This window comes from Campylobacter concisus (assembly GCF_003048875.2).
Classification (GTDB): Bacteria; Campylobacterota; Campylobacteria; order Campylobacterales; family Campylobacteraceae; genus Campylobacter_A; species Campylobacter_A concisus_AU.
This window is the reverse complement of the sequence record NZ_CP049264.1, coordinates 515,564-746,249: the sequence shown is the minus strand read 5'-3', so window position 1 is coordinate 746,249 and position 230,686 is coordinate 515,564. Positions and strand designations below refer to the sequence as shown.

Sequence of the window (230,686 nt, the reverse complement as noted above, 5' to 3'; positions counted from 1 at the left end):
TGTAGTTCTTTCTGGTTACGCTTCAGCCATAGCAACACTAACAAAAGACGAAAAAGAACTTGGTGTTGCACTTATAGATATGGGCGGCGAGACATGTAATATGGTAGTGCACGCTGGAAATTCACTAAGATATAACTCATATCTACACGTTGGCTCTGCAAATATAACCATAGATCTTTCAATGGCGCTTCATACTCCTTTACCAAAAGCTGAAGAGATAAAACTAGAATATGGCAAGCTAGTAAATAAATCAGTTGATCTTATCGAGCTTCCAAGACTTGGCGATGAGCAAAAAACTCACGAAGTTTCACTTGATGTTATATCAAATGTCATCTCAGCTAGAGCAGAAGAGACTGTGATGGTACTTGCAAATATGCTTGAAGATAGTGGATATAAAGATCTTGTTGGTGCTGGTATAGTACTAACTGGCGGCATGACAAAGCTTGATGGGTTAAAAGACCTAGCTTCTGCGATATTTGACAACATGCCAGTTAGGATCGCTAGACCAAAAGAGATGGATGGTTTATATGAAATTTTAAGAGATCCAGCAAATTCTTGTGCGATAGGACTTTGTATGTATGGTGCTGGTGAATTTACACCTTATGAGATAGACTCAGAAAAAAAGATGAGATATAAAGGTGAGTTAAGATCAAAGCCAAAAGCAAATTTCAATATTTTTGAAGAAGAGAAAAAAGAGAAATTTGAAATAAAAAAACAGGATAAAGATGATTTTGAAGAGGGCATTGAGCTTGTAAATATGGATATAAATTTAGAGCAAACAAACAACAAAAACGAGCTTGCAAATATCGCTGATATAAGCAAGCAAGAAAAAAAACCAAGTGCTTTAAAGAAATTTTGGCACAGCATGACACAACTATTTTGAGGAGAATTTTTACTATGAGCAACAGTTTCACAATCGAAGAGAACAAGAGCCTATATAGCGCAAAGATAAAGGTAGTAGGCGTAGGTGGTGGTGGTGGTAATATGATAAACCACATCATAAGAGAGAATCCAAATTTAGACATCGATCTAATGATAGCAAATACGGACGCTAAGGCACTTGACAATTCTCCTGCACACACAAAGATACAGCTTGGTGAGAAAAAGACAAAAGGTCTTGGCGCTGGTATGAGACCAGAAGTTGGCAAAGAAGCCGCACAAGAGAGCTACGAAGAAATAAAAAGTGCTCTTGAGACTTCTGATGTTGTGTTTATCGCTTCAGGTCTTGGTGGTGGTACAGGCACAGGCGCTGCTCCAGTTGTTGCACAAGCTGCAAAAGAGATAGGTGCGCTAACAGTTGCTGTTGTGACTATGCCTTTTTCATTTGAGGGTAAAAAGCGCAGCAAGCTAGCTGACATCGGTCTAAGTGAGCTTAGAAAAGAGAGCGACTCTATCGTTATCATACCAAACGACAGACTTTTAACTTTGATAGATAAAAAATCAGGCATCAAAGAGAGCTTTAAAATGGTTGATGAAGTGCTTGCAAGAGCGGTAAATGGTATGTGCTCTATCGTGCTTGACTCTGGTGTTAGCGATATCAACCTCGACTTTGCTGACGTAAAAACAGTTATGAGCCATAGAGGTCATGCTTTGATGGGTGTTGGCGAGGCTTATGGCGAGGGTGCAGCTCAAGAAGCTATCAAAAATGCTATCCAATCACCACTACTTGATAACATGAATATAAACGGAGCGCTTGGCGTTTTAGTTCATTTTAAAATGCATCCAAACTGCTCACTTGATGATCTTCATAGCGCGATGTCAATGATCGAGGAGGCATCTGATGATGATGCTGATGTGATCTTTGGTACAACAACCGATGAAAACATAGAAGACAATAAAGTAGAAGTTACTATCATCGCAACTGGATTTAAAGGTACTGAAAAAGAAAGCGAAGAAAAAAAAATAGCCCAAGAGCCTGAAAACGATCTTCTAAATAAAAATATCGTTTTAAAAAGAAGAGTAAGCGGTGGATATAACAGTGATGAGTATATCTCTCAGCTAGATATCCCATCATATCTTCGTCACCAAATGGACTAAGTCCTAACTAAAAATTCTCCTGTTAAATTGCAAGTTCATCTTGCAATTTACCTTTTTATATATTCAAATTTTAACCATTACCTAGCAAACGCCTAAAATTATCTTCTATAGCTCGCATTTTTAGTTTTTACTTGCATAAATTTATTTGTAAATTTATTAAAGAGTTTAAGCACTCCCAAACAAATTTAACTACGCTTTTATGATATTTTTAAAATTTAAAGTAGAAATTTAAGTAGAAAAGCTAGAAATTTATTAGCCAAGTAAATTTCTAGCCAATAAATTTTAATTCACTCCAAGTTGTGCTTTTACAAAGTCGCTTGCCATTTGGATATTCCACTCAGGCTCCCAAACTAGGTCGATCTCACACTCTTTCACACCCTCCACGCCAAGCACAGCCGTTTCAACCCAGCCAAGTATCATCTCATGAAGCGGGCATGACTTAGTTGAAAGCGTCATCGTCACCTTTGCTTTGCCGTTTTCATCGCAGCTCGCATCATATATCAGTCCAAGCGAAACGATGTCAAAGCCAACCTCGGGATCGACGATATTTGACAGAGCATCATAAATTTTTTCTTTCATTTTTTATCCTTTAAAACCAGTAAATTTAAAAACATTTATCATATTTATAGCAAGCAAAATGATGCTTAAAGCCATAAAAATCATACTTGCATAGACCAAATTTCTCATCTCAAAGCTAACCGCCAAAGGGTAGCACACAAGCGAAATGGCATTAAATGCTATAGCAAAATATGCGGCCTTTTTTAGTATCATCGCATCGAGCAGCGGCACTTTTACCTTGCCAACAAAGGGTGCCACGTAGTGATACCAGATAAGAAATGGCGCGATCTTATAAAGATGAGCCACGATAAAGGCAAACAAAAAGCCATATATCATAAAAAATGCAGCCAAATTTAGCTTTTCAAAAACCATAAAAATAGCAGCACAAAGCAAGGCAAGCAGCGAAAGAGCGATATTTACATTCCAGTAGTCATACGCCTTTCTCACGCGCTTTTTTAAGATATAAAACGCCTGAGCTATAAAAAGCAAAGCTGCCACAACCACTGCAAAAATGGCTAAATTTTCATCAACCGCCAGCAAAACCCCAGCCAAAATATAAGAGACAAGCGAAGCCTTGCTAAGTGTAAATTTAAGATCATGCGCCAAAGCAAACATCGGTAAAAGCACGCTTGCAGCTCCAAGTATTACAAAAAAAACAAAGCCAAGCACGAAATATACGTGAAATTTTAGCGTCATAGTAAAATCAAGCATAAGTGTGCCGCCAAGTATCATCACTAGGCAAAATCCAAGCGTTATGCCAACTAACAAAAATATCGCCGAGGCAAAGAGTGCAAAGGCCGCAAAGCTTCTTTTTTGATTATCCATAAAGCTTAGCGCATAGGTCGAGCCAAAAAAGAGAAGCGTGCCAAAGAGAAAAACTCCGCTGATTTGCAAAATCCTAGCCTCGCCAAATATCATCGCATAGCTCATAGCAAGCAGCGACAGACAAAAGATGACTAAATTTAAAATAGCCCCTTTTACCGTGAAAAATGGTTTTTCTAAGATGACTGAGGTTAGCTGATAGAGCGCTCCGATGATGATGCTTATCGCAAAGCCAACAAAAAATATATGCAAAAAGCCAGCCGTATTTAGCGAGCTAATCGCCTCAAAATCAGCGTAAAAAAAGGCCGGGACGCTTAGCGCTAAGAAAAAAATGCCAGCGATAAAGTAGCCGCCAACTAGCTTAAATGGCGGCGCATAAGTGTTTAGAAGCATCTTAGTGGCAAAGGCTGGTGTCTATGTTTTCTATGCTCGCACCCTCTTTTAGGCTAAAAGTCATCTTCACAGCCCCGCCCTCAAGGTCCTCTCGCTCCACGTCAAAGCTCTTTTCTATCTTTGGGATGAGTCCAGCTGGAAATTTGTGATTTACCATCACGATCTTTGTGTTTTTATCAGCAAATTTTATAGCCAAAAGCGCGTTTATCATAGGCTCTGGCGGAACGCAAGGACGTGAGTCAAAGCCAACAAAGCTTACACCATTTTCACTAAATTTATAAAACGGCACCGTAGCACCCTCTACATTAAACTGCTCTGCATTTTTGAAAAATTCACTCATTTTTTCTCCTTTTGATTTTGGAGAATTATACTCTGATTAAACTTTTCAAACCATTGATTTGCTTCAACAAAAGCTACTTGACGTATGGGATAAACTCCTCGTATCCAAGCCTAGCCATATCCTCAAGCGGTATAAATTTAAGGCTAGCTCCATTTATGCAGTACCTTAGCCCACCCCTATCACTTGGTCCATCTTCAAAGACATGCCCAAGGTGCGCGTCGCTGTTTTGAGACCTCACCTCAACCCTTTTCATCATAAATGAGTTGTCCTCGCTATATGAAAGCGCCGTTGTCGTGATAGGCTTTGTAAAGCTTGGCCAGCCACACCCTGCGTCAAATTTATCAGCGCTTGAAAAGAGCGGCTTGCCACTGGTGATATCGACATAGATGCCCTTTTTGTCAAATTTATCATACTCGCTGCTAAATGGCCTCTCAGTCGCCGCCTCCTGCGTCACGGCATACTGCTCGCTGCTTAAATTTCTCTTTAGCTCCTCTTTGCTAAGCGGCTTAAATTTAGCCTCGTCATAGAGTGGCTTGCTCGCCAAATTTAGATCGATATGGCAGTATCCAAAAGGGTTTTTGTCAAGATAGTCCTGGTGATACTCCTCGGCAATGACGAAATTCTTAAGTGGTGCTACCTCAACCACGATCTTATCTTTAAATTTCTTTTGCTCGATCTTTATAAAGCTCTCAATGACTGGCAGATCGTCCTTGCTTACATAGTAAATCCCGCTTCTATACTGCCTGCCGACGTCATTGCCCTGTTTATTTAGCGAGGTTGGGTCGATTACTCTAAAAAAATGAGCCAAAATTTCAGCTAAAGCGACCCTGTTTTCGTCAAATTTCACATAAAGTGTCTCGGCGTGATCGCTCTCATGAAGCCCCTGGTAGCTCGTGCTCTCGCTCTTGCCATTTGCGTAGCCCACCTTCGTATCCACCACACCAAATATCTTTTTAAAATATCCCTGTATGCCCCAAAAGCAGCCACCTGCTAAATAAATTTCTTTCAAATTTTGCCCTGCCATTGTCCGCTCCTTTAAAAACTCATCTTTTGCCATCAAATTTACACCCAAAAATACAATAAAAACCAAGAGAAAATTTAATATCTTTTTCATGTGAGCTCCTTTTTTGAAGGATTATATAAAATTTAAAGTTATAAAGTGTGAAGCAAGGGGCAAAGCGCCCCTAAATTTTAGTGTAAAAAGTGTCTAACGCCGGTGAAATATAGCGACATGCCGTGCTCGTCAGCAGCCTCTATCACCTCATCATCTCTGATGCTACCCCCTGGCTCGATGACGCATTTTACGCCCACTTTACTAGCGATGTCGATGCTATCTCTAAACGGAAAGAACGCCTCGCTTGCAAGCACGCAGCCACTTAGATCGATCTTTAGCTCTTTTGCCTTTGCCACGGCCGCACGTGCAGCATCCACACGGCTAGTCATACCCATGCCAATAGCCACCATCGCGCCATCTTTTACATAAACTACGCAGTTGCTCTTCGTTAGCGCAGCTACTTTCCACGCTATCTGAGCGTCTTTTAGCTCGCTACCAGTTGCAAATTTCTTGCTCATTTGTTTCATATTTTCAAGCTCTTCGTCTTTTACGAAGTCTCTTTCTTGAAATACAAATCCACCATCGATGTGTTTAAAGTCAAATTTATCATTTGCGCGGACTAAAAATTTATTATCCTGAGTGAAAATTTTGATGCGTTTTTTGCTCTCAAACACTTTAAGCGCGGCATCATCGACATTTGCAGCGATGATTACTTCAACGTAAATTTCATTTATCTTTTTAGCAAGCTCCTCATCAAGTGTGCCATTTATCGCCACCACGCCGCCGTATGCCGAGATCGGGTCGCACTTAAGCGCTGCCACGTAGCTCTCTAGCAATGTATCTTTTACCGCAAAGCCGCAAGGGTTAGCGTGCTTGATGATAGCCACTGCTGGTGCATCATCAAAGCTAGTTGCAAGCATTAAAGCGCCATTTATATCGGTCATATTATTGAAACTTGCCTCGCCTTTTAGGGCTCTAAAGTTGTTTGTGAAGAAATAATCAAACTCATAAAGTGCGCCTTTTTGGTGTGGATTTTCGCCGTATCTGGTGTCAAAAACCTTGCTTCCCACGATAAATCTAGCATCACCAAAACCGCCGTTAAATCTATCATTCATATAGTTTGCGATCATGCTATCATAAGCTGCTGTATGCTCGAACGCCTTTATCATCAGCGATCTTCTAAACTCGTAATCATCGCTTTTTTCTCTTAGGCGCTTTAAAATTTCGTCGTAGTCAAGCACGCTTGTGACTATAAGCACGTCTTTAAAGTTTTTAGCAGCGCTTCTTACCATTGCTGGGCCGCCGATGTCGATATTTTCGATGATTTCGCCAAAGTCATCAGTCCTAATCGTAGTCTCTTTAAAAGGATATAAATTTACGCAAACTAGGTCGATGCCCTCGATGCCATACTCCTTTGCCTGAGCCACGTGTGTAGCGTCATCGCGTTTGTGCAAGATGCCACCATGTATCTTTGGATGAAGGGTCTTTACCCTGCCCTCAAACATCTCAGGTGAGCCCGTAAATTCGCTAACCTCAGTGGCTTTGACGCCCTCAGCCTTTAAAAGTTTGTAGGTGCCACCAGTTGAAAGTATCTGCCAGCCAAGCTCTTCTAGCCCCTTTGCAAACTCTACAATGCCCTCTTTATCGCTAACGCTAAGCAACGCTCTCATTTTTTCTCCTTTATTAAATTTTTATCTTTTTGTTAAACACATACCTTTTACAAGCAGAAGCTGCCCCATTTTTATATCCTTTGCGATATTCTTTATCGATAAGGCTTCTAACGTAACCATAACATTTGCAGCTGCATCTATATAATAGTCTTTTCTCTCTACAAAATTTTCACGCTCTTGACCAATAATATCAACGCTAAAAGCATAGCTTGAAATTTGATTGCCATCAAAATAACTCGCATCTAATACGCTTAAATTTACAGGTTCCTCTTTCTCAAGCGCCTCGCATATCGGCTTTTTCGAGCTAAATTTCATCACCTTTATGCCGCGATCATACGAAAAGATATACTCACTAATTTCGTTTAATTTTTTTGCTTGAACTGACATAATGTCGCTCTTGTTGCCATCTTTATCGACAAATATTATGCTCACATTGCTATCTTTAACATCGTAGTTGCTGACGACTAACCTTTGATCTTGATAAAGCTCGCTTTGCGTAAGCTTAAATTTTATCTCTTTTCCGTCTATATTTACCACTTTAAAATCATTACAAAAGCCAGCCACCGCTAGCAGCAAAATCACAAATTTCTTCATCTAAACTCCAAATTTCTCTTTTAATCGCCCATAAGCCTCGTTTATCTCCTGAAGCTTCTTAGTCGAGCGCTCTATCACCTCTTTGCTCTCGCCCCTGCCCATCAAAATATCAGGGTGATACTGCCTCACAAGCTCTTTATAACGAGCCTTTACCTCATCAAGGCTTGCATTTTTACTAAGTCCTAAAACCTCAAACGCATCGTTTTCTTGGCTTATCTCATCGTGATCTGCCCCAAACCTCGAGCCATAAAAGCTATCAAATTTATAGATTATCTCATCAAGCGTCTCCTTGTCGATGCCAAATCCATAAGCGATATTTCTTATAACATCTTGCTCGCTTTTGTTAAACTCTCCGTCTATATAGGCTAAATTTAGAAAAAAAGTGAGCCTAGCCACGCAGGTATCGTAGTTTAGATTAAACGCGCGCTTGTAGTTTCTAGCGGTTTCATAGGCGTTATCTACATTTTCTTTTTGGCTGTTATAGACCTCTTTTAGATACTCACGCACGCCGCTAACACCGCTAACCTTTTGACTTAGATCATCAAGCACCTGAGTGATCAGTCTAGCCTCTAGCTCGCTAACCCTGCCGTCACTTTTAGCGACTTTTGCAAGCAGTGAGACTAGAAATTTAGCCTCATCTACATTTGCTTGTTTCTTGCGGTTACTACCTATTTGGACATTCATAAATAAAAATATCGCACCGCCTAATATCAGTAAAAACAGGACTCCAGACATATTACCACAAGTGATAGATCGTATTTTTTATCTTGCCATTTACTAGCTCATTTTTGCGCCATGAGCTCTCGTCATTCATCACGTTCCAGCGGCGCTCCTCAGGGCGATAAAACCAGTCTTTATCAATCTGATAGTAAATTTGCTTGCCGTTTGTTTCGATGATGTTTGCGATGTTGTTATCGTGATAGCTGTTCTCATCGTAGTCGGTAAAGGCTCGCTGCCCCATCTCCGAGTAAAGCAGCGTTAGCTCCTGAAGCATCTCGTTTAGATCATCGTCCATTTTCTTGACATGCAGACCGATCTCCTGCGCCTCACGAAAGAGTATCGGATACTCATGTGCTGGGTAATCTGCGTTTAGTCGCTCTGAAATTTCAACGATCTTTTTATCATCATCTATGTGATATCTAAGTAGCTCAGAGCAAATTTTAAGCGAAAGCGAGCTAGCACGATCAACCGCACCAAAAACTAGCGGATGGATATACTCATATAGCGAGTTATAGGGGTTTGTGTCGTTTGGTCTATCCTTGTCCTGCTCTTTCCAAAGCTTCACTACACGGCTAAGCTCGTCCATAGAGACACTAACTAGCTCGTTGCCCTTGTTTGTAGGGCTTAGCTCGTGCTTGAGCGATGTATCAACTGGCGTTAGATAGGCAAGCGGACCCATGACGATCTCATTAGCACCAAGCGCCATCATCGTAGCTGCTGAAGCGCAGTTTGACGGGATCAGTGCTATTAAATTTTTGCAGTAGTTTCTAAGGGTGCTAATGATCCTAAGCGCAGCTATACCGCTTCCGCCATCACTTTTTATGAAAAGATAGGCAGTGTCTATCTTTTTACCCTTTAAAATTTCATACATAGCACTTGCATCGTTTCCGCAGACATTACCAGCGTTTGAGTTGTAGTAGGTTATCAAAGGGGCATTTAGCCTTTTTTCGATCGTACTTATCAAATTTTGAGTATCGCTAAAGAGCACTGGTGGCTTTGCCACGCCCTTTTTCTCGTTTTGCTCTACTTCCTTTTCTCCGCTTGCTTTTTCCTTTTTAGAAAACATCTCTTAGTCCTCCTTTTTTACGATTTTCGCAAACTCATTTAGATAAATTTCTCTTACGTCCTCTAAACTCTCATCTATCTCATTTAGCTTAAATCTCTTGCCTCCACTAACGCCGATCTTTTCAAATTTCACTCCAAATTTAGCCGCAAGCGCTTCAAATTTAGCCTCGTCTTTCACACCCACAACCGCTCTTGAAAAGCTCTCATCAAAGATAAAATTTGGCTCTTTAAATTTCACTTCACATTTTACGCCGATGTTTGAGATGCTAGCCATTTTTGCCAGCGTGATAGCAAGACCGCCTACGCCTACGCTATTTGCAAACTCTAAAATTTGCTCTTTATTTGCTTCGATTACTAGGTCCCAAAGGGCTCGCTCAGCTTTATAATCAACCTCTTTTAGCTTGCCGCCAACCACGTTAAATAGCGCCTTTGCGTAAAGAGAAGCTGCAAACTCCCCACTTGTCTCGCCAAGCAAGTAAATCGCCCTGCCCTCGCTTAAAAATGTGCTTTTTAGGTTTAAATTTGCATCTTCATTTACACCAACCGTGACGATGGCCGGCGTTGGATAGACACTAACGCCGTCAGTATCGTTATAAAGGCTCACGTTACCACTAACAACTGGTGTATTTAGCTCACGGCAAGCCTCTTTTATCCCTTCGCAGCCCTCTTTAAACTGCCACATCACCTCTAGATTTTGTGGGTTGCCATAGTTTAGGCAGTCGGTGATCGCAAGTGGGACAGCACCGCTCATAGCTACCTTTCTACCAGCAGCAGCAACGGCTCTTGCAGCACCGATCTTTGGATCAACAAAATTTGCTCTAGGGTCGCACTGCGCAGCCATAGCGACCCCCCTACCGCTCTCTTTTATACGGATAGTTGCAGCGCCCAAGTGGCCAGGCTGTTTAATGGTATTTGTCTGGATATTTGCGTCGTATTGATCGTAGATAAAGCTTTTATTTAGCACTTCTGGCTCTTTTAAAAGTTTAAAAAATGCCGTTTTGTTATCAACGTTATTTGGAATTTCTAAATTTGCTATCTCATCAAGGTATTTTGGACGTGCAACAGGGCGATCAAGTACCGGAGCTGCCTCGCTAAGTGGGCCGATAGGGATTTCGCCTGCTAGCTCACCATGCCAGTAAAGCTGCATCACTCCGCTACTTGTGACCTCGCCGATGATCTCAGCGTCAAGGTCCCACTTTCTAAAAATTTCAAGCACCTTTTGCTCAAAGCCTTTTTTCGCGCATATTAGCATACGCTCTTGAGACTCGCTTAGCATTAGCTCATAAGGCGTCATGCCAACTTCACGCATCGGCACGCGGTCTAGATAGATCTTCATGCCGCTGCCGCTTCTGCCTGCCATCTCAAAGCTAGAGCTAGTAAGCCCTGCTGCGCCCATGTCTTGGATGCCGATGATGTAGTCTTTTTTGAAAAGCTCCAAGCACGCTTCCATAAGCAGTTTCTCGGCAAATGGGTCGCCCACTTGCACCGTTGGACGGAGTGATTTATTTTCGTCGTTAAAGCTATCGCTCGCCATTACAGCGCCGCCAAGCCCGTCCCTGCCGGTCTTTGAGCCCACGTAAATAACTGGGTTGCCCACACCTTCAGCCTTGCCGTAGAAAATTTCATCACTTTTGCAAAGTCCAAGCGCGAAAGCGTTGATTAGGATATTGCCATTAAAGCTAGGATCGAATGTAGTCTCACCACCGATCGTTGGGATACCCATGCAGTTGCCGTAATGTCCGATGCCAGCCACGCTTCCTTTTAGCAGATATCTATGCTTTTTAGCTAGCTCGCCCTCGCCTCTTATCTCACCAAAACGAAGCGAGTTCATATTCGCAACGACTCTTGCGCCCATCGTAAAGACGTCTCTTAAAATTCCACCAACGCCAGTTGCAGCGCCCTGAAACGGCTCGATAAAGCTTGGGTGGTTGTGACTCTCCATCTTAAACACAGCGGCAACCCCATCGCCAACGTCGATGACGCCAGCATTTTCACCAGGTCCTTGAATGACCCAAGGTGCCTTTGTCGGAAAGCCGTTTAGGTATTTTTTGCTTGATTTGTAGCTGCAGTGCTCGCTCCACATCGCCGAAAATATGCCAAGCTCTAGTAAATTTGGCTCACGGCCTAAAATTTTTAAGATCTCCTCATACTCTTCGTCGCTGATTTTATGTGCTTGTATGGTAGCTTTATCCATTGATGTAACCTTTTAAGAATTTTAAGCTATTTTACAACCTTGCTTATAAAAAGTTACTAAAAAGCCTTTTGGAATTTACTAAAACAAAGCACATTTGAGAGAATTTTGCCTTGATTTACAAGGTCCCTTTCGATAAATGTTTTATAAAAATTTTGCGTTAGCGTCTCAGCCTTAATCTTCTCTTCATCTTCGCTTGAAAGGTTGAAATAATAGCTCGTCTCTCTTAGAAAAAAGCCTTGATCATTAGATATATCTGAGTTTAAGATTACCGCAAAAAAGCCATTTTTCAAAGGGTGATTTGTCACGCTTTTTACTTTTATCACCTCTTTGCCACCTGCAAAAGCTTCGCAAACTGGCATGCTCTTTGTGCTATAAACTATGCTTTTGATAGCGCCATTTGAAATTTCATAAAATTTGATATTTTTTGCATTTACGAGCTCCTCTATGTCACTAGCATTTGACAAGATGAGCTCATGGTTTGTGCCCAAATTTTTAACAAGCACCATTTTGTCTGCCGCGCTGCCTTGCATGAGATCGCCAAGAGCGCTAAATTCTGCATTTACTCCGTCTGCTTTTATCTCAGCCTTACCAATAATGTTTGCAAATTTATTAAAGTCATTTAGGCTATTTTGAAGCTTATAAATTTTCATCTCGTGCAAGGTTTCGTTATTTTCAAGGTAGAGTAAATTTGCCTCATCGCTTGGCTTTAAAATTTGCTTGCCAGCGCACCCAGCAAAAAATATAACTGCAGCTAAAAATAGAAATTTTGTCCTCATTTTCCCCACACAAAAGATATAAATTTAGATGCCCTCTAGCGCAAGTGGCTAGAGAGCGGTAGAAATGTTTTACGCTTTGAAAACTTTTTCAAGATGCGCCTCATACTCTTTTAGGTATCTTGGCACGTCTGGCATCTTGATAACATCGCAGCAGATAAAATATGGAAGAGGCTTCATGCCCAAAAATTCATTTGCCTTTCTAAAATGAAAATAAACCCCATCAACGCCGCGCGCCTCAAAAAACTCATTTGGATCGCTAAATGCCTCGGCTGGGGCATTCCAAGTAAGGCTTAGCATAAATTTCTTGCCATTTAGCAAGCCGCCTTTGCCGTAGTTTTTAGTTGGATCAACCCTATGCCTGCCATCACTCGTATAAAGCTTGCCGTGTCCTGCTGTAAAGACCTCGTCGATATACTTTTTCACTATCCAAGGCTCGCCCATCCACCAAGCTGGCATCTGCCAAACTACCGCGTCCATCCAGAGAAATTTCTCAACTTCAGCCTCGATATCATAGCCTTGATCTATCACGGTTTGCTTTACCTCGTGACCCATTTTTGCTAGTTTTTCGCACGCAAGATCATGAAGTGTTTGATTGAGCCTGCCATCTGAATGGCCAAATTTTTTGCCGCCATTTAAAAGTAAAATTTTCATATTCTCTCCTTTAAAAAGCGAAAATTTTAACCAAAAAAAGTATCATTTTCCTAAACAAAAATGGCTAAACATCTCGTCTAAAATTTCGCTTCTCTCAAATGGCTTTGTGATACTAGCAAGCGCCTTTATCGCGGTATTTAGCTCGTAAGCGAAAATTTCTAGCTCCTCTTCATTTAGCCTTAAAAACGCTCTTTTTAAAGCCTCACTCGCCTCTTTACAGCTTAAAATTTGGCGGTTTGAGCTTAGCATGATCTCGTCGGTGTCTTGCGTCTTGAGATAACCCTCAAGCTCTTTTAAAACTACGCTCGTATCAGTTTTTGCAGAAATTTTGATAGCGCCGTCCAAATTTATGTCAAATTTAAACGCAAGATCGCTTTTGTTTAGGATAAAAAAGGCTTTTTTGTTCGAGTTAGAAACGAGCTTTATTATCTCTTTATCTTGCTCGTCGCTTAAAGATGAGCCATCAAAGACAGCTAGGATGATGTCGGCCTCGTTTATGGCTGAGATTGAGTAGTTTATGCCGATTTGCTCGATCTTCCCAGCATCTTTTCTGATGCCTGCGGTGTCTATTATGCGAACTAAGTGCGAGCCGATCTTGAAATTTTCTTCTATCCTATCTCTAGTTGTGCCCGCTTCGTCGCTAACGATCGCTCTTTCGTATGCCAAAAATGAGTTTAAGATAGAGCTTTTGCCCACATTTGGCTTGCCAACGATTGCGATCTTAAAGCCATCTATTAGCCCCCTTCTTTGCTCGCTAAGAGTTGCTATGCGCTCTAGCTTCTCACTATTTTTTAAAAGCATCTGCTTAGTCTGCTCTAGCAAATTTGTAGGCAGATCATCATCAGCATAGTCGATCATCGTCTCAACAAAGGCAAGAGTTTTGACCACTTCGCCCCTGATCTCACCTACAAATTTACTAAGATCGCCTTGCATTTGACGGGTCAAAATTTTAGCAGCGATCTCGCTTTTTGAAGTGATGAGCCCTTGCATCGCCTCAGCCTTAGCTAGATCCATCTTGCCATTTAAAAATGCTCGCTTGCTAAACTCGCCAGGCATAGCAAGCCTTGAGCCAGCTCTTATTAGCTCATTTAAAATTCTCTCGCTAACCATCACGCCGCCATGAGTTTGAAACTCGACGATATCCTCGCCAGTAAAGCTTGCTGGGGCTTTAAAATATATAACGATACCCTCGTCTAAAATTTCATCGTCAAGGGAGTAAATTTTGGCTAGTTTTGCGTATCTTGGCTCTAAATTTGAAAGTTTTAGAAGTTTTAAGGAGATGGTCAGGGCATCCTTGCCACTAAGCCTTACGATAGAAACTGAGCCGATGCCATAAGCTGTGGCAAGGGCTGCGATAGTTTCACTCATTTTTTGAAAAAGTCATTTACGACGACAAATTTGCCGTCATTGCCACTTTTTATGCCGACATATTTATCTGGGAATTTCTCACGAAGTTTCTCAAGCGCGATCTTAACCAAAACCCCATCAAGTGGCTTCGTTTGGGCTCTACCGCTATTTTGTATGCGCTCGATCACGCCATTTAGATATTGATCCATCATCGCTTCTTGATTTTGCAAAAACTGTGCGATTTCAAGGCGGATGGCGAGGTTGTATTTTGAATTTAACCAGTTGTAAAGCATATAAGATATCGCTTTATATCTATAGCCCTCTTTGCCGATAAGTAGCGCCGCATCAGCGCCGTCAAGCTCGATAAGCACAGTCTCATCATTAAATTTACTAACTTCTATCTTATCTATCTCAAAGCAGCTTGCCTTAAAAAGACGTGTCACACCCTCTTTTATCTCAGGCAAAATTTTATCAAAGTCAATTACAACTTTCTCTTTTTTCTCTTTTGGTAAATTTTGCACCGAGCTCTCTTCATCTGTTTGATTAAAATTTTCGATGATTGATGTATCTAGGATATTTTTAGGAGCAGCTTTGCTAGCTTGTGGCTCTTTTGCTTCTTTAGTCTCTTTTTGCTCTTTTGGCTCATCAAGTCTTTTTATCACATATCCTGGCTCATCTGCCTCTTTTTCGCCCTTTTCAGCAAAAGCATCTTTTGCAAGAGCTGAGTTTTTTTCGCTTAAATTTGGCTTTTCATTTTTATGCTCTTTTTGCTCAGACTTAGCCTCATTTTTCTCATCTTTATGCTTTTTAGGATTTCGCTTTTTATCATTATGATCGTGTTTTTTGCTCTGTTTTTTCTCTTCTTTTGCAGGCTCGTTTTCATCGCTTTTTTTAGCAAAATTTCTATCATTTTTTGGTTTGTGCTGTGGTTTTGGCTGATTTTCTAAATTTGCCTCAATGATCGCTGTCTTTTTAAAAAATCCAAAAATTCCACCACTTGGATGCTGTAAAACCTTGATATCAAGCTGTGTAACAGAGCAGTTAAGCTGCTCGGCTGCCTTTTGAAATGCCTCTTGGAGGGTATTTGCTTCTATCTTCATTGAGCTTTTACCTCCGCAGCTTTTTTATGTTTTTCAAAAAGTTTATTTACAAAGACTTGTTGAACGACTGAACAAACGTTATTTACAAACCAGTAAAGCGTAAGACCTGCTGGGAATGTCACAAAGAAAAATGTGAAGATCAAAGGCAAGAATTTCATAACCTTTTCTTGCATAGGATCAGTAAATGTCGTTGGTGTAAGTTTTTGTTGTAAAAACATCGTTAGACCCATCAAGATAGGTAGCACAAAGTATGGATCCATCACTGAAAGATCATGTATCCAAAGTATCCAAGGAGCACCTTTTAGCTCGATCGCATTTAGTAAAACGCGGTAGATCGCAAAAAATACCGGAATTTGAAGTAAGATCGGCAAGCAGCCACCCATCGGATTTGCACCATGTTTTTTGTATAGCTCCATCATATGAACTTGCAGTTTTTGTTTGTCATCAGCGTACTTTGCCTGAAGCTCTTTCACCTTTGGAGCAAGCTCTTTTAGCTTATTCATAGATAACATGCCCTTATACGTAAGCGGGAATAAAACTATCCTTATAACTAGCGTTAGAACGACTATCGCCCAACCCCAGTTGCCGATGTAGTTATGTAAGAAATTTAAGAATGCAAACATCGGCTTTGCTATAAATGTAAACCAACCATACTCGATAACGTCATTTAGCCTCTCATCCATCGAGCTTAAAATTTTATGCTCTTTTGGTCCGATGTAAGCGCCTAATTTTAGACTATCGTTTGCCTTTACAAAGACGATAGGATTGTTATTTGCATCTTTATCTACAACAGCTTCAAATGGCTTGTTAAATGAGTAAAATAGTGCTGTGTAGTATCTATCAGATGCGGCCGCTATAGTTGTGTTTGCATAGTTTTTAACCTCTTTTGCATCGCCATCTTCTATGATATTTAGACTATCGTCTGTATTTCTAAGCATGACACCATGAACTGTGTAGCTATCTATCGCGATATTTGGTCTAAAGCCAGGAGTGATGAAATAATCAACACTTTTACTTAAATTTACTTCAACCTCATAACGACCATTTGGGTAAAATTTGATATTTTTTGTGACTGTAACGCCGTTTAAATTTTGAGTGAGTTTTATAGTTTTAGGCTCGCTACTAGCATCTACCTCGCTAGCGTCACTGCTATATGCAACCTTAAAAGCATCAGTATTTAAAGCGCTATCGTTAAATCTAAGCTCAAGCGGCAGTGGATTTTGTGAAACAAGCTCGATTTTGTTGCCATCTTCTGTTTTGTACTTATCTTCAGTGAGATAAAACTTCGCAATCCTACCTAGCTTATCTATCTTTGCTTCGTAGCTTTGACCTTTGATGGTAGCGATTATCTCGTTTGAAGCTAAATTTTGATTTGATTTTGGAGTATCGTTAGTAGAGGCTGGAGCTTTGCTTTGATCCATTGTTTGAGAGATCGTTGTCTGGTTTTGCTCTAGTGGAGCTCTTTTTGGCATAAAAAAGTCATATACTATGAAAAATACGATAGACAAAAGTGCTGCAAGAAGCAACCTTTTTTGCATAGACATCTGTTCCATTTAATTTTTTTCCTTTAATTTATCTAATACTTTTACGACATAAAATTTACTATTTTGACAAGGGATAAACCAGAAATTTACATTTTTGGTATCGCTTTTTTGAAATATAAAACATGAGTTAAATTTTTTGCGGATGATTGGGTAGTTGATACCGCCTTTGAAAAGTTGATTGCATCTTAAAATTCGCATGAATGTTGCAAAAAAAGCAGAGAAAAAGCTGTTTGTTTGAAATTCCCAAATGGCGTATTGTGAGCAAGTCGGATAGTAGCGACAGCTTTTTGGCAGAAGTATGGAAATATATTTTTGATAAAAAGCGATAAATTTAATCGCAAATTTTTTCATTTTAGACATCCCATTTTTTTTGTAGACCAGCTCAAATTTTTACAAATTTTGTCAAATGAAATTTCTGTAATTCCATTTTTTGCGACCATAATGTAAGTGCCATCTTTTAGCTCGTTAGAAATAGAAAAAAAAGCAGCTCTTAAAAGTCTCTTTGCTCTATTTCTAACTACTGCTTTCCCCACTTTTTTGCTAGCAACAACTGCTAATTTTTTTTCAATTGTAGGTTTATAAAAAACTACGCAAGCGTCGCAGTGCCATTTACTGGCCTCTTTATAAACCTGAGAAAATTCTCTCGAGTCACTTAGTGACTCAAAACCAGCTAAGCAGCCAATCTTTTTCTACCTTTAGCACGTCTAGCGTTGATAACCTTGCGGCCATTTTTAGTTTTCATTCTTAAACGAAAGCCGTGAGTGCGTTTTTTAGGGGTTTTATGAGGTTGATAAGTCCTTTTCATTTCTATCCTTAAAGTTAATATAAAAAGTGGGATTTTATCAAAGCAATACTTAAATTCCTTTGAATAAATCAGCCCGACAAAACTATAATTTAAACTTTAAGTAAATCAAGTTATAATCCAAAAATGAAATTTCATAAGAATAAAGATCTCTTAGAAAAATTACTTTTTTTAAAAGCGATCGGTTACAATTTTATAGATGAAAATTTTCTTAATTTAAGTAAATATCAAGATTATAACAGCATAGACGAGCTAAATAGCGAGATAAAAAAGTGCTCTCTTTGCTTTTTGAGAAATAGCTCAAAGTGCGTTTTTACTGGCTTTGGTGATAAAAATAGCAAGATAATGTTTATCTCGCTTTGCAAAAAAGATGATTATTTTGAAGGCGCAAGTGGCAAAATTTTAGAAAATGCTATAAACAATGGCTTAAATTTAGAAAAAGATAGAGTTTATATAAGCTTGCTTTTGCGCTGTGAAATTTCAAATAGTGACGCGAAAAATCCAGCGTTAAAGAGCTCATTTGAGCTTTGTAGGCCATATCTTTTAGAAGAGATAAGACTTATTAAGCCAAAAATTATCATCACTTTAGGAGAGGAAGCTTTCATGCATCTTTATCCAAATTTGCTCTCAAAGGGCGGATTTTCAAGCATAAGAGGGAGCATTTTAAAAGATGATAATAGGTTTATAATGCCAACTTTTTCACCAGAGTGGATCAGCAAAAATCCAAGTTTTGAAGAAAATTTTATAGATGATTTGAAAAAAATCAAGGGAGTGATATGAAAAGAATTTTTCTTTTTTTAGTTATATTTGTAAGCCTTTTTGCAGCACAAAATGAAGCCTTAAGCGAGATGCAAGACGAGATCACTGAGGCAAAATTTGAAAGCAACATCACTAAAAATCAAAGCCTCTCAAGCATACCGCCAGCAAAGATCACTTACATAAATTTAGAGCCAGAATTTTGTGATATCTCTTGCCTAAATGAGCTTATTAAGAGCGATATGTTAGCTAGCTTTATGGCGAGATTTGAGCCAGCAAAGATAGATGATAGGGCACTTTTGGACCTTTACACTTCGCTTGGTGGAGAGATGGTTTTAAAACTTGCACAAAGCGACAAGATAGCAGTCATCATCCCTCAAAAGGTTATAAAATCATACGCAAATGTCGTATCAAACGCGATTCTAAGCTACATCTTAAAGCAAGATGCAAATGTCGAAGTGAAATTTATAAATAGTAGCGACGAGAGTTTGCCTAGCCTTCAAAACGCGCTTCAAAACGCTAGAAACGAGGGCTTTATCTACTTCATAGCAGCCCTTACTCAAAATGGCGCAAACACAGTAAATTCTCTCATCTTGCCAAACGAACTCATCTACATCCCAAGCGTTCATAGCTCTTTCGTGGTAGCTCCAAAGCCAAATTTGATCTTTGGCGGAGTTGATTATAAAGCGCAAATTTCAGCCCTGCTAGCTTTTTCCAACGAAAAAATAGTCGCCTTTGACGATGGCAGCGCGCTAGCACAAAAGCTAAGTGAGTATGTACGCATGCAAAGTAGCGACTACTACGAAAGCTCGATCACTGGCAAAGATATAAATTTAAACAACACTTTAAGCAAAAAGTCTAAATTTGATAACGCAAGCGTCTTTTTAAACATCCCTATAGTTAAAGCTTCTCTTGTGGCAACGCAGATGAGAGGCTTTGAGATAAAACCTTACGCGCTTTTAAGCACGCAGATAAATTTCTTGCCAAATATCTTTAGCGCCATCACGCAAAGAGATAGACAAAACCTCTTTGTGGCAAATTCGCTAAATTCGCTTGATGAGAGTTTTCTAGGACTTGGAGATCTTTTTGGAGTTGATTTTAGATACTCACAGATCGGCTACTCAAGTGCCTTGGGAGTGGAGTATATCTATACAAATTTCATAAACAAAAGTGCCAGCAAAATTTTTACAGAGAGAGTTGAGGGCTCGCAAGTTTTATATGATGTGAAAATTTATGATACAAAAAGCGATCACTTTAATGAGGTAAATTCGCAGGAGCAAAACAGCACAAGCGGGATTTAGCAGTTTTGCTTGCTAAAATTTAACCCCATTTATAAAAGTTTTCATGCTCTCATCTATCTTTGCTAGCCTGCCCTCTTTCATAAAAGCTAGCGTGATAGTCGCTTTAAAGAGCACTTTTTCGGCATCTTTTTCATCAAATTTATAAATTTCTTGCTCTAAAACAAGGCTTGCCTTTTTAAGCTCTATGAGCTTTGTTCTCACAAAAACCTCGTCGCCAAGCACGGCTGAAGCGAGAAATTTAGCCTCAAGAGCTGAAACGACAAAGTATCCGCCCTCTTTTGTGAAATTTAGCCCAGCCTCAAAAAAAGCTTCGCTTCTGGCTCGCTCGCAATATTTAATATAGTTTGTATGATAGACGATGCCGCCTGCATCGGTATCTTCGTAATAAATTCTTATCTTCACAGCAAAGCTCCTTTAAATTTTCATTTGCTCTTACTAGGCTTGCCTTTAGCGCCTCTAGTTATCGTAAGCGACTGATCATAAAATAAAATAAGCACCACCGAAACGCCCACGCCAAGCGCTAGTGAGACCGTCGTGGTCGTGATAGCATTATCAAAAAATATGATCAAATACTCATTTTTCTTAGCGATGCTTGTCTCATTTAAAAATGAAAAAAGCGCCAAAATGCCTTTATACGCAAAAACTCCTGGCACCATCGGCAAAAGTGCTGGAAATGCGATGATCTCAGCTGGCACCTTTAGCCGTTTGGCAAAGAGCATGCCTAAGATTCCGCTCATAAAAGAGACGATGAGCGTTGCGACACTGATGTTAAAAAATCCCATCTGCATGATCCAAAAGCGGCTAGCATGCGCAAATGCAGCGAGTAAGGCGCAAAAGATGAGAGTTCTTTTTGGAGGCGAGCTAGCATAGGCAAAGCCAAGTCCAGCCACCGCAGCAAAGCCAGCATCTACAAGCGTTTCACTAAAAAGCTCAAACATTTAATATCTCCGCGCTGCTAAGTGTAAGCGTGATATAGACGCCAACAGCCATGCAAAGTATGAGGATGCCCGTGCTTATGGCTCTACTGATGCCAACAAGGGTGTTGTCATTTAGGATGTCAAAGACTGAATTTATGAGAAAAACGCCAGGCATCATAAAGAGCACAGACGAGCCTATCGCCACGTCGCTTGTGTGCGTAAGTCCGTAAGATACGCCAAGATAGGCGATAAATGAGACGACAAAGGATGTCAGGACGTATTGAATTTTTAAATTTACGCCCATTTTCGCAAGGGCAAATTTAAGAGTGTAGCCAACAAGCGTTGCAAAAAATATGCAAACAACTGAACCAGCATCGCCTCCAAAAAGTCTGCAAAATGCCGCATTTGCAAGGCTTATCAAGATAAGCGAGCTAGCAAATTTATTTGCACTGACACTCATCACACCCTCAAAGCTCTCTTTAGCTTCATCTAAACTTAAACCCTCATCTAAAATTTGCCAGCTAAGTGAGGATAGCTCAGAAATTCTATTAAAGCTAACCTGTCCTAGCGGGATCTTTCTCACGTAGGTTCGGCGCAAGGAGTTGTCCTGAGAGTCCATCACGCTAATGGTAAAATACTTCACAAAAATGGTCACGCTAACGTCGTATCCGTAGTGCTTAGCTATGCGGTCGACGCACTTTTCTACGCGCGCTGTATATGTGCCAGCGCTTACCATAGCTGTCGTGTATTCGGCTAAAAAATTCGTTAAGATTTGGATATCAGGCTTGGCGTTCATTTTGGCTGATCTTAAATTTCACAAAAAACAAAATGAGCTGCAAAACAAGCATCACTTTCATCACATATTCGCTTGCGCTATGCATCTTGGCAAACTCTGCTGTCTGCGTCGCCTCTGCGCCAAGACTTTGAGCCTGCACGATAAAAGGCGTAAAGATAAATACAAAGCTTAGCGCTAGGGCCAAGTTTAAAAACGAGAGCATAAATGTGCTAAATTTTAGTGAAAATGCAAGCTTTTTTCTTAGATCAAAGAGCTCGCTAACTGCTACAAATGCGCTTACAAAGAGCAAAACATAGTTAAATTTTAAAAATATCTTTGTCATCATCTGTCCGCTCATAAAATGCGTAAGCACCCCCTCGCCTATGATGCTTTGTGGGAAAAAAATGACTGGTGCGACCAAAATTCCAAGCGTTAGCTCAGTGCCGATCACCGCTGCTAATAGTAAAAAATAGATACTTCTCAATCTCTCTCCTTTATAGTTTTAATCTCGCGCAAAAGCCCCTGTCAAAGCCTGCTAAGTCCTTGTAAAACGTGCTTTTAAAGCCATTAAATTTTAGCGCCATCTCCATGCTTGCTCTTTGATCATAGCCCATCTCGCAGGCGATATTTTTTATGCTGCGATTTCTAGCGATAAGGATGATATTTTTTAAAATTTCATCTCCGACCTCTCCGCCAAATAGCGCCTCATGCGGTTCGTTTATCACAAATTTATCAAGTTTATAGCCTCGCGCGATATATGGCGGGTTTGAGACCAAGATGTCGATATCACCTGAAATTTCATCGATATATGAGCATTTTACAAAGTTGATTTTATCACTTACATTAAATTTAAGCGCATTTTTTTTAGCTAAATTTAGAGCCTTTTCGTTTATATCGGTGGCTACTATTTTAGCGTTTGTTTTTAGAGCTAGCATGACGCTTATTATCCCGCTACCAGTGCCGATCTCAGCGATCTTTGGCGCTTTGTAGCCGCTTGCTATCTCTAGCACTTTATCAACCAAAATTTCAGTCTCAGGGCGCGGTATCAAAACGCCACTTTCTACCTCAAACTCCAAGCCATAAAAGCCAGCCTTGCCGGTAATGTACTCAAGTGGCTCGTAGTTTTCAAAGCGCTTTACAAGGGCAAAGTAGCCGACATCGTCAAATTCGCTCTTTTGGTTTAAAAATATCCACTCAACGCTCACATCAAGGTAGCTCATGAGCAAAATTTTAGCCACCCTACTTGGGTTCTCACAAAGCGGCTTTAGCCTTAAATTTGCCTCTTTTAGAGCCTCTTCAACTCTCATTTTCTAGCTCATTTATCCGCTCAAAAAGGCTTGGGTGCGAGTGATAGACAAATGAGTAAAGCCAGTGCGACTTTGGAAATGCTTTGTTTTCGCTGCCAAGCTTGGTTAGGGCGTTTATCATGTCGGTTTTGTTTGAAATTTCTTTTGAAAATCTATCTGCGCCAAATTCATTTTTGCGGCTAAAGTGCGAGATGATCGGCGAGAAAAGAAAGCTAAAAATAGGCGAGAAAAGCACCAAAAAGATGATGGTGCTAGCGCCATTTTGCCCTAGTCCTATCGCCTCATAAGCACTTGCGCCAACGTTTCCAAAGATAAAAAATAGACAAAATAGCATGACCGCACTTAGTGCTATCATTTTTAGGATATCTTTATGCTTAAAGTGCCCAAGCTCGTGCCCCAAAACCGCCACGATCTCCGCGGTGCTTAGCTTTTTTATCAGCGTGTCAAAAAGCACAACTCGCTTTGTCGCTCCAAGCCCACCAAAATAGGCATTTAAGCGGTTGTCGCGCTTGCTAGCGTCTATCGTAAAAACGCCGCTACTTTTAAAGCCACATTTTGTAAGTAAGCCCTCTATCTTGCCCTTTAGCTCGCCATCTTCAAGCGGCGACATCTTGTTAAAGATAGGCGCGATGAGCGTTGGATATATTAAATTTATAATTAAAGCGATGCCAAAACTTAGCAAAAATACCCAAAACCACCAAAATTCCCCAATAAAATTTATACATAAAAGCACGAGCCAAACAAATGCCGAGCCAAAAATGAGCATTAGCGCTAGCGACTTTATAGTATCAACCAAAAATATCTTTGCGCTCATGTTTGAAAAGCCAAGTTTTTTGTCTTTTACAAAGCTCTCGTAGATATTTAGCGGCAGATCAAGCAGCGACGAGATCAGCAAAAAGCTCATCACAAAAAGGATATTTTCAAGCGTAGTGCCCTCTTTTATGCAAGCGTTTGAGAGCATTTTTAGCCCAAAGCTTATCCACGCAAAGAAGATAACGGCGTGATAGACGAGGCTAAAAATTTCAAATTTTAGGTTTGTCACGGCGGCAACTGCGGCGTTTTTGTATTCGCTCTCTTCAAGCACAACTGGCTCTTTTTTGGCCTCAGCCCTTACAAAGCCGATCTGCAAATTCGCCAAAAAAAGCTTAAAAAGCACATAAAAAATATAGATAAATAAAAGTGTATAAAACATATCCTTCCTTAAATTTCATAAAGACTAAAGCAACCATAGTCTGTTCTAACTGCGAGCTTGCCATCTATAAATTTAGCCTCGCAGTTTTTCACGACATGATCTAGCGTAAATTCCGCCATCGCGTTGCCACTTTTTAAATTGATAGCGTAGGCTCTGCTTTGATCTATCACCACAAGCTTGCCAGCCTCCACGCAAAACTCGCTCGCTCTTAGATACTCGTCCTTTATCCAAGGCTGCTTTGAGACTTTTGCGCTCTTGATATCAAGGCAAAATAGCTTGTTTTCAAGATATTGCCTAAGCAAAAGCGTATTTTCGTCCAAAAAGCAAATTTTATCTAGCACGCCAAATTCTGCTCTTAGCTCGCTTAAAATTTCGCCATTTTTTGCATTTAAAATTTGCAGCTCATTTTCTTTGGTACAAAGTGCAAGCATGCTAGCATCCGCACTAAGAGCTGTGCAAAGTATCGGCACGTGGCTTTTTGTGCTGCATTTATATTCGACAAGCTTTGAAATTTTACCCTCGCAAAAAGTAAAAATCTGCCCAAACATACCAAAGACGGCTACATCATTTGAAGCACAGATAAAGCTCGCTATCTCACTACTTTTCTTGACATTTTGCTCGGCTAAAATTTCACGAAATTTAGCCTCTTTTGGCTCAAAAATGTAAATTTCATGATCAAGATCTAAAAGTAAATTTTCGCTTGCACACTGGACGTCCCATGCAAGCGGCTTTGGCAAGGCGATCTGCTCTTTTATAGCGCCGCTTCGATCAAGCCTCACCAAAAGATCACTAGGCATGCCACCATCCTTTTGACCGCCACTTTTATAAACGTAAATTTCATCTCTTAAGCCTGCAAACGAGAGCGCTCCAGTGTATCCGCCACCGATATAGACATGCAAGCTCGCTTTACCGGTCTTTGCCTCGCTATCTTGCAGAACAAAGCCCTTTTTTAAGCTCTCCCACTCCTTTTTGACGCAGGCTTTTTTAGCCTCCGTATCGCTTGCAAATTCTTTCTTGCTCTGCTTTGTTTTGCCGCCTTTTTGGCTCACGCTCGCTAAAGCATTACCCTCTACGCTAAGTCTTAGGCGCTCACCGCTACTAAAATTTACAAGCTCACGCATATTTCACTTCAAAAAGTTGTCGTAAAAACTACTGATAAATAGCACCAAAATGACAAAAGGCACGATAAATTTGATATAGAAAAACCAAATATTTATAAGCTTTGCGTATTTTTCGCTGCCTTGCAAGATCTCTTTTTTCGCTTCATCTTTTAGTACCCAGCCGACAAATATCGCACATCCAAGCGAGGTCAGCACGAAAAATATCGTTGCACTTATCGCGTCGTATGCGTCAAAGATATTTTTACCAAAAATGCTCACATGACTTAGTAAATTTGTAGCCATAAGTGAGGGCAAATTCCCAAGCACGAAAATGACGCTAAGCACTAAAAATATCGCTTTTTTGCGTTTTATCTTAAATTTCTCTTGCAGTGTGGTAATGATCACTTCATATATCGGCAGCGACGTCGTAAGCGCAGCGATCATAAGAAGCGCAAAAAACGCAACCGCGAAAAATCCGCCAAAAGGCATGTGCGAAAAGACGATCGGAAGCGACTTGAAAACTAGGCTAGGACCACTATCTGGTGAGACGCCGTAGCTAAAGAGCGACGGAAATATCATAAAGCCAGCAAGCACGGCTATGACGGTGTTTAAGATGCCTGTGATGATAGAAATTTTAACTAAGCCTTCGTCTTTTTTAACAAAGCTTGAGAGCGTTATCATCACGCCAAATCCAAGCGAAAGCGCAAAGAAAACCTGCCCCAAAACCTCAACAAAAAGCTTTAAATTTATCTTTGAAAAATCAGGCGTTAAATAAAATTTCACACCCTCCATCGCACCCCCAAGCGTGATGTTTTTAGCGATCATGACGAGCATCAATATAAAAAGAAGTGGCATTAGATATTTTGCTGAGCGCTCGATGCCGCCAACTGCGCCTTGCACCAAGATAGCGTAATTAACCAGAACAAAAACAAGAGTCGCAAAGCTGATGGCTAGCGGGTTGCTAACGATATTTTGCTCATAAAATGCGCTCGTTTGCTCAAAGCTCACGATTTGCGAGAGATCAAGCAGGCCAAATGAAATTTGAGCGATATAGTTTAAGACCCAGCCGCCGATAACCATATAATAAGCCATGATGCCAAATGCGCCAACAAGCCCCATCCAGCCCACTATCTGCCACTTTTTGCTGATCTTTTTGCCATTTACTGTGCCACCAAATGCATCAACGGCGTTACATTTTAGACGCCTGCCAATGGCGTTTTCAACTAAAATCATAGGAATACCAATGACTATCATCGCTATGCAAAATACCAAAACATAGGCCCCACCGCCGTTTTGACCGACCAAGTAAGGAAAACGCCACGTCGCGCCAAAGCCGACCGTAGCCCCTGCAACAGCTAAAATATATGTAAGTCTTGAACTCCACGATTTTCTATCCATATTATCTACCTTTGTGAAAAACTTGGATTATATAAAAAAAATGATTAAATTTTGCTAGCAAAAGGCGATGCTTGCGTGTAAATTTGGCTTTTTTGCTAAATTTTAGGACTTTTATGGACGGAATTTATTTTTATTTTTGTGGGTAAATTTCTTTTTATTCAAAAGGGAAACAAGGGGACTTTAATTACGAAGCCGTCCCATTATCTCCCTTTATATCCCACAATCCCCTCGCACGTTAGAGGTGCATGCTTCAGTGCTTCGCACTGCATGCGTTTTATCATCAGGCAAGTGTAACGCAAATTTTAAAATTTCATGAACGAGTAATTTCGGATCTAAAATTTGAGCTAAGTGGTAAGCGAAGCCAAATTTTAGTAGTCAATTCTTACGAGTGAATGGGATTTTAAAATTTGTAAAATAGCTTGATTAAATTTGTAAATTTCTTTTTATTCAAAAGGGAGACAAGGGGACTTGAATTACGAAGCCGTCCCCTTATCTCCCTTTAGATCCCTCAATCCCCTCGCACGTTAGAGGGGCATGCGAAGGTGCTGGCGCACTGCATGCAGTTTTGTTAAATTTGAGCAAATTTTAAAATTTATGAGCGAGCATATCACGCTTCTAAATTTAGTTGTGAATGGCTATGAGCCCTAAATTTAGTAAACTGCTAAAGCGAGTGAATGGAATTTTAAAATTTATGAAATAACTAGATTAAATTTGTAAATTTGCCCAGAATTTTAAAAATCTAGGCAAATTTCACTCAAATTTACTCTCTAACGACGTGTAAAAACTGCATGTGTTTGCGGTATTGTTCGATGACGTCGTTTATCAGCGTAGCCTCGCTCCATCCAAGCACGTCGTAGTCCTGACCGCCCTCTTTTAGATAGACCTCAGCTCTATAGTAAAGATCATCGCCGTCAAGCTCTCTGGTGTAGTCTGGACTCTGGCTTTTGGTGAGATAAACGCCATATCTAAAGTCCATCTCATCGCCAAGACCAACGTTTAAATTTACAAAATTCTCGCCATTTGTGACCTTTGCTTCAAGTCCGTTTTTGGCAAATTCCTCTTTTAGCTCGTTAAAAGCTTTTAGTGCAACCTCGTTTAAAAATTTCTTGCCATCTTTCTTGCCTGGCAGCGTGATGATCGCACTTAGACGTTCTTGCCACGGCTTTGAAAGATCACTAATAGGCATGTTACTAAAGTTATTTGTCTCTTTTTTGGTTAGATCCACACGTAACGCCTTAAATAGCCCATAAATGGCGCCAAGTAGCACTATGGAAAATGGCAGTGCTGTCGTGATCGTAAGTGCTTGAAGCGAGCCAAGACCACCAGCTAGCATCAAAAATGCCGCCACGACGCCCACCGTAACGCCCCAAAAGACCTTTTGCCAAACTGGTGTATCATCCTTGCCGTTTGAGCAAAGCATGTTCATAACGATCGCCGCAGAGTCGGCGGAAGTTACGAAAAATATTACGATCATAAAGACTGCGATCACGCTTAGCACGCCTGAGAAGCTAAATTTTTCTAAAAACATAAAAAGTGCTGAGGCTGAGTCGGAATTTACCGTGGTCGCTAGCTCGCTAAAGCCACTTTGAACAAGCGCAATCGCCGAGTTACCAAAAAAGCTCATCCAAGCAAAAGTAAAGCCAGTTGGCACGAGAAGCACGCCTATGACAAATTCTCTGATCGTTCTGCCCTTTGAAATTTTAGCTATAAAAAGCCCCACAAACGGCGACCAAGATAGCCACCAAGCCCAGTATAGCAGCGTCCAGCCACCAAGCCAGCTCTCGTTTTGCCTCTCATAGGCGTAGAGGTTAAAGGTGTTTGAGATGAGCGTAGAGATGTAGTCGCCGCTGTTTTGCACAAACGACTTTAAAAGCTGCGTCGTATCGCCTAAAAATAGTATCAAAAACATAAAACATATAGCTAGCGCGATGTTTGCGTTTGATAAGATCTTAATGCCCTTATCCACGCCACTTGCCGCTGAGATGGTAGCTGCAAAACAAAGCACTATTAGAAGCGTGATGTGCATGGTTGGCAGGCCAAAAACGTGCGTAAGGCCAGCATTTACCTGAAGCACGCCGTATCCTAGCGATGTCGCCACGCCAAAAAGGGTCGCTACGACGGCAAATGTATCGATGGCACTACCTATCTTGCCGTAAATTTTATCTCCGATGATCGGATAAAACGCCGATCTAAGCGTTAGTGGCAAGCCGTGTCTATACGAGAAAAAGGCTAGAATTAGCGCCACAATGGCATAAACCGACCATGCGCTCATGCCCCAGTGAAAAAATGTGATATTCAACGCAAGCTTTTGCGCTGCGATAGTTTGCGCGTCGCCAACTGGTGGGTTTAGATAGTGCATGAGCGGCTCGGCCACACCAAAAAATACTAGACCTATGCCCATGCCAGCGGCAAAAAGCATAGAAAACCACGAGATATTTTTGTGCTCTGGCTTTACGTGATCAGCTCCAAGCTTGATCTCGCCAAGCTTACTAAAGCCAAGAATGATGACGCTTAGCAGTATGACGGCAACGACTAGGATATAAAACCAGCCAAATTTGGCTGCGATGTAGTTTTGCATACCCTTAAAAAACTCATTTGAGAAATTTGGAAATATCGCTGCAAATGCCGCTATTAAAAATATGACAATAAGCGATGGGATAAATACTGAATTATTAAATTTTGACCTTTGAAATTTAAACATTTTTCTCCTTTTTGTAAATTTCAGCTTCCCTTTAAAATAACAAAAAAGAGTAAATATGTCAAATTTTCTCTTTAAATTTTTATGAAATTTTAAGCTCTAGCCACCAAAAATAGCCACTTTGAAATTTATCTCAAGTCTCTTTCATCTCTCTTTGGTTTTGCAAGGGTTGTTAGCACTATGACGACAAAAGCGATGCCAAATGTGATATACAAAATGATCTTTGGCGAGTCATACTCTATCCTCGACCTTGCGACCTCTTCGCCGCTTACCTCCACTAGCTCGCCGCGTTTTATCATATCGCTGATATCTTTTGCGCTAAGCTCTTTAGACGCTCTTGTTAAAATTTCTATGACGCCAAGGTCCGCCACCTCATAAACGCTATGTCTAATGCCATAAAATGGCTTTATCTTACTAAAAAAATAGTGCTTATCGCCATTTGCATAGACCGCGCCGTATTCGCCATCTTTTACCAGCCCTATCTCACGCCAAGATGAGCTTGGGGCAAATTTATATAAAGAGACTGTTTGCGCCTCTAAGTGTCTGCCATGCTTTGAGCGCCGCCACTCTTCGCCTTGTTGTAAGAAATACGCTGAGCTCTCATCTACAAAAACGTCAGCATAGAGCCTTTTTAGCTCGCCTTTTAGCTGGTAGTCTGAAATTTTAGCCTGTTCGTTTTTGCTGCTATCCCAAAAGTAAATTCCATCTTTGCTGGCAAAAAGAGGCCAAAACGAGTGCACGTTATCCACGCTATAAATGGCGCTATAAGGCATATTTTGAGCGCTAAATTTATGCTCATTTGCAAACGCCGCCCCACTTTTTGGCTCAAAAAGATATTCTATATCGTGCTTTGGGTCATAGCATATCCGGCGCACCTCATCTGTGTAGCTTGTATCAAGCTTATAAAAGCCCATAAACAAGCTTTTGCCGTCTGTATAATATCCGCTAGCAGCGCCATTTTCTGTCGTGATGTATCTTAGCTCGCTAGGCTGCGCGTCAAGCTTTTCGCCCTTGTAGTAAAGCGTGCCGCCGTCTCTTGCAAAGCCAGCGTCAAATATAGGCTCTAAATTTGTGCTTTCAACCCTTTTTGTCCTATAAAAATAAGGGCTATCATCGTAGCTTTTTATAAAAACGTGAACAAGGTTTTTCATAATGGCGCCAAATTCGCTAAATCCCGCCTCTTTCTCGCTTCTAGTGCCACAATAATAGCTTATCTTGCCATCACTTATATAGCCATTGCCAAGCACTTTGGCACTTTTTGGATCAAGATCAGGTAAAATTTCTCTAGCGCAATAGACATGATTTTTATCAGCCGCTACGTTTGAATAATCATACGCGTGTTTTAGCTTCAAGACCCTAAAACTAGCCTCATCGACGCCTTTTAGCTCATACTTGCCACTGCCTGAAATTTGAACGTAAATTTTACCCTCAGGCGAGCGGTAAAACTCGCTATTATCAATGTTTGCAAAGCTTCTTTGATACTCGCCCTCATGCCATAGATAAAGCATCGCCAAAACAAAAAATAGCGTCAAAATGACAAAAAGATAAAGGATCTTAGTCGCAATTTTTCTCATTATCTATAATCATCCACCCTTTTTTTAAGCTCGCTTTTTTGATTTTTGTTTTTAAAAATAGCGCCAACCACCGAGAGCACAAATGCGATGGCTAAAAATATCCAGTAGGCATATTTTTGTGAGTAATCATCAAAGTCGCTTATCGCATCGATCATCACCTCGCCCTCAGCTGGCACCATAGCGCCTTGATCTACCATTTTTACTATCTCATCAAGTTTTAAATTCTCAACATTTGAGTCATAAGGACGAGTGAGGATTTCAACCACGCCAAGGTCGTTTATATCATAAATGCTGCTGTTAAAACGCCAGCCGTAGCCGACGTTATCAAAATAATATGTCTTATCGCCATTTGCATAGACCGCTCCGTAGCCATCGTTTCTTACAAAGCCGATCTTTCGCCACTGCTCTTTTGTATCAAGCCTTACGATACACGTGTGGCGTGAGCTTAGGCTGTGGTTTTGTTTTGTGTTGTGCCAAATTTCATAGGTTTTTAAAAAATATGTCTTGCCATCACTTATCACCACGTCGCCATATAGCGGCGTTATCTCGCCTTTAAATGGATCATCTCCGTCCCTTACAAACTCGCCCTCATCTATGCTGTTATACCACTGCCACTTTCGCTCCCAGTGATAGATACCGCCTTTACCGCGAAAAAGAGCGTGATAGGAGTGCTCATCTTTTAGGTTAAAAAGTGGCTCGTATGGGGCAAATTTTGGGTCAAATTCATGGTTGTTTGCATAGACCATGCCAGAATTTGGCTCATAAAGATAGTGAATGCGCCATATCTCGCCGATATCACGCATTTGTGGGCTAAATTTGATCCCTAGTTTTGTGCTGTCATAATAGACATTTTCTCCGTCAGTCGTAAAATGCACGCTCTTTCTGCCAGATGCCTGCTCGATATATCGCATTTTGCTGGCATTTGCGCCCTCTAGCTCTTTGCCCTCATGATAGACCTTTACTCCGTCGCTTGCATAGCCAAAGCCCAAGATCGCAGCTAAATTAGCGTTATCAACCTGCCTAAATTTATAGATATGAGTTTGCGCTTTAGGGGTATTAAACATTTTATGTGAGAATATGTCCCAAAACTCTTTAAGTGCGGATATTTCAAGGTTCGTCTCGCTTTCGCTATCGCAAAAATATGTTATCTTGCCATCGCCAAAATAGCCATTGCCAAGCGCTCTAACGCCATTTGGATCAAGCCCGCTCATCACGAGATTGCCACAATATACCGCCTTATCGCTAGCGCCAACATTTCTGTTGTCGTATTTGCCGGTGTCAATGTATCTAAATTTACTGGCTTTCACGCCTATTAACTCAAATTTACCGCCACTTGGCACCAAGGCATAGACCTTGTCGTCTTTGACGTAAAAAAAGCTATTATTTAGCTCTTTACTATCGCCAATGTCGTCATCTAAAATAGAAACTAACCCAAAGATAAAAAAGTAGGTAGCAAAAAATATCACAACAATGGCGATTATTACAGAGATTAGCGGATGTTTTTTTAGCATTTTAGCCTCGTTTCAAACAAATTTAGCGACCTCATCAAGTCGCAAAAACCTTTCATACATTTAAATTTCAAAGTTCTATCCAAATATAAAATATCTAAAAATCAAAAACCTATAATATGCAGATTTACCCATCCAAAATAGAAAACAAGCGGCTGCTAATGTAACAAAAAGCCTATAAATGCTAAATTCCAACGTGATCCCATAATAAATAACCCACAAAGAAATAAAACAAAGATACAAGGCAACAAGCAAAAAGAATAAATTTTCTATCCTTGCCAAAAGCCCTGACTCTTCGCTGTTTTTTGCTATTAGTCTAATTGTCTCTATCTTATTTAAAAATCCAACCTTTTTATATTTTATCTGGACTAGATCGCCTACTTCATATTTATATATTTTAGGCGAAAATGTCTCACTAAACCTCATCTTATCAACGATAATGCTAAGGCTTACAACGGAATTTTGCCTAACAACTCTCGTATTTAGCGCGCTTATCCTACCGATCTTTTTCAAGCTACTCTAGCTCCTCGGCGATCTCAAGCACTTCAAAATACTCATTTTCTAGGCTTTCAAGCTCAGCTTTTGCACTTTCTAGCTCTTCATAAAGCTTGGTTAGCCCCACTTCTTGATAAATTTTTGGATCGCTAAGCCCCTCATTTAGCTCAGCCACTCTTGCCTCAAGGGCTGAAATTTTATCTGGATATGTGTTTAAAATTTGCGTTTGTTTGTAGCTTAGTTTTGCGCCAGATTTACTCTTTTGCTTGGCTTCATTTTGGCTATTTGCTAGCTCTTTTTCAAATTTATCAAGCTCTTTCATCTCATCTTCAAGCTCCAAATAGACGCTATACTCCTCGTGCAAGACATTTATCTTTGTCCCCTCAAACGCCCAAAGCTTATTTGCCATCTTATCGACAAAATATCTATCGTGGCTAACTAGCAAGATAGCCCCTTCAAAGCTTTGCAAGTAGTCTTCTAAGATGTTGATAGTTGCGATATCAAGGTCGTTTGTCGGCTCGTCAAGCACCAGCACATCGTAAGTTTTGGTAAAAAGCATCGCAAGCGCGACGCGGTTTTTCTCGCCGCCACTTAAAACGCCTATCTTTTTATCTAGAAATTCCTTTGGAAAGAGGAAATTTTTAAGATAGCCATAAACGTGCATATTTCGCCCACGCACCAGCACGTGATCGCCGCCATTTGGGCAAAATGTCTCTATAAGGCTCTTCTCATCATCAAGGACATTTCTAGCTTGGTCAAAGTAACCGATACTCACCTCGCCTCTTTTTATCTCGCCGCTACTTGGCTTTTCAAGTCCTAGCAAAATTTTAAGTAGCGTGCTTTTGCCACTGCCGTTTCGTCCAACTATGGCGATCCTCTCGCCCTGCAAGATTCTTGCGTCAAATTTTTCAAAAAGCACCTTGCCGTCTATGCTTTTGCTTAAATTTTTAAACTCAAAGAGCATTTTTTTGCGGTTTTGGCTCTGAACTTGGTTGAAATTTTTACTCGCACGCTCCAGCTCTAGCCTCACGCGCCTTATCACGCCTGGGTTTTTCTTGGCCTCCTCGCGCATGGCTAGCACTCGCTCTTTTCTGCCCTCATTTCGCTTTAGTCTAGCTTTTACGCCGCGCCTTAGCCACTCCTCTTCAGCCTTTAGCTGTTTTAGCAGCGTCTCATGCGACTTTGCAAGGCTTGCTAAAATTTCCTCTTTTTTGGTTAGATAGTTTGCATATCCGCCCTCGAAATTTTTTAAGCTTGCATCCTCGACCTCAACGCACCTAGTAGCGAGCGCATCGATAAAATACCTATCGTGGCTTATGAAAACTATGCTTTGATTTGAGCTTTTAAGCATATCTTCAAGAAATTTGACCATATAGACATCAAGGTGGTTTGTAGGCTCATCAAGCAGCAGCACATCTGGCTTTTTAAGGATGAGCGCACCCAGTGCCACGCGCCTGATCTCGCCGCCACTTAGCGAGCAAATGGGCCTGTTTTCATACTCTTTTAGCTTAAATTCTTGCAAAATTCGCTCGATCTTATGCTCGATATTCCAGCCATCTTTTGCCTCTATAAATTTTAAAAGCCTCTCTTGCTCTTTTAAAATTTCTTTGTTTTCAGGCTCATTTGCTAGTAAAACGCCACTCTTTTCATACTCGCTTATCGCGTCAAATATCTCTTTTAGCTCGTTATTTAGCGCATCTCTTACGCTAAATGTGGCGTTAAAATTTGGATTTTGCGCTAGCATCTCGACGCTTATTAAGCTCTGCACTATGCGTCTGCCACTATCAGCTGTCACCTCGCCAGAGATGATCTTCATAAGCGTGCTCTTGCCACTGCCATTTTTGCCGATGATTGCTATCTTTTCATTTTCATTTACGCTAAGGCTTACGCTGTTTAAAATTTCATTTGCGCCAAATTTTTTACTTACGTCTATTAGGTCGATTAATGCCATTTTTCTCTCAAATTTTAAATTTTTTGGATTATATCAAAAGGGAGCTAAAACCTAATTTGGCTATAATCGCCCAAAATTTAAAAAGGGAGAAATTTATGAATCTTTCTATGAAAAAACTGGTCGTACCTATATTTTTAGATATGTTTTTGCACTTTATAACGCTCATCATCAACACCTACATGGTGACAAAAGTGAGCGTGCATCTAGTTGGCGCCATGGGTGCTGGCAATCAAGTGATGGATCTTTTTATGACCATTTTTAACTTTTTAAGCATGGGCTGCTCAGTCGTCGTCGCACAAGCACTTGGAGCAAAGCAAAACGAGCTAGCCTCAAGCGTCATACACGCAAGCATCACGTCAAATACGGTCTTTGGTATATTCTCAGCCATCATCATCTACGTCTTTGGCTACAACATCTTAAATTTACTAAACGTACCAAAAGAGCTCATCAATGAGAGCTTTTCATACCTGCACATCCTTGGCTTTGCATTGCTATTTGATGGCATCGGCATGGTGCTAGCTGCGGTGCTTCGCGTCTACAACTTCGCAACCGGCGTAATGCTAACCTCAGTTTTAATGAACGTCATCACCATTTTTGGCAACGCCATCGCCCTTTTTGGCTGGTTTAACCTGCCAAATTTAGGCTTGCAAGGGGTCGCTCTCTCAACACTTGTAGGTAGACTAATAGGCGTTTTTGTCCTACTTTACATGCTCACTCGCGTAGCAAAAGTTCAAATTTATCTTAAAAAGCTGCTTGTTGTGCCGTTTGGAATTTTAAAGAAAATACTCTCAGTTGGCTTGCCAAGCGCTGGCGAAAATTTACTCTGGATGGCGCAATACATGGTCGCATTTGGCTTTATCGCGAGCATGGGCGAGGCAACTCTTAGCGTGCAGACTATCTACTTTCAGATTACACTTCTAGTCTTGCTTTGTGGAGCAAGTATCAGCGTGGCAAACGAGGTCATCGTTGGGCATTTAGTGGGAGCTAGCGAGTTTAACGAGGCTTACACAAGAACTTTTAAAGCCTTGTGGCTTGGAATTTCTATCACGCTCGTCGTCGTTTTGATCGCCTACGCCTTAAAGTATAAGATCATGGACGCGCTAAATTTAGATGAGAGCTTGCGCAAGATAATGCTACCGCTCTTTACCCTCTCGATCGTGTTAGAAGCTGGCAGAACCTTTAACATCGTCATCGTAAATGCCCTTCGTGCAAGTGGCGACGCGAAATTCCCGCTAGCGACTGGGCTTATCTTTATGTGGGGGCTTTCGCTGCCGCTTGGATATTTCTTAGGCATACACCTTGGCTGGGGCATCGTTGGCGTTTGGATAGGATTTTGCGCTGATGAGTGGCTAAGAGGCCTTGCAAATACTTGGCGTTGGAGAAGCAAAAAGTGGCAAGAAAAACGCCTAGTTTGAGGCAAAAGAGCCTAAATTTAGACTTTTATGGCTTAAGCGTTTTAATAAATTTTAAAACAAATGTAAAGGCTATGCGATTAAGAGTTGGCAAGGACGCTAAGATCACGCTTTCTATGCCATTTTACAGCACGCAAAAGATGGCTCTTAGTTTTCTAGAGACGCACAGAATTTGGCTTGAAAACTCATATAAAAAAGCTCTTTTAAATTTGCCAAAAGATGATGAGATGAAATTTCTTGGGCAAATTTATAAGATCAAATTTGATGAGAGCGTAAAGATGCCATTTTTTGAAGATAAATTTATCATAACGCCAAATTTAAAGGCACTTGAGCGCTTTAAAAAAGCAAGAGCAAAAGAGCTATTTTTAGAGCTTGTAAGCTACTATCAGCCTCATATCAATAAACCAGTTAGTCGCATCGTCATAAGAGATAGCAAAACTCGCTGGGGCAGCTGCAACCACAAAAAAGGCTATATAAACTTAAGCCTAAGGCTCATCGAAAAACCGCTCTCAGCCGTGCGATACGTCGTGCTTCACGAGCTTACTCACCTGCTCTATCCGCATCATCAAAGCAGCTTTTATAAATTTATAGAAGCCATCATGCCTGACTACAAAGAGCAAGAGCAAATTTTAAAATCATAATTATTTTTCATCAAGTAAGTGTAAATTTAATATGTTAAAATTGCACATTACTTTACAAAAGGAAAATTTAATGAAAAAAATGATTTTTATCTCGCTTCTCGCAGCTTGCGCTCTAGCAGGCGACTTTGAAGATGGCTTGAAAGCTTATGCTGACTCAAATTTCACTGAGGCTTTGTCTAAATTTGAAGCAGGTTGCGCGGCAAATGACGCAAGATCGTGCGCAAAAGCAGGTGCGATCTACCAGCTTGGCAAAACTGATGTGCCAGATAGCAACAAAGCGTTAGAGTTTTACAACAAAGCTTGCCAAGGTGGCGAAAAAGAGGGTTGCTCAGCAGCTGGTGGAATTTATCTAAACAGCGATCCACAAAAGGCAAGAGAGCTTTTTAACAAAGCTTGCGAGCAAAACGACGGCTACTCTTGCGGCATGATAGGCTCGATACTAATAGAAGCTAAGAAATTTAAAGAGGCTTACACCTTCTTAGAAAAAGGCTGCAAACTAAGCGATAAGATGTCTTGCGAGTTTGCAGGCGATCTAAAACGCTCAAAACAACTTTGATATTTAGGCTTTAAAAGCCTAAATTCTCACTTTTTATAAAATCAATAGAAATAAATAAATTTAAAAGTTTAGGCAAGAGAGCTCTTGCCTGATGTTAAATCGCTCTTATTTGATCAAGCGGTTTATCTTTTATGCCCCACTGGGTCATAAAGATAAATCCATAAAGAGCTGCTGCTACGATGTAGGCTGTGTATTCGTTTGGCATTAGACCAAATTTCACGCAGATGTTTGGCACAAGTGCTAGAGGCACGACTGGGATAAGTAGCACCCTCTCCCAAATCCTAAGCTTTGTGACGTAGTAGCCTTGAAGCAAGCTTGAAAAGGCAAACATACCCACGATCGCCATGCCAAAGACGAGCAAAATTTCAAGTGGGTTGCTCATCCAGACTATCCCTTTTGAATCAAGTGGATCGCTCGTGTTTATGCTCTCAATTAACATAAGTTTGTTGTTAAAGAAAAAGGCAAATGGTAAGATCGCTGTTCTTAGATCGTAAAAGAACCCTTGCACGCCAACGGTTATTGGATTTGCTTTAGCGATGCCCGCTGCTGCGTAGGCTGCGATGCCAACTGGTGGCGTGTCATCGGCTAAAATTCCAAAGTAAAATACAAAAAGATGCACGGCAATGGCAGGGATCAAAAAGCCATTTTTATGCGCTAAAAACAAGATAACTGGTGCAACAAGGCTTGAGACGACGATATAGTTTGCTGTCGTTGGAAGACCCATGCCAAGGATAAGCGACATAAGAGCTGTTAAAACTAGGATCATCATGATGTTATCGCCTGCTAAAAGCTCAACTAGATCAGAAAGTACCTGACCAAGGCCGGTAAGCGAGATAGAGCCCACGATGATGCCTGCAAGCGCGGTTGCGATGGCTATTGTAGTCATGCTCTTTGCAGCTGCGACCATCGCCCAAAATATATCCTCAAAGCCAAGAAGCACGTCGCTTAGCCCTACTTTTTCGCCTGAAGCTAGCTTTTTAGTTGGCTCTTGAAAGATCATTATCAAAAATAAAAATCCAATCGCATTAAACGCTGCAGCTATGGCTGACTCTTTTGCGATTAAAAGCGTATAAAGCAGGATCAAAATAGGCGTTATATAGTGAAGTCCGCTTACAAAAATTTTAAATCTTGAGTGAAATTCGCTCTGATTTATGCCTTTTAGTCCAAGCTTGACGCTCTCTAAATGCACGATAAAAAATAGCGATAAATAACAAGCAAATGCTGGAATGACCGCTGCCATCATAACATTTGTATATGTCATACCTAAAAACTCAGCTATGATAAAAGCAGCCGCACCCATGATAGGAGGCATGAGCTGTCCATTTACGCCAGCTGCAACCTCGATAGCACCAGCTTTTGTGCGTGAAAGACCAGCTTTTTTCATAAGCGGAATGGTAAATGTACCAACGGTTACGACGTTTGCTGTGGAGCTGCCTGAAACCATGCCAGTTAGGCCACTTGCGATGACTGAAGCTTTAGCTGGACCACCTCTATATTTGCCAAGAAGTGAGAAGGCTAAATTTATAAAGTATTGTCCAGCACCTGCTCGCTCTAACAATGAGCCAAAAAGAACAAAAAGATAGATAAAACTAACGCTAACGCCGATAGGCACGCCAAAGATGCCCTCGGTTGTCAAAAACATGTGTCCTGCGATCTTTTCAAAGCTAGCGCCTTGATGAGCGATGATGTCTGGCATATAAGGACCAAAGTGATCATATATCAAAAATAATATACAAATGATAGGAAGCGCTGGTCCCATGACACGCCTGCCGGCTTCAAGCAAGACAATGATCGCTAAAAACGATATTACGATATCTTGAGTGATATAATCCCCTGTCCTATCAGCTAGCTCGTAAAAATAAACCGCTGGATAAAGCACGGCAACAACGCCTACCACGCAAAAAACTAGGTCGTAAAATGGCAAACTTGAGTGAGCCTTTTTATGAAAAGTGACTGGATAGAGCAAAAATACAAGCCCAACCGCAAAAGCTAGGTGCACTGAGCGCGAAATGTTAGTATTTAGTGGGAAATACGCTATATAAAGCTGAAAAACTGACCAAGAGAAACACGCAAATGCGATAAAATAGTTGTAAATATTGCTATTTATCTCTCTTGTCTTTACTTCGACAAATTGTTCTTCGTTGTCATTAACTTCGTTCATCTTTCTCCTTTAAAATTTAAATATATAAATTTAGAAGAAATTTGCATATTTAAATTTTATCCAGAGGCAAAAGCCCCTGGAAATTTGAGTTATTTTAAGATACCTGCCTCTTTAAATGCAGCCTCTGCAGCTGGGTGAAGCGGAGCTGAAAGACCTTGAACAAGATCCTCTTTTTTAACTGATTTTAGCGCTGGGTGAAGAGTTTTATACTCATCAAAGTTATCTAAGATAGCTTTTATCACAGCTTTTACAGCCTCATCTTTTGTATCTTTGCTAGTTACTAAAACAGCTTTTACGCCTATAGTATTTACATCGTGATCGACGCCGTCATAAGAGCCTTTTGGGATCACACCTTTTGCAAAGTATGGTTTTTCTTTAAGAAGGCTATCGATCTCGCTGCCTTCGATGTTTAGGATATCAATAGGCAAAGATGTCGCTGCATCAGTGATGTTTGCAGTTGGGTGACCAACGACAAAGCTATATCCGTCTATCTTTTTATCTTTTAGTGCATGTGGGCATTCGCCAACTGTTAAAACGCCGCGATATCCTAGTTTTGAAACGTCAAAGCCCTTTGCTTTAAAGACTTCAAGCGTGCTCACTTCGTTGCCGCTGCCTGGGTTTCCGACGTTGTATTTTTTACCTGCAAATGAAGAGAGATCGCTTGTTAGACCGCTATCTTTTGCTACAACAAATGCAAGAAGCTCTGGATAGATCGCAACTACTGAGCGTAAATTTTCATCTTTTGCTCCGTCAAATTTGCCAGTGCCGTTAAATTTATCATAGACGACGTCACTTTGAACAAAGCCAAATGTAAGCTCTTTTTTAAGGACGTTATTTACGTTATAAACAGAGCCGCCAGTTGATTGGACTGAGCATTTTACATCGGTGTTTTTGTTTGCCAAACGGCAGATTGCTCCACCTATCGGATAGTATGTACCTGTCATGCCGCCAGTGCCGATACTTATAAATTCTTTTGCTGAAAGTGTTGTTGCCAAAAGCAATCCAGCAAGTGCCAAAGAAGTAGTTTTCATCTAAAATCCTTTCAAAAAATTTAAGGCTATTTTATTCTATAAATTTAGCTTTGTATCTTTTTGATATGATATTTTTATGCCATTTTGGTAAAGTTGCAACTATTCTACACAATCAAGGCTTAAAAAAATATTTTCTTAAGAATAAATTTATATTTCTTTTACGAGCATTCTAAATTTTAAGAGCTAGAATTTCTAGCTCTAAATTTAATCGATAAACCTCTTTGTGATATTTGCGTAGGCGTCGATCCTGCGGTCTCTTAAAAATGGCCAAATTCTGCGCACTTCTTCGCTTCTTTTCATATCTATCTCAACGATCTTGCAAAGCTCATCTGTGCTGTTTGCACGGAAAAGCTGCTCGCCTTGTGGCCCAAAAACAAAGCTATTTCCCCAAAATTTAATCCCATCCATCACGCCGCTATCATCTTTTTCAAAGCCCACGCGATTTACTGCAACAACTGGCAGGCCATTTGCCACGCTATGGCCTCTTTGCACTGCCACCCACGCTTCAAGCTGTCTTGACTTTTCATCGTCGTTGTCGCCCTCAAACCAGCCAATAGCCGTTGGATAGATAAGAATTTTCGCCCCTTTTAGCGCCATTAGCCTTGCTGCCTCTGGATACCACTGATCCCAACACACCAAAACGCCAAGCTTGCCAAGGCTAGTTTCAACTGGCTCAAAGCCGATATCACCAGGCGTGAAGTAAAATTTCTCGTAAAATCCAGGGTCATCAGGGATGTGCATTTTGCGGTATTTGCCGGCCACACTGCCGTCGCGCTCTAAGACAAAAGCAGTGTTGTGATAAAGTCCGTCAGCTCTCTTTTCAAATAGTGAAGTAACCAAAACCACGCCATTTTCTTTTGCCACCCTACCCCAAAAAGCGACGTCCTCTTGCCAGTCGTTTGCGTGATCAAAGAAATTTGTATCCTCGCTTTGGCAAAAGTACTGCGTCTGGTGCAGCTCTTGGCAGACAACTAGATCAGCGCCACCTTTTTTTGCCTCGGCGATTAGCTCAAGTGTCTTTGCGATGGTCGCCTCTTTTGTCCCTTTAAATTCTTGTTGAAGTAGTGCTACTTTCATCTCATCTCCCTTCTTTGTCGTTGTATGGGTCTAAATGCGTGGTTATCTGCCACGAAAATTCCTTAAATTTCTCTCTTATCTCAGCTTCAAGCGAGTCAGCCACCTCGTGCGCGTCGTAAAGCGAGATATCTTTGTCAAAAACTAAATGCAGCGTTAAAAATATGGTATTTGCGCTCTGTCTTGTATTTAGGTAGTGAAAGTCTGAAATCCTCTGCTTTGCCTTTATCATCTTGATGATCTCGTCCGTGATCTCAGGGCTTGCCGCGTGATCTAGCAAGACACCAAGGGCGTCTTTGCCAAGGCTTATGGCGCTTTGAGCGATGTAGCCGCTTATCACGATACCAAAGATCGCATCTATCATCACAAATCCGCTAAATTTAATGATAAGAAGAGAAATAATGACAGCAAGGTTGCTAAAAAGGTCGATCTTGTAGTGCAGTGCGTCTGCTTTTATGATAAGGTTGCCACTTTTTTTAGAAATTTGGTTTAAAAATAGCACCAAACATAGCGTCACAACTACCGAAAAGACCATCACACCAAGGCTTAAGCCAAGGTCTATCTCTAAATTTGGCTCGCTAAATTTCTTAACGCTCTCATAAAATATATATCCAGCAGCCAGCACGATGATGACACACTCAAATAGCGCTGCTAACGCCTCTAGCTTTGTGTAGCCAAAGTTAAATCTCTCATCGGCTTGCTTTCTTGACTTTCTAAGCGCAAATAAATTTAAAAGCGAAACGATAAAATCAAGCATTGAATCAATCGCAGAGCCAAGCACAGCAACTGAGCCGCTAAAAAGTCCAGCTGCAAATTTCACAAGTGCGAGCAAAAAAGCGCATGCTCCAGCTGCGATAACAGCCTTATTTTCGCCCTGCGTGCACTCCTGCTTATTTATGCTGTTAAACTCATAATCAAACGGACTTGACAAGGCTAAGCCCTTTTGTATCTATTTTGGCTTGAGCAGTGAAGCGAGCCATTTTGACGGACAAAAACTAGTGAATTTACACCGATGATCTTTCTGTCTGGCAGTGCCTTGGCTAGTAAATTTAGCACCTTTTCATCGTTTTCGTCGTTATATATTGGCACGATTAGCGCACCATTTATAAAGATAAAGTTTGCATAGGTGCAGCCAAGCCTTTTGCCATCATAAAATTTAGGTTTTGGTAGCGGCAGAGCAAGTAGCTTAAAGCCAGTTTTTTTAAGCTCATCCTCCATCTTTTTAAGCTCATCAAAGTGTTCATCGCTCTTGTCATCACAAGCTGCGTAGGCTACCATATCAGGCGTGATAAAGCGCGCTAAAGTATCGATGTGACTATCTGTGTCATCGCCTTTTATAAAGCCATTTTCAAGCCAGATGATACGCTTTAAGCCAAATAAATTTTTTAGTTTTTCTTCGATCTGCTCTTTGCTAAGTGCTTTGTTTCTATTTTCATTTAGCAGGCATTTTGAGGTGGTTAAAAGCACGCCATCTCCGTTAAACTCGACACTTCCGCCCTCTAGTATCATATCAACCGGCTCAAGCTTGGTCCTATAAATTTTAGCTAGCTCCAAATTTATCGCATCATCTTTTGAGCTCTTAAATTTACCGCCCCAAGCGTTAAATTTAAAGTCGTAGCTCTTTATGCCGTCCTTGGTGCAAACGTCGATCATGCCGTAGTCTCTGATCCAAGTATCGTCAGTCTCAAGCTTGACAAACTCAACATTTTTAAATTTCTTAAATCTATCAAAATTTGCCTCATCAGGGCAGATGAGCACCACCTTTTCATAGGGCGTAACAGCAGCCACAAGCTCCTCATAGCTCGCCAAAATCTCCTCTAAATAAGGCTCCCAGTCGCTCTTACTATGTGGCAGTGATAAAAACAAAAGCTCCTGCTCTTCCCACTCTGCATACGCTCTCACGCTCTCTCCTTGTAAATTTTATAAATTCCATATATCGTAATGATTATCCAAAAGACCTCTATTAAAAATGAGCCGAGGTTAAAGTGCACAAAAAGCGAGATTATAAGCAGCACCGCACCTGCTAAATTTATTATCTGATAGGCTAGATCATGGCTATTTAGGTGGCCGATCTGAAGTAAAAAGTAGCCCATCACGATGCAAATCATCCCTAAAAAGCCGATGATCTGAAAAAGATCGATCAAATTTTATCCTTTTTGTAAGCTTAAATTTAAAGCGTGATCATATCTAATTAGTTTTAAATTTATGATTATGGGATAAAATAACTCCATTTTTCAGATTGGATTAAAGTTTATGGATTTTGAGTTTATCGAGAAATTTTACCCCCTTTTTGTAAAGGCTGGGATTCTCACCTGCCAGATCGCATTTTTGGGGATCGTTTTTTCTATTTTGATAGGCATTTTTTGCATGGCTGTGAAATTTTACAAGCTAAAATTTCTCTCAAAACTAGTTGATTGCTACGTTGAGCTTTCAAGAAACACGCCGCTTCTTATCCAGCTATTCTTTTTATACTACGGCTTGCCAAAGCTTGGAGTGTCGATGAGCGGTTTTACCTGTGCAGTCGTGGGGCTTAGTTTTCTTGGTGGCAGCTACATGAGCGAGAGCTTTAGACTGGGCTTTGAGGCGGTGAGAAGGTCACAGATAGAAGCAGGACTTAGCATCGCACTTAGTAAAAACCAACTCCTAAGATACGTCATCTTGCCACAAGCCTTTAGCGTGGCGCTTCCAAGTATCAGCGCAAACGTCATATTTTTACTAAAAGAGACAAGCATCGTTAGCATCGTAGCGCTTGCTGATCTAGTCTATGTCGCAAAGGATCTCATCGGACTTTACTACAAGACAGATGAGGCGCTTTTTATGTTGGTTATTAGCTATCTTGTCATCATCTTGCCAGTCTCGCTGGCGCTTAGCTACGTCGAAAAAAGGGTGAGAAATGCAAGGAGTTAGTATATTATTTGACACGCAAAATTTGCTAAGACTACTTGAAGGTCTTGTGGTAAGCACTGAAATTTCACTTATCTCGATCATCATCTCCGTTATCGGTGGCCTCATACTTGGCGTTTTGATGAGCATGAAAAACAAATTTATCTATCTTATTTTAAAAATTTGCCTCGAGATCGTGCGCATCATGCCTCAGATCGTCTGGCTATTTTTATTTTATTTTGGCGTTAGCAAGGCTTTTGATATCCATATCTCAGCATTTACCGCCTCGCTCATCGTCTTTAGTCTTTGGGGCGTTTTTGAGATGATGGATATCGTGCGAGGAGCGATCACCTCGATACCAAAGCACCAGTTTGAGTCAGCCGCCTCACTTGGACTTAGCAAATTTCAAATTTACTTTTATGTCATCATCCCACTTGCTACTAGAAGACTGGTGCCTGGAGCTGTAAATTTACTAAGCCGTATGATAAAAACGACCTCTATCGTCGTGTTAATCGGCGTCGTAGAGGTGGTCAAAGTCGGTCAGCAGATCATCGAGCGAAATGTATTTACAAATCCTATGGCGCCATTTTGGATATATACGCTCATATTCTTTTTATATTTTGCGATCTGCTATCCAGTCTCAAAACTATCAAAAAAACTAGAAGAAAAATGGAGCTAAAATGAGCGAAAATATCTTAGAACTTAAAAAAATAAACAAATTTTATGGAGAGCTTCACGCCTTAAAGGATATAAATTTAGAGGTAAAAAGTGGCGAAGTGGTCGTGCTTCTTGGACCATCAGGCTGTGGCAAGAGCACAACTCTTAGGTGCATAAACGGCCTTGAGAGCATAGCAAGCGGCGAGATCATCATAGACGGCGAAGTGATAGATGCTAAATTTAAAGAGTGGCAAAGGATCCGCCAAAAAGTCGGCATGGTCTTTCAAAGCTACGAGCTATTTGATCATATGAACGTCATAGACAACGTCCTTCTTGGGCCTTTGAAGGTGCAAAAAAGAGATAGGGCCGAGGCTGAAAAAACGGCTGATATGTGGCTAAGCAAGGTTGGGCTACTTGATAAGAAATTTGCCTATCCAAAGGAGCTAAGCGGCGGCCAAAAGCAGCGTATAGCCATCGTTAGAAGCCTTTGCTTAAACCCTGAGATCATGCTATTTGACGAGGTTACGGCTGCGCTTGATCCTGAGATCGTTAGAGAAGTGCTTGATGTGATACTAAATTTAGCCAAAGACGGCATGACGATGCTAATAGTCACCCACGAGATGAGCTTTGCAAGGGCGGTTGCAAATAAGATCGTATTTATGGACGCTGGAGCGATCGTGGAGATCAGTGAGCCAGAGGAGTTTTTTACTAATCCAAAGAGCGAGCGAGCGAAGAAATTTCTAAATTTATTCTCGTTTTAGAAAAAATAAGAGATAATTTGCCGTTTTTTCAAAATGCGTTTAGAGCGAGATTTGGTCGCTCTTATTTACTAAATTTTTCAAAGGAGAAAGAGTGAGAAAATTTAAATTTTTCTTATTAGCATTAGTCGCTACCGTCTTTCTAACGGGTTGTGGTGATGACAAAGGTGCGGACAAAGCAGCCACTTCAAACCAAGCTGACACGATCGCAAAGATCAAAGAGCGTGGATATATAAGGATAGGCGTTTTCAGCGACAAACCGCCATTTGGCTACGTCGATAAAGACGGCAAAAACCAAGGCTATGACATCTATTTTGCAAAACGCATCGCAAAAGACTTGCTTGGTGACGAGAGCAAGGTTAAATTTGAACTAGTCGAGGCTGCTGGCAGGGTCGAAGTGCTTACAGCTGACAAGGTCGATATCACGCTTGCAAATTTCACAAAGACGCCTGAGCGCGCGCAAGTTGTTGATTTTGCGCTTCCATATATGAAGGTCTCACTTGGCATCGTTAGCCCTGAGGGCGCTGTGATAAAGAGCGTTGATGAGCTAAAAGATAAAACTTTAATCGTCAATAAAGGCACAACAGCGGACGCATTTTTTACGAAAAATTATCCTGATATCAAGCTTTTAAAGTATGATCAAAACACTGAAACTTTCGCGGCTTTGGTTGATAAAAGGGGTGCTGCTCTAGCGCATGATAACGCCCTACTTTTTGCCTGGGCGAAAGAGACTCCTGGCTTTGTCGTAGGCGTTGAAGCGCTTGGCGATGTTGACGTGATAGCTCCAGCTGTCAAAAAGGGTAACAAAGCCTTGCTTGAGTGGCTAAACAACGAGATCATCGAGCTTGGAAAAGAAAATTTCTTCCACAAAGACTATGACGCAACGCTAAAACCGATCTATGGTGACAGCGTAAATCCTGAATCTCTAGTCGTCGAAGGCGGCAAACTCTAAATTCAAAGTGAGTGATCATAGTGAATGAATTTAATGAATATGTTCGCGATAGATTTTCTGAATTCGGCGATATTGTCATAAAATCCATGATGGGTGGATACCTTGTATATTTTAACGGTAAACTGATAGGTGACATTTGTAATAATGAACTGTTTTTAAAGAGAACGCCGACATCGGACAGACTTCTTGCAGACTCAGAACTACGTTATCCTTATAATGGCTCAAAGACGTTAATGCATGTATTCGAGAAATTTGAGGATGCGAATTTGATTGGAGAATTGTTGCGCGGCATGTATGCGGAACTGCCCGAAAAGAAACCAGCAAAAGCCAGATAAGTTGGATGTTTAACCCAAAATGCTTTTATTGGCTACATCAAGCTCTTTAGTAAATTTGTCACTTTTTGCTCGATCTCTTCTAGAAATTCCTTGCTCTTTGCTTCAAATCTAGTGACGATAACTGGCGTTGTATTTGACGCACGCACCAGCGCCCAGCCATTTTCAAACTGAATTCTAATGCCATCAATATCAATGATATTTTTTATCTTTGGCAGGTCGCAACTCTCGTTTTTCACGCACTCTTTTAGCTTGGCAACTATCTTAAATTTAGCCTCGTCAGTCGTCTTTATCTTGATCTCATCGGTGCTAAAGACAAGTGGCATCTTATCAAGCTCGCCGTCAAGGTCAAAGCCCTTATGAACCAGCTCAAGCACCCTCATCATCGCATAAAGCGCATCATCAAAGCCAAAATAGCGCTCTTTAAAGAAGATATGTCCGCTCACCTCTGCTGCAAGATCTACGTTTAGCTCTTTCATCATCTTTTTAATGTTGCTATGTCCCGTCTTACCCATGAAAACTTCGCCGATTTTTGCAATCTCATCATACATATTTTGTGAGCATTTTACCTCGCCAAGCACCTTTGGATGTTTCATATTTAGCGCATAAAGATATGCTAGCTCATCGCCTTTTATATCTCTTTTTGGCGTTATAACCGCGATCCTGTCGCCATCTCCGTCAAAGCCAAATCCAAGGTCAAATTCCTTCTTTTCGATGAGCGAAAATATCTCTTTTAAATTCTCTTTTTCGCTTGGGTCTGGGTGGTGATTTGGGAAATTTCCGTCTGGATCTTCATATAAAATTTTTGCATTTAGTCCAAGTGCTTTAACGATAGGCACCAAGCTCACGCCAACAGCGCCATTTGCGCAGTCGATAACAAAAGGCTTTTTGAAATTTTTAAGCTCGCTAAATTCTTTTACAAAAAACTCAACGTATTTTTCTAAGATATTAAATTTCTCACAGCTCTCATCGTCTGCTATTTGCTCACCAGAGGCGATTATCTCATTCACCTTATCTTTTAAAATTTGCAGATCTTTGCCAAAAAAACTATCTTTTTTAATAGTGATCTTAAAGCCGTTATAGTCTTTTGGATTGTGAGAGCCCGTGATCATGATGTTTGCGTCAAAATAATCAGCATAAACGCTAAAGTAGCCAACAGGAGTTGGTAGCAAGCCGATGCTATAAATTTTAAAGCCACCAGCCTTGTTTAGACCACTTAACAAATACCTAAAAAGCGTGCTAGCACTTAGCCTTGCGTCAAAGCCAACGCTTAAAGTTTTCACGCCAAATTCGTTAAATTTCTTACCCAAAGCAAGCCCTATAGCCTTGACACTGTCCTCTGTCAAATCTTTTTCAAAAATGCCACGGATGTCGTATTCTCTAAAAATTTCATCATATTTCATTGTAAATTCTCCCTAAAAGAATGCAAAAATGATACAAGAATAAATTTAAAAAGGAGTAAATAATTTTATAAATTTAGTGAAGTTAAAATTTAAATTCGAGCTAGAAAGCTCTAGCTCGAAAAGGGCTGCTACATCATACCGCCCATGCCACCCATTCCGCCCATGTCAGGCATTGCAGGCATTGCTTTTTCTTCTTTTATCTCGCTGATAGTTGCTTCAGTTGTTAGTAGCAAGCTAGCCACGCTAACAGCGTTTTGTAGCGCAACTCTCTCAACTTTAACTGGATCGATGATGCCAGCTTCAAACATATTTACATATTCGCCAGTTGCAGCGTTAAAGCCAAAATTTGCATCTTTGCTTGTCTCAACTGCGTTCGCTACCACACCTGCGTCAAAGCCAGCGTTCTCAGCGATTTGGCGAAGTGGAGCACGAAGCGCTCTTCTAACGATCTCAGCACCGATTGCCTCGTCACCTTGTAAATTTAAATTTACACTCTTTGAAGCGAGGATAAGAGCTGAACCGCCACCTACTACGATGCCCTCTTCAACAGCTGCACGAGTAGCGCTTAGAGCATCATCTACGCGGTCTTTTTTCTCTTTCATCTCAGTCTCAGTCGCAGCACCTACTTTGATAACTGCCACGCCGCCGCTTAGTTTTGCAAGGCGCTCTTGAAGTTTTTCTTTATCGTAGTCGCTTGTAGTCTCGGCGATTTGAGCTTTGATCTGAGTGATTCTAGCGTCTATTGCTGACTTCTCGCCTGCACCATTTACGATAGTAGTGTTATCTTTGTCGATAACTACGCTTGAAGCTTGTCCAAGGTCGTTTATAGTAGCGCTCTCAAGTGTTCTGCCTAGCTCTTCGCTGATAACCTCGCCACCTGTTAAGATAGCGATATCTTCAAGCATCGCTTTTCTTCTGTCGCCAAAACCAGGAGCTTTAACAGCTGAGATGTTTAGCACGCCACGAAGTTTATTTACAACAAGCGTTGCAAGTGCCTCGCCCTCGATATCTTCAGCGATGATTAGAAGTGGTTTGCCACTCTTTTGTACTTGCTCAAGCACTGGAAGCAGGTCTTTTAAATTTGTGATCTTCTTGTCAAATAGCAATATAAATGGATTGCTTAGCTCAACTTGCATCTTTTCAGGGTTTGTGATGAAGTATGGGCTTAGATATCCGCGGTCAAACTGCATACCCTCAACAACGCTTAGCTCGTCTTGGATAGACTTTGCCTCTTCTACTGTTATGACGCCATCTTTGCCGACTTTCTCCATCGCATCAGCGATAAGCTTACCGATGCTCTCGTCTGAGTTTGCAGAGATAGTAGCGATCTGAGCGATCTCTTTTGAGCCAGAAACTTTTTTAGAGATGTTTTTTAGTGCATCTATAAGAGCTGCTACTTCTTTATCCATACCGCGTTTTACTTCGATAGGATTTGCACCGGCAGTTACATTTCTAAGACCCTCTTTAAATATCGCGTGAGCTAGCACAGTCGCTGTTGTAGTGCCGTCACCTGCTTGATCGTTTGTCTTGCTTGCTACTTCTCTAACTAGGCTTGCGCCCATGTTTTCGATAGTATCTTTTAGCTCAACCTCTTTAGCCACGCTAACGCCGTCTTTTGTGATGTTTGGAGCACCAAAGCTCTTTTGGATAAGGACATTTCTGCCTCTTGGTCCCATTGTCACTTTTACAGCGTCATTTAGTTTTTTTACGCCCTCGTATAGGCGGTTTCTTGCATCATCAGAGTAAAAAATTTCTTTTGCCATTGTCTTTCCTTTTTAAATTATTTAATCACGCCTAAAATGTCGTCGATGTTTAAAACAAGATATGTCTTATCATCTAAATTCACCTCAGTGCCAGCGTATTTAGCAAATACTACTTTTTCGCCAACTTTTACGCCCTCAGCTTCAGCACCAACTGCTTTTACCTCGCCGCTTAAAGGTTTTTCTTTTGCGTTATCAGGTATAATTATGCCCGAAGCTGTCGTCTTTGTCTCTTCTACGCGTTCGACTAGGACACGCTTGCCTAATGGTTGAAAGTTCATTGTTCATCCTTTTAGTTTAATTGTCTTTTTTAGCACTCTTTATTTTTGAGTGATGAAATCCTAGCATTTTTTTCTGAAAAAGTCAATAATTTATAGTAAATTTTATTAAAAACTTTAGTCTAAGTGACTAAAGTTTTATGATATGTAAAACTAATATAAAGGAATTTTATGAAAAAAGTAGCTTACATAGTTGGCGCGCTTGTGCTCATAGTAGCTTGCATCTTTGGCTTTATCTTTAGCTCAATTGGTAATAAATTTATAGCCAGCAAAATAGAAAAAGAGGCACTCGCTCGCGGTATTGATGTCAAATTTAAAGAGTTTAATTTAGGGCTTAGCACCTTAAATTTAGAGGCGACCGTGATGAATGCCATAAATTTAAAGGTAAATGGCGATCTATCCTTGCTTGCTCAAAGTATGAACTTAAATACAGATATAAACGCCGACAAGGCAAAGGCTAGCGAGCTTGGGCTAAAAAAGGATGTCGCACTTAAGGCAAACGTGGCTGGTAAATTTAGCGACTTCAAGCTAGCGGCAACTGGCACGGCACTTGGCTCAAATGTAAATTTAAATGCAAATTTAAAAGACTACCTGCCAAAAGCTCTAAATCTTGACGCTAAAAACATCGAACTTTCTGAGATATCAGCTCTTGCTAAAAAGCCAAATTTAGCTAGCGGCAAGCTTGATCTAACGAGCAATATGCAAGGGGTCGATGAGAAAAATGAGCCCATCATTAACGCTCAAATTTTAGCAAGCGATGCAGCGATAAACAAAGAAATTCTTAAAAATGAATTTGGGCTAAATTTAGCAAAAGATATAAACTTTAAAGGTGGCGTAAATGCTAAATTTGCAAATGAAAAAGTGAGTGCAAAAACCCTCATCATCGCACCTGAAGCCACTTTAAAAGCAAACGAGACGACTTATGATCTAGCTAGCAAAAATTTAAAGAGCGACTTTTTGCTAAACGTGCCTGATCTTGCCCTTTTGGGCAAGCTCTTAGGCGAGCAACTAAGCGGCGCTGTGGATGCAAACGGCGAAATTACAATGCAAGAAAATGCCCTTCAAAACCTAAAAGCTGAGATAAACGGGCTTGGTGGCAAGATAAATGCAAATTTTGATAGCAAAAACTTAGCCCTAAATGCAACTAACATCAAGCTAAAAGAGCTTCTAGCGCTTGCCTTGCAGCCTAGCTACGCAGACGGGCAGATAAATTTAAACGCAAATTTTAGCGGCTTTGACGAGCTAAAAAAGCTTGCAGGCGAGGCTAAATTTGAGATAAAAAACGGTCTTATAGATAATGGTCTTGCAAAGCTTAAAAATGCGGCGAAATTTGAGCTAAAAGGCGGCGCCACAGCAAAAGGTGAGCTTGTAAATTTTGACGCAAACGTGCTTAGCGACCTTGGCGAGTTAAAGGATGTAAAGGGCGTTTATGACCTAAAAAACAATCAAATTTTTAGCAAATTTGCCCTGCTCATTAGCGACCCTGAGAAATTTAAAGCGGTTAGCGGCTTTGAGGTTGGCTCAAAGATGGCGCTTGCTGGCGATGTGAAGGTTAAAGCAAGCAAGATAGATGAGCTAAATTTAGGCGGCGATGCCTTTGCTGGCAAGCTAAACGCCACCATAAAAAATGAAAATCTTGATATTAGTCTAAATGAGGCGCAGCTAGGAGAAATTTTAGCACTTAGTGGCAATGATAGGCTGCTAAACGCTAAGACAAATGTCCAAGCAAAGGGGCAAAATATCTTTAGTAAAAGCCCAAGCATCACCACAACGATCGCTTTAAATGATGGTAAATTTAACGCCGCAGCGCTTAGCAAAATGCTTGATAAAAAATTCCCTGAAAATGAGAAATTTAGCTCAAATTTGAGCCTAGACTATAAAGGCGACATGGTGAAATTTAGTGGCGACTTTCTTAGCTCACTAGCTGATATAAAGGGCATAGATGGCAGCTTTGACGTGGGCAAAAGCACGCTAAACTTAAAGCTTCAAGCGGTAGTTTCGGAGCTAAATAAGCTTGCATTTTTAGCTGGCCGCGAGCTTCACGGTAAATTTGCAGCCCTAGTAACGGCAGAGGGCAAAGTGGATGATCTAAGCGTAAGAGTCACCTCAGATGATCTATTTAAGGGCAAACTCGAGGCAAACTACAAAGGTGGCGTGCTTGATGCGGTGCTAAAAAACTTCGAGGTAAAGGGACTAACGCAGACCCTAGCGCTTGATCATCTCTATGACGGCAACGGCGATGCTAAATTTGACTACGAGACAAAGCAAAAGCTCGGCAAATTTGACATCTTGCTAAAAGAGGGCCACCTAGCCAGCACAAATCTCACAAACAACATAAAAACCTTCACCGGCAAGGACATCACAAAAGAAATTTACAAAGACGGCAAAATTTACGGCAATATAAAGGGCGATAACGTCATCTTTAACGTAAATTTAAGCTCGCCAAAGAGCGATATAAAGGTTGCAAACGGCACTTACAATATCGCCACAAAAATGCTTAACGCGCCACTTGTTTGCAGGCTAGAAAAGACCGATCTAAACGTGCAAATCTCAGGCACTACAGACAAACTAAAATACGACGTCAGATCACAATATCTTGAAAATAAGGTCAAAAAAGAGATAGGTAGATTTTTAGATAAAAAGCTGGGCAAAGATGATGAAGGCGCAAACGGCGAAAAGCAAAATTTAAAGGGGCTTTTAAAAGGGCTATTTTAGATGAAAAAGGCGGAAAATTTAAAGTATCTAATGGGGCTTGGGCACTTTTGTAGCGACATAAACCAAAGTGCGCTTGGTGCGATGCTACCCTTTTTCATCGCGAGCTACCACTACGACTACGCCACGGCCGCCTCGCTCGTGACCGCCACGAATTTAGCAAGCTCGCTCATCCAACCGCTGATCGGCCGCTTAAGCGACAAAAAAGAGCTGCCCTACGTCATCCCGCTTGGGCTGCTGTTTGCGGGCGGGGGCATGAGCCTCACTGGCTTTGTCACAAACTACTACATCATCTTGGTTTGCGTGATGATAAGCGGTATCGGCGCCGCGCTCTTTCACCCAAGCGCCGCAAGGATCGTAAATTACGCCTCAAACGCTAAAAATAGAGCCAAAAGTATAAGTATATTTTCATTTGGAGGTAACGTAGGCTTTGCAGTTGGACCCATTTTAGTCGCCGTTTTTGTGGGAAATTTTGGACTAAAAGGGACGCTAGTCTTTATAATCCCTCAAATTTTTCTAACACTTTTATACCTTAAAAAGGGCAAATTTATAAAAGCGCTCGAAGGCAATCACAAAAAGCAAATTTCACAAAAAACAAGCGCTCTAAAAGACGATCTGGGCGCATTTTTGAGGCTTTGTGTCTGTATATTTTCACGCTCGATCGTCGCATTTGGCTTTTCGGCATTTTTTAGCATCTATCTGATCAAAATTTTTGGCCTTAGCAAAGAGGCTGCAAATGTAAATTTAAGTATGTTTTTTGCTGCAGGTGCGATCTCTACGCTATTTGGCGGAGCTCTAGCTGATAGATATGGCCTAGTTAGGCTCATCAAAATAAGCCTAAGCATCGCCGCACCGCTAGTCGTGCTAATGCTCTTTATCGACAGCTACGCGCTATTTCTCGCGGCTTCCATGTGCGTGAGCGCCTGCATCAGCCTATCTTTTAGCCCTTCAATCGCCCTTGCACAGCTTTATCTGCCAAATCAAATCGGCCTAGCCTCTGGCGTAACGCTTGGGCTTAGCATCACAATCGGCGGTATATTCGCAACGGTCATCGGCAAGATCGCTGACATCTTTAGCCTAACGCACGCGTTTTACTTTATCGCCGCAGTTTCGCTTATCTGCGCGGTGTCAAGCTATTTTTTAAAGCCAGTCACGAGATAAATAAATACCAAATTAAAAAATTAACCTGATTTAAAATATTTAAACATTTTTTAAAATAATTACAATAAAATAACTAATTTAATTTAAGGAGTAAATTTGGAACCGCTACAACAAGAAAAACAATATATGTTAAAAAATGCCAGAGAGTTGGGACTTATATCTTGTATTGTGATGATATTTAAGTATCTAGTGTTCATTTCAGGACTTCGCAAAATCCTTGATGATAATTTCAGCCTTATCTTCAAAGTATGCTGTGACTCTATCAGTTGGCTACTTTTGTTTTTTGCAATTTCATTGATATGCTCTGTTTATAATTCCTCAAAACTAAGAAAATATTTTAAAATTTTTACTATTTTCATTTTAATATATGTGATTTTATCTTTTTTGACTTTTAAAATTGTTATGTATCTAGGAGAAAGAAAAATTGATTATGATGATTTTATCTTTACGATATTGAATTATTTTTATAGCAACGAAGAGATCATGTATAATCATGACCTGTTTAAACAAATACTCATTTATCGTAGTTATTTATTGAGAGTATTATTCACAATAGCATCACTATTTTTATTTATATCTATCGCAAAATTAATAAAAATAACAAAAGAAAAAATGTTTTGGGCTTATGCATTATTTGGTGCATTTCATATAGCAATCTACTTTATTAAAATTGACCACAAAATTTATGATTATATTGATATTGGGGTTTTCTTTCTTGCTTTAATCGCATGGTGGCGACTAAAGACACAAGCAAATAGTGACGAAATCCAAGCAACTAGCGAAGGTGAGATTTAAAATGTGGCTACTATCAAATCTTAAAGCCAATTAGCCGCGACAGCTTGTTTAGTTGGCCTTGTCGCAACATTTTTTTACTATATATTTTTAGAATATTTGTTGGCACATCAAGAAAGAATGTCGCTTCGACCAATAATATTTATAAAGCCTCTTGCTTACGCGGTAGTGTTAGCGGTTATTTACTCTGCCATTAAGTAGATAGCATATACATTAAATAAGATAAGACTGCTTATAAATTTCTTATTTTTCTCTATCCTTTTTGTGATATTTACAATAGCAAAAGCAACAACTGACTACATCTATATATGCTTACGATTATACTTTTTTTTAATATCTTTGGTATACGCGATGCCTTAATTGTATCTTTAGCTTCTAGTGCCAATATAATCTTCTACATTGGAGTATTTGCTCATTTGTTAGCTATGGTATTTTTATTTTTATTTACAACAAGATTAGTAAGTGCAACTAAAAGTAGGCTATTTTGGATAAATTTTATATTGTTTGCGGTAAGCTAGGTCATACTTTTGATACTACTATTTTCAGGTAGACCAGACTCCATAGGCCTTTTAGCTAAAAACATAAACCTTTTTAATATAGCAGAGTTTTTCTTTTTATTAATTGCTTGGTATAGCGTGAAAAAAGACATGACAGAGCAGGACCGATCATGAAAGGGAATTTGGCCATAAATTTATAGTTTAAATAGCTAAAGATAAGATGGTTTTTGTCTTTAGCTTCTCTCTATAATGAGACGAGGCGAAATTTTACAATACAAAGGAGCATACATATAGTATGTGACTGAAGTAGAGTGAGATTTTAACGACGTATAGCAGAAAAAGACAAATCGCCAAAGACAAGAAAATTTTTGTTTATCTGTGAGGAGGCAGTAAGGCAAATTTAAAGGTATAAAAGAACCAAAACATGATGTTTAGGCGGCGGTATTTTGTGATAGATTTAAATGTTGCGCGGTTTAAAATTTGCGCAGACCAGACACATAAAAATTTGAATTTGGCTACTGAAATATCAAGACAAAGTATCTTGTGATGATTTTAAATGTTACGAAGAAATTTTCAACCGAAGATAGAACAAATAAATTTAAGCAATTAAGACAAGAAAATTTTTGTTTCAGACAAGGCGGATGAGCAAAAACGAGGGAGCGTATATATGATACGTGACCGAAGTTTGAAGCGATATCCAACGCAGTATAAAACAAAAAGGGCTTGTCTTTTTTATAATTTTCTCATCTTCGCTATTTCGTCACGTAGCGCCGCCGCCTTCTCAAACTCCAGCTGCGCAGCCGCTTCAAGCATCTGCTTTCTTAGCTCTTTTACTATCGCGGCTCGCTCGCTCGCAGGCATTTTTTCCAGATTTGCGCCTTTTCTTAAAATCTCCGTACCGTCCTCGACGTGCAGGCTCTCTTCGATATTTCTGCTGGCAGAGTGTGGCGTTATGCCGTGAGCTTTGTTGTATTCATCTTGAAATTTACGCCTAGCAGTCGTCGTATCGATCGCCTCTTTCATAGATTTTGTTATCTTTTTGGCAAACATTAACACCTTGCCATTTACGTTTCTAGCCGCACGCCCCATCGTCTGTATAAGGCTCGTGGTCGAGCGCAAAAAGCCCTCTTTATCAGCGTCCATTATGGCTATTAGGCTCACTTCAGGCAGGTCAAGCCCCTCACGGAGCAAATTTATGCCTATTAGCATATCAAACTCGCCACTTCTAAGCCCTCTAATGATCTCATTTCGCTCGATCGCGTCGATGTCTGAGTGCATATACTTGACCTTTATGCCAAGCTCGATGTAGTAGCGGCTTAGCTCCTCAGCCATCTTTTTAGTTAGCACCGTAACTAGCACACGCTCACCTCTTGCAATGACCGCCTTTGCCTCGTCAAATAGCGCTTCTACTTGATTGTCACTATCTTTTATCTCGATGATCGGATCAAGTAGCCCCGTAGGTCGCAAAATTTGCTCATAGACATGCCCCTGACTGATACCAAGCTCATACTCGTTTGGCGTGGCTGAGACAAAGAGAAATTTCGCCTTTTTGCTTATAAACTCGTCAAATTTAAGCGGCCTGTTATCAAGCGCTGATGGCAAGCGAAATCCATACTCCACAAGCACCTCTTTACGGCTCCTATCGCCTGCATACATGCCCCTAAACTGCGGCAAACTCACGTGGCTTTCATCGACGATAACCAGATAGTCCTCGCCACTTATCTCAAAGTAGTCAAACATCGAGTACGGCGTCTCTCCAGCCTTTTGACCAGTTAGGTGGCGCGCATAGTTTTCGATACCTTTACACATGCCCGTACTCGCCATCATCTCAAGGTCAAACTCCACTCTCTGCTTTAGTCTCTGCGCCTCAACTAGCTTGCCCTGCTCGTTAAATTCTTTCAAGCGCACATCAAGCTCCTCTTCGATCTCTTTCATAGCGATCTTTAGCCTATCAGCGCCCACGATAAACTGGCTGGTCGGGTAGAGGATAAATTTTTTCAGGTCGTGTCTTTTTTTGTTTTCCAGCACGTCCAGGCTATACATCGTCTCGATCTCGTCGCCGAAAAACTCGATCCTAAACGCCTCGTCGTTAAAATATGCGGGATATACGTCCACCACGTCGCCGTTTACGCGAAAGTCGCCTCGGTCGAAATAAACGTCGTTTCGCTTGTATCCCATGTCCACTAGCTTTTGCAGTAGCGTGCGCTGGTTGATTTTATCGCCGACGTTTAGGTATGCGACCATGCCTTTATACTCGCTTGGATTACCAAGGCCGTAGTTTGCAGAGACTGAAGCCACACAGACGACGTCATCAAAGCTTAGCAAGCTAGCAGTCGCAGAGAGACGCAGGCGCTCAAGCTCATCATTTACCGAGCTATCCTTTTCTATATATAGGTCGCTTCTTGGGATGTAGGCCTCTGGCTGGTAGTAGTCGTAGTAGCTTATGAAGTACTCGACATGATTTTTTGGGAAAAAGCCCTTAAATTCGCTGTAAAGCTGAGCGGCAAGGGATTTGTTATGTGTCATGATGAGCGTTGGCATGTTTAGCTCGCGTATGACATTTGCCATAGTAAAGGTCTTGCCAGATCCTGTCACGCCTAGAAGTGTTTGGTATTTATTGCCTGATTTTATGCTTTTTACTATCTCTTTTATCGCTCTTGCTTGGTCGCTGCTTGGGCTAAATTTAGATGAAATTTCAAATTTACTCATTGATCGCCTTTAAATTTGGGCGAATTTTATAGCAAAGATAGTGCTTTGTCAAATGAGAATTTTAAAAAGAATTTAGCCTCTGCGTGTTAGAATACGCCATTAATTATTATTTTAAAGGAACCTTTATGTTTGAAGATAATGCGATCTTAACCACACTAAGCGATAAAGTAAATGACCTCATCACAAAATACGATGAAGTTTGCAGAGTAAATGAAGAGCTACGTAACGAGATCGTAACACTAAAAGCACAAAATGAGGCAAAAACCAACCAGATCATGCGCCTAGAAGAGGATCTAGATAAGAAAAATAGCGAAGCTGATGATGTAATGAAAAAGATCGAAGCCGTCCTTGGTAGATAAGCTAGACGTTTTTGGCATAAAAGATGAAACAGATCACGCTCACCGTATCATCTCGCGACTATACGATAACGCTTGATGATGATTTTGCTGAAGTTTTTGAGCGTGACTGGCAGAAATTTATGGGGGGAAAGAAATTTATCGAGCCTCGTGAGCTTATAAACGCCTTTGTCGAAAAGAGCTACGAGAGCTACACAAATTTGCGCGTCGTAAAGGACGTCACAAAAGAGATAGAAGAGATACTAAAACCGGAAAATAAATGAAAAAAAGAGCTTTTACCCTAATAGAAATTATATTTGTCATCGTCATACTTGGCGTCTTAAGCGCTATTGCTATACCAAAGCTTTTCTTTACTAGAAGCGACGCCATAGTTGCAAACGCAAAAACGCAAATCGCTGCCATAAAAAGCGGCATCTCACTAAAATACAACGATAGCGTCCTAAAAGGCACTCCAGCATATCCAGAGACGCTTGATGATGGAAATAAACTTTTCAACAAAGTAATAAGCGTAAATATCGCAGACAGCGGCACAAAAAACGGCTGGCACAAAACTGGAGCGACAACTTATACCTTCAAACTAGACGGACAAACAGCAAATTTCACTTACAAAAACGCAACTGGTGAATTTGACTGCACGAGCAGCGACGGACTTTGCAGCGCCCTTGAGTGATGAGATACTACGAGGTTGTATTTAGCGGGGTAAATTTAGCTGCACTCACATATAAAAGCGAGCTAGATATTGCGCCATTTCGCGCCATTACTGCAAAGCTTAGGGGTAAAAGTCTAACTGGCTTTATCCTGCGTGAAGTGGATGAGCCAAGCTTTAAAACAAGCTTTATTGATGAAATTTTACCTATTAAGCTAAACGACATCCAAGCAACTTTGGCTAAATTTATCGCCTACTACTACACATGCGAGCTTGGCGTTGCTATAAATTTATTTGAGCCACAAAGCCTTATAGATGATGAAATTTATAGTGGCGCAACCGACTTTAAAGCGCCAAATTTAAGCCCAAAGCAGCTTGAAGCGCTAAATTTTATAAACGCAAAAAAAAGCTCGCTCATCTTTGGTGACACGGGAAGTGGCAAAAGTGAAATTTACATAGCTAAAATAAGAGAAATTTTAAACGCAGGCGGCCAAGCGCTATTTTTAATGCCTGAAATTTCACTAACACCGCAGATGCAAAAGCGCCTAGAGAGCTTCTTTGGCGAGGCTGTGGCTGTGTGGCACTCAAAGATCACGCCAAAGAAAAAAGAGCAAATTTTAAAAGACATCAAAAGCGGCAAGGCTAGGCTTGTTGCAGGTGCAAGATCTGCCCTATTTTTGCCACTTGAGAAGCTAAAACTAATCATCATCGACGAAGAGCATGACGATAGCTACAAAAACACTGGCTCAAAGCCCCACTACAACGCAAGAGACCTAGCCCTCTTTTTAACTAGCAAATTTGACCTGCAAGTAGTTCTGGGTAGTGCCACGCCAAGCCTCACTAGCTTTTACAAGCAAGAATGTTTTCGCCTAAAAGGGACATACTTTGCGTCGCAAAAGAGCTATATATTTGACGAGAGCGAGACTGGCATAAGCGAAGTTTTAAAAGAGCAGATCGCAAAGACGCTTGAAAACAAAAAACAAGCCGTCATCTGCCTGCCAACAAGGGCAAATTTCAAATATCTTGTCTGCAAAAACTGCGGAGAGACGGTGAAGTGTCCATTTTGTAGCATCGGCATGAGCTACTATAAAAAGCAAAACTTGCTAAAGTGCCAATACTGCGAGCACAAAATGGCCGTGCCAAAGACCTGCCACCAGTGCGGCAGCGAGATGATAGAGGCTAAAAAGATCGGCACGAGCGAGCTTTTAGAGAGGCTGCAAGCTGAGTTTGCAAACGCTAGGATCGCTAAATTTGATAGAGACGAGATCACGACGCAAAATAAGCTCGTAAAGGCCTTGAAGGAATTTAACGATGGCAAGATAGATATCCTGCTTGGTACGCAGATGCTAAGTAAGGGGCATGACTATCACAACGTCGAGCTTGCCGTCATCATGGGCTTTGACGAGCTTTTAAATTTTCCTGATTTTAGAGCTAGAGAGCGGACACTTGCCCTTGCCATGCAAGTAGCTGGCAGAGCCGGCAGAAACGGAGCTGGCAGGGTCATCATCCAAAGCAAACAAAGGGAGTTTTTTGAAAGTTATATCAGCGACTACGACGCGTTTTTAAAGGAGGAGATCAGCTACCGAGAGGGGCTGTATCCGCCATTTACTAGGCTGCTTCGCGTGGTCGTTTCGCACAAAGATGAGAGCACGGCAAAGGGCGCAATGAACGAATTTGTGCAAAGGCTAGAGCCACTAAAAAGCGATGAGCTAGAGATCGTTGGATACGGCAAGTGCCAAGCCGAGTATCTTGTGGGTAAATTTAGATATGAAATTTTACTTCGCTCAAACTCACACACCATGCTTTTAAAGGCGGCAAACCTCTGCAAAAGCGAACTTAGCGATATCGATATAGATCCAGTGAATTTTAGCTAGTGATTAACTAATGTTTATTATAATCTCACCAAAAATTTAACGGATGCGTCAATGCTTTTTAACTCTTACGAATTTATATTTTTATTCTTGCCATTTACATTTTTTGTGTATTTTTATCTAAATAAAAATCGCCTCACAGAAGTAGCAAAGGGCTTTTTGGTTCTATCATCTCTATTTTTTTACAGCTGGTGGAATGTCATTTATCTGCCGCTAATCTTAGGCTCAATGGTATTTAACTACTGCTTTGGGGTGGAGCTAAACAAAGAAAATAGTAAAATTTCTAAAAAATTTATTCTTATACTAGGAATTGTGGCAAATTTAATGCTACTTGGATATTTTAAATATTCAGACTTCTTTATAAGCAATGTAAATTTTATCTTTAATACCCACATACCTCATTTAAATTTACTATTGCCCCTTGCGATATCATTTTTTACTTTTCAGCAGATAGCCTATTTGGTCGATAGTGCTACGGGGGGGGGTACGAAGCAGTATGACTTTTTAAACTACTGCTTGTTTGTTACCTTTTTTCCGCAACTAATCGCTGGTCCGATCGTTCATCACAAAGAGATGATGCCGCAGTTTGCAAATTTAAAAAATAGAGTAATCAACTATAAAAATATAGCACTTGGTCTATTTATATTTTCGATAGGACTTTTTAAAAAGGTAGTTATCGCTGATAGTTTTGCTGTTTGGGCAACAAATGGTTTTGACAAGGCGGCTGTCTTAAATTTATTTGAAGCATGGACGACTAGCCTAAGCTATACATTTCAGCTCTACTTTGACTTTAGCGGATACTGCGATATGGCTATCGGTGCGGCACTTCTTTTTAATATCAAGCTTCCAATAAATTTTAACTCACCCTATAAAGCCTTAAACATTCAAGACTTTTGGCGCAGATGGCACATAACGCTAAGCAGGTTTTTAAGAGACTATATCTATATCCCGCTAGGTGGTAACCGCAAAGGCAGGCTTCGAACATACGTAAATTTAATGGCAACCTTTATAATAGGTGGTATATGGCACGGGGCTGGCTGGACATTTGTCTTTTGGGGATTTTTGCATGGCGTTGCCTTGGTTATTCACAGAATTTGGAGCGAACTTGGCTTTAAGATGAACAAAATTTTGGCTTGGTTCATAACATTTAACTTCATAAATATTACTTGGGTATTTTTTAGAGCAAAAGATTGGGACGATGCTTTAAAAGTTTTAAAAGGGATGTTTGGGCTTAGTGGCGGCATAGTTTTAAACGCCAGATTAGAAAAAAAAGTAGGATTTTTAAAAGAATATGGTGTAAGTTTTGATAAATGGGATATAAATTTGCAAGTAGATGGAACAAATACTTTGATTTATTTTATGGTTTTCAGCTTTGTACTTGTACTATTTTGCAAAAACTCTGCTCAAAAGATACAATATTTTAAACTTTGCTGGCAAAATTTAACTATTGCTGTTTTTTGTTTTGTGCTAGCTATTTTAAATATGTACAAGATGTCTCAATTTTTATATTTTAATTTTTAGGAAGATCGCATGGGATTTAAAAAATGGACGTTTAGTTTTTTATTCGCCACAATTTTTATAATTCTATTTGTAGCAACTTTTAACTATATAGTTGATCCATATAGAATTTATGATACAAACATATTTAAAAATAAGCCAAAAGAAGATCTACAAGCGCGTTTTGCAAAGGTTTTAAGAATTCAACAACTAAAGCCTACATCTATTTTTTTAGGAAACTCTCGCCCACAAAGATCATTTGATTCTGCACATAAATATTTTACACAACCGGCCTTTAATGCAGCCATATCTGGAAGCAATCTTAATGAGGCTAAAGCATATCTAAAATGGGCAATAAGACAAGGAAATTTAAAACAAGTGCTACTTATTTTCGACGATAAAACTATGCTGGGCATGCGCAATAAGACGGATGATTTTGAGGAGTATTTTAAAAATCCAAAAGTGTATAAATATAAAATTTTATTTAGTCTTCAAATGCTTAGAGACTCTATAGATACAGTTAAAAAACGAAAACAAACTCCACTTTTTGAGCCTGATGGCAGGCGCACAGAGGCTTCTTTGCTAGAAGAAGTACAAAAAAATGGAGGATATTACAAATACTCCATAAATACGCTAGAAAACGGATACATGGCTAAATACAACAAGAAAGAGGTATCAAAATTATCTTATAAAGTTTTTATAGATATCTTAAAAGAATGCCATGACAACAATATCAAACTAGATATTGCAATAAGCCCATTGCATGTTAGATTGCTTGAAGCTATGGACTATAGAGTTGGACTTGATGTGGTTTGGTATGAATGGAAAAAACAAATAGTAGCAATAAACGAAGAGGTTGCTTTAAAGCTAGGTAAAAAGCCATTTAGAATAATAGATTTTGGTTTATATAACGACATAACAGCACAAGAACTACCAAAAGATATAAATCAAACCTCTAAATACTATTGGGAAGCAAGCCACTACAAAACAAAACTTGCAGATATGATGTTAGATACCTTAATGCAACAAAATATAGATAACGATTTTGGCGTAGAAATAACTAGTAAAAACATTGATGCCCACATAGAAAAGCAAAAGAACCTTAGAAGCAAATTTATAAACACGCAAGAATATAGACGCGAAGTTTTTGGAGATTAGTGCTAAACAAATTTATTTAAAAGCCAAGATTTTATATAATCCCCAATAAAATTTAAAGGCAAAATTTTGCAACGATACCCGACAAAACAGATAAAAATTCGCGATGTTTTAATAGGCGGTGACGCACCGATCTCCGTGCAGTCGATGACATTTTCAAAGACAAAGGACGTAAAAGGCACGCTAGAGCAGATACAAAGGCTATATTTTGCAGGCTGTGACATCGTGCGCTGCGCAGTTTTTGACAAAGAGGACGCCAGCGCGCTAAAGCAAATCGTCGCCAGCTCCCCCATCCCAGTCGTTGCAGACATACATTTTAACCACACCTACGCGCTCATCGTTAGCGAATTTGTAGATGCTATCCGCATAAACCCCGGCAACATAGGCTCAGCTAAAAACATAAAAGCAGTCGTTGATGCCTGCAAACAGAGAAATTTACCGATCCGCATAGGCGTAAATTCTGGCTCGCTTGAAAAGCAGTTTGAGGACCGCTACGGCCGAACGGTTGAGGCGATGGTGGAGAGTGCGATGTATAACATCAAGCTTCTTGAGGATTTTGACTTTACAGACATTAAAATTTCGCTCAAATCAAGCGACGTCGAACGCACTATGCAAGCTTACAGGGCGCTTCGCCCAAAGACAAACTACCCATTTCATCTAGGCGTAACAGAGGCAGGTACCACTTTTCACGCAACTATCAAGTCCGCCATCGCACTTGGCGGGTTACTACTTGAGGGTATCGGCGATACGATGAGAGTTAGCATCACTGGCGAGCTTGAAGAGGAGATCAAAGTCGCAAAGGCGATCTTAAAAGATAGCGGCCGCCAAAAAGAGGGGCTAAACATCATCTCATGCCCAACTTGTGGGCGTTTGCAAGCTGATCTAATGGCAGCAGTAAAGCTTGTAGAAGAAAAGACAAAAGGGATAAAAGAGCCGCTAAACGTCTCAGTTATGGGCTGCGTGGTAAATGCTATCGGCGAGGCAAAAGGCGCGGACGTAGCCATAGCATTTGGCAAGGGAAATGGCATGATCATGCGCCACGGCGAAGTGATCGCAAGACTGCCTGAGAGCGAGCTTGTGGATAGATTTTTACAAGAGATCGACGACGAGATAAAGAGCAGAGGATAAAGCAGTGGCAAAAGAGAGACTTAACGAGATAGAATTTAGCAACCTTTACGACCTTGATATGGAGCGAGCCATACTAAGCTCTATCATCGCAAACAACGACGCTTTGGGCGAAATTTTTGACACGATCAAGGCTGGCGACTTTTACCTAAAGGCTCACGCGCAAATTTACAAAGCGATGGTTGATTGTCTAAACGGCGACGTGCCTATCGCATCGACATTTATCAAAAACAAGCTTGGCGAAAACTACGATGACAACGTCATGGCGAGCATTTTGGCCACAAACTCGATCATTGATATCCAAAGATACGCAAACGAGCTAAAAGAAAAATCGATAAAACGCAGTCTAGTAAAGATCGCCCACGACATCCCAAGCAAGGTAAATGAGGACAAAGCTAGCCGCGATATGGTCGATGAGTTAAGTCAGGAGTTTTACTCTCTTGTCGATGGCAGCGGCACTGGCAGCATCAGAGATAGCGAAGATATCATAAAAAGCTTGATCGTGCACATGCAAAAGCAAGCAGCCCTAAATGAGCGCGATATCATCGGACTAAACACCGGCTTTAAAAAGCTAAATGAGATGATAAAAGGCTTTAAAAATGGCGACCTCATCATCATCGCAGCACGCCCTGGCATGGGTAAAACGACGCTTTGTCTAAATTTCATGGGGCACGTTTTAAAAAGTGGCGCTGGCGTCGTTTTTTTCTCACTTGAGATGCCAGCAGAGCAGATCATGATGAGGATGCTAGCAGATAAGACCTCAATCCCACTTCAAGAGATAATGACAGCGACCCTGGACGACGAGAAGCTCGCTCACTTTAGCCACGCATGCAGCGACTTTTCGCACGCCAAACTCTTCGTGCACGATAGCGGCTACGTAAATATCCACCAAGTAAGGACGCAGCTTCGCAAGCTAAAGTCAGCTCACCCTGAAATTTCACTCTGCGTCATCGACTACATCGGCCTTATGATGAGCACAAACAACTACGCCGACCGCCACATACAAATAGCTGAAATTTCTCGTGGCTTAAAGCTTCTGGCGCGCGAGCTAGATATGCCTATCATCGCACTTTCGCAGCTAAACCGCGGCCTTGAAGCACGCGCAAACAAGCGCCCTATGCTAAGTGACCTAAGAGAGTCTGGCGCGATCGAGCAAGACGCCGACATCATCCTTTTTGTCTATAGGCACGAGGTCTATCTGGAGCAAGAGGAGAACGAGAAAAAGAGCAAGGCAGCAGCCGAGGGCAAAGAGTATAAAAGCGAGCACGTTTTTAACAAGCTTCAAGAAAATGCCGAGATCATCGTTGGCAAAAACAGAAACGGCGAAGTGGGATCTATCGATGTGCTCTTTCAAAAGCAGTACTCACGCTTTTGCGATATCGCCACCACACCGGTGCAATCAACTGAATTTAAAGAGTAAATTTGCCAAAAAGCAGGCGTGTATTTTATTTTCTCCTGCTTTGCATTTTGCTTTTTTGCATAAATTTAGCGCTTAAATTTCATGAATACAGCGCATTTATGGAGCTTGGCGAGCAAGACGTCCTAGGCAAAGTAAGCGTAAATTTCACTAAAAGCAAAAACGGCAAAAAGCGCCAAATCATCAGGATCGACACCTCAAATTTTAGCTTTTACACAACCGCTTCTAAAAAAGATGAGATCAGCCTTTATGACGTCGTAGCGCTTAGCGTTCAGCCAATAGACGTTAGTTTTAAAAACTATCTTTCTGGCTCATTTTACATGCCAAGCTACGATAGAGCCGTTATTAAAAGAGATGATAGCCTAAGGCAAAGAGCTATAAATTTCATCTCCGCTCAGCACGAAGACGCTAAAATTTCGCAGCTTTACTCAGCGCTCTTTCTTGGCACAAACGTCTTTGGCGAGCTAAGAGATGACGTCTCAAACTGGGGCGTGGCGCACCTCATCGCCATTAGTGGCTATCACCTTGGCGTCATAAGCGCAGTTTGCTTTTTTCTTTTAAGGCTCGTTTTTAAACCCATTTACGCAAGATATATGCCATATCGCTCTTACATTTTTGACTTTACTATCGCCGTATTTTTGGTGCTTTGCTTTTACTTTTACATGATCGGCTTTATAGCAAGCTTTTTGCGGGCATTTTTGATGAGCGTGGTTGGCTTTTACATGATCTGCAAAAAGATAAAGATCTTAAATTTCTACACGCTCTTTGGCGTTATTTTATTTAGCGTCGCCCTATTTCCGCAGCTTCTTTTTAGCGTTGGCTTTTATTTTTCATGCCTTGGCGTCTTTTATATCTTCGTCTATCTTTTCTATTTTGCGCCCAAATTTAGCCTGCTAGCAAACTCGCTACTCTTAAATTTATATGTCTTTTTTGCGATGGAGGTTGCGGTGCTTTACTTTTTCCCGCTCATTAGCCTCTTACAGCTTAGCGTGCTAGCTATCAACTACCTATTTGGCGTATTTTATCCGCTAAGCTTTTTGCTTCATTTATTTGGATATGGCGGCATTTTTGATGAAATTTTAAACAAGATGCTAGCTTTTAGACTAAGCTCTGGTAGTCTTCACATAAGCACATTTGTCTTTTTACTTTATAACGCCATCACGCTTTTTTGCATTAAATTTAAATCCCTAGCCCTACTTCCACCACTCTTTGGCGTGGTAGCGTTTTTGCTCTTTTTGATAAATTTTTCATAGTCAAAGTTTTATCTAAATTTGCCGATATGCTTTTAAATTTAAAGGCGAGGCGATGCAGATAAACTCAAATTTTATAAATTTAACTAAAAATGGCTCTTCAAATAGTGCAAATTTAAAGGCTGATGAGGCAAATTCAAAAAGCGAAAATTTACAAAACGACAAAAGCGCTATCTTACATGACGCTTCAAATTTAGTTAGCGAAACAAATAACGAGAGCGAGAGTAGCGCCGATATCATAAAAAAGCAGTTAGAAAAACTGCAAAAACAGCTAAAAGAGATTGAAACTGCGATAAAGCAAGCAAGTGCAAGCAAAAACCCATACGCAAAAGAGATAGTGGCCTCACTTCAGACCAAAAAGGGAGCTATCTTTGCTCAGATAATGCAGCTAAACGCCCAGCTTGTAAAGATGCAAGGCGCTTAAATAGCTCAAATTTAACCCTAAATTTAACCTCACGCTGTCTTTACGCCGTAAAATTTCATCACTCTATTGTGAATTAATAGCGAGATATACATTATCACAGCGCCCAAAATAAGCCTTGTTAGGTTGGCGTCCTTTTGCCAAAAGACCAAATTTACAATGATAGCAGCTGGTATGAGGGCGTTGTTCATGATGGCAAGCACGCCACTATCGACCTCGCAAGCGCCTTTGTTCCACATAAAATAGCCAACCCCGCTAGCGACCGCTCCAAGCCACAAAAGCACCAAAGTTTGGGTTAGATCTACGTGAAATTTAGCTGGATTGCCAAGGGTTATTAGTGCGATCACTGCTACAAAAAACGCTCCAAAGTGAAAGTAGCCAAAGACCTTTTTTTGATCCACGTCATATCTCTCCAAAAGCGCCTTATAGGCACTCTGCCCTGCTCCAAAGCAGATGTTTGCCCCTTGCACCAGCAAAAAGCCCTTTATCGCCCCTTCGTTTATCGCGCCATACTTGATGATAAGCGCGCCAAAGACCGCTACGCCCACACTAAAAAGATAAAGCGGTCTAAATTTAAAGCTAAACGCATCGTATATGAGCGTGACATAAAACGGCGTAAAAATGGTAAAAAGCGCGACTTCTGGCACGCTTAGATACAAAAACGAGTTGTAGTAGCAAAGATACATGAGCCCTATTTGCACCGCTCCTATGCCCATTATGCCAAGGGCTAGCTTTGGACTAACGCCTCGAAATTTCGTAAATGGCAAAAAAACTAGGCTTGCAAGCGTCACACGCACAAAAACAGCCAGATAGCTATCGACCTTGCCCGCTAAAAACTCGCCTATCAAGCTAAAGCTAAACGCCCACAAAATGGTCACAAAGATCAGTTTATTCATTCTATCACCACCTCATTTATATTTCTTGCGCATTCAAAAAAGTATTCAAGCTTGTTTAGCTCGAGCAAATCGCCATTTAGGATGAAATTTGCCCTGTCGCTAAAATTTTTCTCACTCACAAATAAAAACTGCTCAAATTTTACCTTGCCGCTAAGATAGCCATTTAGCAGGTCATTAAAGTCACTATCAAGGCTATCTTGCTTTAGCGAGTCTAAATTTAGCCTAGCGCCTAGGCCCTCTATCACGCCTCTTAGATCCTTTAGCCTAGCTATTATCCTGTTTTCTTCGTCGCTTAGATCAAGCGCAGCTTTTTGCTCCTCTATGCGCTTAGTTTGGCTTTGCTTGCTAAGGCTTAGGCTATCTGGCAGCTTCCACTCAAACTCCACTCTAGGCTTGTTTGCATCAGCATACGCATCAACCATCTGCGAAGCCGTCCTCTCGCCTTTTTTAAAGCTGTTATTATTCACACTTTGCGTATCTTTTAAGTAAATTTTTGGAGTAAATTTACTCTTTTGCTTCTCATTTTCTTGCTCTTTTATATATTTTTCTTGCTCCATAGCCCCAAGCTTGGCGCTTAGATCATCTTTGCTAAAATCAGGCATCACTATCTTTGAGCCAGCATTAAAGCCGATCTCGCCGTTTGAGAGCAAATTTATCCTTGAGTTTAGCTCAGCTAGCTTAAGTCCAAGCTCGTCAAGCTCGGCTCTTTTTTTATTTAAGGTGAAATTTATCGCATCAAATTCGCTCTTATCTATCTCGCCATACTCAAACCAAAACTCATTTTCAGCAGCAGCCTTGGCAAAGCTATCTACAAATTTTGTCTCTAAATTTATCAGCGAATTTAGCGCAACGGCGTTAAAATAGACCTTTGCAACCTGAAAAGCGGTTAAATTCATCAGCTCTTCGTCCTTGTAAATTTTCTCCACACCCTTGTGGTCTAAAATTTTATCCGAAGCCTCACTCGCACCACCATCAAAGATGAGATACTCGACCTTTGCCGTGATCGAGCCAGCCTTTGTCATATATCCGCCCTTTAGCTCGTCAGGCACAAAGGTATATCTGCCGTCAAGGGATAAATTTAGCTTGTTGCTCTTATTTTTATTTATATATTCATTTTTATTAAATTCTTTCAAACTCTCAAGCTTCGCACTTTGCGCCAGAGCGATGATCTCTAGTAAATTTCCAGCCCAAAGAGGCAAAGCAAAGAGCAAAACAGCCAAAATCTTCTTCAAATTCTCTCCCTTTCATAAAATTTTCTTATAAATTTATCAAGATTATAGACCCATGCAAAAAGCACTGGCACGACAAGCAAGCTTAGTAAAGTCGAGCTAATAAGCCCAAAGATGATGCTTATAGCCATAGGTGAGTTGGCCTCATAGCCAGCACCCCTGCTAAGAGCAAGTGGCAGCATGGCAAATATCATCGCAAAAGTGGTCATCAAAACAGCCCTTAGTCGCTTTTTAGCAGCCATTTTCACAGCTTCATTTGCCTCCATGCCGCTATTTGCAAAGTGGTTTGCAAAATCAACCACCAAAATGGCGTTTTTACCGACCATGCCAAAGAGCAAGATGACGCCAACCATGACAAATAGGCTAAATGGATTGCCGCTTATAAAAAGCCCTATCACGACGCCACAAAAGGCAAGCGGCATGGCGAGCATGATGAGAAATGGCAGCAAAAAGCTCTCATAAAGTGCAGCTAGCACCATGTAAATAAGCACCGCGCTAGCGCTTACCGTAAAGATAAACGAAGCGTTCGTATCGTCCATCAGCTCAACAAATCCAAGAAATTTATACTTGAAATTTGCTGGCAAAATTTCATCAAGCTTCTTTGAAATTTCATTTGCCACGCTATTTAGCGGAGCGTTGTTTTTGGTATTTGCTAGAAATTTGATCTCATCGGCTCTATTAAACCTTGAAATACTAGCTGGCTTTTGCTCAAAACTAATCGTCGCCACATCGCCAAGTGTCACGAAAAAGCCCTCATTGCTTCTTATCTTGGTCTTTAAGATATCATCTGTATCGCTTCTAAATTTATCATCAAGACGCATGTAAAGCTCATACTCTTTGCCATTTTCGTTTTCAAAAACAGAGACCTCGTTCTGACTAAATGCGCTATAAACGGCGCTTGCAACGCTGGCTTTGTCTAAATTTAGCCTCTTAGCCTTATCTTCATCGATAGAAATTTGCACGCGCTTTAGCAGATCTTCTTCGGGCGAATTTACGTCCGTTGCGTCATTTATCTCTTTTAGCATTTTGCTGATCTTTGGCACAAATTTCTCTAGCTCTTTGCCATTTTCAGAGGTGATAGTAAGCTTAACTGGCTGCACATCGCCACCTTCAACCACTGGCAGATCAGCTACGATTACGCTCATATCATCACTTTTTAGCTTATCACGAAACCTCTGCATGATAGCGTTTTGCCGCTCGTGATTAGCTCTATCTTTTAGCTCCTTTAGCCTAACGTAAGCCTTTACAAGATAAGGCTGCTTGGCGTCTGTGTAGCCAAGGATGAAGTAGGCGTAAGCGACCTGAGGATCGGCATTTATGAGTGAAATTTTATCTTTTAGCCTCTCTTTGCTAGCTTGCAAGCTAAGTGAGGGATCAAGCTTAAAGTAGATGTTAAACTCCGAGTTATCCTCGCTTGGCATGAAGTCACCGCCTACAAATTTAGCCAGAGCAAATGAGCAAATAACGACCACAAGCGTTATAGCTAAAAATATGAGTTTAAATTTAAGCGCTAAGGCTAAAAGCTTCTCATAGCCATTTTCAAGAGCCTCAAAAAAGGGCTCACTCTTTAGAAAAAAGCTGCTTTCTTTGGCATTTACAAACCTTGCACTAAGCATTGGCACAAGAAAGATGCTCACAAAAAACGAGATGACGATGCCAGCTGCCACGCTCATCGCAAAGGAGTTAAAGTATTTGCCAACGATGCCGCTCATAAAGGCTATTGGCACAAAGACGCAAAGCAGCACTAGCGAGATCGCAAAGACGCTAAATGCTATCTCTTTTATGCCTGCAAAGCTTGCTTTTAGGGCATTTGGCTCATCTTTTAGCTTGCTAGCGATATTTTCAGTGACAACTATCGCATCGTCGATGAAAATTCCGATGCCAAGTGTGAGCGCTATGAGGCTTAGGCGGTTTATATCGTAGCCTAGGGCATTTATGATGAAAAATGTCGCCACGATGCTAGTTGGGATCGCTACGACTGAGATGATGGTGATCGAGAAATTTCTTAAAAACAGATAGACGATCACGATGGTCAGCAAGACGCCAAGGATCATATCAAAGGCGGTTTGATCGATGTGCTTTTGTATCACTTCGCTCTTATCGTAGGCTATTTTTACGTCGTATTCGCTGCCAAGCAGGCTTTTAAACTGCTCTAGCTTTGATTTTGCTAGAGCGATCACGGTTAGGGCGTTTGCATCTGGGGCTAGCTCAAGACCAAGCAAGACGCCACTTTTTTTATCCATTATCGCTGCTTCGTTTGCGTCTTTGTAAGCGAGATCAACACTTGCGATATCTTTTAAAAAGACCCCTTGTTTGATCGTTAAATTTCTTATCTCATCTATGCTTTTGGCGCTGAAATTTGACTTTATCGCCATTTGGATCTGCTCATTTTCTATCTTGCCAAGCGGTGCTTTTAAATTTTCAACCTTTATCAAATTTGCCACTTCGTTTGCGCTAAGAGCGTTTTTATCAAGCTTAAATCTATCTAGCAAAATTTTCACCGCTGGCTCTAAAAAGCCATTTGTCTTGACCTTTGAGACGCCGCTAATGCGCTCTAAAAATGGCTTTGCCACATCATCTATCTCTTGCATGAGCTCAGTTTCGTTGCCATCAAGCCTTGTGATAAAGAGGCTGAAGACGGCTGAAGAGAGGCCGTTTAGCTTTTCTATCTCGTAGTTTGCGTTTAACCTTGCCTTTTGCATCTTGTCGCGAACGTCATTTGTAGCGCTCTCCAGGTCTTTGTTTAGCTCAAATTCGATGCTTACCACGCTTAGGTTGTCAAAGCTGGTTGAGTAAAGCTTTTTTATCCCCTCGATGCTTGAGACCTCGTCCTCGATCTTTTGCGTGATCTTTGTCTTGATGTAGTTCATATCGCCATTTGCGTAGGTCGTGATCTTAACGATTGGGATATTTACTTGCGGGTATAAATTTACGTTCATCGTCTTTAGCGAGTAGATGCCAAAGACAACGAGGCTTAAAAATATCATAAGCGTAGTTATGGGGCGGTTTATGGCTGTTTTTATCATTTATTTTCGCCGATTATCACTTTTCCTTGACCAAACATGCCTGGCTTTAGCCCAGTGTCATAAGCCTGGGCGTAAAATTTCCTAGTCTCTCGCTTAATCTCTGGGTAAATTAGCGCGATTTTAACCTCTTTTTCCTCGCTCGTCGCGTCAAGTTTAAATTTAAACGTATCGCCAACTTTTACTAAATTTGCATATTTTTCGTCAATCGCTATTAAAATTTTAGCCTCCTCGGAGTTTAGAACAAAGGCTGGCTGAAGCGGCGAAGCACTCTCGCCAAGCTCGACATTTTTACTAGCTATGACGCCATCAAACGGAGCTTTTAAAACGGCCTTTTTAAGATGATCATCTGCGTTTAAAATAGCTATCTCAGCCGCTTGAACTCTTAGAGCTGCCTCGTCAAATTTATACTTTACCTCATCAAATTCTTGCTTTGAAGTGACGTCCTTTACTTGACTAAATTTATTAAAGGTGCTTTTAGCAAATTCTTTGGCATTTTTGGCAAGCGCTAGGTCGTTTTTTGCCTTTTTTAGAGCGATCTCAAGGCTCGTTTGATCAAGACTAGCTAAAGCGTCGCCCTTTTTAACATGGCTTGAGACATCTACAAAAATTTTATCCACCTTGCCGCTGCTCTCAAATGCAAGCTTTGAGCTTTGCTTGGCATAGACTTCAAAATCAGCAAAAATCTCTTCACTAGCAAATGAAAAGATGCAAAATATCATTAAAATTATCAGCTTTTTCAATCCCTAATCCTCTCTAAAATGCTCTCCCCACTCTCAAAAAAATACTCCGCCTTTTTTATCTCCAGCTCATCTTTCGCCCCCTCAAAAAGGCTAATAGCGTCAAATTTCTGAGAGAGCGCTTCAAGCAGGTCACTATATCCTAAAAGCCCTGAGCTATACTTTTCATAGCTCGCTTTAAGCGCAAGTTCGCTTGCTTTTACATACTCATTTAGTGAAGCGATCTTTGAGCTAAGAGTTGCTATCTCGTTTTGTAAATTTTTAAGTTTAGTCTCGTTTTCGCGCTTTTTATACTCTAAATTTAGCCTCGCTTCATCAAGCGCGATCTTGCTAGCTTGGCTCATCTTGCTAGTGGCAAAAAAGTCAAAAATTTTCCACCTAAAGCTAACGCCAAATTTATTGCCGTGCGTATCTTCTTTTAGATATTTATCAAGATATGGGCGGTAAGCGCTATATTTGCCAAGCTCGATGGCGTAGTTGTTTTTATAAAATCCATAGGTGTCATAAAGCGAAATTTGGGGCAAAAAGCCAGCTCTTGTCTCGCTAAGCTTAGCCTCGCTTAAAGATATATCTTGACTTAGCCTGTCAAGCTCGGCATTTTTTGAAGCTAAATTTGAGCTAATCTCAGCCATTTTTGCCCCGCTAAGTGGCGAAATTTGCTCGCCTGTTAGCAAATTTATCTCATTTAAAATTTGCTCCATTTTATTTTTGTATTCAAGCTCCGCGCTGTTTGCCAAGTGGTATTTTGCCCGCACATTTTCTAGCTCATCTTTTGGGACAAGACCTGCACTGTTTGCCTTTTCAAGCTTGTCTAAAACGCCTTTTAAGAAATTTGCCTGAGCCTTTTTGGCAGCTATTATATTTTCAAGTGCGCAGGCGTTAAAGTATAAATTTACAGCCTTAAAGGCAAGGTAGTTTTTGGCCTCATCACTTGCGATGGCGGCTTTGTTTTTTAAAAGCTGGCTCATCTTTAGCCTAGCCTCTCTAGCTCCACCATCATATAGTAAAAAATCAATCCTAGCTAGCACGCCAGCTGACTCTTTGGCGACTATGCTTGGGAAGGTGCTTGCGTTTTTTCCGTATGAGCCCTCTAGGCTGAGGCTTGGCAAATAGGCGCTTGATGTCGCTTCGTCATTTAAATTTGCTCTTTTTAGTTCAAGCTCTTTGATCTTTGAAATTTCGTTTTGAGTGGCCTTGTTTGCTATCTCGCTTAAATTTGATCCAAATAGTGCCAAAGGCAAAAGTGCTAATAAAATTTTCTTCATCAGTGAAAGCTCTTTACGAGGTTTCCTATTAGTAAATTCCAGCCATCAACTAGCACAAAGATGAGTAGTTTAAATGGCAGCGAGATCATGACAGGAGGTAGCATCATCATACCCATCGCCATCAAAACGGAGCTTACGACCATGTCGATGACAAGAAATGGCAGGTAGAGCAAAAATGCTATCTCAAAAGACGTCTTTAGCTCGCTTATCATAAAGGCTGACATAGCGATACTTAGCGGGATATCTTCGATATTTGCTGGATTTTGCAAATTTCTTATCCTAAAAAATAGTGCAAGATCCTTCTCTCTAGTGTTTTTCACCATAAATTCTTTAAATGGCTTTAAGCTCTTATCAAGCATCTCCTCATAGCCTATCTGCTCGGCTATATAAGGCTTTATGCCCTCATCGTAGCTTCTTTGCCCAACTGGCTCCATGATGAAAAATGTAAGCACCATCGCAAGCGAGATAAGCACCGTTGAAGGCGGCACTTGCTGTGTGCCCATCGCTTGACGCAAAAATGAAAATACAATGACAAGGCGCAAAAAGCTAGTCATCATAAAGATGAGTGAAGGAGCGAGTGCTAGTGCGGTGAGGATTAGTAAAACATTTAGTGAATTTACAAGCTGCTCGGCATTTTGCGGTGAATTTAGGCTTAAATTTATAGTTGGTAGCGCAGGATCAGCGCCAAAAACCACACAAAACAAAACCGCTAAACTAAGCAGTGCTTTCACGACTAATTCCTCGTATCAAGGATACTTTTCTTAGTAGCCTCTTTGTTTTTTGGCTCGAGCGAAACGAAGTGAATTTCTACTCTATTGTTTTTAGCTCTGCCCTCGTCTGTGCTGTTGCTAGCGATCGGATCGAAAGAGGCTCTGCCAGAAGTGATAAGCCTCTCTTGTAGCACGCCATCGCTAACTAGCTCTTCAAGCACGCTTAGCGCCCTTGCGGTAGAGAGCTGCCAGTTGTTTTTGTATATAGAGTCTTTGCTTGGATTTGTATTATCAGTGTATCCGATGATATCTGTTTTTACCTCATTTGGCATTTTGGCTATGATCATGCCTATTCGCTTTAAAAAGAGCTTCGCATCCTCGCCAGAAATTTCAGCGCTATCTTTGTCAAAGAGCATCGCAGCTGGAAGCCTAACTATAAAGCCATCCTCGCTCTCCTCCATCGTGATCTCAGGTGCCCCGCTAGCCGTTAGTAGCTCATTTATCTTTTTAACAGTCGCACTCATCTCGTTTTGAGCGCCTTTTTGAGCTTTTGGCTTTGGAGTGCGCCTGCTTTCAGGATCTGTCTCTTTTTCTACCTGACTATCTGGTCTTGCGCCACCCTCTAGCACGCTTAGCGCACCAGCTAGTGAGCCAACAGCAGCCTCCATCTTTTTAGCATCCATCGTAGCCATAGAAAGAAGCAAAACGAAGAAGCAAAGTAGGAGCGACATAAGGTCACCAAAGGCAGCCAGCCACTCAGGCATACACTTTGGGCACTCTTCTGGTTTTATTAATTTACCCATTATTCAAACTGACTTTTTCTATCTTTTGGAGGTAAAAATGCTAAAAGCTTAGCTTCAAGCGTTCTTGGGTTATCCCCTGCTTGTATCGCCATGATACCCTCTAAAATGACTTGCTTCTCAAGTGCCTCATCAGCATCGCGGATCGAGAGGATATTTGCAACAGGTGAGCCAATGATGTTACCTATCATCGCACCATAAAGTGTCGTAAGCAAGGCAACCGCCATAGATGGACCGATCGCACTAGGGTCTGACATATTAAGAAGCATCGCAACAAGACCAATGAGCGTACCGATCATACCCATCGCACCCGCAAAACCACCGACTTGCTCGAAAATTTTGATGTTGTTTGCATGCCTTGTGCTAGTCTGATCGATATCGATCTCTAAAAGCGCTCTGATCGCGTCTGGCTCATTGCCATCGACCGCCATCGAAAGGCCTTTTTTTAAAAACTGATTTGATTCGTTATTTACTTCGCTCTCAAGTGCTAAGATGCCATCTCGCCTAGCTTTGGTTGAATAATCAACTACTTTTTTTATAGTCTCAGGTAAATTTACAACGACTGATGGCTTAACAGCGACACCATAAAATTTACCAACACCTTTAAGCGTCTCCATCTTGAAGCCAACCATCATAACGCCGATAGTACCACCAAAAACGATCATCACAGAAGGGATATCGATGTATGGTCCTATACCAACGCCTATCGCCATTGATCCAAACAAAAGCACCAGGGTCAAAACCCAGCCGACGACGGTTCCTAAATCCATTTAAACTCGCTTTATTTATAAATTCTTAAGAATTGCTATTTTATTAGCTTTTTGTTGAAACAATCGTTAAATTAAAAAAAATGTTTGCCATTTTTTGCTACAATCTGCGAAATTTTTAACGTTAAAAGGCTTAAAAATGAACAATAATACTTCAATCATAATTCTAGCTGCTGGTCTTGGCACCAGGATGAAATCAAAACGCCCAAAAGTCCTATTTGAGCTATGCGGCGAGCCGATGATCATTCACATCTTAAAGCAAGCTTATGCGATCACAAATGACGTTAGCGTCGTGCTTCACTACGAAAAAGAGTTAATTAGTAAAAAGATAAAAGAAATTTTCCCTCAAACTAAAATTTTCGAGCAAGATCTAGCAAATTTCCCAGGCACAGCTGGCGCGATAAAGGGCGTAAGCTTAAGCGGCGAAAAGGTGCTAGTAACTTGCGGCGATATGCCACTTGTTAGATCAACTGACCTTATGCGTCTAGCAAATGCCGAAGCAGACGTGGTTATGAGCTCATTTGAAGCAGCAAATCCTTTTGGCTACGGCAGAGTTATCATAAAAAACGGCAAAGTTGAAGCCATCGTCGAGCAAAAAGATGCGAGCGAAGCGCAACTTGCCATAAAAAGCGTAAATGCCGGCTGCTACTGCTTTAAACGCGAGGCATTAGAGCAAATTTTACCGCTCATAAGCAACCAAAACGCACAAAAAGAGTACTACCTAACTGACGCCATAAAAATAGCAAATGAAAAGGGTTTAAAGTGCGTTGCAGTAAATGTTAATGAGCAAAATTTCATGGGCATAAATGATAAATTTCAGCTAAGCATTGCAGAAAAAATAATGCAAGATGAGATCAAGCAAAATTTAATGAAAGCTGGCGTTTTGATGCGCATGCCTGAGAGCATTTTCATAGACAGCAGGGCTAAATTTGAAGGCGAGTGCGTGCTAGAAGAAAACGTAAGCATCCTTGGCGAGTGCGTCATCACGGAGAGCATCATCAAAAGCTCGTCGGTGATAGAAAGCAGCGTCATCAAAAACTCAGACATCGGCCCACTAGCCCATATAAGGCCAAATTCTGAAATTTCTGACACGCATATAGGAAATTTTGTCGAGGTTAAAAAAGGCGTTCTTAGTGGCGTAAAAGCAGGACATCTAAGCTATCTTGGCGACTGCGAGATAGAAAGTGGTACAAATATCGGTTGTGGCACGATCACATGCAACTATGATGGCAAGGCTAAATACAAAACCAAAATTGGCAAAAACGTCTTTGTTGGCTCAGATACGCAGCTAGTTGCCCCTGTAAATATCGCTGATAACGTCATCATCGCAGCTGGCAGCACCATCACAAAAGACGTTGAGAGCGGCGCCCTAGCTATCAGCAGAGGTCGTCAAGAAAACAAAAGCGGCTTTTTTGAGAAATTCTTTGGCAAAGACGATGTTAAAAAATAAGAAAATTTTACTTGCTGTTTGCGGTAGTATCGCCTTTTATAAAGCTTACGAAATTTTATCACTACTTAAAAAGCAAGGCGCTGATGTTTATGTGGCATTGAGTGAGGGAGTGCTTGAATTTTGCAGTGTAAGCGGCTTTGAAGCGCTAAGCGAGCATAAAATTTTAAGCTCACAAACGCAAAACTGGCAAGATGGTGTAAATCACATAGCCTACTCCAAAATGGATCTAGTCTTAATAGCGCCAGCCTCAGTAAATACGATAAATAAGCTAACAGCTGGCATCTGTGACAATGTCTTCATGCAAACGCTAATCGCCGCCTCACACGTGCCTTTGGTCGTTGCCCCAGCTGCAAATAACAATATGATCGAGCATTTTGCGACGCAAAATTCGCTTGAAATTTTAAAGAAAAACGGCGCTTTAGTGGTTGAGCCAGTGCTTAAAACTCTAGCTTGTGGTGACGTTGGCAAGGGTGCTTTAGCAAACCCTGAGGTGATAGTAGAGGCTGCCATAAAAAGGCTTAGCAAGCCACTTTTTGCAGGCAAAAAAGTGGTGATCACAGGCGGCGCGACAACCGAAAAGATAGATGATGTAAGAGCCATTACAAATTTCTCAAGCGGCAAGATGGCAAGAGCCTTGGCTAGAGCCTTTTACTGCGCAGGTGCGGAGGTAAAACTGCTTGCTAGCTTTGAAACTAGTAGCGAACCATTTGAGTGTCTTAAATTTAGCTCAAGTAGCGAGCTTTTAGAGCTTTGCAAGAGCGAGTGCGAGGAGGCAAATTTACTTGTAATGTGCGCTGCGGTGAGCGATTTTGTACCGACAAAGATAGATGGCAAGATAAAAAAAGAGGACGTTAAAGAGAGCTTAAATTTAAGCCTAAAGAGAAATGTCGATATTTTGCAAAGCTTAAAAGAGTTTAAATGTAAAAAGATCGGCTTTAAGCTTGAAATTTCAAGCGAGAGCGCTCTAAAAAGCGCTAGATCGATGTTAGAAAAAAAAGCGCTTGACGCAGTTTGTCTAAATATCTTGGGCGAAAAAAATGGCTTTGCAAGTGAGCAAAACGAGGTAAATTTCATTACAAGTGGCGGTGAAACCCTGCTGCCGCTTGCCTCAAAAGATGAGATCGCAGGGCGCATCGTGGAGCTAGCAGCAAATTTATGATAGAGCAGATCTCACGCGTCCAAAAGATAGCAAAAAACAGCCAAGCTCCGCTAGTAGCGATAAATTCGTCCTTGCCGCTTAGCATTTTGGTGAGCCAAAAGGTCGGCTTTAACAGATATATCTTAAATTTCGCAAATAGAAATTTAAACACAAAAAGCGTAAAAGAGCTAAACGTGGGCTCTAGATACTGGGGCGAGGTGCATAGTCAGGGCGAAAACATCGTCATAAAAAATTTATACGAAAAACCAAAAATTTTAGATGAGGACGTTTTGGCTGACGGGCTAAATTTGATAGAAAATTTGGTAAAAAATGAGAATTTATCGTGGCTTTACAACTATTTATTTAAAAACTTAAGCGAAGTTAAAACAAAAGATGAGATGAGAGTGCTAGCAAAAATGCTCTTTGCTCTACAAGAAAACGTCGTGCATATACCATTTGTGTATAGCGGCACAAACGGCATTTTTCAGCTTAAAAAAGAGGCAAATGAGATGAGAATTTTTCTTGTTTTTTCAAATTTTGCGCCGCTTATTTTTAAATTTAAAGATGAAATTTTGTGTGAGATCACAACTCCATTTAGCAACGTCGCGAGCTTGCTAAAAAGCGAATTCAGCGCCGCAGTTTTGGTGCAAAACGTAAGCGCTCTTTGGAGCAAAAAAGAGCAGATAATTGACTTTAAAGGCTAGATATTGAACAAACTTAACCACCTCGCTATCATCATGGACGGCAATGGACGCTGGGCGAAAAAGCGTGGATTTTTGCGGACAAATGGGCACGAGGCTGGAGCAAATGTGGTGAGCGATATGTGCGAATTTTGCATCGATAATGGGGTGAAAATTTTAAGCCTTTACGCATTTAGCACCGAAAACTGGAAAAGACCGCAAAAAGAGGTTGATTTTTTGATGAATTTGCTTAAAAAATTTCTTCTTTTAAAGCGTGATGATTTTATAAAAAATGGGATCAAATTTAACACGATCGGCGATATCTCGCCATTTAGTGACGAGCTAAAAAATGAGATAGAGATCACCAAAAACGCGACAAGGGAAAATACAAATTTACTTTTAAATTTAGCTATAAACTACGGCTCAAAAGATGAGATCATAAGAGCTGTGCGAAAACTAAATTTAAAAGGCTGCGAGATAGATGAAGCGAGCCTAAATGCGGCACTTGATGAGAGTGAGCCAGTGGATCTTCTCATTAGAACTGGGGGCGAAAGCAGGCTTTCAAATTTCATGCTCTGGCAGGCAAGCTATGCGGAGCTATTTTTCACGCCGACACTTTGGCCTGACTTTGGCAAGGATGAGCTTGCAAGCATCGTTGCTAAATTTAAAGATATAGAGCGAAGATTTGGCGGGGTTTAGTTAGATAATGGATATTTTGGTCATCTTTTTTGCCGTTTTTGCTTTTGTTTTTGGCATCTGCGTGGGGTCATTTTCAAATGTGCTGATATACCGCTTGCCACGAAATGAAAGTATAAATTTCCCAGCCTCACACTGTCCAAAATGCTCTCACAAGCTAAATTTTTATCACAATATCCCACTTTTTTCATGGCTATTTTTAGGCGGCAAATGCGCCTTTTGCAAGCAAAAGATAAGCCTTGTCTATCCGCTAGTTGAGTTAGCTTCTGGATTGCTTTTCCTGATCTGTTTTTTTAAAGAGTGCGGCGAAATTTTAAGCGTAGAAACTCTGCTTTATGCGCTATTTTTAGGGCTTTGCTTTATCATGCTACTAGCCCTTAGCGTCATAGACATAAGGTATAAAGCCGTGCCAGATGCGCTTCTTTTTACAGCGCTATTTTTTGCATTTGCCTATGCCCTGCTACTTTTTATCTTTAAAGGAAATTTTGCTCAAATTTTAAATTTAATCCTCTTTGGATTTATCTTTTGGGTGCTGAGATTTGTCGTGAGCTATGCGATGAAGCGCGAAGCCATGGGCAGTGCCGACATATTTATCGCAGCGATCATTGGAGCCATTTTGCCAGCCAAGCTAGCCCTTGTGGCGATCTATCTGGCGGCACTTCTTACGCTCCCAGTCTATGCGCTCGTTCGCAAAAAGGGCTACGAGCTAGCCTTTGTGCCATTTTTAAGCCTAGGACTGCTTATAACCTACGCTTTTGATGGGCAAATTTTAGAAATTTTAAGGTTCATTTATGAGTAGAGTAAATAAATATCTTTTGTTTAACTTTTTAGGCACGTTCGCATCGCTATTTAGTACGCTTTTTTTGATCATGTCGATCGCCTTTTTCATCCAGATCGCGCGTATCACCTCATACATCGAGATCAGCTTTGGCGAGCTCTTTAAACTCTACTCATTTATGCTCCCACGCGTGCTGCTCTTTGTCGTGCCTATCGCGTTTTTCGTCTCACTTGCGATGACGCTCTTTAGGCTCTCAAAAGAGAATGAAAGCATCGTTATATTCACACTTGGTGGCTCGCCAAATAAGATCGCAAGATTTTTCTTAGCTTTTTCAGCCCTTTTAAGCGCTGCCTTGCTGATAGTTGCTATCGTCATGATACCAATAGCCGCCCAGCTAAATGCAAATTTCATCGACTATAAAAAGACGGTTGCTAAGCTAAATTTAAAGCCAACCCAGTTTGGACAAAAATTCTCCGACTGGATGGTCTATGTGGGCAGCGAAAGTGAAGACAAAAATGGCACGACCTACAAAGATATCGTGATGTTTAACCCCTTTGTCAAAGACTCACAGCGCCTAATAACCGCCAAAAACGCAAAGATCATAAACATGGGTCAAAGCGTAGAGCTATCTTTAAACGAGGGCAAAATGTATGATATCAGAGATGAAATTTATCATCAAAGCAACTTCAAATCAATGAAGATAAGAACCGCACAAAGCGAGGAGATAAGCGACGTTGGAAGCATCAAAGAGTACTGGATGGATGCAGCTAGCAGCGATAAACGCCGAAAAGACCTTAGCACCTACGTCCTAGTGGCCCTCTTCCCGCTTGCTAGCACGCTCTTTGCGATCAGCCTTGGCATCGTCACGTATAGATATGAAAAGGGCATGGTCTATGTGGGCACTTTTGGCGTTTTATTTGGATATTTTACGCTCATAATGCTCTTTTCATCAAAGCCAGCGCTTGCGATACCACTCATATTTTTCGTATTTTTACTAGCTGGCGTCTTGCTTTATAGAGCCAAGATCACACGAAGATACTGATGAAAATTCAGCTAATCTACAGCTACGATGGCTCGAAATTTCAAGGCTCGCAGACCCAGCCGCATGAAAACGGCGTAGAAGATGAGCTTGCGCGTGCCCTAGCTCACGTTGGCATTTTTGAAAGAGTGATCTCTAGCTCGCGCACCGATAAAAGCGTGCATGCAAACAACCAAAGCTCAAGCGTCGTTTGCGGCGATCACTTTAAAGATTTAAATCGCCTACAAGATCTTATAAACCACCACGCACACCCGAGCATTCACATAAAACGTATAAATTTGGTAGATGATAGCTTTCAAGCGAGATATGACGCGGTCGCAAGGTCGTATAGATATGTGATAGATCACGGTAAATTTGATGTTTTTAGCTCAAACTACAAGGTATTTTTGCCCAAATTTGATATCAAAAAAGCAAATAAAATTTTGCGAAATTTTATAGGCGAGCATGATTTTAGCGCATATATGAAAACCGGAAGCGACACAAAAAGCCCAGTGCGAGAAATTTACAAAGCGTTTTGCTACGCATACAAAGAGCAAACTATCATTGTTTTTAAAGCAAATGGTTTTTTACGTGGCCAGGTGCGGCTAATGGTTGCAAATTTATTAAAGGCGCTAAAGCAAAAAGACGGCAGCGAGCTCATCAAAGCTTCGCTAAATGGACGTCCTGCCATAACTCGCATACCAGCACCTGCTGAAGGGCTATATCTAAATAGAGTTTTTTATAAATTTAACTAAGCTCAAAAGTGGTCTGAAAATAAAATTTGGGGAGAAAAGGATGGTGCGCCCGAGAGAATTCGAATCTCTGACCTTTTGAACCGCAATCAAATGCTCTATCCAGCTGAGCTACGAGCGCACATGAAAAATTAAGTTGTGATATTAACCAAACTTTCCTTAAAAAGAGATTGTATTCATTTTAAATTTATAACCTTTTTAGTAAAATCCTTTGAGCAAAAGGAGCAAAAATGAACGATTTTTTCGATAGTCTAAAAGAGATCAAAAAAGAGCTTGCAAAAGAGCAAGGCGTGGCTAAAAAGCCCCAAAAAGAGGCCATTTCTCATACAAAAGAGGAGGCGATCTTACACAAAGAACAAAAGCTAAGAGATGAGTTTTTGGCATATACAAAAGATAGCAATATCAGGAAAATTTAACTTTGGAACGCTAGTTGCTTTAAATAGGGATATTTTGAATGGAGAAACCCATGAATATAACCCAAACTTTAGAATCTTTAAGCATTTTAACCGATAGTGACGCTCTTTTTTGCGAGCTTCGCGCACTGATAAGTAAAAATTTCACAAAAACACTAGCAAACAAAGACAAGATCATCTCTTTTTATGAAGAGAGCGAGATCCCACAGCGAAAATGCTTTTTAAAATTTATAAAAAAACTCTATGAAAAACAGGGCAATGAGCTTGACGTGACCTTTGCAAAATACAAAACCATAAAACTATCTTTAGTGCAAAGAAACGCTCTGACAAACATCTACAACATCGACATCGACTTTCTTAACGACGAGATGATCTTTACGCTAAATAACACTCCAAGAGCTTTTGCTAGCTACATTTTGCAAAATTTTAAAGGCAATGAGTCTAAATTTGACGAGAAAAATCATAAATTTAGCCTAAAGATAAAAAAAGATAGCGACTTTGACTTGATAGAAGAGATCATTTCAAGACGCGAACATCTAAAATTTATAGTAAATTTTAACTACAATGAAGTCAAATTTAAAGAGTTCAAAAGAAACTACAAGGTTCAAAACTCAGCCAAATTTAAAAGTCGTTTCAGCGCTTTGGCAAATTTACTAGAAGAAAATTTTGAAATTTTAGGCTGCTCAAATAGCGACAGCTTCGAAACTGTAAGAGATAGCTACCTAGCCCTTGCTAAAATTTACCACCCAGATAGGCACTCAAGCAAGAGCGAAAGCATCAAAAACGAATACAACGCTAAATTTAAAAAAATCCAAGCAGCCTACGAGGGGCTAAAACCATTCTTTAAAAATCAAGAGAATTTTATAAAGGTGGGATAAATGTTTTAAAAATTAAACTTTGAAAAGATCAACATTAAAAGACTAAAATTAACTAACTAAAAAATATATAAGAACTGCCAAAAAAAGTCAGCCACAGTGCAAATTAGGATACTTAGTTTGACTTTAAGTATGTAATTTGATAAATTTAATGAAACCTTTTAATTTGCAATGCAAATTTATTGCGCCAACATAACATAATTGGTATTATTAGCATAAAATTTCAAAGGATACAATATGAAAAGAATATTCTTATTAATGACTTTTGTAGTACTTAGTACTTTGTTCGCTTCTGATAAAGCAATAGAACTAGACACAAAAGCAAAAGAATTACAAGAAAAAATTACAAATTTACCTGAACTAAAACGTCTATCTTCGGAAAAGCAAAAAGAATTTTTAGATACTTTTTTGGCAACTGAACGTATAAAATATGCTGCAACATATATAGAAACTGATGGAAAAAACCAAAAAACATTAGACAGACTCTACTTACAAAAATGGAATGATAGAGCATCCTACCTTTTAAATCTTGCCATGTCTAGCAATGATTATCTCAAGACTTTAAAAGACTACAAGAACTTAAGAGTTTGCAAAGATGTTTCTTGTGGGCATACAAATGAACTTTTTATCATACAAAATAAACTTGGATATATCGAGAACAATAGACCAAGAGAGACTAAAAAGGCTAAGGAAATAGCACTTTTTGGAAACGAGGCATACAAACAATATATTATCGCTAAAGACGATTTTTGGAAAAGCCTACACACTGTGCTGATTAAATCAGAAAAGATGGACAAGCATCCAATCGTAAGCATCCTTGAAAAGATAAGACAATACGATGATGAATTTGCTGGACTTGATAATATCTTTGTACAGCATAACCTAAAAAAACTTTATTCTGCAAAGTACTATATGAATCTGCTCGTCAACACAAAAGCATTTGATGAAAGCTACCAAGAAATAGAACTTTGTGAAATCAAACCAGAGTTCTTAAGTGATGAACTTCGTGCAAAATGTATAAAAAAACAATAAAGTAAAATAAACTCAAAAAATTATTAGAAGTTAAGAATAAATTATTTAAATAATAGTAAAGCAATATCAGCAATATAAAAAATCAAATTTATAGGAATAAACAAAATTGATTTTTTATAAAGTTTTGAAAATTAGTATACTAAAATATAATAGCAAGAGACATATGTTTAAATAGCCAAAAGGTTGTTTTACAAAATAAACTAATAATATATTATTTAAAGTTTAACAAACTAGATAAAAATATAATTTTAATCTGATTATTAGAAATATGTCTGAATAATCAAGGCTTACAATAGCACAAGACCTTCTAAAAAATAAATTTGCACTAATAGTAATTTTATATAAATGGTATATAAATCTTCAACTGAAACTTTATATCTTGCTACTACAAGTAGATGTAAATATGCCAAAATATATCTAAATTTTAGAGATTTTTATTTTAACTTAAAATAATGCGATTAAGGTAACCCAACAACATAAAAACAAATATAAAAAATTTACTACATTTAATCAATAAAACCTAATTAAAAAAAGAAAATTTAATATTTTATACTTAGACAAGAAATAACACTAATAAAAACCAGGATTAATAATATGAAATTAAAGCAGATAAAACAAAGCCCGCAACGACCTACTTTTCCAACATCCCAGTAAGGGAGAGTATCATCAGCCAGGACGAGCTTAGCTTCTTGGTTCGAGATGGAGCAAGGCGTTTCCTCGTCTGTATAGTCACGGGCAGTGTTAAATAAAAGATATACTAGATAAATCTCTTATTTAACACTACAAGATAAAGTTAAAAGTCATAAACAAAGTTTTGTAAAAACATATCTTATTAAGTTTTTATCCTTAACAAGGAAGTGATGCTTATTAAAAGATAAGCAGACGAGCTATTAGTACTGGTCAGCTAAAGGACTTTCATCCATTACACACCCAGCCTATCAAACACATAGTCTATATGAGCTCTTAAAAGAAGATTCATCTTGGAGTTGGCTTCCTGCTTAGATGCTTTCAGCAGTTATCACATCCCAACATAGCTACCGAGCGGTGCCCTTGGCAGGACAACTCGTACACCAGTGGTTGGTTCGACCCGGTCCTCTCGTACTAGGGTCAACTCTCCTCAATCTTCTTACGCCCACGGCAGATAGGGACCGAACTGTCTCACGACGTTCTGAACCCAGCTCGCGTACCGCTTTAAATGGCGAACAGCCATACCCTTGGGACCTGCTCCAGCCCCAGGATGCGATGAGCCGACATCGAGGTGCCAAACCTCCCCGTCGATGTGAGCTCTTGGGGGAGATCAGCCTGTTATCCCCGGGGTACCTTTTATCCTTTGAGCGATGGCCCTTCCACACAGAACCACCGGATCACTAAGACCGACTTTCGTCTCTGCTTGACGTGTATGTCTCGCAGTTAAGCTGGCTTATGCCTTTATACTCTACGAACGATTTCCAACCGTTCTGAGCCAACCTTTGTAAGCCTCCGTTACATTTTGGGAGGCGACCGCCCCAGTCAAACTACCCACCAGACATTGTCCTACTTGAGGATAACTCAAGCTAGTTAGCTATCAGAATAAAAAAGAGCGGTATCTCAACAATGGCTCACCATAAACTGGCGTCTATGGATCAAAGCCTCCCGCCTATCCTGCACATTTTTATCCCAATAGCAGTGTCAAGCTGTAGTAAAGGTCCACGGGGTCTTTCCGTCTTGCCGCGGGTAGGAGGAATTTTCACCTCCACTACAATTTCACTGGATCCCTCTTCGAGACAGCTCCCATCTCGTTACGCCATTCATGCAGGTCGATATTTAATCGACAAGGAATTTCGCTACCTTAGGACCGTTATAGTTACGGCCGCCGTTTACTCGGGCTTCGATCAAACGCTTCGCAGAGCTAACGTCATCAATTAACCTTCGAGCACCGGGCAGGCGTCACACCCTATACATCCTCTTACGAGTTAGCAGAGTGCTGTGTTTTTGGTAAACAGTCGGGAGGGACTCTTTGTTGTAACCTTCAATGCTTACGGAGTAAATCCTTCACAAAGTTAGGCACACCTTATACCGAAGATACGGTGCTATTTTGCAGAGTTCCTTGAAGAGAGTTCTTCCACGCGCCTTAGAATACTCATCCCACCCACCTGTGTCGGTTTACGGTACGGGCAACTATAACTAAACTTAGAAACTTTTCTTGGCTCGACAGTATCAAGAATATACGATCTATTCCGAAGAATTTCACGCACCCACTTGCCTCAGCTTAAAGGAATTCGGATTTGCCTGAATTCCAACCTACACACATGGACCAGCTATTCCATCCGCTGGCTCCTCTAACTCTAAGCGTCCTTCCATCGCACATTATAGTTGGCATTGGAATATTAACCAATTTTCCATCGCATACCCCTTTCGGACTTTGCTTAGGACCCGGCTAACCCTACGATGACGAGCATCGCGTAGGAAACCTTGGGTTTACGGCGTTGGGGATTCTCACCCCAATTATCGCTACTCATGCCTGCATGCTCACTTGTATTCGCTCCAGCACTCCTTACCGGTATACCTTCAACGCAAATACAACGCTCTCCTACCACTTAGTAAAACTAAGTCTAAAGCTTCGGTACTCATTTTAGCCCCGTTATATTTTCCGCGCAGAATCACTAGACCAGTGAGCTATTACGCTTTCTTTAAAGGATGGCTGCTTCTAAGCCAACCTCCTGGTTGTTTAAGTAACTCCACATCGTTTTCCACTTAAATGAGATTTAGGGACCTTAGCTGTTAGTCTGGGTTGTTCCCCTCTCGACGACGGATTTTATCACTCGCCGCCTGACTGCCATGATTATACACTAGGTATTCGGAGTTTGATAGGGTTTGGTACATTGGTGTATGCCCTAGCCCATTCAGTGCTCTACCCCCTAGTATTACTACATGACGCTATACCTAAATATATTTCGGAGAGAACCAGCTATCACGATGTTTGATTGGCCTTTCACCCCTATCCACAAGTCATCCCATAGCTTTTCAACGCTAGCGGGTTCGGTCCTCCACCGGCTCTTACACCGGTTTCAACCTGCTCATGGATAGATCACATCGTTTCGGGTCTGCAACGTCTGACTAAACGCCCTATTAAGACTCGCTTTCGCTACGGCTCCGGGTTTCCTTAACCTCGCCAGACATCACAACTCGCAGGCTCATTATGCAAAAGGCAGTCCATCACCCTGATAAATCATAGGGCTCTGAATGATTGTAAGCAAATGGTTTCAGGTTCTATTTCACTCTGATCACCTCAGTTCTTTTCACCTTTCCCTCACGGTACTTGTGCACTATCGGTCTAGTAGTAGTATTTAGGGTTGGATAGTGGTCTACCCAGCTTCAGACAGAATATCACGTGTTCCGCCCTACTCAGGATACTGCTAAGTAAAACAAAGCTTTCATATACGGGGGTATCACCCTCTGTGCCTAACCTTTCCAGGTTGTTCTATTAGCTAAGTTTAGTCTATAATGCAGTCCTACAACCCCACTAGTAAACTAGTGGTTTGCCCTCTTACGCGTTCGCTCGCCGCTACTAGCGTAATCTCTTTTGATTTCTTTTCCTGAGGGTACTAAGATGTTTCAATTCCCCTCGTTCGCTCCGTTATACGGTAACTAATATCTCTATTAGTTGGGTTGCCCCATTCAGAAATTCCCGGATCAAAGCCCCTTGACGGCTCCCCGAGACTTATCGCAGCCTGGCACGTCTTTCATCGCCTCTACTAGCCAAGGCATCCACCACTTGCTCTTTGTAGCTTACCTTTTCTATATTAGATTATTCTAATTCGCATCACTTCCTTGTTAAAGATAACTTTATGTTACTACATTTAAATTCTAACTCTCAAGACGGAAAGCATTGACTACTATTTAGATAAGTTTTAAATCCTAAATAGATTGTGATGTCAAACTTTTGCATTAAATGCAAAGAGAATAGAAATTTAAATCTTTAACAAGTCCTGTAAAATTGTTTTTAAAACTTGCTTGTGACTATTAACAATATTAATTAAAAGAACATTTAGACTTCGCAGACTAGCAAGCTAGTCTTTACGACCAAAGAGTTACACCCTTTGGAAACCCCTAAAGCACAAAGTTGCTTTCGGCAACTTCGTAATCAATAAAGATTAAGACGTTTAAAAGTCTAAAGTAAATGTTTTTAAAAACACTTAATATAGACTTTTAGTGTTAAACTATTTTATGGTGGAGAATAGCGGGATCGAACCGCTGACCTCCTGCGTGCAAAGCAGGCGCTCTCCCAGCTGAGCTAATTCCCCAATTAAATTCTCTGGTGGGCCTAACAAGACTTGAACTTGTGACCTCACCCTTATCAGGGGTGCACTCTAACCAGCTGAGCTATAGGCCCCTATAGGTCTATCAATCTTTCAAAACTAAACAAGGATGATTGAGAATATCTTTCTTATAGATATCTTGTGAGAGAATATCTATATGTACTCTAGAAAGGAGGTGATCCAACCGCAGGTTCTCCTACGGTTACCTTGTTACGACTTCACCCCAGTCGCTGATTCCACTGTGGACGGTAACTAATTTAGTATTCCGGCTTCGAGTGAAATCAACTCCCATGGTGTGACGGGCGGTGAGTACAAGACCCGGGAACGTATTCACCGTAGCATGGCTGATCTACGATTACTAGCGATTCCGGCTTCATGGAGTCGAGTTGCAGACTCCAATCCGAACTGGGACATATTTTATAGATTTGCTCCATCTCGCGATATTGCTTCTCATTGTATATGCCATTGTAGCACGTGTGTCGCCCCGGACATAAGGGCCATGATGACTTGACGTCGTCCACACCTTCCTCCTCCTTACGAAGGCAGTCTCATTAGAGTGCTCAGCCGAACTGTTAGCAACTAATGACGTGGGTTGCGCTCGTTGCGGGACTTAACCCAACATCTCACGACACGAGCTGACGACAGCCGTGCAGCACCTGTCTTAACATTTCTGCAAGCAGACACTCTTCTATCTCTAGATGATTTGTTAGATATCAAGTCCGGGTAAGGTTCTTCGCGTATCTTCGAATTAAACCACATGCTCCACCGCTTGTGCGGGTCCCCGTCTATTCCTTTGAGTTTTAATCTTGCGACCGTACTCCCCAGGCGGTATACTTAATCCGTTAGGTGCATTACTGCCAAGACTAGCTTAGCAACAACTAGTATACATCGTTTAGGGCGTGGACTACCAGGGTATCTAATCCTGTTTGCTCCCCACGCTTTCACGCATTAGCGTCAGTTGAGTTCCAGCAGATCGCCTTCGCAATGGGTATTCCTGGTGATCTCTACGGATTTTACCCCTACACCACCAATTCCATCTGCCTCTCCCTCACTCTAGATTATCAGTTTCCCAAGCAGTTCTATGGTTAAGCCATAGGATTTCACAAGAGACTTGATAATCCGCCTACGCGTCCTTTACGCCCAGTGATTCCGAGTAACGCTTGCACCCTCCGTATTACCGCGGCTGCTGGCACGGAGTTAGCCGGTGCTTATTCGTTAGGTACCGTCATTGTTCTTCCCTAACAAAAGGAGTTTACGCTCCGAAAAGTGTCATCCTCCACGCGGCGTTGCTGCTTCAGGGTTTCCCCCATTGAGCAATATTCCCTACTGCTGCCTCCCGTAGGAGTCTGGACCGTGTCTCAGTTCCAGTGTGACTGATCATCCTCTCAGACCAGTTATGCGTCATAGCCTTGGTGAGCCATTACCTCACCAACTAGCTGATACAATATAGCCTCATCCTACACCGAAAAACTTTCCCTATCTAACTTATGCTAGAGAGGAGTATAGAGTATTAGCAGTCGTTTCCAACTGTTGTCCTCTAGTGTAGGGCAGATTAGCTATACATTACTCACCCGTGCGCCACTAACTCATAAGAGCAAGCTCTTACTTGTCCGTTCGACTTGCATGTATTAGGCACGCCGCCAGCGTTCACTCTGAGCCAGGATCAAACTCTCCATATTAATTACCTATCTAATAGATAGGATTTTTATTATGAAGTTTTTAATCAAAAAAACTTTTAGTTTTTATATTAGTTTGTCTAATCTATTATTTAATCATAATAGACTGGCTCAATCGATCACTTGTTTAGATTTCAAAGATTGACTAATAGTTTAACAATTGTAAGTTAAAAGAACAACGATAAGAAAAAGGCTTTATTAACGTTGAAGTTAAAGGTGGTTTCTCGTTTCGTGAGCTGGAATTATATATGAGGGATGCTTAAATGCAGATTAAAAAATAGCAGCTTTTTGAAAAAAATCAAAAGCTCAAAATTTAATCAAATTTAACTATTTTCTTTTATGGATGCAAAGCCACTTTCTTTTTCTATAGTAATAGTTGTTTGATTGCCGCGTTTATCAGTTATTGTTATACTGCAATCTTTTTTAAGAAGTCTATCATAAGGACGTTTTGCTCCTCCAGAAGTAGTACTTGCTACTCTCATAGGGCGACCCATTTCATCAAAAATTATAGTTTGCATTCCAATGCAACCATCCTTAAAATCAACCGATGTTATACCAAATCTTTTTCCTAAATTTAATTCCTTATTTATTTTTTTACAAGCATCTGTTGATATTCCACTCCAGCCTCCACTAAGGAGTTTCCCGCTTTTATAGATATCGTTTGCTACTTCTCTTTCCGAATTTATATTTCCATTTATACTTTTGTCAAAAAAAACACTATACTTCCAAGTCTTAACTCCTAGTTTATCTATAGAGCATTCCTTTAGACTAGTTTCATTAAATGTTATTCCCCATCTCAACTTAAACCATGGCTTAGACTGATTGCTAATAAAATTTTCATATTTATCATCCTGCATAGCTAGGTGTTGGGTGTATCTTATATGAGTTAGGATCTGATTTGCCGCTTCTCTTGAGGCATTTCTGTTTAGTTTTGGGATCATAATGGCAGCTAAAATTCCAACAACAACAATAACAAAAATAAGCTCTATCATCGTAAAAGCTCTTTTTTTCACAGCTTATCGTTCCTTGATATTGAAATTTGCAACTACTTTTCCCATTTTTTCTATACTAAATTTCGATTTTTCATCTAAATCGGCACTTGCTAATAAATTTTTAGAGTAGCTTTTTGTTTTTATCCCATAAAATTTAAGCCTAAGCGCAAGCCTTGTATCTTCAGTCGTTATGTCCTGCACTCCAGCCTCTTTTAGCTTATCTGCCAGCTCTTTTGCTACATCAAATTTATATGTGAGATGTTTTGTAGGATCGCTTAAAAAGAGGTAAAAAATTTGATTAAAAATGATCGCTGACCAGTTAAATATCAAAAAGAGCATCACTAAGCTAGTGCAAATTTTATGGCCTTTTCTAAATTTTGGCAGCCTCACGCGATATGAGTTAAAAAAAACTCTTACCATAAGTGGCGTTGCGATCACGCAAAATGGCAAGAACTGCTCAAGCTCCAGCCTTTGGCGCACAGAGACTATCATACAAAAGCAAAATGAGCAAATGGCGATAAACCACAAAAGATCCTTCTTCTCCTTAACCCAAATTCTATAAATCGTATATACAAAAAAGATAAAGACAAATGGCGAAAATACAGCGGCAAATATGCCAAAAGTATCGATAAAATGCCCACTTGGTCTGCCATTTGTTTCAAAGCCAAAAAAATAAAGTGTCAGCAAAAATAAAATGGCACTGAGCCAAGCAAGTGGCGGCTTTCTTTTGTAAAGTGCAAATATAAAAAATCCTGCATAAAATATCAAGAAATCGCCATCTATAAAAAAGGCTAGGCAGAAAAAGATGCCAAATAAAATTTTCTTTTTAATATGAAAAAGATATATACACAAAAGCGCTAGAGTGATGCAAATTCCAGCGTTGTTTATGATAAGGGCTGAAGCTAGCGTGCCAGGAAGTAGCACAAAAAGTAGGACCGCTATGATCCTGTCAAACTCGAGCTTAATGTAAAATTTACTCACCTTATACATCAAAACCACGCTTGCGATGTGAAAAAAGATCATCACGCCTCGCACAGCAAGATCATTTTGACCAAAAAAATGGGTGCTTAGCTTTAAGATGTAGCTTAGAAGGCTGTGCTTTTGAAAGAAAATTTCAGCCTCGTTGTAGCTTATACTAAGAGAATTTGCCGCATAAAGTAGAAAAACAAAATCAATCAAACATATCAAAAATACGCTAAAAGCGATGTGTCTGCTAGCAAATTCTCTAACTCTTTCTAACAAATTTAGCCCTTAAATATGTATATCCCAGAAAAACTCAACCCAGTCATGAGCCTCTTTTACCTTAAATTCAGGCAAAAGCAGAGCCTTTTCTTTGTAAAATACAGTCGCTATCTTTATATCTAAATTTGGATAGCGTTTAAGCAGCTCTCTTTTTATCTCGACCATGCTCTCGCCGCTATCGATGATATCATCAACAAGCAAAATTTTCTTATACGCGCTAAGATCTGGCACGTTAAAAATTTGTATCGTATCAAGCTTGTTTGTATCCTCATAGTGGATAGAATTTAAGGTAAATAAATTTCTATTTTCAAGCGCAACAGCTAGCGAGTGGCCAAGCGTTAAACCACCTCTTGCCACAGCTAGTATTACCTCTGGATCAAACTCATCTTTTATCTGTTTTGCCATCTTTTTGGCATCAACGGCAAATTCATCGTAGCTATAAAATATCATCTTTAATCCTTATCAATGCACTAAAAATACGATAAAACTAATAAGCGCTAGCACGACTACGCCTAAATTTATATCGCTAAATTCTCTCTTTATGAGCTTAACTATGACGTATGACATAAAGCCAAATGCAAGACCGTTTGTGATCGAGTAAGTAAGCGGGATGAGCACAACTATGAAAAATGTCGCAACGCCGATGGCTGGATCTTTGAAATTTATGCTAGCAAGCTCGGCAAACATAAGCACGCCGACCATTACGAGGATCGGATAGATGGCGTTGCCAGGGATCGCTTTAAAAAGTGGCAACATAAATAGTGTAAGTATGAATAAAAGTCCGCAAAATACAGCTGTTAGACCAGTCCTACCGCCCTCTTCTACGCCGCTTGCGCTCTCTACAAACGATGTGGTCGTACTTACACCTACAAGCGAGCCAGCTGCAGTAGCAACGGCATCAGCTTCAAGAGTTTTTTCAAGTTTTACGACGCCATCTTTTTTGTTTTCGTCAAATATCCCAGCCCTCGTGCCAACGCCAGCTAGCGTGCCTATCGAGTCAAAAAGATCAGTCACAAAAAATGTGATAATAACCGGTAGCAAGGCTAGGCTAAAGGCACCTTTTATGTCAAGCTCTAAAAATATCGGCGAGATAGAGGCTGGAGTTGAGAAAATTTCTGTTGGATGAGGAGCGATGCCAAGCACCCAAGCGATCACTGAAGTGACAAGCACTGCCAGGATAAACGCGCCCTTTATCTTCCATGCCCAAAAGCAAATAACCAAAAATAGCCCCAAAACGCCAAGAAGCACGTTTGGATCTCTGAAATTTCCTATGCCAACCAAAACTGCGTCGTTATTTACGATAAAGCCCATTTGCTGAAACGCGACAAAGCTAATAAACGTGCCTATGCCAGCGCTTATCGCTCTTCTTAGATCAAGCGGGATGGATCTTATTATCCACATTCTAAAATTTGTAAAAGACAAGACGACAAATATCACGCCGCTTAGAAAAACAACGCCAAGAGCCGTTTGCCAAGGCACTTTCATACCTATGCAAAGACCAAATGTAAAATAAGCGTTAAGCCCCATGCCAACGCTCATCGCAACTGGTGTGTTCGCCCAAAGACCATTTAATATCGTAGAAAATATGGTAATTAGCGCAGTTGCAGTGATGAGTGCCTCATAAGGCATGCCAGTTTTGCTCATAATGATCGCATTTACCGGCACAATATACATCATCGCCAAAAATGTCGTAAGTCCCGCTCCAAATTCCTGCTTCACACTCGTTTTGTTTTGTGCTAAGTCAAAAAATTTCACCCCAAGCTCCTTTAGTAAATTTTAAGTTCGTTATATAGGCTATCACGCTCAACCGGCGTAAAACCAGATGTTTTTATGAGATCGCAAAATGTCTTTAGTGTGACGCCATTTGCGCTATTTGCGCCTGCTGCACTCTGGATACTCTCTTTTTCTATCGTGCCATCAAGATCATCAGCGCCAAATTCCTGAGCGATCATCGCTAAATTTAGCGTCGAAGTAGCCCAGTACGCCTTTATATGTGGGACGTTATCAAGCACCAAGCGAGATATCGCCATAGTCTTTAAAATTTCAGCTGATCCTAGAAATTTAACATCTTTTAAGTAGTTGTTTTCTCTTTGATAGACAAGCGGGATAAATGCGTTAAATCCGCCAGTTTCATCCTGCAAGTCCCTGATTCTTAGCATGTGATCGATCCTGTTATCGCGGCTTTCTATGTGGCCAAAAAGCATTGTTGCATTGCTTTGTCTGCCTTTATCGTGCCACATTTTGTGGATCTTTAGCCAGTTCTCGCTACTTACCTTGCCTTTGCAAATTTTAGCCCTGACCTCTTCGTCAAAAATTTCAGCCCCACCCCCTGGCATGCTATCGACGCCGTATTCAAGCATCTTTTCTATCACCTCATCGTAGCTTAAGCCGTAATGCCTTGATAAAAAATCAATCTCAGCCGCCGTCATCGCCTTTACGTGAAGCTCTGGATGAGCTGCCTTTATCTTTTTAAAAATTTCTAAATACCACTGCCAACCGCTAGTTGCATTGTGAGCGGAGACGATGTGTATCTCTTTTACACCGTGGCTCACGCTCTCATCAACGATCTTTAAAATTTCTTCGTGGCTCATTAGGTATGGATTTGGATTTTTTCTGTGGGCTGAAAATGCGCAAAATTTACAGATGTCAGCACAGATATTTGTTGGATTGATATGGCGATTTACGTTAAAAAAGACCTTGTTGCCGTGCAGTTTTCTGCGCTTTTTGTCGGCAAATTTAGCCAAGGTAAAAAGATCAAGCTCATAAAGCGAAAAAGCCTCTTGCTTGCTTAATCTCTCGCCACTTTCTAGTTTTTGTAATAGATTCATTATTTATATCGTCCTAAAGCTGAACTTAAGGCTTTATTATAAGCAAATAAAGCTTTGTTTTTGCAAAAATTATGTAACATTTGCCAAGATATTTTTAACAATGGAAACACTAAATGCTAGCTGATAAAAGTGCCAAAAATAGCGATAATTATTCAAGGATCAAAGAGAAATTTCTTGATTTTAAGGCAAATTTGCCAAAACATTTTCAAAAAAACCAAGGCAGAAATTTCACAAATTTCTTAGCCAAAGAGTATGATGATTTTATAAAAACTTATTTAAATGAAACTATGCGAGAATTTTTTGATGAGTTTGTACCACAAAACGACAGCTTTGCTTTTAGCGTTCTAGCCACTGGCAAATACGCTCAAACGCTGCTTAGCGCAAATAGCGAGCTTGAAATTTTACTAGTTTATAAAAATTTAAAGGGCTATAATATAAAAAATTTCTTAAAAGAATTTTCTGAAATTTTAGATAGCTCTGGCATGAAATTTGTGATAAAAATTGCCGAATTGGATGAAATTTTTATAAATTTCAAAGATGACCTTAAATTTAAAAGCGAAACCTCGCAACTTCGCTACATCTGCGGCTCAAAAAGCCTCTACCGCTTAGTCAAAAGCGAGATCATAAAGATAAAAGAATTTGATAAAAAAGCCTTTTTAAACTACCATTTAAAGGCATTTTTGCCATTTTCTAGCATAAGCTACTTGACGCAAGAGCCAAATTTAAAAAGTGGCTTTGGCGGGATCGATGAAATTTACCGCTTAAACTGCATACTAAACTGCCTTGATAGCGACGTTTCAGTTAGATCGCAAGCTCTTAAAGTGATGAATGAAAAAGAGATCGCTAGTTTTAATCTAAATGTGGATTTTTTACTAAGCTTGCTAAGTGCTTTAAATTTAACTCAAAACACCGATACTTTCAGCGCTTCAAGTGTCGAGATCACGACAAATTTCATGCAGACAAAGTCCAAAAAGCTGCAAGACAACGAGAGCGTCATCAGCCAAAAGATGCTAAGCTCGATGAATAACGTAGCCATTTATTCAAGATTTATCGCAGCTTCGCTTTGCAGGCCATTTTTCAAAAGCGAGCTAAGCTTCGTTCAAAGAAAATTTGCTAGGCTAAAAAATGGCTTTTATGAGATAAATGGCGTCATCTACGTGCCACTTCACAAAAAGCCAGCGCTCATCGAGCATCTCATAAATGAGCTTTTAGAGCTAAAAGATGTGGATTATAAATTTGATATAAGCGCGATCTTTTATATCAAGCGAGCCATCATCACAAAAGATGGCTTAGAGCGCGCTATCAGCGAGTTTAAGAAGATATTTTTAAGAGAAAATTCCTACGCCATTTTAAAATCCTTGCTCGATGCGCAGATGATACAAATTTTGATAAAACCGATGGAGCACATCTCCCAGCTAGCAGAATATGACGGCTATCACGAATTTACGGTTGATGAGCATAGTATCTTAAGTGTCAAATTTCTTGAAAATATAAAAGATAAATTTATAAAAAATCTCTATGCTGAGCTTTGCTTAGAGGGCAAAACGATGCTTAAGATCGTGACGCTTATGCATGACGTTGGCAAAGGACTTGGCGGCAAAGATCACGCAAATATCGGCGCAAACATCTTTAGAGCCTATGCCAACAAGCTAAATTTAAGCCAAAAAGCTATCAACATCGGCGTCATCTTGATAAAATACCACACCCTAATGAGCAACGTCTCAAACAGAGAGGATATCTACTCACAGCGCGTCATCTTTGCCTTTATCTCGAAGCTTGGCGACAAGCAGGTCTTAAAGCTACTTTACATCCTTAGCTACTGCGTGATAAACGCCACAAACGAGAGGCTTTACAACGCCTACACAGCAAAGCTTTTAAGAGAGCTTTATGAAATTTCTCTTAGCGCATTTAGCGATGAAAATTTACTTGATGAAGCGACAAGGCGAGTAAAAAAAGAGCAGTCTATAAAGCGAAATAGCGAGTTTTTAGCGCTTGAGCCAAAGCTGCAAGAGAAAATTTTTAAGATCACATCAAATTTAGTCTTTACAAAATATAGCGCGAGCGAGATCATAAATTTAAGCAAAGTGGCTGATAGCTTAAACGAAACCGAAATTTTCATAAACAATAGTAAAAATTTAAGCATTCAAATTTATACAAACAAAAGCCTAAATTTAAGCGCCCTGCTCTATGAATTTGCCAAATTTGACCTTGCGTATATGGAGATATTTGAGCTTTTTGAGAAAAAATTTTATATCAGGCTTGACTTTAACCAAAATGTAAAAAATCATGAGCTTGAAAACACTAAAATTTTAGCCCTAAAATCCCTGAATAGCGAGGTTTTAAGAGAGCCTTTGAAACCAAATATTAACAAAGATGAGATAAACTTCGAGCTAAATCACTCAAAAGATTACGCCAAACTTAGCATCAACGCAAAAGATCAGCGCGGGCTAATGGCTTATGTGATGAGTGTTTTTGACAGGCTTCATTTTCAAGTCACGAGTGCTAGAATTCAGACGGTTAAAAATAGAACTAGAAATCTCTTTTTGATCGAGAAAAACGAGCGACTTGAGAGTAAAGGCGAAGAGATATTAAATTTATTAATAAGCGAGTAAAACATGTGTGGAATCGTAGGATACATCGGAGATAAAGAGAAAAAAGAGGTCATTTTAAGCGGTCTAAAAGAGCTTGAGTATCGCGGATACGACAGCGCTGGCATGGCTGTGATGAGTGATGGCAAGATCGACTTTTTTAAAGCGGTCGGCAAGCTTGAAAATTTAGCCCTAAAGACAAAGGACTTTACATCAGAGGGCTTTGGCGTGGCGATAGGTCACACACGCTGGGCGACGCACGGCAAACCAACTGAGATAAACGCTCACCCACACCTTGGCGAGCACTCATTTGTCGTTCATAACGGCATCATCGAAAACTACAAAGAGCTTAAAGATGAGCTTGAGGCAAAGGGCGTGAAATTTGTGAGCCAAACTGACACCGAAGTGATCGTGCATCTTTTTGAAGAAATTTTAAAAGAGAAAAAAGATCCATTTAAGGCTTATGAGGCGACTATCGCAAAGCTTAGAGGCGCTTATGCGACGCTACTTATCACTAAAACCGCACCTGATAAGATATTTTTCGCAAAAGATGCCGCTCCTATGGCGATAGGCAAAAGCGACAAAAAAGAGCTATATTTTGCCTCATCAGATGCCCCACTTATCGGCAACGCAACTGAAGTAGCATATCTTGATGATAACAACTACGGCTACGTGAGCTTAGACGAGATAGCTGTTTTCAAACACGGCAAAAAGGCTAGCATAACATTTAACGCACTGCCAAAAGATAAGAGCTATGCCCAAAAAGAGGGTTATACATTTTTTATGGAGAAAGAAATTTACGAGCAAGGTGCAGTCGTATCTGAAACCATCATGGGCAGAGTTAAAAACCACAAAGTCACCCTTGAAAATTTAGACGATGAATACCTAAAAGGTATCGATGATGTCGTGCTTTGTGCGTGCGGTACGAGCTACCATGCAGCGCTTGTTGCAAGCTATCTTTTTGAAAGGCTTGCCAAAGTTAGAACAAAGGTCGAAGTGGCAAGCGAATTTAGATATAGAAAGCCTTATCTAAACAAAAACTCGCTCTTCATCGTCATCTCGCAAAGTGGCGAGACAGCTGACACTCTTGAGGCGCTTAGGATCGCAAAAGAGGCTGGACTAAAGACACTTGCGATTTGCAACGTCGATAACTCATCTATCGTTAGACTAGCTGATAATACGCTTCTAACTCGCGCTGGCATCGAAAAAGGTGTGGCAAGCACAAAGGCATTTGCTACACAAATCATCGTGCTTTGGATGCTTGTGCTTCAAATGGCATCTGCAAAGGGATCTATCAGCAAAAAAGAGCTTGATCACGAGATCAAAACGCTTCTTCACATCCCACAAATTTTAAATATAGATAACTCTTTGCAAGAGAAGCTTCACCGCCTAAGCAAGCACTATTTACACGGTCATGGCTTCTTCTTTATCGGTAGAGATATCTTCTATCCACTAGCACTTGAAGGTGCGTTAAAACTTAAAGAAATTTCATATCTTCATGCCGAGGGCTATCCATCAGGCGAGATGAAGCACGGACCTATCGCACTTGCAGATGAGAAGCTATTTACGATCGCTTTAATGCCTCAAAACTTACTATACGAAAAAACAAAGAGTAACGTCGAAGAGCTCGCTGCAAGAGATGCTTATATCCTAGCGATCAGCCCACTTGAGTTTGAACTAAGCGATGACTACGTAAAAACAAGCGTTCAAGATCACTATATGAGCGAATTTTTCGAGATGATGCTAGTGCTTCAGCTACTTGCACTTGAAATTTCCGTTAGACTAGGCAACAATGTCGATATGCCAAGAAACCTCGCAAAAAGCGTAACTGTCGAATAATTTATGTGGCTGGCATCTTGCTGGCCGCTTAAATTTTACTTTTATATTTTTCTTTTAAAATTTAAGTTTTCACAAAATATTATTTTCTTATAATATTTGCACTTCTAATTACATTAAAAAGGATCTTCATGAAAAAGAGATTTTTAGCATCTAAGGTCTTTAGCAGCGTTGCCGCTCTTTGTTTATTTGCTGGATGCGCTAGTAGCAATAGCGGTGTAACTGGTGCCGCAGCAGGAGATACAGCCAAAAATGCCAACACGAAAATCGAGCGTTGCAGCCAAACACTAGGAACATTATCTTTTTACGAAGATCAAAGTAGCTCATGGTACTCATATCTAACTAGAGATTATCAACTTGGCTCAACTGTGCCGGTGCTAAGGATCTTAGCTCAGCAAACTGGCTGCTTCGTCATCGTCGAGCGTGGCAGAAGTATGGATAATATGATGCAAGAGCGCGCGCTTGAAGCTAGTGGCGAGCTAAGAAAAGGTTCTAAATTTCACAAAGGTCAAGTCGTAGCGGCTGATTATACCATGCAGCCAGAGATCACATTTAGCAAAGAGGATACTGGCGGTATCAGCGGACTTGTAGGCGCTGTCTTTGGCAACGTTGCTGGCAAGGTAAGCGGAGGCTTTTCAAAGAGCGAAACACAAACATCTTTGCTTCTTATAGACAACCGCTCAGGCGTACAAATCGCTGGTGCAGTCGGCAGTGATAGCAACTTTGACTTCTTTGGCATGGGCTCAAATTCATTTTCACGTGTGAGTGCTGGACTTGGTGGCTACACAAAGACACCAGAGGGCAGGATGATCGTAAATGCTTTTATGGACGCGATGAACCAACTTATAGTCGCGCTAAAAGATTATAAAGTCCAAAATGTAAAAGGTGGTCTTGGCAAAGGCGGAAATATAAAAATAGGAGACTAAGATGAAATTTATAGCCATTTTATTTTGTTCATTAACTTTTTTGTTTTCTATGAGTTACGAAAAAAAAGTTGAAGCTAGGCTTTGTGGTCTTATAAATCAAAGAGAAATGGCTAAAATTTATGGCGACATAAGAAGTATTGATAGCTTTGATAAAAAAATAGAAAGCTACAAATTTCGCAACGGAATAGAAAAATTTGACGAGGATAGTTGCCGTGCAAATGGCTACTATCCTGTTGATCCAAACTATGCGCCATATCCGCCTAACTACCGCCCATACTATCAAAATGAGTACGACAGATTTGATAGATTTCAGCGTGGTTACCGTGGAGGCTACTATAATGATGACGACTACGATGATGGTTTTGATCGTGGTTATAGACGTGGTTATAAGGATGCCAGAAGAGATTATAGGCTAGGTAGATAATCTTATCTAGCCTTAACTTTAGCTGGCTCTTTTCTAATAAAAAGTTTTTTACAAATAACAAATCAAAAGCAATGCATATATAAAATTTTACTACTATAAACAAATTCGAGACATTAAGTAAAAAATATAGAACCTTTGGATATGGCAACATCCTAACTACCCAAATTTTTCTTTTGATAAAAGTGTAATAGACCCTTGCGAATAAACTAGAGCAAGATCACGAAATTTTAAAAGAGATAACAAGCAAGACCAGCAGAAACGATCTTTTAAAGGCGCAAATTAACGCTCTAGAAGATGAGATCTTTTACTCATCTCTCATAGAGGGCGAGAGACTAAAAAGATCAAGCATTCGCTCATCGGCAAAAAAGATGCTAGATGAAAATTTTGACTGGTTAGCTGATACTCATGCGACTAGATATAGTGATAATCAAGTCTTGCTAATACTTGAAGCAAATTTAAACAAAGCTCCTATGAACTTTGAGCGGCTACATGGCTAGCACAATGTTTGTTTGGATATAGCCATAGCAAAATTTACAAGATAAAAAGAGCTAAATTTAGAGATGATGAGATGAGCGTCGTCTCAGGTCCTTCAAAAAATGTGCAAATCCACTACGAAGCCTTGCCAGCAGAGCGCATAGAGGATGAAATTTTTTAAATTTTATCAATAAAAATCACGAAAACGCCTATGTAAAAAGTGTTTTGGCTCACCTTTGGTTTGCGATCATCCATCCTTATGATGACGGCAACGGACGCATGGCAAGGGCTTTGGCGCACTACTGCTTGGCTGGCAAGAGCATTGAGCCATTTTCAATATCGAGCATTATTTATGCAAATAAAAAAGATTATTATGAAATTTTAGAGCAGACGACAAAGCTTGAAAATAATTTAAACTTTGATTTCACAGCGTGGATAAAGTGGCATTTAGAAGCGGTAAATAGCACCATAAAACAAGCCATAAGCTCATTAAAAAGATAAAATTTCTATCAAATTTAAGAGCCAAAACCCTTAAATTTTATCTTTACTTAGAATTTTTGCGAGCTGCTCTTTGATCTCATCATCAAATTCGCTAACGCTTATCACACCCCTGCTCTCGCACATCTTAGCGTCATTTACCTCACAGTAGCCACTCAGCGCGTTTTTATATCCGCCCCTTATGCAAGCCTCTCTGTCCTCTAAAAATCCAGCCCCGCCAAGGATGAGCACGCCAAGATCAAAGCCGATCTTAAATTTTGCACTCGCTGAGCTTTTTATCCAGCTTAAAAATATCTCATCATATCTTAGCCCAAGCGCTCCAACGCCATCTGGCACGACCAAGATATCCACGCCATAAAGGCTCTCAGCGTAAATTTCAGGATGAAGCCTGACGCCAAATTCATCGACTATCTCAGGCTTTAGGGCGTAGGTTTTGATGTTAAAACCTTCAAATTTATGCAAAAAATCATAAATTTTGGCAAAGCTTAACAAATTTATCTTGTCAAACATCAAAATGCCAACTTTCATGCTAGCTCCTTTTAATGAAGTGCCTCATTTAGCTTGATCGCCCTTTTGCTCGCACTTGCAGTGATCTGACCTGTTTGGCTATTTTGTCTAAAATGAAGCCCATTTAGCCCGCCAAGCTCGAGCGCTTTGTAAATTTCAGCCTCAAATTTAAACTCTGGATTTAGCTTAGCTAGCTTTTCGCGCTCGCTTGCCGAGATATAGACCTTTGTGCCCTCAAGCACCGCTATACCAGCATCCACGATGCAGTTATCGCCAAGTGGCACGCCAGTAACTGAGTTTGCGCCAAGCAAGCAGTGTTTGCCGATGCTTACAGGGTTGCCGTTCGTGCCGCTTAGCACGCCAAGTATGCTAGCTCCACCACCTACGTCACTGCCCTCACCCACGACAACAGAGCTGCTGACCCTACCTTCAACCATCACGCCACCAGTTGTACCTGCGTTAAAGTTGATGTAGGCAGCACCAGGCATAACGACTGTGCCAGGATACACGGCAGCGCCCATGCGAACCTTGGCTGAGTCTAAAATTCTCGTATTATCCGCTGGAATGATATGGCTTAAAAATCTTGGGAATTTATCAACGCTAACGATCGCTGGATATTCGCCAAACATCTTTAGAGAAATTTCATTTTCTCTTAGCCACTCAAGCTCGATTGGGATGTTTTGGCTAGTCCATGCGACATTTGGTAGCACTCCAAAGGCTCCATCAAGTACGATAGTCCTAGGTGCGACCTTGCCAAGTGAGATCAAGTAGAGCTTGAGATAGACGGCCTCCACGCTAAGTGGCTTTGCGTCCTCAAATAAAAATACAAGCTTAAATTTATTCTCATTTAGCTCAAGATCGTCATCAAATGCCATCTTCACAGCGTGTAAATTCTCCACGTTTTTATGCGATTTTATATCTTTTTCAAAGACACTAAAGAGCTTGCTAGCCTTTTTTGCTACCTTTGGCGTGAGATCAGTCACGAACTCGTGAGCACCAAAATCAACCTCAACATCGCACTTTTGCAAGGCGTAGATAAAAGCAGCTGCGCTTAAAAAGCTCTCTTTATAATTTACAACAGCGTAACTTGCTTGCAAAATTTTGTCGCTATTTTTTTGTCCGCGATCGACTCTTGCGATGCCAAAAGCAACTGGATCTTTGTAACCATCTTTTTTTCTAAATTCTTCAAAAAATTCCTTAAATTCGTTTGCGTCTTTAAATTCTTTAGACATCTATTCTCCTTTAAATTTTTTCTTAGTCTAGCCAAAAATGGCTAAAAATTTTATGATTTTAAAGCATTTGAGCTTTGATAAATTTATAAATTATAATAATGATTAACCTTATCATAAATAAAATAGAAATAAAATGCCTCAAATTTTACAAGGAGACAAAATGTCAAATTTAGCTACCAAACCAAAATTTGCTCTAGCTGCATTGATCGGCCTCGTCGCTGGCGTAGTTTCAGCTTTTGTAAAATGGGGCGCAGAAGTGCCGCTTCCGCCAAGAAGCCCTATGGATATGTTTAACGCAGCTTGCGGACCAGAAAGTGCCATCAGAGCGGCTGATGCGATCGACTGCTCGAGAAATTTCTTAAACCCACCTTATGTGTTTTTAAGAGATTATGTCGGTATCGCCGATCCAAACGCTGCTATCTACGAGTTTGCAGGGCATGCATTTAACTACGTGATGCTAACGCACATCATATTTTCAGTAGTCTTTGCCGTTGGCTACTGCGTCGTGGCTGAGAAATTTCCAAAGATCACGATGTGGCAAGGCGTGATGGCTGGCATCTTAGCAACTATCGCAGTTCACGGCATCTCACTGCCGCTTCTTGGCCTCACTCCGCCACTTTGGACACTTCCTTGGTATGAGTATGTCTCTGAGTTTGTGGGTCACATGGTATGGTTTTGGTCGATAGAGATCATCCGCCACGACTTAAGAGCTAGGATCACAAAAGAAAAAGACCCAAGCGACTGCTGCAACGCATAGCTTATAAATTTGCTGTTTTGGGCGCAAAACCTAAGGCAGCAAAATTTAATCATTTAAAAACTCTAGCGCCTCTTGATCGCAGCCAATACCTAAAAACAAAATTTTCATCATTTTTTTGCAAAGCTTAAAAATCTTAACTAGCTTTTAATGCATAAATTTAAAAACTTAATCGTTTAGTACTCACTGCTAAGCTCTAAATTTTCTAAACAAAGTGGCTTTTCATCCTCAAATATCACCCCTATACCGTAAGGCTCGCAGATATCAAGCTCGCCCTCAGCAAATCTCATCAGCCACTGCTTGTCATGCGCATAAAAGGTGCATTGTGGCGAGCTAAATGGCAGTTCGGAAACTGGCGCGTCAAGCAAGCTAAGCTCGTCCTCGCTCAAAAAGCGCCCTCGCCTAAGCTCATCTTTTAAAAAGACAAGCGCCTCTTTTACGTACCGATCGATATCGCTGGCAATTCGCTCTGCTAGCAAAGTAGTCTCATCATCCGCGCCTGCTCCATCTGTGCTAACAAGGCAAAGTAGCACCTGACCGAATTTTTCGCTCATTAGCTTCATCTCCCCATACCAGATAAAGCCATCATCTGTTGCAACTTTTTCAAGTTCGCCAAATTTCAAAGTCATTTTTTATTCTCATTTTTGTAGTTTTACTACTCTTACGAAAAAGAGCCAAATTTAAGTAAATTTGTCGTGATTTAAAATAGAGATAGCTTGTAAATTTGCCCTTTTAGCGTAAAGCAAAAGCTAAATTTACAAGCAAATTTTCAGTTTTTCTCGCTACTTAAAAGCAAAATTTCTCATCAGTGCCATTTTGCTTGCGCATAGCTTTAAAGTTAGCAAGATTGTCTTTATCTAAAAAATAATCTTTCTCTTTTTTATTGCGCGCTTCTAGCTTTTCTATGCCTTTTGCAAGGGCTGCTTTTCTATCTTCGTGAGGCGAGCTAAATTCTGGTGAGAACATCGCTTCATAGGCATTTTTCTTAGTCCATTCAAGCGCTTTATCAGCGATCTCTTGTTGCTTTTTGATATCGCAAAATGCATAAGGATTGACCACGTCGCCAACAAGCTTCATAAACGCCCCTATCGCAGCCACCACGTCAGTAAATTTCTCGCCCTCCATGTCTATAACACCTCTTAGCAAGATCGCGCGGTTTTTTGCCGCATAAAACCAAAATACCGCATCATCGCGAAGTCCGAGGTCGTATGCACGAGCTGAGAGGACAAAAAGAGTTATCGGAGAGACCATTTGTGGGGCGTCTTGCACGATCTTTTCTGCCTTTTTGAAGTCTTCTTCTTTGTCACTTTTTAGCAGCTCATCTATCTTGTCATAGACCTTGACATACTCCACCTTGCCAGCATTTGCTGAGTAGTATGGTGTCACGTAGATGTCGATACTTCTTACTTTGCCGTCGTTTGCAAAGCCACATACCGCTCCAAAAAGTAGCGCCGTAAGCAGTGATAAAATTTTCATTTTAGCTCCTTAGTTTAAAATTTTTATTATTTTAACTAAAAGCAGTTGAAAAGTCGGGGTAAATTTAAGAAAAAGTCCGCAAATTTAAAGCGGACTTTGAAGATTAGTTTTTAAAACTATGAATAGGTGCTGGAATTTGTCCGCCACGAGCGATGAAATCGGCACTTGAAGCTTTATTTATCTTCATCACAGGCGCTCTTCCTAAAAGACCGCCAAACTCGATCATATCGCCCTCACGTCCAAGAGGTATGATACGAACGGCCGTTGTTTTTTGATTTATCACGCCGATAGCCGCCTCATCAGCGATCATCGCAGCTATACTCTCGCTTGGCGTATCCGCAGGTATGGCGATCATATCAAGTCCAACCGAGCATATCGCCGTCATCGCTTCAAGCTTTTCTAAATTTAGCGATCCTGCGCGCACCGCAGCTATCATGCCCTCGTCCTCTGAGACTGGGATAAACGCGCCGCTTAAGCCGCCCACTTGATTGCACGCCATGACGCCACCTTTTTTGACTGCGTCGTTTAGCAGAGCAAGTGCCGCAGTCGTGCCGTGCGTACCAACAGCTTCAAGCCCCATTTCCTCAAGCACACGAGCCACCGAGTCGCCCACAGCTGGCGTTGGAGCAAGAGAGAGATCGACGATACCAAATTTAACCCCAAGGCGCTCGCTCGCCATTTGACCGACTAACTGACCGATACGTGTGATCTTAAACGCCGTCTTTTTCACAGTCTCAGCCACCACGTCAAAGCTCTCGCCACGCACCTTTTCAAGCGCTCTTTTTACCACTCCTGGGCCTGAAACGCCGACATTTATCACCACGTCAGCCTCGCCCACGCCGTGAAATGCACCAGCCATGAAAGGATTGTCCTCGACTGCGTTTGCAAAGACAACAAGCTTCGCACAGCCCATCTCTGAAGCTGCTGCCGTCTCTTTTATGATGCGCCCCATATCACGCACTGCGCTCATATTTATGCCACTTTTTGTTGAGCCGACATTGACACTTGAGCACACTTTTGCAGTTTGTGCGAGCGCTTGCGGGATAGAATTTATCAAAATTTCATCGCCCTTTTGATAGCCCTTTTGCACTAGAGCCGAAAAACCACCTATAAAATCAATACCAACCTCAATAGCCGCCCTATCAAGCGTCTTTGCGATCATCACGTAGTCTTTTGCGTCCGTTGCGGCGCCGATTATCGAGATAGGCGTCACGCTCACTCTTTTATTGACGATTGGTATGCCTAGCTCGGCAGAAATTTCGTTGCCCACTCTAACTAGGTCTTTGGCTTTAGTGGTGATTTTTGCGTAAATTTTATCGCAGGCTTTATTGATGTCAGGGTCGATGCAGTCAAGCAAACTAATGCCCATCGTGATCGTTCTGATGTCAAAATTTTGCTCCTCGATCATCGAGATAGTTTCGGTTACATTTTTGATATCCATCTTTTGTCCTTAAATTTTGTGCATCGCATCAAAGATGGCTGAGCTTTGGATATTTATCTTTACTTTTAGGCTCTCTCCAAGCTTATCTAGCTCCGCTCTTAAGGCTGTAAAGTCCTTATTTTCATCACTTGAAACCACCGCCATCATCGTGAAAAAGTCGCTCAAAATAGTCTGACTTATATCATCTATGTTTAGCCCTAGCTCGCTAAGCTTTGCTGAGACACCAGCAACGATGCCAACTCTATCTTTTCCGACTACGGTTACGATCGCTTTCATCTTTTCTCCTATTAAATTTTAAATTTATTTTTTAAAGTGCATTTTGGCTCCAAAATTTAAACTAAGCACCAAGCAAAGCTAAATTTTGGTAGCCAAATTTAAACTGGCAAATTTTAAATTTGCTCTAAATTTTATCTTTTGTAAATTTACTTCGAGCAAGCACTCTTGCCGTCATTTACCGGCTGTATCGCTGAGTTATCAGCCCCACCGCCGTTATTTATATTTTCTATCATCTCCCAAAGCCTTGCAGCTGCGCTCTCATAGCGTTTTGCAGTGACTGAGTTTGGCTCATAGAAGCTAACTGGCTTGCCATTATCGCCGCCCACTCTAACAGCTGGCTCGATAGGAATTTCAGCTAAAATTTGAGTGTTGTAAGCCTTTGCTACTTCTTCAGTCGTGCCTTTGCCAAAGATGTCATACTCTTTGCCATTATCTGGGCAGATGAAGCCGCTCATGTTTTCGATGACGCCAGCGATTGGGATGTGGAGCTTCTCAAACATATCAAGCGCACGCTTGCTATCATCAAGTGCTACTACTTGAGGCGTTGTGACGCAGACACCTGCTGTTACTGGCACGCTTTGAGCTAGGGTTAGCTGCGCGTCGCCCGTTCCTGGAGGCATATCGAGAAACAATACATCAAGCTCGCTCCAAAGCACGTCCCTTAGCAGCTGCTCGATCGCTTTCATGATCATCGAGCCACGCCAGATAAGGCTCATGCCCTCCTCCATCAAAACGCCCATACTCATCATCTCCACGCCATGGCTAAGTATCGGCTTTAGCTTGTTGCCAACGACTTGTGGCTGGGTATTTACTTCGCCAAGCATTCTTGGGATGTTTGGTCCGTAGATATCAGCGTCCAAAATTCCCACTTTTTTGCCTAGTTTTGCCATTGAGATGGCTAAATTTAGCGTTGTGGTTGATTTACCAACGCCGCCTTTGCCAGAGCTTACCATTACGAAATTTTTAACTTGTGGCGCGATATTTTTGCCACTTTGAGTGTTACTTTTCTCCTCAGGTATCTTTGGCTGGATCAAATTTAGCACGTACTCGTTTGAGCCCATGACACGTTTGATGTCTGTTTTTAGCTCGTTTGCCACCTCTGGGCTTGAGCTAACGATCTCGACTTCGATTAATATTTTATCGCCGATCTCAATGTTTTTCACAAAGCCAAAGCTAACTATATCCTTCTCAAATCCCGGATATATGACGCCCTTTAGTCTATTTAAGACCTCTTCTTTATTTAACATTTTTCTCCTTTTATTAGATCTTTTGAAATTTTATATGCACAAAATTTTGGTCCGCACATCGAACAAAAATGAGCGCTCTTAAACGCATCTTCTGGCAAGCTCTCATCGTGAAGCTCTCTAGCCTTTTTTGGATCAAAGCTAAGCTCAAACTGCTTGTTCCAGTCAAATGCGTATCTAGCGTCACTCATCGCATGGTCTTTTTCGATAGCTCCAGCCTTGCCAAGCGCGACGTCTGCGGCATGAGCTGCTATCTTGTGAGCTACGATGCCCTCTCTTACGTCATTTTCATTTGGTAGTCCTAGGTGCTCTTTTTGCGTCACGTAGCAAAGCATGCTAGCGCCGTGATATGCCGCCATCGTGCCACCAATAGCCGACGTGATATGATCATACCCCGCGCCGATATCGCTAACAAGCGGTCCAAGCACGTAAAATGGGGCGTCATGGCAGAGCTCTTGTTCGATTTTCATATTATACTCAATTTGACTTAATGGCACATGACCAGGACCCTCTATCATCACTTGCACATCTTTTTGCCACGCACGAAGCGTAAGCTCTCCAAGCACCTTTAGCTCACTAAGCTGTGCCTCGTCTGTCGCGTCATAAAGACATCCTGGGCGAAGTCCGTCGCCAAGCGAGAGTGAGACGTCGTATTTTGCGCAAATTTCTAAAATTTGATCAAAAATCTCATAAAATGGATTTTGCCTATTTAGCTTTGACATGTAGCTCGCGCTCAAACTGCCACCACGGCTAACTATGCCCATTTTACGCTTTTTCACAAGTGGCAAAAACTCACGCAAAAAGCCAGCGTGTATCGTAAAGTAACTAACCCCTTGCCTTGCTTGCTTCTCTAGCACGCTTAAAATTAGCTCATTTGTGATATTTGTAACCTCTTTTGCCTCTTTTAAAATTTCATACATCGGCACCGTGCCAACTGGCACGGTTGAATGCTCTATGATAGCGCTTCTAATAGCGTCTAAATCGCCGTCCGTGCTTAGATCCATAACCGTATCAGCGCCAAATTCTAAGCAAATTTCAAGCTTTCTAAGCTCCGCGCAAATGTCACTACTTAGGCTTGAGTTGCCGATATTTGCATTGATTTTCGTCTTTAGCTTTCTGCCTATGCCCATAGGCTTTAAATTTGTGTGATTTACGTTTGCTGGGATGATGATGCTACCTTTTGCCACCTCATCCATCACTAAATTTTCGCTCACTCCCTCGATCTTTGCCACATAGCTCATCTGCTTTGTGAGCTCACCTCGCCTAGCATAGTGCATCTGCGTCTTTGTCATGACTAGCCTTTTTTTTAAAATTTAAAGGCTCATTTTAGTCCTTTTTTGTTTTGATCTAACTAAATGCTAGCCTTAAATTTATTTCTATAAAAAGAAATATTTAGCTTTTAGGTGTATAATTCCGTAACAATCTTCAAAGGAGCTACCTTGCTTGATATCTCACTTATAATGCTAGGAGCAGGAAATTCCAGCCGTTTTGAGCTACCTGTAAAGAAGCAATGGCTTCGCATCGGCAGCGACCCACTTTGGCTATTTGCCACTAAAAATTTGAGTAACTTTTACACATTTAAGGAGATCATCGTCGTTAGTAAAGAGTGCAAATATATGTCTAAATTTGCTCCAAATTATAAATTTGTTGATGGCGGCGAGACAAGACAAGATAGCCTAAAAAACGCACTTGAGCTAGTAAGTAGCGAATTTGTCCTAGTTAGCGACATCGCGCGCCCTTGCATATCAAGCGAGCTCTTTCACAAGATCATCGAGGCGGCCGCTCAGGCTGACTGCGTGGTACCTGCGCTAAAGATCGCAGACACTGCCTATCTTGGCGAAAATGCAATCGACAGAGAAAAGGTAAAACTTATCCAAACACCGCAGCTCTCGCGCACAGCACTTCTTAAAAATGCTCTTAGTAGCGGCGAAATTTACACAGATGATAGCTCGGCTATGAGAGCCATTGGCGCAAGCGTTTGGCACATATTGGGCGATGAGATGGCTAGAAAGATCACTTTTAAAGAGGATCTTGCCAAAATTTCAGCCCTAAAAGCACCAGAAAATGAGCTCTTTGTAGGTAACGGCTTTGACGTGCATGAGTTTGAAAAAGGTCGTCCGCTTGTGCTTTGTGGCGAAAAGATCGACTATGAGTTTGGACTAAAGGCTCACAGCGACGGCGATGTGGCACTTCATGCGCTAACTGATGCCATTTTAGGAGCTGCTGGGCTTGGCGACATAGGCGAATTATTTCCTGATACGGACGCTAAATTTAAAGATATTAGCTCCATTTTTTTGCTGCAAGAAGCTTATAAAAGAGTGCAAAGCGTGGGCTTTGTACTAACAAATGCTGATATCACGATAATGGCGCAAAAGCCAAAAATCTCAAAGCTAAAATCAAAAATGGAGGCAAACATCGCGCAGGCTCTAAATTTAAGCCAAAGCCGCATAAATGTAAAGGCTACGACAACTGAGGGGCTTGGCTTTGTGGGCAGATGCGAGGGGATCGCTGTCATAGCAAGTGCTAGCCTTAAATTTTACAACTGGACACAAATATGAAAATTTTAATAGTAGAAAACGAAATTTACCTAGCTGGCTCGATGGCTAGCAAACTAGCTGACTTTGGCTACGACTGCGAGATCGCAAAGAGCGTCAAAGAGGCTTTGAAATTTGAAAATTTTGACGTAGTGTTACTTTCTACCACACTCCCAGGGCAGGACTTCTACCCAGTCATAGAGAAATTTAAAAGCTCTATAATCATCTTACTCATCGCCTACATCAACAGCGACACCGTGCTAAAGCCGATACAAGCGGGTGCGGTGGATTACATACAAAAGCCATTTATGATAGAAGAGCTTGTTAGAAAGATAAGGCATTTTGAAGAGTTTAGAGGCTTTAAAAACGAGATAAAAAACTACGAAAACTATATAAATTTCGCCCTCAAAGACTATGAGATACCTTGTTTTGAAACCAAAAAGATCAAATTTCCACTTCTTTTAAAATCAAGCAAAAATGGCTACAGCGATAAATTTATCTTTAACTATGTAAAGGCTGGGAATTTGCCATTTTTGTTTTTAGGCAAAGCCTGTTTTAGCGAGCTTGAAAAAGCACTTGCTCAAAGTGGCGACGAGCTAATATACATCACAAATCTCGAAGAGCTAAAAGAGGATGAAAAAGAGAAAATTTTAGAGCTTTGCAAAAAGAAAAAAGTGGCTATCCAAACTAGCGATTTTGCGCAAAATGCGCCATTTGAGGAGCTTGAACTCTCCATCCGAGATAAGAATTTTGACATCGGCGAGATCGTCACGATCGATGAATATATAAAATATATCATCGTTAATTATCAAGATAAATTCCCCGACACCGAGCTTAGCAAAAAGCTTGGAATTTCTAGAAAATCACTTTGGGAAAAGAGAAAGAAATATGACGTCAGCAAGAAAAAATAGTGAAATTTCTATAAACACCGAAGTTTATGGCGCCTTAGAGCTTATCAAAAACAAAATTCTCTCAAATTTTAGCGCCCTGATGGACGACGAGCAGATCAAAGAGGTGGCAAAAAAGGGCTACTTTAACGGCGAACCGATGCCCTACTCTTTTGGCTTTGCTCCATTTGGCGAGGTCAATCAAAATATCGCTAGCAAGCTGCATGCTGGCCAAAGAGTAAATTTAAATATGGACGGCAAGATCGTTGGGCACATCGACGTGGCAAAGGTCTTTAAATTTGACGAGAGCATGCGAGCTAAAAATATATTTTTAGCAAATGAGTCAAACAGCGAAATGTCACTAAATTTGGGTAAATACGGCATAAGTGGCGAGTTTGAGCTATATGATGAGAGCATGCAAGAGAGCAAAAAAGCACTTAATGAGCTCATAGCCGAAAGCGGCGCTAAAAAGATAACTGCCGTATTTTTAACAGCCGATCCATTTAACCGCGCGCATGAACGCCTAGTTAGGATGACTATCGATAAGGCTGATCTCGTGGTCGTTTTTCTCATCAGAACGCGCGAAGAGAGGCATATTGATTACGAGATCAGAAAGCAAGTGCTTGACTTTTTTAACCAAAACTATCTGCCGACAAAAAAGGTCTTTGTCTTTGCGCTAAAAAACACGACCCTTTTTAGCTCGCACGCCAACCCAACGCTTGAGTGCATCGCAGCTTCAAGACTTGGCGCAAATAAGCTAGTCATCGGACAAAACCACTCAGGCATCGGCATGTTTTTTGACCACAACGAAGTTCATACGATCCTTGACATCTACAAAAACGATCTAAATTTAGACGTGATCGTCCTGCCAGAGCTCGTTTATTGCAACAAGTGCAAGACGCTAGTTAGCACCAAAAGCTGCCCACACGGACAGCACCACCAGATCAAATACCACCCAGACGTGATCAAAGAGCTGCTATTTAACGGCATCATGCCACCAGCCATACTAGTAAGGCCTGAAATTTCAGCGCTCATCTTAAGCAAGCTCTATGTAAATCGCTTTAAAGATATACAAAAGCTCTGCGACGATCTCTTTGTAAATTCTGGGCTGCTTGAAAACAAGACCGACCGCGACTTTTACGAGGAGCTTATGAAGCTCTACCAGACATCATCACTCACTTAAGGAAATTTATGCAAAAGATATTTTTGACATTTTTTGGATTTGGACTTTTACCAAAGGCACCTGGCACTTGGGGCTCGGTGGCTGGAGCTGTGGTGGCTTATTTTGTGTTATATTTTTTCTCAGCGACCACGCTTTTACTAGCTAGCATTTTGCTATTTTTGGTAAGCATCAGCGTCATTGATGATTTTGAAAAAAAGGTAAATTCACACGACGAGAGCTTTATCGTGATCGACGAGGTTGCTGGTGTTTGGCTTGCTATCGCCATTAGCGGAGCGACGATCTCACAGCTAGTTCTCTCGCTCGTGCTTTTTAGAGTGCTTGATATCAAAAAGCCTTCGATCATTGGCAGGATCGATCGCAACGTAAAGGGCGGACTTGGCGTCATGGGCGATGATATGGTTGCTGGATTTTTCGCTGGCATTATTAGCGCAATGATATATGATGTGGCTATGAAATTTGGCGTAGTTTTGCCGTAAGCTGAGCTAGCATCTTGCTGGCTCTTTTTAAATTTAACTCTCTCTACTATTTTTCCATTTTAAAAACTCATCCCACTCTTCTTTTGAGACTAGAACTTTATCGTTAGAATTTATCTCATCCCTGCCTGCAACTTTATCTTTGTCATAATTTTTTCTAAAGACGATCATATTATAAAGCGAAAATCTAAGCTTTACAAAAAGGCTTAAATTTTTTGCATTTTCAGGGGTTATCTCATTGCCATTTTTGTCACGTCCTTTGCCACCTAAAAATAGCAAATAAACAAGCGGGGTCATGAAGTTAAATCTTAAAAGTAACGCCCAAAAGCAGTTTAAAAAGCCGTGATTGTATTTAATGCAAACGTAAAAGCCAAAAATGGCGTAAGTGGCTATTATAAAAAGCATAGTGTAAAAAATATAAGATAACCCATCATTATTAGAAACGTCAAAATACTCACATACTGCGCAATATATAGCCACAAAAATGGGAAATATCACGAGCGGAAAAATGAGATGCAGTCCAACTAGATCAAATTTACTCAGATAAACTTTTATATTTCGCTTGCCAGCAGAAAAGATAGCAATAGCAGGAAATAAAATGAGAATAAAAACAATTAAACCCATATATAAAAATAAGTAAATATCATCAATCATTTCATACTCTTTTTAAATTTTTGCTTGCATCTATTATATAAAATCATTCACTTTTCTTGCGGTATTTTTCACCACATAAGCAGACTTTTCCTTATCAAAAATTTTTCTAACAGCAACAAAACTATATAAAGAAAATCTGAATTGATCAAAAAGGTTTAAAGTTTTCATATTTTCAGGGATTATCTCTTTGTCTTTTTTATCATGACTTTTCCCACCCAAAAAAATCACATAAATAAGCGAGAGAAATACAATACCTTGAAATCTTAACAACAATGCTATTATGCAGTTTATAGGATCGCAATTATACTTAATACAAACCCAAAAACTATAGATGATATAAAAAATAATCAAAGACAATATTATTAGAACCCCAACTACGATTTTCGTATCAGTATTAATATCAAGAAAAGATGCAACGATATTTATAAACGACTCAAACGTAAGAGGAAATATAATAAATGGGAAAATTAAATGTATACCCAAGAGATCAAATTTATTAGCATAAACCTTAATATTTCTCCGACCAACTAAAATGAGTGAGAAAAAAATCGCTACAAAAAAAAGCATGATCACAACCAAACTCAAGAAAGAATTTACAGCGTAATTATCAGGGACCAAATACATGACTAAACCTTTAAAAATTTATTTTATAAGAAATGAAAATTATATAATATACACGCTAATTTTTACAATTTTAAACTAGTCATTACAACTTTTATTTAATACAAATTTGTACAGTCTTGAACTTGAAATGAACCGAGCTAAAACTTCCTATATCTTTGTATTATTTTTATCTATTGTTTCACTATCCTTGACATCTTTAGGTTCCGTATCACTATAAATAGATCTTGCACTTTAGTAAAGATATTTTTAACAGAAGATATAAACTGATCTACCAAACTAAATTTTAACATATTTTCTAAATGTTATTTCTCTACTATTTTCGCAATCACTACATATTGGAATAAAAAAACAGAAAACCAATAATTATCAATACAAAACAACAAAATCTAAGAAATAACGCTAAGATCCAATGCCAATAACCAAAATTATACTGAATGCAAACACATAAACTATAAAAAACATAAAACACAAAAATTCCAATGGGTATATAAATAAGAGTGTTTATAATGCCAGCATATTCTCCAGCATCAGAAAGAAGGGGAGCTAGAGAAAATAAAAACAAGATGGGCGTAATAATATTAATACCAACTATATCAAAAGTATTAGCAAAAACTTTGATATTTTGTCTCTTACTAAATAACACTAAAAGTATCCATATTAAGAATGGAACAGCAGAAAACAAAATTCCATAAAATATTTGCATCAAGTAACTTAAAAACATATAAGCTCCCATTAAATTTTATTTCTTTATCTTAGCAATGCTTATTTTTATTAAAAGATTATTAACATCACTTTAAATAAAACTATCATAATAATTCAAAAAATTTCATCAATCAAAATATAATTTTGTTTTTTACTTACAAAATAAGCTCAAAGCATAAAAAACAATAAGCTAATTATTTGATTTTTAATTTTTACCTGCGATTTTTGCGGTTTTCTATGCCTATCCTCTCGCTATCTTCGATCTCTGCAACATAGCTTGGATTTTTCTTTTTAGCCTCTTTGTCCAAAAAGCTAATAAGCTTTGCGTCGGCATTTTGGTGAGAGCAGATTAGGATTATAAAATTTATGTAGTTGCTAGCTTCTTTTGGAGCGACCTGATTTTTTTTCGCTGGTATTATAAATTTCTCTCCAAAAATTTGTATAAGCTCGAAAAGCTCGTTTTTGCTTAGAGTTTTATCGCTAGCAAGCTCTTCAAGCTTTTCGATCGTGATCTCTTCTTCACTCTCAGCTTCTAGTCCTCTTGTTAAGACTTGATGATCTTTGTTTTTTAGCAAAAGATAGATTAGCGCGCAAATGGCCACTATAAGCAAAAAGACAAAAAAGACTATCAAGCCTTTAAGAAGCATCTATAACCTTGTGCAAAGAGAGCGTTTCGTAAATGCAAGAACGCTCATCGCTATCATAATGGCGATGCTTATCCAGACGAAATCAGGCACCGGAAGCGGATCTCCAGCTGCGTATGAGTGCATGCCAGCTAGATAGAAATTTACCCCAAAATAGGTCATTATGATCGACCAATAGGCAAAAAATGAGGCAACAGCAAATGCGTATTGATTATTAAGCTTTGGTATAAATCTCATGTGAAGCACTGCCGCATAGACAAGGATCGAAACTAGCGCCCAAGTCTCCTTGCTATCCCAGCCCCAGTATCTACCCCAGCTCTCATTTGCCCAGACGCCGCCTAAAAAGTTTCCAAGCGTAAGTAAGCTAAGGCCAAGTATCATCGCCATCTCATTTATACGTGTCGCTTCAGTGATATTGCGTGCGATCTCTGCATTTGGCTTTTTCTTGTTTTGTAAGATGATAAGTAGCAAAGTAAAGCCACCAAGCAACGCACAAAGACCTAAAAATCCATAACTTGCAGTAATGATAGAGACGTGGATAGTTAGCCAATAGCTCTGAAGTACAGGCACAAGTGTCGTGATCTGCGGATCCATCCAGCTAAGGTGCGCAACAAATAGCGTAACACCAGCCAATATAGAGGTAAGCGCAAGTGCGATCGGACTACGTTTTGCAAAGATGATACCAGATAGACCAAGTGCCCAAGCGATATAGACCATCGACTCGTAGGCGTTACTCCAAGGGGCGTGCTCAGCGATGTACCAGCGAAGACCAAGACCAACTGTGTGCGCAAGAAAGGCTAGTAAATTTATAACATATACCGCTTTAACTATGCCATTTATCTGCACTTTTGGTGCTAGCATCTTGACAAAAACAAATAGCAAAAGTGCAAGACCAGCCAAAAGATATATCGGCGTCAAGCGATCAAATACTTGAAATTTATTAAATAAAATTTCTATATCTATCTTTTTCTCACTTGGCATGACAGCAGCGCCGTATTTGTGCTGATAGGCTGAAATTTTCTCAAGCGCCGCATCCGCCTTGCTCCAGTCATTATCCTTTGAGGCTGCATCAACAGCTGAGAAGTACTCTCTCATCATGCCAACTACTAGCTCAGCCTCTTTTGGCGAGAAGTACATCATCGCACTAGCTGGCGAATACCAAGAATTTGACGGATCATCTTGTTTTGGGAAAATTTTGAAAATTTCACCGATAAATATCATATAAAATACATTTAGTCTCTCGTCGATCTTTATCACATCTTTGTCAAAAGTATTGCGTGAGCCTGGGTGTTTGCGGTTTGCTATCTCGGCAAATTTTGTTAGTTTATACTCGCTTCCACCATCTTTTGTCGCTTTAAAAAATTCATCAAAGCTTGCGTATCTTGCATTCTCATCGACGCCTAGCTCTTTTTTTAGCTCCTTGCTTTGACCAAGTGCGATGATCTTCTCATTTCGCCAGAAATCAGGCGTTACCATTATAGAAAGCATCGCTTGGTTTGAATTTAGGCTACCTATGCTCTCGCCTCTATGAATTTTGTTTAAAACCTCTTTGCTAAGCGTATCAAATGGCTTCATCCTGCCATCTGGACTTTGCACGATAAGCCTAGCAAGCTTGTCTGCATGCTCTTTGCTGATATGCGGCAAGAAGTCCTCTGCCCTTAGCGAGCTAAAATTTAAGCCTAAAAGTAAGACAGCTATGAGCGCAGCCACTTTTTTACCGCCTTTTGTTGATTCATTATCTATTAGTTTTGCAAGCTTTCTAAAGCGGCTGTTAGGATTTATGACATTTAGCAAGAAGCCAAGACCTAGCAAAAAGTATCCGATATATGTTGGGATCTTGCCTGGGTCTTTATTGACAGAGAGGATCGTGCCTTTCTCGTCAGTATCGTATGAGCTTTGGAAAAATCTATATCCATCATAATCAAGCACGTGGTTCATATAAATTCTATAATCAAACCCAGGATCATTCGTGCCATCTTTTACCACAACCTCACTTGAGTAGCTCATAGGAGAATTTGAGCCAGGATATCTTTTTAGCTCAAAGTCCTTTAGGTAGAGGCTAAATGGGAGTTTTATCTGCTGAGCTCCCCATGAAGCGTTAAATTTCTGTCCAGCCACAGCGATACGTGAAGGCTCCATTAGGTTGTAAAATACATGCATCTCTCTACTCTCACCTTTGTAGTTTAGCTCAGCTATCAACGCATTAAACTCGCTATCCTTTGAGCTAACTAGCTTTCTTGTGGCGTGCGCTGAGACTAGCCTTGGGGCGAAATTTATATTTGAGATAGTATATAGGCTGCCTGTGCCAAATTCATTCACACTGCCAGCTTTTAGCTCAGTTTTTGAGCTATCTGCCATAGTAAATTTTGAAAGATCGACATTTGAAGTAACTGTGAAATTTCCATCATTTAGTCTAAAAAGAACATATTTTTTATTTTCATCTGGCTTGGCATTAAAGATAAAGCTGATATCTCCAACTCTCGCCTCTTCTTCTTCAAGTAAAAATATCTCTTCACTTTCGCTCTCGTTTGAGACTACAAACTCAACGACAGGCTTTCCGCTATCATCATTTACAAATTTATAACTTGCATTTGGCACAAATTCTTTAAATTTTAAACTAGCCTCACCGTCTGCTGTTTTTAGCTTTAGATCAAAGCCCTTCTTTACATCAGCAAGTCCTAAAGGCATAGCTGAGCTGATCTCCTCACCTTTGTCGTTAAGCGCTGTTAAATTTATATACGAAACCTTCGTACTAACAACATTTGAAGCAGTGTTTTCACGTATATGCATATCAGCTTCAAAGCCAAGGTATCTTGTGATGCCAGCACCGATTAAGATGACGATAAAACCTAAGTGAAAGATGAGCGATGGCAGTTTTTTAGGATCGATTAGGTTGTATCTAAAGATGTTAAAGGCTAAATTTATACCAAGAAGTAGTTGAATGAGCGCAAACCAGCTAGCGCCATAAACATAGTACCAAGCTGCTTCGGTGCTGGTTTTGCTCTCTATTATTGTGGCGGCTCCGCTAGCTACGGCAAAGATTATCATCAAAACGATAGCTGAGCCCATACTTAAAAATAATGTTTTTGGATTTAACATCTGCTTCCTTTTATTTATATTGTGGCAAAGCTACCGAAGTGAAATTTATCTTAAATAACTGCCCTGCTTTGTTTCGGTTGAAACTGGTTTATTTTCGTTTGTATCTTGATCTGCAAGTGCATCTTTGCCTTTTAGATAAGCTAGTATTGCACCAAGATCGTTGTTTGAGACGATCTTGGCTTGGTTTTGCATCACGTTTTTACCGCTACCACCAAAGCTTGAGTCACTTCTATAAGAGATGATGCTATCTTCTATATCTTTAGCATCCATGTTTTTAAGTGGTGTTGAGCCAAATGGTCTTTTATCTGCGCTTTCGCCATGACAGCTAGCACATTGTTTCTCATAAAGCTCTTTTCCTAAAGAGACACTATATCTACCTTTTCTATCAACGCCTAATTTTAAAATTCTATTGTCTTTATAGCGTCTTGGATCTTCATCGACATAGACATTTACTTTTTCATTTCTGTCATTAGCCTGCTTTTTTGCCATCTCGGCAAGCTCTTTACCAAACTCGCCACGAGCTTCTATATAATAAACCTGAGAAGCTGCAAAGGCATTTGCCACCAAAAAACACGCCAAAAAAGAAATTTTGATATTTTTCATGAGTTTCCTTGAAATTTTGCTCTAAATTTAAAAATCCCGGATCAGATTGCTCCGACCCGGGATTATATCATAAGTTGATTAACGAGCTATGAATTAGAATGAGTATTTAGCTTCAAATCTAAATTTGTCAGCTTTGTTTTCTCCGTCATGCTCTTTTTCTGTTTTAAAGGCATAGAATGAGCTAAATTTCAACTTTTTGTTGTATTGATAAGCAAATCTTGGAACAAATTCCTCAACTTTAGTCTTCTCATCTGTTTTGTAACTACCTTTGATATAATCTAAACCAGCTGTAAATTTATCAAATGTATATGCACTTGTTGCATAGAAGTAACTACCCTTACCTTCTGCACGTGTCCAGTCAAATACATCTTCGCCAGCGTCGATTAAGCCACCTTGATCTTCAAATGTAAATGCTGAATATTTACCATCTTGATAGTTTTGAGTTTTGTAGCCAATATAGCCAGCAGCTAAATCAAGACCAAATAGTGAAGTTGAAAGTTCGCCAGCATAGAAGTTACCATCATCGTAACCAAGAGCATTTTTTGCACTTGTATCAGCTTGGCTATGTGCATAGTTAAGTCTTGCGCCTAAAGATACATCGTTAGTTATAGCAAAATTTGCTGAAACATCAGCTGCAAGTACGTCAGCTAGGTTTGTTAAACTAGCATACCATAGTTGGAAATTTACTGGATCGTATGAACCAGCAATACCAGCTGCATATAGGTTACCAACATCATAGCTATTTAAATTAGTCGTTACAGAATATAAATCACCATTGCTCCAACCTTGTTCACCTTCAATTGCATCAAAAGCTAAAGCTGTAAGCGTAAGACCTTCAATGTCTTTATTTACTACTCTAACACCTGTACCAACTGCATCATTAGTAAAGTATGAGCTTATAAGTTGCTTGCCAGCTGTTATAGTAGTGTTGCCTACTTTATAACCTAGATAGAATTGATAAACATTAAATGCTTTTTCAGTAAGTGCTTTGTCTGTACCTGCACCTGCATTATCACCTGAGCCATCATTAGTGTTATATCTAAGACCTATAACACCAAAGAAGTTATCGTCAATAGCAGCCTTAAAATTAGTAATCATTCTGAACTGATGATTTGCAACGCTACCTTTTGTAACATTTTTTGCTACTGTATTTTTCTCGTGAGTATTTGTATATCTATATCTTGCAAATCCTGAAAGATCTACATTTTTTATAGCTTCTTCAAGTGGAGTAGCACTCGCTACACTTGAAAACGCACCTAAAGCAACCAAAGCAGCCAAACTAATTTTTGTTAGTTTCATTTTTTCTCCTTTTAGGGTATTTGTGTTGGCAATTATAATCAATAAATTTTAAGATGAAGCTTAAAAAATCATAAAATTTTGCATTTTTGTTACCGATTGTTTACCGATTTTGACCAAAAAGAGGTATATTTTGATAATTTATCTTTTACAAATGAGACTTTTAAAAAGGGGATAAAAAGAAAAAGGGGCCGTTGCTTTGCCCCTTAAAAGGAGTTCTAGTTTTGATTGCTGATGAAATTATATATGCTAGCAGTAAATCAACGGTAATCTAAAAAGAAATTTTCTCCTCTTTTGGCACTTCGATATTTGTTTTTATATTTTTTCTTTTAACGACTACTTCATTTTGCGGTTTTCTTATGCCATTATATGCGCCTCTAGAGCCGCCCTCTTTTATAAGAAGCATGTCTATGAGCTTATCTGCGTAAAAAGTCGCATAGACAAGATCGCCCTTATCGTAATAATATCTGTTTGCACAAAAATTAGCTTTGTTTAGTTTGTGATTTTTCACGTCGCTGGCTACTATCTCGTAGCAGTATTTCGAATCTTTATAGCTAACATCTTTTATGAAGCCTTTGATGGAGCTTTTTGCAGGTATAGTTTTAGTAGCTTGCCTTGGTTGCTTGCGAACTGGCGGGTTGTCATCAAAAAATGAACATCCCAAAAACATAGTGGCTACTGCTAGAGGAAGTAAAATTTTAGCTTTCATCTTTTCTCCTTAATATAAAGAGAAAAGTATAGCTTTTAAGATTAAATAAAATTTGCGGGTTTTTAAAATTTGGGTTTTGTGCTTACATTAATATATAAATTTCTTGGGAGAGACCCCAAGAAAATTAGGCTGATACGTTTAAGACGTTACCGCCAAGCTCAGCGATCTTTTTATCGAGCGCCTCAAGAGTCTTTTCGATAGTCTTTTGTGAAATTTCAGGAAGCTCTCCGCCCCAAATTTTCTTTGCATCCTCAAAACCATTTGCCACGCCCTCTCTACCAGCTTTTAGCTTCTCCACATCATCACCTGCGCCATTTAGCACAAAACCAGCTATCCTATCAGCCGTATTTGCGATGCCAAAAAAGCCATTTTCACTAACTAGCTCGCTCGCCTCATCACTACTTAGCTCTCCTAGAGCTTTGCCGTTATAGCCGATACCTGCTAGATCGAGTCCAGATAAAATGTCTGATAAATTTTCAGGCACACTAAAGTTTAGACCACCTTGGGCTAGTAAATTTGAGCTAGCATTTTGAGTAATATCTTTTTGATACTGCAAAAAGTAGCTATTTGATATCTCTTTTGCGCTTAAATTTGAAACCTCAGGCTGCTTTTTAGAAACCTCTTTTTCATCTTTATGAAGCGAAATTTCTGATTTTACATTTTCTTTTACACTTGAAGTGTTGTATGAGCTTACGATTTGACTGATTTGCATATTTGGCTCCTATAAGTTTATAAAAACTATATCGCCAAAAGGTGGAATTTATTTAGGGTAAAGCGGGAGAGCTCCCGCTATGATTATTTACCAAGTGTTGCGTTTAGCATCCAGATGGCTTTTTCAAATTTAGCTATTTGATCTTGTGCGTACATCTGAGTTGTTGTGTCACCCTCTGCAAGCTCATCAAGCTTTTTAAACTCGCCCAAAAGGTGCTTGTAATCAGCCAAAACAATATCCAAAACCTCAGTCGGAGTGTAGCTCTCTTTTGGCTCGTGTTTTATGTGAGCGACTTTTGCTAGCTCCTCAGCCTTGACGATAGGTCTGCCGCCAAGCATAAGAGCTCTCTCAGCTGCGTCATCAAAAATCTCACTCATATCCTCATAAGCTTTTTCGGTATACTCGTGGACGCTAAAAAATTGAATACCTTTTACATTCCAGTGAAGATCATGAAATTTGATATAAAGTGCGTTTGCATCAGCCTGAATTGTGTTTAACTGTAAAATAACTTTTGACATTTTGTCTCCTTCTTTATTGTTTAAATGTGATGAAATTATATTGACTTAGAGTTAATCACTGGTTAATCAAATAATAAAATTTATTATTTAGTATAAATTTTGACTACAAAATAAATTTATCTTGTAGTCAAATGTAGAATTTAGAAATTTGTCTATTTTTTATAAGGTGTAGTTTTGTAGCCTTGTTCGATCAAACTACTCATGCCACCATCTAAATTTATAATCTTAAGATCTGTGCTATCTATCGCTGCAGCTGCTGCTGTGCTTCTTCTACCACTTCTACAAACAAGAGCGATAGGCTTTTTGATATCAACCGCCTTTGAAAGCTCATCTAAAAATGCACTCTTGTTACTTGGATCAAAAGTGATGGTCTTAGCACTAGCTATGATGCCAGTCTCTTGCCATTCAGATGGAGTTCTAATATCAACGATCTGATCATATTTTTTGATCTCATCTGGGCTTATATTAACAGTTTTAACATCAGCTGACAACATACAACAAACAGCTCCTAAAAGTAAAATTTTTTTCATCTACTCTCCTTAAATAAATTTTTGAAATGTTAGCATTGTTTTATTAAACCAAAAAACTATTTTTATATAATGGCTCAAATTTAGTCCGTTATATTATGCTCTTTTGCGTATCTTAGTATCTTTCGTCTAAGATCTTTTGGAAAACTATCTCTGTACATTACAGGGATAAGAGGATTTAGTTTCTTATCTAGTTTACCAGCCTCATATAGTCTTGTTAGCTCTTCTGGTGTGTTGTAGTACGGTGCATTAGGATATCCCTCTGGTGGCGTTAATGACATCACCAAAGAGCCCAAGATGGTTGTATCTATAAAATCCTCCATTTCCCTATACTCCCATAGATCTGAAAAGCCATACTCTTCAAATTTATATTGATATGATCCTATATTTTTATTGACATACTTTACAAATTCTTCCCTTGTAGTCTCGTTTGCATCAATATCTCTTGGATCTTTTAGCTCTTTTTCATCCTCTATAATCTTCAACAGCTGCTGATAAAAGGAGTCGTCTGGCATTGCTGCCACACCTTTTCTATTAAAATCCATCACAAAGTAGTTACCAACTATCTCATCAAGATAAGGTATCATGCCAAATTCGTCTAGTGGAGGATTATTAGAAAGTTTTTCAAATTCCTCTAGTTTCTTTAAATTTTTGTTAAGACCCATTTGGTATGTGGAGTATTTAAAACGATCACCCAAATATTCTAGAGTTCCCACCTCTCCTAGTTGAGCCGCCAAGAAAAGTTTTTGAAATCTCCTTGCCTTAAATCCCTCTTGGCTACCACCTAAAAAATCACTTGGTCTTCCAAACATTCCAGCACATATAGCCCACTCTCCTTCAAAGAAATATGTCTTTGCGCTACCATTCTTAACGTTTTCATAGAGTTTCTTATACAATGGATCACTATCTTTTTCTTCTAAGCCCATTGAACCTATGGCATCATCAGGTATGTGTATCATTGCGCATTTTAGATTGCTTCTTTTTACCAAGTATGCATATCTCTCTTTTCTAGTCTTTAAGCTCTCAAAGTAGGCTTTTTCTGACTTTGTCCAAGGTGAAATTTTAGTAGAGTTTGAAAGATAGCTTATGTCTAGCCATTTTTTAAATGACTCATAATCGCTCTTTGTATCATAGTACTCTGGCTCATAGTGTCTATACGGAGACGAGTTTAATATCTGGCGAGAGTCTATGACTAGTTGGGCTGCAGCTTCTGGGGCTAATTGCCTTTCATCGTTCTTTTTAGCGACTATCAAATTTGTTTTCTTATCTATTTTTACTTCCCTGCCGTTAAGTGCCATAACACTATAAGTATCATGGCTTTTTCCCTTAAAATATATTATTGCCGCTACCACCACAACTAGAGCCAAACTAACAAGCATAAATTTTTTATTAATGCTGTTATTTTCGATTTGCAGATTTTCTGCATCTTCTCTTGGCTTATTTATGTAGTTTATAGACGAATGTTTTATTTTTTTTATATTTTTTTGTTTTGCCATATAAGCCTCGTTCATACTGTATTACATGTTATGATTATAAAATATTACGTGATTATATTTAAAATTTAATTACTCTTTTACTGAAATTTCACTCATTTTTATTTACTTTTTCAAATTTATCGTTAGTAAGGATAAATTTATTTCCGCCTGGCACATATCTTGACTCTTTTCTTGACATATAAAAGCCTCTACCTTCATCACCAAATAGCCCATATATTTTAACCTCATAGTCATATGTCACTGTGAGTTCGATAGGCACTATATTGTCGTTGTCATCAAGATAAAAAGACCAGACACTAATATCTGGCATAAATTTAGAATAATCATCTTGACCTATATAGTCTATCACCTTATTAACATATTCCTTTGATAATTTTACAGCTTTACGATAAGTTCTAAGAGTATAGTATGGCTTGCCATTTGAGAGGATTTGGGGAAGTTTTTCATTTATCAATGTCATATTTACATCATATATAGTTACAAATTTATCTCCTTGTTTTATTTTTCTAGGATTTGAACTTATCTTATCGCCTAGTATTTTACTCATCTCTTTTCTTTCAGCTTCTCTTTTTTCTATCTCATCAATAAATTTCTGATTAAACACATAAACTCCACCGTGTTTCTTAGCTAATTTTCTTAACTCAGAAACACTTATATTGTTATATGTTTGATTTACAGAACAGGCTATTAAAAATAAGCTTGTTAGTAGCAAAAACATAACTCTAGTAAATTTCATATCTAGTATCCTTTTAAAAAACTCGTTTTGAATATTTTATTATAAATTTTTATGACTTATTTTCAAATGGTTTAATATCAGATAAATGTAGTGGTTTATGTAAAAATAATTTATCTATGGTGTCCCCAACAGGGTTCGAACCTGTGACCTCAGAATTAGGAATTCTGCGCTCTATCCAGCTGAGCTATGAGGACAAATTTGCAAGTTAGTTTAAATTTTTACTCAAGTAGTTAAATTTTAAAGGGCAGATCGCTCTGCCCTATTTTGGCTAATTAGCCATTTCTCTTTTTAATGATCTCTTCACTTACGTTTTTAGGAACTTCTTCGTAGTGATCAAATTCCATAGAGTAAGTCGCACGACCTTGAGTCATTGAGCGAAGATCTGTTGAGTAGCCAAACATTTGAGCAAGTGGACAATAAGCTGCAATGATTTTTATACCATTTCTATCATCCATTGAATTTACTTGGCCACGGCGCTTATTAAGGTCACCGATAACATCACCCATATACTCTTCTGGAGTCTCAACTTCAACTTTCATCATAGGCTCAAGGATAACCGCACCTGCTTTTCTAGCGCCCTCTTTAAAGCCCATAGAAGCAGCAAGCTTAAATGCCATTTCAGATGAGTCAACTTCGTGGTAGCTACCATCAAAAAGTGTAACTTTAACATCTTCAACTGGATATCCTGCAAGAACACCACTTTGAAGCGCTTCTTTACAACCTTTTTCAACAGCTGGGATGTACTCTTTTGGAACAACACCACCTTTGATGTCGTTAACAAATTCAAATCCGCTAGCAGCTGGAAGTGGCTCGATACGTAAGAATACGTGACCATATTGACCACGACCACCTGATTGTTTAGCATACTTATACTCTTGTTCAACTGCCTTACGGATAGTCTCGCGGTAAGCAACTTGTGGTTGACCAACTTCAGCATCAACTTTAAATTCACGAAGCATACGATCGACAATGATCTCAAGGTGAAGCTCACCCATACCACTAATGATAGTTTGTCCGCTCTCTTCGTCAGTGCTAACTCTAAAGCTTGGATCTTCTTGAGCTAGTTTTTGAAGAGCGATCGCCATTTTTTCTTGATCTGCTTTTGTTTTTGGCTCAACCGCGACACTGATAACTGGCTCTGGGAAGTCCATTCTCTCAAGGATAACTTTATCTTTTTCACTTGCAAGAGTATCGCCTGTTAGAGTATTTTTTAGACCAACAACAGCGCCGATTTCACCAGCGAAAAGCTCAGTAATCTCTTCACGTTTATTTGAGTGCATTTTTAGTAAGCGGCCGATTCTCTCTTTGCAGTCTTGAACTGTGTTGTAAGCATAGCTACCACTTTCAAGGCTTCCTCTATAAACACGGATAAATGTCAGCTGTCCAACAAATGGGTCAGTCATAATTTTAAACGCAAGAGCGGCAAATTCGCCATCATCTGTACTTTCAACAGTCACTTCAGTGCCATCTTCATAAACACCATTTATTGCTGCGATCTCATCTGGAGCTGGTAAATAATCAACTACTGCGTCAAGTAGAGGTTGGATACCTTTGTTTTTAAACGCAGTTCCGCAAAGCATAGGTGTGATAGTCATTCTTAAGCAGCCTGCTTTTATACCTTTTTTGATCTCTTCTTCAGTTAGTTCTTCGCCTGCAAAGAATTTCTCCATCAAGCTATCGTCTGTCTCAGAAACAGCTTCGATTAGTTTTGCGCGGTATTCTTCAGCTTTTTCTTTAACTTCAGCTGGAATTTCTTCTTCTACATAGTCAGTTGGCTTTTTCTCGTCATTCCAAACGTATGCTTTCATTCTTACAAGATCAACCACACCTTTAAAGTTGTCCTCTGCACCAATAGGAATTTGGATAGGTACTGGATTTGCTTTTAGTCTTTCTCTGATCTGCTCTTCAACTCTAAAAAAATTTGCACCAATTCTGTCCATTTTATTAACAAAAACGATTCTTGGTACGTGATATTTATTTGCTTGTCTCCAAACAGTTTCAGACTGTGGCTGAACACCACCAACAGAACAAAATACCGCAACAGCACCGTCAAGAACACGCATAGAACGCTCAACTTCAATAGTAAAGTCAACGTGTCCCGGAGTGTCGATTAGGTTTACTTGGTAGCCCTTCCAAAACGCCGTAGTTGCAGCTGATGTAATAGTAATACCACGCTCTTTTTCTTGCTCCATCCAGTCCATAGTAGCAGCGCCATCATGAACCTCACCTATCTTATGGCTCATACCAGTGAAGAACAAAATTCTCTCACTAGTAGTTGTCTTTCCAGCATCAATGTGAGCCGCAATACCGATATTTCTTACCTTATGTAAAGGCGTTTTTCTCTCTGCCATACTAATTCTTTCTTACCAGCGGTAGTGAGCAAATGCTTTATTAGCCTCTGCCATCTTGTAAGTATCTTCCTTCTTCTTGAAAGATGCACCTTTTGAATTTGCCGCATCTAAAAGCTCATTTGCTAGTTTATCAACCATTGTTCTTTCGCTTCTTTTTCTAGCAAAAGTTATAAGCCAGCGGATAGCAAGAGCTTGTTGGCGAGCTGGGCGAACCTCAACTGGTACTTGATAAGTAGCACCACCAACACGGCGTGATTTAACTTCTAAAATAGGTTTTACATTTTCGATAGCGTCGTTAAAAACGTCGATGCCTTTAACCTCAGCATTTTTCTTTTCGATAGCTTTAATAGCACCATACATTATCTCTGTAGCGACGCTTTTTTTGCCATCATACATAAGAGAATTAATAAATTTAGTGATTATTTTATTTCCGTAAATCGGATCAGGTAAAACTTCCCTTACAGGAGCTTTTCTTCTTCTCATTTTGATTTTTCCTTCAAATTTTTATGAAATTTTACTCAAACGTTTGCAAATTTAAGCAACGTCTGCGAACCTAATTTTTTACTTTTTTGGAGCAGCAGCGCCAGCTTTAGGGCGTTTTGCACCATATTTAGAACGAGAAACTGTTCTTTTTGCAACACCAGCAGTATCAAGTGCACCACGAACGATGTGATATTTAACACCTGGTAAGTCTTTAACCCTACCGCCGCGAACTAAAACAATACTGTGTTCTTGTAGGTTGTGACCTTCACCGCCGATATAGCTGATGACTTCAAAACCGCTTGTAAGCCTAACTTTGGCAACTTTCCTCAAAGCTGAGTTTGGTTTTTTAGGAGTTGTAGTATAAACCCTAGTGCAAACTCCTCTTCTTTGAGGGCACTCTTTTAACGCTGGAGATTTTGACTTAACAGTCACTTTCTTGCGTTCATTTCTGACCAATTGATTTATGGTTGGCACAATAATTCCTTTCAACTAAATTTATTAAAAAGACCTAATTTTATTTAAAAAAAGCTTAAATAACGGTTAATAAGTTAGACTTATTCATACGTTCCTTTTTTTATAAAACCACTGTCATCTTTTAAAATTTCACCCTTTGCAACGACAAATTTAATCTCAAATTTCTCATCGATTAGCAAAATATCTGCATCGTAATTTTCTTTTATCTCGCCTTTTTTATTTTGTAAGGCCACACTTTTTGCCACGTTTGTCGTAAAATATGGCAACGCCTCCTCGATACTAAAACCATCTTTTACAAAATTTATAAACTCTTCATACAAACTCTTAACGCTAGCGATGCCTATTTTTAGTAAATTTCCGTCGCTATCATAGCTAGAGTAGCTGCCAAAGCCGTCTGAGCTAATGGTTATCTTATTTGTCGGTAAATTTTCTTTTTTGATGCGCTTTACAGCTTCAAGTGGCGTAAGTCCTGGCATGCAGGTAAAGTCGATGTAGCCGCCATCTTTTATAAATTTAAAGCTTTGTTTAAAAAGCTCCTCGTTTCTATTTACGTGCGTTGGCTGAAATAGAGTGATCGGTATATCGTACTCATTTAGCACTTCATAGATCAAATTTAAGCCCTTTTTGCCATCACCCATATGAAGCGTGGTGTGTCCTGACTTTGAGCTGATCATACCAGCCACCCTGCCAGCTGAAACTATGTGAGCTAGCTCATCTTTGCTCACGCTTGATGAGCGGTGGTCGCTTATGGCTAGCTTGGTGCCGATTATCGGATCAACAAAGACAATATCTTTTTCGATCTCGCCAGTTATGGTTGGCGTTTTAGAGCTGTATGCGCCAGTGTGAGCATAGCACGTGATGCCCTCGTCGTTTAGCGCGTGTGCTTTTGCGACTAAATTTTCAACGCTTCTTGTCGTGCTGTCAGTTCCAAGTAGGCCAACAGCCGTCGTTATGCCAGCTTCTATTAAATTTGATAGCATGATCTCAGGCACCCTAGTCTTAAAGCCGCCCTCTCCGCCGCCTCCAGTGATATGCACGTGCTTATCAATGAGACCTGGTATAGCCGTGAAATTTGAAGCGTCGATTACCTTTACATTTGGCAAATTTGGCTCTAAATTTTCAGCTATGCAGACGATCTTGCCATTACATATAAATATATCTTTTTTACCAAGGAATTTTGGCGAGTAAATTTTGACGTTTTTTATAAGTATCATTTGGTGTCCTTGTTTATCTTAGCTATGCCGATGCCAGTAAGCGCTAAAATGATAGCAAAGACAACGCCCATGTAGTTTAGGATCGCCCATGGCAAGTACTCTACTGTTGGCACGCCAAGTGTAGCTGTCATATATGCGCCAGCTGCTGACCAAGGGATGAGTGGGACGATCACGGTGCCAGAGTCTTCAAGTGTTCTTGATAGGTTTTTGGCTGCTAAATTTTTCTCTTTATAAAAGTCTTTAAACATCTCACCAGGGATGAGGATAGAAAGATATGAGCTACCTGTGACAAATGCGACAGTTAGGCATGAGCCGATAGTTGAGATGATGACTCCTGCTGTTGATTTGACCCTTGCCATAATGGTGTGAAGTACCTTCGTAAGCATGCCAGTTTTTGAGATGATGCCAGCAAAGCCCATAGCGCAGATGACTAGTATAGTGGTTGAATTTACCGAGCTCACGCCGCCTCTATTTAAAAGCTTAGTGATATCTTTTGAAAACTCCATATTAATGCCGCTCATCGTGACGTTAAAGCCAGTCATCACTGAGATAAAGCCATTTTTAAAGCTAAAATCTTGAACGATAACGCCAAGAAGCACTGAAAATAGCGAAGCGATGATCATGACAGGTATAGTTGGCCACTTTAGCACCGAACCAGCCAAGACAAAAAGCACAGGCAAAAGCAAGATGATATTCCAGTGAAAAATTTTATCAAGCTGACCTTGAAGCGCCAAAACCGACTCTGAAACATTTGCACCACTGCTTGCCGCCTCGCTACCAAAGAATAGATAAGCTGCTATCGCAACAATAGTTGCTGGGATAGTCGTATAAAACATATGTCTGATGTGTTCATAAAGCTCTGAGCCAGCTGCTATCGGAGCTAGGTTTGTCGTGTCTGAGAGTGGGGAGAGCTTATCGCCAAAGTATGCTCCTGCGACTACCGCACCAGCAGTTGCTGCTAAATTTACATCAAGACCTTGAGCTATGCCCATGATGGCGACACCGACTGTGCCAGCAGAGCCCCAAGATGTGCCAGTTACGGTTGAGATGATGGCTGCGATGACAAAAGCTGTTAGGACTAGATACTGCGGACTTATAAGATCCACGCCGTAGTAGATGATCATAGGGATGGTGCCTGAAAATACCCACGAGCCAATAAGCAGACCGACTGCCCAAAGTATCATAAGCGCTGGCAATGAGCTTGAAATTTTCTCTATCACTCCCTCTTGAAGCTCACTCCAACTATATCCTAGCCTCCAAGCGATGCCACCAGCCACAAGGGCTGCTATCAAAATGATCGGCTCAACCTTTAGCTTCATATAACCAACGCCAAGCGCAAGGCCTACGATCATAACCAAGATAGGCGTAAGGGCCAGCAGAAACGAAGGCTCTTTTTTTATAGAGTTCATCATGTGTCCTTTAAATTTGAGATATTTTTGAATTTAAAGGCTACAAACTTAAATTGTTATAAAAAAATAAAATAAAATTAAAATTTAAATAAAACGTGTGAAAATTTAGCACATCTGATATGTGCTAAATTTAGATCAATCTTGTTTGATAGCGTATTTACCGCTACCAGTCGAGATGATGCAAAGTGACATAGCGATATAAAGATATATAAGCTCTGCTTTAAAGCCATTTACATTAGTTAGCTCAAGTAAATTTGACAAGCCAAAATATGAATACAAAATGACAAGACTAGAGCCAAAAACTAGGAGCGCGCCAAGCCTTGAGTAAAAACCAACAGCAATCATTATAGGGGCTAAAACCTCGCTAAGATAGGCAAAATACGCCAGAAAACTAGGTAGTCCAGCATCAACTAAAATGCTCTTTACGCCGCCAACTCCGTGTAAAATTTTGCCAAAGCCGTGCATAAAAAGGCAAATTCCAAGACCTAAGCGCAGAAATAAAAGTCCAAGATCGACATTTTTCATAATATCTCCGTTACATATTTTTAGTTATGGATTTTATTTAATATTGATTAACGGCTTGTAAATTTTGAAATTTTGTAAATTTAAGTGGGTAAATTTATAAGAGAATTAAGCCCCAGATGCGGGGCTTAATATATTAGTTTTCTTTGATCTTTATCTTTTTATCTTTGTAAAAACCAGTACCAACTGGGATCATACGTCCAAGGATGACGTTCTCTTTTAGATCTTCAAGATAGTCAAATTTAGCAGCGATTGACGCTTCTGTTAAAACCTTAGTTGTCTCTTGGAATGACGCAGCAGAGATCACACTATCACTTCCGATAGCTGCTCTTGTAACACCAAGAAGGATCGGTTCAGCGATAGCTGGCTCGCCACCCATTTTCATGATGCGCTCGTTCTCTTCTTTAAATTTGTTTCTTGAAACCATGTCGCCAACGATGAAATTTGTATTTCCGCTATCGACGATTTTGACTTGGCGAAGCATTTGAGAGACGATGATCTCGATGTGCTTATCAGCGATCGCAACACCTTGGCGACGATAAACTTGCTGAATTTCGCTGATCAAATAGTAGTGAAGTGCCTTTTCACCAAGAATTCTTAAGATATCATGGCTTGAGATAAGTCCGTCTGTTAGTTTCTCACCAGCATGAACAAATTCGCCGTCTCTTACTTGGATCTGGCGGCTCTTCTCGATCAAATACTCAGCTGTCGTGCCATCTTCTGCTTGGATGATGATGCGCTCTTTTGAGCGAAGTGGCTTGTCAAATCTAACAACGCCGTCGATCTCAGCAACGATGGCTGTATTTTTAGGGCGTCTTGCCTCAAATAGCTCACTAACTCTTGGAAGACCACCGGTGATATCTTTTGACTTAGCAACAGCTTTTGGAGTCTTAGCCAAAATGTCAGCTTGGGCTACTTCATCGCCACTTGAAACAAAGATCGCAGTTTTTGGATCAAGTGGATACTTGATCAAATGTCCGCTCTTTGTAGTGATAATGATCGCTGGTTTTACGCCACTTGGCAAATATTCGTTGATAACAAGACGTCTTTGACCAGTTGCCTCGTCAGCTTGCTCAGTCGCACTATATCCTGGCTCGACATCTTCAAAGCTAACCACACCAGCCTCTTCTGCAATAGTTGGAGTTGAGTATGGATCCCACTCAGCGATTATTAGCTTGTCATCTTTTTCAGGTAGTGAGACCACTGTCGCTCTTTCTACCGCATCATTGTCTGATACTTGGATGATAGAATTTCTTGGGATGTAGTGGCGAACTGCCTCACGTCCGTCTTTGTCAGAAACAACAACAAAGAAGCCTTTTTCGGTTACTTTGTGACCTTTTTTGATATCTTTTAGTCTATCAAGGAAGTCACCTTTTAGTATGAAAAATTTAACTACACCATTTGCATCTGCTGTGATCTTTCTAGTTACTGGATCGCCATCTGAAATTTTAAGCTCACTAGCATAAGGGATACGATTTGGAATGTTCCAACCCTCTTTGATGATCTCAACAATACTCTCATTCTCTTTTACCTTATCGCCATTTGCGTAAGGGATATACATCTTGCCTTCGATCTTGCCGCTAACGCCAGCTAGTTCGTTTGGCTTAGCAAGATCGTTTCTTCTGATGGTATATTTGATCTCTTCTTTTTTACCCTTGATTACGATATTTACATCTTCGTGGGCATATTCGATCTCGATTTTACCATCGATTGTTGATTTTATCTTTGGCTCAACAAGTAATACAGCTGCACTTCTTCTGTTTGCAACGATTTTCTTGCCGTTGTTCTCGTATGTGCTAAGGTTGTAATATCTAATAAAGCCCTCTTTTTGAGCGATGACTTGGCGGTCTTGTTGTTCAGTAGAAGCCGTACCACCGATGTGGAACGTTCTTAGCGTTAGCTGAGTACCTGGCTCACCGATTGATTGAGCTGAGATGATACCGACAGCCTCGCCTGGTTTTACAAGTTTGCCCTCACCCAAATTTAAGCCGTAGCATTTTGCGCAAACGCCTTTTGGCGCCTTGCACGTGATAGGTGTTCTAATGCTTACTGATTTTATGCCAGCTTCAGTTATTGCCTTAGCTTTCTCCTCATCAAGCAATGTGCCTTCGCTAAATAAAATTTCATTTGTTATAGGATCGATCACATCATCTGCTAAAACACGGCCCAAGACTCTCTCTTCAAGGCTCTCTATTAGCTCGCCACTCTCTGTGATATCTGTGATCTCAACACCCTCGTGCGTACCGCAGTCGTGCATTGTGACTTTAACATTTTGAGCAACGTCGATTAGCTTTCTTGTTAAGTAACCAGCGTTAGCAGTTTTTAGCGCGGTATCTGCAAGACCCTTTCTAGCTCCGTGGGTTGAGTTGAAGTACTCCATTATGTTTAGACCTTCACGGAAGTTTGAAATGATCGGTGTTTCGATGATCGAGCCGTCCGGTTTTGCCATAAGACCACGCATACCAGCTAGCTGGCGAATTTGCGCTGCACTACCTCTCGCACCTGAGTCAGCCATCATATAAATTGAGTTAAATCCACCCTTATCACTTTGGATAAGCTTCATCATCTCGCTTGCAACACTATTATTTGTATCTGTCCAGATATCGATGATCTTGTTGTACCTCTCACTATCTGTTAAAAGACCAGCGCCATATTGCTTTTGAATTTCACGAACTTTTTTCTTAGCTTCGTCGATATATTTTTGCTTGCTATCTGGCACGATGATGTCTGCAATAGAGATAGAAATTCCCGCTTTTGTAGCATATCTAAAGCCTAAATTTTTAAGCTTATCAAGGAAGTCAGCCGTTACTTCAAGACCGCCATTTCTATAAACATAATCAACCAAATTTGCAATGTCTTTTTTCTTCATGATCTTGTTCCACATATTTTCAGGGACAAAATCAGGAAGTATCGCTCTTAAGATCAAGCGACCAGCTGTTGTAAAGATGATCTTGTTATCAACCATTGTTTTGATTTTAGCGTGAAGACCAAGAGTGTTAGCCTCTTCAGCGATCATTACTTCATCGACGCTTGAGAAAATTTTGTTTGCACCTTTTTCATCGTTTCTCTCTAGGCTTAAATAATAAATTCCTAAAACCATATCTTGTGAAGGGACTGTGATAGCCTTACCACTTGCAGGAAGCAAGATGTTCATTGAGCTAAGCATCAAAATTTTACACTCAGCAATAGCCTCTTGAGATAGTGGTACGTGAACAGCCATTTGGTCGCCGTCGAAGTCAGCGTTGAACGCCGCACAAACTAACGGGTGAAGCTGGATCGCCTTACCTTCAACAAGAACTGGGTGAAACGCCTGGATAGAAAGTTTGTGAAGTGTTGGAGCACGGTTTAGCATGACCGGATAGTCTTTAACGACCTCTTCTAGGCACTCCCAAACCTCATTTGTCTTATCTTCTATCATTTTTTTAGCTTGCTTAACGGTTGTCGCATAGCCTTTTTCTTCAAGGCGAGCAAGCAAATGTGGCTTAAATAACTCTAAAGCCATCTTCTTTGGAAGACCGCACTGATCCATCTTTAGCTTTGGACCAACGACGATAACAGAACGTCCAGAGAAATCAACACGCTTACCTAGCAAATTCTGACGGAAGCGGCCTTGCTTACCTTTGATAATCTCACTTAGTGATTTTAGTGGGCGTTTATTTGCACCTTTTACCGCATTTGCTCTACGACCATTATCAAATAGCGCATCAACAGCCTCTTGAAGCATTCTTTTTTCGTTTCTGATAATGATCTCAGGTGCGTCAAGCTCAAGTAGGCGTTTTAGACGGCTATTTCTATTTATTACACGGCGATATAGATCATTTACGTCTGAAACAGCAAATTTACCACCATCAAGATTAACAAGTGGTCTAAGATCAGGCGGAAGAACTGGTAAATTTGTTATCATCATCCACTCTGGGCGGTTGCCTGAATTTAAAAAGCTCTCAATAACCTTTAGACGTTTTACGATAGTCTTTTTCTTGGCCTCAGAATTTGTAGCCTCCATCTCTTCTTGTAGCTGATTTAAAATTTGAGTTAGATCAAGCTCAGCTAGCATATCATAAATGACCTCGCCACCCATTCTAGCGCTAAAGCCAGTTTCTTCATATCTTGAAGCTAGGCTTTGATATTGTTCCTCGTTTAAAACGTCATATTTTTCAACTTTTTTAGAATTTTCATTGTCATAATAAGCCTCACCAGCATTATCAACAATATACGCTTCATAGTAAAGTACGCGTTCGAGGTCTTTCATCTTGATACCAAGAAGCGCACCTATACGGCTTGGCAAGAAATTTACATACCAGATATGAGCCACTGGGGTTACAAGCTCGATGTGACCCATGCGAGAGCGACGAACTTTAGATGTTGTTACTTCAACGCCGCACTTTTCGCACTTGATGCCCTTATAACGCATCTTTTTATATTTACCACAAAGGCACTCGTAGTCGCGGATCGGTCCAAAAATTTTGGCACAAAACAAACCGTCACGCTCAGGTTTTAGCGTGCGGTAGTTGATAGTTTCTGGTTTTTTAACCTCGCCATAACTCCAAGATTTTATCTTCTCAGGACTTGCTAAACGAAGTTGAAAAGCTTCAAAATCACGAGGTCTATGCTCTTCTTTTATCTCAACTGGTTTTAAATTAGTTAGTTTCATTTGTCTCATCCTCATCATATACTTCCACATCAAGAGCTAGTGATTTTAGCTCGTTTGTTAGAACAAAGAACGTCTCAGGGATACCAGTCTCAGGAACGTTTTCACCTCTTGTTAAAGCTTTGTAAGCAGAAAGTCTTCCCTCAACATCGTCTGATTTTACAGTTAGCATCTCTCTTAGTGTATGAGCAGCGCCATAAGCCTCAAGTGCCCAAACCTCCATCTCACCAAACCTTTGACCACCAAATAGCGCCTTACCACCGACAGGTTGTTGTGTAACAAGGCTGTATGGTCCAGTACTTCTTGCGTGAACTTTTTCATCAACCAAGTGGTGAAGTTTTAGCATATACATACAACCAACATTAACGCGTTCTCTTATCTTTGAGCCTGTGCGTCCGTCATATAGCTCGGTTTTACCATCGCTATCTATCTTTGCCATCTCAAATAATTTTGCAAATTCGTCAGCTTTAACGCCTTCAAAAATCGGAGTTGCAAATCTTACGCCATTGCTCCAATCTTTTGCATACTCAAGAAGCTTCTCATCACTCATCTTGCCAAGAGCTTTTTTAGCGTCCATTAGCTTAGCAACACTTGCGATCTCTATCATCTTAGCTCTTAGCTCTTTTATCCACTCACCTTTTTTGGTCTCGAAAATTTCATTGATCTGCTCGCCTAAGCGGTAACCAACAAGACCAAGGTGGCTCTCTAAAATTTGACCGATGTTCATACGGCTTGGAACACCTAGTGGGTTTAGCACGATATCAACAATCTGACCACTTGGAAGATACGGCATATCAACTTCTCTAACTATATTTGAAACGATACCTTTGTTACCGTGACGTCCAGCCATCTTATCGCCAACTTTTAGTTTGCGTTTTGTAGCTATATAAACTTTTACAAGTTTTACAACGCCGCTTGGTAAAATGTCATCTTTTTCTAAAATTTCTATCTTAGCGTCGTGCTCTTCTTTGAGCTTTTTCTTCTCATTTTGGAAGTAGTTTTTTAGCTCATCATATTTCTTTTGGATATCTTTTGAAAAGCTCTTTACGATAGCATTTAGAGTAAATCTGTTGATATTCTCAAAGTCAGCCTTGTTGATCTTTGAGCCTTTTTTATACTCTTTTTTATTTACCTCTTGATCGCTCGCTAGTGGGTTTTTAGAAAGAAGTGCTGTAACTTTTAGCATCTCTTCGCGGTCTAGCATAAGCAGTCTATCGTGGTGCTCTTTTTCTAAAAGTGTCTTCTCTTCTTCATAGGCCTTGTTTGTTCTGCTATCTTTTTCATAGCCTTTTTTGGTGAAAATTTTAACATCAACAACCACGCCTTCCATTGAAGCTGAAGCATAGAGTGATTTATTTACCACGTGACCAGCTTTTTCACCAAAGATCGCACGTAGTAGTCTTTCTTCTGGAGTTGGCTTAACCTCACCTTTTGGAGATACTTTGCCAACAAGAATCATACCAGGCTTGATCTCTGTACCGATTTTAACGATACCGCTTTCGTCAAGGTGCATAAGCTCCTCTTCTTTGACGTTTGGTATATCTTTTGTTATCTCTTCAACGCCGTCTTTTAGCTCACGAGCCTCGATCTCTTTTTCATAGATATGAACACTTGTAAAGGCATCTTCACGTATCATTTTTTCACTAATGACGATCGCGTCCTCGTAGTTGTAGCCATTCCAAGGCATAAACGCGATTAGTGCATTTTTACCGATAGCTAGCTCGCCTTTTTCCATGCTTGGACCATCAGCTATTATCTGACCAGCAACGATCTCATCGCCTTTTTTAACGATCGGGTGTTGTGAAAATGTCGTGTTTTGGTTTGTTCTTAAATTTTTCTCTAAAGAGTAGTGATCGATATATGGACCAGCTTCATCTTCGCCAAGGATAAAGATATTTTTATTATCAACCTTTTCAACTACGCCGCCACGTTTTGCCTTAACGCTCTCCCAAGCATCTCTTGCGATAATACTCTCCATGCCTGTTCCAACGATAGGAGCAGTTGAGCGAAGTAGTGGTACTGCTTGACGTTGCATGTTTGAACCCATAAGCGCACGGTTGGCGTCATCGTGCTCTAGGAACGGGATAAGCGAAGCTGCAACACCTGCTATCATACCAGAGCAAAGGTCGATCAAAGTAACATCTTCTCTACGAGCAAGCATCATCTCGCCCTCTTTTCTAACCTCAATCAAATCCTCAACGATATGTCCGTTTTCATCAAGTTTAGTTGATGCTGGAGCGATAACATTGCCCTCTTCTTGAGTCGCTGTTAGATAGACTATCTCATCAGTCACTTTGCCATCGACGACCTTTTTATAAGGCGCCTCAACAAAGCCAAGGTCATTTACTTTTGCATAAGTTGAAAGAGTGTTGATAAGACCAATATTTTGACCTTCTGGAGTCTCAACCGGGCAAATTCTGCCGTAGTGAGTTGGGTGAACGTCACGCACCTCAAATCCAGCACGCTCTTTTACCAAGCCACCCTCGCCAAGTGCAGATAGACGGCGCTTGTGTGTAACCTCACTAAGCGGGTTTGTCTGATCCATAAACTGGCTTAACTGACCGCCTGTGAAAAATTCCATGATTGTTGCTGTAATCATTTTTGGATTGATAAGATCATAAGGCATGATCTCGTCAGTATTGTTGCTTAGACTTGTAAATTTATCACGGATAGCCTTTTGCATCTTAACAAAACCAAGGTGAAGCTCACTAGCAAGCAGCTCACCTATCGATCTTATACGGCGGTTGCCAAGGTGATCGCGGTCGTCAATGTGACCTTGTCCATTTTTAACTTTTATAAGATATTTTGCAGTTTTGATGATATCTTCACTAGTTAGCAAGGTAACATACTCTGGCACATCAAGCGAGAGCTTGTGGTTCATCTTCATACGACCAACTTTTGTTAGGTCATATCTTTCAGGGTTAAACAATATATCATTTACAAAGCTTTTTGCAGCCTCTTTAACTACCGGCTCGCCAGGTCTCATGACCTTGTAAATTCTAATCGCAGCAAGATCATTTTCATCATCAACGCCCTCAGTTTGTTTTAAAACTTTAAGCATATCGTTGTCAGCGATAAATGAATTTATGATAGCGTCGTCAACACCGGCAGCAGAGTTGTTTATGATCTCGATACTTTCATGCTCAGCTAAAATTTTTGCAAGTTTATTCTCATCAAGAGCAGATAGTGTGTCATATAAAATTTCGCCGCTTTCTGTGTTTATCACAGGGTTTGCCAAATATCTACCTATAAGTGCTTCGATCGGATACTCGACAAATTTAACGCCATCTTCGATTAATTTATCAGCTTTTTTCTTTGTTAAGCGCTTGCCAGCTTGGTGAAGAACTTCTCCGTCTTCATTTTTTATATCATACTCAACTCTTCCTAGATAATCCTCTGGGTTGAAAAGAGTTAAGAATTTATTATTTTTAATAACTAAATTTTGTATTGGATAAAATAGCTTAATAATGTCTTGTTTTTTATATCCTAATGCCCTAAACAAGATAGTTACAGGCACTTTTCTGCGCTTATTTATCCTAACATATAAAATATCTTTTGTATCATATTCAAAGTGCAACCAAGAGCCACGATCTGGGATTATTTGAGCTGTATAAATAAGTTTATTTGCAACAGTTGAACTCTCCTCTTGTTTAAAGATAACGCCAGGGCTTCTATGAAGTTGATTTACAACAACACGCTCAACGCCATTTATAATAAATGAAATTCTATCTGTCATCAACGGAATTTCACGTATAAAAATTTCTTGCTCTTTTATATCTTTAACGCCAACTTTATCACCAGTCTTATCGTCTTTTTCATGTACGATAAGGCGTATTTTCATTTTTAAATTTACAGAGTATGTAAGACCTCTTTCTATGCACTCTCTGATTGTATATTTTGGTTTTCCAATCTCTGAGCTAACATATTCTAAAGTCAAACGATTTTGCGGATCATGTATAGGGAAAATCGACTTAAAAACTTTTTCGATACCGCTTTCTGTCTGATTGTTATTTAGATTTAAAAAATTATCAAAGCTCTTTTTTTGTAGTTGTAGTAGGTTCGGAACGTCTATCTCTTTAACGACATTAGAGAAGTCAACTCTAAGACGATTTCCTGAGTATAAGCTATTTAACATTGCATCTACCTCGTGGTAATTTTGAAAGAAAAGTATAGCCTTTTACAAGGCATCTAAAATTTAAAAAAGAGAGAGCCTCTGCCCTCTCTTGAAATATTAAGCCTAAATAATAAAAAATTATTTAAGTTCAACCTTAGCACCAGCCTCTTCAAGCTCTTTTTTAGCTGCTTCAGCTTCGTCTTTGCTAACGCCTTCTTTAAGAACAGATGGAGTTCCTTCAACTGCATCTTTAGCCTCTTTAAGACCAAGACCAGTAAGTGCTCTAACAACCTTAATAACGTTGATTTTCTTATCACCAGAATCAACAAGAACGATGTTAAATTCTGTTTTTTCTTCAGCAGCAGCTGCACCACCAGCAGCAACTGCACCACCAGCTACCATTACAGGAGCTGCGCTAACACCAAATTTCTCTTCAAACTCTTTTACAAGTTCGCTAAGTTCAAGTACAGAAAGATTAGATATAAACTCTAATACGTCTTCTTTTGTAATTGCCATTTTTAATCCTTATTATTTTTTAATTTAATTAAGCTGATTGTTCTTTTTTCTCTTTAAGCGCATTCAAACCAATTGTGAAATTTTGAATTGGCGCATTCCAAACTTGCAAAAGCATCGCAATAAGCTCATCACGGCTAGGCATTTTAGATAGAGCTTTAACTTTATCAACGCTTGCAACTTCGCCATCGATATATGCTGTTTTAATTTTGAAAAGGTCAGCATTAGCCTCTTCAAATTTTGCGGCTACTTTAGTTACTGCTAATTGATCTTCACTCCAAAGATAGATGTTTGTATCTTTAAGTTCCATTCCGACTTTATCAGAATTTTTAAGAGCAATATTTGCAAGAGTATTTTTAATAACTTGAACTTTTACATTTTGTTCTTTTGCAGAATTTCTTAAAACTTCAAGTTTTTTAACTGAAAGACCACGATAGTCACAAACTACAATAGCTTCAGCAGTTTTAAATTCACTCTCTAATTTTGCAACAACTTCAGTTTTTTCGTTACGTGTCACTTTTTCTCCTTTCCGACCGGTAATTTCAAGCAGAGCGGGTCGAATCAATTAAGCCCAATGGCCTCGGCTATCTCCAATCTAAGATATAAATTTCTCTAAATTATTATTTTAAATCCATAACTTCTTGAGTATCAAGAGTTACAGAAGGGCTCATTGTTAAAGACAATGAAGCATTTTTTACATATCTACCTTTTGCAGTCGCAGGTTTATGTTTATTAATAGCTTTAATAAATGTTGAAATATTTTCATTTAATTGCTCTTTAGTAAAATTGACCTTACCAAGACCTGCATGTATATTTCCTTGCTTGTCGACACGGAAATTTACCTGACCACTTTTTGCATTATTAACAGCTTGTGCAACATCCATTGTAACTGTTCCAGTTTTTGGATTTGGCATTAAACCTTTAGGTCCTAAAATTCTACCAACTTTACCTACAAGACCCATTAAATTTGGAGTAGCTATAAGAACATCAAAGTTCATTATACCTTTTTGGATATCCTCAACTAGATCATCAGCACCAACTATGTCAGCACCAACAGCTTTTGCCTCATCAGCTTTAGCATCTTTTGCTATAACAGCAACTCTTACAACTTTGCCTGTACCAGCTGGTAAAACAACAGAACCACGAACCATTTGATCAGCATGTCTTGGATCAACGTTTAATTTTAACGCAATCTCAACTGTCTCATTAAATTTAGCAGAAGCTAGAGTTTTAACAGTATCGATAGCCTCGCTAAGGTTATAAATTTTATCTTGCTCTACTTTTTTGAGCAATTCTTGAAATCTCTTACTAGTTTTTCCCATAAATTTCTCCGCATATAAATTGCTTCCGTCTTTTAAAAATCAACCTGACGGTAAAGGTTTTAGTCTACTACTTCGACACCCATTGAACGAGCTGAACCAGCAATAATCTTAGCTGCTTGCTCTTTATCATTTGTATTTAAATCAACAAGTTTTTTCTCAACAATTTCTAAAACTTGAGCTTTTGTTAATTTACCTACTTTATTTTTTAAAGGATTATCTGTTCCTTTTGTTATACCCGCAGCCTTCTTAATAAGGTCCGTAGCAGGTGGTTGCTTTGTGATAAATGTAAAACTTTTATCAGCATAAACTGTTATAACGACCGGGATATTAAATCCAACCATATCTTTTGTTTTTTCATTAAAGGCTTTACAAAATTCCATAATATTAACGCCTTTTTGTCCTAATGCTGGACCAACTGGCGGGCTAGGATTTGCTTTTGTTGCGGCAATTTGTAATTTTATTTCACCTATAACTTTTTTAGCCATTTCTTGCTCCTTAAATTATCTTCTCAACTTGTGAATACAAAATATCAACAGGGGTACTTCTACCAAAAATAGAAACATTGAGTCTAAGCTTGCCATGTATCATATCGTATTCTTCAACGATACCTGTAAAGTTAGCAAAAGGACCTTCTGTTATGCGAACGCTTTCACCATCCTCAAAAAATATTTTAGGTTTTGGTGCCGCTCTTTTTTGAACTTTCTCCAAGATAGTATTTATATCTTTTTCAGTCAATGGTGTAGGCTTTTTAGCCTCACCGATAAAACGTCCAACCTTTGGCAAAGACTGAATCTTATGCCAAAGAGCTGTATCAAGATCTAAACATGCAAAAGCATATCCAGGATAAAGAGTTCTTTCATTAATTTTTTGCTTACCGTTTTTTATCTCTATTACGTCTTCTGTAGGAACGATAACTTCTTTTAGTTGATCTTCGATACCGTGATCTCTAACTAAATTTTCAATTCCTCTTTTTACTGCCATTTCGCTACCAGCGTAAGTTTGTATAGCATACCATTTGTGTGACATTATTTTTCCTTATCCTATATAACTTTAGAAAGAACAAAGGACATAATAACATCAACAAGAGCTAAAAAAAGTGAAACAACAGCGACCACGATAAAAACTGCAATAAAAGCATTTCTAATTTGTTCTTTAGTAGGAAAGATAACTTTCATTATTTCCAATTTAGATAGCTTTATATAATTTATAAATTTTTCCATAATCTTAACCTTAATTGTGGCAGGGCAAGAGGGATTCGAACCCCCAACCATTGGATTTGGAATCCAGCGCTCTACCGTTGGAGCTATTGCCCTAATAGCTACTTATTCTTAATTTAGCTTTTTAACTTAACTTCTTTATGAACAGTATGTTTTTTTAATCTTGGGCAATATTTTTTGAGCTCAACCTTATCTGTAGTGGTTTTGCTGTTTTTTGTAGTAGTATAATTGATATCACCACACTCAGAGCATTTTAAACCGATTTTAATTCTCATATATATTCCTTATAGAAAGCCAAAGGGGTTCCCCTTTGGCATATTTTTATAAATTAACCAAGTATTTTTGAAACAACACCTGAACCAACAGTTCTACCACCTTCACGGATAGCAAAACGAGTACCTTCTTCAAGTGCAACTGGAGCGATAAGCTCAACAGAAATTCTTACGTTATCACCTGGCATAACCATCTCTGTGCCTTCTGGTAATGTAATAGAACCAGTAACGTCAGTTGTTCTTACATAAAATTGTGGTCTATAGTTGTTAAAGAAAGGAGTATGACGACCGCCCTCTTCTTTAGTTAGAATATAAACCTCACCCTCAAATTTTGTGTGAGGAGTAATTGACTTAGGTTTGCAAAGAACCATACCACGTTCAACGTCTTCTTTTTTAGTACCACGAAGAAGAACACCAACGTTATCGCCAGCTTCACCTTGATCCATCTCTTTTCTAAACATCTCAACACCAGTAACCGTTGTTGTTTGTGTAGGTTTGATACCAACGATTTCTATTGTATCGCCAACTTTTACAACACCTTTCTCAATTCTACCTGTTACAACTGTACCACGACCTGAAATTGAGAAAACATCTTCGATTGGCATAAGAAGATCTTTATCTGTAGCACGAACTGGAGTTGGGATATAGCTATCAACCGCATCCATTAGTTCCATAATTTTTGCTGACCATTCGCCGTCTTGTCCAGCTTTTGCCTCTTCAAGAGCTTTAAGTGCTGAACCAGAAACTATTGGAGTATCATCACCTGGGAAGTTGTACTCGTTAAGTAGTTCGCGAATTTCCATTTCAACTAGTTCAAGTAACTCAGCATCATCGACCATATCTGCTTTGTTCATGAAAACAACGATATAAGGAACACCAACTTGGCGAGATAGCAAGATGTGCTCTCTTGTTTGTGGCATTGGGCCGTCTGCTGCAGAAACAACTAGAATAGCGCCGTCCATTTGTGCAGCACCTGTAATCATGTTTTTTACATAGTCGGCGTGACCTGGGCAGTCAACGTGAGCATAGTGACGTTTCTCTGTCTCATACTCAATGTGTGAAGTAGCAATTGTAATGCCACGCTCTTTCTCTTCTGGAGCATTATCAATATTATCATAATCTTTTAGCTCAGCAAGACCTTTGCGTGAAAGAACAGCAGATATTGCAGCTGTTAAAGTAGTTTTACCATGGTCAACGTGACCGATAGTGCCTATGTTTACGTGTGGCTTGTTGCGTGAAAATTTTTCTTTAGCCATCTTTTCCTCCGTTATGATATGTGTCTTTATCTAATTCAAATTCGTATAGTAATATAAAATCATATAAACCAGTGGAGCTCATAGCGGGACTTGAACCCGCGACCTCTTCCTTACCAAGGAAGTGCTCTACCTCTGAGCCATATGAGCGAAAAACGCTTGGCTGAGATGATTTTAATCAACATACAAACAACTAAAAATTCATGAAAATAAAGATGGAATAACTGTGTTTAGTAAAATCTAGATACAGCTCCCAGTTTACTTTCCCAAATTTTGGAGCGGGAAACGGGGTTCGAACCCGCGACCCTCAGCTTGGAAGGCTGATGCTCTAGCCAACTGAGCTACTCCCGCATAACAATGGTGGTGAGACGTGGATTCGAACCACGGAAGACATAGTCAGCAGATTTACAGTCTGCCCTCGTTGGCCGCTTGAGTATCTCACCTTAAACATTAATAAGTTATTTTGGTATTTTCTGGTCAAACACTGTTACAAAATGGAGCTGGTGAACGGACTTGAACCGCCGACCCACTGCTTACAAGGCAGTAGCTCTACCAACTGAGCTACACCAGCACCTGTTTTGTGAAGTGGCAATTATAGCCCAAAATAAAATAAAAGTCAAGGAGATTTTGAAAAATATTTTATCTATTTTTTTGCAATCAAAAATCTATAAATTTTATAGGAAATTTCAAAAATAGCCCACTAATCTGAGCCGCTTTTACAAAAAACAAATATAAATTTTACATATACAAAATTTCATTTTTTATAATTTTATTTTTTTTAAAAGCTAAAATTTCTATAATTACGAAAAATTACAAAGGATTTAATATGCAATTTTTACCTTGGGCGGTAATTTTACTGCTAATTTACGTGATCTACTTTTTAATGATCCGCTATGAAAAAAAGATAGCGACACTAAGCAAAATGATCGAGCAAAACAGTGATGGTATCAAAGAAAATAGAGACCTTATAGGTCAAAACAGATCACTAATCGAGAAAAATAAACACAACATTGAGAAAAATACTAAAGATATTACAACAAATGTTGAAAAAATAGACATTGACTTGGAAGATTAATTCTTCCAAAATTTCTCTTCTTTTTCCTTTTTTATCAAATTTTCGTAAGTTTGCATTCTTATATTTACAGGCTCTAAATTTATGCCATCTTTTTTTATCTTAAAATATTTCCCGTCCATCAAGCAATACTCTGGCACTAAGTCGTAGCGCTTCGAAAGTGGCAAAACTCTAAAGCTAAGATTATCCAGTATCAAAGGCTCTTTGTGTAAATTTTCCCAAACAGCTAGCACCATATGATATTTTTTTGTATTTTTTTCCTGAACTACTAGAAGGCATTTTTGATTATCCACGCCAAGATCTTTTAGGCTATCGCGCTTTGATATCGCGTACTCTTCGCAGTCTCCGCCACCTCGCCTTAAAAACTCCCCCCTAGTGCTCCACACATCTACATTTGTATTGTAAAAATCATCATATCTTGGCATCAAAGAATTTAAGTATGAATTTATGAGCTCCAGCTTTCTGATAAAGCTTTCGTGTTCTATTTTTTTCATAAAATTTGCATAGTGATTTAGGATATTTTTGCAAATTTGATTTTTACACTGAGATATATTTTTTGGAGAAATTTCAAAATTATTTGCAAAAAGAGAAGAAACAAAAAAGAAAAGAAGCAAAATTTTACGCATGCAGCTGCTTCATCAAAAGCACAAGACCTATTCTATCTTTCACATTTAGCTTGCTGTAAATCGACGTAGTGTGCGCCTTCACCGTCCTTAAAGTAATGCCTGTTTGCTCTGAAATTTCATTGTTTGTTAGACCTTGGTAGATTAAGTTTGCGATCTCTTTTTCGCGTGAGCTAAGCTCACCTAGATCAGACTTTCTCTCTAAAGTTTCACTTTCATTATTTATATATGAGCCAGTTAGTTCTCCAATCATCGCTTGGATAAATTCTGGATAAAGCCAAACTTTGCCATTTAAAATCGTCTCAAAGGCATCTTCAAAGTGCGTTTTTCTCATGTGTGAGTTTGCATATCCTTTGACACCAAGAGCCAGCAGATGTTTGCCTTCACTAAATTTTGGTTCGTTTGCAAGGATTAGACATTTTATATTTGGAAAACTTTCATGAATGGTTTTAATATTTTCATCAAGGCTATCTTTAAAAGCATTTGTATCTATACCGACGATATCAACCTCATTGTTTAAATTTGCAAAAAAATCCTTTTTATTGTGAGTAAATTTCACACTATCATCTGAAAAATACCCTCGCCAAAGATTATTAAGCGAACCATTTTGAGTAAAAAAAACCACATTCATAATTATATTTCCTTATATCACATATAGGTTTGCTCGTAAATTTTTGACTCATTTACGAAAACGATCAAGTAACGCTCCTTGCCACTATTTGCCTCAAATTTATAACTAAAAGTGGATAAAAATTTCTCAACCACTCCTTTGCTCTCTTTTAAAAAGATACTCATCTCAAAACAACCATTTGATATGGCGTATCTATATGGCACACTAAGAGATAGTAAATTTAGATCAAAGTCCAAGCTATCGCTACTTTCATCGTAGCCACTAATTGATATTTTGATGCTCTTTATAAGCTCATCTTTAATCTCTACACCAGATAAATTTATGCAATTTTCACTTTTTAAATTTATCATCTCATCAAAACTTTTTTCACAGTCTTTAAAGTGAAATTTGACGACCCCTCTTCCGATTAGATCGCATATTTTGCCATCATTTACAATGACAAATTCCTCAGCCAGCTTTGCTCTTGAAATTTGATATTCGCTAAAATTTTGCTCAAAGCTAGCTGACTTTTGCATTATCGCTCCGTTAAAGCGTTTTGCTTTGCTTTCAAGATAGGTTTTAGCAGATAGTCAAGTATCGTCTTTTTACCAGTAATGATATCAGCTGAAACTATCATACCAACCTTTATCCTAAGTGGCTTCTCTTCGCTACCAAGATAGTTTTTCTCAGTTTCTATCCTGACTAAATAGTAGCTCTCGCCTGTTTTTTCATTTGTCTCGGTATCGGCACTGATCTGCGTTACTTTGCCTTTTAAGCCGCCATAAATACTAAAATCATACGCCGTAAATTTAACCATCGTATCAAGCCCCGGTCTTAAGAACGCAACGTCAGCTGGCTTAACCTTTACCTCAGCGATGAGCTTATCTTCTAGTGGGACGATCTCAGCTATGTTTTCACCAGGCTTGATAACGCCAGAGACGGTATGCACCATCATCTTACTAACGATACCATTTACCGGAGATCTTACATAAGTTCTTTCAACCCTGTCGCTTAGGCTGATTTGCGACTCGTTTATCCTTGCGATCTCAGCAGAGACTTCGTTTAGCTCTTTTTTTGCATTGTTTTTAAATGCCAGCTTTGCCTCTTCTATCTTGTTTTTTGCCTCTTTTATGGTTGATTCGACCCTTGGCACAGCAAGCACAGAGGCATCAAGCTCGCCCTTTAGGTCATTTACGCGTCTTTGAAGCTGGATATACTCGACCTCACTAACAAGACCTTTTTTAAAGATAGGCTCCATGATCGCTTTTTCTTTTAAAACAAGGTTGTAGCTATTTTGAGTTTGAGAAATTTTATTTCTAAGCTCATTTAGCTCACTTTGGCGCTGATGGATCTGCTCTGTTAGAATTCCTATTTGTTCATTTAAGTGATCGATGTTTGAGTTATGCAAGCTTATCTCGTATCTTACGGCCTTGCTATTGTTCGCATCTCTTGTTTCGTTGTAGTCAAATTCTTTATCATTTGCTTCAGCATCAAGCCTCATAAATTTAGCCTGAAGCTCATCAAGTCTTAGTTTTGACTCGCCGTAGCTACTTGTAAAGTTTTTATTATCAAGTCTGATTAAAATTTGATCTTTTTTAACCTCATCGCCCTCTTTTACAAAAATTTGATCCACGATACCACCCTCAAGGTTTTGTATTGCTTGGTTTTTACCTGATGGGATGATCTTGCCGCTACCTCTTGTTATCTCATCTATCTGTGCCCACGAAGCCCAAAGAAGTAGCCAAAATACAGTTATGCTAACTGCATAAAGTATCTTTTTTGAGGTTGATGGAGCTTTTGCCAAAACTGCTTCTGAGAGGCTTGACATAAATTTCAAGTCATAAGCATCGTAGTTTTTTGCTTGGATGTTTGACTTGATGCCATCTACGCTATTTAAAATTTGATCTCCAGCGCTCTCTTGCTCTTTTATGTCACTTTTTTGGACTGGCTTTTCGTCTGGCTTTAAATTTTCATTTTGTTGATTTTTTATATCTTCTTGCATAATCACTTCCCACTAAGTCTAGCTAAAACTTCGTCTCTTGGACCATCTAGTAAAATTTTGCCGTTATCCATCACTATGAGCCTATCAACAAGATCGAGCATCGATGTTCTGTGAGTTACTAAAATCATAGTTTTATTTACGGTATTTACCTTTAAATTTGCTTTTAGCTTGCTCTCAACTGTATTGTCTAGTGAATTTGTAGGCTCGTCAAGCAAGATGATAGGACTATCAAGCAAAAATGCCCTAGCCACAGCTATACTTTGACGCTGACCGCCGCTAATGCCATCACCTCTTTCAAATACTGGCATATCAAAACCAAGTGGATGAGCATTGACATATTCATCTACGCCACTTACCTTAGCAGCTTTAATGATCTGCATATCATCGACATAAGGAGCTTTTTGAACAATATTTTCTCTAACCGTTCCTTTAAATAGCACAACATCTTGTGGCACGTAGCCGATATTTCTTCTAAGGTCAGCTGGGTCTATCTGGTTGATATCTATACCATCGATTAGTACCGAGCCTTCGGTCGGTGCATAAAGGCCTAGGATTATCTTTTGTAAGGTTGTCTTACCAGAGCCATTTCTACCGATGATGCCTACTTTCTCACCCGGCTGAATGACAAAATTTATCCTATCAAGTGAGCCTTTTGTAGTGTCTGGATATGTAAAACTAACGTTTTTAAACTCTATCTTTCCCTCAAAAGAATTTCTTCTAACAAATTTCTTGCCCTCAGGCCTTTCAACTGGCATCTGCATGATCTTACTAAGGCTTTGATAAGCTGTCTTTGTCTGCTCGAAATTTGCAGCTAGTGAGGCTACTTGACCCATAGGGGCGATCGCACGAGAGCTAAGCATAACAGCAGCGATCAAACCACCCATTGTAAGGTGCGTATCTTGTATCATATAAACGCCAAGAACGATGATAGCGATAGTGTTTAACTGAACCAAAAATGAAGTCACGGTCGTGATTGAAGTAGTGATTATTTTTGATTTGATGCTTCTGTTTGCTATCTCGCCAGTCGCCTCTTCCCAGTTCCACTGCACGTGACCGCTAGCACCAAGAGTTTTAATGGTCTCTAAGCTGCTAAGGCTCTCTATCAAAATTCCATTTTTCATAGCTGAAGCCTCAAATGTGCTCTTGATAGCGTTTTGAAGCGGATCTTTTATAAAAAATGTGTAGCACAAAATAGCTATCATGATAACGATAGGCACAAGCACAAGGTAGCTTCCTATAAAATAAGTAACTATCAAGAAGATTAACGCAAATGGTAGATCCACTATGGCAGCAAGCGACGCAGATGAGAAGAAATTTCTAACTGTGTCAAATTCTTTCAAGTTGCTAGCAAATGAACCAACTGACTTTGGCTTATTGCTAAATTTCATATCCATTACGCGCTCAAACAAGATAGAGCTCATAATGATATCGCTCTTCTTGCCTGCGATCTCAAGAAAATATGAACGAACAAATTTTAAAAATAGATCGATGCCATAAACGACGCTCACGCCAAGCGCTAGAACCCAAAGTGTCTCAACTGCATTATTTGGCACAACGCGGTCATAGACGTTCATCGTAAAGAGCGGGCTTGCAAGGACAAATAAGTTTATGATAAAGCTTGCTATCACGACGTCAAAGTAAATTTTCTTAGAGCGCTTTAAAGTGCCCCAAAACCAGTGATCATTACCAGCATCAATAAGCTTTGTCGAGCTTGTATCTTCTGGGACAAATTCACGTTTTAGGTAGTAAGCATAGCCTAAATACTCATCTTTTAGCTTGCTTGTTTCTATCGTGCTAGTGCCAGTTGAAAGATCAGGCGTTATGATGTTTGCCATCTTTTTGTCTTCGCTGAAAGATTGCAAGATGCACGCTTTTTTGCCTCTAAGCATCAAGATACAAGGCAAAACTAAAGGCGAAATTTGATCAAGGTCTTTTCTGACAAGAGTCGATGCAAAGCCAGCACGTGAAGCTGCACGAGAAAATAAAGACTTCGAGCTCTTTAGTGAAAAAAGCTCGATCTCTTCGCCATCTTTTACAGGCAGACCGATAGTCAAAGCATCGGCACTATATGGGTTGTTATGAAGCTTGGTAAAGATCACCAAACATTGAAGCAGTTCGTCTTTTATCTTATCGCTATGCATCTATCATCCAATATTTTTGATTTCATCTATGTAAATTCCTTGCATATTTTTAATGCCAAGCTCAATTAGCTTACTCTTTTGCTCTTCGCTCTCAACACCGATCGCAATCAAAATGATATCTTTTGAGCTTAAAACAACATCTAGTGATTGTTTTGTATTTGCTCCTGATTTATCACTTAAAAAGTCAATTAAGACGCTTGACTGGATCTTTACATAGTCTGGATTAAATTCTTTTAGCTTCTCAATGCCTTTTGCATTAAGATCAAAGTGGTCAAATCCAAAACCAAAGCCGAGTTCTTTTAATTTTTTAGTAAGTCTAACTATACTTTCGATACTAATATCGTCTTTGTTTGGAATTTCTATATAGTTTTTAGATTTTGAAATTTGAGCGATTTTCTTAAGCGTAGCTTCAAGTTTTGAGAAATTCTCATCCGAGCTTAATATCTCTTTACCCAAATTTATCGCCAAGCTTCCTTGAGGCAAGATATTTTCAGGCAAAATTCTAGCGATTCTATTTAGGATATGAAGATCGAGCATCGCACCTAAATTTAACTCATTTACCATTGGCATAAAGTATGATGCCATACGCCATTTGCCCTCGCTATCAACTAGCCTTAGATAGAGTTCGTACTGCTCAAAGTTTGAGTCAAAACCAACTACTTTTTGAGCTGCAAATTTAAATTTATCCTCTTTTATAGAGTCAAAGATAAGCTCTTTGTATTTCTCTTTGCCGATGACTAAGGTGTTTTGATTTGCATTAAATTCCTTGCAAGTAAAGCAGCCAGCCAGTCTTGCACTAGCCAAAGTGACGTCAGCAGACGTAAGTAGTGTCCTCATATCAGTGCTTGGCGAGTACTCAACAATAGCAGCATTGACTGGGCATTCACTATCATTTATAGAGAAATTTGCATAGAGTTTTTTAAACTCAGCCATGATCTTATCGTCTAAAGCTGAGAAATTTGATGAGTTTTTACCGTAAGAAAGCAAGATAAAGTCGTTGTCGTTTAGCCTTGCAACGATCGCATTTTGGTCATTTTCGGTAGATTTTTCTTGTAAAATTTGGGCTATTTTTATGATGACACTTTGCCATTTTTCAAAGCCAAGAACGCCTTTTAGCCCAGCTAGATCTTTAAAGCTAACAAGTGATGCAACACCGCTTGAATACTCTTCACTTGCTAGATACTCACTAAATTTAGTTTGAAAAAATCTTCTATTGTAAGTGCCGCTCATAGAGTCTTTATATAAAAGCTCTTGATACTTGCTAAGTGTTGCGGCCTCTCTTTCAAATATGTCTTGAACCTTGCTAACCATCGAGTTCATGGCAAGCACCATCTTTTTAAGGTCTGTTGTGAATGGAATTCTCTTTTGGATGATAAATTTATTATCAAGTATCGCTTCAGCTTGATCCTGAACCTTAACAAGTGGTCTAAATATCGCCTTAAGAGCAAAAAATGCCACGACAAGAGCGATGATGATCATTAAAGCTAGAAAGTTAAAAATATTTTTTGAGTTTGAGTAAAGCTCATTGTAGGCAAGTGCTGTGCTGCCTTGAACATATAAAGTGCCAAATTTTGCCCAGCCAGTCATGATCTCGCTAGTTGCAACAGGAGCTTCAAATTTAGCGATCTTATAAAACCACTCAGGGATATCTTTAACGATAGTTTGTTGAGAATTTTCTATGAGCACCTTACCATCGACGTCTTCAAGTTTAATGAGCTTGTATCTGCCGCTATCAAACATAGAATTTATCATCGTTTGTGCCAAAGACATATCCTCAGGATCAACAATCGGCTTTAAAGCAAGTCCAAGTGAGTTTGCTGTGTGCCTTGCGTTTTCACCGAGCTGGTCGTTGATGTATCCATTTAGGCTCTTAAAATTTAAGTAGCCAACAGCCATAAAAATCACGATGCCAAAAGCTATCACAGCGATCATAATCTGTTTAAATAGCGTCATAAATCCTCTTTTCCTATCCTATCTATTAATTCCATCCACTTAGGATTTTGTTTTTTATTTCCACCTGGTATTGCCTGACCAAGACCTTCTTGTTTTGCCAAGTATAGCGAATCACCGTTGAAACTATAAACTGGCACAAGGTCTGTTCTTTGAGTTGCGATTTTTATTTTACCATTTATGTTGTCTAAAATTAATGGAATAGACTTTGGTGTATCATAATATGCCAAAACCATATGTGCTTGGTTGTATCTTAAGGCTTTAACGTATGTGAAGTATAATTTTTGAGTTGGAATTCCAAGTTGCTTTAGTGTGAAATATTTTGCGATAACGTAGTCTTCGCAGTCACCAGCGCCTTTTCCTACAAATTCCATTCTGGTAGCCCAGTAATCTTTTTTATGCCAAAGTTGCATATCATCAACCCACCTAAAAGAGTTAAAAAAATCATTTACTTTTATTAATTTCTCTTGTTCGGTTGCATCTTGCAATGAAGTCATTAAAGAATTTAATGCCGATGCCCTTCTTCTTGCATCTTCTCCATAAATTTTAGCCACCTTTGCTATCGTTGTTTGTTTTATAAAATCCCCGACAGCATTTAATGCTAATAACGAAAAAAGGACGCTTAAAGTAAGCGTCCAAAATTTTGCTTTGACCCTCATGGTCATCACTTTTTAAATTTTTATCTTAAGTCGTTTTGAATACTGCAAGCGCCTTGAATATATCTCTTAGCAAAGCCTGGTTCAAAACTATCTGAAACCATACCCATGTTATCTAGCAATCTATATTTTGCATAAGATAGTGCAGTCTCTGTTGTAGCGATCTCTTTTAAAGCTGTGTTGTACTCGTTTTCTGCATCAAGTAGGTTGATAAGGTCGCGGCGACCGATTCTAAACTCATCTTGGTATGCATCAAGAGTTGCCTTTGCATATTCAACGTGTTGATTTAGATATCCCATTTTTTCTTGGTTAAGAACATAGTTTTGCCATGAGAATTCTAAAGACTCTTTAAGCTCTCTTACAAGGTTATCCATAGTTTGTTGCTCTTGTTGAACAGCAAGTTGGCTCTTCTCTTTATCAAGCTTATCATTACCTTTATTGTAAAGGTTATAGTTTAATCTTAAAAGAGCGTCAAATGTTTGCTCTTCATAATCATCATATAAAACATTTGAGTGATCATAAGCACCTGACACAACAAGATCTAGTTTTGGTAAGAATGGTGCATTTTTCTCTTTTACAACAGACTCTGCCATAGCGATGTTTGATCTTTGAACTAGAAGTGTTGGGTTACAAAGAACAGCTTTATCATAAACAGCCTCTTTAGTGCTTGGTAATGGCAGGTTAAATTCAGGCATTACTAGGTTTTTAGCAGCAACTTTTCTTCCATATAGTTTTTCAAATGTAGAAAGTGCGTCTTCATAGTTATTTTTTGCAGCTATATAGTTTGATTGAGCCAAAGTATAGCGTGATCCAGCTTGTCTCTCTTCAGAAGCTACACCATAACCTGATCTTGCTCTATCTTTGATTTGGCTATAAATTTCTTCATGGCTTTTTACGTTTTCTTCTTCAATGTCAAGAATTCTCTTTGTTTGAAGAACTTGTAGATAAGCATTTGCAGCGCTTAGTGTTAGTCTATCTGCAGCTTGAGCTACTGTGTAAGCAGCTGAATCAAGTCTTGCGCTTTGAGAGTTGATTCTGTTTTTATCAGCACCACCATTGTAAAGGTTTTCAACTAAAGTTAAAGATGCGCCAGATACTCTGCCATCGCCTCTTCTTGTTGTAAGACCGTCATCAAGACGCTTTCTCTCATATCCTACTCTAGCAGCCGCATCGAGTGTTGGATAGTAAGCATTTTTAGCTATTTTTAGATCTTTGCCAACTTGTAAGTAGTTAAATTCTGTAGCTTTTAAACTTGGGTTTTCATTTAAAATAGTTTTTACAACTTGATCCAAAGTCAATACGCTATCATCAGCTTGTGCTGTAGCTGCTGCTTTAGGCTCAGCAGATATAGTTTGCTCTATATTAGATTTTTTAGCTGACTGGGCATTTGTTACAGGTGACTTAGCTCTCATTAAAGCATCTTTATAGCCTGACTCGTTTTGAACTTTAGCTAACAACTCATTAGCTTCATTTTCAGAAACTGGAGTTGTATCAACATATAAAAACTTTCTTCCACCAACTTCATAAACGCCAGTAGTTAGTCTGCTATCTGATATTTTGCTGTTTACTTTGCTAACAGCACTATCGATTCTAGCAGCGCTATCATCTTGAGCGAATGAAGCTAGAAAAATCCTATAAGGGACATCTTGAGCAGACAGCAACGTTGCTGCGGCCAAAGCACTAATTGCTAACATCTTTTTCATAACTAGATCCTTTTACCTTTTTATTGTCAAGCTTTGGCTCGACTTTTAGTGCGAATTATACACCAAGAAATATTAAACGTATTTTAAATACCTTATGACAAAAAAATAATTTTTATATTGTCTTAGAAAATCGCCTTAAATTTTCAGGAATTTTCTTAAGATACTCATCAAAACACATTGCAATATTTCGTATTATCAGCGTTCCTGTCTCATTTACACTGATTTTATCTGTCGTAACATCGACAAATTCACTTAAATTCTTTAGCTCTTCAAGCTCATTTTTGAAATGTTCAAAGAAATTTATATGAAATTCATCCTCGACTGCCTTGATATTAAGCCCAAAATTACTCATCAAACTCATAATCACACTTTTTCTAAGCAAGTCTTCATCGCTTAGATAAATTCCTTTTGCGTATGGCAACTTTCCACTATCGATCGCCTTTTCATACTCGTCCATATCTTTATGATTTTGCGCGTAGTGTCTTTTACACTCACCTATACTTGTGATGCCTATGCCGATAAGATCAGCGCCACCTTTTGTCGTATAGCCTTGGAAATTTCTATGCAAAGTGCCATTTGCCAAAGCGCCAAAAAGCTCATCATTTGGCTTTGCAAAGTGATCCATTCCTATCATTTTGTAGCCATTTTTGGTTAAAAACTCAGCTGTAAATTTTAAAATTTCAAGCTTTACTTCTGGATTTGGCAGGGTTGTCTCATCAAATTTACGCATCGACTTTTTGATCCATGGCACGTGAGCATAGTTAAATACTGCAAGCCTATCAGGATCAAGCGTAAGAGCAAGCTCAAGCGTCTTTTTAAAGCTCTCCAGACTTTGATACGGCAGGCCGTAGATCAGGTCCATATTGATTGATTTTATGCCCTTTTCTCTAGCCATTTTTACGGCATTTTGAGTGATCTCGTATGGCTGAATTCTATGAATTTCTTTTTGAACCTTCTCATCAAAGTCTTGCACGCCGTAGCTTATGCGGTTAAAGCCGTGAGATATGAGCACATCAAGCTGCTCATTTGTCAAAAATCTAGGGTCTATCTCGCAGCTTATCTCAGCCTCTTTTGAGAAATTTTTAAATTTAGCCTTGATAAGTTTGATGATCTCATCAAGTTGTTCAGCATTATAAAATGTCGGAGTACCACCACCAAAATGCATCTGCAAGACCTCAGTGCTAGTATCTAGGTGGCGAGCTAAAATTTCAAGCTCTTTTTCTATATATCTTATATATCTCTCTTTGCGGTCCTCTTTGCTCGTGTAGATGACGTTACAGCCACAAAAATAGCAAGCACTCCTGCAAAATGGCAAGTGTAAATAAAGCGAAAGCGGCCTTTTTTTATCGCGGTTTTCAAGCTCTTTTATATAAGCCTCATAGCTAAATTTATCACTAAACTCCGGTGCTGTCGGATAGCTCGTATATCTTGGCCCTGGCCTTGAATACTTCACATACGCACTAAAATCAATCATCTGCCCTGCTCCTTGCCATTTGGATCATCTCTTTGATATCTACAAATAAATTTGGATGCTCTTTTTTTATATTTTTTACTAATTTTTCAAGATCTATGTTAAACTGCCTGCTCTTTTTATCGTGAGCGATCTTCTTGATCTCATCCATCGCAACCACCCAAACATCGCTAAAATCAACTGGGATATTTTGCCAGATCGTCTTTTCAAGCCTCAGGTCAAAATTCTCTTTTTGCGTCTCTTTTAAAGCCTCTATCAAAGCTGAGAGCGATTGTACTGAAATGACCGTGTGTAAATTTTGATTTTCATCAATGCCAAACCACGGCTCTTTCGAGTCCCATGAGCCACTTTTTAAATTTAAGATATGCTCGTTTGGATTTTTCGTTGAAACTATCTCAAAGACCGTTTTTTCAGGCTCGCTTAGCCCAAGGTTATTACCGATCTCATCTATCTCATCATATATATTTATATTTTTCTCTTCACTCATCTTCTTATCTCATCTAACCAGACCATCACGCCTTTTTGAGCATGAAGTCTATTTTCCGCCTCGCTAAAAATTTCATCCGCGTGCCTCTCAAAGACCGCCTCGCTCACCTCGTAGCCTCTGTAAGCTGGCAAGCAGTGCAAAAATATCGCGTCTTTTTTAGCTAAACTCATCAAATTTTCATCCACGCAGTATCCAGCAAAGTCTTTTAGCCTCTTTTCTTTCTCGGCCTCTTGCCCCATCGATACCCAAGTGTCCGTAGTAACTACATCGGCACCATTTACCGCTTCTTTTATATCATTTGTGATAAAAATTTTAGCCCCTGAAATTTTTGCGTTTTCATTGGCCATTTTTAAAATTTCAGCCTCCGCCTCATAGCCTTTTGGCGTAGCCACTCTTAGCTCAAGTCCTAGCTTGCTTGCTAGCATGAGCCACGAGTGGGTCATATTGTTGCCGTCTCCTACGTATGCGACCTTCTCGCCTGCGCTAAATTCTAGCATGGTTAGATAGTCTGCCATGAGCTGCACTGGGTGAAATTTATCGCTTAGGCCGTTTATCACTGGCACGCTTGAAAATTTAGCAAATTCTTCTAGCGTCTCGTGCTTATCAACCCTTAGCATCGCCATGTCGCACATCCTGCTTATCACTCTAGCGGTGTCACGTATAGGCTCGCCACGTCCTATTTGTATATCATTTTTGCTTAAAAATAGCGCATATCCACCAAGCTCATGCATGCCAACATCAAAGCTTACTCTCGTTCTAGTCGAGCTTTTTTCAAATATCATCGCAAGCTTTTGATCTTTAAGATATGGCTTAAATTCTCTAGCTTTCGCCTCTTTTTTGATCTTGCGAGCTAAATTTATCATCTGCTCGATTTCATCTTTGCTAAAGTCATTTAGCGTCAAAAAGTGCCTCATCTTAGCCCCTTAAAATTTTAGCCGCTTCTTTTGCGTGATAGGTAATGATCAAATTTGCCCCTGCTCTTTTAAAGCCGATCAAGGTCTCCATCATAACGCGCTCATAGTCGATGATACCAGCTTTTGCGCCAGCTTTTAGCAGTGCGTACTCGCCGCTTACGTTATAGACACAGATCGGCAAAAGTGTTAAGTTTCTAAGCTCTCTAACGACGTCAAGATAGGCAAGCGCTGGCTTTACCATCAAGATATCAGCGCCTTGTGCCTCGTCTTGTAAGCTCTCATTTATAGCTTCAAGGCGGTTTGCGCTGTCCATTTGGTAGCTCTTTCTATCGCCAAAGCTTGGTGCACTTTGCGCCACATCACGAAATGGTCCGTAGTAGGCTGAGGCAAATTTAGTCGAGTATGCCATCACTGGTAAATTTTCATAGCCATTACTATCAAGCGCCTCTCTTAGCGTTGCGATGATGCCATCCATCATGCCACTTGGTGCGATCATGTCGGCGCCATTTTGAGCGTGTATCAAGGCTTGCTTAGCTGAAATTTCAAGCGTTGCATCATTGTCGATCGTGTTATGCACATGATCGATTATGCCGCAGTGGCCGTGGTCTGTATATTCGCAAAAGCAAAGATCGGTGACGACTACTAAATTTGGAAATTTATCTTTTATGGCTCTAAGCGCAGTTGCGATGATGCCGTCATTACTTAGTGCGTCGCTGCCAACGCTATCTTTTAGGCTTGGTATGCCAAATAAAATGATCGATTTTATGCCTAAATTTACTATCTCTTCGCACTCTTTTAAAATTTCATCGATACTCATTTGATAAACGCCTGGCATCGAAGAAATTTCATTTTTAATGCCCCTGCCCTCGACTACAAAGAGCGGATAGATGAAGTCATTTACGCTAAGGCTAGTCTCTCTTACCATCTCTCTTAAAGCTGGATTTATTCTTAATCTTCTAAAACGTTTAAACATATTTTTGCCTTTTCTTTGTTAAAATGCGTGATTTTTAGCTAGTTTAGCACAGTTGGAGTAAATTTAAAATGAAAATAGAAATTTCAAACGCCGCAAATCTACCCTCAAGATTTGGCACTTATAAGGTTCAAGCATTCAAAGAAGGGGCAAAAGAGCACCTCGTGATCTACAAAGAGCCTTTGAGCGAAGTCGTAAATCTTAGAATTCACTCTGAGTGCCTAACTGGCGATGCGATCGGAAGCCTAAAGTGCGACTGTCGCGATCAGCTTGAAGCGAGTCTAAAATATATCGAAGAAAATGGCGGCATGGTCATCTACCTGCGTCAAGAGGGCAGAAATATCGGGCTTTTAAATAAGATAAACGCTTACAGTCTGCAAGACAAGGGCTTTGATACGATAGAAGCCAATCACCAGCTAGGTTTTAAAGCCGATGAGAGGACGTATGAAGTGGTTGATTTTATCCTAAATCACTACGGCATAAAAGAGGTAAATTTACTCACAAATAACCCTTTAAAACTTCACGGACTAAGTTCAGTAAAGATCGTAAAGCGCGTGCCTATCGTCATAAAACCAAATAAATTTAACGAAGGCTACTTAAAGGTCAAAAAAGAGCAAATGGGACACATCTTGTGATGAAAAATGAGCTCTGCTTGCCAGCTTATTTTGATGAAAAAGTAAAGGCTTACGCTCAAATTTTTGCTAAATTTAACAAAGTTCATAGCTTAAGCAACTATAAAGATATAAGCGAGCAGGTGCTTGATAGCATAAAGCCGCTTGAAATTTTTGACCTAAGTGCCAAAACGGCGATCGATGTTGGTAGTGGAGCTGGCTTTCCAGCGATATTTTTAGCGCTTGCGATGCCGCGCACTAAGTGGTACCTTTTTGAGCCGATAGCTAAAAAGTCATCATTTCTAAGCTACGCTAAGATCGAGCTTGGCTTGCAAAATTTAGAAGTTCATAGCCAAAAGATCGAGCTTGCAGATAAATTTACAGCTGATCTCATCACTTCAAGGGCGCTTAGCAAGACAAAAGAGCTTATAAAAATTTGCAAGGGATTTTATGATGAGAGCACTAAGTTTCTCATCTACAAGGGCTCTAGCGTCATGGATGAAATTTCAGGCATAGATGCGCAAATTTATAATGAAAAAAACAGAAACTACATATTTTTTAATCTCAAAAATCAAGGGGAGATACGTTGAAATACTTGCTTTTTGTAGCGATTTTGGTTGCGATTTACATCATATTTTTTAAAAATAGAAAAAAAAGCGACAAGATAAGCACCAGCAACTTCGAAGAGTGCAGCAAATGCGGTGTCTTTAGCGACATCGATCAAATGGTGCTAAGGGACGGAAAATACATCTGCAAAGAGTGCATAAAGGGTGAGAGATGAAAATTTTGGGTGATGAGCTGATAAAATTTGAACCGCTATTTCTTTGTAAAAGCGAAGATGAAATTTCAAGCGATAGGCAAAATCTCTTTAAATTTGATAGAAATTTGATAAAAAGAGCGTTAGAGGTTGGAGCAAACTTTAGCATCATCGCAAATGACATCAACGAAGCTATCATCGCAAACGCCGCTGGAGCAAAATTTATTATTGCCGATATTACGCTAGCAAAAGATCTGGCAAAAATCGCGCAAAACTACCTATTTGACGCGCTTATCGCCGTTGTGATCCAGAGTGAAACAAGCCTTTGTGAGCTTGCGAAATTTGAGATCGACGCAGCGATCCTGCCAAATGCTATAAAAGAATAAGGACAAAAATGGAAATTTTCAAAACCGCTTTTTTAATGGTTGCTTTAATGCTAGTTTTTATCGCTGTTGGCGGCTATGTGGGCGGCGAGCAAGGCATGATGATCGCCTTTTTGATGGCAGCTGGCATGAACCTATTTTCTTACTTTTTCAGCGACAAGCTCGTACTAAAAAGATATAACGCCATCCCAGTTGATGAGAGCAACGCCCACGGCCTTTACGAGATCGTCTCTCGCCTCACACAAAAGGCGAATTTGCCGATGCCAAAAATTTACATCATCCCAGAAGAGGTGCCAAATGCCTTTGCCACAGGCCGCAACCCAAGCCACGCAGCCGTCGCAGTAACCGAGGGGCTTTTAAAAATTTTAAATGAAAATGAGATCGAGGGCGTGCTAGCTCACGAGCTAAGCCATGTAAGGCACTACGACATCCTAACTGGCTCAGTCGCAGCCATACTAGCTGGGGCTATCGCAATGGTCGCAAATTTTGCCAAGATAGGCACCCTCGCTGGTCAAAATCAAAACTCGCAGCGAAACGCCAACCCAGTAATTATGCTAATCATCGCCGTTGTGATGCCTCTAGCTGCCACGGTCATCCAAATGGCGATCTCAAGGGAGCGCGAGTATAAGGCGGACAAAGGCGCAGCCTATCTAACGGGACACCCAGAGTGGCTAGCTAGCGCGCTAACAAAACTTGAAAACTACTCAAATTCTTACGTCATGCAAAACGCAAGCGAACAAAGCGCACATATGTTTATCGTAAATCCATTTGGCTCGCTAACTAGCAAGCTTAGCGTGCTTTTTAGAACGCACCCAAGCACTAGTGACAGGATCGCCGAGCTTCAAAGGCTTGAGCAAGAGATAAAAAGAGGTATGTAGATTTAGCCCTTAGTAAATTTGGGCTAAATTTTTCGTTTTTTGGTTTAAATTTTAAATATAGTAGTCAAATTTTAAGGCGAGTATTTCGCTCTAAAATTTGAGCTAAGCTGTAAGCGAAGCCAAATTTTAGTAGTCAATTCTTGCGAGTGAATGAAATTTTAAAATTTACTTTGAGATATAAATTTATCAAAAGGGAGACAAGGGGACTCGAGTTACGAAGCCGTCCCCTTATCCCCCTTTTTAAATCCCCTAAACCCCTCGCACGTTCAAAGTGCATGCTTCAGTGCTTCGCACTGCATGCGGTTTGTGTAATAGAAAGTCAGGCAAATTTTAAAATTATGAACGAGTATATTACGGCTCTAAATTTAGTGCTAAACATGGTGAAGCCTAATTTTAGTAGTCTGCTAAAGCGAGTGAGTAAGATTTAAAATTTGCAAAATTACTTTGTTAAATCAGATGAGTGTCAAGCAAATTTTAAAATTTCATGAACGAGTAATTTCGGCTCTAAAATTTGAGCTAAGCTGCAAGCGAAGCCAAATTTTAGTAGTCAATTCTTGCGAGTGAATGAAAGTTTAAAATTTGTAAAGCAATCTAATCAAATTTAAATGTTTGTTTTCTTTGTTAAGGGGGAAGAGGCTTGAATTATGGTCTGCTTGCAGTTACGAGTTTGCGAAGTAAAAGAGCTCCCTTCCCCCTTAACAATCCCCTAACCCCGACAACGTTAGAAGTGGCATGCAATGGTGCTGGCGCACTGCATGCGTTTTGTCCAATAGAATTCCACCAAATTTGCAGGACAAAAACTGAAATTTAACCCCAAATTTCACTGCAGCTTCTTGCAGTCTTCATCTTTTATGGTGTATTCAAAGATTAGTTCGCCGTTTTCTGAGTAGAAAATTTCATCCAAGCTAACACCGATGCTTAGCATATTTAAGATTTCTTTATCCTTGCAGGCTGTTCTTAAATTCTCTTTTTTTATAGCCTCGATAAATTCCAAAAGCTCTTTTTCTTCAAGCCTTTTGATCTCTTGCTTTCTTGCGTGTTTGACGGCGTATCTGTAGATGAGCGTGTCGCCGACGTTTAAGATATCATTAAGAGTTAGCGTCGGCGTGCAGATAAATGGGAGCTTTTTTTTGTAGTATGTTGCGTGATTTTTCGCTGCCATATCTGGCGTAATAGCTAGAGCTAGCGAGCAAAAAAACAGCGCAAAAATAGCTACTCGCAACTACTCTTATCCAGCTTCAAATCAAAAAGATGTCTGCCCTCAAAGCCGTAGCTGCCACTTAGCGTGATGCCGCGATTTAGCGCAGCTCTTGCCATGCCTGAGTTGCAAAGTGCCTCTTTTCCATTTTGATAAAACTCATCTTTTAAAGCCGAAATTTGAGCCTTGTTGTAGCCTTTTAGCTTCTTTGTCTTAGTCTCGTTTAAGACAAACTCGCCATGTATGTTTAGCCCGTCGCTGCTTACATCTTTTAGCGTGATCATCTCATCGACCCTGCTTGGTAAATTTGGCTTTGCAGTTTGGACGACAAAAGCTGGGATCTGCTTTGTATCAAGCTGATTTAGTATCTGCTCATAGACTTTAAACTCACTCTCTTGCACACCAAAAGCAAGGCTTGCAAGAGCTAATAAAACGATCTTTTTCACATATTACCTTTATATAAATTTTCTAGTGATATTTGGCGAGAGTTTGACCAAGATGTCGTAGTTTATCGTGCCAAAAAAGTTAGCCCAGACATTTGCGTCCTCAAAGACGCAGACCCACTCGCCACTATCTTTACAGCTAAAACTATCCATCGAAATTTTACCAAGTACCATCTCGCCGTTTGCAAGCCTTAGCTCGCCAAGTCCATTGTATCTTAGCAGTCCGTCGCCATATCCAAGATCATAAGTAGCGACGTTTATATCGTCTTTTGCTATAAATTTGGCCCCATATCCCACGCTTTGACCACTTTTTAAGACCCGCCTGCTAACGCGCTTTGCCCAAAGTGAAAGCACTGACTTTAAATTTAAAGAGCTATTAAACTGAGCATATCCATACTGAGCGATGCCCACGCGCACCATCTCATCTTTTATCTCGCTCGCTCTTTCGAGGGCGGCTGAGTTGTGAGAGTGAAAGATCGGTTTTTTAAAGCCAAATTCATCGCAAAGAGCTAAAATTTTCGCTTTTGCGGCGTTAAAATTTTCTCTTTGCACGAAATAATCAGCATTTAACTCATCGCTTGCGCGAAAGTGCGTATAAGCGCCAAGAAGCTCTAAATTTCTTCTGGCTAAAATTTCAAATGCATAATCAAGTTCGCTTATATCAAGCCCATTTCTATGCATGCCAGTGTCGATGGCGAGGTTGATTTTTGTGTTTTCTTTTATCTTTAAAAGTGCGTCTATGTCGTTTATGGCGTAGGTAAATTTAGCGCTCTCATCGCCTGTTGGGATGTGCGAGAGGATCAAGATATTTTCAAAGATATCAGCGATCTCATTTGCTTCACACTCACTCTTTACAGCGCAGTTTTTTATGCCAAATTTCTTAGCCTCGCTAGCTATGAGCCTTGCTCCGTGCCCATAAGCGTTATCTTTTAGCACGACGATAACATTTTCTTTTCCGCCAGCTTTGTCACAAATTTTAGTTAGATTGTGGATGTAAGCTGCTTTGTTTAGGTGTATCTCAGACATTAAAATTCACATCATAAGCTTTATAAACGTCGGGCAAGAGCTTTCTTACGTTGTAGTCAAATGCATAAAATTTAGCGTAAATTTCTTTTAGATTAGCCTCTTTGACCTTGCTAAAGTCAAAGACGTCAGTGCCATTTTTCTTTGGCACTTGGCGGTCTAGCTCAGCAAAAAATGCAGATCTAGCCTCTAAAATTTTCTCTATCTTCTCTTTTACTTCTTTAGATTTTTCCACTTCTACTCCTCTATAAAAATTTTCATCTCATCGCCATAAAGCTTGACATAAAGGGTCTTTTGACCTGCAAATTTATGCGTATCAGCAGCGTAATCCTCATAAAAACTCACGCGAAAGAGTTTGTCGTTTTTAAGATTTGGATAAGGTGTGATGAGAAAATTTGAAAAAGCGATATGTTTTTTCTCTTTTTTAGAAAAGATCGCTCGTTTCATATTTTTAAAATTTTCTAAGCTCATGCCGTCATATCGCTCAAAATCTTTATCATAAAATTTCAAATAGCTATCAATGTCACTCTCGCTCCAAGTCTTTTTCCAGTTAAGAATTCCAGAGATGATGACAGCTATGTCGTTTGCAGCGGCTTCTGGGCGCTTATCCTCGTAGATAAATGCGAGTGTTTTTTTGTGGTCTATAACTTCGTCAAATTTCATCAAGATGTCATTTTGCATAGCCACGCAGCCTTTTGTCTTTAGCTCATCTGTCCTTTGACCATCGAGCGGATAGCCATGTATCCAGATGCCGCTGCCATTGCGTTTTGCAAGTTTATCAAGTAAATTTGGATATGAAAGAGAAAAGGCAAGAGGCCCCAAGTATCTATCATTTGGCGTAAATCTACGCGTGAGCTGATAGACGCCAACTGGCGTTTTTAGATCGCCCTCAAGCAGTTTGTCGCCGTTTTTGCCAACGATGACACTTGAGCTAAATAGTTTTTTTGTAACGCCGTCTTTATAAGAGATGACTTCAAGCTCTTTATCAGTCTTATCAACCACGCTTAGAAGTATCTCGTTGTCGTAATATCCGTATCTAACGTCCTTGTCTTTGAGCTTTTCTAGCCAGTAGTCCTTACTTAAAATGTTCTTTTCAATGGCTTCTATGACAGCAGATGGACCATTTTTTAAGTAAATTTCTTCGTAATTTTGGGCAAAAAGACAAGGCGCTAACGCGATGAAGAAAAGTAGTATCTTTTTCAAATGAAGTGTCCCAAAAAGTAAAATTTAGTGCGTAATTATAACCTAAAAAATTTCAATTTTTAAATTTTAAAGGGAATTTTAGTTTCTTTATATGTATAATCTGAAAACCATTATTAATTTACCACAAAGGAAAAATATGAAAAAACTTGTTTTTGGTGCATTGCTTGCGGCTTCTACACTAATGGCGGCTGACATCAGCTTAGATCATGTCAGAGCAAGAGACACAAAGCCTGGCACAAACAATAGCGCTATTTTCATGGATATTAAAAATGCTTCGAATGCCGATGTAAAGCTAGTTGGCGTTCATTCAAGTGTTTGCAAAAGCACTGAAATTCACACTCACAAGATGGAAAATGGCATGATGGCTATGGTTCAGGTTGAGGACGCTGTTATCCCAAAAAATGGCGAGACAAAGCTAGCACCTGGCGGTCTTCACATCATGCTTATGGATCTAAATAAGCCCATAAAAGATGGTGACAAGGTTGATCTGGAGCTAAAATTTAGCAACGGCGAGAGCATCAAGCTTGATAATATCGGAGTAACTAAAAACTTTAAATAATGAAAAAAATTCTAATCCTTTTTTCACTCATATTTATCGTAGCAGGCGCTTTTTGGATAGGTCATAAATTTATGGTCAGCAAAGAGGATCCGCCTGAATTTGCCGATGTAAATATATCGCTTGATCCTCTAAAATGCGATCTAAACAAAGATGCTTGCGAGGTGAAATTTAATGGCGTTAAGCTAAAGATAGACATCTCGCCAAGACCGATCTTTGCGATGAGGCCATTTAGCTTTAAGATCATTAATGGCAAAAATTTAGAGCTAAAAGATCCAAATCTTGTAATAGATGGCATAAACATGAACATGGGTTCTATAAAGGCAAGGCTTGAGCAAAGAGGCGATAATCTAATAGCGCAAGTCGTGCTAAGTGCTTGCGTGGTCGATCTTATGAGGTATAGGTTTAAGCTGCTTGATGGCGAAAAGGATACTGGATTTTTTGTAGATCTTGATCTAAAAATGTAAGGGCAAATGATGAAAAAGACACTTTGGGGCTTAATAATAATCTTAATATGTGCTGGTCTTGCGATGCTTTTTATAAAGCCAAACAAGTATGATTTTAAGGCGCTTTCAGAGCATGGCGAAGTGAGCCTTAAAAATTATAACGGCAAGTATAAAGCGATATATTTTGGTTATCTTTACTGCCCCGATGTCTGCCCTACTACGCTCTCTCTTGTGGGCGATGAGCTAAATAAACTAAAAAGAGACGACTTTGAGCTACTTTTCATCACTCTTGATCCTGAGCGTGACACGCCTGAAAATTTAACCCTAATGGCAAAAAATTTCTACAAAGATGCAGACGGACTAAAGATGAATGATCTGCCAAAAGTCGCTAAAAACTACGGCGTAAAATACCAAAAAGTACATCTTAAAAACTCTGCTATGGGCTACTCTGTCGCTCACAGCTCCGCTATCTATCTGCTAGATAAGGAGGGGAATTTCTACAGCGAAATTTCAAATTTAACTAGTGAAAATATCAGAGAAAATCTTTTAAATTTGATAAAAGAGCGACCTTAAATTTATCTTTTAGATCAAAATTTCTTATTTTTAAAGAAAAACTTCTTAAACAGCTATACAATTCTTTTTAAACTAGCCGATATTGCGACAATGTAAATCATATGTAAAGGAATTCGTGTGAAGTCAATCACCAATAAAATAGCGCTAATGTTAATAGTTGCTCTATGTATTTCGTTTGTGGCTATGTCGGCCGCTAGTTACTATACTGCTCAGAACAAGACCATCGAGCTAGTCATACAAACTCAGCGTCAAATTCTAAAAGATGTAAAAAACGCTATGAATACATTTTTTGACGAGAATACACATGCCGCAAATGGCATCGCCCAAAGGCTAGAAAAGCTAGAGGATAGAAGCCAGATAAATGAAATTTTAAGCACAACAAAGCTAATCGTATCTCCTGAGATAGAGAGAATTTTTGTTGGATATGAGAGCGATGGTGCGATGTACCGCTCAAATGGTAAGAATGAGATGCCAAAAGACAATGGCTACGACCCAAGAACAAGAGACTGGTATAAGATCGCAAAAGGCGCAAAAGCAACTTTTTCTGATCCTTATAAATCATCAAGTTCTAACGCTATGATGATAGCGTTCTCAGCACCTATCGGCAATAAAGGTGTCGCTGCCATGAATGCTGATATTTCAAGTCTCAGTGAAGAGATCATGAACATTAGCAAGACTGATTATAGTTATGCTTACGTAGTAGATAAAGATGGCAAGATCATCATCCATCCTGACAAAGAGTTAGTTGGCAAAGATAATCCAACTACGATAGGTCTAATTAATAGATACAAAAATAAAGAATTTAATGAAAACGGTCTAATTGCTTATAAAAACACAAAGGGCGAGGATAGATATGCTGACTTCATAGAGCTAAACGATCGTGGCTGGCTGGCTATCTCTGCCATGCAAAAAGATGTATTTACGTCAAATACAATGCCACTCCTAAAAATCCAGCTAATCCTCGCGGTGCTATTTATCGTTATCCTCTCAGCATTTGTCTATTTCTTACTTAAAAAGTCTCTTAACCCTATAAAAACTATCCAGTCTAAGCTTGATGATGTATTTAAATTTGTAACTTACGAAGCAAAAGCACCAAGTAAGCTAGAGGTAAGATCAAATGACGAATTTGGTGAGATGAGTAAGGCGATAAATGAGAACATCGACAAAGTCGTAGCTGGTATCAAAAAAGATAGCACTATGATAGATGAGCTAAATAAGGTAGCAAATTTGATGATCAAAGGAAACCTTGGAGCAAAGATAGGCTCAACTCCAAACAACCCATCACTAAATGAACTAAAAGAGCTACTAAATAAATTCTTTACATCTATCTCTGCAAATTTAAAAGGCATAACAAACGTTCTTAGCTCATATACTAAAAACGACTTTACAGCAAAGGTTGAGATAAATGAAGAGCTAGAAGCCGATCTAAAGGCTATGATACTTGGAGTATCAAATATGGGTGAAGTAATTTGCACTATGTTAAACTCAAATTTAAATGATGCCAAGATGCTTGAAGAAAAAGCTACAACTTTGGCTTCAGCCATGAAAGAGCTTACACAAGGTGCTAGCACTCAAGCAAGCTCACTTCAAGAATCAGCAGCTGCAGTTGAGCAAATGTCTAGCTCAATGAATGCCATCTCTCAAAAGACAGCTGATGTTATAAGACAAAGTGATGAAATTAAAAACATCATAACTATTATTAGAGATATAGCAGATCAAACAAATCTACTTGCTCTTAATGCTGCAATTGAAGCTGCACGTGCAGGAGAGCACGGCAGAGGATTTGCCGTCGTTGCTGATGAAGTAAGAAAACTAGCTGAAAGAACTCAAAAATCTCTAGGTGAGATAGAAGCAAATACAAATGTATTAGCTCAATCAATAAATGAGATGAGTGAATCAATCAAAGAGCAAAGTGAAGGAATTAACATGATAAATCAATCAGTTGCTCAAATAGATAATCTAACAAAAGAAAACGTTGTAATTGCCAATAAAGCCAATGAAGTAACAAGCGATGTTGATAACATGGCAAAGACAATAGTAAGTGAAGTAAGAAAGAATAAATTTTAATCAAACTACTTCATAAATCTTCATAAATTTCAACCTAGTTTAGGCTGGGTTGGAATTTTTTATATTTTTAAATTCTAAATCTTAAGTTTAACACTCTAAAAGCTTCTAGTAAATTTTAAAATTTATGAGCGAGCATATCACGGCTCTAAATTTAGTGCTAAACGAAGTGCAGCCTAGATTTAGTAGTCTGCTAAGGCGAGTGAGTAAGATTTTAAAATTTGCAAAATAATAAATTTCTACTTTTAAAATATAGACTTTAATTTTTAAGCTCTTTTTTATCCAAAAGGGAGACAAGGGGACTCGAGTTACGAGGCCGTCCCCTTATCCCCCTTTTTAAATCCCCTAAACCCCTCGCACGTTCAAGGTGCATGCGATAGTGCTGACGCACCGCATGCGGTTTATCCTAAAAAGCCTACCTTAAATTTTAAAATTTATGAGTGAGCATATCACGCTTCCAAATTCAGTGGCAAGTGGCAACAAGACCTGAATTTGGTAAGTTGCTAAGGCGAGTGAGTAAGATTTTAAAATTTGCAAATTTGCTTTATTAAGTCAGATAAGTATCAAGTAAATTTTAAAATTTCATGAACGAGTAATTTCGGCTCTAAAATTTGAGCTAAGCGATAAGCGAAGCCAAATTTTAGTAGTCAATTCTTGCGAGTGAATGGAATTTTAAAATTTACAAAATAGCTTGATTAAATTTGTAAATTTCTTTTTATTCAAAAGGGAGTTAAATTTCACCTCACCTTATAATGCACGCTACCGCCATATGCGATATCTTCGGCTTTTACGTCATCGCTTGTTAAAATTTCACTTATCTTGCCGTTTGCTTCAAGCCTCTCTCTATTCTCCTGAGCGTCTTCTTGATAGCTATAAACCATCGCAACGCTCACCACACCGCTAATGCCCTCTATCATCTTAAAAACTCTGATCTCATCCTCGATGCTCTCTGAGCTAACGACCACCACGATCCTATCTTCTGCGTCAGTGATGATCTCGCACTCTTTTAGCTTGCTTATCTCGCTTTTTACGCTCTCATTTTTATTATCTGTATAGACTATCAGGCTTGAAATATTCATCTAACTCTCCAAAATAAAATTTTCTTCTCATAAGCAGAGGTTACGACCTCGTTGTCGCTTATGAAAACTATGCTATTTATCGTGCTTTGCCCAGTTTTTAGCATCGCGATCTTATCCAAAGTGACGCTATCAACCAAATTTACATCGCTCATCTCATCGCTCATATACGCGGCGATCTTGCCGTCACTACTAAGCCCCACGCCATAAACCAAAAAGCCAGTATTTATCTTTTTTAGCGTCCCAGCTGAGAAGATGCCAGCGATCCTGTCGGTGCCGCCGCTGATCATGACGCCATTTTTATAGGCGATGTCGTAGATGTTATCAGTGTGGATGTCTAAAATTTTGTCCATTTTTTTAGTGCGAACGTTGTAAAAATAGACCTTGCCACTCTCACAAGCGATCGCTAGCGTGCCTCTATCTTCGCTTATCTCCATGTCTGAGAGCATTGCGATAGAGATCTTAAAACTATCATAAATTTCGCCACTTTTTAGGTTTAAAAAGTAAATTTCATTGCTGATCGAAGCAAGTGCTATATGCTCATCATCTAAAAATAGAGCCTTTTTTATCGCTTGATTAGCCATTTTTATGCTTCTCATCTGCCCATTTTCTCTTATATAAAGCACCTTTGTAGCGTAGTCGCCCTCGCTTAAGATGAGCATCTTGCCATTTAGCTCATCGACATTTAAAATTTTTGGCCTCTCATGGTCGCTAACGTAGGTTTTTATATCATCCATTTTGATGATCTCGTCAAATTTAGACTCTTTTGGATCGTAAATTTCAACTGTGCCACCATCAGTTGCGATAAAAAGTTTGCCATTTATCAGCGTGGTGCCAAGCACATTTGCACTAGCTTCTATCTCTTTAACAGGCGTTGTGATCTCATTTGCAAAGATAAAATTTAGCAAGCAAAAAAGAAAAAATAAAACTCTCATAAAGCCTCCATTTGAAGTGAATTTTTAAAACAAACATCAAAGCACTCGCCGCAGCTCACGCAGTTTTGATTGACTATGGGACGAAAAACGCCAAGAAACTCAACCGCTTTAAATTTACAAGCATCAAGGCAGTTGTAGCAAATTGTGTCATTCCACGCTAGGCAGCTAGCGACGTTTATGCTAACCTTTGCGTTTATGCTCTTTGGTGAGCTTAAATTTAGTGTCACGTGAGCGCTACTTTGACAAGCTTTCGCGCACTCTTCGCAAAAGTCGCAGCCTAGCTTTTTAACTTTAAAAACAACTCTTTCATTTTCAAAGCTAAGAAGCTCTTTTTCACAAGCACTTACGCAGCTAGCCTCACAGCCAGCACAGTCAAATTCTCCACTAAAAAAGGGTGGATCTATAAATTTGGGAGCAGGTTTTGCCCCCAAAATTTTACTAATTAGCTCCCGCCTGCTTTGCATTACTTAACGCCGTCATTTAAAACGTCTAGTAAATTTGACTTATGTGAGCCGTTTTTATCTCTAAAGTCAGGCTTAAATTTGTTGCCAACAAGCTGCGTTACGCCATTTTGTTGCTCGACGTGGCAAGTTGTGCAGTTATATCTCTCATCATCAAGCTTGCCTGCAAGATCTTTTTTATTTCTGATGTCATAAAGGTGAGAAGCTGGGATCGGAGTTGCTCCGCTATCTTTTGCAAACTCAGGCATGTGGCAGGTTACGCACATATTTGAATCTTTTGTGATAGGCACCAAACCCTCAGTGTCGTGTGGGATAAATGGAGGTGCATTTTCAAAAGATCTATCAAATCTCTTTGCCATACCTGCTGGCTCTTTTGTGTAGTTGATGTCTTTTAAAACAACGTCTTTATCATCTAACAAATCAACATTTCTAAGGCCGATTTGCGAATCACTAATGCTTGGATTATTCAATGCACATGCCGCTAAAAAGGCAGCGCATAGTGCTCCAAGCGCCATTATTTTCATTTTCATTTTTCTCTCCTTAAATTTCTAATACTAAAATTTAACGCCCCGTCGCCGCAAACGTCGATGCATCTACCGCAGCTTATGCACTCGCTTGAACTAACCGCGCGGCTCTCTTTGCCGATCATATCTAGCACTTGCACCTCTGGGCAGACGAGCTTGCACTTCATGCATTTTGTGCAGGCATTTGCGTCGTGCTTTACTCTGATGAGTGCAAATTTTGATATCACCGCGTAAAATGCACCAAGTGGGCAGACGTGTGAGCAAATTCCGCGCTTTAGCACGAACATATCAAACGCCACTATGCCAATGGCGATGCCAATGGCGCTAACTGAGCCATAGATGATGCCACGCTGAATGATACCAACAAAGCTAATGCTCTCAAACGCTGGCACTGACAGAGCTAGGCTTAAGACAAGGGCAAGCGCTAGCAAGTAGTAGCGCAAATTTTTACTTACGTTTAAAATTTTCTCACCCTTAAAGCCAAATTTCTCTCTTAGCTTGTAAGCAATGTCGGTTAGTAAATTTACTGGGCAAACCCACGAGCAAAACGCCCTAGAAGCGATGAGCGCGTAAAATGCAAAGACGATGATAGCGCCGATTGCCGCATTTATGCCTACGCTAAAGCTTGCTAGTAAAATTTGAAGCACCGCAAATGGATCGCTTAGTGGAATTTGTCCAAAAAGCAAAGATGAGCTTAAATTTCCGCTAAGTATCTTAACCCCATAAACATTTCCTAGGATAAATAGCACTAGGATAGAAATTTGAGTTATTCGTCTTAAGATTAAAAATTTCATAGCTCACCACCATTTAGATAGTCAGTCGCCTTTTTGATGTCGAGCTTTATCTTGCTGTCGGCATCATCCACACGCCTTTCATCTTCTTTTACCCAGCCTTTGACGTAGTTATCGCCAACTTTGCCAAGCACAACTTCGCGGTTTAGCACGGTAATGGCTGCTTTTTCGGTGATACAGGCTCGCTCGCACACGCCACATCCTGTGCAGATATCGCTATCAACAACTGGTAGCAAAAACGCATGCTTTTGCGTCCTTTCGTTGCGGCGATACTCAAGATACAAGGCCTTATCTATGAGCGGACAGGATCTGTAACAAGCATCGCACTGTATGCCCCAGTATGCCACGCAGTTTTTCATATCGACCACTGCAACGCCCATTTTGGCTTTATTTATGTCTAGTTTGCCAGCTGTGCTTACTAAATTTGCATCCAGCGCACCAGTCGGACAGGCTGGCACGCAAGGGATATGCTCGCACATATGACAAGGAATTTTTCTAGGCTCAAAATAAGGCGTACCGACACTTATACCATCTTCAAGAGTTGCAAGCTTTAGTGTATCAAATGGACAGGCCTCTACACAAAGCCCACATCTAATACAGCTTTTTAAAAACTGCTTCTCCGCTTTCGCACCAGGCGGTCTAAGAAGTATAAGCGGTGAGGCTTTGGCACTAAGTGACCATATAAAGCCTCCGCCAAGAGCTAAGATCGCTGCCTTAGCTCCAAATTTCAAAGCTTCACGCCTACTTGAAAATTCCATATCAGCCACTTTTACGCCTTGTAAATTTTAACCGCGCACTTTTTATAGTCTGTCTCTTTTGAGATCGGGCAAGTAGCGTCAAGGCAGACTTTATTTATAAATACGTTTTCGTCAAAGAAAGGTACATAAACAAGACCTACTGGCGGCTTATTTCTACCTTTTAGATCTACTCTAGCTTTTACCTTGCCACGGCGTGACTCGACCCAAACGATCTCATTTTGAAGCACGCCAAGCTTTTTAGCGTCATCTTCATGCATGTAGCAAAGTGCCTCTGGGACGGCTCTATAAAGCTCAGGAACACGCATAGTCATCGTGCCTGTATGCCAGTGCTCTAGAACACGGCCAGTACATAGCCAGAATGGATAATCTTTGCTTGGCATCTCGCATGGATCCATGTAAGGGCGGAAGAAAATTTTTGCTTTGTTTGCAAGAGGAGTTTTCTCTTGATTTTTTACGCCTTTTAGATCGCCTGTTGGAAGGGCAGCGTTTTTGTTGCCGTAGAATGCAAATTTATCATTTGGAGCAGCTTTTTTCGCGTATGGGTCAAATTTAGTGTTAAATCTCCACTGAGTCTCTTTGCCATCAACTACCGGCCATCTTAGACCTCTTACTCTGTGGTAAGTGTCAAAGTCAGCTAGGTCGTGGCCGTGACCAACGCCAAATTTTCTATACTCTTCCCAAAGATATTTGTGGATGAAAAATCCATATCCTTTAAATTCTTTACCATCAGAGCCGATCACTTTTCTGCTGTCGCCAAAGACTTCTGTGTTGTCATAGTTTTCCATGATCGGATCGTTTGCGCTAAATTTCTTAGCATCTTCATTTGCAAAAAGCACGTCAAATAGCGTATCTTCTTCGCTATATCCCATAGCTTTTGCAGCTTCAAGCACGCTTGGAAGTGTCACTTTGTCATTTACTTTTTTCTCACCCCAAACATCTTTTAGCTTAAAGCGCTTACTAAACTCAAGCATTTGCCAGATATCAGGCATCGCTTCGCCAACAGGGAGTACTTGCTGTCTCCAGTGCTGTGTCCTTCTCTCGGCATTACCGTATGCGCCCCATTTTTCGTAGATCATCGCAGTTGGGAGGATAAGGTCAGCTACTTTTGCAGAAATTCCTGGATAAGGGTCACTTACAACGATAAAGTTGTCCATCTCGCGAGCTGCTTTGATCCAGTGGTTTGCGTTTGCAGTGTTTTGCCATGGGTTATTTACTTGAACCCAGATAAATTTAACCTTGCCATCTTCAAGATCACGCATCATTTTTACATAGTGTGAGCCTGGTACGGCATTTAGCGTGCCAGCAGGTAGTTTCCAAAGTTTTTCAGTGATCTCTCTGTGTTTTGGATTAGCGACGACCATATCAGCTGGCAAGCGGTGAACGAATGTTCCAACCTCTCTTGCAGTTCCGCACGCACTTGGCTGGCCAGTTAGAGAAAAGGCACCTGAGCCTGGAAGTGCTTGCTTGCCAAGCAAGAAATGCACCATATAAGCTTGCTCATTTACCCATGTGCCGCGTTGGTGTTGGTTAAAGCCCATAGTCCAGAAACTTACAACTTTGCGGTTTTTCTCGATATAAAGATCAGCAAGTGCTTTTAGTTTTTTCTTAAATTCATTGATATCTTCGTTTGGATCGCCTTTTGCTACCTTAGCTGTAAAGTCAAGTGTGTAAGGCGCAAGAGCTTTTTTAAACTCTTCAAATGTTATTTGCCAGTGATCGCCAGCCTTTGCAGCGTTTTTATTTTCAAGTGTATCACCAGCTTTTAGACCAAGATAAGAAAGTGTAACGCCCTCAGCCTCACTTAGCACTTTTGATTTTTCAGTAGCAGCGGTATCTAGCTCGCTTGGAGCATATTTTTTGTGATGGATGTCTGGGCGAAGACCATATCCGATATCAACTGGGCCAGCTGTGAAGACGCAGTGCTTTTTAACAAATTCTTCATCTATCATCTCAGGGTGGTTATAAACTATCTCACGAGCGATGTAGTTCCAGATAGCAAGGTCAGATGACGGAGCAAAAATGATCTCGATATCGGCTAAATTTGATGTTCTAGTTGAGTAAGTACTTAAATTTACAACCTTTACTCTATCAGGATCGCTAAGCTTTCTATCACTGACGCGCGCCCAAAGGATCGGGTGCATCTCAGCCATATTTGCGCCCCAAGCTATGACAGTATCTGTTAGCTCGATGTCATCAAAGCAGCCTGATGGCTCATCGATACCAAAAACTTGCATAAAGCCAAGAACCGCACTTGCCATACAGTGTCTTGCATTTGGATCGATGCTGTTGCTTCTAAAGCCACCTTTCATAAGCTTAACTGCTGCATAGCCCTCTGGGATTGTGTATTGACCAGAGCCAAGCACGCCAACGCCGTGAGGTCCAAGCTCGTCATAAGTCTTTCTAAACTGAGCTTCCATCACGTCAAATGCTTGCTTCCAGCTTACTTGCTTAAATTTACCTTTTTTGTCAAATTCGCCCTTTTCATTTACACGTAAAAGTGGATGAGTGATCCTATCTTCGCCGTACATGATCTTAGCGTTAAAGTAGCCTTTGATACAGTTTAGACCGCGGTTTACTGGTGCTTCTGGATCGCCTTTTACAGCTACTATCTTGCCCTCTTTTGTAGCAACCATGATGCCACATCCAGTTCCACAAAATCTACAGGCAGCCTTATCCCAACGCCAGCCTTTTTCAGCTTCGTTTGCCGCACTTAGCGAGCTTGGCACAGCGATACCGGCACTAGCACAAGCAGCACTAGCTGCAGCACTTTTGATGAAATCTCGTCGATTCATTTTTTCTCCTTAAAAGATTTAACACAAAGTTAAATAAATATTAACTTTGCAAAGCTTAATTTACGCCTGATTTACATCGACTATTTTGTCAAAATCTTAAATTTTAAAATTACAAATTGTTTCCAAGATTTTTTATAAAAAAGAGCCTTGCCAAGAGCACAAAATCGTAAATTTAAAATCAAAAATATAAATTATTATATAGATTTATTTTTCATTAATCTTAAAAAAATATATTAAAAATTTTATTAAATGATGTGTAGAAAAGTAACATATAAAATGGGTTAAATTTATTTTTTATTTAATCAATTTCTCGAAAATACAATAGATATGATGTTAAAGAAAAATTTATATCCAAGATATTTTTTTTAATATTTGGCAAGGTTTGTCACAATTATATATGTTTTATGACAGGAAAAAAATTATAGTGAAAAAAATTTTTAATATTTAAAACAAATAATATACGGTTAAAAAAACTCTAGTAAATTTTAAAAATTTATGAGCGAACATATCAAATTTACTGTGGGCTTTTTAAAACGCATGCAGTGCTTCAGCACCATTGCATGCACCTTGAACGTGCGAGGGGATTGTGGGATCTAAAGGGGGATAAGGGGACGGCTTTTGCTTCACTAGCTCGCAACTGCAAGCAGACCGTAATTCAAGCCTCTTCCCCTTAACAAAGAAGCAAAACTTTAAATTTTCTAAAAAAATCTTTTTTTCAAATTTCTAAAATTCCACTCACTCGCAAGAATTGACTACTAGAAAATTTGGCTTCGCTTATCGCTTAGCTCAAATTTTAGAGCCGAAATTACTCGCTCATGAAATTTCTAAAAATTTACTTATTACTCATCTGATTTAGCAAAACAATTTGCAAATTTTCTAAATCTTACTCACTCGCCTTAGCAACTTACTGAAATTTAGGGCTCATAACTATTCGCCACTAAATCTAGAAGCGTGATATGCTCGTTCATAAATTTTAAAATTTGTAAAAACATTACAAAGCAAGAGAAAAATATAAAAACCCAAGATTAAAATTAAAGTCTAGAATTTAAAGTAACTATATAAAGAATTAAATTTAAAAAAATATAAATCCCAACCCAGCCTAAACCAGAGTTGGAGTTTATGAATATTAATGAAGTGTTTTGTCTTAAACAAATTTGAGTTTGTTTAAAAACTCTAGAGAAAGAGTAGTTTAAAACCTCTTCTTCCTAACCTCTTCAACTATAGCTTTAGCCATCTCATCTACTTCTGATGTTACTTCGTTTGCTTGGTTTGCAATTACAACGTTTTCTTTTGTTAGATTATCTATTTGAGCAACTGATTGATTTATCATATTTATGCCTTCACTTTGCTCTTTGATTGATTCACTCATCTCATTTATTGATTGAGCTAATACATTTGTATTTGCTTCTATCTCACCTAGAGATTTTTGAGTTCTTTCAGCTAGTTTTCTAACTTCATCAGCAACGACGGCAAATCCTCTGCCGTGCTCTCCTGCACGTGCAGCTTCAATTGCAGCATTAAGAGCAAGTAGATTTGTTTGATCTGCTATATCTCTAATAATAGTTATGATGTTTTTAATTTCATCACTTTGTCTTATAACATCAGCTGTCTTTTGAGAGATGGCATTCATTGAGCTAGACATTTGCTCAACTGCTGCTGCACTTTCTTGTAAGCTATTTGCTTGAGTGTTTGCTGAGCTTGCTACTTTTGATACTGAGCTAGCTAGTAGTTTAGCTTTTTCTTCTAGTACTTGTGCTTGGTTTAGATTGTCATTTAGCATTTTAGATATCTCTATACCTAGAGAGTTTATACCACTTGCTATCTTACCATCATCATCAAGTCTTTTTGTAAAGTCTTGGTTTTTATAAGTGCTAAGTAAATTTAATACATCTTTACCATTACTTGATATTGCTTCTTTTAAAGCAAGCTGTAGGTCTTTAAATGTATTTTTTAGTTGATTTAGAGCTGGATTGTTAGTATCAGCTTCTAGGCTTGCTTCATAGTTGCCATCTTTTATCTCATTTACAAAGGTGTTGGCTTTTTGGATGAAGATACTTTGATCTTTCATGCCATCTTCAATGGCCTTTGTGTTTTTGTTTATTAGCTCTGCCATTTGACCAAATTCATCTTTAGATGTTATCTCTATAGGCTGTGCTTTGTTTGTCTTGTGATTTAGTAGATCAAAGAAAGATAGTAGGCCTGTTTTTAGTTTGAGGATGATTTTTAGGAGGTAAGACGACATTAGAAGTGAAACTATCACAGAGATGATGATCGCTGCTAAGATAACGCCGATAGCTGAGTAAAATAGCGTATGCAAATCTTTTAAAAGCACATCCTCGTCCATCTCACCAAATAGGTACCAATCAAGGCTTGGGATATATTTTGAGCCAATTATCAAATTTCTCGTGCCGTTAAAGTGACGGATGACGCCGCCATTTTTATTCATCAAGACATCAAATTTCTCTTTGCCAAGGACATCTTTTACATTTAATTTGCCGACCCTGTCGCTCTTTTCTATCTTTACGATACCGCTTGAATCAACCATTAAGAATTTACTGCCCTCGCCCATGGTTTTTGAGGTGACTAAATTTACGATGTCATCAAGGTTCATGCCTATCGCGCTGACGCCATAAAATTTGCCGTCTTTTTCAACCTTGCTATTTACATAAAGTGTTAGAGAGCCAGTAGCTTCTGAGACTTGGATATTTAGAGAATTTACCTCTTTGCCATTTTTAACGTCAAAGTACCAGCTATCGCGTGGATTGTCCTTGCTAAGCTGCTTTAAAATTTTGTCGTTTGTGTAGTAGTTTAGAGTTTTATCAGAGACAAACATCGCTGTTGAGAGGTTAAACGCCTTCATAAGGTCGGTGTTGTAGTTAAAAAGCGTTGCTAATCCGTCTTTTGGCTCGCCCTCGTCGATCCACTTGAGAAGATAGTCGTTTTTGGTCATCTGATAAGAGGTGTTGATGATCTTGTCTATGGCATAGCCGATCTCACCTGCAACGTTTGAGACAGCTAGTGGTAGCTCATCTTTCACAACTTTTTCTGTATATAGATTGCGAGCTATGTTGTAACTAATGAGGCTAACGCCGACTAGTAGCAGCACGATCACAGCTGTCAAAATAACAGAAATTTTAATCCTTAAAGACTTCATAAATCACTCCTTGATCAATATTTGCGTAATTATTCAACTTTTTATATAAAAGTAAAATTAATTTAAATAAATATGAAATTTTGTTTTAACTATGTCACTTTGAGGGGTTATAATGACACAAATTTAAATCACTCCCTGCCATAAAGTGCTAAAAATTTCTAAGCAATTTTTCAAACTGCACACCATACCACGTGCGATTATCATCTTTTAGCGTGATCTTGATGCTCTCAAGCACAAAATTTGCTGCCTTTTTGATAGCATTTTGCATGCTTTCACCATTTATGAGCGAGCCAAAAAGCACTGAAGCGAAAATGTCCCCGGTGCCACTTGCGTGAAATGGCAAATACTCGTGAAAATACTCCACTTTTTCTTTCGTCTTTGCGTCATATGCTATGATGCCACACTCATTTTGCCTATACCTAATGCCCTTTAAAACGATCTTTTGCGCGCCAAAACTAGCCAAGCCCTCAAGCAACTCTAAAATGTAATCCTCGCCGTATCCATCGCTTAAAAATGACTTTGCACACATAAAACTTGCCTCAGTTATGTTTGGCGTGATGACGTGTGCCTTTGTGCAAAGCTCTCTCATCTTTGCCACAAATTTCTCATCAAATCCGTGATAGAGCTTGCCATTATCGCCCATACAAGGATCCACAAGCCTTAGCAAAGAGCCACTATCAAACTCAGCAAAGACCCTCTCTATAAGCTCAAGCTGCCTAAAACTACCTAAAAATCCAGTGTAAATTCCATCAAAGCTGATGCCCTCTTTGTGCCAAACCTGCGTTATAGCGTCAAATTCATCAGTCAAATCACGAAAAGTGAAATTTTTAAAGCCAGTGTGAGTTGAGAGCAGTGCCGTTGGTAAGATGCACGCCTCGATGCCTTGGGCGCTGATTATGGGAAGTGCGACGGTGAGCGAGCATTTGCCCACGCACGAGATGTCTTGTATAGTTAAAATTCGCTTCATCTATCATCTTAATTTATAAAATTTAACGCCGGCAACGTCGGTTTGATAAACCACGCCGTCTTGCAAAAGGCTGTTTAAAATTTGTTTTGAGTGCTCTGAGAAATTTTCTTCTACATTTGCCGTAGTTTGCGGACGGCGCTCTAGCATGGCTAAAATTTCACTCTTGCTAAATTCATACTTTTGCTCTATCTTATGAGCCCTAGCTATGGTGACTGGCACGCCTTTTATCTTGCTTGCAAGCTCTTCAAGCCTACTAGCATCAACGCCTTTTACGTTGTAAGCTGGCGGGCGATCTATCGTACCCACATCCACTCGGTGCGGAGCTATCTCATTTACAGCCTCATTAAGCGCCATAAATTCCTCTTCTTTGTCGTTAAATCCAGCCACGACCAAAATTTCAAGCACAAGCTCGCCCTTAAATTCCTTGCGAAATTTAGCCATTGCTTTTATAAGCTCATTTACTTCTATGCCACTTTTGTTGCGGTCTATCTTTTTAAATGTGCTTTGCACGGCGCTATCAAGGCTAAATTTAACTATATCAAGCCCTTGCAAGGCTTCACAAATTTTTTGATCTCTCGCGCCTGAGCCGTTGCTTAGGATGAGAGTTTTTGCCTTGTCTTTTATCTCATTTACTTTTGCCACCAGCTCTTTTAAGTGCGGATAAAGAGTTGGCTCGCCATTTGCTGTAAGCGTGATGACATCGATATTTTGATGAACTTTTAAAGCTTCTTTTAAAGCGCTTATGATTTCATTAACGCTTGGTGGATTTTCTATCTCTTCAACCGGCTTTGCGCCTTTTAACTCGCAATAAACGCAGTCAAAATTGCATGATTTTTGCTTTGGGCTTAGATCGATACCAAGGCTCATGCCAAAACGGCGCGAATTTATCGGCCCAAAGACGATAGTGCTATCTTGCACTTTTTCTTTGAACCTCTTTTATGAAATATTTTGCGTTTTCAACTGGCACATCTGGCAAGATCCCATGACCAAGGTTGAAAATATGCGGCACGCCTTTCATTGTGCTTAAAATTTTATCCACGCCCTCATCGATCGCCTTTTTGCTATATAGCCTTGTTGGCTCCATATTGCCCTGAAGGACATATCTTGGACTAAGTTTTTCTTTTACTAGCTCGATCGGCGTGCTCCAGTCGACGCCAAAAACGTCAAAATTTCCTGAAATTTTATCCAGATATCCACTTATACCTTTTGGAAAAACGATGACTGGTATCTCTGGAAATTCAGCCTTGACGCTATCAACTATCTTATTTATATAACTAAATCCAAACTCAAAATATGCCTGCTCTTCAAGCGCAGCCGCCCAGCTGTCAAAAATTTGCACGGCATTTACGCCAGCTTTTATCTGCTCTTTGACGTAAAGGATGAGCGCTTGCGTCACTTTTTCTAAAATTTGATGTAAAAATTCTGGATTTTGATAGAGCATCTTTTTGCAGACCGCATAGTTTTTGCTGCCTCCACCCTCTATCATATATGTAGCTATCGTCCATGGTGCGCCGCAAAAGCCAATTAGCGCCTTATCTTTGGCTAAATTTTCTCTTGTAAGTTTGATCGTGTCATAGACGTATGCTAAGCTTTTAACCGCTCTTTCGATGCTAAGTGCATCAAGTGCGGCCTCATCACGCAAAGGCTTTGTAAAAACTGGTCCCTCGCCCTTTTCAAAGCGCAGATCCATGCCCATTTCAAGTGGCACGACAAGGATATCGCTAAATAAAATCGCCGCATCAACGCCCAGGATATCAACTGGCTGAAGCGTGACCTCGCTAGCCTTTTTATAGTCTTTGCAAAGTGACAAAAAATCCCCTGCTTGCGCGCGCACTCGCATATACTCAGGCAAGTATCTGCCAGCTTGGCGCATCATCCAAACAGGCGTGTATGGCGTAGGTTTTTTCAAACAAGCGTCTATGAATATCATAAAATTTCCTTTAAATTTTTAAATGGATATTATCCAAAAATAGCTAAAGAAAAGATGTAGGAGAAATTTCAAGCGTAAGAACGCTTAAAATTTTAGTGTTCGCCCTTGTGAAGGAAGTAAAGTCCAAGGCAAAGTGCAAGGATAGAAGCCGCAAGATAGGCCATCTCAAGCGGAGTTGTGAAATTTGCGTGAAGCACTCTTTGGAAGAAATTTACGATTAAAACCATGACGATCACTTTGCCAAGCTTGTCTTTTAGCTCATCAAGCGAATGCACTTCAAGCACCTTACTCTGCTTTGACTGCTTTAGCTGTGTGATCTCTGAGATGAAAAGCTCGTAAATTCCGAAGCTAAATATATAAAGAACAAGCGCCATCAAGTATAGATCTATCGCTCCAACGATCTCGCCAACGACCTCTGAGTGGAAATTTTCAACGTGAAAATCTGTAACAAAGAAATATTTATAAACCTCTAAAAGCACCTTGCCGACATCATAACTTGCGATGATGAAAAGCACGATCGCACCTAAAAGTCCAAAGACCACCGGAAAAAGCGTGAAACTGTTGCTTGCAAGCAAAATTCTCTCAAATATTTTACGCAATAAAAACCCTTTTTGTGAAATTTAAAAAGGGAGTATTTTATAGTTTTTTCCTTAAATTTTAGGTGCAAGATCGCAATTAATTTTAATGCAAACTACTCCTGCATCGCGATCCATTTTTGTGCGATCCTAACGGCATTTGTCGCAGCTCCCACGCGGATCTGGTCGGCACTGCACCAAAGGTGAAGCACATTTGCTCTAAAGTTATCAACCCTGATCCTACCAACATAAGTCTCGTTTGTATCGCTTGAGATAGTAGGCATCGGATACTCTTTTTGGGCTGGATTATCGACTACGACGACGCTTGGAGCTTTGCTTAAAACCTCTCTTGCCGCATCTGCGCTCACGTCTTTGTCAAAGTGGATAGTGATCGCCTCAGAGTGGCTTCTAAGCACTGGCACACGCACGCAAGTAGCGCTCACTTCGATATCTTTGTGAAGAATTTTTTGCGTTTCATTGACCATTTTCATCTCTTCTTTTGTGTAGTCATTGTCCAAAAATACATCGATGTGAGGGATTACATTTAGCGCTAGGCGGTGCGCAAAGACCTTTGGCTCGCACTCATCAAGCTTAAATTCAAAAAACTTTTGCATCTGCACGACAAGCTCTTCCATGCCCTCTTTGCCAGCGCCGCTTGCTGCTTGGTAGGTAGAAACATCGACCCTGTTGATGCCAAAAGCGTCATTTAGTGGTTTTAAAATTTGCACCATTTGGATGGTTGAGCAGTTTGGATTAGCGATGATGCCGCGGTTTTTCCACATGGCAATGTCGCTTGGGTTACACTCAGGTACGACTAGTGGGATATCTTTATCCATCCTAAAATGGCTGGTGTTATCGATGACTACTGCGCCGCTGTCAGCTGCAAATTTGGCAAATTTCTCTGAAACTGAGCCGCCTGCACTAAAAAATGCGATATCGATCTCATGCTCGCTAAAAACTTTCTCGGTTAGCTCTTTTACTTTGTAGTGTTTGCCCTTAAATTCAATCTCCATGCCAACGCTCTTTGCACTTGCAAGTGGCAAAAGCTCACCAACTGGGAAATCAACCTCCTCCATAACTCTAAAAAGCTCTTCGCCGACCGCTCCAGTAGCACCAACGACCGCTACGTTAAATTTTCTCATCTGCTCTCCTTGGTTTCTTTTAATTTTCTTAATTTGCATAATTTTACTAGCCAAAAACTTAAATTTTTACCTATTTTTTACTTCTTGCTTGCAAAAATAGATCTTTTGGCAAAATTTCATCTCCCTCGCTTAGTATCGCTGCACGCTGCACGACTGAGATGAGCTCTCTTATGTTGCCTGGGTAGTCATAGCCCAAAAGCTCCTCTTTGGCTGCTTTTGAGAAATTTTTAGCCTCAAAGCCATACTCTTTGCAGCATTTGTCCAAAGCATCCTGCGCGATAGGCAAAATTTCATCCTTTCGCTCGCGAAGTGGCGGGATGAAAAGCGGGATCGTGTTTAGACGATAGAAAAGATCCTCTCTAAACCTGCCCTCTTTCATAGCAAGCTCTAAATTTGCATTTGTAGCGCAGATGATGCGAACGTCTATCTTTTCGCTCTTTGTAGCGCCAAGTCTTGTTATCTCGCGCTCCTGCAAAGCACGAAGCAATTTTGGCTGTAAATTTATAGGCATCTCGCCGATCTCATCTAAAAATAGCGTTCCGCCATTTGCCAGCTCAAACTGCCCTTTTTTGGTAGTCGCAGCGTCAGTAAAAGCGCCCTTTTCAAAGCCAAAAAGCTCACTTTCTATCAAATTTTCAGGGATCGCAGCCATATTTAAAGCGATAAATGCCGCATCTTTTCTTGGTGAATTTGCGTGGATAAATTTAGCAAAGACCTCCTTGCCAACACCACTTTCACCACTAAGCATGACTGAGGCGTCAGTTCTTGCAGCTTTTAGTGCGATATTTAGCGTAGCTTCAAGCGCCTTTGAAGTGGCTAAAAAGCCGTTATTTTCGCTTTTAGTTTCAACTTTTTTTATGCTTTTTGGAGTTTTTTGTTTTAGCGCCTCTACCCTTTTTATCGCTTCATATAGCGTTGAGACGTCAAATGGCTTTGTTAAAAAGTCCTTCACGCCAAGTCTAACGCTCTCAATCGCCTTGTTAAGTGTGGCGTTTCCAGTCATTATGATGACGTCAAATTTGCCGTTTAGCTCTTTAATGAACTCAAGTCCGTCCATCTTTGGCATGTTTATGTCGGTGATGATCAGATCAGTGTCGTCGCTTAGCTTTTTTAGAGCTTCAACTGCGCTCTTGTAGCTCTTGATGTTTAGCTCTTCATACTCGCCAAGTGCGATCTCAAGCGACTTTCGCATATTGATGTCATCTTCTACTATGACAATATTCATTTGATCTCTTTTTTATTGAAGTGTGCCGATGATAGCGGATTTTGGCTTAAATTCCACCATAAATCTAACTGGCAAAATTTTCAAATTTGAAGCATTTGTGACCTGCGCATTTTTGACATTAAGCTCATTTTTTATCATCACTTTTTTTAAGACAAAGCAGTCAAAAATCTCATCTTTGTGTAAATTTAAAAAGCCAAGAGTTGTGGTGTTTTCATCTTTAAAAGCGTCTATCTGGCAAAGAAATTTTGGCTTTGGATTGGGCGTTAGAGTCATCGCCTTTGAAAATGAAATTTCCTCATGCGCGATGATATGATTTGTCGTATCGACCTTTGCCCAGAAGATAAACTCCTCCAGGCAAAAGGCGAAATTTAAAAGTATCGTTAGTAAGAAAAGACTTCTCGCCACTTATCTTCGTCTATCTTAAGCTCCATATTTACCTTATAAAGCCCGTCTTTGAAATTTTCATTCACGATCCTTGCATTTTTGACAAGACCTTGAACCTTTGAAGTGATAGATGAGTCGTTTAGCATCGCGTCTCTTACGGTGTCTTCAGCGTTGATCTTTACGCCATAAAGCTTGCCTGCAAGCTGCGAATAAGCATCAGCCATCGCCGCTCTTTTTGCAAGAGTGACTGACTGAGCGTATGAGAGCGAATTTAGCGGAGCTATGCCCTCGCCTGTGGCTCTAAAAGTGGTCTCTCTTGGAGCGCTATCATATATCATCTTCTCTTTTTTCATCACCTCTCTAAGATCGTCTTTATCGACCTTTTGGATGACTACGTTGCGGTTTGATGTGCTAGTTGGCTCGCCCATAAAGCCGTTAAATGAGCAACCGCCAAAAATAGCGATCATCAAAGCAAAAGATAAAATTTTAACCTTCATAAACAACCTTTTTTATGCTTTTATTTAAAATTTAATAGCAAAATTTATTCCAAAAGCCCCATATCTTCGCTTGGTGCTTCATCCTCATCTTCGCCATCATCTGCCTTAGGGCATCTTGCGATACTTACAACATCATCGCCATCTACATTTACGACGATCACGCCGCTTGTGTTACGTCCTGCTTTGCGGATGCTTTGCATATCTACTCTTATCATCTTGCCGCTTGATGTTAGAGCCATAAGGTCTTGCTCTTCATCAACCATCACAACGCCCACAAGATCGCCTGTTCTGCTTGTTAGCTTCATGCAGATGACGCCTTTGCCGCCGCGGTTTGTCAAGCGGTACTCATCAGCGGTTGTGCGCTTGCCGATACCTTTTTGAGATATGCTTAAAATTTCTTGGTCATTGCTTTCGATGACTGCTGCGCCTACGACCTCATCGCCTGGCTCTTTAAATTTAATGCCAGTTACGCCGCGTGCTGTTCTTCCCATTTGGCGAACCTTGCTGATCTTAAATTTAAGACACATACCCTTTTTAGTAACGACAAATAGCATTGTCTCATCGCCTGAGTTTGCGTCCTCTTCGGTATTTGCGCTATCTTCGTCGATCTCATTTTGAAGCTCTTCAACTTCAAGCACCTCTGTCTCTACGCTTAGCTCATTTTCAGGGTCAGTGACCGGCATATCATCGTATGTTTGAGCGATGAGCGCAGTTACTAGCTCGTCGTTCTCATCGAGGCTTATCGCTCTTACGCCAACTGAGCGGATGTTTTTAAATTCGCTTAAATTTGTGCGTTTTACGATGCCGTTTTTAGTGAAGAATGCTAGCGATTTGCTCTCATCAAAGTCAGTCGTTGGGATGATCGCTTTGATCTTCTCATCAGGCTGCAACTGGATCAAATTTACAACTGCCTTGCCTTTTGCCGTGCGGCTTCCCTCTGGGATCTTATAGACTTTTAGCCAGTAGAGCTGTCCGCGGTCAGTCACAAACATAAGCGTATCGTGGGTATTTGAAGTAAAGAAGCTTTCTATAAAGTCATCATCGTATGTCGTGACCGCTACTTTACCTTTGCCACCGCGTTTTTGCTTCTCGTACTGCTTGCTTGGCACACGCTTGATGTAACCGCGGTGAGTTATGGTTACGACCATATTTTCATTTGGTATGAGGTCTTCAATGTCGATATCATCGTAGTCATCAACGATCTCAGTCACTCTTGGTACTTTAAATTTATTTTTGATCTCAAGAAGCTCTTCTTTGATCAAATTTTCAAGCAATGTCTCGCTCTTTAAAATTTCATCAAGTCTTGCGATCTCAGCCATAAGCTCGGCTAGCTCGGCCTCTAGTTTTTCTCTCTCTAGGCCTGTAAGCTTGCTTAAACGCATATCAAGGATAGCGTTTGCTTGAAGCTCTGAGAGATTAAATTTACTCATCAAGCCTTCTCTAGCAACCGCTGTATCGGCACTATTTCTAATAAGCTCGATCACCTCATCGATGTTATCAAGTGCGATCTTTAGACCCTCTAAGATGTGGGCTCTTGCGCGCGCTTTTTCAAGCTCAAATATCGTCCTTCTAATGATAACGGTTTTTCTGTGATTTAAAAATAGCTTAAGTAGCTCGATAAGGTTAAATACCTTTGGCTCTTTGTTATTAATAGCAAGCATAATAACGCCAAAAGTGCTCTCCATCGTGGTTGATTTAAAGAGATTATTTAGCACGATGTCGCTCATAGCGTCGCGTTTTAGCTCGATGACTACGCGGATGCCGTCCTTGTCAGACTCATCTCTAACCTCGCTGATGCCCTCTATCTGCTTATCTTTTACAAGCTCGGCGATCTGCTCGATAAGCCTTGCTTTGTTTGTTTGATATGGTAGCTCGTCGATGACGATGACATCTTTGTTTGGCTTTTTTTCTATGTGAGTTTTGGCTCTTAGTTTGACCCTACCACGACCTGTGCGGTAGGCCTCTATGATGCCTTTTTTACCAAAGATGATACCACCAGTTGGGAAGTCTGGACCTTTTATAAATTCCATCACCTCTTCAAGTGTCGCCTCTTTGTTTTCAAGAAGTAGCAAAAGACCGTCTATTAGCTCATCAAGGCTGTGTGGTGGGATATTTGTCGCCATACCGACCGCAATACCGCTTGAGCCGTTTAATAATAAATTTGGCACACGGCTAGGCAAAACATCTGGCTCAACCTCTCTATCATCGTAGTTTGGTACAAAATCAACCGTGTCTTTGTCGATATCTTTTAAAAGCTCTTCAGTAAGCATGGTCATTCTAGCTTCGGTATAACGCATCGCAGCTGCGCTGTCGCCATCAATCGAGCCAAAGTTTCCTTGTCCATCAACGACTGGATAACGCATAGAAAATTTCTGAGCCATACGAACAAGTGCATCATAAACCGCTGTGTCGCCGTGTGGGTGGTACTTACCGATGACTTCACCGACGATACGAGCTGACTTCATATAGGCACTTCTGCTGCCAACGCCAAGGTTATCCATAGCGTATAAAATTCTTCTATGAACTGGCTTTAGTCCGTCTCTAGCGTCAGGCAAAGCACGTCCGACGATGACGCTCATAGAGTAGTCAAGATAGCTATTTTTTATAGAATCTTCGATATCAACTGAAGCGATATCTTGAGTTAATTCAAGTAGATTGTCTTTCATTTTTATCCTTAAATTTAGCTTGTGGGATTTTAGCTAAAAATTGATAAAAACTTGCTAAGGGCAAAGCGGCTTGGGTTAAATTTAACCCTTAAGCACGCTCGTAATATGTAGCTCCGTTTGAAAAACGCTTTGTGTAAAGTGGGGTGTATGGCACAAGATCAGCGTGTCCTGCGTATAGCCTGCCCTCTGGCTTAAGCATCCTATGCAGCCTCTCGACGCATTTTAGTCTAAATTCGTCGTCAAAATATATCATCATATTTCTTGAAAGGACGATGTCAAATTTACCAAGGTTAAACATCGCATCGTCAAAGACATTTAAAATTTTAAACTCACACCTTGGCAAAATTTCTTTTTTGATGAAAAATTTATCATCTTTTTTTGTAAAAAATCTCTCTTTTTGAAACTCGCTTAATCTGTGCAAGCTCCTCTCGCCGTAGCATCCGACGCTACAAGCTTGTATGGCTTCTGAGTTTATGTCGATGCCAGTTAGCTGGATATCGCTTTGTTTAAGGCCAAATTCATAAGCAAGCATAGCAAGCGAATAGACCTCATCGCCAGTTGAGCAAGGCGCACATAAAATTCTAGCCTCCCCAAGCTCTTTTGCGTAGTAGATCACGTCTTTTAGCTGTGCTAGCTCTCTATAAAAATATGTCTCATTTACGGTGACTAAATTTAAAAGATCTTGCCTAAGTAGCGTGTCAAATCTTATCATCGAAACTAACTCTTTAAAGCTTTTTATCTGGCGATTTTTGGCAAATATACTAACTCTTTGCAGTGTGATGTCCCTCTTTGGCTCCAGATCGACCCCGCAAAGCGTCTTTATAGTGCTCATAAATTCGTTAAATCCATCCATGTCGCTTGGTGCTTTTGCCTCTAAAACTTCGCTTTGTTTATCCACTTTGTTAAAAAGCATTTAAAAACTCCTCAAGCTCTTTTCTTATCATCATTAAATTTAACGATTTTAAATTTTGATTTAGCTCCTTAGCGCGCTTTGGCATGCCATAAACTATGGCACTCTCTTCGTTTTCAGCTATGCATTTTGCGCCTGCTTTATAGAGCTTATCAAGCCCAGCTGCACCATCATCGCCGATGCCAGTTAGCAAAATCGCTAGTAAATTTACATTTTTGGCGATCTGCGTGCCTGAGTTAAAAAGCACATCGACATTTGGCGTATATATCGTTTTTATCTCAGGTTGTGGCTTTGCACTAACTGGCAAAGTCGCTGAAATTTCAAAATTTTGATCACAGATATAGACGATATTTTCTCTTAAATTTGTCTTTTCGCTTAGAATTTCAACATTTATATTGCACTCCCTGCCCATTTGCGTGACAAATGAGTTTATAAACATCTTGTTCATATGCTGAGCTATGACGACCATCGCACCATTTAAATTTATATCTTTTAATAGTTTTTTTATATGACCTGGGCCTCCTGTAGAAGCCCCTATTAAGACTAGTTTTTGAGCCACTAATTGCCTTTAAATTTAAAATTTACCACACAAATCAAGTTCTAAATTCGCCAAGTTTTGCATTTAGCGTATCTGTCATCTTGTTTAGATGCTCAGCAGCTGAAGCTATCTCTTCTACGCTTCTTGCACTTTGAGATGAAATTTGACTTATGCCCTCCATGCTTTTTACTATATCGTCAATATCCTTGCCAGTCTTTATATAGTCCTCGATAGTTTTATCAGATAGTCCTATGGCTGATCTCATGATACCACTCATATCTCTTATGGTGTTTTGCGCGTTGTTTGTCACGCCTGTTAGCTCGCTTATTTGCTTAGAATTTATACTCATTTGCTCGCTACTTTCATTTATCGCTTGAACGATGACGTTGATAGTTGCGTTTATCTCAGTGAGGCTCTTTTGAGTGCGCTCAGCTAGCTTTCTAACCTCATCGGCAACGACTGCAAAGCCACGTCCATGCTCGCCTGCACGTGCTGCTTCGATGGCTGCATTAAGAGCTAGTAAATTTGTCTGATCAGCGATGTCATTGATAACCACAAGGACTGATTTAACCTGCTCGGCATCACGGCTAAGCTGCTCGATCTTGCCAGCCATTTGGTTTTCTATATCTGATGTCTGAGCGATCTCTGAAGATAAATTTGAGATGGTATTTAGCGTCTCATCAACGTAGCTTAGCGCCTTTTGAAGATCATCTTTTCCGCCTTTTGCAACTTCGATTGACTCTTTCATATATGATTGTATCTCAGTGCAATCCTTCCCAGCGTCCTCAACTATCTTGCTTGAGTTTTCTACCCCGCGACCAGTTTGGACTGAGGTTGAGCTAAGCTCATTTGCGATGGAGCTGTTTTCATTTGAGATATCTTTTGCCTCGGCGATTAAAACCCTTACTTTTTCTATAAATTTATTTATAGCCTCGCTGGCTTTTGCTATCTCATCTTTGCCTACAACTTCCAGCTTTCTTGTTAGATCGCCATCGCCGCTTGAGAGGTTTGTGGCTCGCAAGATTAGCTCATTTAGCGGTTTTGTGATAGAAATTTTAGAATAAAGCATGGCAACTATTAGTGAGATGATTAAAACTACGACGGCTATGACGATGAAATTTGTAGTGTTTGCCTTAGCGTCATTTTGCATAGTGGCTGAAATTTTATCTATCTCTTTATACATACCCTCAAGATTAACAACAGACATCAGCACTACATCTTCATGAAAGAGGTTTAGTTTTAGCCCTTTTCCTATCTTTCTAGTCGTTGAGCCATCTTTTGCTTTAGCTACAAAATTTACAAAAGCGCCCTCGCTATTTTCTGAGGCTTTTTGCATGAGATCTTTTATGTATTTATAGCCATCTGCATCAGTTGCTTCAAGTCTATCAAGGCCGTTATACTCAGGCACTCCAGGACTAGAGATAACCACACCTTTTGTAGTGTAGATACTAAAGTATCCCTTTTTATCATCGCCAAATCTAGCCTTTGAGAGATAGTCGATAATATCTTCTTTTTGATCTTCAATGGTCTCGTTTGCGTCGTCATAGACCTCTTGAATTTTTAGCAAAATGTTTGAAACGATATCCATCTCTTCACTTAAAGCTGCCCTTTTGTCGGCTAAGACCTTTTCAGTCAGCTGTTTGGTAGAAAATTCTATCGCTTTGTTTTGTTCGTAAATGTTTAGAAAGACTAAGATGGCTCCAAGCACCAGTAGGGACGAGACAATCATCATCGTCACTTTTGATGAAATTTTCATAATACCTCCTTTTTAATGTTTAAATTTCCTTAATTTTGAGATTATAGCACTATTAAAGTGCAATATTTACTTTTTATTTGTGATCTTATATAAAAAGCTAAATATCTCAGCCACCGCCTTATATAAATTTGGCGGTATCTCTTGATCGACCTCGACCTTGCTTAAAATTTCAATGAGATCAGGATCCTCTTTGATCGGTATGTCATGCTCTTTTGCAAGGCTTATTATCTTGTTTGCTATCTCGCCAGCACCGCTTGCAAGCACCTTTGGAGCATTATCTTGCGATCTGTTGTAGCCAAGAGCGACGGCTTTTTTCTTATTTACTTGCATCAAATTTTCTTATCAAAGCCCACATCAAGGCCGCCAAAATTTTTAAATCTATCGTTTAGCTTCACCTTTGGCAAGGTTTTGATGTTAAAATTTGAAACGATTAGTCCAAGCTTTGAGATCGCTTGCTTTAGCTCGCTTGAATTTCCTAAGATAAGCTCTTTAAACTCATTTGTCTGCGTTGCCACCGATAGATCGATATAGCGTTTATCCACAAGTCCAACCATCACATTTATCTGGCCAAATTTCTTAAAATTTAGATCGATTTGGGCATAAAATTTATCCTTTTTGCCCTGTTTAAACGCGACATTTCCGCCCTCCACGCCGTCCCAGATATAAGGCATATAAGTTTGTATGCCTCCTTGCAAGCTTGAGACCATCTGATGCATCTCGATCTGCGAGATCATCTTGTTTGCAGCATTTACAGTTTGGGCGTTTTGGCTCTTTTCGCTTATGTTTAAAAGCGTGCTTTTTACATCTTGATTTAGCACCTTTGAAATTTCACTCTGGCTCTTTGTCGTGATGTTATTTATATCATTTGTGGCTAGTTTTAGCTGTTTTAAAAGCGCCTTACTCTCAGCTAGATCACTTTTTGCTGTGCTTGCTTCTGGGTCTGCTAGGCTAAGGCTGTGGGCTAGGCGTCTTGCCGCACTTTGGAGCTTATCTTGCAAGCTGCCCTCTTTCGAGACGTCGCTAAGCTCATTAAACGCCTTTACAAGTCCCGCCTCATCGCCTATGTTATTTAGCATTTTTAGATCGTTTTTTAGGCTCTCAAGGATAGCTTTTAGTTCCTTGTGGTTTGAGCTAAAAGCCGTGCTTTGATTTAGCTTTTCGCTAGCTAAATTTGCTACCTTCTCACTTAAATTTGAGATGAAATTCTCCATCTTGCCGATCTGGCTTTTAACCGCGTCTGCGCTTTGCTCTTTTGAGAAGTTTTTATCAAGAAATTTAGCCACATTATCAAGCTTATCCACATCTTTTAAAAGCGTTTTCATGATTGAGTTATCAAGGAGATTTTTAGCGTCACCACTCGCTTTTTCAAGCATGGAGGTGAGCTTCATAAATGAGTTTTGATTATCCAAGCTCTCATCATTTAGAGTTAAAATTTGACTAAGTAAATTTTGATTTGAGAGATTTTTTATATCACTTAGTAGCTTTTGTATCGAGCTTGGCAGTTTCTCTGGAGTAAGCGCATCTTTTAAATTTGCTTCAAGCATGACACCTGAGTTTTTGATCTGATCATTTAGCGAGCCAGCTTTAAGATCGGCTATTGGTTTTAGAAATTCTTTTAGTTTTAGTGCAAGGCTCTTTATCTCAGGGCTTTCGCTTTGCATAGCCTCGCTCTCTAAGCTTTTTGCAAGGTCTGAGAGCTCGCTAGCTAAATTTGGAGCGATCTTTGTATCTTTTGCCTGAGATAAAATTTGCTCAGCCTTACTAAGGCTTGAAGCGCTTTTTAGATCATCAAGCACCCTTGCAACTAGCTTGCCAACGTTATCAAGAGCGTTTGAAACGCTCTGTTCGCTTGGCGTCCCAGCTGGCTGATTTTTAAAAAGCGAGCCTTCATTTTTACGAACAGGCGCGTTTTGGGCGGCATTTTGCCCAGTTTGAACCGAGGTGTTTGATATATTTAGAGAATTTGCTACGTCCATTTTCTACTTTTTATTTTCTCTATCGGCAAAATTGCCATTTTGCTGAATAGTCGCGATGCCAGCCGTCCTTGCAACGAGCCTGTCGTTGTACTCTTTTCTCATGTGCTGCGGTATGGTCTTTTGCGTTAGCGCAAATAAAATGAGCCCAACATAAAGCACCAAATAGACATAGATAAAGCCAAATGCGCCAAAAATTTTCATCGCGTAGCTCATAAGAAGCGGCGAGAAAAGCGATGCAAAAGAGTAGCTAAAAAGCAGCGCGCGTGCCACTTGGACGCTCTTTGTCTTGTCTGTGATCTCGTCATTTGCCCTAGCTAGCGAAAGTCCGTATGTGCAAAAAATGCCGCCGCCAAAGAAAAACGAGAGTATGTATTGAACGATCAAATTTGAGCCATTTAGCAAAAATAAAACCGCACTGATTAAAGATACAACGCTACAAAGCAAGAGCGCTGGGCGTCTGCCATATTTATCTGAAAAGCCTCCGATAAATGTTTGAGCCAAGAAGCCCCCAGCCATCGCTATAGTCATAAAAAATGACGCCTCTTTTGCGCTATATCCTTGAAGCAAGACAAAGAGGCTCGCCATAGAAAAAAAGCCATTTATCGCAAGCCCTGCAACAAGAGCTCCCACGAGTGCTAGCGGGACGATACCAAAAATTTTTGGGATGTTTATGGGTTGGCGCTGCGGGATTTGAGGCTGGTTGATGCGGATTAAATTTAAAGGTATGCTTGAGAGCATGATAAAGGCTGCGCTGATGATGAAAATTTCAAATGCGCTAAGATCAAGCGCTAAGATCAAAATTCCAAGTCCAAAGCTCGTGTAGAAAACGCACTCGTAAAAGGCGATGACGCGCGATCTTATCTTGTTTGGGATCTTAGCATTTAGCCAGCTTTCTATAACCATCAAAAGTGCGTAGTAGCAATATCCCAAAAAGGCTCGCAAAATCGCCCAAAAGATCAAATTTTCACTTATGGCGTGAAGCATGGCTGAGACTGCAAATATAGATGAAAAGATAGCAAAAGCTCTGATGTGGCCGGTGGTTGAGATGACCCTGTGCGCTGTGATCGTGCTAATTAACGCTCCTATGAAAAATCCAGTGTTAATTAGTCCAATCGCAAGCTCGCCTACGCCATTTTGCTTAAGAAGTGCGCTACAAGATGCGATGACTAGGCCATTGCCTATAAAAAGCAAACTCATACCCAAAAATAGCGGCCCCATCGAGCGAATGATCCTAAAGCTACTTGCCATCTGCGTCCTTTCTCAAATTATTTTGCATTATCCCAAAGATAAAAGCTCCAATGGGCATCGGAGCAAGTCCCACCAAAAAGCCAGGCACGTTTAGTAAATTTTCATTTTTTAAAAATATAAATCCAAAAAAAAGTATCGCGTAAGCGACCAAGCGATAAGGCATAAATGCCGCTGCAAAGCTTCTATCTTTAAATGAAATTTTCTGCTTTTTTAGCCTTGCTTTTTCATCTTTTAGGCTAAATTCTTTTGCCTCATTTTGGGGCAAAATTTCATCATCTTCTTCATCCTCTTCTTCTATCTTGGCTAAAATTTCATCTCTTGCATTTTCTAGCCTTGAGTTTATGCGGTTTTTATAGGCAAAAAAGCTAGCCGTTAGGATGATAAGCGAGGCAAAAAATGAAATTTGCGAGCTTATAAAAAATTGATTTGATATAAATTTGCCAACCGCGCTAAGAGCTAGCCAAAGCGCAAAATAGCAAATAAAAAGCCTGCTAATCGTCCTCGTCATCATCGTCTTTTTTGTAGCCTTTATACCTTGTCTCATCCTTTAGCTCATCTAGGCTTTTAACCTGCGCTTTGTAGGCCTTATAGACGTTTAAAATGGCAGCTGCGATACCAATAGCAAAGCCTATCCAAAGTGCTGGCGTGAAATTTGTAGCCTTTTTTACAAGATACCCTAGCCCAGTGCCAAGCAAGATCGCAACTACGATTGAAACGCCAAGGCTTAGCTGCTCAGCCCCTGCTACGATATCTTTTATCTTAAATTTTGCCATTAAGCTTTTATCTCCAAAAATGCCTCTTTAGCTGCATTTACCGCTAGATCGATATCAGCTTCACTCATCGCGTCGCAGATAAATCCCGTCTCAAACTGGCTAGGTGCAAGATAAATTCCGCGTCTAAGCATTGCTTGATGAAATTTAGCAAAGAGTTTTGTATCGCTCTTTAGCGCATCATCGTAGTTTTTTACTGCATGCTCTGTAAAAAAGTAGCCAAACATCGAGCCACGAACCTCAGTTTGGATGGTGATGCCAGCGCTTTTTGCAGCCTCTTTGAAGCCCTCCATTAGTTTTAGGGCAAGTTTTTCAAGTCTAGCGTATAAATTTACATCGCTATTTATCTTTGAAATAGCCGCTATACCAGCGCTCATCGCCACTGGGTTGCCACTTAGCGTGCCTGCTTGATAGACAGCACCATCTGGGCTTAGGCAGTCCATAATTTCAGCCTTACCGCCAAATGCAGCGACGTTCATGCCTCCACCTATAACCTTGCCAAATGTGACAAGGTCAGCATTCACTTCGTGAAATGGATATGAGCCGAGGCGAGAAGCCCTAAAGCCGCTCATAACCTCATCAAGGATGAGCACAGCGCCAAATTTATCGCAAAGCTCTCTAAGCTCACGTAAAAATTTCTTATCAGCTGGCACAAGTCCCATATTTCCTGCGATTGGCTCGATTATGACGACGCCTATTTTGTCTTTATTGTTCTCAAAAATAGCTTTTACGCTCTCTATATCGTTGTAGATAGCTAAAAATGTATTTTTCACAACGTCTTGTGGCACACCGCTGCTTGAAGCGTTGCCGTATGTCGTTGCGCCACTTCCTGCTTTGATAAGAAGTGCGTCACTGTGTCCGTGGTAGCAGCCTTCAAATTTGATAAGGCCGTCTTTTTTAGAGTAACCTCTAGCCACTCTGATCGCGCTCATGGTAGCCTCCGTGCCAGAGCTAACGAAGCGAATTTTATCTATTTGTTTAAACTCATCACATATTAGCTTTGCTAAAGCGGTCTCTTTTGGTGAGGGAGCGCCGTAAGATACGCCTTGTTTTACAGCAGAGATGATCGCTTCTTCTATGTCTTTGTCGCAGTGACCAAAGATGAGCGGGCCCCAGCTTTGGATGAAGTCAAGGTATTTTTTACCCTCGACGTCGTATAGATAAGCGCCCTTTGCGTGATCTATCATCACAGGCTCGCCTCCAACACTGCCAAATGCACGAACAGGTGAATTTACGCCGCCTGGGATATATTTTTTAGCTTCACTAAATGCCTCTTTATTTGTCATTTTTTATCCTTTTGATTTTGTGTTTTTAAATTTGTCTTTTGATTATCTTTTTGATTTGTTACTGGTTTTACTGGTGACTTTGGTGCCTGGGTGTTAGCTGGCTTTGCGGGCTCAGCTGGCTTAGTTGGTGCCTTTTGTGCCTGCGCGGTGGTTGGCTCTACTGCTTTTGCCGCAGGGGCAGCTTTAGCAGGTTCAGGCTGTTTTTGCGTAGCAGCAGGAGCGGCTGGCTTAGCTAAATTTTTTGGTGCTACTTTTGTGGCTTTTGCAGGAGGTTTCATCTGATTTGTGATGTATTCATAAAGGATGGTCGTCTCTTCGTCTGTCAAAAAGTAGCTTGGCATGACGCCTTTTGGCTTTGTTAGAGCTGCTTTAAAACTTTCAAAATCTATATCATTTATCTTTGGCGCTCTAAGCTCATCATCGACCGTTTTGTTTGCTTTTTTGTCAAAGTGCTTGTATTTAGAGATTAGGCTGCCCTCGCCCTTTGCGCCGTGACATTTATCACAGCCTATGCCACGCGGATTTAGGTAGAGCATCTTGGCGTACTCGGTCTTTGTGATAAAATCAGCTCCAAAAATCGCCACGCAAAAAAGCAAAATCAAAAAAACAGACCTCATAAACCTCTCTTTTAAAAATTTAATTTATTTTTAGGTATGATACCACCCTTGTGATTAAAAAAGCTTTTAAATAAGGATCGAATATGAAAATTTTAGACGGAAAAGCCGTATCTTTAAAGGTCAAAGAAAGCGTAAAAGTAAGAGCTGATGAGCTAAAGAAATTTGGTGTCGAGCCAACCTTAGCCGTCGTCTTAGTCGGCGAAGATAAGGCATCTCAAACATACGTTAGAGCCAAAGAGAAAGCCTGCAACGAATACGGCATAAAAAGCGTGGCTCACCGTCTAAGCGAAAATACAACCCAAAACGAGCTACTTGCACTTATAAACGTGCTAAATTTAGACGATAGCATCCATGGTATCTTGGTTCAGCTGCCACTACCAAAGCACATCGACACAAACATCGTGCTCGCAGCGATCGATCCACAAAAAGATGTAGATGGCTTTCACGCTGTAAATGTTGGCAAACTTGTTAGCGGACTTGATGGCTTTGTGCCTTGTACCCCGCTTGGCGTGATGGAGATTTTAAAAGAGTATGGCATAGATGTAGCTGGGCTAAATGCAGTGGTGATCGGAAGAAGCAACATCGTTGGCAAACCTATGGCAAATTTACTCCTAAATGCCTCTGCAACGGTTACGGTCACGCATAGCAAGACTAAAAATTTAAAAGAAATTTGCAAAAACGCTGACCTTATAGTCGCAGCCATTGGCAAACCATTTTTCTTAAAGGCCGACATGGTAAAAGATGGCGTAGTAGTCGTTGATGTAGGCATAAACAGACTAGATGATGGCAGGCTTGTGGGTGATGTGGATTTTTATGAGGTCGCACCAAAATGCTCATACATCACGCCTGTTCCTGGCGGCGTTGGTCCGATGACCATAGCCATGCTTTTAAACAACACCATCCTTGCTGCACAAGCAAAGATAGCTAAAAATTAAAGAGTGAGATAATGAAGAGAGCTTTTACTAAATTTTATGACTTTTGCTCGAGCTGGACAGGCACGGTTATCATCGTTTTGCTTGTCATTTTCTTTGTAGCTCAAGCCTTTGTGATCCCGTCTGGTTCGATGAAAAACACGCTTTTGGTTGGGGATTTTTTATTTGCCAAAAAGTATGTTTATGGCATACCAACGCCAAGAATTCCATGGCTTGAGGTAAAAATTTTACCTGAGCTAAATGACAATGGGCATCTCATAACTGGCGATGGTCCTGCAAGGGGCGATATAGTCGTATTTCGCTATCCAAATGATGAGAAAACTCACTTTGTAAAGCGCTGCTTTGCAACTAGCGAGGACGAGATCGTTTTTACTGAAAAAGCCCTCTATCTACGCCCAAAAGAGGGAGATAGCTTTATAAAGGCAAACTGCCGTGAAAATTTAAACGGCAAAGAGAGCAAATTTGGCTACTCATGCAAGGACGTTGTCGAGCTTGATGGCAAACTTTTCATAAAAGAGCCATATAGATTTAGCGGCATCCACTACGACGAAAATGTAAATTTATTTGAGCAGATGGTTTTCATGCTAAACACAAACAAATCAAACGTTTTTATGAAGCCAGCGCTCATTAGCTCACTACCGCAAAATCCAAATTTTAACTTTAACGCTTTTTACGTCAAAGTGCCAAAAGATGAGTACTTTATGATAGGCGACAACCGCGACCACTCAAACGATAGCCGTTTTTGGGGAAGCGTGGCTTATAAAGATATAGTTGGACAGCCTTGGTTTATATATTTTAGCTGGGACAATAACTACAATGTGCGCTGGGAGCGTATCGGACGCTTTGTAGATACGATAGAAAACGATGAGTTTTTCACAAAACAAGCTCTAAAAGAGGGAGAAGTTGATGGACTTCACTAATTTTGACCCTATCAAAGTCATCACTATCGTCCTCTCTTTAATAATCGCCATCGTCGGTCACGAGATCGCTCACGGATATGTCGCTTATAAATTTGGTGACAACACAGCAAAAAATCTTGGCAGACTTAGCATAAACCCTATAAAACACATCGATCTTGTTGGCACTATCATCGTGCCACTGGTGCTTTATCTAAGCACTGGTATGATGTTTGGCTGGGCAAAACCAGTGCCTGTAAATACATACACAGTCGTGCGAAATGGCGGCTACAAAGCAGCTATCTACGTAAGTCTAGCTGGCATTTGCTACAACGTCATCTTAGGCATCTTATCGCTTTTTGTGCTAAAGGCTTTATTAAATATAGAAACCTTTGAAATTTTACTTCAGTTTTTATTTACGCTTGCGCTTTTAAATTTGATGTTAGCTATCTTTAACCTCTATCCGATCCCGCCACTTGATGGCTTTCACGCGCTCGAGTATGCGCTTAGAAATTTTGGCTTTCACGCACTGGCTGAAAAGTTTGAGAGCATCTCAAGATACGGCTTTGTCATCCTTATCATCATCCTCGTCTCGCCTTTAAAAGATACTATCTTTTATCCGACAAGATACGTTTTAGATATCGCGAGCGCCTTTATAAACGGCTAAATTTAGAGCAAATTTGCTCTAAATTTTTGGCTTTGTGATCTTATAAGAGTACTCTTTTTTAAATTCCTCTTTTGGTGCAAGGCTAAATTTAAGCTCCACCTTGCCATCTTTGCTGATATCTTTTTTATCAAAGCCCTTTATCTCGACCTTTACCGCCTCGTCGGCAGATACTGGCACGCGATCAACCAAAGTGACATCGACACTTTTACTTGAGTTATTTTTGACACTTATCTTATAGCCCTCTTCGCTTATGCGATCCTTACCAAGAAACGAGCTCTTTTTAAATTTATTTAAGCGCTCTTTTTTAAGCTCGATTAGCTCGTTTTGCCCCAAAAATAGCTGAGTGGGCTCATCTTTAGCTTTCATCTCAAACTCGCTTGGACTGCCAACACTCACGCCATTAACGTAAAACTGCGTTTTAGCTGGTGTTAGATCATCATTTAGCTTAAAGCTAGCTACGTTATATGCCTTTAGCGAGCCGTAAAAATCAACAAAAACGCTAAAATTTGCGTCCATTTTTTGCGTGTCGTAAGTTATATATTTGCTCTCGCCCTTTGCTAAATTTATCCCATCTATCTTCCAAATTTTAGCAAACTCATTCTCATCTCTTTGCACACGCATATCAGCGACCTCAGCAGCGACTTTCGCAGCTCTTAGCATATTTTTTGAAGCACCGTAACCATCAGCCTCTGCCTCGCTCTCCTCGTACCAAGGGTAAAACTTGCTTGGAGCAAGCGCCTTTTGATATCTGGTCGGATAGATAGCGAGCTTTAAATTTTTAACTTCGCTGGCAAAAGGATTAGTGAGCAAAATTTCTTGTTTTATTAAGATATTTTTGTTTTTTGTATCTGCATAAATTTCATTTAGCGTCTTTGGCGCCTCATCATCCATGTATGAAAGCGTCACCTCTTTTAGGTCGCAAGCAAATTTCATATCAAGCTGCAAAAATCCAGCCATCTCGCTCTTTGGCTCATTTTCTTTAAGCGCTTCAAGCTCACTTTTAGCAGCTGAAATTTTCTCGATATTTTCTAGGCTAAATTTATAAAACTCATCAGCTCTTTTTGTCACATCGTTACTTTTGTTTTCTTCTACTAAAGCCTGCTCTATAAACCTACCTCTTGCATTTAACGCCTCAAGTTTGTTGTTTAAATTTGCAACTCCTTGCTTCCATTTTATGTAACTTGGGCTATTTTCTTCGCTGATCTTTTTTAGATAAGCATTCGCATCACAATCCCCATTTATAGTGATGTTCTCACTCTGCACACCTTCTGGCACAAAGGCGCTAAAAGAGCTATTTGCGTCACTAAATTTTTGAGTGATGATGGTTTGATCTGTGTAGATCTCTATTAGATTTTCATTTGCAAAGGCTAACGTAGAAGCCACTAAAAAGAGCGCTTTTTTCATATTTTCTCCTTTAAATTTTTGGTAAATTATAGCTTCATTTTGGCTGAGAGTAAAATTTTATTTTAATGCAACTTTGACTATAATCAACAAAAAATTTAACGGACTTTTCATGAAGATAGACAAAGTTTTCTTAGCTAGCGATCACGCTGGTTTTGAGCTAAAAAACGAGCTTAAAGAGGCTATTAAAGGGCTTGGATACGAAGTGGTTGATCTTGGTACAAACGATAAAAATAGCGTTGATTACCCTGATTATGCGCATTTGCTAGCGAGCAAGCTTGAGCCTAACTGCTACGGCGTGCTAGTTTGTGGCACTGGCATAGGCATATCAATAGCTGCAAATAGGCACGAAAACGTAAGGTGCGCCCTTTGTCACGACGAATTTACCGCTAGACTTGCCAGAGAGCACAACGACGCAAACGTGATCGCTTTTGGCGCAAGGGTTATTGGCGCAGGCGTGGCTATCTCGGCGGTTGAAGCCTTTTTAAAGACTGAGTTTGCAGGCGGCAGACACGAAAGAAGAGTCAAAAAAATAGAGCTTGAGGCAGGCAAATGATAGGCGAGTGGATCGTTTTTACCGCTCTTGTTTGTGCTGCGATCTACCTAACCGTCATGGTTTTTTACTTCAAAACGCTTCTAAAAAAAGAGCGTGCGACAAAAGATTTTATGAAAAATAACCTCCAAGATACCGAGGTCGTCATAAGAAAATTTCAGATCCAACTTCAACGAAGTCTAGGCAACATCGACATCTTGACAGATGAGCTAAACAAAACTAAAAACGACGTAACCTCACTTCGCACAAGAAATTCCCAGTACCGCTTAGAAAACGATAAGCTAAGACAACGAATTCGTGAGCTTGAGGGCAAGATCGAAGCGCTACTTTAACATCAAATTTAAGGAAATTTATGAAAATTTTAGATCAAAAAGGCAAAGAATTTTTACTAAACTCTATTCGCTGCATAAACGACTTTCCAAAGCCTGGCATAGTCTTTCGCGACATCACTACGCTACTAAATAACAAAGAGGCATTTAACTTTTTGATAGATCATTTGGTGGCTAGATATGAGGACGCAAAGATTGATTACATCGCTGGCATCGAGTCACGTGGCTTCATCTTTGGCGCGGCGCTTGCAGCAAGACTAAGGCTGCCTTTTGTGCCTATTCGCAAGCCAAAAAAACTACCTTTTATCACGCTTTCTCAAAAATATAGCCTAGAGTACGGCGTCGATGAAGTGCAAATTCATATCGATGCTTTTGGAGAAAAAGCGGGTGCAAGAGTGCTTTTGATGGATGATCTCATAGCCACTGGAGGCACTGCAAAGGCTTCAGTTGAGCTTATCAATCAAACTAACGCGACCTGCGTAGAAGCGTGCTTTCTCATAGATCTAGTCGATCTAAAAGGTAGCGAAAAGCTAAAGTCGCTTACTAAAATTTACAGCGTTTTAGAGGTTTAGAATGGAAGAGTTTTTTATAGAACTGCTTAAAGAATACGGCTACATCATACTTTTTGTCTGGTGTATCATGGAGGGCGAGATGGCCTTAATAATGGCTGGAATTCTCGCTCACACCACGCACATGCATATCGCGCTTGCTATCTTTGTGGCTGGACTTGGAGGCTTTGTGGGAGATCAAATTTACTTCTACCTTGGCCGTTACAATAAAAAATACATCGCAAAAAGGCTTCACACGCAGCGGAGAAAATTTGCAGTGGCACATATAATGCTGAAAAAATACGGCTGGCCGATCATCTTTTTGCAACGCTATATGTATGGCTTTCGTGTCATCATACCGCTTTGCATAGGACTTACTGGTTATGACGCTAAAAAATACGCCTTTATAAATTTAATCAGCGCTTGGTGCTGGGCGGCGATCACTACCATACCTGCTTGGATACTTGGCGAGCATATATTAGTGCTGCTTCAAAAAGCAAAAGAGCACTGGTACGTCGCTATCCCAGTGGTTGCTATATTTATGGGGCTTTTGATCTATGCATTTAAGCGCATCGAAAATAAAATTTTAAACGAAAGGAGAGACAGAAGACATGCAGTTTCAAATAGTTGATAAAAAATTAAAAGATATAAAAGCTGATATTGAACTAATTTTCGTAGTAGATAAGGAGTTAAAACATAAATTTATAGGCGATAAAGAGGCTATTAAATTTAATAATTACAAAGGCGATAGCGTCCTCATCCTAAGCGAGGCAAAAAGGGCTTACGTGCCACTTTCTAAGCTTGATCTTGACGAGCTTAGAGTTGCAGCCGCTAAAGCTTATAACGCGTTAAAATCGCTAAATATTAAGAGCATAAAGCTAGCTTCTTACGTAGCGGAGTGCCAAAAACTAAGCTTTGAAGCGCTAGCTGAGGGCTTTTTGCTTGGAAGTTATGAATTTAACAAATATAAAGAGAAAAAAGAGAAATACACCCTAAAAGAGATCATCTTTTCTACTGAAGAATTTTCTGGCAAAAAGGTCGATCTAAAGGCAGCAAACGAGGGCTTTAAAGAAGCAGCGATCATCGCTGAGGCTACAAATTTCACAAAAGATATCGTAAATGAAATCCCAGAAATTTACACACCGCAAAAGATGGCGCAGGACGCTTTAAATTTAGCCAAAAACACCACAAGCATAAAGTGCGAGGTCTATGACGAGAAATTTCTAGCTAAAGAGAATATGAACGCATTTTTGGCGGTAAATCGCGCAAGCGTGCATAAACCAAGACTCATCCACCTAACCTATAAGCCTAAAAAGTCTAAAAAACGCATCATCTTTGTTGGCAAAGGGCTAACATACGATAGTGGCGGACTTAGCTTGAAGCCGGCTGATTATATGCTCACTATGAAATCAGACAAAAGCGGCGCAGCAGCAGCTCTTGGCATCATAAAAGGTGCAGCAGAGCTAAATTTACCATTTGAAATTCACGCCATTTTGGGTGCCACTGAAAATATGATCGGTGGCAACGCTTATAAGCCTGATGACGTGCTTATTTCAAGAAGCGGCGTTAGCATAGAGGTTAGAAACACCGATGCAGAGGGACGTTTGGTCTTGGCTGATTGCCTAAGCTACGCACAGGACTTTAAGCCAGACATCCTAATCGACATGGCGACCTTAACTGGCGCTTGCGTCGTGGGACTTGGCGAATACACAACAGGCATCATGGGCAACAGCGAAAGCCTAAAAAGCGAGTTCAAAAACAAGATAAAAGATAGCGGCGAGCTAGCGACTACGCTTGATTTCAACCCTTATCTTAGCGAGCTTATCAAAAGCCAGATCGCAGACGTTAGCAACTGCGCCTCAAGCAGATATGGCGGCGCGATCACAGCTGGCATGTTTTTGGCTAAATTTATCAAAGATGAGTATAAAGACAAGTGGCTACACCTTGATATCGCAGGCCCAGCATACCGCGAAAAGGCTTGGGGATACAACCAAGCAGGTGCGAGCGGAGCTGGCGTGAGGATGAATTTATACTTTTTACAAGCACTTAGCAAGGAGAATTGATGGGACTTTCAGTTGGAATAGTAGGCCTGCCAAATGTGGGCAAATCAACGACATTTAATGCACTTACAAAGGCGCAAAATGCCGAGAGCGCGAACTATCCGTTTTGTACGATCGAGCCAAACAAAGCCATCGTGCCAGTGCCTGATAAGCGCCTAAATGAGCTTGCAAAGATAGTAAGTCCTAATAAAATTCAATATTCAACCATCGAATTCGTAGATATCGCAGGCCTTGTAAAAGGGGCTAGCTCTGGCGAGGGTCTTGGTAATAAATTTTTATCAAACATCAGAGAGACCGAGCTTATCTTACACATAGTTCGCTGCTTTGAGGACGAAAACATCACTCACGTCGAGGGCAACGTCGATCCAGTAAGAGACATCGAGATCATCCAAACCGAGCTGATACTAGCTGACATCGAGCAGCTAAATAAAAAGATAGAAAAGCTCACAAGAGAGGCAAAAGCAAACGCAAAAGGCGCAAAAGAGGCGCTTGAGATAGCAAATTTACTTCTGGCTCACCTAAATGATGGCAAAAGTGCAAGCAGCTTTGAGCAAAGAGATAGTGAGGCGTTTTTGGCACTAAACAAAGAGTTAAGGCTTCTAAGCGCAAAAGAGGTAGTTTATGGCGCAAATGTCGATGAAGATGGACTTAGCGAAGATAATAAATTTGTAAAAGCGCTAAAAGAGTATGCTAAGGCCTCGGACCACGAGGTGATCAAGCTTTGCGCCAAGGTCGAAGAGGAGCTAATAGGTCTAAGCGACGAAGAGGCTCACGAGTTTTTGGCATCTCTTGGCACGAGTGAAAGCGGCCTTGAAAAGATCATCAAAACGTCTTTTGCAAAGCTAAATTTGATAAGCTATTTCACCGCTGGTGTCGTGGAAGTAAGGGCTTGGACGATCACAAATGGCTGGAAAGCGCCAAAAGCAGCAAGCGTCATCCACAATGACTTTGAGAGAGGCTTTATTAGAGCTGAAGTGATAAGCTATGAGGACTACATCGCACATGGCGGCGAAAACGGAGCCAAAGAAGCTGGCAAGATGAGACTTGAAGGCAAAGACTACGTCGTGCAAGATGGCGACGTGATGCACTTTAGGTTTAATGTCTAAATTTAGCCCTTTTTGGGCTAAATTTATCAAATTTCATGCTTATTGAATTTTAAAAATATTAAAGGAAAGTTTGTGCTCACAGCAGATAATGTCTCAGAAATTTTTTATCAAATTACAAATAAAAAAGCACAACATATAGTGGCACTAGGAGGAATGACTAACTCAAATTTTCTTATCACAACTTCAAATGTCGATGAACCAGACAACCAATATGTTTTAAGAATTCCTGGATTAAATTCAAATAATATGATAAATAGACTTTGGGAAATAAAAAATCAAATTTTAGCTTCTGACTTCGGATTAAACGTACCAACTGTATATTTTAATGAAAATAATGGTATAAAAATAACTAAATTTTTAAAAGGAGCAGAAACGCTTAAGCCAAATACAATCAAAGAACATATAAAAGATATTGTAAAAAGGCTTCGTGAATTACATACAAGCAATTTAAAATTTCAAAACGAATTTAATCCTTTTTTAGAATTAGATAAATATTTGCGCTTAGTCAAAAAAGAAAACTTAAATGTTTTTAATGACGATTTAGAAAAAAGTATTATTTTTTTTAAAGAACTGGAAAAACATATATACAAAATAAACCAATCAAAGTATGGATCAAATTTATTTTTAAAACCGACACATGGTGACTTAGTATCAGAAAATATACTGTTTGATAATGGTAAAATTTATATAATAGATTGGGAATATTCAGGACTTAACGATCCTTTATGGGACATTGCATCACTATTTTTAGAAAACAATTTTACAAAAAAAGATGAAGAATATTTTCTTGGTTTATACAGTGCAGATAAACAAGATAGGCAAAAAATAGGAATTTTTAAAAATATCCAAGATATATTATGGACAGTTTGGACGCTTGCAAAATTAGATAACCAAAATAAAAAAGAGTACCTAGAGTATGCAAAAAATAGATTAGAAAGGGTTTTAAAATATAATATATGAATATAGGATATATTGCTGCGTTAGCAAGTGGACTTTTGTGGGCATTAGACGGCATATTCTTGTCCTTTTTACAGGTCCCTAGTATTATTATTGCCATATTCCATGATGGCTTAAGTTTTGTTTTTATTCTATTTTATTTAATTATTTCTAGATCTTTTAAAAATATAACCAAAATCCCAAAAAATAGTATTAAAATTATAATAACTGCCTCCTTTTTTGGAGGTTTTATTGGTATGGGGTCTTTTATAGCTTCAATTTATTACTCTGGAGTCTCAACAGCTGCACTTTTTAGTTCATTATATCCTATTATAAGTATTGTTTTATCAAAATTTTTCCTTAAAGATAGACTAAAACCAATAGGCTACTTTGGTATCACGATTGCCGTTTTTGCAAGTATTTGTTTATGTTTTATCATGTATGAGTATTTTGAGTTTAATGCTCTTGGTACATTATTTGGATTTCTGTGTGCTATTGGTTGGGGAACCGAATGTGTGATAATAAATATTGCATTAAAAGATAGTATCGATACAAAATTTGCTCTTTTCATAAGACAAGGAATAAGTTTTTCTTGCTTTTTAATTTGTTTTGCTATTCTTTTTATGTTTTTTGATGATTTTTATTTAGGAAGAAACATAACTATTGACATAGAACTTAGCAAAATTATATTGGCTTCATTTTTTGGTACAATTTCATATATTTTATATTATATTGGCATACAAAAAATAGGGGCTCTCAGAGCTATGGGGTTAAATATCTCTTATAGTTTTTGGGCTATTTTGTTAAGCTATTTTTTTGGAGCCAAGATGGTTTTTGCAAAGACAATACTGTCAATAATTTTAATTTCTGGTTCATTGTTAAGTAACTTATAGGGTAATTATGAATGCAATTATACTAGCAGCAGGGCTTGGGTCTAGGTTAAAAGAATTAACAAAAAATAAGCATAAAGCGCTTTTTGAAATAGAAGGCGTACCAAATATTGAAAGAACTATAAATTTTTTACATGAAATAAATATAAAAGAAATTTATATAATTACCGGATATTTAAGCGAACAATTTGAATATCTAAAAGACAAATTCAATGTAGAACTAATTAAAAATAATAATTATGATAAACTTAACAACTTATCATCTTTCTCCTTAGCTCTACCATATTTTGCAGATAGTTTTATAATAGATGCGGATGTTGTATTATTAAAGAATGTTCTTCATATTCCAACTACTTCAACTTATTTTACTACAATTAGAAAAAAAACCGACAAAAAAGAGTGGGTTATAAAAAAGCATAATAACAGAGTTATAGGGGTTGAAATTTGCAATAAAGTAGAGTCGTCTCTTCTTGGTATAAGTTTTTTTGTAAAAAAAGATGCTGAAATCATAAAAAAACACATAGAGAGTTTAGGCGAAGAGTCTTTTTTGGACCCTAAAAAATACTATGACAATGCGATATTAGATACTCTTTACAATATAAATATGGGATTTATAGATATAAATAATAATCTAGTCGCAGAAATTGATGACATGGATGATTTAAACGAATTAAATTTTAAAATAAAAGCTTTAAAATTAGATAAATTTCAATAAATAAAATAAAAAATGCTTATAATCTGATATTTTCACAACTAAAAAATACAATAAATTAATAAAAATTCAAAACATTTTTAGTAAATGTATTTACTATTTATAAATTTTATTAAATGATTATTATTTTATACACTAATGTTTATCTAAAATCCATAGTTGTCAAATAATATATTATTATAATAGTTTAATATTTCAACATACTTGTATTTTTGAATTTAATTAAAAAGTTTTAAACCTCTTTTGCGCTGTTTTTAAAGACATTTACCACGCTGGCTCGTTTGTGGCAAATTTCAGCATACTCTTTCTCGCTCTTTGAGTCATAGACTATGCCAGCTCCAGCTCCGACAAAGACGTCGCTAAAGCCGTTTTTAGCTGGCACAAAGATAGCTGAGCGGATGAGGATCGCCACCTGAGCGTCACCATTAAAATGCAAAAATCCAATGCCCCCGCCATAGATATTTCGCTCAAAAATTTCAAGCTCGTTAATTATCTGCATCGCTCTGATCTTTGGCGCACCGCTTAGCGTGCCAGCTGGGAAGATGCTAGCTAGCACGTCAAAAAGGTTAAGCTCCCTAGCGCACTTGCCATAGACGTCGCTAACGATATGCATCACTTTTTCAAATTTCTGGATATGCATCGCATTTTTCACGACCACACTCTTTGGCTCTGAGACCCTGCCGATGTCATTTCTGGCAAGATCGATTAGCATCTTATGTTCAGCCTGCTCCTTTTCGTCGCTTAAAAGCTCATTTTCAAGTGCCGCATCAGCGTTTGCATCGCCACCTCTTGGTCTTGTGCCTGCGATCGGTGCTACAAAAATTTGCTCACTTTTCATCTCAAAGACAAGCTCAGGCGATGAGCCGACCACATCGCCATAAGGCGTAGGAAAATGAAACATATATGGGCTAGGATTTGCTATGGCAAGCTTTTTGTAAAAGTCTAGGCTACTCATATTCGTTGAAATTTCAAGTAGCTCCCCAAGCACCACCTGAAAGACATCACCGCTTCTTATGTATTCTTTTGCCACTTCAACCATATCTTCAAAGTGTTTCTTTTCTTCACTAAGATCGGTTTTTATACTAAATTCGCACTCTTTTTCGCCCTTATGCTCTGCCTTTAAATTTAGCAAAAAGTCATAATACCTCTCTTTATCCCCATAAAAAGTATAAATTTTACTCATCTTATCAAAGTGCAGATATGCTTTTGCGTCAGCATAGATAAATTTTGGAAATTCATACTTTTTAGCCTTCTCTTTGCCGATATACTCAAAGTATCTCACGCCGTCATAAGCAAAGACGCCAAAAAGTCCAGCAAAAGGTGCGAGTGATCTGTTACGATTAGTATCAAAGTAGCTTCTAAGTCCGTAAAAGTCCATATCCTTTTCGTCGATATATTCGCAGTCGATGCCGATTATCGTTTGCGTCTTGTCTTCAGCAAGGTAGCTATTTTTAAATTTCTCTCTGATCGCTTCATAATAAAAAAGTGGTTGTTCTAAGAGCATATTTTTCCTTTTAAATTTTTATTGATTATAAAAAATTTTCGCTTTTACTTTTTAGAATTTTGGCTAAATTTTTAAATTTACGCCTTTTTTACTATTTTTTTAAGAGCCCCTTGGCTAAAATTTGCGCCAGTCGAGGGAGAAAAAATGCTTTTTGTAGAACTATTTATAATCGGTATCGGCGTTGGTTACATCGCTGGGTTTTTTGGCATCGGTGGCGGCACGGTCGTCGTTCCTATCATGGTCGCCTTTGGTTACGACGTGAAAACAGCCATTGGCATAAGCGTCATGCAGATGATCTTTAGTGCGACGTTTGGCTCGTATCTAAACTACAAAGCTGGGCTTTTAAAGCTAAATCGTGGCGTTTTTTTGGGGCTTGGAGGCTTGGTTGGAGCCAGCTTTAGTGGCATCATCGTGTCGCACGCGCCTGCACTCTTACTTGAGTCTATGCTTCTAGCAACTTTTGTCTTTTCGCTTATAAAACTATACTTTTCGCCAAACAGCGACGGCTCAAATGCAAATAATTCGCTCTTTTTGCTATTTTTAGTTGGCGTTTTTGTTGGCGTTTTTGCCATTAGCATCGGCATCGGTGGAGGCGTCTTTATCGCGCCGATCTTGGTTGGCTTTTTACGTTATGAGCTGAAAAAAGCCGTTTCTATGGGCGTGTTTTTCGTTATGTTTGCAGCCATCGCGGGCTTCATCTCACTCTCGCTAAATGGCCATATCTCTTATGCAGAGGGCGCATTTTTAGGTCTTGGCTCGCTAATAGGCGCATACTTTGGCACCAAAAAGACGCAAAATACCGACAAGAAAACACTTAAAAAATGGTTTTTGGTCTTTTACATAGCGATGATATGTTTGATATTAAAAGATATGTTTTTTGAGTAAGAGCATGGCTAAATTTGCCACGCTCTTTTTTTAAATTTCTTCAAAAAAGTAGGCTTCGCTTAGTTTAAAAGCAAGCTCTTTTAGCTCGCCTTCGCTTAAATTTGCGCCCTTTGCGATCTCTTTAAGGCTGACCTTGCCGTCAAATTTCAAGGCGGCTTTGATCTCTTCAACGCTTAAGCTAAGCTTGCCATTTAGCTCATTTGCCAAAGAAATAACTGGCAAACTAGTCTCCAAAAAATATCCTAGATACGCTGCAGCTCCAGGCTTTAGCCTAGTTTTTTTAGGCTCATAATCAAGCGCAATAAGTTTTGATGATGAAATTTTAGTGTTTTGATCATTTAAAATTTCAAGTAGCCCCATAAAGGCTTCGCTCTCGCTTTCACCAAGTGCGGCCTTTACCTCGTTTAAATTTAAGCTTTGCGGATAGGCTTTGCTTAAAATTTCTTGCGTTTTTGTCCTTGGCTGTTTGCTAAAATAGGCAAAATAAACCCTATCAAGCTCGCTCTCTCCAAGCACCGCGTCAAAGTCATCAGCGCCATTTAGCCTTTCTTTGTGAGCGATGAGGCTTTTTCTAAAGGATCTATTAAACAAAAAGTCGTTTAACTGCTCTTTTTTGATGCGAGTGTTGTAGCTTTGCTCGATGTGCGCGTCAAAGCGGTAAATCCCAGTCGAGCTTGCAAAGATATCGTTTAGCGAGGCGTCTATGACGTAGCAAAGTCCGTGTTTATCGATGTGCCTAGCAAATTTATGAAAGTAAGTTGGCTCGTTACTCGCCTCCAAAAAGTCGTGCAAAATGTAATAATCACTACCCTTTGCGATGATGCCTTGTAAGAAATTTAGCTGCGTCAAAAGTAGCTTCATGCTGTCTTTATAGACGACGTCGCTTTGGTTTTGCAGGCTAAATTTCAAATAATCCTGCAAGAAATTTAACTCCTCTTTGACGTGAGGTAGCGACTCTTTATCGCCCTTGTTTACGCTCGCAAAGAGCATGAAGTCCCTTAAGATATCAAGGCTCTTCCAGCCTGGGTAGGTGTTATAAGAGACGTAGGCGAGGCCATCTTTGCTAAGTAGTGCCTTTATCGTTGCAAGTAGCGCGTCTCTTACGTTTGGGCTCACCCAGCTATAAACGCCGTGAGCGATGATGTAGTCAAACTCGCCAAGCTCTTTGATGTCGTGCTCATTCATGTGCAAAAAGTCACGCTCAAGAAGGGTGAAATTTTCTAAATTCATCTTCTTGGCGATCTTGTTGCCCTCTTCTACTTGGTGGCTTGAGATGTCGATGCCAACGACCTTTGCCTCTTTGTGAGAAGCTGCAAATGGCAAGATATTGCCACCATACGATGAGCCAAGCTCCAGCACTCTGGCATCTTTTAAATTTGCCGCCTTTAGCCCAAGAAATTTAGCCACCGCCTCTATCCTAACGGGTGAGCAGTCGCTAAATGCAGCTGAGAAATAAGGAATTTCGTCGTAAGCTTTTTTTGCCTTGTTCATCAGCCGTGCTTTCTGGCAAATTCTCTCATGAACTCACCAAGTTTATCAACGTCGCTTTGGCTAACGGCGTTGTAGATAGAGGCTCTTATGCCGCCAAGATGTCTGTGGCCCTTTAGCCCTAGCATGCCCTCTTTTAGCGCTTCTTCGACGAAAACTGGCTCAAGCGCATGATCTTTTGGTATCGTAAAGCTCACGTTCATATCTGACCTGCTTGATTTTTTGGCGTGACCCACGTAAAAGCCATTTGAGCTGTCTATGATGCTATAAAGTGTGCTTGCTTTTTTGGCATTTATCTTCTCAACCTCGGCAAGTCCGCCAAGATCTAGCAGGTGCTGCATGATTAAATTTAAAAGATAAATTCCAAAAGTTGGCGGTGTGTTGTAAAGTGAGTTTGCCTCTACGTGCGTTTTGTAGCGCAAAAACATAGGGACGTTTTGGCTGCTCACGCGATCAACTAGGTCTTTTCTTAAAATGACGATAGTCACGCCGCTTGGGCCTGCATTTTTCTGAGCGCCGCCATAAAGCAAGCCGATACTGCTAAAATCAAGCGGTCTAGCGAAAAAATCGCTCGAAGCATCGACAACAAGGGGCGATTTGGTCTTTGGCATAGCCTTATACTGCGTGCCGTAAATCGTGTTATTTGAGCAGATGTAGGCGTAGTCAGCATCATCGCTAAATTTAAACTCAGGGATGTAAGAGAAATTTTCATCCTCGCTGCTTGCTACGACATCTACATTTACGCCAAGCACTTTTGCCTCTTTGATCGCTTTGTTTGTCCAAACGCCAGTGTTTGCGTACTCGGCCTTGCCACCTTGATATAAATTCATCGGAATCATGCTAAATTGCAAGTGTGCGCCGCCTTGCAAAAATAAAATTTCATACTCATCGCCGATGCCATAAAGCTTTCTTATCTTATCCATCGCGCCAAAGTGGATCTCCTCAAAGGTCTTGCTTCTGTGGCTGATCTCCATGATCGAGTAGCCCTCGCCTCTGTAGTCGGTAAATTCGGCCTTTGCGTGCTCCAAAACATCTAATGGTATCGCGCTTGGGCCTGCGCTAAAGTTGATTTTTCTACTCATTTTTACTCCTTGATAATTGCTTTTTTATGTGTATTTTGCGAGATAAGCTCGATCTCATCATTTAAATTTAAATACCTAAGATCAGCTCTCTTACCATCTTTTCTAACCTCGATAAGCCCCTTCGTGCTCTCAAAAAAGAGCTCCCTCATCTCATAAGCCTTCTCAAGCGAGCCAAGAGCTGAGCTAAGAAGCAAGATCTTTCTTTGCACGGCGTTTGTTAGGGCGTTTTGCTTGTTTGCTACCTCGCTAAATTTTAGCTCGATCCTATCTTTTAGGGCATTTGATGAAAATTTAGAAAGTAGTAAATTTAATAAATTTTGCTTCTTTGTGATCTTTAAATTTAAGGCACTATCAAGATCGTCGCTAAGCCTATCAAGATACTGGAAAAACGCCTCTTCATCAGGCAAAAGATCAAGCATGGCTGCACTTGGTGTAAGCGATCTGCGGTCTGCTACAAAGTCACTTATAACATAGTCGATCTCATGTCCGATAGCGCTTATGACTGGCGTTTTTGTAGCGTAAATTTCACGAGCCAAACCCTCGTCATTAAAGCACCAAAGATCCTCTTTGCTGCCGCCTCCTCTAGCTAAAACGATCACATCAACGCCGTATTTATCGGCCCTGCGCAAAGCTTTTATAAGCGAGCTTGGAGCACTTTCGCCCTGAGTTAGCGCGTCAAATATATAAATTTCACTTAGTCTCCAGCGGCTCTTTACCACCTTTAGCATATCCTGAAGTGCGGCTGAAGTGGCGCTTGTGACAAGGGCTATTTTCTTAGGTAAATTTGGTATCTCTTTTTTTGCGCCGATGTCAAAAAGCCCCTCGCTTTCGAGCTTTTCTTTAAGCTGCCTAAACGCAAGCTCAAGCTCGCCCTCGCCATCAGGCAGCATCGCACTAGCCACTAGCTGATACGACCCACTTGGAGAATAAATGGTCACTTTGCCATAAATTTTGACCTTCAAACCCTCTTTTGGCAAAAACTTCACCTTTTGGTTATTCATGCGGTACATCACAGCTGAGATGCTTGATTTTTCATCCTTTAGCGTGAAGTACCAGTGCCCAGAAGCGTGCTTAGTAAGGCGCGAAATTTCGCCACTTACCTCGACGTAGTCAAGTGTCGCTTCAAGCAGCGCCTTTGCTTTTTCGTTTAGCTCAGATACGCTAAGCATTGATTTCTTTGACCTTTTTAGCGATAAATAGCGTTGAAATGTCCATGCTAAAACCCTTGCAAAGCTCTATCTCAAAGCCAGCTTCAACTAGCTCATCACAAAAGCTCTTTGCGTCCAAGAAATTTTCGATCGAGCTTGGCAGATACTCGTATGCCTCTTTATTTTTTGAGATAAAGCCGCCGATACTTGGCAAAATTTTACTTAGGTAAAAATCTCTTAGCGCAGTTATAAAGCCCTTTTTCTGGCGTTTGGTAAATTCAAGCACGACTACGTAGCCGCCATCAGCTAGGACCCTATTAAACTCCATAAGCGCAGCCTTTCGCTCGACCACGTTTCTTATGCCGTAGCTTATACTTAAAATTTGGGCCTCACCGCTTGCAAGCGTTGTATTATCAGCGTAGGCCTCTATAAATTTAAAATTTGGAAATTTCGCCCTCGCCTCTTTTAGCATGCCGCTTGATGGGTCGATGCCAGTTAGGCTTTTCACCTCTACGCCAAATTCTTTTGAAATTTCACTCCAAAGCCCCATCATATCGCCAGTGCCGCAAGCCACATCCACGATATTTATGCTTTTATTTTTAAAAATTTCTAGCATATACCTGCAGGCAAATTTCCTCCAGCTCACATCCACGCCAAGGCTTAGCACCCTGTTTGCGACGTCGTAAGTCGGAGCGATCTGATTAAACATATCAACTATTTTTTCTTGTTTTTGCATAAATTTTAGACCTTTATATGTAGTAAATTTTTAAATTTCGCGAGATCTTGCGAGTTGCTTTTATAAATTTAAGCCGTTTTTTTAGTATCTCTTCTCTGGTTTTGTAAATTTGTTTGTAGATTTTACTCTCTAGCTTTTCTTTGCCAGCAGCCTCTGGCAAGCGCTCTAAGATGCCAAGCCAGACGTCATAGTCTTGAAGCGCACCAAAGATCTCTTGCATATCTTTTAGCCGCTCTTCATACTTTTTAAGCCCGTCAAAATAAAAAATCTCACTCAAAAACTCATAGGTATATCTCACCTTTTTAAGCTCGATCCTGATCTTATGAAAGCTCTCATTTGGGCAGTCTTGATCTAGGCTTTTTAGCCTTTTTTGAGCTAATACCATAAGCGTTCTTAGCTTAAACGAGCCAAGGCGCGAAAGGCTCACGTCAAAGAGCTTTGATCTATAAAACTCGCCCTCGTTTAAAAATATCTCCCACTCTTTTAAAAATGCGTAGTTTTCCTCATCACCTAGGTAGCTTTTAACGTTTTCATACTCTAAATTTAGAGCCTTTTGCACAAAGTAAATAAGCTCATTTGCATGCTTTTGCTCGCTTAAAAAGCTTAGAAATATGTCTAAGTCTCGCTTTTTGTTAGTTGAGTTTGCCAAAATTTTAAAATTCTCTCCAAAAAAGAGCGTCACTTTTTCATCAAAAACGCCGTTAAAAATTTTAAGTAGCGACCTAACCTTTCTTAAATTTACTCGCAGATTGTGCAAAATTTCTTCGTCGTGATCTTGAAGATAGTCGCTCTTTAGCCTCTTTATCTCTTTAAAGATGCTTAAAAACAAAGCCCTTAGCGCCTCGCCACTTTTTAAATTTGCAGCAAAATTTGGCGAAATTTCTTTGTTTTTAAAGACATTGTAGGCTCTTTTGTAGTCGATTTGTTCATTTTCGTTTGCGTGAATGGCAAGAAATTTATTTTTATATCTTTTATCGCAGGTGACATCGGCCTTACAAAACTGCTCCAAAAATGATGGCAACTTAAAATAGACAGCCTCATTTTCATCACTAAATTCGATCTCAAATGTGCAAAGTCCATTTAAGTCATCTTTAAAAACATCGATGTTGCAGGGGTTATTGTTTAGCCGAAAAATGTATCTATCTTTTGTGATGACGTGCCCGATGCGGTTTTTTAGAGCCTTTTTAAACTCCGCCTTTTCGCAAAATTCCTCATTTTCTTCTCTTATAAGATCTTTGCCGACCTTGATCGTTTTTATAAATTTACCATCTTCGCTTCTGAAGCGGATCTCTTCATTTTGCGTGATCTTGGTATAAAACTGAGAAATTTCAAGGTGCTTAAAGCTTACTCCAGCCTCTTTTAGAAAATCTAGAATTTGAGAATTTTTGAGTAAAAATTTACGCTCTATCTCCAAACCCACATTTTTCTCCGAAATTTTTTGTTTATTTTAGCAAGTTAGTGCTTAAAATAATGAGAAAAATGCTAATTTTAGGCTTGTTTGAAGTAAATTTAGGTGCGGTTGGTTGAGAAATTTATGTTGCGTAGTGCAACATAAATTTTGCCTTATCGGCAGTGCTTACAGCTTTTTACGCTAGCAACGATATTTAGGCGCTCGATGATATTTCCGATCTTTCTCTCTAGCGCCTCTTGGTATTTGCCAAGCTCTGAGTCATCATAGCTCATATCCTCGACGCTACCGCAGTTTTCGCAAACCACGTGGATATGCGGATGCTCGTAAATGTCGTATCTCGCCTTTTGATTTACGATATTTACTTCAACCACTAGACCCTCGTCTTTTAGAGTGTTTAGGTTTTTATAAACAGTTGCGAGCGAAACTGATGGATTTTCTTTCAAAATTTCATCATAAAGCTCATCGATCGTTGGATGTGTGTGACGATCAAGAATTCTCAAAACGCTAAGACGCTGCGGCGTTACTTTAAGCCCAGACTGTTTTAGCAACGATACATATTGCATAATTTTCCCCTATACAAATTTTTGCTTTATGCTAGCAAAAGTAATATTAAACGTTTCTTTATTAAATGATATTAATTATTTTCTAGTAATTTTTGGGTAATTTGCTCAGCGCTTATGCCAAGACTCTTTTCGACCTCTGCTGTCGAGCCATGCTGGATAAATTTATCATCATACTCAAAGCTAACAACGCTTACATTTGATATGCCATTTTCTTGCAAAAACGCACTTACGATCTCGCCAACACCGCCTTTTTTAGCGCTATCACTAAAGATATACCACTTTTTAGTGCGTTTTGCAAGATCCAGCAAAAGCTCACTATCAAGTGGTTTTACAAAGACTAGATCAACAAGGATAGCTTCGAGCTTGCCAACTAGTAAATTTCTAACCAAATTTGCCTTGCCAACGCCGTTACCGTAGCCTAAAAATGCTATGTCACTCTTTGCGTCAGCTAAAATTTCACCCTTGCCAAACTCAAGTGGCTTAGCCTTAAACTCACCTCTTAAGATAAATGCCCCGCGCGGATATCTAAACGCGCTAACACCCTTGTATGAGTAGGCAAATTCCATAACATTTTTCATGCTCTCTTCGCACCTTGGTGCAAAAAGAACCATGTTTGGCACAGCGTTTAAAAAGCTAATATCAAAAGCGCCCTGATGCGTTTCGCCGTCTTCGCCCACGATGCCCGCTCTATCCATCGCAAATGTGATGTTTAAATTTAGTATAGAAGCGTCATGGATGACCTGATCGTAGGCCCTTTGCATAAAGGTCGAGTATATCGCGACAAATGGCTTAAAGCCCTCTTTTGCCATGGCTGACATCGAGGTAACCGCGTGCTGCTCGGCTATCGCCACGTCCCAAAAGCGGTCTGGAAACTCATGTATGAGCGCGTCCATGCCAGTGCCTGTTGGCATCGCAGCCGTTACGCCAACGATGTCGCTATGCTCTCTTGCCATCCTTAAAAGCTGCTCGCTAAAGATCGCCGTGGCTGACTTGTTTGACTGTCTTTTGATAAATTCGCCACTTTTTAGATCAAACGGCCCAACTCCGTGCCAATTTTCATAGTAACCCTCGGCAAATTCATACCCTTTACCCTTTAGTGTCTGCACGTGCACGATGACTGGCTTTTTCATGTTTTTGGCTGTTTCAAATGTGCTAAGAAGCGCTGAAAGGTCGTGTCCATCGACTGGGCCTATATACTCAAGTCCAAGCTCTTCAAAAAACATGCCAGGAGTGATGAGTCTGATGCCCTCCTCCATGCGTCTAGCCATATAAGCTGCAGAGTCTGGCATATAGCTTAAAAAGCGCTCAACCCTGCCTTTAAATTTTTGATAAAACTGCCCAGCCATCATCTGGCTTAGATACTTGCTGAGTGCGCCTATTGGCTTACTTATGCTCATCTCATTGTCGTTTAGGATGATGACGCAAGGGTATTTTCTATCCCCAAGCTCATTTAGCGCCTCATACGCCATGCCGCCACTTAGCGAGCCGTCGCCTATGACAGCCACTGGCAAGCGCTCTTCATTTTTTAGTTTGATCGCCTTTGCAGCGCCAACTGCAAGTGAAATGGACGTTGAGCTATGGCCTGCTACAAAGTAGTCAAATTTGCTCTCGCTTGGCTTTGTGTAGCCGCTGATGCCGTTAAATTTTCTAAGCGTATCAAAGCTATCCCAGCGCCCAGTTAGTAACTTATGTGCGTAGCTTTGGTGGCTCACATCAAAAATAAACGGATCTTTTGTAACGTCAAAAATTTTATGCATCGCAACGATAATCTCGACTGCACCGATATTTGAGCTAAGATGACCGCCATTTTTACTAACGGTAGCTAAAATTTTATCTCTGATGTCGTGGCAAAGCGCGTTTAGCTCATCGACATTTAGGCTTTTAACGTCTTTATTCATTATTTACCAGCATTTTTAGCTTCTCAAGCCTTGTTTGCATCGTCGCATCGATGTTTCCGCCCTCGCTTATTATCACCACGCCGCCCTTGCTTATGGCGTCATCAGCGCTTACTTTTACGCGTTCGTTTTTACTAAATTGCTCTTTTAGATAGTCGCTATCTTCTGGATTTACGCGAATTTCTATATTTTTTACGTCGCTTAGCTCTTTTATAAGCGAATTTGCTAGGTGATGAGCGATCTGGCTAGATGCGCTTGAAACCTCTTTTTCTATCACCTCTTTGGCAATCTTTATCGCAGTTTGCCCAAGCTCTTCCTCGCTCTTTTTCAAAAACTCATCAAATTTAACATACTGCTCATCTAGCTTTGTGGCTGAAGCACTAAATTTAGCCTCAAGCTCCTTTATCTTTGCCTCGTTTGCAGCATTTGTTTGAGCGATGCCTTCGTTTTTGCCATCCTCTTTTGCACGGGCGATCTCAGCTTCAAGTCGCTTTGCAAATTCACTCTCTTGATTTTCTATCTGCATTTGAAGTTTGATGATATTACTGCTTAGCTCATCTGTCTTTTTAAGCAGCTCCTCGACAAAATTTGAATCAAATCCAGGCTGGTGAGCTTGGCTGTTTTGAGGCTGAGGCGCAAAGTGATTTTGCATGTTTGGTTGCACTGGGTGCGGCATCTGAGGCGTGAAATTTTCACCACCTTGCTCTAAATTTTGCTCATTTAGCTCTTCGCTAAGGTTGTTCTCTTCTATCAAAACAGGTGCGCTATCTTGGGCTCTTTCGTTGCTGCCAAGCACCTTAAATCTATAATTTTCTATAAAGTGAGCCGGCGAGGTCTCACTTGTTATTACGCTACTTTTCATTCTATCATCTCATCTGCTTCGCCAACTTGGAAGACGCCCTGATCAGCTAGACCTTGAACGACCTCAACGATGCGTCTTTGCGCCTCTTCAACATCCTTTACACGCACAGCGCCAAGGTATTGCATCTCCTCTTTAAAGGCTTCGGCCGCACGCTGAGACATATTTGATAAAAATTTATCTTTAATGCCATCGCTTGAGCCCTTAAATGCAACCATAAGGTCTTTTTTATCGACATTTTTAAGAATTTCTCTAATCGCAGTTGCGTTAAGATTGATAATATCTTCAAATGTAAACATAAGCTCTTTGATCGTTGTAGCAAGCTTATCGTCACTTTGCTCGATGCGCTCGATCGTGCTTTTGCTAGCTTTTTGACCAAGTCTGTTAAGCACTTCTGCCACAGCTCTTGGGCCACCAACCTCGACCTTGTAAGATGTGAGGCTTTCTAGTTTGCCCTCAAGCACGGTTGAGACACGCTTGATCACTGATGGGCTGATCTCGCCAAGATTTGCCATCCTGATCACTACCTCACTTCTTAGCTCATCTGAGAAAAAGCTTAGCGTCTCGGCGGCACTTGTTGAGTCCATGTGGGCAAGGATTAGCGCGATAGTTTGAGGGTGCTCTTTTACGATGAAGTCTGCGAGCTGTTGTGGCTTTATCTTATCAAGATAGCCAAAGCTCTTTGAGTTTTCCATGCTTTTTGCAAGCTTGTCTAAAATTTTCTGCGCAGCCTCTGGACCAAATGTGCGGTATAAAATTTCTTTTGCATACTCCAAGCCGCCGCTTCTCATGTATTGATTTGACTGCATGAGAGCGTAAAATTCTTCTAAAATAGCGCCTGCTACTTGTTTGTCTATATTTTTTGCAGTTGCTATGTAGCCTGAAATTTCAGTGATGACATCAACATCCATGTGAGAAAATATAAGAGCCGTCGCCTCTTCGCCAAGCTGGATCAGTAAAATAGCGATCTTTTCTGGCATCGAAAGATCGTCATATATCATCTTTTGCTTATCGGTTAGTTTTATAGACATCAAATTTCCTTACGCATGTTAAAGTCACTATCGTTTTTAACCATATCTTGGAGTAAATTTGAAATTTCCTCACTTCGTTCAGTGACTATTATCTTCATCTTTTCAAGAAGGACGTCGTATTTTAGCTCATCTTCGTTAAATTCACCGCTAAGACCAAGCTGCTCCTCGACCTTCTTACGAGCAGCTTTAAATTTCTCAAGCGTATCTTCTGCATCCACCTCGATATCTTCAAGATCGTCCTGGGCTTGCTCCTCTTCTTCTTTCGTCTCTTCAAGCATCTTTTGCATAAATGGCACGATGACTTTTTTGTAGAAGACGTAAAGTAGCAGTGCTGCAAAGATGTATTTAAGCAGCGGCAAGAAAGGCATCACGTAGTTGTTCATAAAGCCATCCATCTTCTCGCCAGTGCTGACATCTTTGCCAGTTTTAAACTCGAAGTTATCTAAGCTTACCTCATCGCCTCTATTTTGATTGTAGCCGATTGATTGTTTGATTAAATTTGTGATTGATTCTCTTTGCTCTTTGGTAAGCGGGGCAAATTCAAGCTCGCCAGTTGGCTTGCCGTCTTTATCCTTTTTGCTTTGATAAAGTCCGTCTATAACGACAGCTGCGCTTACTCTGTTTATGCTAGCAAACTGCCCTTTGACATTTGTCACTTTCTTTGAAATTTCGTAGTTTGTCTGCTGCGAGCTTTTGTTGTACTGCTCTTTTAAAGTGCTATCATCTAGCCCTTGAACAGGGCCTATATTACTAACCGCACCTGGTACGCCGCCTACTTCATTTGGAGCTGATCCTTGGCGCTTTTCTTCGATGTTGCTCTCGCTTCTTACGACGTTATTTGGGTCATAAACCTCGCTTTTTGTATCTTTTTTATCAAAGTCAAAGTCGATATTTACCTTTGCTACGACCTTATCTGCCCCGCCCACGATAGGAGCTAGGACATTTACGATCTTTTGCTCGTAATTATTTTCAAACTCGCGCTTATAGCGGATCTGCTGAGCTATGGCATCACTATCAAACTCACCGTCCTCATCGCCAAGTGCAACGCCATCTTGATTGACGATCTTTACATTTTCGGTGCTTAAATTTGTAACAGAGGCGGCGACTAGGTTTTTAATGCCAAAAATTTGCTTCGCATTTAGACTAACGCCTGGCTTTAGCTCAACGACAATAGAAGCGGTCGGAAGTGCTTGTCTTTCAGTAAAGACGCTCTCTTTTGGTATGGCTATTCTTACGGTTGCTTTTTGGATAGATGAGAGGCTCTCGATCGTTCTAGCTAGCTCGCCCTCAAGCGCTCTTTGAAATTTAACTCTCTGCTCGGCGTCTGTTGCGCCAAATTCTTGCTTGTCAAAAATTTCAAAACCGATCTTGCTCTCTTTTGGTATGCCAAGCGTTGCAACAGCGATACGCTCTTTATATACATCGCTTGTTGGCACAAGGATCGTGCCTTCATTTGCTAGTTTATACTTGATGCCATCTTTGTTTAGCTGATCGACTATTAAGGCTGAGTCGCTTGGGCTGATGTTTTCAAAAAGGACGCTATATCCTGCAAAGCTATCACTTTTGCTTTTGTAAAGCGTTAAAAATACCAAAAAAGCCACTACTAAGACGATCGAGCTGCCTGCGACGATCTTTTGTTTTAGTGAAAGCTTTTGATAAATTTGACTTATTTGATGAAGTAATGCCTTAAAATCCATATCCCTACTTTAAAATTTGCTCTAACTCTTCAAAAACTCTATCGTTTTGCCATGCCTGACCGATGGTGATTCTCACCGCATTTAAGGCGTAGCTTTTTAAATCTCGTAAAATTATACCTTTTTTTAGCATCTTTTCGCATATCTGGCTTGATTTTGGCTCGTTAAATTTAAAAGTGATGAAATTTGTGTAGCTTGGGATAAACTCGATGCCATTTTGCCTTGCAAATTCCTCATATCTCTTCATCTGCTCGAAGTTGTTTTGCATAGTTTTTTGCACAAATTCATCATCTCCAAGCGCCACTATCGCTGCTCTTAGGCTTGGAGTTGTGATGTTAAATGGAGCTCTTAGCTTTGAAAGAGCGCCTATGATCTCTTCATTTGCCACGCCGTATCCTACGCGCATGCCGCCAAGTGCATAGGCTTTTGAGAAAGTGCCAAGATAGATGGCGTTTTTAAATTTCACCACTTCGCTTGGCTTTATCTCTTTTTTGCTGTCTTTAAATTTAGCAAATTCGTTGTAAGCACAATCAAGCACCACAAGCGTGTTTTCATCAATGTTTTTTATAAATTTATAGACCTCGTCGGCATCGATGCATTCGCCCAAAGGGTTGTTTGGCAGGCAAAGAAAGATTACTGATATTTCATCTTTGTGCGCGTTATAAATTTCTAAAAACTCGCTCAAATTATGCTCCACGCTCTTTGTGCGGTAAATTTTAGCCCCTGTTTGTTTTGCATAAATTTCATACATCGCAAATGTCACGCCAGCCATCAAAACACCACTTTGCTTGTTCGCCTTTGCGTGAAGTGCGTATTCTATGATCTGGTCGCTTCCAGAGCCGATGATTAAATTTTTGCTAGTTATGCCAAATTTCTTAGCCAGCCCCTCTTTTAGCTCAAAGTAGCTATCGTCTGGATAGAGATGTGCGTTTTTAGCGACCTCTTTTAGCGCCTCTTCTACGCGTTTGCTAGTGCCAAAAGGGTTTTCATTGCTCGCTAGTTTTATCACATCTTTTGCATCGATGCCAAACTCTCTAACTACAAGCTCGATCGGCTTTCCAGCCTCGTAATTTACTAGATCATCTAAAAAGTCATTAAATTTCATTACTCTTCTCCGTTTAAATAGCTTCCAAGCCACGTTATCTCAGCGCCGCTCTCTTTTGCGAGCTCAAAGGCGTTTTGCACCTTCTCATCGTCTATATGCCCCTCAAAGTCAAGGTAAAAAATTGACTTAAATTCGCGCTGCTTTATAGGACGTGACTCAAGTTTTGTGATATTGATATTCTCATTTTTAAAGATAGAAAGCAGATCAGCAAGGCGTCCTGGACTGTGATCAGTCTTTGCTAGGATCGAAGTTTTTGAGTTTTCAACCTTGGCATTTTTAAAATCGCTTAAGATCAAAAATCTCGTTCTATTTGCCATATTATCTTCAATGGTCTCATAGACGATTGGCACGTTGTAAATTTTAGCTGCGATTTTTGAGCAAATGGCGGCTGATTCTCTATCCATAGATGCCATATATGCAGCTGCTGCGGTTGATTTGGCTGGGACAAATTCGACCTCATTTAGCATGTGATCTTCTAAAAATTTACGGCACTGGTTGTAGCCTTGCGGATGCGAGTAAATTCGCTTTATCTCTTTTAAATTTTCATTTATGCTAACAAAGCTGTGGTGGATATCTACGTAGAGCTCTGCCACTATCTTTATATCATCAAATTTACTCAAACAATCAAGCGTAGCTCCAACAGCGCCTTCAGTGTTGTTTTCGATAGGCACGACGCCGTATTTTGCCTCTTTTTGAGCTAGCTTAGTAAAAACTGCCTCGATCGTAGCAAGTGGCAGATAGGCACTCATCGCACCAAATCTACTTTGCGCCGCTTGATGCGTATAAGTGCCCTCAGGCCCTAGATAGACGATCTTTTGAGGCATCTCTAAATTTCTACTAACAGCAAAAATTTCAAGATAGATGGCCTCGATCGCAGCCTTATTTAAGGCTTTATCTTTGCTAAGGCTAGTTAAGCGATTTATAATGGCTCGCTCACGCTCAGGGCGATATATAGGCGTCCCAGTCGTTTGCTTTAGCTTGCCGATCTGCTCGACAAGCTTCATTCTTTCATTTAGTTTATTTAAGATGAGATCATCTATACTATCGATCTCTTTTCTAAGCTCATTTAGCTCTTGCATCAGTGCTCTCCAAAAACTCAATCTCAGGTGCCACGACGTCCTCAAAGCACTCACGTCTTCTTATCAGCCTATCTTTGCCATCAAGCACGCAAACTTCAGCAGCTCTGTTTCTTGTGTTGTAGTTTGAGCTCATACTAAATCCATAAGCTCCAGCCCCTTTAACCACGATGACGTCGCCACTTTCACACTCTGGTAGCTTGATATCTTTTGCTAAAAAGTCGCCGCTTTCACAAACTGGACCGACCACATCGCAAGTGCCTAAATTTTCATCCTTGCCGTAGGCGAAAATTTTGTGATGCGCGCCATAAAGGCTTGGTCTTATGAGATCATTCATCGCGCCATCAGTGATGACAAATCTCTTTTTTCCGTTAAATTTCTCATATAAAACGCTTGCGACAAAGTAGCCAGCATTACCCACGATAAAGCGTCCTGGCTCGCAAACGATGGTCACATCTTGACCTTTTAGTGCGCCTAAAATTCCTTGTGCGTAGTCGTATAAATTTATCTCTTTTTCATCGTTATAGATGATGCCAAGTCCGCCGCCAACATCAAAGAATTTGATATCGATCTCAAGCGCTCTTAGCTCTCTTAAAAGCTCGCTAACGATCTTTGCAGCGTCTATTATCGGGCTAAGTGAAGTTAGCTGCGAGCCGATGTGAAAATGTATGCCAGTTGGCTCAAGAAACTCTGAAGCTTTAGCGTGGATATACATCTTTTTAGCGGTCACCGCATCAACTCCAAATTTGTTTTCATTTAGCCCTGTTGAGATATATGGGTGCGTTTTAGCATCAACGCCTGGATTTACCCTGATGCTAATCCTTGCTTTTAAATTTAGCCCTTTTGCTATCTCTTCAAGCCTTAAAAGCTCGGCAAAACTCTCGACATTTATCAGTAAAATTTCATTTTCTAAAGCCTCTTTTAGCTCTTCATCGCTCTTGCCAACGCCGCTAAAGATGATCTGATATCTCTTAGCACCTGCCAAAAGCGCTCTTTTGACCTCGCCGATGCTCACGCAGTCAAATCCAGCTCCAAGATCAGCCAGAAATTTTAAAACGCTTAAATTTGAGTTTGCTTTTACAGCGTAGCAAACTAGAGATTTTCTAGCGTAAAATGCGTTTTTTAGCGCTTCATAGCGCTCTTTAATGTAGTTAAAAT

The 230,686-nt window shown here is 40.0% G+C and carries 218 protein-coding genes, 9 tRNA genes, 3 rRNA genes and 3 pseudogenes (2 of these 233 cut by a window edge); 72 read left to right on the top strand and 161 right to left on the bottom strand.

The annotated features are described in order from the left end of the window. Together ftsA and ftsZ are read left to right on the top strand one after the other, a co-directional pair. Positions 1–883, top strand: the 3' portion of a protein-coding gene (gene ftsA, locus CVT07_RS03765) for a cell division protein FtsA (protein WP_107937084.1). The gene continues 536 nt to the left of window position 1, outside the view; only the last 883 of its 1,419 coding nucleotides appear in the window; its start codon lies off the left edge, out of view; the stop codon is at positions 881–883. A 14-nt stretch (positions 884–897) separates the two neighbouring features. Further along, positions 898–2,037: a cell division protein FtsZ gene (gene ftsZ / locus CVT07_RS03760; RefSeq protein WP_107937082.1), complete on the top strand. Its 1,140-nt coding sequence runs from the start codon at positions 898–900 to the stop codon at positions 2,035–2,037. A 282-nt stretch (positions 2,038–2,319) separates the two neighbouring features. Here ftsZ and CVT07_RS03755 read toward each other — a convergent pair whose 3' ends face one another. From CVT07_RS03755 to rpmH, 17 genes are all read right to left on the bottom strand, one after another. Beyond that, positions 2,320–2,616, bottom strand: a complete 297-nt coding sequence (locus CVT07_RS03755; RefSeq protein WP_012001609.1) for a metal-sulfur cluster assembly factor — start codon at positions 2,614–2,616, stop codon at positions 2,320–2,322. Positions 2,617–2,619: 3 nt separating this feature from the next. Beyond that, on the bottom strand, positions 2,620–3,810 hold the full coding sequence (locus CVT07_RS03750; protein WP_107937080.1) for a peptidase M50: 1,191 nt from the start codon (positions 3,808–3,810) through the stop codon (positions 2,620–2,622). Position 3,811: 1 nt separating this feature from the next. Next, a complete protein-coding gene (locus CVT07_RS03745; protein ID WP_107937078.1) occupies positions 3,812–4,150 on the bottom strand; it encodes a hypothetical protein in 339 nt (112 codons plus the stop codon). A 73-nt stretch (positions 4,151–4,223) separates the two neighbouring features. Next, positions 4,224–5,264 (bottom strand): peptide-methionine (R)-S-oxide reductase MsrB, encoded by a 1,041-nt coding sequence (gene msrB, locus CVT07_RS03740; RefSeq protein ID WP_107937076.1) that lies wholly within the window; start codon positions 5,262–5,264, stop codon positions 4,224–4,226. Between the two features lie 77 nt (positions 5,265–5,341). Then, positions 5,342–6,874 (bottom strand): bifunctional phosphoribosylaminoimidazolecarboxamide formyltransferase/IMP cyclohydrolase, encoded by a 1,533-nt coding sequence (gene purH, locus CVT07_RS03735; protein ID WP_107937075.1) that lies wholly within the window; start codon positions 6,872–6,874, stop codon positions 5,342–5,344. A gap of 21 nt (positions 6,875–6,895) precedes the next feature. Next, positions 6,896–7,468, bottom strand: coding sequence for a hypothetical protein (locus tag CVT07_RS03730; RefSeq protein ID WP_107937073.1), 573 nt, complete (start codon positions 7,466–7,468; stop codon positions 6,896–6,898). Continuing rightward, the gene (locus tag CVT07_RS03725; RefSeq protein ID WP_107937071.1) at positions 7,469–8,203 is read right to left on the bottom strand and encodes a TerB family tellurite resistance protein; all 735 of its coding nucleotides are present in this window, start codon (positions 8,201–8,203) and stop codon (positions 7,469–7,471) included. It abuts the gene before it with no gap. Position 8,204: 1 nt separating this feature from the next. Further along, positions 8,205–9,254 carry an SDH family Clp fold serine proteinase gene (locus CVT07_RS03720; RefSeq protein ID WP_103633788.1) on the bottom strand — a complete coding sequence of 350 codons (1,050 nt, stop codon included), beginning with the start codon at positions 9,252–9,254 and terminating at the stop codon, positions 8,205–8,207. Positions 9,255–9,257: 3 nt separating this feature from the next. After that, complete coding sequence (gene purL, locus CVT07_RS03715; protein WP_107937069.1) at positions 9,258–11,447, bottom strand: phosphoribosylformylglycinamidine synthase subunit PurL; 2,190 nt, start codon at positions 11,445–11,447, stop codon at positions 9,258–9,260. A gap of 56 nt (positions 11,448–11,503) precedes the next feature. Then, positions 11,504–12,223 carry a hypothetical protein gene (locus tag CVT07_RS03710; protein WP_107937067.1) on the bottom strand — a complete coding sequence of 240 codons (720 nt, stop codon included), beginning with the start codon at positions 12,221–12,223 and terminating at the stop codon, positions 11,504–11,506. A 69-nt stretch (positions 12,224–12,292) separates the two neighbouring features. Continuing rightward, entirely contained in the window at positions 12,293–12,874 is a 582-nt protein-coding gene (locus tag CVT07_RS03705; RefSeq protein WP_107937065.1) for an NAD(P)H-dependent oxidoreductase, read from the bottom strand. A gap of 42 nt (positions 12,875–12,916) precedes the next feature. After that, on the bottom strand, positions 12,917–14,242 hold the full coding sequence (gene mnmE / locus CVT07_RS03700) for a tRNA uridine-5-carboxymethylaminomethyl(34) synthesis GTPase MnmE (protein WP_107937063.1): 1,326 nt from the start codon (positions 14,240–14,242) through the stop codon (positions 12,917–12,919). Beyond that, entirely contained in the window at positions 14,239–15,321 is a 1,083-nt protein-coding gene (locus tag CVT07_RS03695; protein ID WP_107937061.1) for a Jag N-terminal domain-containing protein, read from the bottom strand. The genes mnmE and CVT07_RS03695 overlap by 4 nt, the downstream gene beginning before the upstream one ends. Continuing rightward, positions 15,318–16,874, bottom strand: coding sequence for a membrane protein insertase YidC (yidC, locus tag CVT07_RS03690; RefSeq protein WP_107937059.1), 1,557 nt, complete (start codon positions 16,872–16,874; stop codon positions 15,318–15,320). The genes CVT07_RS03695 and yidC overlap by 4 nt, the downstream gene beginning before the upstream one ends. Continuing rightward, positions 16,875–17,216, bottom strand: coding sequence for a membrane protein insertion efficiency factor YidD (yidD, locus tag CVT07_RS03685; protein ID WP_002940252.1), 342 nt, complete (start codon positions 17,214–17,216; stop codon positions 16,875–16,877). Then, positions 17,213–17,548: a ribonuclease P protein component gene (gene rnpA / locus CVT07_RS03680; protein WP_035142427.1), complete on the bottom strand. Its 336-nt coding sequence runs from the start codon at positions 17,546–17,548 to the stop codon at positions 17,213–17,215. The genes yidD and rnpA overlap by 4 nt, the downstream gene beginning before the upstream one ends. Beyond that, the gene (rpmH, locus tag CVT07_RS03675) at positions 17,536–17,670 is read right to left on the bottom strand and encodes a 50S ribosomal protein L34 (protein ID WP_002940373.1); all 135 of its coding nucleotides are present in this window, start codon (positions 17,668–17,670) and stop codon (positions 17,536–17,538) included. Before rpmH ends, rnpA begins: the two co-directional genes overlap by 13 nt. Before the next feature lie 123 nt (positions 17,671–17,793). Here rpmH and CVT07_RS03670 point away from each other — a divergent pair, with 123 nt between their 5' ends. Both CVT07_RS03670 and CVT07_RS03665 read left to right on the top strand, forming a co-directional pair. Next, complete coding sequence (locus CVT07_RS03670; protein ID WP_107937057.1) at positions 17,794–18,447, top strand: uracil-DNA glycosylase family protein; 654 nt, start codon at positions 17,794–17,796, stop codon at positions 18,445–18,447. Next, positions 18,444–19,724 carry a hypothetical protein gene (locus tag CVT07_RS03665; protein ID WP_107937055.1) on the top strand — a complete coding sequence of 427 codons (1,281 nt, stop codon included), beginning with the start codon at positions 18,444–18,446 and terminating at the stop codon, positions 19,722–19,724. Before CVT07_RS03670 ends, CVT07_RS03665 begins: the two co-directional genes overlap by 4 nt. 12 nt (positions 19,725–19,736) lie before the next feature. Here CVT07_RS03665 and CVT07_RS03660 read toward each other — a convergent pair whose 3' ends face one another. The 13 genes from CVT07_RS03660 to abc-f all read right to left on the bottom strand — a co-directional run bounded on the left by CVT07_RS03660 (position 19,737) and on the right by abc-f (position 34,639). Further along, the gene (locus CVT07_RS03660; RefSeq protein ID WP_103581341.1) at positions 19,737–20,126 is read right to left on the bottom strand and encodes a YbgC/FadM family acyl-CoA thioesterase; all 390 of its coding nucleotides are present in this window, start codon (positions 20,124–20,126) and stop codon (positions 19,737–19,739) included. A gap of 20 nt (positions 20,127–20,146) precedes the next feature. Next, positions 20,147–20,662 carry a threonine/serine exporter family protein gene (locus tag CVT07_RS03655; protein WP_002940362.1) on the bottom strand — a complete coding sequence of 172 codons (516 nt, stop codon included), beginning with the start codon at positions 20,660–20,662 and terminating at the stop codon, positions 20,147–20,149. Beyond that, positions 20,655–21,437: a threonine/serine exporter family protein gene (locus CVT07_RS03650; protein WP_002940417.1), complete on the bottom strand. Its 783-nt coding sequence runs from the start codon at positions 21,435–21,437 to the stop codon at positions 20,655–20,657. The genes CVT07_RS03655 and CVT07_RS03650 overlap by 8 nt, the downstream gene beginning before the upstream one ends. After that, positions 21,421–21,900, bottom strand: a complete 480-nt coding sequence (locus tag CVT07_RS03645; RefSeq protein WP_002940261.1) for a DUF4149 domain-containing protein — start codon at positions 21,898–21,900, stop codon at positions 21,421–21,423. Before CVT07_RS03645 ends, CVT07_RS03650 begins: the two co-directional genes overlap by 17 nt. Positions 21,901–21,910: 10 nt before the next feature. Then, positions 21,911–22,723 carry a peptide chain release factor N(5)-glutamine methyltransferase gene (gene prmC / locus CVT07_RS03640; RefSeq protein ID WP_107937053.1) on the bottom strand — a complete coding sequence of 271 codons (813 nt, stop codon included), beginning with the start codon at positions 22,721–22,723 and terminating at the stop codon, positions 21,911–21,913. Further along, positions 22,713–23,915, bottom strand: a complete 1,203-nt coding sequence (locus tag CVT07_RS03635) for a M48 family metallopeptidase (protein WP_107937051.1) — start codon at positions 23,913–23,915, stop codon at positions 22,713–22,715. The genes prmC and CVT07_RS03635 overlap by 11 nt, the downstream gene beginning before the upstream one ends. A gap of 8 nt (positions 23,916–23,923) precedes the next feature. After that, positions 23,924–25,036: a hypothetical protein gene (locus CVT07_RS03630; protein ID WP_107937049.1), complete on the bottom strand. Its 1,113-nt coding sequence runs from the start codon at positions 25,034–25,036 to the stop codon at positions 23,924–23,926. A gap of 3 nt (positions 25,037–25,039) precedes the next feature. Next, positions 25,040–26,413, bottom strand: coding sequence for a sodium-dependent transporter (locus CVT07_RS03625; RefSeq protein WP_107937047.1), 1,374 nt, complete (start codon positions 26,411–26,413; stop codon positions 25,040–25,042). Between the two features lie 760 nt (positions 26,414–27,173). Beyond that, complete coding sequence (locus CVT07_RS03620) at positions 27,174–29,114, bottom strand: BCCT family transporter (RefSeq protein ID WP_107715138.1); 1,941 nt, start codon at positions 29,112–29,114, stop codon at positions 27,174–27,176. A 125-nt stretch (positions 29,115–29,239) separates the two neighbouring features. Continuing rightward, entirely contained in the window at positions 29,240–30,685 is a 1,446-nt protein-coding gene (locus CVT07_RS03615; RefSeq protein WP_107937045.1) for a DKNYY domain-containing protein, read from the bottom strand. Then, positions 30,685–32,196 (bottom strand): DKNYY domain-containing protein, encoded by a 1,512-nt coding sequence (locus CVT07_RS03610; protein ID WP_021089342.1) that lies wholly within the window; start codon positions 32,194–32,196, stop codon positions 30,685–30,687. Before CVT07_RS03610 ends, CVT07_RS03615 begins: the two co-directional genes overlap by 1 nt. A gap of 75 nt (positions 32,197–32,271) precedes the next feature. Then, the gene (locus tag CVT07_RS03605) at positions 32,272–32,706 is read right to left on the bottom strand and encodes a hypothetical protein (protein WP_021089328.1); all 435 of its coding nucleotides are present in this window, start codon (positions 32,704–32,706) and stop codon (positions 32,272–32,274) included. Between the two features lies 1 nt (position 32,707). Next, entirely contained in the window at positions 32,708–34,639 is a 1,932-nt protein-coding gene (gene abc-f, locus CVT07_RS03600) for a ribosomal protection-like ABC-F family protein (RefSeq protein WP_107937043.1), read from the bottom strand. A gap of 95 nt (positions 34,640–34,734) precedes the next feature. Between abc-f and CVT07_RS03595 the strand changes: the two genes are divergently transcribed. The 3 genes from CVT07_RS03595 to CVT07_RS03585 all read left to right on the top strand — a co-directional run bounded on the left by CVT07_RS03595 (position 34,735) and on the right by CVT07_RS03585 (position 37,248). Beyond that, positions 34,735–36,054, top strand: a complete 1,320-nt coding sequence (locus CVT07_RS03595; RefSeq protein ID WP_107937130.1) for an MATE family efflux transporter — start codon at positions 34,735–34,737, stop codon at positions 36,052–36,054. After that, positions 36,009–36,692, top strand: a complete 684-nt coding sequence (locus tag CVT07_RS03590; RefSeq protein ID WP_107937041.1) for a M48 family metallopeptidase — start codon at positions 36,009–36,011, stop codon at positions 36,690–36,692. The genes CVT07_RS03595 and CVT07_RS03590 overlap by 46 nt, the downstream gene beginning before the upstream one ends. A 70-nt stretch (positions 36,693–36,762) precedes the next feature. Continuing rightward, positions 36,763–37,248 (top strand): tetratricopeptide repeat protein, encoded by a 486-nt coding sequence (locus CVT07_RS03585; protein ID WP_107937039.1) that lies wholly within the window; start codon positions 36,763–36,765, stop codon positions 37,246–37,248. 94 nt (positions 37,249–37,342) lie between these two features. Here the strand turns inward: CVT07_RS03585 and CVT07_RS03580 are convergent, their stop codons facing one another. The 6 genes from CVT07_RS03580 to CVT07_RS03555 form a co-directional block, all read right to left on the bottom strand. After that, entirely contained in the window at positions 37,343–39,409 is a 2,067-nt protein-coding gene (locus CVT07_RS03580; RefSeq protein ID WP_107937037.1) for a TRAP transporter permease, read from the bottom strand. Between the two features lie 89 nt (positions 39,410–39,498). Beyond that, positions 39,499–40,440 (bottom strand): TAXI family TRAP transporter solute-binding subunit, encoded by a 942-nt coding sequence (locus CVT07_RS03575; protein ID WP_107937035.1) that lies wholly within the window; start codon positions 40,438–40,440, stop codon positions 39,499–39,501. Between the two features lie 204 nt (positions 40,441–40,644). Next, complete coding sequence (locus CVT07_RS03570; protein ID WP_107937033.1) at positions 40,645–41,517, bottom strand: carbon-nitrogen hydrolase; 873 nt, start codon at positions 41,515–41,517, stop codon at positions 40,645–40,647. 1 nt (position 41,518) lies between these two features. Beyond that, the gene (locus CVT07_RS03565) at positions 41,519–42,445 is read right to left on the bottom strand and encodes a cation diffusion facilitator family transporter (RefSeq protein WP_107937031.1); all 927 of its coding nucleotides are present in this window, start codon (positions 42,443–42,445) and stop codon (positions 41,519–41,521) included. 2 nt (positions 42,446–42,447) lie between these two features. Further along, positions 42,448–43,416, bottom strand: a complete 969-nt coding sequence (locus tag CVT07_RS03560; RefSeq protein ID WP_107937029.1) for an agmatine deiminase family protein — start codon at positions 43,414–43,416, stop codon at positions 42,448–42,450. Continuing rightward, positions 43,413–43,658: a CBU_0592 family membrane protein gene (locus CVT07_RS03555; protein WP_107937027.1), complete on the bottom strand. Its 246-nt coding sequence runs from the start codon at positions 43,656–43,658 to the stop codon at positions 43,413–43,415. Before CVT07_RS03555 ends, CVT07_RS03560 begins: the two co-directional genes overlap by 4 nt. A 109-nt stretch (positions 43,659–43,767) precedes the next feature. Here CVT07_RS03555 and CVT07_RS03550 point away from each other — a divergent pair, with 109 nt between their 5' ends. From CVT07_RS03550 to CVT07_RS03530, 5 genes are all read left to right on the top strand, one after another. Then, a complete protein-coding gene (locus CVT07_RS03550) occupies positions 43,768–44,421 on the top strand; it encodes an amino acid ABC transporter permease (protein ID WP_103585795.1) in 654 nt (217 codons plus the stop codon). Beyond that, positions 44,408–45,076 carry an amino acid ABC transporter permease gene (locus tag CVT07_RS03545; protein ID WP_107937025.1) on the top strand — a complete coding sequence of 223 codons (669 nt, stop codon included), beginning with the start codon at positions 44,408–44,410 and terminating at the stop codon, positions 45,074–45,076. The genes CVT07_RS03550 and CVT07_RS03545 overlap by 14 nt, the downstream gene beginning before the upstream one ends. 1 nt (position 45,077) lies before the next feature. Further along, complete coding sequence (locus tag CVT07_RS03540; RefSeq protein WP_103567186.1) at positions 45,078–45,815, top strand: amino acid ABC transporter ATP-binding protein; 738 nt, start codon at positions 45,078–45,080, stop codon at positions 45,813–45,815. Positions 45,816–45,906: 91 nt separating this feature from the next. Beyond that, positions 45,907–46,764, top strand: a complete 858-nt coding sequence (locus CVT07_RS03535) for a cysteine ABC transporter substrate-binding protein (protein WP_107937023.1) — start codon at positions 45,907–45,909, stop codon at positions 46,762–46,764. Positions 46,765–46,784: 20 nt separating this feature from the next. Beyond that, on the top strand, positions 46,785–47,099 hold the full coding sequence (locus tag CVT07_RS03530; RefSeq protein ID WP_035142669.1) for a TfoX/Sxy family protein: 315 nt from the start codon (positions 46,785–46,787) through the stop codon (positions 47,097–47,099). Between the two features lie 32 nt (positions 47,100–47,131). Here the strand turns inward: CVT07_RS03530 and CVT07_RS03525 are convergent, their stop codons facing one another. From CVT07_RS03525 to groES, 3 genes are all read right to left on the bottom strand, one after another. Continuing rightward, positions 47,132–48,499: a phosphomannomutase/phosphoglucomutase gene (locus tag CVT07_RS03525; protein ID WP_107937021.1), complete on the bottom strand. Its 1,368-nt coding sequence runs from the start codon at positions 48,497–48,499 to the stop codon at positions 47,132–47,134. A gap of 128 nt (positions 48,500–48,627) precedes the next feature. Further along, the gene (gene groL / locus CVT07_RS03520; RefSeq protein WP_002940160.1) at positions 48,628–50,262 is read right to left on the bottom strand and encodes a chaperonin GroEL; all 1,635 of its coding nucleotides are present in this window, start codon (positions 50,260–50,262) and stop codon (positions 48,628–48,630) included. A 17-nt stretch (positions 50,263–50,279) separates the two neighbouring features. Next, on the bottom strand, positions 50,280–50,540 hold the full coding sequence (gene groES, locus CVT07_RS03515) for a co-chaperone GroES (RefSeq protein ID WP_009293641.1): 261 nt from the start codon (positions 50,538–50,540) through the stop codon (positions 50,280–50,282). A 168-nt stretch (positions 50,541–50,708) separates the two neighbouring features. Here groES and CVT07_RS03510 point away from each other — a divergent pair, with 168 nt between their 5' ends. The 3 genes from CVT07_RS03510 to CVT07_RS03500 all read left to right on the top strand — a co-directional run bounded on the left by CVT07_RS03510 (position 50,709) and on the right by CVT07_RS03500 (position 55,205). Continuing rightward, positions 50,709–53,252, top strand: a complete 2,544-nt coding sequence (locus CVT07_RS03510; RefSeq protein ID WP_107937019.1) for a tryptophanyl-tRNA synthetase — start codon at positions 50,709–50,711, stop codon at positions 53,250–53,252. Next, positions 53,253–54,410: an MFS transporter gene (locus CVT07_RS03505; protein ID WP_107937017.1), complete on the top strand. Its 1,158-nt coding sequence runs from the start codon at positions 53,253–53,255 to the stop codon at positions 54,408–54,410. It begins immediately after the preceding gene. A gap of 96 nt (positions 54,411–54,506) precedes the next feature. Further along, entirely contained in the window at positions 54,507–55,205 is a 699-nt protein-coding gene (locus CVT07_RS03500; RefSeq protein ID WP_107937015.1) for a hypothetical protein, read from the top strand. A 1,226-nt stretch (positions 55,206–56,431) separates the two neighbouring features. On the opposite strand, the gene uvrB is transcribed toward CVT07_RS03500, so the two are convergent. Beyond that, complete coding sequence (uvrB, locus tag CVT07_RS03495) at positions 56,432–58,408, bottom strand: excinuclease ABC subunit UvrB (protein WP_021085226.1); 1,977 nt, start codon at positions 58,406–58,408, stop codon at positions 56,432–56,434. Between the two features lie 125 nt (positions 58,409–58,533). On the opposite strand from uvrB, the gene CVT07_RS03490 reads away from it, so the two are divergent. From CVT07_RS03490 to CVT07_RS03445, 10 genes are all read left to right on the top strand, one after another. Continuing rightward, a complete protein-coding gene (locus tag CVT07_RS03490; RefSeq protein ID WP_002940382.1) occupies positions 58,534–58,767 on the top strand; it encodes a hypothetical protein in 234 nt (77 codons plus the stop codon). 23 nt (positions 58,768–58,790) lie between these two features. Further along, positions 58,791–59,027: a hypothetical protein gene (locus tag CVT07_RS03485; protein WP_009293636.1), complete on the top strand. Its 237-nt coding sequence runs from the start codon at positions 58,791–58,793 to the stop codon at positions 59,025–59,027. Then, entirely contained in the window at positions 59,024–59,434 is a 411-nt protein-coding gene (locus CVT07_RS03480) for a type II secretion system protein (RefSeq protein ID WP_107937013.1), read from the top strand. The genes CVT07_RS03485 and CVT07_RS03480 overlap by 4 nt, the downstream gene beginning before the upstream one ends. Beyond that, positions 59,434–61,284: a primosomal protein N' gene (locus CVT07_RS03475; protein ID WP_107937011.1), complete on the top strand. Its 1,851-nt coding sequence runs from the start codon at positions 59,434–59,436 to the stop codon at positions 61,282–61,284. The genes CVT07_RS03480 and CVT07_RS03475 overlap by 1 nt, the downstream gene beginning before the upstream one ends. A 51-nt stretch (positions 61,285–61,335) precedes the next feature. Continuing rightward, a complete protein-coding gene (locus tag CVT07_RS03470) occupies positions 61,336–62,802 on the top strand; it encodes an MBOAT family O-acyltransferase (RefSeq protein ID WP_107937009.1) in 1,467 nt (488 codons plus the stop codon). Between the two features lie 9 nt (positions 62,803–62,811). Continuing rightward, the gene (locus CVT07_RS03465; RefSeq protein ID WP_107937007.1) at positions 62,812–63,936 is read left to right on the top strand and encodes a hypothetical protein; all 1,125 of its coding nucleotides are present in this window, start codon (positions 62,812–62,814) and stop codon (positions 63,934–63,936) included. A 66-nt stretch (positions 63,937–64,002) separates the two neighbouring features. After that, positions 64,003–65,061: a flavodoxin-dependent (E)-4-hydroxy-3-methylbut-2-enyl-diphosphate synthase gene (gene ispG / locus CVT07_RS03460; protein WP_107937005.1), complete on the top strand. Its 1,059-nt coding sequence runs from the start codon at positions 64,003–64,005 to the stop codon at positions 65,059–65,061. 4 nt (positions 65,062–65,065) lie between these two features. After that, positions 65,066–66,478, top strand: coding sequence for a replicative DNA helicase (locus CVT07_RS03455; RefSeq protein WP_021086979.1), 1,413 nt, complete (start codon positions 65,066–65,068; stop codon positions 66,476–66,478). Positions 66,479–66,480: 2 nt separating this feature from the next. Continuing rightward, a complete protein-coding gene (locus CVT07_RS03450) occupies positions 66,481–67,728 on the top strand; it encodes a ComEC/Rec2 family competence protein (RefSeq protein WP_107937003.1) in 1,248 nt (415 codons plus the stop codon). A 52-nt stretch (positions 67,729–67,780) separates the two neighbouring features. Continuing rightward, positions 67,781–68,149, top strand: coding sequence for a hypothetical protein (locus tag CVT07_RS03445; protein WP_107937001.1), 369 nt, complete (start codon positions 67,781–67,783; stop codon positions 68,147–68,149). Between the two features lie 29 nt (positions 68,150–68,178). On the opposite strand, the gene CVT07_RS03440 is transcribed toward CVT07_RS03445, so the two are convergent. Genes CVT07_RS03440 through CVT07_RS03405 form a run of 8 tightly spaced genes read right to left on the bottom strand, consistent with a single transcriptional unit; the run spans position 68,179 to position 77,579 of the window. Then, on the bottom strand, positions 68,179–69,042 hold the full coding sequence (locus tag CVT07_RS03440; protein ID WP_107936999.1) for an EamA family transporter: 864 nt from the start codon (positions 69,040–69,042) through the stop codon (positions 68,179–68,181). Beyond that, complete coding sequence (locus tag CVT07_RS03435) at positions 69,039–70,274, bottom strand: TolC family protein (protein ID WP_107936997.1); 1,236 nt, start codon at positions 70,272–70,274, stop codon at positions 69,039–69,041. The genes CVT07_RS03440 and CVT07_RS03435 overlap by 4 nt, the downstream gene beginning before the upstream one ends. Continuing rightward, positions 70,271–73,297: an efflux RND transporter permease subunit gene (locus CVT07_RS03430; RefSeq protein ID WP_107936995.1), complete on the bottom strand. Its 3,027-nt coding sequence runs from the start codon at positions 73,295–73,297 to the stop codon at positions 70,271–70,273. Before CVT07_RS03430 ends, CVT07_RS03435 begins: the two co-directional genes overlap by 4 nt. After that, positions 73,294–74,037 carry an efflux RND transporter periplasmic adaptor subunit gene (locus tag CVT07_RS03425; RefSeq protein ID WP_107936993.1) on the bottom strand — a complete coding sequence of 248 codons (744 nt, stop codon included), beginning with the start codon at positions 74,035–74,037 and terminating at the stop codon, positions 73,294–73,296. The genes CVT07_RS03430 and CVT07_RS03425 overlap by 4 nt, the downstream gene beginning before the upstream one ends. Beyond that, positions 74,034–75,299, bottom strand: coding sequence for a TolC family protein (locus CVT07_RS03420; protein WP_107936991.1), 1,266 nt, complete (start codon positions 75,297–75,299; stop codon positions 74,034–74,036). The genes CVT07_RS03425 and CVT07_RS03420 overlap by 4 nt, the downstream gene beginning before the upstream one ends. Continuing rightward, a complete protein-coding gene (gene fliP, locus CVT07_RS03415; RefSeq protein ID WP_196779718.1) occupies positions 75,299–76,021 on the bottom strand; it encodes a flagellar type III secretion system pore protein FliP in 723 nt (240 codons plus the stop codon). The genes CVT07_RS03420 and fliP overlap by 1 nt, the downstream gene beginning before the upstream one ends. Positions 76,022–76,032: 11 nt before the next feature. Continuing rightward, complete coding sequence (locus CVT07_RS03410) at positions 76,033–76,812, bottom strand: flagellar motor protein MotB (protein WP_107936989.1); 780 nt, start codon at positions 76,810–76,812, stop codon at positions 76,033–76,035. Continuing rightward, complete coding sequence (locus CVT07_RS03405; protein ID WP_004318159.1) at positions 76,812–77,579, bottom strand: motility protein A; 768 nt, start codon at positions 77,577–77,579, stop codon at positions 76,812–76,814. The genes CVT07_RS03410 and CVT07_RS03405 overlap by 1 nt, the downstream gene beginning before the upstream one ends. A gap of 136 nt (positions 77,580–77,715) precedes the next feature. On the opposite strand from CVT07_RS03405, the gene glmU reads away from it, so the two are divergent. From glmU to truA, 7 genes are read left to right on the top strand one after another with little or no spacing between them, the layout of a single operon-like run. Then, the gene (glmU, locus tag CVT07_RS03400) at positions 77,716–79,026 is read left to right on the top strand and encodes a bifunctional UDP-N-acetylglucosamine diphosphorylase/glucosamine-1-phosphate N-acetyltransferase GlmU (RefSeq protein WP_103558166.1); all 1,311 of its coding nucleotides are present in this window, start codon (positions 77,716–77,718) and stop codon (positions 79,024–79,026) included. Beyond that, the gene (gene coaBC, locus CVT07_RS03395) at positions 79,013–80,185 is read left to right on the top strand and encodes a bifunctional phosphopantothenoylcysteine decarboxylase/phosphopantothenate--cysteine ligase CoaBC (RefSeq protein ID WP_107936987.1); all 1,173 of its coding nucleotides are present in this window, start codon (positions 79,013–79,015) and stop codon (positions 80,183–80,185) included. The genes glmU and coaBC overlap by 14 nt, the downstream gene beginning before the upstream one ends. Next, the gene (locus tag CVT07_RS03390) at positions 80,182–80,868 is read left to right on the top strand and encodes a hypothetical protein (RefSeq protein WP_107936985.1); all 687 of its coding nucleotides are present in this window, start codon (positions 80,182–80,184) and stop codon (positions 80,866–80,868) included. The genes coaBC and CVT07_RS03390 overlap by 4 nt, the downstream gene beginning before the upstream one ends. Positions 80,869–80,871: 3 nt before the next feature. After that, complete coding sequence (gene uppS, locus CVT07_RS03385; protein ID WP_107936983.1) at positions 80,872–81,543, top strand: polyprenyl diphosphate synthase; 672 nt, start codon at positions 80,872–80,874, stop codon at positions 81,541–81,543. 7 nt (positions 81,544–81,550) lie between these two features. Next, positions 81,551–82,339, top strand: a complete 789-nt coding sequence (locus tag CVT07_RS03380) for a prepilin peptidase (RefSeq protein ID WP_107936981.1) — start codon at positions 81,551–81,553, stop codon at positions 82,337–82,339. Then, complete coding sequence (locus CVT07_RS03375; RefSeq protein ID WP_107936980.1) at positions 82,332–83,360, top strand: LptF/LptG family permease; 1,029 nt, start codon at positions 82,332–82,334, stop codon at positions 83,358–83,360. The genes CVT07_RS03380 and CVT07_RS03375 overlap by 8 nt, the downstream gene beginning before the upstream one ends. After that, on the top strand, positions 83,360–84,091 hold the full coding sequence (gene truA / locus CVT07_RS03370) for a tRNA pseudouridine(38-40) synthase TruA (RefSeq protein WP_107936978.1): 732 nt from the start codon (positions 83,360–83,362) through the stop codon (positions 84,089–84,091). Before CVT07_RS03375 ends, truA begins: the two co-directional genes overlap by 1 nt. 41 nt (positions 84,092–84,132) lie before the next feature. Here truA and CVT07_RS03365 read toward each other — a convergent pair. Continuing rightward, a tRNA-Arg gene (locus CVT07_RS03365) sits at positions 84,133–84,209 on the bottom strand. A gap of 109 nt (positions 84,210–84,318) precedes the next feature. Here CVT07_RS03365 and CVT07_RS03360 point away from each other — a divergent pair. From CVT07_RS03360 to CVT07_RS03350, 3 genes are all read left to right on the top strand, one after another. Next, complete coding sequence (locus tag CVT07_RS03360; protein ID WP_103639540.1) at positions 84,319–84,504, top strand: hypothetical protein; 186 nt, start codon at positions 84,319–84,321, stop codon at positions 84,502–84,504. 50 nt (positions 84,505–84,554) lie between these two features. Beyond that, positions 84,555–85,379, top strand: coding sequence for an adenylosuccinate lyase (locus tag CVT07_RS03355; RefSeq protein ID WP_107936976.1), 825 nt, complete (start codon positions 84,555–84,557; stop codon positions 85,377–85,379). A gap of 234 nt (positions 85,380–85,613) precedes the next feature. After that, on the top strand, positions 85,614–86,408 hold the full coding sequence (locus CVT07_RS03350) for a hypothetical protein (RefSeq protein WP_107936974.1): 795 nt from the start codon (positions 85,614–85,616) through the stop codon (positions 86,406–86,408). Positions 86,409–87,026: 618 nt separating this feature from the next. On the opposite strand, the gene rrf is transcribed toward CVT07_RS03350, so the two are convergent. The 10 genes from rrf to mqnE all read right to left on the bottom strand — a co-directional run bounded on the left by rrf (position 87,027) and on the right by mqnE (position 97,447). Then, a 5S ribosomal RNA gene (rrf, locus tag CVT07_RS03345) occupies positions 87,027–87,145 on the bottom strand. A 133-nt stretch (positions 87,146–87,278) separates the two neighbouring features. Beyond that, positions 87,279–90,182: ribosomal RNA gene (locus CVT07_RS03340) — 23S ribosomal RNA — on the bottom strand. Positions 90,183–90,615: 433 nt separating this feature from the next. Continuing rightward, a tRNA-Ala gene (locus CVT07_RS03335) sits at positions 90,616–90,691 on the bottom strand. A 12-nt stretch (positions 90,692–90,703) separates the two neighbouring features. Continuing rightward, positions 90,704–90,780, bottom strand: a tRNA-Ile gene (locus CVT07_RS03330). 94 nt (positions 90,781–90,874) lie between these two features. Continuing rightward, positions 90,875–92,385, bottom strand: a 16S ribosomal RNA gene (locus tag CVT07_RS03325). The 16S, 23S and 5S rRNA genes sit together here with 2 tRNA genes alongside, the layout of an rRNA operon. Before the next feature lie 320 nt (positions 92,386–92,705). Continuing rightward, positions 92,706–93,395 carry a pilus assembly FimT family protein gene (locus tag CVT07_RS03320; RefSeq protein WP_103650489.1) on the bottom strand — a complete coding sequence of 230 codons (690 nt, stop codon included), beginning with the start codon at positions 93,393–93,395 and terminating at the stop codon, positions 92,706–92,708. Positions 93,396–93,398: 3 nt separating this feature from the next. Further along, positions 93,399–94,616, bottom strand: a complete 1,218-nt coding sequence (locus CVT07_RS03315) for an ArnT family glycosyltransferase (RefSeq protein WP_103650488.1) — start codon at positions 94,614–94,616, stop codon at positions 93,399–93,401. Positions 94,617–94,625: 9 nt separating this feature from the next. Further along, complete coding sequence (locus CVT07_RS03310) at positions 94,626–95,066, bottom strand: phosphoribosyltransferase (RefSeq protein ID WP_103567855.1); 441 nt, start codon at positions 95,064–95,066, stop codon at positions 94,626–94,628. A gap of 12 nt (positions 95,067–95,078) precedes the next feature. Next, the gene (locus CVT07_RS03305) at positions 95,079–96,371 is read right to left on the bottom strand and encodes an NCS2 family permease (protein ID WP_103569335.1); all 1,293 of its coding nucleotides are present in this window, start codon (positions 96,369–96,371) and stop codon (positions 95,079–95,081) included. Between the two features lie 11 nt (positions 96,372–96,382). Further along, complete coding sequence (gene mqnE, locus CVT07_RS03300; RefSeq protein ID WP_103650487.1) at positions 96,383–97,447, bottom strand: aminofutalosine synthase MqnE; 1,065 nt, start codon at positions 97,445–97,447, stop codon at positions 96,383–96,385. Between the two features lie 110 nt (positions 97,448–97,557). On the opposite strand from mqnE, the gene CVT07_RS03295 reads away from it, so the two are divergent. From CVT07_RS03295 to CVT07_RS03260, 8 genes and pseudogenes are all read left to right on the top strand, one after another. Beyond that, positions 97,558–100,056: an HD domain-containing protein gene (locus CVT07_RS03295; RefSeq protein WP_107937246.1), complete on the top strand. Its 2,499-nt coding sequence runs from the start codon at positions 97,558–97,560 to the stop codon at positions 100,054–100,056. Positions 100,057–100,059: 3 nt separating this feature from the next. Next, a complete protein-coding gene (gene glmS / locus CVT07_RS03290; RefSeq protein ID WP_009294444.1) occupies positions 100,060–101,871 on the top strand; it encodes a glutamine--fructose-6-phosphate transaminase (isomerizing) in 1,812 nt (603 codons plus the stop codon). Between the two features lie 128 nt (positions 101,872–101,999). Next, positions 102,000–102,794 carry a CsgG/HfaB family protein gene (locus CVT07_RS03285; RefSeq protein WP_012001529.1) on the top strand — a complete coding sequence of 265 codons (795 nt, stop codon included), beginning with the start codon at positions 102,000–102,002 and terminating at the stop codon, positions 102,792–102,794. A 49-nt stretch (positions 102,795–102,843) separates the two neighbouring features. Then, positions 102,844–103,218, top strand: coding sequence for a gamma-glutamyl phosphate reductase (locus tag CVT07_RS03280; RefSeq protein ID WP_082259847.1), 375 nt, complete (start codon positions 102,844–102,846; stop codon positions 103,216–103,218). A gap of 224 nt (positions 103,219–103,442) precedes the next feature. Next, a pseudogene (locus CVT07_RS10335) lies at positions 103,443–103,580 on the top strand (DUF4172 domain-containing protein); the annotation flags it as partial. Positions 103,581–103,586: 6 nt separating this feature from the next. Continuing rightward, positions 103,587–103,715, top strand: coding sequence for a hypothetical protein (locus tag CVT07_RS10250; protein ID WP_269059565.1), 129 nt, complete (start codon positions 103,587–103,589; stop codon positions 103,713–103,715). Between the two features lie 8 nt (positions 103,716–103,723). After that, positions 103,724–103,873: a hypothetical protein gene (locus CVT07_RS03265; RefSeq protein WP_159071306.1), complete on the top strand. Its 150-nt coding sequence runs from the start codon at positions 103,724–103,726 to the stop codon at positions 103,871–103,873. Positions 103,874–103,917: 44 nt separating this feature from the next. Further along, positions 103,918–104,193: a Fic family protein gene (locus CVT07_RS03260; RefSeq protein WP_230855736.1), complete on the top strand. Its 276-nt coding sequence runs from the start codon at positions 103,918–103,920 to the stop codon at positions 104,191–104,193. Between the two features lie 30 nt (positions 104,194–104,223). Here CVT07_RS03260 and CVT07_RS03255 read toward each other — a convergent pair whose 3' ends face one another. Both CVT07_RS03255 and CVT07_RS03250 read right to left on the bottom strand, forming a co-directional pair. Continuing rightward, positions 104,224–104,718: a hypothetical protein gene (locus CVT07_RS03255; RefSeq protein ID WP_002939504.1), complete on the bottom strand. Its 495-nt coding sequence runs from the start codon at positions 104,716–104,718 to the stop codon at positions 104,224–104,226. 11 nt (positions 104,719–104,729) lie between these two features. Then, positions 104,730–105,929: a tetrahydrodipicolinate N-succinyltransferase N-terminal domain-containing protein gene (locus CVT07_RS03250; RefSeq protein WP_107937252.1), complete on the bottom strand. Its 1,200-nt coding sequence runs from the start codon at positions 105,927–105,929 to the stop codon at positions 104,730–104,732. 160 nt (positions 105,930–106,089) lie between these two features. Between CVT07_RS03250 and CVT07_RS03245 the strand changes: the two genes are divergently transcribed. Continuing rightward, complete coding sequence (locus CVT07_RS03245; RefSeq protein WP_103569343.1) at positions 106,090–106,686, top strand: YagU family protein; 597 nt, start codon at positions 106,090–106,092, stop codon at positions 106,684–106,686. 173 nt (positions 106,687–106,859) lie between these two features. Here the strand turns inward: CVT07_RS03245 and CVT07_RS03240 are convergent, their stop codons facing one another. From CVT07_RS03240 to thiC, 6 genes are all read right to left on the bottom strand, one after another. Next, entirely contained in the window at positions 106,860–107,312 is a 453-nt protein-coding gene (locus CVT07_RS03240; RefSeq protein ID WP_107937253.1) for a hypothetical protein, read from the bottom strand. A 157-nt stretch (positions 107,313–107,469) separates the two neighbouring features. Then, a complete protein-coding gene (locus tag CVT07_RS03235; RefSeq protein WP_107937255.1) occupies positions 107,470–108,159 on the bottom strand; it encodes a cytochrome-c oxidase in 690 nt (229 codons plus the stop codon). A gap of 103 nt (positions 108,160–108,262) precedes the next feature. Continuing rightward, the gene (locus CVT07_RS03230) at positions 108,263–109,600 is read right to left on the bottom strand and encodes a PFL family protein (RefSeq protein ID WP_021085933.1); all 1,338 of its coding nucleotides are present in this window, start codon (positions 109,598–109,600) and stop codon (positions 108,263–108,265) included. A 9-nt stretch (positions 109,601–109,609) separates the two neighbouring features. After that, positions 109,610–109,876: an ACT domain-containing protein gene (locus tag CVT07_RS03225; protein WP_002939508.1), complete on the bottom strand. Its 267-nt coding sequence runs from the start codon at positions 109,874–109,876 to the stop codon at positions 109,610–109,612. 146 nt (positions 109,877–110,022) lie between these two features. Beyond that, positions 110,023–111,123, bottom strand: coding sequence for an Mrp/NBP35 family ATP-binding protein (locus CVT07_RS03220; protein WP_107937257.1), 1,101 nt, complete (start codon positions 111,121–111,123; stop codon positions 110,023–110,025). Next, positions 111,117–112,412, bottom strand: a complete 1,296-nt coding sequence (gene thiC, locus CVT07_RS03215) for a phosphomethylpyrimidine synthase ThiC (protein ID WP_107937260.1) — start codon at positions 112,410–112,412, stop codon at positions 111,117–111,119. The genes CVT07_RS03220 and thiC overlap by 7 nt, the downstream gene beginning before the upstream one ends. 147 nt (positions 112,413–112,559) lie before the next feature. On the opposite strand from thiC, the gene CVT07_RS03210 reads away from it, so the two are divergent. Genes CVT07_RS03210 through CVT07_RS03195 form a run of 4 tightly spaced genes read left to right on the top strand, consistent with a single transcriptional unit; the run spans position 112,560 to position 116,200 of the window. Next, positions 112,560–113,678, top strand: coding sequence for a bifunctional 2-C-methyl-D-erythritol 4-phosphate cytidylyltransferase/2-C-methyl-D-erythritol 2,4-cyclodiphosphate synthase (locus CVT07_RS03210; RefSeq protein WP_107937262.1), 1,119 nt, complete (start codon positions 112,560–112,562; stop codon positions 113,676–113,678). Continuing rightward, the gene (locus tag CVT07_RS03205; protein WP_107937264.1) at positions 113,675–114,565 is read left to right on the top strand and encodes a response regulator; all 891 of its coding nucleotides are present in this window, start codon (positions 113,675–113,677) and stop codon (positions 114,563–114,565) included. Before CVT07_RS03210 ends, CVT07_RS03205 begins: the two co-directional genes overlap by 4 nt. Next, positions 114,543–115,724, top strand: coding sequence for a sulfate adenylyltransferase (locus CVT07_RS03200; protein ID WP_107937266.1), 1,182 nt, complete (start codon positions 114,543–114,545; stop codon positions 115,722–115,724). The genes CVT07_RS03205 and CVT07_RS03200 overlap by 23 nt, the downstream gene beginning before the upstream one ends. Before the next feature lie 8 nt (positions 115,725–115,732). Further along, positions 115,733–116,200, top strand: a complete 468-nt coding sequence (locus CVT07_RS03195) for a phosphatidylglycerophosphatase A family protein (protein ID WP_107937268.1) — start codon at positions 115,733–115,735, stop codon at positions 116,198–116,200. Positions 116,201–116,233: 33 nt separating this feature from the next. On the opposite strand, the gene CVT07_RS03190 is transcribed toward CVT07_RS03195, so the two are convergent. Both CVT07_RS03190 and CVT07_RS03185 read right to left on the bottom strand, forming a co-directional pair. Next, the gene (locus CVT07_RS03190) at positions 116,234–116,851 is read right to left on the bottom strand and encodes a hypothetical protein (protein ID WP_230855735.1); all 618 of its coding nucleotides are present in this window, start codon (positions 116,849–116,851) and stop codon (positions 116,234–116,236) included. Positions 116,852–116,884: 33 nt separating this feature from the next. Next, entirely contained in the window at positions 116,885–117,475 is a 591-nt protein-coding gene (locus tag CVT07_RS03185; RefSeq protein ID WP_107937270.1) for a hypothetical protein, read from the bottom strand. A 506-nt stretch (positions 117,476–117,981) separates the two neighbouring features. Between CVT07_RS03185 and CVT07_RS03180 the strand changes: the two genes are divergently transcribed. Next, positions 117,982–118,167 (top strand): hypothetical protein, encoded by a 186-nt coding sequence (locus tag CVT07_RS03180; RefSeq protein ID WP_196375755.1) that lies wholly within the window; start codon positions 117,982–117,984, stop codon positions 118,165–118,167. 222 nt (positions 118,168–118,389) lie between these two features. On the opposite strand, the gene CVT07_RS03175 is transcribed toward CVT07_RS03180, so the two are convergent. The 32 genes from CVT07_RS03175 to CVT07_RS03020 form a co-directional block, all read right to left on the bottom strand. Further along, positions 118,390–118,824, bottom strand: a complete 435-nt coding sequence (locus CVT07_RS03175) for a fatty-acid--CoA ligase (RefSeq protein ID WP_107937274.1) — start codon at positions 118,822–118,824, stop codon at positions 118,390–118,392. After that, on the bottom strand, positions 118,825–121,920 hold the full coding sequence (ccsA, locus tag CVT07_RS03170; RefSeq protein WP_107937276.1) for a cytochrome c biogenesis protein CcsA: 3,096 nt from the start codon (positions 121,918–121,920) through the stop codon (positions 118,825–118,827). 45 nt (positions 121,921–121,965) lie between these two features. Continuing rightward, complete coding sequence (locus CVT07_RS03165; protein WP_009294491.1) at positions 121,966–122,523, bottom strand: c-type cytochrome; 558 nt, start codon at positions 122,521–122,523, stop codon at positions 121,966–121,968. A 93-nt stretch (positions 122,524–122,616) separates the two neighbouring features. After that, complete coding sequence (locus CVT07_RS03160; protein ID WP_107937278.1) at positions 122,617–123,822, bottom strand: OprD family outer membrane porin; 1,206 nt, start codon at positions 123,820–123,822, stop codon at positions 122,617–122,619. 268 nt (positions 123,823–124,090) lie between these two features. Then, positions 124,091–124,528: a hypothetical protein gene (locus CVT07_RS03155; protein ID WP_087583701.1), complete on the bottom strand. Its 438-nt coding sequence runs from the start codon at positions 124,526–124,528 to the stop codon at positions 124,091–124,093. A gap of 124 nt (positions 124,529–124,652) precedes the next feature. After that, positions 124,653–125,240: a hydrogenase-4 component G gene (locus tag CVT07_RS03150; protein WP_107937280.1), complete on the bottom strand. Its 588-nt coding sequence runs from the start codon at positions 125,238–125,240 to the stop codon at positions 124,653–124,655. 83 nt (positions 125,241–125,323) lie between these two features. Then, the gene (locus CVT07_RS03145; RefSeq protein WP_002941158.1) at positions 125,324–125,758 is read right to left on the bottom strand and encodes a Dps family protein; all 435 of its coding nucleotides are present in this window, start codon (positions 125,756–125,758) and stop codon (positions 125,324–125,326) included. A 152-nt stretch (positions 125,759–125,910) separates the two neighbouring features. After that, the gene (locus tag CVT07_RS03140) at positions 125,911–126,288 is read right to left on the bottom strand and encodes a rhodanese-like domain-containing protein (RefSeq protein ID WP_103609658.1); all 378 of its coding nucleotides are present in this window, start codon (positions 126,286–126,288) and stop codon (positions 125,911–125,913) included. 80 nt (positions 126,289–126,368) lie between these two features. Then, the gene (locus CVT07_RS03135) at positions 126,369–127,781 is read right to left on the bottom strand and encodes a thioredoxin reductase (protein WP_230855734.1); all 1,413 of its coding nucleotides are present in this window, start codon (positions 127,779–127,781) and stop codon (positions 126,369–126,371) included. Positions 127,782–127,869: 88 nt separating this feature from the next. Next, entirely contained in the window at positions 127,870–128,517 is a 648-nt protein-coding gene (locus tag CVT07_RS03130) for a tRNA 2-selenouridine synthase (protein WP_107937282.1), read from the bottom strand. Between the two features lie 117 nt (positions 128,518–128,634). After that, a tRNA-Arg gene (locus CVT07_RS03125) sits at positions 128,635–128,711 on the bottom strand. Between the two features lie 78 nt (positions 128,712–128,789). Next, positions 128,790–130,868 carry an elongation factor G gene (fusA, locus tag CVT07_RS03120; RefSeq protein WP_103570830.1) on the bottom strand — a complete coding sequence of 693 codons (2,079 nt, stop codon included), beginning with the start codon at positions 130,866–130,868 and terminating at the stop codon, positions 128,790–128,792. A 12-nt stretch (positions 130,869–130,880) separates the two neighbouring features. Then, positions 130,881–131,351, bottom strand: coding sequence for a 30S ribosomal protein S7 (gene rpsG / locus CVT07_RS03115; RefSeq protein WP_002941142.1), 471 nt, complete (start codon positions 131,349–131,351; stop codon positions 130,881–130,883). A 78-nt stretch (positions 131,352–131,429) separates the two neighbouring features. Further along, positions 131,430–131,825, bottom strand: coding sequence for a 30S ribosomal protein S12 (rpsL, locus tag CVT07_RS03110; protein ID WP_002941121.1), 396 nt, complete (start codon positions 131,823–131,825; stop codon positions 131,430–131,432). An 80-nt stretch (positions 131,826–131,905) separates the two neighbouring features. Next, a complete protein-coding gene (gene iadA, locus CVT07_RS03105; protein ID WP_107937284.1) occupies positions 131,906–133,039 on the bottom strand; it encodes a beta-aspartyl-peptidase in 1,134 nt (377 codons plus the stop codon). Continuing rightward, positions 133,036–134,448, bottom strand: a complete 1,413-nt coding sequence (gene nhaC, locus CVT07_RS03100) for a Na+/H+ antiporter NhaC (protein WP_107937286.1) — start codon at positions 134,446–134,448, stop codon at positions 133,036–133,038. Before nhaC ends, iadA begins: the two co-directional genes overlap by 4 nt. Before the next feature lie 135 nt (positions 134,449–134,583). Further along, entirely contained in the window at positions 134,584–134,973 is a 390-nt protein-coding gene (locus CVT07_RS03095; protein WP_009294512.1) for a DoxX family protein, read from the bottom strand. A gap of 133 nt (positions 134,974–135,106) precedes the next feature. Next, a complete protein-coding gene (gene rpoC / locus CVT07_RS03090) occupies positions 135,107–139,621 on the bottom strand; it encodes a DNA-directed RNA polymerase subunit beta' (RefSeq protein WP_002941087.1) in 4,515 nt (1,504 codons plus the stop codon). Further along, positions 139,608–143,753, bottom strand: a complete 4,146-nt coding sequence (rpoB, locus tag CVT07_RS03085; protein ID WP_107937288.1) for a DNA-directed RNA polymerase subunit beta — start codon at positions 143,751–143,753, stop codon at positions 139,608–139,610. Before rpoB ends, rpoC begins: the two co-directional genes overlap by 14 nt. Before the next feature lie 117 nt (positions 143,754–143,870). Next, positions 143,871–144,248 (bottom strand): 50S ribosomal protein L7/L12, encoded by a 378-nt coding sequence (gene rplL, locus CVT07_RS03080; RefSeq protein WP_012001504.1) that lies wholly within the window; start codon positions 144,246–144,248, stop codon positions 143,871–143,873. Positions 144,249–144,276: 28 nt separating this feature from the next. Beyond that, positions 144,277–144,762 (bottom strand): 50S ribosomal protein L10, encoded by a 486-nt coding sequence (rplJ, locus tag CVT07_RS03075; protein ID WP_103567743.1) that lies wholly within the window; start codon positions 144,760–144,762, stop codon positions 144,277–144,279. Between the two features lie 103 nt (positions 144,763–144,865). Continuing rightward, the gene (rplA, locus tag CVT07_RS03070; protein ID WP_107937290.1) at positions 144,866–145,567 is read right to left on the bottom strand and encodes a 50S ribosomal protein L1; all 702 of its coding nucleotides are present in this window, start codon (positions 145,565–145,567) and stop codon (positions 144,866–144,868) included. Between the two features lie 59 nt (positions 145,568–145,626). Next, the gene (gene rplK / locus CVT07_RS03065; RefSeq protein ID WP_002941145.1) at positions 145,627–146,052 is read right to left on the bottom strand and encodes a 50S ribosomal protein L11; all 426 of its coding nucleotides are present in this window, start codon (positions 146,050–146,052) and stop codon (positions 145,627–145,629) included. A gap of 10 nt (positions 146,053–146,062) precedes the next feature. Further along, the gene (gene nusG, locus CVT07_RS03060) at positions 146,063–146,596 is read right to left on the bottom strand and encodes a transcription termination/antitermination protein NusG (RefSeq protein WP_180385147.1); all 534 of its coding nucleotides are present in this window, start codon (positions 146,594–146,596) and stop codon (positions 146,063–146,065) included. A gap of 11 nt (positions 146,597–146,607) precedes the next feature. Continuing rightward, positions 146,608–146,787: a preprotein translocase subunit SecE gene (gene secE, locus CVT07_RS03055; protein ID WP_002941070.1), complete on the bottom strand. Its 180-nt coding sequence runs from the start codon at positions 146,785–146,787 to the stop codon at positions 146,608–146,610. 17 nt (positions 146,788–146,804) lie between these two features. Then, a tRNA-Trp gene (locus tag CVT07_RS03050) sits at positions 146,805–146,880 on the bottom strand. 20 nt (positions 146,881–146,900) lie between these two features. Continuing rightward, positions 146,901–147,059 carry a 50S ribosomal protein L33 gene (gene rpmG, locus CVT07_RS03045; protein WP_002941157.1) on the bottom strand — a complete coding sequence of 53 codons (159 nt, stop codon included), beginning with the start codon at positions 147,057–147,059 and terminating at the stop codon, positions 146,901–146,903. Between the two features lie 53 nt (positions 147,060–147,112). Beyond that, entirely contained in the window at positions 147,113–148,312 is a 1,200-nt protein-coding gene (gene tuf / locus CVT07_RS03040; RefSeq protein WP_002941132.1) for an elongation factor Tu, read from the bottom strand. A gap of 72 nt (positions 148,313–148,384) precedes the next feature. After that, positions 148,385–148,459 (bottom strand) — tRNA-Thr (locus tag CVT07_RS03035). Between the two features lie 124 nt (positions 148,460–148,583). After that, positions 148,584–148,660 (bottom strand) — tRNA-Gly (locus CVT07_RS03030). A gap of 7 nt (positions 148,661–148,667) precedes the next feature. After that, a tRNA-Tyr gene (locus CVT07_RS03025) sits at positions 148,668–148,752 on the bottom strand. 52 nt (positions 148,753–148,804) lie between these two features. Continuing rightward, positions 148,805–148,880 (bottom strand) — tRNA-Thr (locus tag CVT07_RS03020). Between the two features lie 255 nt (positions 148,881–149,135). Between CVT07_RS03020 and CVT07_RS03015 the strand changes: the two genes are divergently transcribed. Next, positions 149,136–149,384: a hypothetical protein gene (locus CVT07_RS03015; RefSeq protein ID WP_002941090.1), complete on the top strand. Its 249-nt coding sequence runs from the start codon at positions 149,136–149,138 to the stop codon at positions 149,382–149,384. Here CVT07_RS03015 and CVT07_RS03010 read toward each other — a convergent pair. The 12 genes from CVT07_RS03010 to hemB form a co-directional block, all read right to left on the bottom strand. Then, positions 149,381–149,875: a transglutaminase-like cysteine peptidase gene (locus CVT07_RS03010; protein ID WP_223227820.1), complete on the bottom strand. Its 495-nt coding sequence runs from the start codon at positions 149,873–149,875 to the stop codon at positions 149,381–149,383. The genes CVT07_RS03015 and CVT07_RS03010 overlap by 4 nt on opposite strands. Positions 149,876–149,999: 124 nt before the next feature. Next, on the bottom strand, positions 150,000–150,635 hold the full coding sequence (locus CVT07_RS03005) for a response regulator transcription factor (protein WP_107937292.1): 636 nt from the start codon (positions 150,633–150,635) through the stop codon (positions 150,000–150,002). A gap of 17 nt (positions 150,636–150,652) precedes the next feature. Further along, a complete protein-coding gene (locus CVT07_RS03000) occupies positions 150,653–151,150 on the bottom strand; it encodes a DUF5416 family protein (protein ID WP_107937294.1) in 498 nt (165 codons plus the stop codon). After that, positions 151,150–152,616: an HlyD family type I secretion periplasmic adaptor subunit gene (locus tag CVT07_RS02995; RefSeq protein WP_021089988.1), complete on the bottom strand. Its 1,467-nt coding sequence runs from the start codon at positions 152,614–152,616 to the stop codon at positions 151,150–151,152. Before CVT07_RS02995 ends, CVT07_RS03000 begins: the two co-directional genes overlap by 1 nt. A 2-nt stretch (positions 152,617–152,618) precedes the next feature. Continuing rightward, positions 152,619–154,757 carry a type I secretion system permease/ATPase gene (locus CVT07_RS02990; protein WP_002941147.1) on the bottom strand — a complete coding sequence of 713 codons (2,139 nt, stop codon included), beginning with the start codon at positions 154,755–154,757 and terminating at the stop codon, positions 152,619–152,621. A gap of 3 nt (positions 154,758–154,760) precedes the next feature. Further along, the gene (locus tag CVT07_RS02985) at positions 154,761–156,710 is read right to left on the bottom strand and encodes a bifunctional diguanylate cyclase/phosphodiesterase (RefSeq protein ID WP_012001498.1); all 1,950 of its coding nucleotides are present in this window, start codon (positions 156,708–156,710) and stop codon (positions 154,761–154,763) included. Further along, positions 156,707–157,366, bottom strand: a complete 660-nt coding sequence (locus tag CVT07_RS02980; protein WP_012001497.1) for a transglutaminase-like cysteine peptidase — start codon at positions 157,364–157,366, stop codon at positions 156,707–156,709. The genes CVT07_RS02985 and CVT07_RS02980 overlap by 4 nt, the downstream gene beginning before the upstream one ends. Positions 157,367–157,386: 20 nt before the next feature. After that, a complete protein-coding gene (locus CVT07_RS02975; protein ID WP_103596751.1) occupies positions 157,387–159,066 on the bottom strand; it encodes a TolC family outer membrane protein in 1,680 nt (559 codons plus the stop codon). 112 nt (positions 159,067–159,178) lie between these two features. Continuing rightward, on the bottom strand, positions 159,179–160,540 hold the full coding sequence (hemN, locus tag CVT07_RS02970) for an oxygen-independent coproporphyrinogen III oxidase (RefSeq protein ID WP_107847747.1): 1,362 nt from the start codon (positions 160,538–160,540) through the stop codon (positions 159,179–159,181). Further along, a complete protein-coding gene (locus CVT07_RS02965; protein WP_107937296.1) occupies positions 160,533–161,024 on the bottom strand; it encodes a DUF2603 domain-containing protein in 492 nt (163 codons plus the stop codon). Before CVT07_RS02965 ends, hemN begins: the two co-directional genes overlap by 8 nt. Continuing rightward, on the bottom strand, positions 161,021–161,938 hold the full coding sequence (argF, locus tag CVT07_RS02960; protein ID WP_107937298.1) for an ornithine carbamoyltransferase: 918 nt from the start codon (positions 161,936–161,938) through the stop codon (positions 161,021–161,023). Before argF ends, CVT07_RS02965 begins: the two co-directional genes overlap by 4 nt. A 1-nt stretch (position 161,939) precedes the next feature. Then, positions 161,940–162,911 carry a porphobilinogen synthase gene (gene hemB, locus CVT07_RS02955; RefSeq protein ID WP_107937300.1) on the bottom strand — a complete coding sequence of 324 codons (972 nt, stop codon included), beginning with the start codon at positions 162,909–162,911 and terminating at the stop codon, positions 161,940–161,942. Positions 162,912–162,979: 68 nt separating this feature from the next. On the opposite strand from hemB, the gene ribA reads away from it, so the two are divergent. Genes ribA through htpX form a run of 5 tightly spaced genes read left to right on the top strand, consistent with a single transcriptional unit; the run spans position 162,980 to position 165,537 of the window. Further along, a complete protein-coding gene (ribA, locus tag CVT07_RS02950) occupies positions 162,980–163,543 on the top strand; it encodes a GTP cyclohydrolase II (RefSeq protein ID WP_012001491.1) in 564 nt (187 codons plus the stop codon). Beyond that, the gene (gene rsmG, locus CVT07_RS02945; RefSeq protein ID WP_107937302.1) at positions 163,543–164,109 is read left to right on the top strand and encodes a 16S rRNA (guanine(527)-N(7))-methyltransferase RsmG; all 567 of its coding nucleotides are present in this window, start codon (positions 163,543–163,545) and stop codon (positions 164,107–164,109) included. The genes ribA and rsmG overlap by 1 nt, the downstream gene beginning before the upstream one ends. Then, the gene (locus CVT07_RS02940; RefSeq protein WP_009294554.1) at positions 164,106–164,300 is read left to right on the top strand and encodes a hypothetical protein; all 195 of its coding nucleotides are present in this window, start codon (positions 164,106–164,108) and stop codon (positions 164,298–164,300) included. The genes rsmG and CVT07_RS02940 overlap by 4 nt, the downstream gene beginning before the upstream one ends. Next, entirely contained in the window at positions 164,297–164,662 is a 366-nt protein-coding gene (locus CVT07_RS02935) for a hypothetical protein (protein WP_107937304.1), read from the top strand. Before CVT07_RS02940 ends, CVT07_RS02935 begins: the two co-directional genes overlap by 4 nt. Before the next feature lie 8 nt (positions 164,663–164,670). Then, a complete protein-coding gene (gene htpX / locus CVT07_RS02930) occupies positions 164,671–165,537 on the top strand; it encodes a zinc metalloprotease HtpX (RefSeq protein WP_107937306.1) in 867 nt (288 codons plus the stop codon). An 820-nt stretch (positions 165,538–166,357) separates the two neighbouring features. Here htpX and CVT07_RS02925 read toward each other — a convergent pair. Genes CVT07_RS02925 through CVT07_RS02905 form a run of 5 tightly spaced genes read right to left on the bottom strand, consistent with a single transcriptional unit; the run spans position 166,358 to position 169,404 of the window. Further along, on the bottom strand, positions 166,358–166,699 hold the full coding sequence (locus tag CVT07_RS02925; protein ID WP_180385146.1) for a hypothetical protein: 342 nt from the start codon (positions 166,697–166,699) through the stop codon (positions 166,358–166,360). 50 nt (positions 166,700–166,749) lie between these two features. Further along, positions 166,750–167,181: a hypothetical protein gene (locus tag CVT07_RS02920; RefSeq protein ID WP_021088382.1), complete on the bottom strand. Its 432-nt coding sequence runs from the start codon at positions 167,179–167,181 to the stop codon at positions 166,750–166,752. 9 nt (positions 167,182–167,190) lie between these two features. Further along, positions 167,191–168,204, bottom strand: coding sequence for an alanine racemase (locus CVT07_RS02915; RefSeq protein ID WP_107937310.1), 1,014 nt, complete (start codon positions 168,202–168,204; stop codon positions 167,191–167,193). Further along, entirely contained in the window at positions 168,197–168,436 is a 240-nt protein-coding gene (gene cmeU / locus CVT07_RS02910) for a CmeU family protein (protein ID WP_107937312.1), read from the bottom strand. The genes CVT07_RS02915 and cmeU overlap by 8 nt, the downstream gene beginning before the upstream one ends. A 2-nt stretch (positions 168,437–168,438) precedes the next feature. Then, the gene (locus tag CVT07_RS02905; protein ID WP_107937314.1) at positions 168,439–169,404 is read right to left on the bottom strand and encodes a L,D-transpeptidase family protein; all 966 of its coding nucleotides are present in this window, start codon (positions 169,402–169,404) and stop codon (positions 168,439–168,441) included. A 136-nt stretch (positions 169,405–169,540) separates the two neighbouring features. Here CVT07_RS02905 and CVT07_RS02900 point away from each other — a divergent pair, with 136 nt between their 5' ends. The 4 genes from CVT07_RS02900 to CVT07_RS02885 all read left to right on the top strand — a co-directional run bounded on the left by CVT07_RS02900 (position 169,541) and on the right by CVT07_RS02885 (position 173,046). Next, positions 169,541–169,963 carry a copper chaperone PCu(A)C gene (locus tag CVT07_RS02900; protein ID WP_012001485.1) on the top strand — a complete coding sequence of 141 codons (423 nt, stop codon included), beginning with the start codon at positions 169,541–169,543 and terminating at the stop codon, positions 169,961–169,963. Continuing rightward, positions 169,963–170,427: a hypothetical protein gene (locus tag CVT07_RS02895; protein ID WP_107937316.1), complete on the top strand. Its 465-nt coding sequence runs from the start codon at positions 169,963–169,965 to the stop codon at positions 170,425–170,427. The genes CVT07_RS02900 and CVT07_RS02895 overlap by 1 nt, the downstream gene beginning before the upstream one ends. Before the next feature lie 9 nt (positions 170,428–170,436). Next, the gene (locus CVT07_RS02890; protein WP_107937318.1) at positions 170,437–170,979 is read left to right on the top strand and encodes an SCO family protein; all 543 of its coding nucleotides are present in this window, start codon (positions 170,437–170,439) and stop codon (positions 170,977–170,979) included. Between the two features lie 117 nt (positions 170,980–171,096). Then, positions 171,097–173,046, top strand: coding sequence for a methyl-accepting chemotaxis protein (locus tag CVT07_RS02885; protein WP_107937320.1), 1,950 nt, complete (start codon positions 171,097–171,099; stop codon positions 173,044–173,046). A gap of 734 nt (positions 173,047–173,780) precedes the next feature. Here CVT07_RS02885 and CVT07_RS02880 read toward each other — a convergent pair. The 28 genes and pseudogenes from CVT07_RS02880 to CVT07_RS02750 form a co-directional block, all read right to left on the bottom strand. Then, a complete protein-coding gene (locus tag CVT07_RS02880; RefSeq protein WP_107831859.1) occupies positions 173,781–174,122 on the bottom strand; it encodes a chaperone NapD in 342 nt (113 codons plus the stop codon). Further along, positions 174,119–175,054, bottom strand: coding sequence for a WD40 repeat domain-containing protein (locus CVT07_RS02875; protein WP_107937322.1), 936 nt, complete (start codon positions 175,052–175,054; stop codon positions 174,119–174,121). Before CVT07_RS02875 ends, CVT07_RS02880 begins: the two co-directional genes overlap by 4 nt. Beyond that, positions 175,051–175,518: a 4Fe-4S ferredoxin gene (locus CVT07_RS02870; RefSeq protein ID WP_107937324.1), complete on the bottom strand. Its 468-nt coding sequence runs from the start codon at positions 175,516–175,518 to the stop codon at positions 175,051–175,053. The genes CVT07_RS02875 and CVT07_RS02870 overlap by 4 nt, the downstream gene beginning before the upstream one ends. Beyond that, a complete protein-coding gene (locus CVT07_RS02865; protein WP_012001478.1) occupies positions 175,518–176,045 on the bottom strand; it encodes a nitrate reductase cytochrome c-type subunit in 528 nt (175 codons plus the stop codon). Before CVT07_RS02865 ends, CVT07_RS02870 begins: the two co-directional genes overlap by 1 nt. After that, positions 176,042–176,833, bottom strand: a complete 792-nt coding sequence (gene napH / locus CVT07_RS02860; RefSeq protein WP_107937326.1) for a quinol dehydrogenase ferredoxin subunit NapH — start codon at positions 176,831–176,833, stop codon at positions 176,042–176,044. Before napH ends, CVT07_RS02865 begins: the two co-directional genes overlap by 4 nt. Further along, a complete protein-coding gene (gene napG / locus CVT07_RS02855; protein WP_228027415.1) occupies positions 176,830–177,588 on the bottom strand; it encodes a ferredoxin-type protein NapG in 759 nt (252 codons plus the stop codon). The genes napH and napG overlap by 4 nt, the downstream gene beginning before the upstream one ends. Positions 177,589–177,599: 11 nt before the next feature. Further along, entirely contained in the window at positions 177,600–180,380 is a 2,781-nt protein-coding gene (gene napA, locus CVT07_RS02850; protein WP_103569393.1) for a nitrate reductase catalytic subunit NapA, read from the bottom strand. A 1,189-nt stretch (positions 180,381–181,569) separates the two neighbouring features. After that, positions 181,570–182,160, bottom strand: coding sequence for a methyl-accepting chemotaxis protein (locus CVT07_RS10330; RefSeq protein ID WP_232527126.1), 591 nt, complete (start codon positions 182,158–182,160; stop codon positions 181,570–181,572). Positions 182,161–182,739: 579 nt separating this feature from the next. Continuing rightward, positions 182,740–183,534: pseudogene (locus CVT07_RS10325) on the bottom strand (cache domain-containing protein); the annotation flags it as partial. Positions 183,535–183,682: 148 nt separating this feature from the next. Beyond that, on the bottom strand, positions 183,683–184,501 hold the full coding sequence (locus tag CVT07_RS02840; RefSeq protein WP_107937552.1) for a pyridoxamine kinase: 819 nt from the start codon (positions 184,499–184,501) through the stop codon (positions 183,683–183,685). A 3-nt stretch (positions 184,502–184,504) separates the two neighbouring features. Continuing rightward, the gene (locus tag CVT07_RS02835; RefSeq protein WP_107937550.1) at positions 184,505–185,419 is read right to left on the bottom strand and encodes a radical SAM protein; all 915 of its coding nucleotides are present in this window, start codon (positions 185,417–185,419) and stop codon (positions 184,505–184,507) included. Further along, the gene (gene hemE, locus CVT07_RS02830) at positions 185,409–186,431 is read right to left on the bottom strand and encodes a uroporphyrinogen decarboxylase (protein ID WP_107937548.1); all 1,023 of its coding nucleotides are present in this window, start codon (positions 186,429–186,431) and stop codon (positions 185,409–185,411) included. Before hemE ends, CVT07_RS02835 begins: the two co-directional genes overlap by 11 nt. Positions 186,432–186,523: 92 nt before the next feature. After that, positions 186,524–187,030: a YqhA family protein gene (locus CVT07_RS02825; protein ID WP_107937546.1), complete on the bottom strand. Its 507-nt coding sequence runs from the start codon at positions 187,028–187,030 to the stop codon at positions 186,524–186,526. 92 nt (positions 187,031–187,122) lie between these two features. Further along, positions 187,123–188,148: an aspartate-semialdehyde dehydrogenase gene (locus CVT07_RS02820; protein WP_107937544.1), complete on the bottom strand. Its 1,026-nt coding sequence runs from the start codon at positions 188,146–188,148 to the stop codon at positions 187,123–187,125. 70 nt (positions 188,149–188,218) lie between these two features. After that, positions 188,219–189,373, bottom strand: coding sequence for a sigma-54-dependent transcriptional regulator (locus CVT07_RS02815; protein ID WP_103571159.1), 1,155 nt, complete (start codon positions 189,371–189,373; stop codon positions 188,219–188,221). Between the two features lie 12 nt (positions 189,374–189,385). Continuing rightward, complete coding sequence (locus CVT07_RS02810) at positions 189,386–189,778, bottom strand: hypothetical protein (protein WP_107937542.1); 393 nt, start codon at positions 189,776–189,778, stop codon at positions 189,386–189,388. Beyond that, positions 189,754–190,254 carry an LPP20 family lipoprotein gene (locus tag CVT07_RS02805; RefSeq protein WP_002939671.1) on the bottom strand — a complete coding sequence of 167 codons (501 nt, stop codon included), beginning with the start codon at positions 190,252–190,254 and terminating at the stop codon, positions 189,754–189,756. Before CVT07_RS02805 ends, CVT07_RS02810 begins: the two co-directional genes overlap by 25 nt. Positions 190,255–190,298: 44 nt before the next feature. Next, positions 190,299–192,920: a DNA gyrase subunit A gene (gene gyrA, locus CVT07_RS02800; RefSeq protein WP_103635370.1), complete on the bottom strand. Its 2,622-nt coding sequence runs from the start codon at positions 192,918–192,920 to the stop codon at positions 190,299–190,301. An 88-nt stretch (positions 192,921–193,008) separates the two neighbouring features. Further along, positions 193,009–193,833 (bottom strand): CheR family methyltransferase, encoded by an 825-nt coding sequence (locus tag CVT07_RS02795; RefSeq protein ID WP_107937540.1) that lies wholly within the window; start codon positions 193,831–193,833, stop codon positions 193,009–193,011. Continuing rightward, complete coding sequence (locus CVT07_RS02790; protein ID WP_021092891.1) at positions 193,823–194,389, bottom strand: CheB methylesterase domain-containing protein; 567 nt, start codon at positions 194,387–194,389, stop codon at positions 193,823–193,825. Before CVT07_RS02790 ends, CVT07_RS02795 begins: the two co-directional genes overlap by 11 nt. A 34-nt stretch (positions 194,390–194,423) precedes the next feature. Then, on the bottom strand, positions 194,424–196,124 hold the full coding sequence (locus CVT07_RS02785; RefSeq protein ID WP_107937538.1) for a methyl-accepting chemotaxis protein: 1,701 nt from the start codon (positions 196,122–196,124) through the stop codon (positions 194,424–194,426). Between the two features lie 66 nt (positions 196,125–196,190). Next, positions 196,191–196,457, bottom strand: coding sequence for a FlhB-like flagellar biosynthesis protein (locus CVT07_RS02780; RefSeq protein WP_223227339.1), 267 nt, complete (start codon positions 196,455–196,457; stop codon positions 196,191–196,193). Further along, positions 196,454–198,100 (bottom strand): flagellar hook-length control protein FliK, encoded by a 1,647-nt coding sequence (locus CVT07_RS02775; RefSeq protein ID WP_107937536.1) that lies wholly within the window; start codon positions 198,098–198,100, stop codon positions 196,454–196,456. Before CVT07_RS02775 ends, CVT07_RS02780 begins: the two co-directional genes overlap by 4 nt. Before the next feature lie 3 nt (positions 198,101–198,103). Beyond that, complete coding sequence (locus CVT07_RS02770; RefSeq protein ID WP_103558738.1) at positions 198,104–199,348, bottom strand: MFS transporter; 1,245 nt, start codon at positions 199,346–199,348, stop codon at positions 198,104–198,106. Continuing rightward, entirely contained in the window at positions 199,338–199,892 is a 555-nt protein-coding gene (locus CVT07_RS02765) for a hypothetical protein (RefSeq protein WP_230855733.1), read from the bottom strand. Before CVT07_RS02765 ends, CVT07_RS02770 begins: the two co-directional genes overlap by 11 nt. Continuing rightward, positions 199,840–200,121 (bottom strand): AtpZ/AtpI family protein, encoded by a 282-nt coding sequence (locus CVT07_RS02760; RefSeq protein WP_103568304.1) that lies wholly within the window; start codon positions 200,119–200,121, stop codon positions 199,840–199,842. The genes CVT07_RS02765 and CVT07_RS02760 overlap by 53 nt, the downstream gene beginning before the upstream one ends. Continuing rightward, the gene (hemL, locus tag CVT07_RS02755; RefSeq protein WP_107937532.1) at positions 200,121–201,404 is read right to left on the bottom strand and encodes a glutamate-1-semialdehyde 2,1-aminomutase; all 1,284 of its coding nucleotides are present in this window, start codon (positions 201,402–201,404) and stop codon (positions 200,121–200,123) included. Before hemL ends, CVT07_RS02760 begins: the two co-directional genes overlap by 1 nt. Positions 201,405–201,685: 281 nt before the next feature. Then, positions 201,686–202,021 (bottom strand): annotated as a pseudogene (locus tag CVT07_RS02750) (c-type cytochrome); the annotation flags it as partial. An 83-nt stretch (positions 202,022–202,104) separates the two neighbouring features. On the opposite strand from CVT07_RS02750, the gene folD reads away from it, so the two are divergent. From folD to CVT07_RS02735, 3 genes are read left to right on the top strand one after another with little or no spacing between them, the layout of a single operon-like run. Next, entirely contained in the window at positions 202,105–202,956 is an 852-nt protein-coding gene (gene folD / locus CVT07_RS02745) for a bifunctional methylenetetrahydrofolate dehydrogenase/methenyltetrahydrofolate cyclohydrolase FolD (RefSeq protein WP_107937528.1), read from the top strand. Positions 202,957–202,967: 11 nt separating this feature from the next. Then, on the top strand, positions 202,968–203,873 hold the full coding sequence (gene lepB / locus CVT07_RS02740; protein ID WP_021083635.1) for a signal peptidase I: 906 nt from the start codon (positions 202,968–202,970) through the stop codon (positions 203,871–203,873). Next, the gene (locus CVT07_RS02735; RefSeq protein WP_107937526.1) at positions 203,860–204,516 is read left to right on the top strand and encodes a site-2 protease family protein; all 657 of its coding nucleotides are present in this window, start codon (positions 203,860–203,862) and stop codon (positions 204,514–204,516) included. Before lepB ends, CVT07_RS02735 begins: the two co-directional genes overlap by 14 nt. Positions 204,517–204,534: 18 nt before the next feature. Here CVT07_RS02735 and CVT07_RS02730 read toward each other — a convergent pair whose 3' ends face one another. Further along, positions 204,535–205,920: a DUF4139 domain-containing protein gene (locus tag CVT07_RS02730; protein ID WP_107937524.1), complete on the bottom strand. Its 1,386-nt coding sequence runs from the start codon at positions 205,918–205,920 to the stop codon at positions 204,535–204,537. 109 nt (positions 205,921–206,029) lie between these two features. Here CVT07_RS02730 and rpiB point away from each other — a divergent pair, with 109 nt between their 5' ends. From rpiB to CVT07_RS02685, 9 genes are all read left to right on the top strand, one after another. Beyond that, positions 206,030–206,473, top strand: a complete 444-nt coding sequence (gene rpiB / locus CVT07_RS02725; protein ID WP_021086444.1) for a ribose 5-phosphate isomerase B — start codon at positions 206,030–206,032, stop codon at positions 206,471–206,473. Continuing rightward, positions 206,470–206,802: a hypothetical protein gene (locus CVT07_RS02720; RefSeq protein ID WP_002939538.1), complete on the top strand. Its 333-nt coding sequence runs from the start codon at positions 206,470–206,472 to the stop codon at positions 206,800–206,802. Before rpiB ends, CVT07_RS02720 begins: the two co-directional genes overlap by 4 nt. 20 nt (positions 206,803–206,822) lie before the next feature. Further along, positions 206,823–207,371: an adenine phosphoribosyltransferase gene (gene apt, locus CVT07_RS02715; RefSeq protein WP_087581040.1), complete on the top strand. Its 549-nt coding sequence runs from the start codon at positions 206,823–206,825 to the stop codon at positions 207,369–207,371. A gap of 1 nt (position 207,372) precedes the next feature. Then, positions 207,373–207,978: a DedA family protein gene (locus CVT07_RS02710; protein WP_021086394.1), complete on the top strand. Its 606-nt coding sequence runs from the start codon at positions 207,373–207,375 to the stop codon at positions 207,976–207,978. Then, positions 207,959–209,410, top strand: a complete 1,452-nt coding sequence (locus tag CVT07_RS02705) for a leucyl aminopeptidase (RefSeq protein ID WP_107937522.1) — start codon at positions 207,959–207,961, stop codon at positions 209,408–209,410. The genes CVT07_RS02710 and CVT07_RS02705 overlap by 20 nt, the downstream gene beginning before the upstream one ends. Then, entirely contained in the window at positions 209,410–210,513 is a 1,104-nt protein-coding gene (gene ychF / locus CVT07_RS02700; protein ID WP_107937520.1) for a redox-regulated ATPase YchF, read from the top strand. Before CVT07_RS02705 ends, ychF begins: the two co-directional genes overlap by 1 nt. Before the next feature lie 72 nt (positions 210,514–210,585). Further along, the gene (locus tag CVT07_RS02695) at positions 210,586–211,473 is read left to right on the top strand and encodes a choline kinase family protein (RefSeq protein ID WP_107937518.1); all 888 of its coding nucleotides are present in this window, start codon (positions 210,586–210,588) and stop codon (positions 211,471–211,473) included. Next, positions 211,470–212,342 carry a DMT family transporter gene (locus CVT07_RS02690; protein ID WP_107937516.1) on the top strand — a complete coding sequence of 291 codons (873 nt, stop codon included), beginning with the start codon at positions 211,470–211,472 and terminating at the stop codon, positions 212,340–212,342. Before CVT07_RS02695 ends, CVT07_RS02690 begins: the two co-directional genes overlap by 4 nt. A 7-nt stretch (positions 212,343–212,349) precedes the next feature. Further along, complete coding sequence (locus CVT07_RS02685) at positions 212,350–213,054, top strand: NTP transferase domain-containing protein (RefSeq protein WP_196375753.1); 705 nt, start codon at positions 212,350–212,352, stop codon at positions 213,052–213,054. Positions 213,055–213,283: 229 nt separating this feature from the next. Here CVT07_RS02685 and CVT07_RS02680 read toward each other — a convergent pair whose 3' ends face one another. After that, the gene (locus CVT07_RS02680; RefSeq protein WP_107937512.1) at positions 213,284–214,555 is read right to left on the bottom strand and encodes an anthranilate synthase component I family protein; all 1,272 of its coding nucleotides are present in this window, start codon (positions 214,553–214,555) and stop codon (positions 213,284–213,286) included. Positions 214,556–214,699: 144 nt separating this feature from the next. On the opposite strand from CVT07_RS02680, the gene CVT07_RS02675 reads away from it, so the two are divergent. Further along, on the top strand, positions 214,700–215,440 hold the full coding sequence (locus CVT07_RS02675) for a sulfite exporter TauE/SafE family protein (RefSeq protein WP_103593536.1): 741 nt from the start codon (positions 214,700–214,702) through the stop codon (positions 215,438–215,440). Between the two features lie 30 nt (positions 215,441–215,470). Here CVT07_RS02675 and CVT07_RS02670 read toward each other — a convergent pair whose 3' ends face one another. The 13 genes from CVT07_RS02670 to lysA all read right to left on the bottom strand — a co-directional run. Next, on the bottom strand, positions 215,471–216,931 hold the full coding sequence (locus CVT07_RS02670) for a class I SAM-dependent methyltransferase (protein ID WP_107937510.1): 1,461 nt from the start codon (positions 216,929–216,931) through the stop codon (positions 215,471–215,473). Continuing rightward, on the bottom strand, positions 216,931–218,010 hold the full coding sequence (serC, locus tag CVT07_RS02665) for a phosphoserine transaminase (RefSeq protein ID WP_107937508.1): 1,080 nt from the start codon (positions 218,008–218,010) through the stop codon (positions 216,931–216,933). Before serC ends, CVT07_RS02670 begins: the two co-directional genes overlap by 1 nt. A gap of 2 nt (positions 218,011–218,012) precedes the next feature. Beyond that, positions 218,013–219,179, bottom strand: a complete 1,167-nt coding sequence (gene xseA, locus CVT07_RS02660; protein WP_107937506.1) for an exodeoxyribonuclease VII large subunit — start codon at positions 219,177–219,179, stop codon at positions 218,013–218,015. Further along, the gene (ubiE, locus tag CVT07_RS02655; protein WP_103581987.1) at positions 219,172–219,894 is read right to left on the bottom strand and encodes a bifunctional demethylmenaquinone methyltransferase/2-methoxy-6-polyprenyl-1,4-benzoquinol methylase UbiE; all 723 of its coding nucleotides are present in this window, start codon (positions 219,892–219,894) and stop codon (positions 219,172–219,174) included. Before ubiE ends, xseA begins: the two co-directional genes overlap by 8 nt. A gap of 13 nt (positions 219,895–219,907) precedes the next feature. Next, the gene (locus tag CVT07_RS02650; protein WP_230855732.1) at positions 219,908–221,314 is read right to left on the bottom strand and encodes a CHAD domain-containing protein; all 1,407 of its coding nucleotides are present in this window, start codon (positions 221,312–221,314) and stop codon (positions 219,908–219,910) included. 143 nt (positions 221,315–221,457) lie between these two features. Next, positions 221,458–221,868, bottom strand: coding sequence for a Fur family transcriptional regulator (locus tag CVT07_RS02645; protein ID WP_035170104.1), 411 nt, complete (start codon positions 221,866–221,868; stop codon positions 221,458–221,460). A gap of 71 nt (positions 221,869–221,939) precedes the next feature. Beyond that, on the bottom strand, positions 221,940–223,766 hold the full coding sequence (dxs, locus tag CVT07_RS02640) for a 1-deoxy-D-xylulose-5-phosphate synthase (protein WP_107937504.1): 1,827 nt from the start codon (positions 223,764–223,766) through the stop codon (positions 221,940–221,942). After that, complete coding sequence (fliH, locus tag CVT07_RS02635) at positions 223,759–224,625, bottom strand: flagellar assembly protein FliH (RefSeq protein ID WP_107937502.1); 867 nt, start codon at positions 224,623–224,625, stop codon at positions 223,759–223,761. Before fliH ends, dxs begins: the two co-directional genes overlap by 8 nt. Then, positions 224,622–225,653: a flagellar motor switch protein FliG gene (fliG, locus tag CVT07_RS02630; protein WP_012001435.1), complete on the bottom strand. Its 1,032-nt coding sequence runs from the start codon at positions 225,651–225,653 to the stop codon at positions 224,622–224,624. Before fliG ends, fliH begins: the two co-directional genes overlap by 4 nt. Further along, on the bottom strand, positions 225,653–227,350 hold the full coding sequence (gene fliF / locus CVT07_RS02625) for a flagellar basal-body MS-ring/collar protein FliF (RefSeq protein WP_107937500.1): 1,698 nt from the start codon (positions 227,348–227,350) through the stop codon (positions 225,653–225,655). The genes fliG and fliF overlap by 1 nt, the downstream gene beginning before the upstream one ends. A gap of 4 nt (positions 227,351–227,354) precedes the next feature. Beyond that, positions 227,355–228,452: a histidinol-phosphate transaminase gene (gene hisC / locus CVT07_RS02620; protein ID WP_107937498.1), complete on the bottom strand. Its 1,098-nt coding sequence runs from the start codon at positions 228,450–228,452 to the stop codon at positions 227,355–227,357. Beyond that, complete coding sequence (gene pheA, locus CVT07_RS02615) at positions 228,452–229,531, bottom strand: prephenate dehydratase (protein WP_103568285.1); 1,080 nt, start codon at positions 229,529–229,531, stop codon at positions 228,452–228,454. Before pheA ends, hisC begins: the two co-directional genes overlap by 1 nt. Continuing rightward, positions 229,515–230,686: the 3' portion of a diaminopimelate decarboxylase gene (gene lysA, locus CVT07_RS02610; RefSeq protein ID WP_107937496.1), read on the bottom strand. The gene runs 52 nt beyond the window's last position; only the last 1,172 of its 1,224 coding nucleotides appear in the window; its start codon lies beyond the right edge, outside the window — the gene reads right to left on this strand; the stop codon is at positions 229,515–229,517. The genes pheA and lysA overlap by 17 nt, the downstream gene beginning before the upstream one ends.

Bases quoted from the DNA above. Each gene is read 5' to 3' on its own strand.
- CVT07_RS03355 (WP_107936976.1), top strand. From the start codon at position 84,555: ATGAATATAACCCAAACTTTAGAATCTTTAAGCATTTTAACCGATAGT.
- CVT07_RS03430 (WP_107936995.1), bottom strand. From the start codon at position 73,297: ATGATAAAAACAGCCATAAACCGCCCCATAACTACGCTTATGATATTT.
- CVT07_RS03650 (WP_002940417.1), bottom strand. From the start codon at position 21,437: ATGAACGCCAAGCCTGATATCCAAATCTTAACGAATTTTTTAGCCGAA.
- CVT07_RS03630 (WP_107937049.1), bottom strand. From the start codon at position 25,036: ATGCGTGAGCTTGTAAATTTTAGTAGCGGTGAGCGCCTAAGACTTAGC.
- CVT07_RS03145 (WP_002941158.1), bottom strand. From the start codon at position 125,758: ATGTCAAAAGTTATTTTACAGTTAAACACAATTCAGGCTGATGCAAAC.
- CVT07_RS02890 (WP_107937318.1), top strand. From the start codon at position 170,437: ATGAAAAAGACACTTTGGGGCTTAATAATAATCTTAATATGTGCTGGT.
- CVT07_RS03610 (WP_021089342.1), bottom strand. From the start codon at position 32,196: ATGCTAAAAAAACATCCGCTAATCTCTGTAATAATCGCCATTGTTGTG.
- CVT07_RS02795 (WP_107937540.1), bottom strand. From the start codon at position 193,833: ATGCTTTTTAACAAAGTGGATAAACAAAGCGAAGTTTTAGAGGCAAAA.
- CVT07_RS02805 (WP_002939671.1), bottom strand. From the start codon at position 190,254: ATGAAGGTTAAAATTTTATCTTTTGCTTTGATGATCGCTATTTTTGGC.
- truA (WP_107936978.1), top strand. From the start codon at position 83,360: ATGAAAATTCAGCTAATCTACAGCTACGATGGCTCGAAATTTCAAGGC.
- CVT07_RS02785 (WP_107937538.1), bottom strand. From the start codon at position 196,124: ATGAAAATTTCATCAAAAGTGACGATGATGATTGTCTCGTCCCTACTG.
- CVT07_RS02990 (WP_002941147.1), bottom strand. From the start codon at position 154,757: ATGCATAGCGATAAGATAAAAGACGAACTGCTTCAATGTTTGGTGATC.
- napA (WP_103569393.1), bottom strand. From the start codon at position 180,380: ATGAATCGACGAGATTTCATCAAAAGTGCTGCAGCTAGTGCTGCTTGT.
- apt (WP_087581040.1), top strand. From the start codon at position 206,823: ATGAAAATTTTAGATCAAAAAGGCAAAGAATTTTTACTAAACTCTATT.
- hemE (WP_107937548.1), bottom strand. From the start codon at position 186,431: ATGATATTCATAGACGCTTGTTTGAAAAAACCTACGCCATACACGCCT.
- fliG (WP_012001435.1), bottom strand. From the start codon at position 225,653: ATGTCTATAAAACTAACCGATAAGCAAAAGATGATATATGACGATCTT.
- CVT07_RS03585 (WP_107937039.1), top strand. From the start codon at position 36,763: ATGAAAAAAATGATTTTTATCTCGCTTCTCGCAGCTTGCGCTCTAGCA.
- argF (WP_107937298.1), bottom strand. From the start codon at position 161,938: ATGAGGCACTTTTTGACGCTAAATGACTTTAGCAAAGATGAAATCGAG.
- prmC (WP_107937053.1), bottom strand. From the start codon at position 22,723: ATGAGAGTTGAAGAGGCTCTAAAAGAGGCAAATTTAAGGCTAAAGCCG.
- CVT07_RS03135 (WP_230855734.1), bottom strand. From the start codon at position 127,781: ATGGCAAAACAAAAAAATATAAAAAAAATAAAACATTCGTCTATAAAC.
- CVT07_RS03285 (WP_012001529.1), top strand. From the start codon at position 102,000: ATGAAAAAGAGATTTTTAGCATCTAAGGTCTTTAGCAGCGTTGCCGCT.
- CVT07_RS02735 (WP_107937526.1), top strand. From the start codon at position 203,860: ATGGACTTCACTAATTTTGACCCTATCAAAGTCATCACTATCGTCCTC.
- CVT07_RS03235 (WP_107937255.1), bottom strand. From the start codon at position 108,159: ATGAAAATTTTATCACTGCTTACGGCGCTACTTTTTGGAGCGGTATGT.
- rpmH (WP_002940373.1), bottom strand. From the start codon at position 17,670: ATGAAAAGGACTTATCAACCTCATAAAACCCCTAAAAAACGCACTCAC.
- CVT07_RS02710 (WP_021086394.1), top strand. From the start codon at position 207,373: ATGGAAGAGTTTTTTATAGAACTGCTTAAAGAATACGGCTACATCATA.
- CVT07_RS03015 (WP_002941090.1), top strand. From the start codon at position 149,136: ATGCAATTTTTACCTTGGGCGGTAATTTTACTGCTAATTTACGTGATC.
- secE (WP_002941070.1), bottom strand. From the start codon at position 146,787: ATGGAAAAATTTATAAATTATATAAAGCTATCTAAATTGGAAATAATG.
- CVT07_RS03420 (WP_107936991.1), bottom strand. From the start codon at position 75,299: ATGAAGAAAATTTTATTAGCACTTTTGCCTTTGGCACTATTTGGATCA.
- ychF (WP_107937520.1), top strand. From the start codon at position 209,410: ATGGGACTTTCAGTTGGAATAGTAGGCCTGCCAAATGTGGGCAAATCA.
- CVT07_RS03595 (WP_107937130.1), top strand. From the start codon at position 34,735: ATGAATCTTTCTATGAAAAAACTGGTCGTACCTATATTTTTAGATATG.
- CVT07_RS02760 (WP_103568304.1), bottom strand. From the start codon at position 200,121: ATGGCAAAATTTAAGATAAAAGATATCGTAGCAGGGGCTGAGCAGCTA.
- rsmG (WP_107937302.1), top strand. From the start codon at position 163,543: ATGAAAAATGAGCTCTGCTTGCCAGCTTATTTTGATGAAAAAGTAAAG.
- CVT07_RS02815 (WP_103571159.1), bottom strand. From the start codon at position 189,373: ATGAATATTGTCATAGTAGAAGATGACATCAATATGCGAAAGTCGCTT.
- CVT07_RS03410 (WP_107936989.1), bottom strand. From the start codon at position 76,812: ATGGGTAAATTAATAAAACCAGAAGAGTGCCCAAAGTGTATGCCTGAG.
- CVT07_RS03245 (WP_103569343.1), top strand. From the start codon at position 106,090: ATGTCAAATTTAGCTACCAAACCAAAATTTGCTCTAGCTGCATTGATC.
- CVT07_RS03445 (WP_107937001.1), top strand. From the start codon at position 67,781: ATGCAGATAAACTCAAATTTTATAAATTTAACTAAAAATGGCTCTTCA.
- CVT07_RS03625 (WP_107937047.1), bottom strand. From the start codon at position 26,413: ATGGATAGAAAATCGTGGAGTTCAAGACTTACATATATTTTAGCTGTT.
- hemB (WP_107937300.1), bottom strand. From the start codon at position 162,911: ATGTTTAAACGTTTTAGAAGATTAAGAATAAATCCAGCTTTAAGAGAG.
- CVT07_RS02705 (WP_107937522.1), top strand. From the start codon at position 207,959: ATGCAGTTTCAAATAGTTGATAAAAAATTAAAAGATATAAAAGCTGAT.
- CVT07_RS03205 (WP_107937264.1), top strand. From the start codon at position 113,675: ATGAAAATTTTAATAGTAGAAAACGAAATTTACCTAGCTGGCTCGATG.
- rplL (WP_012001504.1), bottom strand. From the start codon at position 144,248: ATGGCAATTACAAAAGAAGACGTATTAGAGTTTATATCTAATCTTTCT.
- CVT07_RS03390 (WP_107936985.1), top strand. From the start codon at position 80,182: ATGATAGAGCAGATCTCACGCGTCCAAAAGATAGCAAAAAACAGCCAA.
- CVT07_RS03280 (WP_082259847.1), top strand. From the start codon at position 102,844: ATGAGTTACGAAAAAAAAGTTGAAGCTAGGCTTTGTGGTCTTATAAAT.
- CVT07_RS02895 (WP_107937316.1), top strand. From the start codon at position 169,963: ATGAAAAAAATTCTAATCCTTTTTTCACTCATATTTATCGTAGCAGGC.
- ribA (WP_012001491.1), top strand. From the start codon at position 162,980: ATGAAAATAGAAATTTCAAACGCCGCAAATCTACCCTCAAGATTTGGC.
- CVT07_RS03505 (WP_107937017.1), top strand. From the start codon at position 53,253: ATGAAAAAGGCGGAAAATTTAAAGTATCTAATGGGGCTTGGGCACTTT.
- CVT07_RS03615 (WP_107937045.1), bottom strand. From the start codon at position 30,685: ATGAGAAAAATTGCGACTAAGATCCTTTATCTTTTTGTCATTTTGACG.
- lepB (WP_021083635.1), top strand. From the start codon at position 202,968: ATGAAGAGAGCTTTTACTAAATTTTATGACTTTTGCTCGAGCTGGACA.
- CVT07_RS03665 (WP_107937055.1), top strand. From the start codon at position 18,444: ATGAAAAGAATTTTTCTTTTTTTAGTTATATTTGTAAGCCTTTTTGCA.
- fliF (WP_107937500.1), bottom strand. From the start codon at position 227,350: ATGGATTTTAAGGCATTACTTCATCAAATAAGTCAAATTTATCAAAAG.
- CVT07_RS02965 (WP_107937296.1), bottom strand. From the start codon at position 161,024: ATGAGTGAAGAGAAAAATATAAATATATATGATGAGATAGATGAGATC.
- CVT07_RS03255 (WP_002939504.1), bottom strand. From the start codon at position 104,718: ATGAAAGTTGGCATTTTGATGTTTGACAAGATAAATTTGTTAAGCTTT.
- CVT07_RS03405 (WP_004318159.1), bottom strand. From the start codon at position 77,579: ATGGATTTAGGAACCGTCGTCGGCTGGGTTTTGACCCTGGTGCTTTTG.
- glmU (WP_103558166.1), top strand. From the start codon at position 77,716: ATGAACAATAATACTTCAATCATAATTCTAGCTGCTGGTCTTGGCACC.
- napG (WP_228027415.1), bottom strand. From the start codon at position 177,588: ATGGAATTTTCAAGTAGGCGTGAAGCTTTGAAATTTGGAGCTAAGGCA.
- rplA (WP_107937290.1), bottom strand. From the start codon at position 145,567: ATGGGAAAAACTAGTAAGAGATTTCAAGAATTGCTCAAAAAAGTAGAG.
- CVT07_RS03470 (WP_107937009.1), top strand. From the start codon at position 61,336: ATGCTTTTTAACTCTTACGAATTTATATTTTTATTCTTGCCATTTACA.
- CVT07_RS03620 (WP_107715138.1), bottom strand. From the start codon at position 29,114: ATGTTTAAATTTCAAAGGTCAAAATTTAATAATTCAGTATTTATCCCA.
- groL (WP_002940160.1), bottom strand. From the start codon at position 50,262: ATGGCAAAAGAAATTTTTTACTCTGATGATGCAAGAAACCGCCTATAC.
- CVT07_RS03725 (WP_107937071.1), bottom strand. From the start codon at position 8,203: ATGTCTGGAGTCCTGTTTTTACTGATATTAGGCGGTGCGATATTTTTA.
- CVT07_RS02880 (WP_107831859.1), bottom strand. From the start codon at position 174,122: ATGAATATTTCAAGCCTGATAGTCTATACAGATAATAAAAATGAGAGC.
- hemN (WP_107847747.1), bottom strand. From the start codon at position 160,540: ATGATTGATTTTAGTGCGTATGTGAAGTATTCAAGGCCAGGGCCAAGA.
- ccsA (WP_107937276.1), bottom strand. From the start codon at position 121,920: ATGTTAAATCCAAAAACATTATTTTTAAGTATGGGCTCAGCTATCGTT.
- CVT07_RS03720 (WP_103633788.1), bottom strand. From the start codon at position 9,254: ATGTTTTCTAAAAAGGAAAAAGCAAGCGGAGAAAAGGAAGTAGAGCAA.
- pheA (WP_103568285.1), bottom strand. From the start codon at position 229,531: ATGCAAGAGCTAAATGAGCTTAGAAAAGAGATCGATAGTATAGATGAT.
- CVT07_RS03730 (WP_107937073.1), bottom strand. From the start codon at position 7,468: ATGAAGAAATTTGTGATTTTGCTGCTAGCGGTGGCTGGCTTTTGTAAT.
- CVT07_RS02900 (WP_012001485.1), top strand. From the start codon at position 169,541: ATGAAAAAACTTGTTTTTGGTGCATTGCTTGCGGCTTCTACACTAATG.
- CVT07_RS02980 (WP_012001497.1), bottom strand. From the start codon at position 157,366: ATGAGGGTCAAAGCAAAATTTTGGACGCTTACTTTAAGCGTCCTTTTT.
- CVT07_RS03380 (WP_107936981.1), top strand. From the start codon at position 81,551: ATGGATATTTTGGTCATCTTTTTTGCCGTTTTTGCTTTTGTTTTTGGC.
- ftsZ (WP_107937082.1), top strand. From the start codon at position 898: ATGAGCAACAGTTTCACAATCGAAGAGAACAAGAGCCTATATAGCGCA.
- CVT07_RS02720 (WP_002939538.1), top strand. From the start codon at position 206,470: ATGATAGGCGAGTGGATCGTTTTTACCGCTCTTGTTTGTGCTGCGATC.
- CVT07_RS03160 (WP_107937278.1), bottom strand. From the start codon at position 123,822: ATGAAACTAACAAAAATTAGTTTGGCTGCTTTGGTTGCTTTAGGTGCG.
- CVT07_RS02690 (WP_107937516.1), top strand. From the start codon at position 211,470: ATGAATATAGGATATATTGCTGCGTTAGCAAGTGGACTTTTGTGGGCA.
- CVT07_RS03745 (WP_107937078.1), bottom strand. From the start codon at position 4,150: ATGAGTGAATTTTTCAAAAATGCAGAGCAGTTTAATGTAGAGGGTGCT.
- yidD (WP_002940252.1), bottom strand. From the start codon at position 17,216: ATGAAAAAATTTGCGATTAAATTTATCGCTTTTTATCAAAAATATATT.
- CVT07_RS03360 (WP_103639540.1), top strand. From the start codon at position 84,319: ATGAACGATTTTTTCGATAGTCTAAAAGAGATCAAAAAAGAGCTTGCA.
- CVT07_RS02865 (WP_012001478.1), bottom strand. From the start codon at position 176,045: ATGAAAATGAAAATAATGGCGCTTGGAGCACTATGCGCTGCCTTTTTA.
- CVT07_RS02925 (WP_180385146.1), bottom strand. From the start codon at position 166,699: ATGGCAGCGAAAAATCACGCAACATACTACAAAAAAAAGCTCCCATTT.
- CVT07_RS03200 (WP_107937266.1), top strand. From the start codon at position 114,543: ATGACGTCAGCAAGAAAAAATAGTGAAATTTCTATAAACACCGAAGTT.
- CVT07_RS02765 (WP_230855733.1), bottom strand. From the start codon at position 199,892: ATGAGACAAGGTATAAAGGCTACAAAAAAGACGATGATGACGAGGACG.
- serC (WP_107937508.1), bottom strand. From the start codon at position 218,010: ATGAGTAGAAAAATCAACTTTAGCGCAGGCCCAAGCGCGATACCATTA.
- CVT07_RS03710 (WP_107937067.1), bottom strand. From the start codon at position 12,223: ATGAGGACAAAATTTCTATTTTTAGCTGCAGTTATATTTTTTGCTGGG.
- CVT07_RS03175 (WP_107937274.1), bottom strand. From the start codon at position 118,824: ATGCTTCTTAAAGGCTTGATAGTCTTTTTTGTCTTTTTGCTTATAGTG.
- glmS (WP_009294444.1), top strand. From the start codon at position 100,060: ATGTGTGGAATCGTAGGATACATCGGAGATAAAGAGAAAAAAGAGGTC.
- napH (WP_107937326.1), bottom strand. From the start codon at position 176,833: ATGAAATTTTTAATCTTAAGACGAATAACTCAAATTTCTATCCTAGTG.
- CVT07_RS03165 (WP_009294491.1), bottom strand. From the start codon at position 122,523: ATGAAAAATATCAAAATTTCTTTTTTGGCGTGTTTTTTGGTGGCAAAT.
- CVT07_RS02675 (WP_103593536.1), top strand. From the start codon at position 214,700: ATGCTTTTTGTAGAACTATTTATAATCGGTATCGGCGTTGGTTACATC.
- CVT07_RS02935 (WP_107937304.1), top strand. From the start codon at position 164,297: ATGAAAATTTTGGGTGATGAGCTGATAAAATTTGAACCGCTATTTCTT.
- CVT07_RS03510 (WP_107937019.1), top strand. From the start codon at position 50,709: ATGAAAAAAGTAGCTTACATAGTTGGCGCGCTTGTGCTCATAGTAGCT.
- CVT07_RS10330 (WP_232527126.1), bottom strand. From the start codon at position 182,160: ATGCTAAATGACAATCTAAACCAAGCACAAGTACTAGAAGAAAAAGCT.
- CVT07_RS03190 (WP_230855735.1), bottom strand. From the start codon at position 116,851: ATGATTGATGATATTTACTTATTTTTATATATGGGTTTAATTGTTTTT.
- CVT07_RS03750 (WP_107937080.1), bottom strand. From the start codon at position 3,810: ATGCTTCTAAACACTTATGCGCCGCCATTTAAGCTAGTTGGCGGCTAC.
- purH (WP_107937075.1), bottom strand. From the start codon at position 6,874: ATGAGAGCGTTGCTTAGCGTTAGCGATAAAGAGGGCATTGTAGAGTTT.
- CVT07_RS03010 (WP_223227820.1), bottom strand. From the start codon at position 149,875: ATGAAAAAAATAGAACACGAAAGCTTTATCAGAAAGCTGGAGCTCATA.
- iadA (WP_107937284.1), bottom strand. From the start codon at position 133,039: ATGATACTTATAAAAAACGTCAAAATTTACTCGCCAAAATTCCTTGGT.
- CVT07_RS02820 (WP_107937544.1), bottom strand. From the start codon at position 188,148: ATGAGAAAATTTAACGTAGCGGTCGTTGGTGCTACTGGAGCGGTCGGC.
- thiC (WP_107937260.1), bottom strand. From the start codon at position 112,412: ATGACAAAGACGCAGATGCACTATGCTAGGCGAGGTGAGCTCACAAAG.
- CVT07_RS03155 (WP_087583701.1), bottom strand. From the start codon at position 124,528: ATGAAAGCTAAAATTTTACTTCCTCTAGCAGTAGCCACTATGTTTTTG.
- hemL (WP_107937532.1), bottom strand. From the start codon at position 201,404: ATGACAAATAAAGAGGCATTTAGTGAAGCTAAAAAATATATCCCAGGC.
- CVT07_RS03550 (WP_103585795.1), top strand. From the start codon at position 43,768: ATGGATTTTGAGTTTATCGAGAAATTTTACCCCCTTTTTGTAAAGGCT.
- CVT07_RS03580 (WP_107937037.1), bottom strand. From the start codon at position 39,409: ATGAACGAAGTTAATGACAACGAAGAACAATTTGTCGAAGTAAAGACA.
- CVT07_RS03000 (WP_107937294.1), bottom strand. From the start codon at position 151,150: ATGCAAAAGTCAGCTAGCTTTGAGCAAAATTTTAGCGAATATCAAATT.
- CVT07_RS03140 (WP_103609658.1), bottom strand. From the start codon at position 126,288: ATGAAAAAAATTTTACTTTTAGGAGCTGTTTGTTGTATGTTGTCAGCT.
- CVT07_RS03635 (WP_107937051.1), bottom strand. From the start codon at position 23,915: ATGTTTTATACACTTTTATTTATCTATATTTTTTATGTGCTTTTTAAG.
- CVT07_RS03465 (WP_107937007.1), top strand. From the start codon at position 62,812: ATGGGATTTAAAAAATGGACGTTTAGTTTTTTATTCGCCACAATTTTT.
- CVT07_RS03490 (WP_002940382.1), top strand. From the start codon at position 58,534: ATGTTTGAAGATAATGCGATCTTAACCACACTAAGCGATAAAGTAAAT.
- CVT07_RS02645 (WP_035170104.1), bottom strand. From the start codon at position 221,868: ATGCAATATGTATCGTTGCTAAAACAGTCTGGGCTTAAAGTAACGCCG.
- rplK (WP_002941145.1), bottom strand. From the start codon at position 146,052: ATGGCTAAAAAAGTTATAGGTGAAATAAAATTACAAATTGCCGCAACA.
- abc-f (WP_107937043.1), bottom strand. From the start codon at position 34,639: ATGGCATTAATCGACCTAATAGACGTAAGTAAAAAATTTGGCGCAAAT.
- CVT07_RS03220 (WP_107937257.1), bottom strand. From the start codon at position 111,123: ATGTTAAATAAAGAAGAGGTCTTAAATAGACTAAAGGGCGTCATATAT.
- CVT07_RS02670 (WP_107937510.1), bottom strand. From the start codon at position 216,931: ATGAACAAGGCAAAAAAAGCTTACGACGAAATTCCTTATTTCTCAGCT.
- CVT07_RS03475 (WP_107937011.1), top strand. From the start codon at position 59,434: ATGAGATACTACGAGGTTGTATTTAGCGGGGTAAATTTAGCTGCACTC.
- groES (WP_009293641.1), bottom strand. From the start codon at position 50,540: ATGAACTTTCAACCATTAGGCAAGCGTGTCCTAGTCGAACGCGTAGAA.
- CVT07_RS02915 (WP_107937310.1), bottom strand. From the start codon at position 168,204: ATGTCTGAGATACACCTAAACAAAGCAGCTTACATCCACAATCTAACT.
- CVT07_RS02870 (WP_107937324.1), bottom strand. From the start codon at position 175,518: ATGCAAAGCAGGCGGGAGCTAATTAGTAAAATTTTGGGGGCAAAACCT.
- htpX (WP_107937306.1), top strand. From the start codon at position 164,671: ATGGAAATTTTCAAAACCGCTTTTTTAATGGTTGCTTTAATGCTAGTT.
- xseA (WP_107937506.1), bottom strand. From the start codon at position 219,179: ATGCTTAGCGTATCTGAGCTAAACGAAAAAGCAAAGGCGCTGCTTGAA.
- CVT07_RS02770 (WP_103558738.1), bottom strand. From the start codon at position 199,348: ATGGCAAGTAGCTTTAGGATCATTCGCTCGATGGGGCCGCTATTTTTG.
- CVT07_RS03525 (WP_107937021.1), bottom strand. From the start codon at position 48,499: ATGAAATATGATGAAATTTTTAGAGAATACGACATCCGTGGCATTTTT.
- rpmG (WP_002941157.1), bottom strand. From the start codon at position 147,059: ATGAGAATTAAAATCGGTTTAAAATGCTCTGAGTGTGGTGATATCAAT.
- CVT07_RS03540 (WP_103567186.1), top strand. From the start codon at position 45,078: ATGAGCGAAAATATCTTAGAACTTAAAAAAATAAACAAATTTTATGGA.
- CVT07_RS03250 (WP_107937252.1), bottom strand. From the start codon at position 105,929: ATGTCTAAAGAATTTAAAGACGCAAACGAATTTAAGGAATTTTTTGAA.
- rpiB (WP_021086444.1), top strand. From the start codon at position 206,030: ATGAAGATAGACAAAGTTTTCTTAGCTAGCGATCACGCTGGTTTTGAG.
- CVT07_RS02875 (WP_107937322.1), bottom strand. From the start codon at position 175,054: ATGAGAGTTTTATTTTTTCTTTTTTGCTTGCTAAATTTTATCTTTGCA.
- rpsG (WP_002941142.1), bottom strand. From the start codon at position 131,351: ATGAGAAGAAGAAAAGCTCCTGTAAGGGAAGTTTTACCTGATCCGATT.
- CVT07_RS03440 (WP_107936999.1), bottom strand. From the start codon at position 69,042: ATGAATAAACTGATCTTTGTGACCATTTTGTGGGCGTTTAGCTTTAGC.
- CVT07_RS02995 (WP_021089988.1), bottom strand. From the start codon at position 152,616: ATGCAAGAAGATATAAAAAATCAACAAAATGAAAATTTAAAGCCAGAC.
- CVT07_RS03670 (WP_107937057.1), top strand. From the start codon at position 17,794: ATGAAATTTCATAAGAATAAAGATCTCTTAGAAAAATTACTTTTTTTA.
- CVT07_RS02730 (WP_107937524.1), bottom strand. From the start codon at position 205,920: ATGAAAAAAGCGCTCTTTTTAGTGGCTTCTACGTTAGCCTTTGCAAAT.
- CVT07_RS03225 (WP_002939508.1), bottom strand. From the start codon at position 109,876: ATGAAAGCGATCGTAACCGTAGTCGGAAAAGATAGAGTTGGCATCGTT.
- gyrA (WP_103635370.1), bottom strand. From the start codon at position 192,920: ATGAAAGACAATCTACTTGAATTAACTCAAGATATCGCTTCAGTTGAT.
- CVT07_RS03230 (WP_021085933.1), bottom strand. From the start codon at position 109,600: ATGGATATCAAAAATGTAACCGAAACTATCTCGATGATCGAGGAGCAA.
- CVT07_RS03095 (WP_009294512.1), bottom strand. From the start codon at position 134,973: ATGAAAAATGTCGATCTTGGACTTTTATTTCTGCGCTTAGGTCTTGGA.
- yidC (WP_107937059.1), bottom strand. From the start codon at position 16,874: ATGGAACAGATGTCTATGCAAAAAAGGTTGCTTCTTGCAGCACTTTTG.
- CVT07_RS03695 (WP_107937061.1), bottom strand. From the start codon at position 15,321: ATGAAGATAGAAGCAAATACCCTCCAAGAGGCATTTCAAAAGGCAGCC.
- CVT07_RS03655 (WP_002940362.1), bottom strand. From the start codon at position 20,662: ATGTTTGAGCTTTTTAGTGAAACGCTTGTAGATGCTGGCTTTGCTGCG.
- msrB (WP_107937076.1), bottom strand. From the start codon at position 5,264: ATGAAAAAGATATTAAATTTTCTCTTGGTTTTTATTGTATTTTTGGGT.
- CVT07_RS03185 (WP_107937270.1), bottom strand. From the start codon at position 117,475: ATGTATTTGGTCCCTGATAATTACGCTGTAAATTCTTTCTTGAGTTTG.
- CVT07_RS03755 (WP_012001609.1), bottom strand. From the start codon at position 2,616: ATGAAAGAAAAAATTTATGATGCTCTGTCAAATATCGTCGATCCCGAG.
- purL (WP_107937069.1), bottom strand. From the start codon at position 11,447: ATGGATAAAGCTACCATACAAGCACATAAAATCAGCGACGAAGAGTAT.
- fliH (WP_107937502.1), bottom strand. From the start codon at position 224,625: ATGAAAAGTAGCGTAATAACAAGTGAGACCTCGCCGGCTCACTTTATA.
- CVT07_RS03195 (WP_107937268.1), top strand. From the start codon at position 115,733: ATGCAAAAGATATTTTTGACATTTTTTGGATTTGGACTTTTACCAAAG.
- rpoC (WP_002941087.1), bottom strand. From the start codon at position 139,621: ATGAAACTAACTAATTTAAAACCAGTTGAGATAAAAGAAGAGCATAGA.
- CVT07_RS03005 (WP_107937292.1), bottom strand. From the start codon at position 150,635: ATGAATGTGGTTTTTTTTACTCAAAATGGTTCGCTTAATAATCTTTGG.
- CVT07_RS02680 (WP_107937512.1), bottom strand. From the start codon at position 214,555: ATGCTCTTAGAACAACCACTTTTTTATTATGAAGCGATCAGAGAGAAA.
- mnmE (WP_107937063.1), bottom strand. From the start codon at position 14,242: ATGAGTGAAACTATCGCAGCCCTTGCCACAGCTTATGGCATCGGCTCA.
- ubiE (WP_103581987.1), bottom strand. From the start codon at position 219,894: ATGCAAAAACAAGAAAAAATAGTTGATATGTTTAATCAGATCGCTCCG.
- hisC (WP_107937498.1), bottom strand. From the start codon at position 228,452: ATGAAATTTAATGACTTTTTAGATGATCTAGTAAATTACGAGGCTGGA.
- dxs (WP_107937504.1), bottom strand. From the start codon at position 223,766: ATGAATAAAGACGTTAAAAGCCTAAATGTCGATGAGCTAAACGCGCTT.
- coaBC (WP_107936987.1), top strand. From the start codon at position 79,013: ATGTTAAAAAATAAGAAAATTTTACTTGCTGTTTGCGGTAGTATCGCC.
- CVT07_RS03350 (WP_107936974.1), top strand. From the start codon at position 85,614: ATGAAAAGAATATTCTTATTAATGACTTTTGTAGTACTTAGTACTTTG.
- CVT07_RS03575 (WP_107937035.1), bottom strand. From the start codon at position 40,440: ATGAAAACTACTTCTTTGGCACTTGCTGGATTGCTTTTGGCAACAACA.
- CVT07_RS03295 (WP_107937246.1), top strand. From the start codon at position 97,558: ATGCTAGCTGATAAAAGTGCCAAAAATAGCGATAATTATTCAAGGATC.
- CVT07_RS10250 (WP_269059565.1), top strand. From the start codon at position 103,587: ATGCTAGATGAAAATTTTGACTGGTTAGCTGATACTCATGCGACTAGA.
- CVT07_RS03180 (WP_196375755.1), top strand. From the start codon at position 117,982: ATGCCAGCATATTCTCCAGCATCAGAAAGAAGGGGAGCTAGAGAAAAT.
- CVT07_RS03310 (WP_103567855.1), bottom strand. From the start codon at position 95,066: ATGATATTTTATAGCTACGATGAATTTGCCGTTGATGCCAAAAAGATG.
- CVT07_RS03150 (WP_107937280.1), bottom strand. From the start codon at position 125,240: ATGCAAATCAGTCAAATCGTAAGCTCATACAACACTTCAAGTGTAAAA.
- CVT07_RS03570 (WP_107937033.1), bottom strand. From the start codon at position 41,517: ATGAAAGTAGCACTACTTCAACAAGAATTTAAAGGGACAAAAGAGGCG.
- CVT07_RS02985 (WP_012001498.1), bottom strand. From the start codon at position 156,710: ATGACGCTATTTAAACAGATTATGATCGCTGTGATAGCTTTTGGCATC.
- CVT07_RS03545 (WP_107937025.1), top strand. From the start codon at position 44,408: ATGCAAGGAGTTAGTATATTATTTGACACGCAAAATTTGCTAAGACTA.
- nhaC (WP_107937286.1), bottom strand. From the start codon at position 134,448: ATGAACTCTATAAAAAAAGAGCCTTCGTTTCTGCTGGCCCTTACGCCT.
- rpoB (WP_107937288.1), bottom strand. From the start codon at position 143,753: ATGTTAAATAGCTTATACTCAGGAAATCGTCTTAGAGTTGACTTCTCT.
- tuf (WP_002941132.1), bottom strand. From the start codon at position 148,312: ATGGCTAAAGAAAAATTTTCACGCAACAAGCCACACGTAAACATAGGC.
- CVT07_RS03485 (WP_009293636.1), top strand. From the start codon at position 58,791: ATGAAACAGATCACGCTCACCGTATCATCTCGCGACTATACGATAACG.
- CVT07_RS02775 (WP_107937536.1), bottom strand. From the start codon at position 198,100: ATGGACGTAGCAAATTCTCTAAATATATCAAACACCTCGGTTCAAACT.
- CVT07_RS03240 (WP_107937253.1), bottom strand. From the start codon at position 107,312: ATGACTTTGAAATTTGGCGAACTTGAAAAAGTTGCAACAGATGATGGC.
- fusA (WP_103570830.1), bottom strand. From the start codon at position 130,868: ATGGCAGAGAGAAAAACGCCTTTACATAAGGTAAGAAATATCGGTATT.
- CVT07_RS02840 (WP_107937552.1), bottom strand. From the start codon at position 184,501: ATGAAGCGAATTTTAACTATACAAGACATCTCGTGCGTGGGCAAATGC.
- CVT07_RS02975 (WP_103596751.1), bottom strand. From the start codon at position 159,066: ATGAAAAAGATGTTAGCAATTAGTGCTTTGGCCGCAGCAACGTTGCTG.
- CVT07_RS03705 (WP_107937065.1), bottom strand. From the start codon at position 12,874: ATGAAAATTTTACTTTTAAATGGCGGCAAAAAATTTGGCCATTCAGAT.
- uvrB (WP_021085226.1), bottom strand. From the start codon at position 58,408: ATGAGTAAATTTGAAATTTCATCTAAATTTAGCCCAAGCAGCGACCAA.
- CVT07_RS02685 (WP_196375753.1), top strand. From the start codon at position 212,350: ATGAATGCAATTATACTAGCAGCAGGGCTTGGGTCTAGGTTAAAAGAA.
- CVT07_RS03130 (WP_107937282.1), bottom strand. From the start codon at position 128,517: ATGAAATTTACTAGAGTTATGTTTTTGCTACTAACAAGCTTATTTTTA.
- CVT07_RS03375 (WP_107936980.1), top strand. From the start codon at position 82,332: ATGAGTAGAGTAAATAAATATCTTTTGTTTAACTTTTTAGGCACGTTC.
- folD (WP_107937528.1), top strand. From the start codon at position 202,105: ATGAAAATTTTAGACGGAAAAGCCGTATCTTTAAAGGTCAAAGAAAGC.
- CVT07_RS03480 (WP_107937013.1), top strand. From the start codon at position 59,024: ATGAAAAAAAGAGCTTTTACCCTAATAGAAATTATATTTGTCATCGTC.